General features: G+C 45.5%; 241 protein-coding genes, 6 tRNA genes, 5 pseudogenes and 2 riboswitches (2 of these 254 only partly in view). Of the genes and pseudogenes, 62 read left to right on the top strand and 190 right to left on the bottom strand.

What is annotated here, in order from left to right; translation table 11 throughout:
* The 30 genes from MKY87_RS23965 to MKY87_RS23820 form a co-directional block, all read right to left on the bottom strand.
* Nucleotides 1-534, bottom strand: partial view of a Type 1 glutamine amidotransferase-like domain-containing protein gene (locus tag MKY87_RS23965; protein ID WP_339785142.1) — the 5' portion only. 132 nt of this gene lie to the left of the window's left edge; 534 of the gene's 666 nt are visible here — the first part of the coding sequence; its start codon is at nt 532-534; its stop codon lies off the left edge, out of view.
* A gap of 20 nt (nt 535-554) precedes the next feature.
* A complete protein-coding gene (locus tag MKY87_RS23960; protein ID WP_339785143.1) occupies nt 555-1,097 on the bottom strand; it encodes a GNAT family N-acetyltransferase in 543 nt (180 codons plus the stop codon).
* Between the two features lie 6 nt (nt 1,098-1,103).
* Nucleotides 1,104-1,514 (bottom strand): DUF6979 family protein, encoded by a 411-nt coding sequence (locus MKY87_RS23955; RefSeq protein ID WP_340966494.1) that lies wholly within the window; start codon nt 1,512-1,514, stop codon nt 1,104-1,106.
* Nucleotides 1,515-1,537: 23 nt separating this feature from the next.
* A complete protein-coding gene (locus tag MKY87_RS23950) occupies nt 1,538-2,053 on the bottom strand; it encodes a nucleoside deaminase (protein ID WP_091033118.1) in 516 nt (171 codons plus the stop codon).
* 92 nt (nt 2,054-2,145) lie between these two features.
* Nucleotides 2,146-2,715 carry a phosphoglycerate mutase family protein gene (locus MKY87_RS23945; RefSeq protein WP_339785145.1) on the bottom strand — a complete coding sequence of 190 codons (570 nt, stop codon included), beginning with the start codon at nt 2,713-2,715 and terminating at the stop codon, nt 2,146-2,148.
* 15 nt (nt 2,716-2,730) lie between these two features.
* On the bottom strand, nt 2,731-3,222 hold the full coding sequence (locus MKY87_RS23940; RefSeq protein WP_340966491.1) for an NUDIX hydrolase: 492 nt from the start codon (nt 3,220-3,222) through the stop codon (nt 2,731-2,733).
* A 220-nt stretch (nt 3,223-3,442) separates the two neighbouring features.
* On the bottom strand, nt 3,443-4,285 hold the full coding sequence (locus tag MKY87_RS23935) for a hypothetical protein (protein WP_339785149.1): 843 nt from the start codon (nt 4,283-4,285) through the stop codon (nt 3,443-3,445).
* A gap of 59 nt (nt 4,286-4,344) precedes the next feature.
* Nucleotides 4,345-4,806: a hypothetical protein gene (locus MKY87_RS23930; RefSeq protein WP_339785151.1), complete on the bottom strand. Its 462-nt coding sequence runs from the start codon at nt 4,804-4,806 to the stop codon at nt 4,345-4,347.
* A 25-nt stretch (nt 4,807-4,831) separates the two neighbouring features.
* Nucleotides 4,832-5,551 carry a class I SAM-dependent methyltransferase gene (locus MKY87_RS23925; protein WP_339785153.1) on the bottom strand — a complete coding sequence of 240 codons (720 nt, stop codon included), beginning with the start codon at nt 5,549-5,551 and terminating at the stop codon, nt 4,832-4,834.
* Between the two features lie 252 nt (nt 5,552-5,803).
* Complete coding sequence (locus tag MKY87_RS23920) at nt 5,804-6,151, bottom strand: hypothetical protein (RefSeq protein ID WP_339785156.1); 348 nt, start codon at nt 6,149-6,151, stop codon at nt 5,804-5,806.
* A gap of 5 nt (nt 6,152-6,156) precedes the next feature.
* Nucleotides 6,157-6,549: a hypothetical protein gene (locus MKY87_RS23915; protein ID WP_339785159.1), complete on the bottom strand. Its 393-nt coding sequence runs from the start codon at nt 6,547-6,549 to the stop codon at nt 6,157-6,159.
* A gap of 29 nt (nt 6,550-6,578) precedes the next feature.
* Complete coding sequence (locus tag MKY87_RS23910; protein WP_339785163.1) at nt 6,579-6,830, bottom strand: hypothetical protein; 252 nt, start codon at nt 6,828-6,830, stop codon at nt 6,579-6,581.
* A gap of 170 nt (nt 6,831-7,000) precedes the next feature.
* On the bottom strand, nt 7,001-7,501 hold the full coding sequence (locus MKY87_RS23905; RefSeq protein ID WP_339785166.1) for a hypothetical protein: 501 nt from the start codon (nt 7,499-7,501) through the stop codon (nt 7,001-7,003).
* A gap of 25 nt (nt 7,502-7,526) precedes the next feature.
* Nucleotides 7,527-8,030: a DUF4188 domain-containing protein gene (locus MKY87_RS23900; RefSeq protein WP_339785169.1), complete on the bottom strand. Its 504-nt coding sequence runs from the start codon at nt 8,028-8,030 to the stop codon at nt 7,527-7,529.
* Between the two features lie 12 nt (nt 8,031-8,042).
* A complete protein-coding gene (locus MKY87_RS23895; protein WP_340966487.1) occupies nt 8,043-8,525 on the bottom strand; it encodes a GNAT family N-acetyltransferase in 483 nt (160 codons plus the stop codon).
* 161 nt (nt 8,526-8,686) lie between these two features.
* Complete coding sequence (locus tag MKY87_RS23890) at nt 8,687-9,394, bottom strand: hypothetical protein (RefSeq protein WP_339785174.1); 708 nt, start codon at nt 9,392-9,394, stop codon at nt 8,687-8,689.
* Nucleotides 9,391-9,873 (bottom strand): hypothetical protein, encoded by a 483-nt coding sequence (locus MKY87_RS23885; RefSeq protein ID WP_340966486.1) that lies wholly within the window; start codon nt 9,871-9,873, stop codon nt 9,391-9,393. The genes MKY87_RS23890 and MKY87_RS23885 overlap by 4 nt, the downstream gene beginning before the upstream one ends.
* A gap of 149 nt (nt 9,874-10,022) precedes the next feature.
* Complete coding sequence (locus tag MKY87_RS23880; RefSeq protein ID WP_339785180.1) at nt 10,023-10,442, bottom strand: hypothetical protein; 420 nt, start codon at nt 10,440-10,442, stop codon at nt 10,023-10,025.
* A 15-nt stretch (nt 10,443-10,457) separates the two neighbouring features.
* Entirely contained in the window at nt 10,458-10,979 is a 522-nt protein-coding gene (locus tag MKY87_RS23875) for a GNAT family N-acetyltransferase (protein WP_339785183.1), read from the bottom strand.
* 485 nt (nt 10,980-11,464) lie between these two features.
* Nucleotides 11,465-11,959 (bottom strand): cysteine hydrolase family protein, encoded by a 495-nt coding sequence (locus tag MKY87_RS23870; RefSeq protein ID WP_339785186.1) that lies wholly within the window; start codon nt 11,957-11,959, stop codon nt 11,465-11,467.
* A 67-nt stretch (nt 11,960-12,026) separates the two neighbouring features.
* Entirely contained in the window at nt 12,027-12,737 is a 711-nt protein-coding gene (locus MKY87_RS23865; RefSeq protein WP_339785189.1) for an AAA family ATPase, read from the bottom strand.
* Between the two features lie 21 nt (nt 12,738-12,758).
* Nucleotides 12,759-13,019 (bottom strand): DUF962 domain-containing protein, encoded by a 261-nt coding sequence (locus tag MKY87_RS23860; protein ID WP_339785192.1) that lies wholly within the window; start codon nt 13,017-13,019, stop codon nt 12,759-12,761.
* 125 nt (nt 13,020-13,144) lie between these two features.
* Nucleotides 13,145-14,158, bottom strand: coding sequence for a bifunctional glycosyltransferase family 2/GtrA family protein (locus MKY87_RS23855; protein WP_091033179.1), 1,014 nt, complete (start codon nt 14,156-14,158; stop codon nt 13,145-13,147).
* Nucleotides 14,155-15,168 carry a phosphodiester glycosidase family protein gene (locus MKY87_RS23850; protein ID WP_339785195.1) on the bottom strand — a complete coding sequence of 338 codons (1,014 nt, stop codon included), beginning with the start codon at nt 15,166-15,168 and terminating at the stop codon, nt 14,155-14,157. Before MKY87_RS23850 ends, MKY87_RS23855 begins: the two co-directional genes overlap by 4 nt.
* Before the next feature lie 208 nt (nt 15,169-15,376).
* Complete coding sequence (locus tag MKY87_RS23845) at nt 15,377-16,333, bottom strand: radical SAM protein (RefSeq protein ID WP_339785198.1); 957 nt, start codon at nt 16,331-16,333, stop codon at nt 15,377-15,379.
* Nucleotides 16,334-16,472: 139 nt separating this feature from the next.
* Complete coding sequence (locus tag MKY87_RS23840) at nt 16,473-17,081, bottom strand: hypothetical protein (protein WP_340966482.1); 609 nt, start codon at nt 17,079-17,081, stop codon at nt 16,473-16,475.
* A 53-nt stretch (nt 17,082-17,134) separates the two neighbouring features.
* Nucleotides 17,135-17,710: a GNAT family N-acetyltransferase gene (locus tag MKY87_RS23835; protein ID WP_339785204.1), complete on the bottom strand. Its 576-nt coding sequence runs from the start codon at nt 17,708-17,710 to the stop codon at nt 17,135-17,137.
* Between the two features lie 81 nt (nt 17,711-17,791).
* Nucleotides 17,792-18,448 carry a pyridoxine/pyridoxamine 5'-phosphate oxidase gene (locus tag MKY87_RS23830; protein ID WP_339785207.1) on the bottom strand — a complete coding sequence of 219 codons (657 nt, stop codon included), beginning with the start codon at nt 18,446-18,448 and terminating at the stop codon, nt 17,792-17,794.
* Between the two features lie 144 nt (nt 18,449-18,592).
* Complete coding sequence (locus tag MKY87_RS23825) at nt 18,593-19,207, bottom strand: histidine phosphatase family protein (RefSeq protein ID WP_340966480.1); 615 nt, start codon at nt 19,205-19,207, stop codon at nt 18,593-18,595.
* A 120-nt stretch (nt 19,208-19,327) separates the two neighbouring features.
* Nucleotides 19,328-19,834, bottom strand: coding sequence for a DUF2569 domain-containing protein (locus MKY87_RS23820; RefSeq protein WP_340966479.1), 507 nt, complete (start codon nt 19,832-19,834; stop codon nt 19,328-19,330).
* A 236-nt stretch (nt 19,835-20,070) separates the two neighbouring features.
* Here MKY87_RS23820 and MKY87_RS23815 point away from each other — a divergent pair, with 236 nt between their 5' ends.
* Nucleotides 20,071-21,138 carry a hypothetical protein gene (locus tag MKY87_RS23815; protein ID WP_340966476.1) on the top strand — a complete coding sequence of 356 codons (1,068 nt, stop codon included), beginning with the start codon at nt 20,071-20,073 and terminating at the stop codon, nt 21,136-21,138.
* Nucleotides 21,139-21,157: 19 nt separating this feature from the next.
* Here MKY87_RS23815 and MKY87_RS23810 read toward each other — a convergent pair whose 3' ends face one another.
* The 9 genes from MKY87_RS23810 to MKY87_RS23770 all read right to left on the bottom strand — a co-directional run bounded on the left by MKY87_RS23810 (nt 21,158) and on the right by MKY87_RS23770 (nt 28,354).
* Nucleotides 21,158-21,451, bottom strand: coding sequence for an RNA polymerase alpha subunit C-terminal domain-containing protein (locus MKY87_RS23810; RefSeq protein ID WP_340966475.1), 294 nt, complete (start codon nt 21,449-21,451; stop codon nt 21,158-21,160).
* A 19-nt stretch (nt 21,452-21,470) separates the two neighbouring features.
* Nucleotides 21,471-22,478, bottom strand: coding sequence for a phosphotransferase (locus tag MKY87_RS23805; RefSeq protein WP_340966473.1), 1,008 nt, complete (start codon nt 22,476-22,478; stop codon nt 21,471-21,473).
* A gap of 42 nt (nt 22,479-22,520) precedes the next feature.
* Nucleotides 22,521-23,114: a DUF4304 domain-containing protein gene (locus tag MKY87_RS23800; RefSeq protein ID WP_036610462.1), complete on the bottom strand. Its 594-nt coding sequence runs from the start codon at nt 23,112-23,114 to the stop codon at nt 22,521-22,523.
* A 58-nt stretch (nt 23,115-23,172) separates the two neighbouring features.
* Nucleotides 23,173-23,685, bottom strand: coding sequence for a DUF4275 family protein (locus tag MKY87_RS23795; protein WP_243391489.1), 513 nt, complete (start codon nt 23,683-23,685; stop codon nt 23,173-23,175).
* A gap of 22 nt (nt 23,686-23,707) precedes the next feature.
* On the bottom strand, nt 23,708-24,268 hold the full coding sequence (locus tag MKY87_RS23790; RefSeq protein WP_339785230.1) for an NUDIX hydrolase: 561 nt from the start codon (nt 24,266-24,268) through the stop codon (nt 23,708-23,710).
* Nucleotides 24,269-24,431: 163 nt separating this feature from the next.
* Nucleotides 24,432-25,109 carry an ABC transporter ATP-binding protein gene (locus tag MKY87_RS23785; protein WP_339785233.1) on the bottom strand — a complete coding sequence of 226 codons (678 nt, stop codon included), beginning with the start codon at nt 25,107-25,109 and terminating at the stop codon, nt 24,432-24,434.
* Entirely contained in the window at nt 25,106-26,236 is a 1,131-nt protein-coding gene (locus tag MKY87_RS23780) for an ABC transporter permease (RefSeq protein ID WP_340966469.1), read from the bottom strand. The genes MKY87_RS23785 and MKY87_RS23780 overlap by 4 nt, the downstream gene beginning before the upstream one ends.
* A 67-nt stretch (nt 26,237-26,303) precedes the next feature.
* Complete coding sequence (locus tag MKY87_RS23775; RefSeq protein WP_340966467.1) at nt 26,304-27,680, bottom strand: sensor histidine kinase; 1,377 nt, start codon at nt 27,678-27,680, stop codon at nt 26,304-26,306.
* Nucleotides 27,677-28,354: a response regulator transcription factor gene (locus tag MKY87_RS23770; RefSeq protein ID WP_091035073.1), complete on the bottom strand. Its 678-nt coding sequence runs from the start codon at nt 28,352-28,354 to the stop codon at nt 27,677-27,679. The genes MKY87_RS23775 and MKY87_RS23770 overlap by 4 nt, the downstream gene beginning before the upstream one ends.
* Nucleotides 28,355-28,643: 289 nt before the next feature.
* Here MKY87_RS23770 and MKY87_RS23765 point away from each other — a divergent pair, with 289 nt between their 5' ends.
* On the top strand, nt 28,644-29,627 hold the full coding sequence (locus MKY87_RS23765) for a cation diffusion facilitator family transporter (RefSeq protein WP_340966466.1): 984 nt from the start codon (nt 28,644-28,646) through the stop codon (nt 29,625-29,627).
* 137 nt (nt 29,628-29,764) lie between these two features.
* Here MKY87_RS23765 and MKY87_RS23760 read toward each other — a convergent pair whose 3' ends face one another.
* The 13 genes and pseudogenes from MKY87_RS23760 to MKY87_RS23700 all read right to left on the bottom strand — a co-directional run bounded on the left by MKY87_RS23760 (nt 29,765) and on the right by MKY87_RS23700 (nt 38,613).
* Nucleotides 29,765-30,790 carry a hypothetical protein gene (locus tag MKY87_RS23760; RefSeq protein WP_091033228.1) on the bottom strand — a complete coding sequence of 342 codons (1,026 nt, stop codon included), beginning with the start codon at nt 30,788-30,790 and terminating at the stop codon, nt 29,765-29,767.
* 142 nt (nt 30,791-30,932) lie between these two features.
* Nucleotides 30,933-31,316 (bottom strand): hypothetical protein, encoded by a 384-nt coding sequence (locus tag MKY87_RS23755; protein ID WP_133384005.1) that lies wholly within the window; start codon nt 31,314-31,316, stop codon nt 30,933-30,935.
* A 317-nt stretch (nt 31,317-31,633) separates the two neighbouring features.
* Nucleotides 31,634-32,605, bottom strand: a complete 972-nt coding sequence (locus MKY87_RS23750) for an aldo/keto reductase (protein ID WP_340966464.1) — start codon at nt 32,603-32,605, stop codon at nt 31,634-31,636.
* A gap of 25 nt (nt 32,606-32,630) precedes the next feature.
* A complete protein-coding gene (locus tag MKY87_RS23745; protein ID WP_091033235.1) occupies nt 32,631-33,047 on the bottom strand; it encodes a MerR family transcriptional regulator in 417 nt (138 codons plus the stop codon).
* A 259-nt stretch (nt 33,048-33,306) separates the two neighbouring features.
* Nucleotides 33,307-33,701, bottom strand: a pseudogene (locus MKY87_RS23740) (MepB family protein).
* 18 nt (nt 33,702-33,719) lie between these two features.
* Nucleotides 33,720-34,583, bottom strand: a complete 864-nt coding sequence (locus MKY87_RS23735; protein WP_340966460.1) for an aminoglycoside phosphotransferase family protein — start codon at nt 34,581-34,583, stop codon at nt 33,720-33,722.
* 78 nt (nt 34,584-34,661) lie between these two features.
* Nucleotides 34,662-35,135, bottom strand: a complete 474-nt coding sequence (locus MKY87_RS23730) for an NUDIX domain-containing protein (protein ID WP_340966459.1) — start codon at nt 35,133-35,135, stop codon at nt 34,662-34,664.
* Between the two features lie 16 nt (nt 35,136-35,151).
* Nucleotides 35,152-35,700, bottom strand: coding sequence for an HAD-IIIA family hydrolase (locus MKY87_RS23725; protein WP_340966458.1), 549 nt, complete (start codon nt 35,698-35,700; stop codon nt 35,152-35,154).
* Between the two features lie 43 nt (nt 35,701-35,743).
* Nucleotides 35,744-35,959, bottom strand: coding sequence for a hypothetical protein (locus MKY87_RS23720; RefSeq protein WP_017689822.1), 216 nt, complete (start codon nt 35,957-35,959; stop codon nt 35,744-35,746).
* A gap of 329 nt (nt 35,960-36,288) precedes the next feature.
* Nucleotides 36,289-37,152 carry a DUF4085 family protein gene (locus MKY87_RS23715; protein ID WP_340966456.1) on the bottom strand — a complete coding sequence of 288 codons (864 nt, stop codon included), beginning with the start codon at nt 37,150-37,152 and terminating at the stop codon, nt 36,289-36,291.
* 121 nt (nt 37,153-37,273) lie between these two features.
* Complete coding sequence (locus MKY87_RS23710) at nt 37,274-37,663, bottom strand: hypothetical protein (protein ID WP_340966455.1); 390 nt, start codon at nt 37,661-37,663, stop codon at nt 37,274-37,276.
* A 60-nt stretch (nt 37,664-37,723) separates the two neighbouring features.
* Nucleotides 37,724-38,218, bottom strand: coding sequence for an NUDIX hydrolase (locus tag MKY87_RS23705; RefSeq protein WP_340966454.1), 495 nt, complete (start codon nt 38,216-38,218; stop codon nt 37,724-37,726).
* Nucleotides 38,215-38,613: a winged helix-turn-helix transcriptional regulator gene (locus MKY87_RS23700; RefSeq protein ID WP_340966452.1), complete on the bottom strand. Its 399-nt coding sequence runs from the start codon at nt 38,611-38,613 to the stop codon at nt 38,215-38,217. Before MKY87_RS23700 ends, MKY87_RS23705 begins: the two co-directional genes overlap by 4 nt.
* Nucleotides 38,614-38,859: 246 nt before the next feature.
* Between MKY87_RS23700 and MKY87_RS23695 the strand changes: the two genes are divergently transcribed.
* Nucleotides 38,860-39,447, top strand: a complete 588-nt coding sequence (locus MKY87_RS23695) for an NAD(P)H oxidoreductase (RefSeq protein ID WP_340967540.1) — start codon at nt 38,860-38,862, stop codon at nt 39,445-39,447.
* Between the two features lie 129 nt (nt 39,448-39,576).
* Here the strand turns inward: MKY87_RS23695 and MKY87_RS23690 are convergent, their stop codons facing one another.
* The 5 genes from MKY87_RS23690 to MKY87_RS23670 form a co-directional block, all read right to left on the bottom strand.
* Nucleotides 39,577-40,218, bottom strand: coding sequence for a FusB/FusC family EF-G-binding protein (locus MKY87_RS23690; protein ID WP_340966450.1), 642 nt, complete (start codon nt 40,216-40,218; stop codon nt 39,577-39,579).
* Nucleotides 40,219-40,513: 295 nt separating this feature from the next.
* Complete coding sequence (locus MKY87_RS23685) at nt 40,514-42,130, bottom strand: xylulokinase (protein WP_133385905.1); 1,617 nt, start codon at nt 42,128-42,130, stop codon at nt 40,514-40,516.
* Nucleotides 42,131-42,301: 171 nt separating this feature from the next.
* A complete protein-coding gene (locus MKY87_RS23680; protein ID WP_340966449.1) occupies nt 42,302-42,958 on the bottom strand; it encodes a hypothetical protein in 657 nt (218 codons plus the stop codon).
* A gap of 196 nt (nt 42,959-43,154) precedes the next feature.
* Nucleotides 43,155-44,027: a carbohydrate ABC transporter permease gene (locus MKY87_RS23675; protein WP_047842119.1), complete on the bottom strand. Its 873-nt coding sequence runs from the start codon at nt 44,025-44,027 to the stop codon at nt 43,155-43,157.
* Between the two features lie 16 nt (nt 44,028-44,043).
* Complete coding sequence (locus MKY87_RS23670) at nt 44,044-45,006, bottom strand: ABC transporter permease (protein WP_370511435.1); 963 nt, start codon at nt 45,004-45,006, stop codon at nt 44,044-44,046.
* Between the two features lie 171 nt (nt 45,007-45,177).
* Here MKY87_RS23670 and MKY87_RS23665 point away from each other — a divergent pair, with 171 nt between their 5' ends.
* From MKY87_RS23665 to MKY87_RS23655, 3 genes are all read left to right on the top strand, one after another.
* Nucleotides 45,178-46,995, top strand: a complete 1,818-nt coding sequence (locus MKY87_RS23665; protein ID WP_340966448.1) for a sensor histidine kinase — start codon at nt 45,178-45,180, stop codon at nt 46,993-46,995.
* 226 nt (nt 46,996-47,221) lie between these two features.
* Entirely contained in the window at nt 47,222-48,832 is a 1,611-nt protein-coding gene (locus MKY87_RS23660; RefSeq protein WP_340966447.1) for a response regulator transcription factor, read from the top strand.
* A gap of 318 nt (nt 48,833-49,150) precedes the next feature.
* Nucleotides 49,151-50,830: an ABC transporter substrate-binding protein gene (locus MKY87_RS23655; protein WP_340966446.1), complete on the top strand. Its 1,680-nt coding sequence runs from the start codon at nt 49,151-49,153 to the stop codon at nt 50,828-50,830.
* 100 nt (nt 50,831-50,930) lie between these two features.
* On the opposite strand, the gene MKY87_RS23650 is transcribed toward MKY87_RS23655, so the two are convergent.
* The 13 genes and pseudogenes from MKY87_RS23650 to MKY87_RS23600 form a co-directional block, all read right to left on the bottom strand.
* Entirely contained in the window at nt 50,931-51,257 is a 327-nt protein-coding gene (locus MKY87_RS23650; RefSeq protein ID WP_340966445.1) for a hypothetical protein, read from the bottom strand.
* 39 nt (nt 51,258-51,296) lie between these two features.
* Complete coding sequence (locus MKY87_RS23645; protein WP_340966444.1) at nt 51,297-51,479, bottom strand: aspartyl-phosphate phosphatase Spo0E family protein; 183 nt, start codon at nt 51,477-51,479, stop codon at nt 51,297-51,299.
* Nucleotides 51,480-51,893: 414 nt separating this feature from the next.
* Nucleotides 51,894-52,568, bottom strand: a complete 675-nt coding sequence (locus tag MKY87_RS23640; protein ID WP_340966443.1) for a hypothetical protein — start codon at nt 52,566-52,568, stop codon at nt 51,894-51,896.
* Nucleotides 52,569-52,866: 298 nt separating this feature from the next.
* Nucleotides 52,867-53,034 (bottom strand): annotated as a pseudogene (locus MKY87_RS30775) (Shedu anti-phage system protein SduA domain-containing protein); the annotation flags it as partial.
* Between the two features lie 17 nt (nt 53,035-53,051).
* Nucleotides 53,052-53,201 (bottom strand): Shedu anti-phage system protein SduA domain-containing protein, encoded by a 150-nt coding sequence (locus MKY87_RS30770; protein WP_445669465.1) that lies wholly within the window; start codon nt 53,199-53,201, stop codon nt 53,052-53,054.
* 296 nt (nt 53,202-53,497) lie between these two features.
* Nucleotides 53,498-54,262 (bottom strand): TRADD-N-associated membrane domain-containing protein, encoded by a 765-nt coding sequence (locus MKY87_RS23635; RefSeq protein WP_340966442.1) that lies wholly within the window; start codon nt 54,260-54,262, stop codon nt 53,498-53,500.
* Between the two features lie 202 nt (nt 54,263-54,464).
* Nucleotides 54,465-55,010 carry a hypothetical protein gene (locus tag MKY87_RS23630; RefSeq protein WP_340966440.1) on the bottom strand — a complete coding sequence of 182 codons (546 nt, stop codon included), beginning with the start codon at nt 55,008-55,010 and terminating at the stop codon, nt 54,465-54,467.
* Between the two features lie 601 nt (nt 55,011-55,611).
* Complete coding sequence (locus MKY87_RS23625) at nt 55,612-56,439, bottom strand: hypothetical protein (RefSeq protein WP_340966437.1); 828 nt, start codon at nt 56,437-56,439, stop codon at nt 55,612-55,614.
* 189 nt (nt 56,440-56,628) lie between these two features.
* Nucleotides 56,629-58,170: a hypothetical protein gene (locus MKY87_RS23620; protein ID WP_340966434.1), complete on the bottom strand. Its 1,542-nt coding sequence runs from the start codon at nt 58,168-58,170 to the stop codon at nt 56,629-56,631.
* Between the two features lie 188 nt (nt 58,171-58,358).
* Entirely contained in the window at nt 58,359-59,465 is a 1,107-nt protein-coding gene (locus tag MKY87_RS23615; RefSeq protein WP_340966431.1) for a hypothetical protein, read from the bottom strand.
* Nucleotides 59,466-59,550: 85 nt separating this feature from the next.
* Nucleotides 59,551-59,691, bottom strand: a complete 141-nt coding sequence (locus MKY87_RS23610; protein WP_340966429.1) for a hypothetical protein — start codon at nt 59,689-59,691, stop codon at nt 59,551-59,553.
* Between the two features lie 34 nt (nt 59,692-59,725).
* Nucleotides 59,726-60,239 (bottom strand): annotated as a pseudogene (locus MKY87_RS23605) (AAA family ATPase).
* Between the two features lie 230 nt (nt 60,240-60,469).
* Nucleotides 60,470-62,266 (bottom strand): NERD domain-containing protein, encoded by a 1,797-nt coding sequence (locus tag MKY87_RS23600; RefSeq protein ID WP_340966427.1) that lies wholly within the window; start codon nt 62,264-62,266, stop codon nt 60,470-60,472.
* An 862-nt stretch (nt 62,267-63,128) separates the two neighbouring features.
* Here MKY87_RS23600 and MKY87_RS23595 point away from each other — a divergent pair.
* On the top strand, nt 63,129-63,509 hold the full coding sequence (locus MKY87_RS23595; RefSeq protein ID WP_340966426.1) for a hypothetical protein: 381 nt from the start codon (nt 63,129-63,131) through the stop codon (nt 63,507-63,509).
* Nucleotides 63,510-63,705: 196 nt separating this feature from the next.
* Here MKY87_RS23595 and MKY87_RS23590 read toward each other — a convergent pair whose 3' ends face one another.
* From MKY87_RS23590 to MKY87_RS23545, 10 genes are all read right to left on the bottom strand, one after another.
* Nucleotides 63,706-65,511 carry a serine hydrolase domain-containing protein gene (locus MKY87_RS23590; protein ID WP_340966425.1) on the bottom strand — a complete coding sequence of 602 codons (1,806 nt, stop codon included), beginning with the start codon at nt 65,509-65,511 and terminating at the stop codon, nt 63,706-63,708.
* 114 nt (nt 65,512-65,625) lie between these two features.
* Nucleotides 65,626-65,997, bottom strand: coding sequence for a hypothetical protein (locus MKY87_RS23585; RefSeq protein WP_340966424.1), 372 nt, complete (start codon nt 65,995-65,997; stop codon nt 65,626-65,628).
* A 105-nt stretch (nt 65,998-66,102) separates the two neighbouring features.
* The gene (locus MKY87_RS23580; RefSeq protein WP_340966422.1) at nt 66,103-66,738 is read right to left on the bottom strand and encodes an AAA family ATPase; all 636 of its coding nucleotides are present in this window, start codon (nt 66,736-66,738) and stop codon (nt 66,103-66,105) included.
* An 83-nt stretch (nt 66,739-66,821) separates the two neighbouring features.
* Nucleotides 66,822-67,052, bottom strand: coding sequence for a hypothetical protein (locus tag MKY87_RS23575; protein ID WP_340966421.1), 231 nt, complete (start codon nt 67,050-67,052; stop codon nt 66,822-66,824).
* Between the two features lie 170 nt (nt 67,053-67,222).
* Nucleotides 67,223-67,654 carry a DUF4279 domain-containing protein gene (locus tag MKY87_RS23570; protein ID WP_340966420.1) on the bottom strand — a complete coding sequence of 144 codons (432 nt, stop codon included), beginning with the start codon at nt 67,652-67,654 and terminating at the stop codon, nt 67,223-67,225.
* Nucleotides 67,655-67,761: 107 nt separating this feature from the next.
* Nucleotides 67,762-68,091, bottom strand: coding sequence for a hypothetical protein (locus MKY87_RS23565; RefSeq protein WP_143781379.1), 330 nt, complete (start codon nt 68,089-68,091; stop codon nt 67,762-67,764).
* An 86-nt stretch (nt 68,092-68,177) separates the two neighbouring features.
* A complete protein-coding gene (locus MKY87_RS23560) occupies nt 68,178-68,486 on the bottom strand; it encodes a hypothetical protein (RefSeq protein ID WP_340019707.1) in 309 nt (102 codons plus the stop codon).
* Between the two features lie 85 nt (nt 68,487-68,571).
* A complete protein-coding gene (locus MKY87_RS23555) occupies nt 68,572-68,982 on the bottom strand; it encodes a hypothetical protein (RefSeq protein WP_340966419.1) in 411 nt (136 codons plus the stop codon).
* A gap of 46 nt (nt 68,983-69,028) precedes the next feature.
* Nucleotides 69,029-69,400: a retropepsin-like aspartic protease gene (locus MKY87_RS23550; RefSeq protein ID WP_062833242.1), complete on the bottom strand. Its 372-nt coding sequence runs from the start codon at nt 69,398-69,400 to the stop codon at nt 69,029-69,031.
* Nucleotides 69,390-69,647 carry a hypothetical protein gene (locus tag MKY87_RS23545; protein ID WP_062833241.1) on the bottom strand — a complete coding sequence of 86 codons (258 nt, stop codon included), beginning with the start codon at nt 69,645-69,647 and terminating at the stop codon, nt 69,390-69,392. Before MKY87_RS23545 ends, MKY87_RS23550 begins: the two co-directional genes overlap by 11 nt.
* A 452-nt stretch (nt 69,648-70,099) precedes the next feature.
* On the opposite strand from MKY87_RS23545, the gene MKY87_RS23540 reads away from it, so the two are divergent.
* Entirely contained in the window at nt 70,100-70,420 is a 321-nt protein-coding gene (locus tag MKY87_RS23540; protein WP_340966415.1) for a hypothetical protein, read from the top strand.
* 252 nt (nt 70,421-70,672) lie between these two features.
* Here MKY87_RS23540 and MKY87_RS23535 read toward each other — a convergent pair whose 3' ends face one another.
* The 4 genes from MKY87_RS23535 to MKY87_RS23520 all read right to left on the bottom strand — a co-directional run bounded on the left by MKY87_RS23535 (nt 70,673) and on the right by MKY87_RS23520 (nt 74,689).
* Nucleotides 70,673-72,394, bottom strand: coding sequence for a helix-turn-helix domain-containing protein (locus tag MKY87_RS23535; RefSeq protein WP_340966413.1), 1,722 nt, complete (start codon nt 72,392-72,394; stop codon nt 70,673-70,675).
* Nucleotides 72,395-72,439: 45 nt separating this feature from the next.
* Entirely contained in the window at nt 72,440-73,216 is a 777-nt protein-coding gene (locus tag MKY87_RS23530) for an IucA/IucC family C-terminal-domain containing protein (RefSeq protein WP_340966412.1), read from the bottom strand.
* Between the two features lies 1 nt (nt 73,217).
* A complete protein-coding gene (locus tag MKY87_RS23525; RefSeq protein ID WP_340966411.1) occupies nt 73,218-74,258 on the bottom strand; it encodes an ABC transporter substrate-binding protein in 1,041 nt (346 codons plus the stop codon).
* A gap of 137 nt (nt 74,259-74,395) precedes the next feature.
* On the bottom strand, nt 74,396-74,689 hold the full coding sequence (locus tag MKY87_RS23520; RefSeq protein ID WP_338592457.1) for a hypothetical protein: 294 nt from the start codon (nt 74,687-74,689) through the stop codon (nt 74,396-74,398).
* Nucleotides 74,690-74,849: 160 nt separating this feature from the next.
* On the opposite strand from MKY87_RS23520, the gene MKY87_RS23515 reads away from it, so the two are divergent.
* On the top strand, nt 74,850-75,224 hold the full coding sequence (locus tag MKY87_RS23515) for a hypothetical protein (RefSeq protein WP_340966410.1): 375 nt from the start codon (nt 74,850-74,852) through the stop codon (nt 75,222-75,224).
* Between the two features lie 42 nt (nt 75,225-75,266).
* On the opposite strand, the gene MKY87_RS23510 is transcribed toward MKY87_RS23515, so the two are convergent.
* The 3 genes from MKY87_RS23510 to MKY87_RS23500 form a co-directional block, all read right to left on the bottom strand.
* The gene (locus MKY87_RS23510) at nt 75,267-75,851 is read right to left on the bottom strand and encodes a chloramphenicol phosphotransferase CPT family protein (RefSeq protein ID WP_340967539.1); all 585 of its coding nucleotides are present in this window, start codon (nt 75,849-75,851) and stop codon (nt 75,267-75,269) included.
* A 46-nt stretch (nt 75,852-75,897) separates the two neighbouring features.
* Nucleotides 75,898-76,248 carry a hypothetical protein gene (locus tag MKY87_RS23505; protein WP_340966408.1) on the bottom strand — a complete coding sequence of 117 codons (351 nt, stop codon included), beginning with the start codon at nt 76,246-76,248 and terminating at the stop codon, nt 75,898-75,900.
* A 73-nt stretch (nt 76,249-76,321) separates the two neighbouring features.
* Nucleotides 76,322-76,912: a histidine phosphatase family protein gene (locus tag MKY87_RS23500; protein ID WP_340966407.1), complete on the bottom strand. Its 591-nt coding sequence runs from the start codon at nt 76,910-76,912 to the stop codon at nt 76,322-76,324.
* Between the two features lie 68 nt (nt 76,913-76,980).
* On the opposite strand from MKY87_RS23500, the gene MKY87_RS23495 reads away from it, so the two are divergent.
* Nucleotides 76,981-77,640, top strand: a complete 660-nt coding sequence (locus tag MKY87_RS23495) for a hypothetical protein (RefSeq protein ID WP_340966405.1) — start codon at nt 76,981-76,983, stop codon at nt 77,638-77,640.
* A gap of 70 nt (nt 77,641-77,710) precedes the next feature.
* Here the strand turns inward: MKY87_RS23495 and MKY87_RS23490 are convergent, their stop codons facing one another.
* The 7 genes and pseudogenes from MKY87_RS23490 to MKY87_RS23455 form a co-directional block, all read right to left on the bottom strand.
* Entirely contained in the window at nt 77,711-78,190 is a 480-nt protein-coding gene (locus MKY87_RS23490; RefSeq protein WP_074094068.1) for a hypothetical protein, read from the bottom strand.
* Nucleotides 78,191-78,305: 115 nt separating this feature from the next.
* Nucleotides 78,306-78,950: a DUF3885 domain-containing protein gene (locus tag MKY87_RS23485; RefSeq protein ID WP_340966403.1), complete on the bottom strand. Its 645-nt coding sequence runs from the start codon at nt 78,948-78,950 to the stop codon at nt 78,306-78,308.
* Between the two features lie 152 nt (nt 78,951-79,102).
* Nucleotides 79,103-81,145 (bottom strand): B12-binding domain-containing radical SAM protein, encoded by a 2,043-nt coding sequence (locus tag MKY87_RS23480; RefSeq protein ID WP_340966402.1) that lies wholly within the window; start codon nt 81,143-81,145, stop codon nt 79,103-79,105.
* A gap of 642 nt (nt 81,146-81,787) precedes the next feature.
* Complete coding sequence (gene recQ, locus MKY87_RS23475; RefSeq protein ID WP_249911442.1) at nt 81,788-83,668, bottom strand: DNA helicase RecQ; 1,881 nt, start codon at nt 83,666-83,668, stop codon at nt 81,788-81,790.
* A 346-nt stretch (nt 83,669-84,014) separates the two neighbouring features.
* Nucleotides 84,015-84,322, bottom strand: a pseudogene (locus MKY87_RS30765) (Rpn family recombination-promoting nuclease/putative transposase); the annotation flags it as partial.
* Nucleotides 84,319-86,070, bottom strand: coding sequence for an ABC transporter ATP-binding protein (locus MKY87_RS23460; protein WP_445669464.1), 1,752 nt, complete (start codon nt 86,068-86,070; stop codon nt 84,319-84,321). The pseudogene MKY87_RS30765 and the gene MKY87_RS23460, both read right to left, overlap by 4 nt.
* A 193-nt stretch (nt 86,071-86,263) precedes the next feature.
* Nucleotides 86,264-88,108 (bottom strand): ABC transporter ATP-binding protein, encoded by a 1,845-nt coding sequence (locus MKY87_RS23455; RefSeq protein ID WP_340966396.1) that lies wholly within the window; start codon nt 88,106-88,108, stop codon nt 86,264-86,266.
* Nucleotides 88,109-88,222: 114 nt separating this feature from the next.
* Between MKY87_RS23455 and MKY87_RS23450 the strand changes: the two genes are divergently transcribed.
* A complete protein-coding gene (locus tag MKY87_RS23450) occupies nt 88,223-89,092 on the top strand; it encodes an AraC family transcriptional regulator (RefSeq protein WP_340966395.1) in 870 nt (289 codons plus the stop codon).
* 17 nt (nt 89,093-89,109) lie between these two features.
* Nucleotides 89,110-89,634, top strand: coding sequence for a DUF5412 family protein (locus tag MKY87_RS23445; protein ID WP_340966394.1), 525 nt, complete (start codon nt 89,110-89,112; stop codon nt 89,632-89,634).
* A 321-nt stretch (nt 89,635-89,955) separates the two neighbouring features.
* On the opposite strand, the gene MKY87_RS23440 is transcribed toward MKY87_RS23445, so the two are convergent.
* The 6 genes from MKY87_RS23440 to MKY87_RS23415 form a co-directional block, all read right to left on the bottom strand.
* On the bottom strand, nt 89,956-90,270 hold the full coding sequence (locus MKY87_RS23440; protein ID WP_340966393.1) for a hypothetical protein: 315 nt from the start codon (nt 90,268-90,270) through the stop codon (nt 89,956-89,958).
* Nucleotides 90,271-90,417: 147 nt separating this feature from the next.
* A complete protein-coding gene (locus MKY87_RS23435; protein ID WP_340967537.1) occupies nt 90,418-91,527 on the bottom strand; it encodes a glycosyltransferase family 2 protein in 1,110 nt (369 codons plus the stop codon).
* Nucleotides 91,528-92,004: 477 nt separating this feature from the next.
* Entirely contained in the window at nt 92,005-92,751 is a 747-nt protein-coding gene (locus MKY87_RS23430; RefSeq protein ID WP_340966392.1) for a class I SAM-dependent methyltransferase, read from the bottom strand.
* The gene (locus tag MKY87_RS23425) at nt 92,738-94,267 is read right to left on the bottom strand and encodes a nucleotide sugar dehydrogenase (protein WP_340967535.1); all 1,530 of its coding nucleotides are present in this window, start codon (nt 94,265-94,267) and stop codon (nt 92,738-92,740) included. The genes MKY87_RS23430 and MKY87_RS23425 overlap by 14 nt, the downstream gene beginning before the upstream one ends.
* A 66-nt stretch (nt 94,268-94,333) precedes the next feature.
* Nucleotides 94,334-95,323 carry an SDR family NAD(P)-dependent oxidoreductase gene (locus MKY87_RS23420; protein WP_339785384.1) on the bottom strand — a complete coding sequence of 330 codons (990 nt, stop codon included), beginning with the start codon at nt 95,321-95,323 and terminating at the stop codon, nt 94,334-94,336.
* Between the two features lie 18 nt (nt 95,324-95,341).
* A complete protein-coding gene (locus MKY87_RS23415; RefSeq protein ID WP_339785386.1) occupies nt 95,342-96,031 on the bottom strand; it encodes a glycosyltransferase in 690 nt (229 codons plus the stop codon).
* A gap of 312 nt (nt 96,032-96,343) precedes the next feature.
* On the opposite strand from MKY87_RS23415, the gene MKY87_RS23410 reads away from it, so the two are divergent.
* On the top strand, nt 96,344-97,054 hold the full coding sequence (locus MKY87_RS23410) for a GT-D fold domain-containing glycosyltransferase (protein ID WP_339785388.1): 711 nt from the start codon (nt 96,344-96,346) through the stop codon (nt 97,052-97,054).
* A gap of 216 nt (nt 97,055-97,270) precedes the next feature.
* On the opposite strand, the gene MKY87_RS23405 is transcribed toward MKY87_RS23410, so the two are convergent.
* Nucleotides 97,271-97,678: a hypothetical protein gene (locus MKY87_RS23405; RefSeq protein ID WP_340966391.1), complete on the bottom strand. Its 408-nt coding sequence runs from the start codon at nt 97,676-97,678 to the stop codon at nt 97,271-97,273.
* Nucleotides 97,679-97,868: 190 nt separating this feature from the next.
* Between MKY87_RS23405 and MKY87_RS23400 the strand changes: the two genes are divergently transcribed.
* The 14 genes and pseudogenes from MKY87_RS23400 (at nt 97,869) to MKY87_RS23335 (ending at nt 108,937) form a co-directional block, all read left to right on the top strand.
* Entirely contained in the window at nt 97,869-99,017 is a 1,149-nt protein-coding gene (locus MKY87_RS23400; protein WP_340966390.1) for an RluA family pseudouridine synthase, read from the top strand.
* Nucleotides 99,018-99,076: 59 nt separating this feature from the next.
* Nucleotides 99,077-99,655, top strand: a complete 579-nt coding sequence (locus MKY87_RS23395; protein WP_026081201.1) for a DUF1273 domain-containing protein — start codon at nt 99,077-99,079, stop codon at nt 99,653-99,655.
* Between the two features lie 157 nt (nt 99,656-99,812).
* Nucleotides 99,813-100,628 carry an adenosylmethionine decarboxylase gene (speD, locus tag MKY87_RS23390; RefSeq protein WP_036610662.1) on the top strand — a complete coding sequence of 272 codons (816 nt, stop codon included), beginning with the start codon at nt 99,813-99,815 and terminating at the stop codon, nt 100,626-100,628.
* Between the two features lie 183 nt (nt 100,629-100,811).
* The gene (gene flgB / locus MKY87_RS23385; RefSeq protein ID WP_036610664.1) at nt 100,812-101,222 is read left to right on the top strand and encodes a flagellar basal body rod protein FlgB; all 411 of its coding nucleotides are present in this window, start codon (nt 100,812-100,814) and stop codon (nt 101,220-101,222) included.
* A 149-nt stretch (nt 101,223-101,371) separates the two neighbouring features.
* Nucleotides 101,372-101,860, top strand: a pseudogene (locus MKY87_RS23380) (GNAT family N-acetyltransferase); the annotation flags it as partial.
* 210 nt (nt 101,861-102,070) lie between these two features.
* Nucleotides 102,071-102,472, top strand: coding sequence for an NUDIX domain-containing protein (locus MKY87_RS23375; RefSeq protein WP_339790744.1), 402 nt, complete (start codon nt 102,071-102,073; stop codon nt 102,470-102,472).
* An 18-nt stretch (nt 102,473-102,490) separates the two neighbouring features.
* A complete protein-coding gene (locus MKY87_RS23370; protein ID WP_339785393.1) occupies nt 102,491-103,354 on the top strand; it encodes a helix-turn-helix transcriptional regulator in 864 nt (287 codons plus the stop codon).
* A 68-nt stretch (nt 103,355-103,422) separates the two neighbouring features.
* Complete coding sequence (locus tag MKY87_RS23365; protein ID WP_339785396.1) at nt 103,423-103,950, top strand: ankyrin repeat domain-containing protein; 528 nt, start codon at nt 103,423-103,425, stop codon at nt 103,948-103,950.
* 170 nt (nt 103,951-104,120) lie between these two features.
* Nucleotides 104,121-104,636: a sigma-70 family RNA polymerase sigma factor gene (locus MKY87_RS23360; RefSeq protein ID WP_339785398.1), complete on the top strand. Its 516-nt coding sequence runs from the start codon at nt 104,121-104,123 to the stop codon at nt 104,634-104,636.
* Complete coding sequence (locus MKY87_RS23355) at nt 104,633-105,952, top strand: DUF4179 domain-containing protein (protein WP_339785400.1); 1,320 nt, start codon at nt 104,633-104,635, stop codon at nt 105,950-105,952. Before MKY87_RS23360 ends, MKY87_RS23355 begins: the two co-directional genes overlap by 4 nt.
* Before the next feature lie 97 nt (nt 105,953-106,049).
* Nucleotides 106,050-107,093: a S66 family peptidase gene (locus tag MKY87_RS23350; RefSeq protein ID WP_339785402.1), complete on the top strand. Its 1,044-nt coding sequence runs from the start codon at nt 106,050-106,052 to the stop codon at nt 107,091-107,093.
* Between the two features lie 64 nt (nt 107,094-107,157).
* Nucleotides 107,158-107,463: a hypothetical protein gene (locus tag MKY87_RS23345; protein ID WP_036610673.1), complete on the top strand. Its 306-nt coding sequence runs from the start codon at nt 107,158-107,160 to the stop codon at nt 107,461-107,463.
* Between the two features lie 235 nt (nt 107,464-107,698).
* Nucleotides 107,699-108,460: a threonine/serine exporter family protein gene (locus tag MKY87_RS23340; protein WP_339790746.1), complete on the top strand. Its 762-nt coding sequence runs from the start codon at nt 107,699-107,701 to the stop codon at nt 108,458-108,460.
* A gap of 18 nt (nt 108,461-108,478) precedes the next feature.
* On the top strand, nt 108,479-108,937 hold the full coding sequence (locus tag MKY87_RS23335) for a threonine/serine exporter family protein (RefSeq protein ID WP_339785405.1): 459 nt from the start codon (nt 108,479-108,481) through the stop codon (nt 108,935-108,937).
* A gap of 130 nt (nt 108,938-109,067) precedes the next feature.
* Here MKY87_RS23335 and MKY87_RS23330 read toward each other — a convergent pair whose 3' ends face one another.
* The 10 genes from MKY87_RS23330 to MKY87_RS23285 form a co-directional block, all read right to left on the bottom strand.
* A complete protein-coding gene (locus tag MKY87_RS23330; RefSeq protein WP_339785407.1) occupies nt 109,068-109,613 on the bottom strand; it encodes a DUF2569 domain-containing protein in 546 nt (181 codons plus the stop codon).
* A 112-nt stretch (nt 109,614-109,725) separates the two neighbouring features.
* The gene (locus MKY87_RS23325) at nt 109,726-111,594 is read right to left on the bottom strand and encodes a transglycosylase domain-containing protein (RefSeq protein WP_339785409.1); all 1,869 of its coding nucleotides are present in this window, start codon (nt 111,592-111,594) and stop codon (nt 109,726-109,728) included.
* A gap of 38 nt (nt 111,595-111,632) precedes the next feature.
* A complete protein-coding gene (locus MKY87_RS23320) occupies nt 111,633-112,328 on the bottom strand; it encodes a hypothetical protein (RefSeq protein ID WP_340966384.1) in 696 nt (231 codons plus the stop codon).
* Between the two features lie 98 nt (nt 112,329-112,426).
* Nucleotides 112,427-113,560: a sensor histidine kinase gene (locus MKY87_RS23315; protein ID WP_338592375.1), complete on the bottom strand. Its 1,134-nt coding sequence runs from the start codon at nt 113,558-113,560 to the stop codon at nt 112,427-112,429.
* Nucleotides 113,561-113,615: 55 nt separating this feature from the next.
* Nucleotides 113,616-114,350, bottom strand: a complete 735-nt coding sequence (locus tag MKY87_RS23310) for a response regulator transcription factor (RefSeq protein WP_017689932.1) — start codon at nt 114,348-114,350, stop codon at nt 113,616-113,618.
* Nucleotides 114,347-115,303 (bottom strand): aminoglycoside phosphotransferase family protein, encoded by a 957-nt coding sequence (locus MKY87_RS23305; protein ID WP_339785411.1) that lies wholly within the window; start codon nt 115,301-115,303, stop codon nt 114,347-114,349. The genes MKY87_RS23310 and MKY87_RS23305 overlap by 4 nt, the downstream gene beginning before the upstream one ends.
* A 57-nt stretch (nt 115,304-115,360) precedes the next feature.
* The gene (locus MKY87_RS23300) at nt 115,361-115,864 is read right to left on the bottom strand and encodes a DinB family protein (protein WP_339785413.1); all 504 of its coding nucleotides are present in this window, start codon (nt 115,862-115,864) and stop codon (nt 115,361-115,363) included.
* 400 nt (nt 115,865-116,264) lie between these two features.
* Nucleotides 116,265-117,206, bottom strand: coding sequence for a YwqG family protein (locus MKY87_RS23295; protein ID WP_339785414.1), 942 nt, complete (start codon nt 117,204-117,206; stop codon nt 116,265-116,267).
* A gap of 341 nt (nt 117,207-117,547) precedes the next feature.
* On the bottom strand, nt 117,548-118,837 hold the full coding sequence (locus MKY87_RS23290; RefSeq protein WP_036610695.1) for an ammonium transporter: 1,290 nt from the start codon (nt 118,835-118,837) through the stop codon (nt 117,548-117,550).
* Nucleotides 118,834-119,253, bottom strand: coding sequence for a hypothetical protein (locus tag MKY87_RS23285; RefSeq protein ID WP_338592364.1), 420 nt, complete (start codon nt 119,251-119,253; stop codon nt 118,834-118,836). The genes MKY87_RS23290 and MKY87_RS23285 overlap by 4 nt, the downstream gene beginning before the upstream one ends.
* Nucleotides 119,254-119,538: 285 nt before the next feature.
* On the opposite strand from MKY87_RS23285, the gene MKY87_RS23280 reads away from it, so the two are divergent.
* Complete coding sequence (locus tag MKY87_RS23280; RefSeq protein WP_339785416.1) at nt 119,539-120,030, top strand: DinB family protein; 492 nt, start codon at nt 119,539-119,541, stop codon at nt 120,028-120,030.
* 115 nt (nt 120,031-120,145) lie between these two features.
* Here the strand turns inward: MKY87_RS23280 and MKY87_RS23275 are convergent, their stop codons facing one another.
* Complete coding sequence (locus tag MKY87_RS23275) at nt 120,146-120,649, bottom strand: GNAT family N-acetyltransferase (RefSeq protein WP_339785418.1); 504 nt, start codon at nt 120,647-120,649, stop codon at nt 120,146-120,148.
* A 96-nt stretch (nt 120,650-120,745) separates the two neighbouring features.
* The gene (locus tag MKY87_RS23270; protein WP_340966380.1) at nt 120,746-121,846 is read right to left on the bottom strand and encodes a peptidoglycan DD-metalloendopeptidase family protein; all 1,101 of its coding nucleotides are present in this window, start codon (nt 121,844-121,846) and stop codon (nt 120,746-120,748) included.
* Between the two features lie 220 nt (nt 121,847-122,066).
* Between MKY87_RS23270 and MKY87_RS23265 the strand changes: the two genes are divergently transcribed.
* The 3 genes from MKY87_RS23265 (at nt 122,067) to thrS (ending at nt 127,058) form a co-directional block, all read left to right on the top strand.
* Nucleotides 122,067-122,828 (top strand): response regulator transcription factor, encoded by a 762-nt coding sequence (locus tag MKY87_RS23265; RefSeq protein WP_289391571.1) that lies wholly within the window; start codon nt 122,067-122,069, stop codon nt 122,826-122,828.
* Nucleotides 122,825-124,585 carry a sensor histidine kinase gene (locus tag MKY87_RS23260; protein ID WP_289391570.1) on the top strand — a complete coding sequence of 587 codons (1,761 nt, stop codon included), beginning with the start codon at nt 122,825-122,827 and terminating at the stop codon, nt 124,583-124,585. The genes MKY87_RS23265 and MKY87_RS23260 overlap by 4 nt, the downstream gene beginning before the upstream one ends.
* A gap of 472 nt (nt 124,586-125,057) precedes the next feature.
* Complete coding sequence (gene thrS, locus MKY87_RS23255) at nt 125,058-127,058, top strand: threonine--tRNA ligase (protein WP_340966379.1); 2,001 nt, start codon at nt 125,058-125,060, stop codon at nt 127,056-127,058.
* A gap of 47 nt (nt 127,059-127,105) precedes the next feature.
* On the opposite strand, the gene MKY87_RS23250 is transcribed toward thrS, so the two are convergent.
* Complete coding sequence (locus tag MKY87_RS23250) at nt 127,106-127,969, bottom strand: SDR family oxidoreductase (RefSeq protein WP_339785424.1); 864 nt, start codon at nt 127,967-127,969, stop codon at nt 127,106-127,108.
* A gap of 104 nt (nt 127,970-128,073) precedes the next feature.
* Between MKY87_RS23250 and MKY87_RS23245 the strand changes: the two genes are divergently transcribed.
* Nucleotides 128,074-128,616 carry a hypothetical protein gene (locus MKY87_RS23245; protein WP_339785426.1) on the top strand — a complete coding sequence of 181 codons (543 nt, stop codon included), beginning with the start codon at nt 128,074-128,076 and terminating at the stop codon, nt 128,614-128,616.
* Between the two features lie 56 nt (nt 128,617-128,672).
* Nucleotides 128,673-129,404, top strand: coding sequence for an MBL fold metallo-hydrolase (locus MKY87_RS23240; protein ID WP_338592343.1), 732 nt, complete (start codon nt 128,673-128,675; stop codon nt 129,402-129,404).
* A 572-nt stretch (nt 129,405-129,976) separates the two neighbouring features.
* On the opposite strand, the gene MKY87_RS23235 is transcribed toward MKY87_RS23240, so the two are convergent.
* Nucleotides 129,977-131,188, bottom strand: coding sequence for a PQQ-dependent sugar dehydrogenase (locus tag MKY87_RS23235; RefSeq protein WP_339785428.1), 1,212 nt, complete (start codon nt 131,186-131,188; stop codon nt 129,977-129,979).
* A gap of 262 nt (nt 131,189-131,450) precedes the next feature.
* Between MKY87_RS23235 and MKY87_RS23230 the strand changes: the two genes are divergently transcribed.
* On the top strand, nt 131,451-132,539 hold the full coding sequence (locus MKY87_RS23230) for a M24 family metallopeptidase (RefSeq protein ID WP_339785430.1): 1,089 nt from the start codon (nt 131,451-131,453) through the stop codon (nt 132,537-132,539).
* Between the two features lie 247 nt (nt 132,540-132,786).
* Here MKY87_RS23230 and MKY87_RS23225 read toward each other — a convergent pair whose 3' ends face one another.
* The 3 genes from MKY87_RS23225 to MKY87_RS23215 all read right to left on the bottom strand — a co-directional run bounded on the left by MKY87_RS23225 (nt 132,787) and on the right by MKY87_RS23215 (nt 135,810).
* Entirely contained in the window at nt 132,787-133,140 is a 354-nt protein-coding gene (locus tag MKY87_RS23225) for a hypothetical protein (protein ID WP_249911471.1), read from the bottom strand.
* A gap of 211 nt (nt 133,141-133,351) precedes the next feature.
* A complete protein-coding gene (locus tag MKY87_RS23220) occupies nt 133,352-134,035 on the bottom strand; it encodes a queuosine precursor transporter (protein ID WP_017689950.1) in 684 nt (227 codons plus the stop codon).
* A 377-nt stretch (nt 134,036-134,412) separates the two neighbouring features.
* Nucleotides 134,413-135,810: an L-cystine transporter gene (locus MKY87_RS23215; RefSeq protein WP_091033512.1), complete on the bottom strand. Its 1,398-nt coding sequence runs from the start codon at nt 135,808-135,810 to the stop codon at nt 134,413-134,415.
* Between the two features lie 353 nt (nt 135,811-136,163).
* Here MKY87_RS23215 and MKY87_RS23210 point away from each other — a divergent pair, with 353 nt between their 5' ends.
* Nucleotides 136,164-137,864 carry a methyl-accepting chemotaxis protein gene (locus MKY87_RS23210; RefSeq protein ID WP_289391560.1) on the top strand — a complete coding sequence of 567 codons (1,701 nt, stop codon included), beginning with the start codon at nt 136,164-136,166 and terminating at the stop codon, nt 137,862-137,864.
* Nucleotides 137,865-137,990: 126 nt separating this feature from the next.
* Here MKY87_RS23210 and MKY87_RS23205 read toward each other — a convergent pair whose 3' ends face one another.
* The 11 genes from MKY87_RS23205 to cobD all read right to left on the bottom strand — a co-directional run bounded on the left by MKY87_RS23205 (nt 137,991) and on the right by cobD (nt 149,568).
* Nucleotides 137,991-139,535, bottom strand: a complete 1,545-nt coding sequence (locus MKY87_RS23205; protein ID WP_340967533.1) for a cobyric acid synthase — start codon at nt 139,533-139,535, stop codon at nt 137,991-137,993.
* A 126-nt stretch (nt 139,536-139,661) separates the two neighbouring features.
* On the bottom strand, nt 139,662-140,552 hold the full coding sequence (gene cobS / locus MKY87_RS23200; RefSeq protein WP_340966377.1) for an adenosylcobinamide-GDP ribazoletransferase: 891 nt from the start codon (nt 140,550-140,552) through the stop codon (nt 139,662-139,664).
* Nucleotides 140,549-141,109 carry a bifunctional adenosylcobinamide kinase/adenosylcobinamide-phosphate guanylyltransferase gene (gene cobU, locus MKY87_RS23195; RefSeq protein WP_340966376.1) on the bottom strand — a complete coding sequence of 187 codons (561 nt, stop codon included), beginning with the start codon at nt 141,107-141,109 and terminating at the stop codon, nt 140,549-140,551. The genes cobS and cobU overlap by 4 nt, the downstream gene beginning before the upstream one ends.
* Nucleotides 141,106-142,227 carry a nicotinate-nucleotide--dimethylbenzimidazole phosphoribosyltransferase gene (cobT, locus tag MKY87_RS23190; protein WP_340966374.1) on the bottom strand — a complete coding sequence of 374 codons (1,122 nt, stop codon included), beginning with the start codon at nt 142,225-142,227 and terminating at the stop codon, nt 141,106-141,108. The genes cobU and cobT overlap by 4 nt, the downstream gene beginning before the upstream one ends.
* Nucleotides 142,228-142,272: 45 nt before the next feature.
* Entirely contained in the window at nt 142,273-143,085 is an 813-nt protein-coding gene (locus MKY87_RS23185) for an ABC transporter ATP-binding protein (protein WP_340966372.1), read from the bottom strand.
* Complete coding sequence (locus MKY87_RS23180) at nt 143,082-144,128, bottom strand: FecCD family ABC transporter permease (RefSeq protein WP_074094020.1); 1,047 nt, start codon at nt 144,126-144,128, stop codon at nt 143,082-143,084. Before MKY87_RS23180 ends, MKY87_RS23185 begins: the two co-directional genes overlap by 4 nt.
* Nucleotides 144,125-145,123: an ABC transporter substrate-binding protein gene (locus MKY87_RS23175; RefSeq protein ID WP_074094019.1), complete on the bottom strand. Its 999-nt coding sequence runs from the start codon at nt 145,121-145,123 to the stop codon at nt 144,125-144,127. Before MKY87_RS23175 ends, MKY87_RS23180 begins: the two co-directional genes overlap by 4 nt.
* Nucleotides 145,124-145,567: 444 nt before the next feature.
* A riboswitch (cobalamin riboswitch) is annotated at nt 145,568-145,717 on the bottom strand.
* Nucleotides 145,718-145,848: 131 nt separating this feature from the next.
* Nucleotides 145,849-146,535 carry a histidine phosphatase family protein gene (locus MKY87_RS23170; protein ID WP_340909200.1) on the bottom strand — a complete coding sequence of 229 codons (687 nt, stop codon included), beginning with the start codon at nt 146,533-146,535 and terminating at the stop codon, nt 145,849-145,851.
* Nucleotides 146,526-147,506 carry an adenosylcobinamide-phosphate synthase CbiB gene (cbiB, locus tag MKY87_RS23165; RefSeq protein WP_340967531.1) on the bottom strand — a complete coding sequence of 327 codons (981 nt, stop codon included), beginning with the start codon at nt 147,504-147,506 and terminating at the stop codon, nt 146,526-146,528. The genes MKY87_RS23170 and cbiB overlap by 10 nt, the downstream gene beginning before the upstream one ends.
* Nucleotides 147,507-147,550: 44 nt before the next feature.
* The gene (locus MKY87_RS23160) at nt 147,551-148,381 is read right to left on the bottom strand and encodes an adenosylcobinamide amidohydrolase (RefSeq protein WP_340966369.1); all 831 of its coding nucleotides are present in this window, start codon (nt 148,379-148,381) and stop codon (nt 147,551-147,553) included.
* Complete coding sequence (cobD, locus tag MKY87_RS23155; RefSeq protein WP_340966368.1) at nt 148,378-149,568, bottom strand: threonine-phosphate decarboxylase CobD; 1,191 nt, start codon at nt 149,566-149,568, stop codon at nt 148,378-148,380. The genes MKY87_RS23160 and cobD overlap by 4 nt, the downstream gene beginning before the upstream one ends.
* A 189-nt stretch (nt 149,569-149,757) precedes the next feature.
* Between cobD and MKY87_RS23150 the strand changes: the two genes are divergently transcribed.
* Together MKY87_RS23150 and MKY87_RS23145 are read left to right on the top strand one after the other, a co-directional pair.
* Nucleotides 149,758-150,762, top strand: coding sequence for a lipoate--protein ligase (locus MKY87_RS23150; protein WP_237176486.1), 1,005 nt, complete (start codon nt 149,758-149,760; stop codon nt 150,760-150,762).
* Nucleotides 150,763-151,002: 240 nt separating this feature from the next.
* The gene (locus MKY87_RS23145) at nt 151,003-151,806 is read left to right on the top strand and encodes a Cof-type HAD-IIB family hydrolase (protein ID WP_062833159.1); all 804 of its coding nucleotides are present in this window, start codon (nt 151,003-151,005) and stop codon (nt 151,804-151,806) included.
* Between the two features lie 329 nt (nt 151,807-152,135).
* Here the strand turns inward: MKY87_RS23145 and MKY87_RS23140 are convergent, their stop codons facing one another.
* Entirely contained in the window at nt 152,136-153,662 is a 1,527-nt protein-coding gene (locus MKY87_RS23140) for an NAD(P)/FAD-dependent oxidoreductase (RefSeq protein WP_340966366.1), read from the bottom strand.
* A gap of 156 nt (nt 153,663-153,818) precedes the next feature.
* On the opposite strand from MKY87_RS23140, the gene MKY87_RS23135 reads away from it, so the two are divergent.
* Nucleotides 153,819-154,388: a TetR/AcrR family transcriptional regulator gene (locus MKY87_RS23135; RefSeq protein ID WP_340966364.1), complete on the top strand. Its 570-nt coding sequence runs from the start codon at nt 153,819-153,821 to the stop codon at nt 154,386-154,388.
* A gap of 38 nt (nt 154,389-154,426) precedes the next feature.
* Complete coding sequence (locus MKY87_RS23130; protein ID WP_338592299.1) at nt 154,427-154,690, top strand: hypothetical protein; 264 nt, start codon at nt 154,427-154,429, stop codon at nt 154,688-154,690.
* An 86-nt stretch (nt 154,691-154,776) separates the two neighbouring features.
* On the opposite strand, the gene MKY87_RS23125 is transcribed toward MKY87_RS23130, so the two are convergent.
* Both MKY87_RS23125 and MKY87_RS23120 read right to left on the bottom strand, forming a co-directional pair.
* Nucleotides 154,777-155,100 (bottom strand): hypothetical protein, encoded by a 324-nt coding sequence (locus tag MKY87_RS23125; protein ID WP_074094012.1) that lies wholly within the window; start codon nt 155,098-155,100, stop codon nt 154,777-154,779.
* 297 nt (nt 155,101-155,397) lie between these two features.
* A complete protein-coding gene (locus MKY87_RS23120; protein WP_340966362.1) occupies nt 155,398-156,336 on the bottom strand; it encodes a DMT family transporter in 939 nt (312 codons plus the stop codon).
* A 120-nt stretch (nt 156,337-156,456) separates the two neighbouring features.
* Here MKY87_RS23120 and MKY87_RS23115 point away from each other — a divergent pair, with 120 nt between their 5' ends.
* Complete coding sequence (locus MKY87_RS23115) at nt 156,457-157,878, top strand: aminotransferase-like domain-containing protein (RefSeq protein ID WP_340966360.1); 1,422 nt, start codon at nt 156,457-156,459, stop codon at nt 157,876-157,878.
* A gap of 141 nt (nt 157,879-158,019) precedes the next feature.
* On the opposite strand, the gene MKY87_RS23110 is transcribed toward MKY87_RS23115, so the two are convergent.
* The 11 genes from MKY87_RS23110 to cysT all read right to left on the bottom strand — a co-directional run bounded on the left by MKY87_RS23110 (nt 158,020) and on the right by cysT (nt 167,170).
* Nucleotides 158,020-158,646 carry an ABC-2 transporter permease gene (locus MKY87_RS23110; protein WP_340966359.1) on the bottom strand — a complete coding sequence of 209 codons (627 nt, stop codon included), beginning with the start codon at nt 158,644-158,646 and terminating at the stop codon, nt 158,020-158,022.
* Nucleotides 158,639-159,505, bottom strand: coding sequence for an ABC transporter ATP-binding protein (locus MKY87_RS23105; protein WP_340966357.1), 867 nt, complete (start codon nt 159,503-159,505; stop codon nt 158,639-158,641). The genes MKY87_RS23110 and MKY87_RS23105 overlap by 8 nt, the downstream gene beginning before the upstream one ends.
* Before the next feature lie 5 nt (nt 159,506-159,510).
* Nucleotides 159,511-159,885, bottom strand: a complete 375-nt coding sequence (locus MKY87_RS23100; protein ID WP_036610760.1) for a GntR family transcriptional regulator — start codon at nt 159,883-159,885, stop codon at nt 159,511-159,513.
* A gap of 230 nt (nt 159,886-160,115) precedes the next feature.
* Nucleotides 160,116-160,697 carry an ATP-dependent Clp endopeptidase proteolytic subunit ClpP gene (clpP, locus tag MKY87_RS23095; protein WP_017689971.1) on the bottom strand — a complete coding sequence of 194 codons (582 nt, stop codon included), beginning with the start codon at nt 160,695-160,697 and terminating at the stop codon, nt 160,116-160,118.
* Between the two features lie 17 nt (nt 160,698-160,714).
* Entirely contained in the window at nt 160,715-161,587 is an 873-nt protein-coding gene (locus MKY87_RS23090; protein WP_340966355.1) for an RNA polymerase sigma factor, read from the bottom strand.
* Between the two features lie 118 nt (nt 161,588-161,705).
* Nucleotides 161,706-162,512, bottom strand: coding sequence for an MBL fold metallo-hydrolase (locus tag MKY87_RS23085; RefSeq protein WP_340966353.1), 807 nt, complete (start codon nt 162,510-162,512; stop codon nt 161,706-161,708).
* A gap of 283 nt (nt 162,513-162,795) precedes the next feature.
* Entirely contained in the window at nt 162,796-163,242 is a 447-nt protein-coding gene (locus MKY87_RS23080; RefSeq protein WP_076327244.1) for a hypothetical protein, read from the bottom strand.
* Nucleotides 163,243-163,404: 162 nt separating this feature from the next.
* A complete protein-coding gene (locus MKY87_RS23075) occupies nt 163,405-164,469 on the bottom strand; it encodes a sulfate ABC transporter substrate-binding protein (RefSeq protein ID WP_338592286.1) in 1,065 nt (354 codons plus the stop codon).
* 25 nt (nt 164,470-164,494) lie between these two features.
* Nucleotides 164,495-165,559: a sulfate/molybdate ABC transporter ATP-binding protein gene (locus MKY87_RS23070; protein ID WP_036610770.1), complete on the bottom strand. Its 1,065-nt coding sequence runs from the start codon at nt 165,557-165,559 to the stop codon at nt 164,495-164,497.
* 1 nt (nt 165,560) lies between these two features.
* Nucleotides 165,561-166,358, bottom strand: a complete 798-nt coding sequence (locus MKY87_RS23065; RefSeq protein ID WP_340966352.1) for a sulfate ABC transporter permease subunit — start codon at nt 166,356-166,358, stop codon at nt 165,561-165,563.
* Complete coding sequence (gene cysT / locus MKY87_RS23060; protein WP_017689978.1) at nt 166,355-167,170, bottom strand: sulfate ABC transporter permease subunit CysT; 816 nt, start codon at nt 167,168-167,170, stop codon at nt 166,355-166,357. The genes MKY87_RS23065 and cysT overlap by 4 nt, the downstream gene beginning before the upstream one ends.
* 456 nt (nt 167,171-167,626) lie before the next feature.
* Here cysT and MKY87_RS23055 point away from each other — a divergent pair, with 456 nt between their 5' ends.
* Nucleotides 167,627-168,028: a secondary thiamine-phosphate synthase enzyme YjbQ gene (locus MKY87_RS23055; RefSeq protein ID WP_091033577.1), complete on the top strand. Its 402-nt coding sequence runs from the start codon at nt 167,627-167,629 to the stop codon at nt 168,026-168,028.
* 189 nt (nt 168,029-168,217) lie between these two features.
* Here MKY87_RS23055 and MKY87_RS23050 read toward each other — a convergent pair whose 3' ends face one another.
* The 5 genes from MKY87_RS23050 to tkt all read right to left on the bottom strand — a co-directional run bounded on the left by MKY87_RS23050 (nt 168,218) and on the right by tkt (nt 173,921).
* Nucleotides 168,218-168,820 (bottom strand): TetR/AcrR family transcriptional regulator, encoded by a 603-nt coding sequence (locus MKY87_RS23050; RefSeq protein WP_076209447.1) that lies wholly within the window; start codon nt 168,818-168,820, stop codon nt 168,218-168,220.
* 5 nt (nt 168,821-168,825) lie between these two features.
* A complete protein-coding gene (locus MKY87_RS23045) occupies nt 168,826-169,458 on the bottom strand; it encodes a YigZ family protein (protein ID WP_036669098.1) in 633 nt (210 codons plus the stop codon).
* 176 nt (nt 169,459-169,634) lie between these two features.
* Complete coding sequence (locus MKY87_RS23040) at nt 169,635-170,990, bottom strand: glucose-6-phosphate isomerase (protein ID WP_017689982.1); 1,356 nt, start codon at nt 170,988-170,990, stop codon at nt 169,635-169,637.
* Nucleotides 170,991-171,226: 236 nt separating this feature from the next.
* Nucleotides 171,227-171,544 (bottom strand): pyrimidine/purine nucleoside phosphorylase, encoded by a 318-nt coding sequence (gene ppnP / locus MKY87_RS23035; RefSeq protein WP_017689983.1) that lies wholly within the window; start codon nt 171,542-171,544, stop codon nt 171,227-171,229.
* 334 nt (nt 171,545-171,878) lie between these two features.
* Entirely contained in the window at nt 171,879-173,921 is a 2,043-nt protein-coding gene (gene tkt / locus MKY87_RS23030) for a transketolase (protein ID WP_340966351.1), read from the bottom strand.
* A gap of 434 nt (nt 173,922-174,355) precedes the next feature.
* Between tkt and MKY87_RS23025 the strand changes: the two genes are divergently transcribed.
* Nucleotides 174,356-174,835, top strand: coding sequence for a hypothetical protein (locus MKY87_RS23025; protein WP_340966349.1), 480 nt, complete (start codon nt 174,356-174,358; stop codon nt 174,833-174,835).
* 74 nt (nt 174,836-174,909) lie between these two features.
* Here the strand turns inward: MKY87_RS23025 and purU are convergent, their stop codons facing one another.
* Complete coding sequence (purU, locus tag MKY87_RS23020) at nt 174,910-175,803, bottom strand: formyltetrahydrofolate deformylase (RefSeq protein ID WP_339299868.1); 894 nt, start codon at nt 175,801-175,803, stop codon at nt 174,910-174,912.
* Between the two features lie 42 nt (nt 175,804-175,845).
* Nucleotides 175,846-176,952, bottom strand: coding sequence for a deoxyribonuclease IV (locus MKY87_RS23015; RefSeq protein ID WP_091033584.1), 1,107 nt, complete (start codon nt 176,950-176,952; stop codon nt 175,846-175,848).
* A 191-nt stretch (nt 176,953-177,143) separates the two neighbouring features.
* On the opposite strand from MKY87_RS23015, the gene MKY87_RS23010 reads away from it, so the two are divergent.
* Together MKY87_RS23010 and MKY87_RS23005 are read left to right on the top strand one after the other, a co-directional pair.
* On the top strand, nt 177,144-177,590 hold the full coding sequence (locus tag MKY87_RS23010; RefSeq protein WP_445669431.1) for a DUF2621 domain-containing protein: 447 nt from the start codon (nt 177,144-177,146) through the stop codon (nt 177,588-177,590).
* A gap of 158 nt (nt 177,591-177,748) precedes the next feature.
* Nucleotides 177,749-178,660: a TIGR01777 family oxidoreductase gene (locus MKY87_RS23005; RefSeq protein ID WP_338592247.1), complete on the top strand. Its 912-nt coding sequence runs from the start codon at nt 177,749-177,751 to the stop codon at nt 178,658-178,660.
* Between the two features lie 25 nt (nt 178,661-178,685).
* Here the strand turns inward: MKY87_RS23005 and MKY87_RS23000 are convergent, their stop codons facing one another.
* The 16 genes from MKY87_RS23000 to MKY87_RS22925 all read right to left on the bottom strand — a co-directional run bounded on the left by MKY87_RS23000 (nt 178,686) and on the right by MKY87_RS22925 (nt 193,109).
* Nucleotides 178,686-180,452 carry a DUF6382 domain-containing protein gene (locus MKY87_RS23000; RefSeq protein WP_340966348.1) on the bottom strand — a complete coding sequence of 589 codons (1,767 nt, stop codon included), beginning with the start codon at nt 180,450-180,452 and terminating at the stop codon, nt 178,686-178,688.
* Between the two features lie 338 nt (nt 180,453-180,790).
* Entirely contained in the window at nt 180,791-181,306 is a 516-nt protein-coding gene (locus MKY87_RS22995; protein ID WP_340967530.1) for an A24 family peptidase, read from the bottom strand.
* Between the two features lie 11 nt (nt 181,307-181,317).
* Nucleotides 181,318-182,349, bottom strand: coding sequence for a pilus assembly protein (locus MKY87_RS22990; RefSeq protein ID WP_445669463.1), 1,032 nt, complete (start codon nt 182,347-182,349; stop codon nt 181,318-181,320).
* A gap of 29 nt (nt 182,350-182,378) precedes the next feature.
* Complete coding sequence (locus tag MKY87_RS22985) at nt 182,379-184,607, bottom strand: hypothetical protein (protein WP_340966345.1); 2,229 nt, start codon at nt 184,605-184,607, stop codon at nt 182,379-182,381.
* Nucleotides 184,588-185,262, bottom strand: coding sequence for a TadE/TadG family type IV pilus assembly protein (locus MKY87_RS22980; RefSeq protein WP_340966343.1), 675 nt, complete (start codon nt 185,260-185,262; stop codon nt 184,588-184,590). Before MKY87_RS22980 ends, MKY87_RS22985 begins: the two co-directional genes overlap by 20 nt.
* Nucleotides 185,246-185,434 (bottom strand): Flp1 family type IVb pilin, encoded by a 189-nt coding sequence (locus MKY87_RS22975; protein ID WP_091033599.1) that lies wholly within the window; start codon nt 185,432-185,434, stop codon nt 185,246-185,248. The genes MKY87_RS22980 and MKY87_RS22975 overlap by 17 nt, the downstream gene beginning before the upstream one ends.
* 11 nt (nt 185,435-185,445) lie before the next feature.
* Nucleotides 185,446-186,315, bottom strand: a complete 870-nt coding sequence (locus tag MKY87_RS22970; protein ID WP_340966340.1) for a type II secretion system F family protein — start codon at nt 186,313-186,315, stop codon at nt 185,446-185,448.
* 12 nt (nt 186,316-186,327) lie between these two features.
* A complete protein-coding gene (locus MKY87_RS22965) occupies nt 186,328-187,071 on the bottom strand; it encodes a type II secretion system F family protein (RefSeq protein WP_091016179.1) in 744 nt (247 codons plus the stop codon).
* A 40-nt stretch (nt 187,072-187,111) separates the two neighbouring features.
* Nucleotides 187,112-188,416 (bottom strand): CpaF family protein, encoded by a 1,305-nt coding sequence (locus MKY87_RS22960; RefSeq protein WP_340967529.1) that lies wholly within the window; start codon nt 188,414-188,416, stop codon nt 187,112-187,114.
* Nucleotides 188,413-189,630, bottom strand: coding sequence for a nucleotide-binding protein (locus MKY87_RS22955; RefSeq protein WP_339785508.1), 1,218 nt, complete (start codon nt 189,628-189,630; stop codon nt 188,413-188,415). Before MKY87_RS22955 ends, MKY87_RS22960 begins: the two co-directional genes overlap by 4 nt.
* A 161-nt stretch (nt 189,631-189,791) precedes the next feature.
* Entirely contained in the window at nt 189,792-190,175 is a 384-nt protein-coding gene (locus MKY87_RS22950; RefSeq protein ID WP_017690000.1) for a VOC family protein, read from the bottom strand.
* A gap of 144 nt (nt 190,176-190,319) precedes the next feature.
* A complete protein-coding gene (locus MKY87_RS22945) occupies nt 190,320-191,183 on the bottom strand; it encodes a DUF6612 family protein (protein ID WP_340966336.1) in 864 nt (287 codons plus the stop codon).
* A 61-nt stretch (nt 191,184-191,244) separates the two neighbouring features.
* The gene (locus MKY87_RS22940) at nt 191,245-191,667 is read right to left on the bottom strand and encodes a thiol-disulfide oxidoreductase DCC family protein (RefSeq protein ID WP_340966333.1); all 423 of its coding nucleotides are present in this window, start codon (nt 191,665-191,667) and stop codon (nt 191,245-191,247) included.
* A 188-nt stretch (nt 191,668-191,855) separates the two neighbouring features.
* Nucleotides 191,856-192,134: a hypothetical protein gene (locus MKY87_RS22935; RefSeq protein ID WP_017690003.1), complete on the bottom strand. Its 279-nt coding sequence runs from the start codon at nt 192,132-192,134 to the stop codon at nt 191,856-191,858.
* A gap of 99 nt (nt 192,135-192,233) precedes the next feature.
* On the bottom strand, nt 192,234-192,479 hold the full coding sequence (locus MKY87_RS22930; RefSeq protein WP_036610816.1) for a zinc ribbon domain-containing protein: 246 nt from the start codon (nt 192,477-192,479) through the stop codon (nt 192,234-192,236).
* A gap of 210 nt (nt 192,480-192,689) precedes the next feature.
* Complete coding sequence (locus MKY87_RS22925) at nt 192,690-193,109, bottom strand: organic hydroperoxide resistance protein (protein ID WP_017690005.1); 420 nt, start codon at nt 193,107-193,109, stop codon at nt 192,690-192,692.
* 397 nt (nt 193,110-193,506) lie between these two features.
* Here MKY87_RS22925 and MKY87_RS22920 point away from each other — a divergent pair, with 397 nt between their 5' ends.
* Complete coding sequence (locus MKY87_RS22920; RefSeq protein WP_036669231.1) at nt 193,507-194,802, top strand: Nramp family divalent metal transporter; 1,296 nt, start codon at nt 193,507-193,509, stop codon at nt 194,800-194,802.
* Nucleotides 194,803-194,938: 136 nt separating this feature from the next.
* Here MKY87_RS22920 and MKY87_RS22915 read toward each other — a convergent pair whose 3' ends face one another.
* Nucleotides 194,939-195,622 (bottom strand): HAD family hydrolase, encoded by a 684-nt coding sequence (locus tag MKY87_RS22915; protein WP_340966331.1) that lies wholly within the window; start codon nt 195,620-195,622, stop codon nt 194,939-194,941.
* A 180-nt stretch (nt 195,623-195,802) separates the two neighbouring features.
* Nucleotides 195,803-196,201 carry a hypothetical protein gene (locus tag MKY87_RS22910; RefSeq protein WP_235193755.1) on the bottom strand — a complete coding sequence of 133 codons (399 nt, stop codon included), beginning with the start codon at nt 196,199-196,201 and terminating at the stop codon, nt 195,803-195,805.
* A gap of 115 nt (nt 196,202-196,316) precedes the next feature.
* A riboswitch (cyclic di-AMP (ydaO/yuaA leader) is annotated at nt 196,317-196,492 on the bottom strand.
* A 372-nt stretch (nt 196,493-196,864) separates the two neighbouring features.
* On the opposite strand from MKY87_RS22910, the gene MKY87_RS22905 reads away from it, so the two are divergent.
* A complete protein-coding gene (locus MKY87_RS22905; RefSeq protein ID WP_036610823.1) occupies nt 196,865-197,344 on the top strand; it encodes a glutathione peroxidase in 480 nt (159 codons plus the stop codon).
* Between the two features lie 146 nt (nt 197,345-197,490).
* Here MKY87_RS22905 and MKY87_RS22900 read toward each other — a convergent pair.
* A tRNA-Leu gene (locus MKY87_RS22900) sits at nt 197,491-197,573 on the bottom strand.
* Between the two features lie 425 nt (nt 197,574-197,998).
* On the opposite strand from MKY87_RS22900, the gene MKY87_RS22895 reads away from it, so the two are divergent.
* The 3 genes from MKY87_RS22895 to MKY87_RS22885 all read left to right on the top strand — a co-directional run bounded on the left by MKY87_RS22895 (nt 197,999) and on the right by MKY87_RS22885 (nt 199,833).
* Nucleotides 197,999-198,700 carry an urease accessory protein UreF gene (locus tag MKY87_RS22895; RefSeq protein WP_162158974.1) on the top strand — a complete coding sequence of 234 codons (702 nt, stop codon included), beginning with the start codon at nt 197,999-198,001 and terminating at the stop codon, nt 198,698-198,700.
* A gap of 266 nt (nt 198,701-198,966) precedes the next feature.
* Complete coding sequence (locus MKY87_RS22890; protein ID WP_017690011.1) at nt 198,967-199,170, top strand: hypothetical protein; 204 nt, start codon at nt 198,967-198,969, stop codon at nt 199,168-199,170.
* 27 nt (nt 199,171-199,197) lie between these two features.
* Nucleotides 199,198-199,833, top strand: coding sequence for a hypothetical protein (locus MKY87_RS22885; protein ID WP_339785515.1), 636 nt, complete (start codon nt 199,198-199,200; stop codon nt 199,831-199,833).
* A 29-nt stretch (nt 199,834-199,862) separates the two neighbouring features.
* Here MKY87_RS22885 and urtE read toward each other — a convergent pair whose 3' ends face one another.
* From urtE to urtA, 5 genes are all read right to left on the bottom strand, one after another.
* On the bottom strand, nt 199,863-200,558 hold the full coding sequence (gene urtE, locus MKY87_RS22880) for an urea ABC transporter ATP-binding subunit UrtE (RefSeq protein ID WP_340966329.1): 696 nt from the start codon (nt 200,556-200,558) through the stop codon (nt 199,863-199,865).
* Nucleotides 200,536-201,345 (bottom strand): urea ABC transporter ATP-binding protein UrtD, encoded by an 810-nt coding sequence (urtD, locus tag MKY87_RS22875; protein ID WP_101314094.1) that lies wholly within the window; start codon nt 201,343-201,345, stop codon nt 200,536-200,538. Before urtD ends, urtE begins: the two co-directional genes overlap by 23 nt.
* Nucleotides 201,308-202,399, bottom strand: a complete 1,092-nt coding sequence (gene urtC / locus MKY87_RS22870; RefSeq protein WP_340966328.1) for an urea ABC transporter permease subunit UrtC — start codon at nt 202,397-202,399, stop codon at nt 201,308-201,310. The genes urtD and urtC overlap by 38 nt, the downstream gene beginning before the upstream one ends.
* Nucleotides 202,400-202,420: 21 nt before the next feature.
* On the bottom strand, nt 202,421-203,326 hold the full coding sequence (urtB, locus tag MKY87_RS22865; protein WP_036610830.1) for an urea ABC transporter permease subunit UrtB: 906 nt from the start codon (nt 203,324-203,326) through the stop codon (nt 202,421-202,423).
* Nucleotides 203,327-203,506: 180 nt separating this feature from the next.
* Entirely contained in the window at nt 203,507-204,757 is a 1,251-nt protein-coding gene (urtA, locus tag MKY87_RS22860; RefSeq protein ID WP_091033636.1) for an urea ABC transporter substrate-binding protein, read from the bottom strand.
* A 261-nt stretch (nt 204,758-205,018) separates the two neighbouring features.
* Between urtA and MKY87_RS22855 the strand changes: the two genes are divergently transcribed.
* The 6 genes from MKY87_RS22855 to MKY87_RS22830 are packed head-to-tail and all read left to right on the top strand — an operon-like array spanning nt 205,019 to nt 209,802.
* On the top strand, nt 205,019-205,321 hold the full coding sequence (locus MKY87_RS22855; RefSeq protein WP_076209470.1) for an urease subunit gamma: 303 nt from the start codon (nt 205,019-205,021) through the stop codon (nt 205,319-205,321).
* Nucleotides 205,322-205,338: 17 nt separating this feature from the next.
* A complete protein-coding gene (locus MKY87_RS22850) occupies nt 205,339-205,728 on the top strand; it encodes an urease subunit beta (RefSeq protein WP_017690018.1) in 390 nt (129 codons plus the stop codon).
* On the top strand, nt 205,725-207,443 hold the full coding sequence (gene ureC, locus MKY87_RS22845) for an urease subunit alpha (protein ID WP_340966323.1): 1,719 nt from the start codon (nt 205,725-205,727) through the stop codon (nt 207,441-207,443). Before MKY87_RS22850 ends, ureC begins: the two co-directional genes overlap by 4 nt.
* A gap of 33 nt (nt 207,444-207,476) precedes the next feature.
* Nucleotides 207,477-208,172, top strand: a complete 696-nt coding sequence (locus tag MKY87_RS22840) for an urease accessory protein UreF (RefSeq protein ID WP_340966320.1) — start codon at nt 207,477-207,479, stop codon at nt 208,170-208,172.
* A gap of 33 nt (nt 208,173-208,205) precedes the next feature.
* Nucleotides 208,206-208,925 (top strand): urease accessory protein UreG, encoded by a 720-nt coding sequence (gene ureG / locus MKY87_RS22835; RefSeq protein ID WP_017690021.1) that lies wholly within the window; start codon nt 208,206-208,208, stop codon nt 208,923-208,925.
* Entirely contained in the window at nt 208,906-209,802 is an 897-nt protein-coding gene (locus MKY87_RS22830) for an urease accessory protein UreD (RefSeq protein WP_340966319.1), read from the top strand. The genes ureG and MKY87_RS22830 overlap by 20 nt, the downstream gene beginning before the upstream one ends.
* 111 nt (nt 209,803-209,913) lie before the next feature.
* On the opposite strand, the gene MKY87_RS22825 is transcribed toward MKY87_RS22830, so the two are convergent.
* From MKY87_RS22825 to MKY87_RS22810, 4 genes are all read right to left on the bottom strand, one after another.
* Complete coding sequence (locus MKY87_RS22825) at nt 209,914-210,339, bottom strand: helix-turn-helix domain-containing protein (protein WP_036610863.1); 426 nt, start codon at nt 210,337-210,339, stop codon at nt 209,914-209,916.
* A 169-nt stretch (nt 210,340-210,508) separates the two neighbouring features.
* Nucleotides 210,509-210,591: transfer RNA gene (locus MKY87_RS22820), tRNA-Leu, on the bottom strand.
* Nucleotides 210,592-210,608: 17 nt separating this feature from the next.
* Nucleotides 210,609-210,684, bottom strand: a tRNA-Lys gene (locus MKY87_RS22815).
* Between the two features lie 106 nt (nt 210,685-210,790).
* A tRNA-Glu gene (locus MKY87_RS22810) sits at nt 210,791-210,862 on the bottom strand.
* A 308-nt stretch (nt 210,863-211,170) separates the two neighbouring features.
* Between MKY87_RS22810 and MKY87_RS22805 the strand changes: the two genes are divergently transcribed.
* Together MKY87_RS22805 and MKY87_RS22800 are read left to right on the top strand one after the other, a co-directional pair.
* On the top strand, nt 211,171-211,947 hold the full coding sequence (locus MKY87_RS22805) for a DeoR/GlpR family DNA-binding transcription regulator (RefSeq protein WP_338592181.1): 777 nt from the start codon (nt 211,171-211,173) through the stop codon (nt 211,945-211,947).
* Between the two features lie 4 nt (nt 211,948-211,951).
* On the top strand, nt 211,952-212,848 hold the full coding sequence (locus MKY87_RS22800; RefSeq protein ID WP_338592179.1) for a Cof-type HAD-IIB family hydrolase: 897 nt from the start codon (nt 211,952-211,954) through the stop codon (nt 212,846-212,848).
* Between the two features lie 64 nt (nt 212,849-212,912).
* Here the strand turns inward: MKY87_RS22800 and MKY87_RS22795 are convergent, their stop codons facing one another.
* A complete protein-coding gene (locus MKY87_RS22795) occupies nt 212,913-213,584 on the bottom strand; it encodes an MgtC/SapB family protein (protein WP_340966318.1) in 672 nt (223 codons plus the stop codon).
* Nucleotides 213,585-213,867: 283 nt separating this feature from the next.
* A complete protein-coding gene (locus MKY87_RS22790) occupies nt 213,868-214,470 on the bottom strand; it encodes a flavin reductase family protein (protein ID WP_340915274.1) in 603 nt (200 codons plus the stop codon).
* Between the two features lie 164 nt (nt 214,471-214,634).
* Between MKY87_RS22790 and MKY87_RS22785 the strand changes: the two genes are divergently transcribed.
* Nucleotides 214,635-215,333, top strand: coding sequence for an ArsR/SmtB family transcription factor (locus MKY87_RS22785; RefSeq protein WP_340909301.1), 699 nt, complete (start codon nt 214,635-214,637; stop codon nt 215,331-215,333).
* Between the two features lie 222 nt (nt 215,334-215,555).
* On the opposite strand, the gene MKY87_RS22780 is transcribed toward MKY87_RS22785, so the two are convergent.
* The 3 genes from MKY87_RS22780 to MKY87_RS22770 form a co-directional block, all read right to left on the bottom strand.
* Nucleotides 215,556-215,644 (bottom strand) — tRNA-Ser (locus MKY87_RS22780).
* 6 nt (nt 215,645-215,650) lie between these two features.
* A tRNA-Asn gene (locus tag MKY87_RS22775) sits at nt 215,651-215,726 on the bottom strand.
* Nucleotides 215,727-215,819: 93 nt separating this feature from the next.
* Complete coding sequence (locus MKY87_RS22770) at nt 215,820-216,281, bottom strand: SprT family protein (protein WP_036669054.1); 462 nt, start codon at nt 216,279-216,281, stop codon at nt 215,820-215,822.
* 119 nt (nt 216,282-216,400) lie between these two features.
* On the opposite strand from MKY87_RS22770, the gene MKY87_RS22765 reads away from it, so the two are divergent.
* On the top strand, nt 216,401-216,757 hold the full coding sequence (locus tag MKY87_RS22765; protein WP_017690032.1) for a hypothetical protein: 357 nt from the start codon (nt 216,401-216,403) through the stop codon (nt 216,755-216,757).
* Nucleotides 216,758-216,939: 182 nt separating this feature from the next.
* Nucleotides 216,940-217,083 (top strand): cortex morphogenetic protein CmpA, encoded by a 144-nt coding sequence (gene cmpA / locus MKY87_RS22760; RefSeq protein ID WP_017690033.1) that lies wholly within the window; start codon nt 216,940-216,942, stop codon nt 217,081-217,083.
* 180 nt (nt 217,084-217,263) lie between these two features.
* On the opposite strand, the gene MKY87_RS22755 is transcribed toward cmpA, so the two are convergent.
* The 6 genes from MKY87_RS22755 to MKY87_RS22730 all read right to left on the bottom strand — a co-directional run bounded on the left by MKY87_RS22755 (nt 217,264) and on the right by MKY87_RS22730 (nt 225,860).
* Complete coding sequence (locus tag MKY87_RS22755) at nt 217,264-219,486, bottom strand: Tex family protein (protein ID WP_338592166.1); 2,223 nt, start codon at nt 219,484-219,486, stop codon at nt 217,264-217,266.
* A 276-nt stretch (nt 219,487-219,762) separates the two neighbouring features.
* Entirely contained in the window at nt 219,763-221,952 is a 2,190-nt protein-coding gene (locus tag MKY87_RS22750; RefSeq protein WP_340966316.1) for an alpha-galactosidase, read from the bottom strand.
* A gap of 232 nt (nt 221,953-222,184) precedes the next feature.
* Nucleotides 222,185-222,535 carry a type II toxin-antitoxin system PemK/MazF family toxin gene (locus tag MKY87_RS22745; RefSeq protein WP_024630714.1) on the bottom strand — a complete coding sequence of 117 codons (351 nt, stop codon included), beginning with the start codon at nt 222,533-222,535 and terminating at the stop codon, nt 222,185-222,187.
* Between the two features lie 3 nt (nt 222,536-222,538).
* Entirely contained in the window at nt 222,539-222,820 is a 282-nt protein-coding gene (locus tag MKY87_RS22740) for a CopG family ribbon-helix-helix protein (RefSeq protein WP_017690037.1), read from the bottom strand.
* 260 nt (nt 222,821-223,080) lie between these two features.
* Nucleotides 223,081-224,268, bottom strand: coding sequence for an alanine racemase (gene alr / locus MKY87_RS22735; RefSeq protein ID WP_338592159.1), 1,188 nt, complete (start codon nt 224,266-224,268; stop codon nt 223,081-223,083).
* A 395-nt stretch (nt 224,269-224,663) separates the two neighbouring features.
* Nucleotides 224,664-225,860, bottom strand: a complete 1,197-nt coding sequence (locus MKY87_RS22730; RefSeq protein ID WP_338592156.1) for an outer membrane lipoprotein-sorting protein — start codon at nt 225,858-225,860, stop codon at nt 224,664-224,666.
* A 247-nt stretch (nt 225,861-226,107) separates the two neighbouring features.
* Between MKY87_RS22730 and MKY87_RS22725 the strand changes: the two genes are divergently transcribed.
* On the top strand, nt 226,108-227,598 hold the full coding sequence (locus MKY87_RS22725) for a serine hydrolase (protein ID WP_339785547.1): 1,491 nt from the start codon (nt 226,108-226,110) through the stop codon (nt 227,596-227,598).
* A gap of 245 nt (nt 227,599-227,843) precedes the next feature.
* On the opposite strand, the gene MKY87_RS22720 is transcribed toward MKY87_RS22725, so the two are convergent.
* The gene (locus MKY87_RS22720) at nt 227,844-229,730 is read right to left on the bottom strand and encodes an ABC transporter substrate-binding protein (RefSeq protein WP_339785549.1); all 1,887 of its coding nucleotides are present in this window, start codon (nt 229,728-229,730) and stop codon (nt 227,844-227,846) included.
* Between the two features lie 165 nt (nt 229,731-229,895).
* Here MKY87_RS22720 and MKY87_RS22715 point away from each other — a divergent pair, with 165 nt between their 5' ends.
* A protein-coding gene (locus tag MKY87_RS22715; RefSeq protein ID WP_339785551.1) for an MFS transporter crosses the window boundary here: on the top strand, nt 229,896-230,686 show its 5' portion. Its footprint extends 460 nt past the window's final position; 791 of the gene's 1,251 nt are visible here — the first part of the coding sequence; it begins with the start codon at nt 229,896-229,898; the stop codon falls past the right edge of the window.

The raw sequence follows: 230,686 nt of genomic DNA, 5'->3' as shown, positions 1-230,686 counted from the left end.
ATACTCTCTTAATGAATCCAGGGTGTCTTCCGAACCATCCCAGTGCGGTGCAAATTCAAAATCAACGAGCCCCAGTGCTTGCATATCTTTCAGATCTACATTGTTTTCATCAGCATCTTCCCCATATCCCGCTATATCTATGGTAGGTGTAGTCAGAATACTGCCTGCGCTGACCCCGATCAGAATGCCACCACTCTTCACATAGAAACGCAGCAAACCAAGCACATTTCTCTTCTGTAATAAACTTAGAAAATAAAACGTATTTCCTCCGGATAGATGAATCGCATCACATTCGAAAATAGAGCCAAATGTGCTCTCCTCATACTCCAGATCAAGGTCGAAATATTGAATGTTATCTATTCCTATTTGATTATAGTAACGTCTAGTGTGTTCAAAATATTTCCGCTCCGGGTCGGAGCACGAAGGGATATATCCGATGGAAGGCTGTTCGCTGTTGAATAAGCGTAATATTCTCTGATCCAATTTATCGTTAGATTCGAATACCAAATCACTTAGAAGAACCAACGTAGTCATCTTACTTCCTCCCGTACCTATTAGACTGACTTAAATTCTCTATCCAAAATCGAGAAAAAGTACTGGTCTGTCCACTGATTGTTCCACCATAGCTCTTCCTGGAAGATGGCCTCCCGTGTCATACCCACATGCTGCATCAGTGCGGCTGAGCGAACGTTTTGTGAATTGCACATGCCGACGACCTTATGAGCTTGTAACTCTTGAAATGCAAATTGTAACAAAAGACGGGTAGCCTCGCTCCCATATCCGTTGCCTGCGTATTCCGAAAGTACTGCGAATCCAAGTTCCCAGCTTTTTCGGTAATCTACATAACTCCACATCTGAACGATACCAATGGGTGTATCTTCTGGATCATTCAAGCGGCGTATAACGAAATCATAGGCATACGGTTTCTCATCTGCGACAGCAAAATAGCTGCGATATTTCTCACGGACCTTTTCCTCATCCGTTTCAACAGTTTCCTCAAAGCTCCATATGTTTGTATCACATTCAAGTTGACCTATGAAGTCGAGGTCCTGCTCTGTGACTGTTGTTATTCTGACCTTCTCTCCCACGAATTCCATGTGGATTCATCTCCGTTCTGCAAGGATCATTCCTTTTCCCCATAGTCCTTTAACAATATCGACCTGATAGTTTGACTTAATCACTTTGCCCTCAGTGACAACTGTCCACAACTTCTTACTATCTACATGAACCATACTAGAGTCCTCATGAAATAACTTCACCGTGTCAATGGCATACCTTTTATTTAACGAGTTCTCTTTATGATTATATCTCCCTTGGGGAATACCTCTGACATAACCATCCTCACACAGACCCAGAAAAGCAGTTCTTGGACAGCCTTTCCGTTGTCCCCAACTTCCCTCACCGAACAAATCTCCTGTTGCAAAATTCCAAGCCTCAACTGGGTTAACAAATTTCTTGTTCTGTACGTAATCAACTGCATTAATAGCGGCTTGAACATATTTGTTTTGAGACATACCAACATCCCCTTAGTGAAAGATCATTGCTTGGGAATCTCCCATTCTGTATTAAGCAATCCTCTACCAATATTCCATTTGGCGAGCAATGCTCTCTGTTTATTTTCCAGATCAAGGTAGGGTGCTGCAACGCATGATAACGTGTCAAACATATGGATAAAATGAGGCCCTTCCTTGAAACGTCGAAGCCCGCCATATTCTTCATCATCTGCTGCCCATACAATCTTTTTAATCCCCGACATTAATATGGTGCACGAACACATGGGACAAGGCTCACAGGTAGTATAAAGCGTCAAGTCTTTCTTCTTCGAGAATTTCTTCTTCTCTACATCCAGCAAATGTTTTCCTGCCCGACGAATGGCATCCACCTCAGCATGTGCGGTGGGGTCGCAATCCGAGAAGACTCGGTTCCGGCCTTTACTCACGACAATCCCATCCACATCCACGATTATCGCACCAATCGGATACGTTCCTTCAGTAAATGATTGTTCTGCTTCTTCCAGAGCCAAAGTTAGATACTCATAATCCGATAACTTCATTGAAAATCCCCCTAAGTGCAGTTATAGTCGCTTATAAAGCAGATCCTTGTCTAATGTGTAGTAAAAGAGATTGTCGGGATCTCCTTTAAAAGTTAAAAGTTCTTGATCGTGTACTGCCCTGCTTCACCAAGAAAATCACTTTTGGTTACCCCTTCTTCTCCGAGTACCATCCTGTAGTTCGATATCGTACCATCATGGGAAATGATAAACGTATTGCCGCTCTGTTGCCTGCACCATTCAAGAAGCTGCTCAGCTAATATTTTGAATCGACGTGCATCCATCTGATTAATACTCTCTTCCCAACAATCCAATCCCAACTCAACCATTTTTAAGTCAGTATACTGATGGCTGAGTTCTTCCTTGGAGTAGGTCTGATCGCAGACGAAAGGTACAAACTCTGGATTCTGAGGAAACATTCTTGGGCCAACCAGCGGGCTTAAGAACACAAGATTTTTGTTAGGAATCAGAAGTTGTGCTGTTTCAATAGTACGTTTTGTTGGACTGACCAAAATGACGTCTTCAGGTGCAAAAACCACTTTTCTTCGCAACGCTATGACCTGACTTTTTCCCAATTCAGTGAGGCCAGGATGCAGACAATTTAATTGATTAGGATAGTCTTTCAAGTGTTCGCCATGACCATGACGAATAAATGTAATGTCCATAAGACCTCTATTCCTCTATTTCTGAATGAAGTGTTTGATGCTTTTTGCATCAAAGAGAGTAGTCAGTTCCTTTCTCAAAAACACAGGATAGACTTCCATTCGCTCCAGTTCGTCCAAGGAAAACCATCGGAAGATTAACTTACCGTTATCCTCTAGACCTTTGAATTCTATTTCACTATAAAGCTTATGGGCTTCCGGCAATGTGATGACATAATAAAAACCAACTTCATGATACTTCAGGCCATCATATTCAAAGAAATCTTCACTAACATATGCGAGCCTGTGCGCTTCTACATGAACACCCAGTTCCTCCATCATCTCTCGCACAATAGCCGCTTCTGTTGTTTCGTTCAATTCCACCCGCCCTCCGGGCAGATTCCAGAAATCATCCTGTTCAGTCGTATGCAAAAGAACTCTTCCCGCATCCATAACAATACCTGCCACACGGAAGTTGATTTTGTTGTTATTTTGTTCATACGATATATTATTGTTATCTGCAGTGGTCATCTCGCTGACCATCCATCAGCAAATCCGTCCATGAATCCCATGATGAATGAGGGAATAATGAGTACGAGCAATAAAATTAAACTGGCTATGCCCCATCTAAGAATTACTTTCCGTTTGCTCCAAACACCTATAATAATTAAGATTGCGGTTGTTGCAATTAAGGCTACTTCATAAAATGTCATCAAACTGTCCTCCGGTATGTATTCGTATTTCATTAAGGTTACTCCAGAATCTTTTCTAGCTTGTGCCTACAAGCCTCGCGGTCATAATCCGAATTATCCAGCCATACCTTATCCATCTGAAGTAACCCATAGATTTCGGACTCCAGCTTCTTTCTTTCCTGCAAAACCTGTACCGTACCTTTAACACCCTGATAACCCTGTGCCTGCCCCAAACCCTGGTTCGTATAATAATTAATGAATCCCTCTGACCATTCTTTTGGTCTTTCACTAACTGCCTTATCAAAGGTATAGGATATATCCTTCTGGTCGATATAGATGAGAAGTGGATTCAGAGCATGAATGATACGACCCAGTTCCAATACATACTGCACGTTCTGCTCTTTGGATTGATTGCATTTTACGAGACCCATAGTCAGTGGATTCTGGATAAAACAACACTCAAATATCGTGATGCAATCATCATTCGCGTTTAACACGTTTTGGGCGAAATCTTGCCACTTCTCGGTGATCAGCTTTACATTTTGCTCAAAAGGAATTTCGTAAATATCTCGGCTGAAAATATCCTGTAGAAGGTGATCGGGAAGCTCTATTCCCCATTGTTCTTTCATCTTACGATAAGGAATTAGGAAACCTTGACCATGGACAGTTGCATTACTTTCAAGAATCTCTCTGTATTCTTCATGTGTGGTTAATAGGGTCCTGAAGTCTCCAGTATGATAAAAAGCAACACCTTCGTAATCAGCAGGGTGATCCAGGTTCCCTTCTTGAAATAGTTGTACCTCCTTGCCTTTTCCCTTTAAAATTTCGGATACCATTTGGGCAACCGTTGACTTGCCTGAACCCGGTAATCCTTCAATCAGTATTAATCGCCTTGTCATCATTACATCATCCTTTAGTTTGTGTGAAGATATGGATCTTCCATGTGTCAGACACTAGGTTATTAATCGATATCTGCAATAACCCATTGCGCAGAATCGCCATCTTCTTTCTTTTTCCAAAACACCATCGTAATGTTATACTCTTCGTTGTTCTCTTTTAACTCATTAACCGTCACCGCTGCCTGATAGAGCTTCCTTTGCTCCTGTATAGTTATATCGCTCATCGAAGTAGCCTTGAGAACTTTGTATCTTCCCATGCCCGATATAGGAGATTTTGGATCAAAAAGATTCATATATGCTTTTTCATCCTTTTCGTATAAATAACGCATACGGGCATTCATAAGTTTGACGATTTCCAATTCATCCCCTGTATAGTTTGTTTCATCGAGGTACTCTGGTGGGATGTCTTCTTTCTCTTGGGATGTCGATATTTCTTCATCTTGCTGTGCATCTTCAGTGTTTCCTTTGTTCTGACAGGCCACCAGAAGTAGAAATATTAATGAAACTATCATTAACTTCTTCATATTCCATCCTCCGATCAGCATTCGTCTAATCTTCCAAACCTCCCACGATCATGAGCTGCGTTGGGCGCTGAATTCCGACCGTTTTCAAACGTTCGATGATAGAATTACCTTGTTCTGCAAAAGCCGCATAATCTTCAAACGCCTTGGCCCGTTCCATATGCTGTTTGCAGGTATTAGTAACCAAATGTATATCCCGTTCTGCCATAACATCCGGCTTGGGTTCGTTGTATTCGTATGTCCAATGTATACGTATATCACTGGCAGTAACGATATCCCTGACTTCCTGACGCGTGTACGTGTGATGATGGTATATTCCCAAACGCTGATCTATAGCGGCACTGAAATGATGATATAAAATATGAGTCAGCTGGGCTTCATTCGGCTCATCACTGACTAATTCATTCATGAGAAACAGACCGTTTCTTTTCACAACTCGCTTCATTTCTTCCAGGACCTGTGCACCTGGCGGTAAATGATGCAATGCATTCGAAATACAGACCGTATCAAACGTCCCATCTGCAAATCCCATGTTACTCGCATCCATCGGCTTAAACTGAATCCTTCCATGGCCCGCATACGTAGCCTCTGCTTGACGTAACGAATCCATATCCGTATCCATTCCAGTAATCTGTTCGATACCACTGAATAGTTCAAGTAAAGTAGGAATAAATCTACCTGATCCCGTGCCTACGTCCAATACCTGCCCTGCCCGATGCGTACTCAAATGTTTCTTCAATTCATCCACGGAAAACACCATCCCGGTTATGACTTTGCTTTTAATTTAAAAGAAGAAGACTTCCTATGTATGTAAAATTTTCTCTCAAGGTACATCATAACCCATAATGTGGAATTTGCGAATAAACGAAGTAAACCATCTCTATTTCTAGCACTTTTCACGCAAAAAAACACGCTTCTCTGCACGAGTTACATCATGCAAAGAGCGCGTATATCAGCAGAACTTTCTCCCAAATTTTGTAACTGTCCACAATCAAACTACCTATCTATTAAATAGCATATTCATTATGCCGACCGCTTCAATCTGAATCTCTTTTTCTTCATTATCCGCAAAACGGTAACTATATGTTGAAAAAATCCCCATATGACGTATATGTCCACCTTTAAAATGAAGCTTCTTTCCCTCACCGTCAATTGTCTGCGTAAACGGCCTGCCTTCATTCACATCATACGATAAATGGATGTCATGTTCACTTGCAAGCCATGCAACAAAATCTTCTTCGTTTGGATTGGTCATGACTAGAATAACGAGCAGAACAACAAGCACAACAATGCCCACTCTTAGTCCCGCGCCCCTCTTGCTACCATGCTGCGTGTTCTCACGCTCCATACCATTCACCCCGTTTCTTTAACCGATATTTCTATGTTCTTCGCCAAAACCCAACCACTCAATCCATAGGAGGATGAGATCACCATGTACTTGTATTTCTCTTCTATTAGCCGAGTTTGTAATTCCTCATAGGAAACATAACTGACAGGCCAACCGTAGCCCTTCCCCGACTCTAACAACTCTCGATTATGAGGGATAAAATGCTCTACGTCCCACTCATCGAGATCCAAAATAATACTGCCATGCAGCGGTGTATCAAACGCATGGGCCATTACACCAGAGAATAAGACATCCATATTTTTCGGCACATCATGACTTGAACGAGTACACATCCTTATCCTTTCGTTCTCTAAATCGACTTCGTAACTTAATATGATGTTGTCATGCAAACTTGGCATAGTACCTCTCCTTCCAGTATGCACATATATCAAACACCGTAATATTGTTTATAGTCTGAGACCCATTCCGCTTTGGAAAAATCAACAAAATCATACGGGCTCGCACTGTTTAAGGTAAAGCAACTCCTCATGGGCCTGCCCCCCGTCCATTTTTTCCAGATAAAATAAAGTCTGACTGACTTTCGGTTCTCAATCTCTTGCTTCAATAGTTCTCGGATCGGCTCTCGATGGATGTCATCAGGCTCCAATCCGTATAACTCCAGCAGTTCTTCCTCGTTCATACTTGTTCTCCTTACCTACTTGAGAATGTTATTTAACTCTTCCGCTTTTTTCCTGCTATCCATTCTAGCATAAAAATAAAAAGCGATGATGTGCAGCCAATGTTCTCATACATGATAAAAAGACTACTCACTCATGAGTAGCCCCTATGCATTCATACATTCATATAACCTTACTCAATCTCCAGATACATCTCCTGATTTTGCAGGATTATCTCATTCATGTGTGCAATAGCTGCTTGTGCCACAGTCTGATATGCAGCATATAATGCCTCTGTTCTCTGGAGCAAGATCGGGTCCTTCTCCAGATCCGTTGGCAGTACCTCACGCCACACTTCATCCACTCTGTTTTTGTCCGTGATCAGACTTTCTATCTGGTCCAGTACAGTTACCATTTCATCTAAATGAAAAAAGTGCATCCCTTTTTTAATTCCATTCCAACTCTTGATCTCAATGATGTTATATGCCGAAAACCAATAAAATTCTGCCAGACTCTTCGTGTGATTGTGATAGGAATAGAACAGAAATAAAGCTTGTTGCCCTTCGTGTAACTTTCGGTATATCTCTGTTTTGGCTGCCATATCTCTGCCTCGTACAGAAACAAGCATCGGTTTAATACACAACCAGCTAAGCTGTTTTGAATGTACATCTTCTGATCGAAGTTTAGCCTTCATAACATGCTCCTCTCTATTCACCACTTTAAGGATTCTCTGGTGCTTTCACTGCAGGGTCATTCTCTCCGCCCATTCTGCGTCTGGATGTCTCCATCTTCCCTGTCGAAGGCACATGGTCAGACGCTTTAGCTAATCCGAATTTGGGCATGTTGGCGTATATGGTCTCAAAGGAACCCGACTGAGCCTTGTATGTCTCATGATAGATCCCTACTGTTCCGTCAGTACCAATGGATCGGTTGAATCTTTTCCAAGCTTCCAAGTGTAATCCGCCCCGTGCGTATTTCTCCAACTCATCGTAAGAGCGCCAGTATTGGAGTAGCGTCACCCCACGCCAGCTTATAAAATACTCTGTACTCAGAAATCCGGTCTCCGGATTCATATACAGTTCTTTAATCATCGGGCCCATGGACTTTAAGACAGGCAGCCATTTATGTATAGCCCACAGACGATTGATCCTCATTCCGATGATAAAAACAACAAATTCTCCCTCAATCTGAGCTGAATATCTTCCCTTATATATATTCGGCACGTCTCTCCTCCTTTATGTGATTCTATTATGCAAGATTAGTTGCTGACCATGGATGCCCATCTTTCGAACACCCCTGTCGAGAAAACCCAATTTCAGATATAACTGCTGTGCCGCAATATTTCTTTCATTTACAGCCAAAATAATCTCATCAATATCCCGATAGCGATGGAGAACGAATTCAGGCAATGCCTTCATTGCTGCCTTCGCATACCCGTTTCCTTGGTGTTCCATCGAAATGGATAGAGCGCGTATCAGTATGGTATGAGATGCATCTTTATCTTCAACGTATTCAGAATTTTTATGTAGTATAAAGAATCCAACAGCTTTCTCTTCATGAAGGATAACCATCGGGTCTTTGTCCGGATTTTGTATAGCTTCATCAATCACATCCGCAGGCATTGCAGTAAACTGAAGCTGATCTCCTCTTAGAGCGAAATCATCCAAATCTTGGTCATATTGCTCGTGATAAAGAGCCAACCGAATTGAGTTTCCCATATCCAGACCCTCTCCTTTCATTACAATCATTTTCTAATGAGTCAGGTGGTAAAGCCACACCCCGATATCCCTACCAAAGGTATATACCAAATTCAACACAACGATAGATAATCAAAATGCTGCACTCTTGGGATACTTCTTCATTAGATCAGAATGTTCTATTATTGTTTTTTTGCATGATAGGATCTCCCTTCACGTAAATCTGTATACACATTCCATTTCGTAAACAATTGTTTTAGCGCCAATCCTGTTGTACGTATAAACTCTTCCATAGCTTCCATGGATAAAATATTTAAGTCACCAAAAGGTTCGTTGTCAGGGTTAGCTAAAAACGCCAGTTTCTCTCCTCTATACTGATACACCTCAGATTCCAGCAATCCGCCTAAATTAAATGCTCTCCCCACTTTCAGCGCACTTAACCAATCGTTGGCCTTGTTCCAATTCCGTAAAATCAAAAACTCCAACTTCGTGACATCCTGTGTATACACGCTTCTTCCATTGGGATGAACTTCATATGCAGGATAAATATCGAATGTCCACACACGGTCCGTATAGATATGGGCGATATAACCGCACAGATATTGCATGAATTTGGGATCACTATAGGCTACCTTCTTGTTGGATTCAAAAAATTCTTTAAGTTCTTCGTCAGTTGCAAATCTTCCTGCCTCTGGCATGAGGTGGGTTTTTGCCTTCTCGGTACGAAGATTGGTTCTTACATGGATGGAATCTGGAGCAAGGCTTCCCAATAACAATTCAGGGGATGGCTCGGATATCAACTCGGATGCAATTGCAAAATGAACCATAGGCCAAGGCAATATAAAAACTCCTTTTATAGTAAATTGGATCTTAAAAGAGTTAAATTTCATATCCCAAAATGCACAATACACTTCCCATTTACCTCAGCATACTTTGCCATGTTAGCAAGCTTATGTAATTCGTTGATTAATTCAACTTTGTTGTACACGAGTTTCTCGTAGTAGCCCTTCCGTTCTTCTCCATCAACACAGTAACTCCCTGTTAGAACAATCGGATCCGCCGCATGGTTAAATAGATCGATCCAGGCCCGAATGAGTTGATGAAACTTCAACAAAACATCCTGTTCTTCAATAACGGTTATTCCATAGTTGTTCAGCCCACTACATCTCATGCAGGTAGATGGATTCCATGTATCCAACCAACAAAGGTAATCATAGATGTACGCAATGAATTCGTCTTCCAAGGTCGCATGATTCTCTGTGGTTAATCCACTTCCTTGTATTCTCCCTTGTGAATCCCATGAGTAGGAGGTATGGATATTCCCGTCCACTTGCGATTTGTTTTCGATAACAAAATAATGCTTTGGCATTCCTACGTACTTCCCCCTTACACGTCACTCACATAGGACTCCTCTTAATTCATCATAACCCATGTATTGGTAAATGGAAATTGAAAAAGATCCTATCTAGCTCCCTAATTAGGAGAAGTAAATAGGACCGGGATAAAACTTCCTTACATTCATAAAATCCTTCGTTTACTCAGAAATTTTGTTCCTTCTTCTCGATACATCTCTATAAATTCATTGGTCACATGATCATGCCTCAGCATTCCCATATAATCTGTTCCAGGTTTCTTTGGTCTATAATCTGAATCCACCATGTAGATATTAAAGTGCACCTCATCTTCGTCCTCTGATACATCCGTATGATCGAAAAGTGAAATCACTTCATATTTACCGAGAAACCTAAACGGAGATTCCTGACGCTCTATAATATAAAAAGGATATGTGAGGTTCTCTATCTGAACGAATTTCTGGTATCCCTTAAGCTCATCTGGTATAAGATCCATGTACTGTCTAGCTACATCTTCTGCCTGAAATACACCCGAAATCCACTTCAAATCCCCCTTGGTTGCTGCGATAATGAACAGAGCAATCACCTTCTAATTCAAATATTATTTCTCTCTTTCACGCACAAAAGTCTGGGACAAAATCCGGTGGCTACCAGCGATGTTGTCAATTTCAATGTTATATTCAGACTCGGTATATTCAATCTGATGTTGCTCATAATATCTTTTCCAGAACGAAACTGCCACTGCATTGTTAGCAAGCTGTTCCACTTGGAATGTACCCTCAAATTGAGCAAAAACCAAGTCAACCGCTTGTGCTGCCAGCCCCTGCCCGCGATATTTTTTCACCAGGAACAGCTCTTGCACGGTATAATCCACTTCTTCCGGCACATATGGAGGTGAGCACACCAGTACGAATCCAATAACCTTCCCTTCATACTGAATCAAAAACGGATGTAATTCATCACGTTCCAAATATAAATAGGTGTTAGTTGGATCATATTTCCCCTCTTCTAGTAGATCCTCGCCAGAAAATTCAGACAGATCATATAAGTACAAGTTGTACAGGTTGAGAAACAATTCCTTCTGCTCTGGCAAAATACTCGTAATTTGTACATTCATCTTCATTACATATCTCCCTTAGTTAATGAGTTGGTTAGTGATCCATACATAACCTTTCCGATGTCCACAACGAGTTTGCTGTGCCCTGTTCTCAATATATCCTTTCAACCACAGCAGATATAGGCAAAGTTTGGTTTAAATCATAGAGTAACCTTAACTGTCGTAGTGGAAGTGTACATTTGTGCAAAAAAAAAAGACTCCCTACAGAGTCCGATTATTGGTCTTATCTTTATTTTTCACCAAGTATCCATTAGCACTTAGCTAATAATTATTGAATTATATAGGTTCAACTAAACTTTTTACACAAAAACGGAGAGGACAGAAATAACCTGAAGAAGCGGAGCTAAAAGCTTTCTGAAAGAAAGCTACTTCGGAAGCATACACCTCGCCTTTATCACCGGATTTCCCCTTTAAAAAGGGAATCAAAAAAATCTGGGGATAACAGCGATCGGAAGGTTGCTCTGTCATTGGAGTGCTCAGTGTAAACCTCTTTAGTTGAACTTATATAGATAATCAACCACAGGATATGAGATCACATTGCGATCTCTGTACGTTGAAGTCACCGCTTCGTGATGTGTGCTAAGAATTCCATTTTGCAACATCACCGGCCGGAAACCACGCTCCATCGCTCCGTTGTAGGTGAATAGAACACATTCTTCTGCGGCAAAACCAGCGATGATCACCAATTCGATTCCATGACTCTTCAACACCTGCTCCAGATCGGTCTGCCAGAAGGCATTGGAAGCTTCCTTGGTAACCGTGAGATCCTTCTCGTTCACATCCACCTCGGGAATAATACGATACTCTTCCGGTTTGGCCTCCTCCATTCCCTCCACATCCTGCACGTGAACGACCACATGTTCATTCAATCGCAGCACGTTAGCCACATGGTTAATGTACTCACAGGCATGGTCTATCGAAGTCTGGTCCATCTTTTTCCGTACAATACTCTCTTGCATATCAACAATTAGCAAACCTACTTTCATCCTATCTCTCCTCAATAATAAATTTTACGTCTCATGGCTTAGTAACTTCCTTTGTTAAACTGAGAACTTAATCTTTAAATAATTCATTCAGCATCCGGTCGCGGTTCTCCAGAAAACTGCGAGTAATCTGATAATGATCGGTCTCCTCATAGGCTACCTCTTGAATATGGCTATCGTCAAAACTTAAAATCTCTGCCCCCGGATACCCCAGCAGAATGGGTGAGTGCGTCGCAATAATGAATTGCGAAGTGCCTGAGAGATCATGAAGGATACGCAATAAGGAAAGCTGCCTAGCTGGAGATAAAGCGGCTTCGGGCTCATCGAGCAGATAGATGCCTTTGGAACTGAAGCGATTGACGAACAAGTTGAGAAAAGACTCTCCGTGCGATTGTTCATGTAATGAACGCCCGCCATAATATTGAAGTGACTCCGGCATCGCATCCACATGTGATGCGAATTGATAGAAGGATTCAGAGCGCATGAAAAAACCATTCGTTATTTTGGGCAACCATGCCAGCCTGAGATAATTCCCGAGCGAGGATTCCGAAGCATGTGTCTCATAGGTATTATTCCTGCCGCCCCCTGCGGTATTGAATCCACATTGATGAGCGATGCCTTCCAGCAGCGTAGATTTCCCAGAACCATTTTCACCTACAAAAAAAGTAATGTTATTCGTGAGCTCCAAACGTTCCAAGGACCGTATCGCGGGGATGTCAAAAGGATATTGGTCCCGATTCTCAATCTTGGCCGACATGAGTTCCACACTTCGAAGATACATAATCATCCTCCCACATTTATTTTATATAAGTTTAACTAAAGAATATTTACAATTATGAGGATAACGAAAAGCTGCGGGTTTATTGCCTTCATAATAGAAGTGCCCAATCCAGGATAAAGCGTAATGGATGACAACGAGTAGCAACGTGACTTTGATATCAATAAACAAAAAAATCCATGCCACAAACGCCGATATAAACGCGAAATAATGCAAAATGCGGTTATTCCGATCCTGATGCTCCTGAAGGTAATAACGCAAGTCCTTGCGCAGACGATTCAACATCAACCCACATCCATTCACCTATAATAAGGCTCCTTATTTCCCAATCCATCGTAACCTATTTCGGGGTACATATGAAACCGTTTCAACCAAAAAAGAGCAAGCCATAGGCTTACTCTTTCTTCAGGTTAATAGACAAATCTGCGCTGCGCCCAATAGCTGAATACAAAGATCGATACCTCGGTCAATAATTTGGCTGCGAGCAGTGGAATAATCAGTTTTTCATTATAAAAGTACAATAAACCATAGTTTAATAACAGCACCAGCAAGACAAGTGAGAAATATTTGGGCAAAGACTGCCGAACCTTCGAGGTTCGTCCAGCGGAAAATACATACTTCCGATTAATCGTATAGTTGAAGATGGAACTGCATAGTCTTGCTGCGACAACCGACAGAAACAGATTGTGTGTGAAATACTGAATAACAAATAATAGTCCAAAATCAATCAGAGCGGACAGCACCGAAGATGTGCTGAACATCAGGATTGGCATATAGATCCGGAATGAATCAACCAGCGGGCGGAAATGGGAGGACTCATTGTGATCCAGATACACCGTATCAATAAACTCCTCCGTAATCTCATACCCTTCCTTGTGTGCCGTTAACAGCATGTTCATCTCGTATTCAAACCGATCCCCGGGAATCTGGTTCAGCCAGTCCAGCATGGAGTAAGGAAAACCGCGTAGACCCGTCTGCGTGTCATATACTTTGGTACCTGTTGTGAGGGAAAAGACCGCCCGTGTGACGGTGTTGCCAAAACGGCTGCGTGCTGGAATTTTACCACTGAAGCGACGGCTGCCGAGTACAATTCCTGGTGTCGTTTGTGCAAGCAATACTTCGAAGATACGCTTAATATCATGTGGCAGATGCTGTCCGTCACTATCTGCGCACACGACACCACCCTGAGGTCCAAACTCCTTAATGTACTGGAAGCCTGTCTTCAACGCCCTGCCCTTACCCAGATTGACGGGATGTGTCAGGACCGTACAGCCATAGGCTTCTGCTGTTTCAAAAATGCCACGGTAACCGGGTCCACTACCATCATCCACAATCACAATAGGTCCAAGCTTAAATGTCTGTAACTGCAGAACAAGATTTAGCAAACGCACATCGGGTTCATATGATGGAATTAATATCGTCATGATCCTTGTCCCTCCGTCAGATATAAAATGTCACTTACGCCACGTTCCTGGTTGCGTCCCAGCGGGTTATTAACGACTCTGCCCATAAAATACATCGTGGATGAACCGCCGCCGTCCAGATTGTAGGCTTCGGTTGCTCCAAGGCCTTTCATGACATCAGCCAGTTCTGCCAAGGTCATGCCACGGCTGTCGTCCTGCCGTCCGTCCACCACCACGAAGACGTAATGATTCGGAGCAATCATGCCGATCGCAGTTCTTGGATTCGCATCCTGGATGGAGCGGTTGCCAAAGTTGTTATCGATTTTCACACTGCTAAAATCACTGACGATCTCGCCATCCTGAATCAGAATGGGCCCAAAGGATAACGTATTGGTTGCACCTTCGGCCAGCAATTCCGAGGAAGAAATCTCGTTCTCGTTATAGGTTTTCATCGTTCCGTCATTGAACAGGGCAAGTGCATCCCGCGTGGGGCTGTCCCGATACAATGTTCCATTTCGAATAATGACACCATCATCACGGAATCCATAGTAATCACCGTTAATGGCAAAGATCGCATTGTTGGCTGCGGCAATCTCTGACGTATTTTCGGTAATGTTTGTTCCAAAGCTGTTATCCGCCAGCGCGGTTCGCAGGCTGCTTGCATCTGTTAGCTGAACGTCAGCAACATAATACGTAATCTGATCCGAGCCTGAACCAGTCTGTACCTTTTCAATATTGACTTTCATATCATCACTCGAATAATTCCAATCATCTGACGTTGCATTTACTTCAGTCGTAGTGGTCGTAGTACTGCTGGAATCATTGGCGTTGCCTGTTGTTGCCGTTGCCGTGTTCTCATCCGCCACAATCACCTGCACATGCCGGATCAGGTAACGGTCAGCCAAGCTGTACAGGATTCCACCTACCGCAAGCACGATGACCAGTGTGATGATGAGCCATCTGCGCTTTCTTGGGGAGATCGGTCTTTTATTTGGGTCTTTCCGGGTTGGTTTCTCATAGATCTTCATCATGTAAAGCTCACCTCTTCATCTAAGTCTTAAGGTCATATTAGGCCGGGTAGCTTAAATGAATCTGAAACCATATCAAAAAAGGTGATCCGTTTTCCTATTAAGGAAATCAGATCACCTTGATTTTTTAATCTATAGAACCCTAAATGTCACTGTTATCGTGTACATATTTCGTTCAACATTCATATCACATCTTCAACAGGTCTTCCTGTTATGCGTCTGCAAAAAGAGCATCGTATGCGGGACATGGCCGCTTTTCCAAAAATTCCGTTAACGCCGGTGGCTGCTGAGCATAGATATCCTTCAACGACGTTCCGTTATAAATGTTGCCAATCACGACAGGATGGCATAACTCACAGATGAGAATATCCCCGTTGCCGTGCAAGTGCAGCTGTTTCGTGCCATCCACACAATTCGAGAAATACACACCAGGTTGTTCACGCAAATTCAACTGTTCAGCAAACCGATCCATACAGGTAAAATAGAGCGTTGTATCTGGCTTTTTATGTTTAATTAATTCCGTCACAGATCGAACAAGGGACTCTTTGGATACAATCTGGCTCCAATCGGTATGTGGCATCTTAATGCTATTCTGGATCTCATGGATGCGCACACCCAGATCATACACCTTATTGCTAATGGCCTGCATGTTCGCTTGGTTACCTTCAAACAGTAACGTTTCTAGCACCGTCTCCAGACCGGCTTCCGTACACAAACGGATATTCTGCTCCAGTCTTTCATACATGCGAGGATGCACACGGTAGTACGCAGCATAGGACTCCGCATCCGTATAATTGAACGAGATATGGATGTTGGACAAGCCTGCATCACGCAACGCGAGAATCCTTTCTTCGGTCAGCAGACTAGCATTACTATTCAATTGTGTATCAATGCCATGTGCTGCACAGTACGTCACAATCTCCAGGCAATCCTGGTATTTCAGTGTTACTTCTCCTCCGGACAATCGCACTCGCTTGAGACGAGGAAGTTCACTAATAATACGGATAACTTCCTGACTAGTAATACATGCTCCATCATCCCGATTGTAGGCACAGCAGTAGTCACATTTATAATTGCAGTTCGACGTCACTCCCACTTCAAGCCCTTCCAGCTCATATACGCCAGGGGTTTCCAGTTCAAGTGATTTATATTTGTTTTTGGCTATCAATTCGTTGTACCTCCTGGTTCCTTCATTCTATCCACGTTTGGATAACTTGAAGAGTATAGCGGATGGCACACGGTTGACGATATAACATTATGCACGTTGGTTGTTGTAATGTGTGATGCAAGGTAATTCCAGCATCCCTCTATTGTATGTCATCCACGTTGAACTCTGGATTATAGGCAAACTCATGGCTTGCCAGCATGATGAATGAGACACGACCTTTTTGATCAAAATTCATGGACAACCCTTTCATGTTCTCAAATCCTCCTTCCAATATTGCATGATCAAAGGACGGTATGACATGGTAGTCTCCTTGTTTATTTTTCTCCATGACATATGTAATACTTTTTACTTTTCCTTTTTTAGTATCTATAAAAGCTTTTTTGTCGTATTGTTGGAAGACCTCCTGAACTGTACTTCCATAACCTATCCCTCTTGGCGTTTTATACTTTTTGAACTTTGCCGGGCCATCAATCATAATGCCATCCACAATGCCATCTTTGTAATGAATTCTCATATCTTTGTACTGATAGACATTCGTGTAGTAGTAATAATCCACGTGGAGTCCAAGTTGCTGCTCAACCTCTTCACGAGTACTTCCTAATTTAATCGTAATATCTTTGGATTTAATCTGAAATTGGAATTCATCCTCAGTAAATATCTTAGTTGCATGAGGTGCAGGAGGTTCTTTTGAAACGGCATTACGATTGTATGTCACTTCTGAGCTACTTAAAAAAGTCATGAATAACATAAGATACAGAATTCCTTTGTTCAACCTCGATCACCCTTTCAAAAATACATTCTTTATTTAATACGAGTATAGAAGTCTTCTTTTACGATAGCATACATCTTCAGATCCTGAAGCTCATTTTTCACCTTCATGTATTTCCTCAGCACACCTTCGAATTGCATGCCTGCCTTCTCCATGACCTTGGCGGAACCTGTGTTTTCCACTAAACATCTGGCCTGGATTCGCTCGAGCCCCACTTCGTCAAATCCAAATTGGATGATTCGTTTCACTACCTCGGTCATGTAGCCTTGATTCCAAAATTGATCAGATAATACATATCCCAGCTCAACTCTCCTGTTATCGCTGTCACATCCTAGATAGTTACAACTACCAATCAGCCTATTGGTGTGTTTATCTTCAATCCCCCATGGGCCTATTAGATCCGTCTCATAGCGACTCATGACAAAATCCAAAAAAGCCTTGGTGTCTTCTATGCTCTGATGCGCGTCCCAAGTGGTGAACTCCGATACAGCAGGTACAACGCAGTAACTGTACATATCCTCCAGATCATCAGAGGTAAGAGGTCGGAGTAACGTCCGTTCGGTTTCCAACACGGGAAATGGTTCGAAGAAACTTTCAATCGTTTTCATAAATTTATCCTCCCTCAGATTGTTAGGAAAAAGAAACACACAGCGGTTCGGTCCGTATTGCCTAGCTCATCTGTTCTAAAATTAAGGCCACAACCTGAGTGTATTCCACTGCCCATCTTGCATCGAATATCGGACTCGTACATGCTTGCGCTCCGAATCTCCCTGCCAAAATTCCACCTCTTGTGCATTCACGGCATATAAACGCCAATTAGGTGTAACGACACCGGGATCATGACTTATCCTTACTTTCTGAGCTTCGATGGAACGATCCAGTACTTCCTCGCTATCCAAAACCTCACTCTGATGTCCTGTCATGGCAACTGCTCTCGCTCCAGCTGAACGTTTGCGGAAATCATTAGCGCCCGCTTCATCTCCACAATCTTCGGCAATTCCCCTTATCCGAATCTGTCTTCCAAGGGAAGGCCAGTAGAAGGTGAGAGCCACATGATGGTTCTCCTTCAACTGCTGCCCTTTTCGGCTCTCCGAACTGGAGGCAAAATAAAACGTTTCGTCAATTACGTTTTTCAAAATCAACACCCGCGCATCAGGGTAACCGTCGTGATCCACAGTCGAGATCGTCATGGCATGAGGTTCTTTCACTTCGTTCTCAACCGCCAATCTTAACCAATCCAAAAATAGTTTCCCTGGCCGCTCCGGCAACTGCCCCATATCCCACGTTGGAAATGGTCCAGATAAAGACTTCAAATGTTGTAACAGTTCAATGGGTTGATCAGTCATGCCATCGCCTCCTTCTTTTATTTAACTATTCGTTTATTTTTATCCTTTACTCTCCGCTTCCCATGTAAGCAGATCATTGTCTTCTTCAAAATAAATACCCAAGAGCATCCGTGGTTCACCCATTCCGTTAGACATATCAAACAACTAATCTAGATGACTCAACACATTTGCATTGCTAAGTTTCCAACCATGCCTTCCCTTTTCAACGGTATGTACACTGGTGTTGTCCATGGGATAAAAACTGGACTTATTGCTCCACTCTCTATTTTCAAGCAGATAATACAGAATATTAATCACTCCGCCGTGAGTAATTAACAGAACATTGGACTTGACTGTTTGTTCCTCTATATCTCTAAGAAGACTCTCGAAAGATGTGCTTATCCGGTTATAAAAATCCCTTGGACTTTCTCCTCTTGGAAAAGATGAATCCATCTCAAGGGTGTTGAAATAAACTCCCGGGTAATGTTCTTCAGCATCCTTATGGAGCATGCCTGCCATATCTCCGTTATTCATCTCCCGCCAATCTTTCATTAAGCTAGCCTGCATATGTAATTTCTTCTCCATTTCCCGTGTTGTCTGTACTGCACGAGGAAGATCACTGCTAATAATCGTATGTATGTTGTACTCCTCAGCATGATGATGCAAATGCTCTCCCAGTTTCCTGGATTGATTGATCCCCTGTTCCGTAAGTCCACGCTCACTCCATCCGCCTCGATATCCTTCCTCGTCCATCCCATGCCTTACCAGATAAATTTTCAAGATCTCTCCTCCTTTTCACATTGAACAGGTTAACTTTCATCTATAACGACTTTCGTATGTATCAAATAAACCCGACCTCAGATAGCTTCTATCCAAGATCGGGCATTTCCTGCTTACCATTTATCTTACAAATGTGTTATGAACTCGCTCGGATTTGATAAAATAAGGAATCCATATGGCACAAGTAAGTACCGACTTGCCAATATCTCTTAACGAGCTTCCATCCTCAAGTTCTCTTGCCATCGGAATCTGAAGCAACAATAAATAATCAATGATACTCACGGCTAGACTGACACTATAAAACATGATCATAAGACGAGGAAAGATCGATTTTTTGCTATAAAAAGCAATGATCGTATAAATACCAAACACTAAAAAGAGCGTGTTATATACTGTTTCAAAAATAACGACTGGTCCCCATAACGGGTGATAATATTCAGATTGCTCCGAAGTTAGCAGCCCCCAAGTCTCTGTTGTAAGCATGGGCAAACAATACAGAACCAATTGGATCGCCAGGAAAATCACCGTAAGAAATAATCCAATCTGGGTGAGAATCAGCCAACCACCTAAGCCCGAAACGCCTAGTGGACGGTAGTCTGTCTTTTGCTCTTGAATATGTGGTTCCACTTAATAACACTTCCTTAATCAGTTTTGTCTTTCTGAGATGAGTCTTCCTTGTAATATTGCCAATTGAATCTACGGATAAATCTTTCACCCTACTTTACGTGCGTTGTATGTACTCTCACACTCTCCTTATAGGTACCTCTCCATCCTTCTTTTATATAGAATTTTACACAACTTCCTTATTGTACTACGAGTGTCAAGTACGAAGCAGCCATTTTAAAACATCGTACTCATACACTATGAAAGCCAAAGAAGACCTTCGCTATACTTCCACCATGTTCAGCAAAGTACACGTACGTCATAATCCTCTTATACAGATGCAGGTGGTGACTCTGCATTTGACTACAAAGGAGGAGATGGATATGACCAATCCCAAAGTAAAACTTCTGCCTTTTGCCGATATTTCAAATTATGTCGAAGGCTTCGATATCGTTTCCACCCAGTGGGGCGGTGATGGCCTTGTCTATGTGTTGTTGATGAATCAGATCCCGGAAAGAGAGCGAGGTATGTTCGTCCAAAGTAAATTGAAGCAAAGCTATACGTACAAAGTGCTTATTGTGACAGATCAAACTATCGAGGAAGTTGTCATCTGGGGGCAGACGTTTAATTATCATTACGTACAACCATTACATGATCATCTGCTGCTCGTCGGAGCACGATGTGCGAATTACGGAAATGAAAAGTTTGATCTGAATGCCAAAGTGTGTGATCTGGACGGAAATACAATTCGCGAGTTTCTGTTGGGAGACGGTATCCAAAGTGTACAGGTCACAGAGAAGGGAACGATCTGGACCAGTTACTTCGATGAAGGGGTATTTGGTAACTACGGATGGAGCGATCCAATCGGATCAAACGGTCTGTTGGCCTGGGATGAGCTCGGTAATAAAGTGTACGAAAACCGCGCAGCTGACATTGCAGATTGTTACGCACTCAATGTGGTGGATGAGAAGCAGGTCTGGTTCTACTTCTATACCGATTTTGAACTCGGTTGTATCTCAGGGGGCATCAGTGAACCCGACGTTACATTCATGAATCCAGACATCTCCGGTTCCTCTGGCTTCAGTACGGATGGTTATCATTTCTTGTTTGATGCCGGGTACGGTAAACATGGAACGTTTGTGCTTAAGAAAATGGAGAAACCCGGTAGATTGAGCAAGGGGCAGAAGATTGATTTGCTAAATGAAGATGGTCAGCCCTTCAAGCAGGCACGGCAGGATTTTCGCCAACATCGTCTGCTACTTAGTGAAAGTAACTTGTTGTATCGGGTAACGATGGAGGAGATTACATCCGCTTCTGGTTTGGATTAAATGACAGGGGTGAAGAGGGTTATTTCTTAAAAGACAATCCCTCTTCTTCCAATGCGTTCCGCAGTTTAGGCATGGCAGATGGCCCGATTCCATGCAGCATCAGGATTTCTTTCTCCGTGTACTCCGTAAGTTGCATTAGTGTTGTAATCCCTTCATTCTCCAAGGCACGTCTGGCGGGAGCTGACAACAAGGTTAGAAATCCCTCTGTCGGCTTACGTGCAGCTTCGCACGTTGGACAGGTTGGGCATTCACTTTTTTTATAATACGAATGTCCTTGTTCGCATGTTCTGAGTGTTCCTTTATCGTTTGTCATTTGGGTGTCTCCCCCTAATTTAAGTATTCAACCAGATCTTAATATCTGAAATCATATTTTCGTATTGTTTTAAAGCCTCTAAAGTCCAAATGACTTGTGATGTTCCTACTAACTGTTCCTCTACGTCCGTACATTCAATCGACAGTGACCGTTTAAGACTATACTCGAGCCAGTCCAACTTTCCAGCAAAACCATTATCCAGAACCACTTCCCAATTCGCTGTTAGACTACCCACTCTCTTCTCATATCCAGCTATGAAAGCCAAGAACCTCTCCTTGTTTATACTTCCAGCGCTATCTACTGACCAATACACAGCTGTTTCTACCAGATCATGCATCGGATTAATATAACCTGCCGATTCCCAATCTATAATAATAGGTATGCCCTGTCTCCACATCACATTCTTAGGCTCCAGATCTCTGTGACTAATCACTTTATTGAATGCTAGCATTGAAGATGAATTCTTAGCCTTCATGCTCCACTCATACAGCTTATTGATATTAGAATCCAAAATCTCAATCCATTCCGAATTCTCATTTTTTCCTTTGTTCAGATAAAACATCCAATCTATTTTTTTAGAATTAGTCGCCTGTGGACTATCCAATTCTAGTTGTCTAAAATCCGTTTTATGGATATCTGCAAGGATCGTTCCCATCAGAGAACTGTTATTGATAGTAACTTCATCTTGTTTCAAACATTGACCCTCAATCCAATCAAATATTAGATAGAATTGATTATCAATGTTATGTATAGAAGCACCCTTTAACCTTTTTGCAGGTTGAGCATGGATATGTTCAGCTGCCACGTCTGCTATTTTTTCTGAATTAATATAATTTTGCACAGCAGCAGGTCGTATCATGATCTGGGGATTCAATGCCTTAACTGCATAATTAGCTTGCGTCGTTTCAATGGCGTACATTCGATGAAGAAGTCCACCTGAAATCGGTTTGGGCGAACTGATCAATTCACCAAGCTGTAATTCATTACACAGTTTCTCAAAATTTAAATTATATTGAGTATCGTTCATATGTTATCCCCTCTCATTTTGGCTATTTGTCTGGAGCAAAGCTTACATTCCGTACTCGGCAAAAACGGCTGCATATTTCTTTTCTAATATCGTCCAGCGCTTTTCGGCTCCGTATTTGGCGTGCAGTTGCTGTAAATAATGCTTGGCTTCTTCCGTATCGCCGGCTTTTAGCAGGAAACGGAAGGTTACTTCGCTTAAATGTAGCGCTGTCTTATCCATATAATAATGGACTATATCTCTGGCCCCTGTTAGCGAGTGTAAGAATGACATACCCTCTTCCAAATGTGACACCAGTTCTTTCGATAAAGCGTCTGGATCGATATCAGGCGTTAAGGTATAGTGGGCCGGAGCGGAAGGGGCTATTTCTCTGATTCGGCAGGTAAAATGAGATGTGAACTCCAATATGTCTCCATTCAATCCAACGGAATGCAACTCCGCAAGTTCGGTGGAATGAACACCACAATTAACATAAAACTGGACTTGTCTACTGGTGTTATACTTTGCTCTTTGAATGTTGAACTTATATGCGAGGTTTCCATCCGCTTTGTAGAAATTCAGATTTTTCTTCGAATAGCCGTGTTTGGCAAATACGGGTTTGACGTCTGTTTTGATGATCTTCTTAAAAAGTTCCTGCATTGATATCACTCCCAAGGCAAAGTTTATTTAATTCGTTGTTACCCTTTTTTGTTCAGAATCATGCTTGTTCTATTTTATAAAAATAAGGGCCACACATGGATTCGTGCGTATACACGTACGTCCATGTAAACGCTCGGTCGAAGATATAGATATCCTGCTCCGAATCAAAATCCGCTGCAATGACCCGATTCGCGTTTTCGTATAAAAGCACCCAACCACCACTTTCATACATCACATATACTTCATCTTTCGGCTCGGCATCGAAAGCATCTCGTGCTTCATCATGTGTCAGACATTTCTGTTGTTCATAACTGAACATATGCCACTTGTACTGGCTATAATGGATAGACTCTTTGACCACATCATCGATATTATGGGCAAATACGCTGTCCCATTGCTGTACAATCCCTTCGGATTCCTCATACAGTTCGGATACGACAACCCCCTTATCCTGCAATTTCTTCTTGAACATATATTCCTGATGGATACGCTCAATCCCCCAATATGCTCGGTTCAGTTCCATTTCGGGTAACGCATCCAGCAGCTCGTTAATTTTATCTCGAATCATCATTACCTCCGTAGGCTATCTGGAATTAGAATACCTGGTCCTTGCCTGACTGTTTAGCTTCATTTCGCAGTACATAAGCCAGTTTGTACATCTCCGCAATGTCATGTCTGTTCTGTTCCTGGAATCTTCGGATCGCTTCATTAATCTCTACCACTTCAACTGCAACCACCTGCTCGCCATCTTCCGGATTCAGCGGATCACCGACAAGTTCAACATCTCCATATCCGATGATTCGTACAAAATGGGGATGCGGGATATGTGGTCGATACGGTTCCAACGCACTGGATGTACAGTGGAATTGGCCAAAAATCTGATAGGACCGCATTTCTGCCCCAAGTTCCTCCATCAGTTCGCGCTTCAGTCCATCCATGTAATGCTCACCTGCTTCAAGCGTGCCTCCGGGCAGCTCCCAGTCTCCATTATCCAGTTGAAAGACGACACATTGATCCCCAACAAATGGAATGATGCTAATATTACTCACCAGATTTTCATCCACGATGTCGTTTAATCTGAACTCTGCCTCAATAATCCCCCAATGAATCGACGTACTCAGTGCCGGGAATTGTTCTGCATTTAAGCTGCTCATCCGCATCTGTTCCTCTCTATGTAAAATCCACTATTCTTCCAATTATAGTCGCAAACAAAGAAAGAAGGCCACCTTCCCACCGGGAATATGTGACCCCTTCTTACGATCTCTCCACTTAAGCCTTGGAACAGTGTTCTCTCCAGACTCTCAGGCCATTCTCCTTCTAGTGCTGCACCAGTTTCCCATTTTCCAAAAAAAGAACCCGGCTACAGAGCGGCAAGATCCGCTCATCATGCGTGACCATCACTGCACTCTTGCCCTGCTCCTTTACGAGCCGTGCAATCATGCCGACAATATCCAGCCCTCGCTCCGCATCCAGGCTTGCTGTTGGTTCATCCGCCAGCAGAACAGCCGGATCGTTCATCAAGGCCCGTGCAATGGCGACCCGCTGACGTTCCCCGCCAGACAGCTTCTCCGCATACGCCTTCCGCCGATGGGTCAACCCTACCGTATCCAACAACTCATCCACTCGTTTCTCCGCCTTGTTTTTATCCGTTCCGGCGAGCTTTGCAACGACCATGAGTTGTTCTTCTACTTTCAGATAAGGAATAAGGTTGGCACTTTGAAATATAAAACCAAGCTGCTGTAGCCGCATATCGGATATATCCTGTTTGCTTTTACCCATAACACTTGCTCCGTCCAACAGAACCTGTCCTTCCGTCGGTTCGAGAAGTGCGCCTGCAATAGACAGAAATGTACTTTTGCCCGAGCCGGAAGGCCCCATCACAGCCACAAGTTCTCCTTCAGCAACTTCAAGGTCCAACTTGTCCAGAATCGTCCGTTTACTGCCACCATCTTCAAAGGTCTGTGTAATTCCTTGTAATACCAATCGGTTTCTCATGCTGCAGTCCTCCCAATCGCATCAAGTGCATCAATTTTGGTAACCTTCCACACCGAGAACAATGAACCCGCCACAGACATGAGTATGAATAATACGCAGGTCAGTGCGAGGGTGGAAAAACCTAATTGAAATGGCATTGATGCTGGCAAGATGGACTCGAACAGTCGAACCAACAGTACACTAATGACCAGACTACCAACCGACAAGACCAAGACTTGCAAAGAAACGCTACCCGCCAGATAACCATTCCGCGTTCCGATGGCTTTTAATATGCCGAACTGACTCGTTTTCTGAATCGTGATGACATAGAAGAATACCGCAAGCACAAACGCCGAGATGACATATAGAAAAGCGATCATCATGAGCAACGATCCCTGTTCTTCCTTATATCCAGGAATGGCCGATACGGCATCCGACTTTGTGATGACTTCCGTATTAGGCATCGCAGCACTCAGGCGGTCTACCTGATCGCCCCCATCCTTAATCGCAATAGCATTGTATATCGGAGCATTGGCATTGGTGTCTGCTGAACCTTGCGAAGTTCGTGAAACTCCTTGAAGTGTAAGCCATTCCTGTTCATTTAGGAACACCACTGGGGAGTGACTGAAGGACTCATTTTGTACAAATCCACCAACGGTCCACTCCGTTCCCGAAGCTTGATCGACCAGAACGGTGCCAATCGTGACGCCAGATTCAGACAACTTATGGTCCACCACAACCTGCCCTTTTGTCTGATCCGTAATCGGAGATCCTTCGGTAACGGTTGGAGCAAGCCAACCTTCCGGATTAACCATGAACAGCGTGACATCGATCTTTTTTGTGTCGCCCGTTGGACTGACAGTTGTCATTTTCACACCCAGTGGTTCAGCGTTCTCTTGCCCCACTACGGAGCGAGCTTGATTAAGCTGATCCTGATCCACTTGTGACCGGGTAAACCGATGATTCGAATCCTGTTCCAGCACAAAGTGGGTTGCTGCCATATTTTTGACCGAAGCTGCGTTATCATACGCCAGCCCCTGTGCAAGACCTGTAACAAACAGTACCAGAAATGAAACCAGCACCATGATTGTAGCAATTAAGGCATACCGCCCTTTGGCATACCTCATTTCCCGAATAGCCAAGTACATGTTCTGTGACCTCCCTCTTGATAACCCAAGTATAGGAGGCGAAAATGAACGGCAAATGAATAACAGATTACATCTGCGGAAGGGTCACAGTGAAGACAGTACCGTCAGGCGAACTGGAAACCTCGATTGTACCGTCATGAATTCGGATAATTTTCTGCACAATGGCAAGTCCAAGCCCGGTTCGTCCGGAAGAACGTTCCCGCGCACGGTCCACCCGATAGAATCGATCGAACAGGAAAGGCAGATGCTCCGCTGCAATTCCGTCTCCTGTATCCCGAATCTGAATCACACACTGGTTATCCGTCTGCTCGGCATGAATCTCGATGCTTCTTCCCTGTGGCAGATGGTTCACTGCATTTCCCAACAGATTCATCCACACCTGCATGAGCAGTACTTCATTGCCGACCAATTGAATGGATTCGGGCACTGATATCCGAAGCAGCAGTTCTTTTTCTTCGAGTTGCCATTGCAGCACCTGAACCGCTTGCCGGAATTGATCTCGCAAAGAGAACTTTACTTTCGACAGATCTTCGTTGCCTTGTTCTAGGGAGGACAGGAGTAGCAGTTGTTTGCTGAGCAAAGAGAGATGACGGCTCTCCTCCTCAATGATCGATGCATAGTGCTCTCTTTCCTGTTCAGGCAGATCCCGATCCGCAACTAATTGGGCAAAACCCTGAATCGAGGTCAGCGGTGATTGAATCTCATGCGATACGTTGGATACAAACTGCTGCCGCGCCTGATCGACCCTCTCCAATTCACGACTCATAGTCATGAAATGCTGGGCCAGCTGTCCAATCTCGTCACGCCTTGCGGTAGGCAATTTCAGATTATATTTTCCTTGCGCAATGCGCTTGGTCGCCTCGGACAGACGTTCAATCGGATTAACCAGATAACGTGTACTGATCAGAAAGATCAGGATACTAATACCTATCGTAAATGCTCCAATCAGCGCAAAAAAGATTCGCAGCTCACCGAATTGCAGAATTACATCCGGACGTATAAAGAGAGCATAATTCGCATTGCCCAACTGTAGATGAACACCCACGGTGTTACTTAATTGATTATCAAAGAACCCAGTGATGAACGGTTTGCTTGGAAACTGGGCAACGCCATGGTATACCTGACCATTCAGCACCAGTTCCACAGCTTGCTTGTCCAGATCTTTTTCACGGAATTCGCGGCCGTAGAATTGGTCGTTGCCTCTTCCATCCGTCACATAGATTTCGTACCCAAGTGCGGCGGCATTGTTCAAATACTGCTCCATCGTGCCGGGTTGCTGCTCCACAAACTGTTTCATTTGCGTCGCAATGCCCACCAGCTTCTCATCATTAAAATCCTTGAGCTTTGCATGATAGTAGATATTCGACAAAAGGAAACCGAGCATGCCGCTGACCACAATCACCGCAATCGTAATGAGGAATACTCGGACGTACAAGGTCCTCACGGTGCTTTCACCTCCATCTTGTAACCAATGCCCCGGACCGTTTGGATGACGAAATCATCCGTATAATCGGCAAACCGATCACGCAATCGCTTGATGTGTACATCAACGGTACGGTCATCTCCTTCGTAATCTGCTCCCCATACGAGCCGAATGAGTTCATCCCGCGAGAACAAACGGCCCGGAAACTGGGCAAGCTGTGAGAGTAATTCAAATTCTTTCATCGGCAAAAAGAGAATGGATTGCCCGTCCGTAACCTCAACATTGTTACGGTCAATGACAATCCGGTTCATACGGATGATATCGCTGGATGTGCGATGGTACCGACGAAACAACGCCTTTACCCGATAGACCAGTTCTTCCGGTTCAAATGGCTTTGTCACATATTCATCTGTTCCTTTCAGATAACCAACTCTCTTGTCAGATAGCTGATCGCGTGCCGTCAGTAGCATAATGGGAATGTCGTAGTGCTGTCGAATGTAATCACATAACTCCAGTCCGTCCATGCCTGGCATCATCACATCTAAGATTGCCAGATCGATCGGTGTTTCTTGCATCAGTTTGACCGCTTCCAGTCCGTCCTGCGCTTCATGAACCCGATACCCTTCCTTGGTCATTACATGCCGCAGGAGTGCTCGAATATTGGCATCATCGTCTGCCAGCAGCAGATGTTTCATATGGTTGTCCGCCCTTCTATGTAACGAGTACATCTCACTTTGATCCTGCACAGATGGTAGCATAAAAGCAATCTCATTCGCCAGCACATGCGCGGGGATAGCCTGGACATGTTTATATTTTCTTAAATCTGGTTGACACTACTAAGAGGCAGAACTATAATAAATTCATGACATATGAACAAGCGCTCATATATTCATTTGTAGGTGATCAAACAAGCCAAGAATCATCTATATTCCACACAAGATCATATTACATAACGGAGCAAGGCTCCAAAGGAGAGGATTTTATATGTCCGGACATCATCACGATCAGAACCAAGGGCACGATCATGGACACAACCACGCTCACACAACCAATAATAAGAAAGTCCTGTTATTTTCCTTCATTATTATTACCATCTATATGATCGTTGAAGCCGTTGGTGGATTCATCACCAACAGTCTCGCGCTCATCTCGGATGCAGGCCATATGTTGTCCGACTCCATTGCGCTCGGGATCGCTTTGCTGGCATTCACCTTTGGTGAAAAAGCAGTAAATACCGGCAAAACCTACGGCTACAGAAGATTTGAAATTTTGGCCGCTACTTTAAACGGAATTACGTTAATCGCCATTGCACTCTACATTTTCTACGAAGCGATTGGGCGTTTTATCCACCCACCAGAAGTCGCAACCGTAGGCATGTTAATCATCAGCGTCATTGGATTGCTCATCAATATTCTGGTGGCCTGGATCATGATGCGTGGTAGCGATACAGAGAATAACCTGAATATGCGTGGTGCTTATCTCCATGTGATCAGCGACATGCTGGGATCGGTCGGGGCCATTGCGGCAGCCCTGCTCATGATGTTCTTCGGCTGGGGTTGGGCCGATCCACTGGCGAGTGTGATTGTCGCAGCACTGGTATTGCGAAGTGGTTTCTTTGTCACCAAATCATCCCTGCACATCTTGATGGAAGGAACTCCGGCCAATGTGGATGTGAATGACCTGGTGCAGACTATTAAACAAGTCGATGGCGTCAAAGGCGTACACGATGTGCACGTCTGGTCTATCACCAGTAACCTGAACGCACTGACCGCTCATATCGTGGTAGATGGAACGATGGATGTTTATGCATCCGAGATCCTGGTTCAGAAGATTGAACATATGCTGGAGCATAAAGAAATCAAACATGTGACGCTCCAAGTGGAGTCCGAGAAACATCTGCATGACACCTCGGTACTATGTACCGTCAAAGGCGACGCACCAGATGCTCACGCACATCATCACCATTGAGATGGGTAACAAATATTAGTTGCTTCTAAACGAAAACAGGGCAGATTCCCCGGTGAAGGGAACGCCCTGTTTTTAATTTTATAATTTTATGGCCTGTCCTATTGCTGGATGAACACATTCCTGGCTTGCAGACTTCATTAATCTCCGCCACCACCACAAGATGAACAGCTGGAAGAGCTGCAAGAAGAGTCGGAGGATGATCCGGATCCTCCAGAGGAACTACTACTGTCAGTACATTGATCCGCATAACAGCTGGAACTGCTCGAGCAACCACTACTTGACGAGGAACCATAGGCTGCCTTTTCCTGCGGAAGAATTTCCTGCTCTAGCCGGCCCATGTGTAGCCCATATGTTGCCTCGTTATGCATGGAGTAATACACCATGGCGCTAGCCATGACGAGAGCTACATCGCTACTTCCGGAAGATGCTGGAGATAGCTCTTCTTCACTTAGAGTTGCGCATCTATGTAGTTGATCAATCAAGTAGGCAATCACCTGAGCAGCTTCAGGCTCCTCCTGCATGCGTCTGGCATGAAACAGTTCATTCACCAGTTCGGATTGATCTCCCTGTGCGATCAGCTTCTGTACATCACTGGATAATGGGTAAGTGAAAAAATCACCCCAGATTGCAGCACTGTAGGGAGTGAACTCGAATAATTGACAGTACACCCAGTCAAACCATGCACGTGCTCCTGGCGTTTCGCGGCGGGTGATTGCCGGCTCATGGTGCACCGTGGAACCCATGAATTCTGCACAAAAATCAGCGTAAGATTTCGTAAACATCAGCATCTCATGCCACAAATCATCAACTTCATCACTGAACATGGGCACCTGCTTAAGTAATGAAGCCATAATGAAATATCGCTTAAGCTCTATCAATTTCCACCGATACTCCATCGTTTTCATCTGAGGATATTCCTGTTGAATTCGGATCTTGAGTTTGTTGGCAAAATGCTTATTGTAACTCTTCTCCAATTGAAGAATGGTTTGTTGATAGGAGACTTCTTCTCGAAGTCCTAGATTCAATGGTGCTTTTTTTCGTCTGTACGTAACTTTCGTCTGTTTCCTGCGTCTTCCTGCTGGACGGAAAATCTTGAGCTTACGTCGAACCAAATAGACTGTTACAACTAATAAAACTGCTACAAAGTAGTAGTAGATCGGCATAATAAAACCGCTCCTCTCCGTTGATCTTCTCTATGTAAGGGTTAAACTGTCATTAGTATAAATGAGGAGCGGCAGTGATTAATAGAGCCCTTTGGCATACATGCCAGGGCTCTAGTTTTATATATTTCTTTGTTGCTCATTGTTATGAAATGGCAACCATTATACTCGCTACCAGCATCAACAACGTTACGGGCGCCCAGATTCTTCGTTCCCATACACTTCTCGTAATCAGATTCAAAATCGTCCCAAGTACTAAATACGCGACGATAAACCAGATCGCTGTCTCTGCAAAAACAGACAACTGAGGCCAAAGCAATCCTGCTTTACTTAGAACAATGATACCCATGAATGCTAAAATTGCAATCTGAACTATACAGGCAAAACGCATGGAAATGGGGTATTTCCCGGGAAACTTTCCACCCATGGCGTACTCTCCCCAGGGCACACCTACCGCTAAAGCAACCTGAAAGAGAATCACGATTAGGATCAGGATGGTAAATGCTATTGCTGACGCTAATACGATCATGACCACACTCCAGTATTCAAAGTGGCAGTAAAATCACTACCATAATAAAGATACCTTATTTTCCAATCGCAGATCCTTCTTTCTCTACAGAAAGGTAAACATGACTGTTCTCTAAATTATACAGGATATTCCACTAAATCATACTTTCTTTTTTGCCTTTTAGACTCCCCTGCCTGTCCGCTTTCAACATTCATGTCTCTCGATTGGAAATCAATACAAATAGAGACTTTCACTAAAGGAGAGTCTCTATTTGTATTCTATATTGTATTTTACTGAGCAACTACGTTGCTACGGATAATAACTTATAAAAACATTATTTACCCATTAAGCTGAGTCATCATTTCTTTCATATAACGTGTTCCATGGACTTCATTTTTGGGGCTTACCTTTTCAATACGAGCTAAGTCATCAGGTGTCAGTTCAATCGTTGCAGCGTTCGCGTTTTCCTCCAAATATTTGATTCGTTTCGTTCCCGGAATCGGCAATGCGTTGTTAGCCATGGTCCAAGCTAAAGCCAATTGCGCAGGCGTACAACTCTTCTCCATCGCGATCTCTTTGATTTTATCCACAACTTCTACATTTTTGGCGAAATTGTCTCCTTGGAACCTCGGCATATATCTGCGCAGATCATTAACATCCAAATCCTCGAATGTCCGTATCTCACCTGAGATAAACCCTCTGCTCAATGGACTGTATGCAATATGAGTAATATTCAATTCTCTCGCAGTTGGTAGAATCTCGTCCTCAATATCCCTGCTCCACAGGGAATATTCACTCTGCAACGCAGAGATCGGATGAATGGCGTGTGCCCGACGTAAAGTGGAAGCCGATGCTTCCGACAAGCCAAGACAGCGGACTTTTCCCTCTTTAACCAAGTCAGCCATCGCACCAACGGTTTCCTCAATCGGAATCTGAGGATCTACCCTGTGTTGGTAGTATAGATCAATATAGTCTGTATTCAGCCGGCGAAGACTTGCTTCTACAGCCTTTTTCACGTAATCCGGATGGCCATTCAACGTTTCATAGTTCGGAGTGTATCCAAATTTGGTAGCAATAATGGCCTGATCCCGACGTCCCTTCAGCGCTTTCCCCAGTAGTTCCTCATTATGACCGTTCCCATACACATCTGCTGTATCTAGCAGTGTAACGCCAATCTCCAGCGCGTGATGTATGGTCTTCATTGACTCCTCATCATTGGTTTCCCCGTACATCCCCGGAGACATGCCCATAACTCCCAGTCCAATCGAAGATACGATGATATCGCTATTTCCCAGCACTCTTTGCTTCATTTCTCCATCTCTCCATCCGTTAATATTAGTCTTTACCGATGCTTTCCATTTGGTCTAGCAACTTGCTCTCTGATGGAAGCTTTCCTGTTTCTATGTCTTCATAGATGGTCAATTTGTTATTCACCGCTGCAAGTGCTTCGGCAATTTCAAGTTGGCGGCGATGTAATTCTTCTTTATATTCGTGAAGGATCGCTTTCCGTTGTGGAATCGTTGAGTCACCATCCAGCGCCAGACTAACCATATGTTTCAGTGTAGATACTTTCATCCCCGTTGCCCGGAAACAGGACATCAGTCGCATCCAATCCAGATGTTCTTCCTCGAACATCCGATTTCCATGTTGATCCCGTTGAATGTAAGGGAGCAGTCCCTCCTTCTCGTAGTAACGAATTTTATGTGCAGGACAACCCAGCCGCTCCGAAGCTTCTTTTATCGAGAAAGCCATAATGCTGACTCCTCCTTTATGTTCATTTGTGGAATGTATTGGCCGGTTCTTTTACATCCTAAGGCTTAATGTTCACATTAAGGCAAGCACTAATTTCAAAAAAATTAAATTCACTGATGTTCACTATTTTTAACAAATGGAGGACATAGCACACGCTTCGGTACTGGGAAATAACGAATAGAGGAGATATGTCGAAAAGATCGGGTGAAAAGCTGGGATTCGGAGAAAAAAACTTGGGGAATCTGAGCAATTATTTCACTTACTTTAATCGTTCAGTAGCATAAAGTACCCTGGCTTGATCACAGTTCAATGGTTCGGTAAAAGGTACTTCCAAGAAGTATTCCAGCTGCCATTGCTGCGTTTTTAGAGCCTGTTTACTTGTTGGCTTATCCCAGGGCGGATATACACGTATGGCGCGCTTGCCACCTTTGCCTTGATCCGATACGATATCTCGCTGTAACAATACATGCTTTGGAAATACAAATTGACCAAATGGCTACCTGAGCGCGTACTAATGACATACATATCTGCTGGATCTGATACATCATATGGCTGTGTCGATCCATCCTCACTCCGCTGCCATAGGGTAACAAATTGTCCAACCTTGGTTGGCGTGGTTTTGGCGACGCGAAATCGAATGGAGAAAGAATTCAAGGTGAAAACTTTACTATTTTACCATCCCTGACATAGTCTTTTCCATTCATTCCATGCCTTTAAATACTCAGGCAGATCATCCGGATGATGCTTGTTACTCAGCCCAATTCGGCAATACAGATGGACCAGAGCTTCCTCTATCAATCTGGATTTATCCATATCTACTTGCTCTAAAAGTTCGAACGTAGCAAATAATGTTTCGGTGTTGATATCATCTGGCGAAGAGCTAAAAGCATACAAGAAATCATAGACGATAGGTCCAACCATTGGAGATGGGTCAATAACGCCGATGAGTTCATTTTGATCATATACAAAATTATGAACCCCCGTATCGCCATGTAAAAGAAACTTCTCTTCTTCCTCACGAAAAAGACGATCCACTTTGGATTGAACCAGATTATAATCATCTGTCGTTAAAATACTTCCGATATTCATCTTGGCTTCTTGAATACTAATCTGATTGAATTCTTTCCATGTCCTCTGTGGGAACTCCATTCTGCCCCATGATTTCGTATCTGAAGAACGCACATATGTATTGAACAGCTCTTTCACCAGACGAGTTAACCATTCTCTCTTCAGTCCACGGTTGAAATGAGTTGTGCCTTCAATATAGGAGTAAATTAGATAAGTGTTGTCCCGATCAGTCAACAAAACTTCAGGCAATAACGAAGAATTCTTATACGTATCCAAAAACTGCTGAGCGATGTGAATCTGTTCGGGTTCATCTGATTTTAAAATATAGTGCTTATTCAGACTTGTACTCAACCGATAAACACGTCCAGCTGTGGTGCCTGACAAACGTTGAATTTCACATATTTCTTCATTGATATGATACATATTGAATAAGTTATTGATCTCATTTATCGTTGGATTGATTAACATATGGTTCTCCTCATATAACTTGGATCTTGATTCATTTGGTAAACCTAAGGTGAGTTTAGATTCCAATTGCACAGTGGGTTATCTTTCAAAATGGGCTCGTTCTTCTTGATTGGAACTAAAAATATAATCTGGATACTGGTTTGCCATGGGTGGAAGCTGATCCTCGGGGAAAAACTGCAAATCCTTCATCTCTTCATTATCGGGCGTAAGTTGCCCAGATTGGATCCTGCATTCAAATACGATAGTTAAATATTCAACCTGATGACCATTGCTGTATGTAAACCGTCTGGCTTCCCCCCCGTATACTCCGATAATCTTCTCGGGTTCAACAATTAGACCTGTCTCTTCCAGTGCCTCTCTCACCATCGCTTGCGCCGGTGTCTCACCAAGCTCAATTGCTCCAGCAATCAGCCCCCAGGTTGATTCGTTATGTTTACGACCGAACAGAATCTCCCTTTGTTCATTTCGGATAATCCCAGCTACACCCGGCATAAAAATAAGCTCGTTGCCAATCTTGTCCCTAAGGTTTTTGTAATAGTCTGACATGCCCATAAACAGTTACCTCCTTTTATTCTCTGAATTCCCTTCCATGCATGATCCATTGTACGGCATCCCAAATATCCTCTGCGATATAATCAGGTTCGGTCTCCGCCCATTTGTCTCTGAATTGGGTTAATGAAGATTCCCCCCAGCCTGTTCTCACCATGATCTTGGTTGCTCCTACGGCATGGGCAGCAAGCATGTCTGTGTCTCCTACATCTCCAATAACGATACATTTGGATAAATCCAGACCGAGTTCCTCTGATGCCTGTAATAACATTCCGGGTTTAGGCTTTCTGCAACTGCATTCTTGCTCATGCGGACATATATAGGAGTGATCGAATCCGTACTCGCGAAATTGCTCTTCAAAATCCTCAACACTTGCTTCTCCACGTGAGATTCGGTATTGATTCGTAAAAGCCAGTACCATAATTCCTTCTCGTTTCAAAAGCAAAATTGCTTCTTGAGCATTGGGGTATAATCTGAAATCTCTTGGATGAATAAAATGACCTGTACCACCGATTGTTCCATCTCTGTCTATAAAAACAGCTTGTACGTTTCCCTGTGGTTTCATCATGGTCTGTTCCCTTCTTAGAAAAATTTCAAGTCGTGTCGTTCATCTATACTTTCTCATCGATAATATGCTTGCTACCATCTTGCTGTTTATGGTGTTGCAATTTTTTAATTTCAGTTTTTAGATAGTGTACTTCTTTGATCAATACATCCAGCTTTTTCGATGTTTTGGATGAATCTATCGCATACCGTACAATTGCAGCAAAGATAAGAACGACAATTAAACTTATAATTGAGATCACTAAAGCCCAGATAAATTCCAAAATGGTGTCCAACTCCTTGCTGTCAAAATAATAAGTCATAAAACTCTTCTGAAAACCAAAACCATATAATCCCCAGGATAACCATAATGGTGCCTATTGCTTTTAATATTATTTCGATATGTTTAGGGATATCACTATTGGGAGGGTATCTTCAAACTCGTAATTCGGTTTAATTTTTCGATATCTCATCAGGACAAATATTTTGTATAGAAAATCAGGAAAGAAGTAAAATGCAATGCCCACGACAAATACGGGAGTAGATAAATAACCAAACGTACTGGTGGTCCATTCCATCTCTATTCCCTCCATATTCATCCTCTTGGCCTCTCTCATTCTACCTCTACAAGAATGTCAGCACAGCGCACAATCAATTCAGGCATATTTTCTCCACCAAATAGAACATGAAGCTCATATCCGTTATCGATCCGATACAGCTCTTGATACAGCCAGTAACTGCCTACAATCCCACCGTCTTGCTTAAGGATTTCCGGCGCAACGAGCGTGAGTTTATTTATGTTGGTGAAGCCCCCACGGGTGTCAAAACGAATGACCACTTCATCCCCTGTCGGCAGTTCCGTCACTGTACAATCATGAAATTGAACCCGATTATGTATTTCATCGGGAATATCCTGTGCCAGCATCACTTCTCTAAATTCTTTCGATATGCGTTCCATTTCTCTTCTATTCTCTGCACTCTGTTTATTCAGCTGGAGCATAACTTCTCTCGTGCAATAACCCAACGTAAAGACACGGATATCCGCAATTTGTTCAACGATTTCCTGTGGCAAATTCTCCGCCTTGTATTGAAAATTCCACTCCATCGATTCTTTGTACTCTTCCTTACATTTCTTCTCATCAAAAGGAGGACGTACATCATATTCTGCAATGAGTTTCTCGATATGCTCTCGTTCTTCCGGAGGCATGTGAAATACGATCTGATCCTCTTCAGTCACTTCTTCCTCACCGAAAGCTTTGTCTACGCGAGTAAGTACTTGACCATCATGCTCCAGCATGAAACGTGGGTCCAAGTTATATAGCTCTCGCTCCTGCTTCACATGTGCTTTTTCCTTTCTTTTATACAGCCTTAAAAATAGATTCTCATCTGACTCGTAAGCTCCGTTATGTACTCTTAAACCAAAATGAAGATGTGTCTGCTGACAAAGCTCATACCATTCTTTCGTTAGATATCTCATGGGCATCTCTCCTGTTGATTTATAGAATCTACTTTGCTATTAAGCAAAGACCTTTTTAATTTGTGACAAGAATTAAGCTGCACCTCCTCAACGATCCCTTATACTCAACAAACACACTGTTCTACCCCAAGGTTTGAAACAATTTATGTTTGATCTCTTTGTCGTTTCGCGCCGCCCATCCATGCACAGCTTCTACGCCTGCGGACTCCTGACCTCGTTGAAAGTAAAAACATAGATCCATCGGCACTAACCGTTTACCATAGAGTTTGATGCCAATCCGTCTGTAATTCATATAAATACACTCAATCTGAGATGCATCATATCTCTGATGTTTCATAGAAATCACATGATCGCTCTCCAGCGTAATACTGGGTTTAGTGAAAAATAACCGCCAGATCAGGAAAACGATATAAACCAGAATATAGGTCAATAGAGCGATCAGGGAGTACTTCCAAATCCCATTTTTATTGTAAATACCATCCCTTAAAAGTATAGTTTCAATGACCAACATACATAATAGGCTCAACCATGCTCTTGGATAAATCGTCTTGTACGTGATGAGTTCCATCTCCTAATTATTCTCTTCATTAATCCGAAGCCACTCGGAAGGGGTTTTTCTGGCAAAATGTTTTTCAACAAAATCCAAAATATCATCAATGCCGGGCAATGCCGCATTTTCCTTGGCCTCGTCAAACGTCATCCATTGGTACTCGGTATGTTCATGATTTAACCGGACAGGCTGGCCTTCATCTACATATCCTACGAATACGGGTGCGGTATAGATATACTCCCCCATGGGTGAATAATATTGTTCGAATTGATTGGCAGAATACAACCGTACTTCCGTAATACCTGTTTCCTCGTGAACCTCTCTGAGTGCAGCTTCCCATGCCTTCTCGCCCTGCTCTATACCGCCGCCAACATAACACCATTCATTATGCAACATACGACCAGCCCGTTTCAGCATCAGTACACGGTATTGATCGAGGCTCTTCTTTAACAGAACTACAGCTACGCCTTCACAACGGATGGGAACTGCCTGTTTCACGTGCTCTGCACCATTCAATTTCTCGCCCCCTTCTCTTCCGAATCGAAGTCCTCCAACACTTTAAACTTATCCCCGTGGATTTTGTCCAAATGATCTTCTCCCCAGTAACATAAATGATCCAAAGCAGGCTTGAGTCCCCAGCCGTAGTCCGTTAACTCGTACTCTACTTTGGGAGGAACCTCGGAATATACCTTGCGCTGCACAATCTCATCCTTTTCCAGACCTCTGAGCTGCGTTGTCAGCATCTTCTGCGTAATGTCGGGTATTAATCGTCGAAGCTCTGACGTGCGTTTCCGTCCAGTCATCAAATGATAAATAATCAAAGGCTTCCACTTCCCGCCCATCACTTCCAAGGCCGCTTCCACGCCTACTTTATATTTTTTTGGAGCACTCGTTTCTCCATGTTCCGTCATTCTGAACCCCTCCATGATCAGGCTGTATCCCAAGTGAAAATATAATCTTTTTACTGCTCTTTTTTCTACTATTTGAGCCTATTTCGAGGCATCCATTTAGGGTACTTTAATGTTCCTATAGCACTTCATTCTTCCTATAGAACATCAAAGTGCGTACTTCCAGATGTTTTCATACCTGTTTATAATAGCATCAGCCACTGATTTATGGCTACAATACTGCAATCCAGAAAGGTAGTGAAAGATAAGATGAACGTACTCGTTGTAGTATCCCACCCAAGAAAAGACTCCTTGACCTTTCAGGTAGCTCAACGTTTTGCACAGGGGCTTACCGAAGCTGGTCACGGTTATGAGATATTGGATTTGCATGGGATTGGATTCGACCCGATTCTCCGAGAGATGGATGAACCTGACTATACCCAAGAAAATCAGGTATTCTCGCCTGAGGTTGAGACGGAGATGGAGCGGTTGAAGAAACACGATGCTGTCGCTTTTGTGTTTCCTCTCTGGTGGTGGCATCTGCCAGCCATGTTGAAAGGTTATGTAGATCGTGTCATGAACAACGGATTTGCCTATGGCGCTAATAAGCTCCCTCATCAGCAGATATTGTGGCTCTCTCTTTCGGGTGTGACGGAAGAACAAATGCACAAGCGCAACTATGGTGAATCGATTGCCAATTTGCTCAATGTGGGTATTGCCGATTACTGCGGCGTGTCCCAATCGAGGGTTGAGTTTTTATATGAAACGTTGGAATCCAAGCCTGAGCATTATGAGGCACTGCTGAACCATGCACATCACCTGGGACTGAACTATGCCAACGATATTCCTACTCCATGATCGTATGAGAAAAAAGATATGACCCGAATATGTATTCTGAAGTTTTGTGATACGTTCAATGGCGAATCACTACGCTTGAACACGGCAAAAAGGTCGCTCCGTAGAGCGACCCTGTCTGTGTGTCTTGCATTATTTTACTGTCGAGAGAAGAAACTTCTCCAGCATGGTGATGTCGGTAATGCTATGGTTGCAAGCTGTGTTATCCGTGCATACGTACTGAGCAATGGAAGAAAAGTTGTCCGGCGAATGAGCTTTGGTCTTCACGTTGAAGAATCCAAGCTGCTGATGACGATGACAGAACATGCAGTACCCTTTTTTGTTCGTGGGTGTAATCCGTCCCTCGATACCGAGGAATCTGCCTTCGTACGGATACACGATGAACAAACGGCTCGTCGCAATGTCAGTCCATCTCAGATAGGTAGTACGTGCGTAATCGATGGATTCGAGATCGGGCACTTTGAGCTTCTTGGCCTTTGGAAACAGTTTCTGAATCTGCTTCGCTGATACTTGCGGATATGGAATCAGATATGATTCGAGCTGGTTCATATACGTCTGCAATTCATGTGTCGTCTCATACGTGGATAACTGCTCCAGCAGTTGCTTTTGTTCCGGAGTCAGTTCATCGAAGATGCTCACCGCATTGGTGCCGACCGTATAACGGACGGTTTCCAATACTTTGGGATCTACAACCGAGCGTAGCGTTTTGAGCAGGAAATCAGCTTGTTTTTGAATATAATTAAATTGATGATTCTGAATAAATGGTGTTTGCATGGCGTTCAGCCCCTTATTTTTATTGGAAGAACAAATAAGGTGCAAAGCCTGCGGGATGTAACATTATGTTGATATTGATTTCAGGGCAAACGATCTCATTTTTGTCGCGCCCTACACAAAGTCCGCCCCTATTCAGGCTTTGCGTAAGGCTTTCTAGCGAACGAGCAATCCGGCATTATCCATATTGCCACGTCATAACCCCCAATACGATAGATATAACGAAATTATAGCAGGGCAGCATAGTGTAGGCAACGGGCTTCGTTACAATCTCCTCTGTTCAAGAAATTATTACATCTCAGGCTTTCTTCCCATTCTCCAGCAAATGATCTACTGCTGACTGCTCAATGGCCAGCCCTTCCGTGTAACGCTCCATGAACAAGGCAAATCCATTCACGTCTGCGCTATTTGGAGAAACCTCTTGTCCTTCTGCATCAATAAACACCTTAGTAGTAAGGTACTCTGCCAAACCCTCGTGCTGTTGCTTATTAACCATGTAGGAAGCCAAAATAGCCATTCCCCATGCGCCACCTTCACCAGCGGTAGACATGACCGACACGGGAATATTCAGTGCGGATGCGCATATTTTTTGAGCGACTAGTGGGGTTTTAAACAATCCCCCATGCGCCCAAATGTGCTCAATCGTTACGTGCTCCTTCTGTGTCAGAATATCCAGCCCGAGCCTTAGTGCAGCAAATGCAGCAAACAGATGGACTCTCATAAAGTTTGCCAGATTGAAACGGCTCTCTGGAGAACGTACAAACAACGGACGACCTTTTGCAATTCCTGTAATATTCTCGCCTGAATAGTAGCCATAGCTCAGTAAGCCACCGCCATCAGCGTCAGCTTTCAGTGCTTCATTGAACAACACACTGAATAACTGGTTCATATCGGGTTTCTGTCCCATCGCCTCATAAAACTCACGGAACAAGTCGACCCAGGCATTAATATCGCTGGAGCAGTTATTCGCAAGAACCATAGCCACAGGATTGCCATCAGGTGTAGTCACGATGTCAATCTCAGGGTATACCGTAGATAGCTTTTTATCTAATACAATCATGGCAAAAATCGATGTACCTACGGAAATGTTACCCGTACGTTTTTGGACACTATTTGTAGCGACCATCCCTGTTCCAGCATCCCCTTCCGGAGGGCACAGTGGTATATTGGATTCCAAGTTACCTGATGGATCTAACAATCGAGCACCAGCTTCACTAAGATATCCGGCATGTTCACCGGCAGTGTACACTTTAGGTAAAATATCTTTAAGATTCCACGGGTAGCCTTTGTCGGCAATTAAATCGTTAAACTTTTTCACCATTTCTTCATGATATCCCAGTGTGGATTCATCAATTGGGAACATACCTGAGGCATCCCCTATACCTATAGCTTTACTGCCAGTCAACAGCCGATGTATGTAACCTGATAGTGTCGTAATATAATTGATGTTAGCGACATGCTCTTCTCCGTTCAAAATCGCTTGATACAAATGTGCGATGCTCCAGCGCTCTGGAATTTTAAACTGGAATTTCTCGGTTAGCTCTGATGCAGCCTTCCCCGTTGTGGCATTGCGCCATGTACGAAACGGAACCAATAACTCCCCTGTTTGATCAAGTGCAATGTAACCCTGCATCATAGCAGAACATCCGATTGAGCCAATTTTTTGTATCGTTACACCATAATTTGTTTCAATCTCTTGCTTTAATTGATGATAGGTTTGTTGCAACCCATGAATCATTTCATCCATCTGGTAAGTCCAGTAACCGCCAATCAATTGATTTTCCCACTCATAACTGCTGGAACAGATGGTATTAAAATGGTGATCAATAAGTACAGCTTTGATTCGTGTGGATCCAAATTCAATGCCTAGCGAAGTTTCTCCCCTGACTATTGCTTGTTTCAAGATTTGATCCATCATCGTATTCATCCTCTCTGAATTTGGAATCTACCTGATTCGAGAATAAAGTCATCTTAATAACCCAAGTCATTTTAAAGTTCAATACATTCGATAAAATTATCCCAAGTTATTCTTCTAAAATCCACTTTGAATTCCCTCCTGCACTAATCATCATTACTATTTTCTTCTCTATCTCACTGCACTCGTAAAACTCGCTTTAAAAATAAGATCATACACATTCGTGTAAGAATCGTAATACTCAAGTGCCTGTTTTCTCTCTTCGTAAAACGACTTCAACCTCTCTTTGTCTCCAGTATCGACATAAGCGATTAACTCTCGACTTGCTTTTTTGTATGCTTCTACACTTCGTCTCGCAGATCCAAAATCAAAGGAATTATAGTCTAGCACGGGAGTAAAGTTCTCCGGTCGGATTCCCGCATTTGATTCAGCTTCCGCTATGAACTCGTGTAATTTCGAGAAATCTACCGGCTCTTCCAGCAGCACATTGCCCAAAATGTGAACCACTTCCTGATCCACCTTGTTGAATCGCGTTGTAAAGACATGATTAAACACATGCATCTCCATCAAATTTCTGGTGTACAGAAAATAGCTATTAACCAAATGAAGCGTTGAGTTTTTATACTCTACCGAGAATCTCGCACCTCGAAGAATATTAGCCGGGATATATACTCGGCCGTCTATCATTTTTGCTTCGACTCCTGCCTGTGTTTTGAGTTCCTTTTCATTAAAAATTACGCTGATTTTCTTAGGTGCACTTGAAACGGTATGAGCCATGGAGCAGCTTAATAACGTTACAGCAAGTGTAAACATCATCATCTTTTTCACTATGTACAACTCCTCGATAGGAATAATCAGGATATATTTGCATTTCACCTTTCTTATCGTACCATTTTATTCAAATAAAGGTAATACACTACATATGTGCAACATTCTTTTTCCATACACCAAAAAGAAGCCACCTCCCTGGCCTTCCCCAGTTCAGTGACTCCATTTTACAATCCTATTCATTCCCTACATTTAACTACTCCTTAACAGCTCCAACCACAATCCCCGTTACAAAATAACGTTGCAGGAACGGGTACACAAGCAGGATCGGCAGTGCGCTGATAAAGATCTGCGAAGCCCGAATTGTCCGTTGGGACAGGTTCTTCACCGCTTCTGGATCAAGCTTCGACATATCGGCCTGCACGATGATCGTCTGCATGAATGTGGCGAGTGGAAGTTTTTCCGCATCACGGATGTAGATGATCCCGTCAAAATACGCATTCCAATGTCCAACCATCATGAAGAGTGAAACCGTTGCAATAACAGGTACGGAGACGGGCAGATAGATTTTGATAAACGTCTGCAAGTGACCTGCGCCATCGATAAATGCAGCTTCTTCCAAATCTTTGGGAACGGTACGGAAGAAGTTCAGCAATAGAATGATGTTAAACACCGCAACCAATCCCGGCAGGATCAAGGCCAGCAATGTGTTCATCAGTCCCAGCTTCAGAATCAGGATATACCCCGGAATGAGGCCACCGCTGAACAGCATCGTGATGACAAAATACCACAGATAGATGTTACGTGCGCGGAACACCCGCGTCTCTTTGGAAAGTGCATAGGCTGCAAGCGTATTAACAATTAACGCAAGTCCAGTACCGAGTACCGTCCGCTCCACAGATACCCATAAGGAGGAGAGGAAGTTTGTATTGGCAAATGTCTTCGCATACGCCTCCAGTGTGAATCCAATTGGCCAGAACGTGACGAGACCAGCATTTGCAGGCGCAGATGCGCTAAGTGATACCATGAGCAAGTGATACAAAGGCAGCAAGCAGAGCAGTGAAAGGATGGTCAGGAACACATTGTTGAATATGCTGAATATGCGGTAAGGCATCGTTTTATGATACATTCGTTTGTCATCCTTTCTAGAAAATTCGGTATCCGGCGAATCGGTAAGCCAGTCGGTACGAGATCACAATCAGGATCAGGCTAATGACCGATTTGAACAGATTCACGGCGGTAGCGAAACTGAACTGTCCACTTAACAGACCTTCTCTATACACAAACGTATCGATAATATCTCCTTGTTGGTAAATCAATGGACTATATAAGTTAAAGATCTGGTCAAAGTTGGCGTTAAGCACATTACCCAGTGCCAGCGTTGCGATTACGATCCCAATAGGAATCAGTGCCGGGATGGTAATATACATCGTTTGCTTCCAGCGTCCCGCTCCATCCACTTCAGCTGCTTCATAAAGTGCAGGGTTAATACCGGACAGTGCCGCTAGGAAGATAATTGTGTTGAAACCAAACTCTTTCCAGACATCACTCGCAATAATCGTGAATCGGAACCAACTCCCATCCCCCAGGAAGAAGATCGGCTTGATACCAAATACGGATACCAAGAACTGATTGACAATACCCGTCTGGGCCAGAATGTCGATCAGAATGCCTGACAACGTAACCCAAGACAGAAAGTGAGGAAGATACACGAGTGTTTGAATTGTTCTTTTCAGTGCCATCTTCCGTACCTCGTTAAGCAATAAGGCAAAGATAAACGGAATGATCAGATTCATGACGATCTTCGTACAGGCAAAAAATAGCGTGTTCCACGTAATTTGCAGGAAATAATCATTTTCCCACATGTACCTGAAGTGCTTCAGTCCTACCCATTCGGAATTAAAAAATCCCAGTGCAGGTTTATAATCTTGAAATGCCATCAAAATCCCGGACATCGGAATGTATGAAAATATAAAGACCATAATAGCCGCCGGCAACACCATGAAGTGCAGAATCCATGGCTGTTTGTAGCGTTTTTTTCTCTTTTTATCCAGCTTGTTCCCAACGTTTGCCTGCGGGATCCGCTTACCCTCCAATTTAGCCTCCATAGCGCTTCTCCTGTTCCCAAAAAAAGTTTTTGTGTGTGATCGGGTTCTCTGATATAAATAGTATCAAGCCGTTCTGAGGTCTGACTATATAACATTGTTAGGCTTGATAGTGTTTTGTTAGGGATATCATCGGAAGACGTTGTTTACACACGAATTAGAAGGAGACTTTTCATGCATATATGGAAGCGCTTAATGCCTTTTCAAGGTACTACCAGATCCCGATTCAGTCTTTTTGCCAAAATAAACTTGTTAATTGTGGTCTTGTTCATCCCCATTCTGATCATGTACACCTACTCGAATAACGTCACCTATGATGTCGTCAGCAAAGAACTGCAGATCTCCAACACCAAACAGCTCACGTTTCTGTCCAGTCAGATCGACTCCCGAATCAATCAGATGATGGATTTCAGCCTGATTCTCTCCCGAGATCCCAATGTCAGAGCATTCAACGGCCTTAACATGTGGGATGATCGATATGACCGGATGCAGACCCGTTATGTGATACAAGAGAAGATGACGCTGCAAACCGGCGTTACGGATATATGGCCTACCCGATATGCGGTGTATTCACAGCAGAATAAGGATGTCATAGCCAACTACAACCAAACGACAGGATATGATGAGGCATATTTGAAAAAAAATATGAGTGGACGATGGACCTATGGGGATCAGGGAGCCGCATCACAGGACGAACTAAATTCCTTCTATTGGTTTTATACCGATTCCTTGGCACAGCCGGGGATGCTCACGGGAAGTAATCTCGTGATTGAAGCTAGCTTCAGCTACGAAAATATTCAAAATATGCTGGATACGTATAAAGCGGGTGGACAAGGCGATCCTTTCTTGTATCACAAAGGAAATTCACCCATTCTGAATCGCAGCGCGGACAAGCAATTATCCGCAGAACTCATTCAGTATCTGGACACGCATTCTCCGGAAGATACTACACAGGATGTCGTAGAGCTGAACGGTAAGAACTATCTGGTTAGCTCCGTGAAGTCCACTTATCTGGATTGGCATCTGGTTGACGTGATTCCACTGTATCAGATTTTGAAACCCATCTCGCTGAGTCAGAATCTGTTCTACACCTGTATGATTTTGCTGCTGGTGGTGGGCATCTCTGCTTCAATCCTGCTGTACCGAAATGTGCAATATCCGATCAAAAAGCTGATCAAAGGCTTACGCCGCGTAGAGCAAGGGGATTATTCTGTCCGACTGCATAGCAAAAACCAGAATGAGTTCTCATTCCTGTTCCGCCGATTCAACGATATGTCCCATCAGATTCAGGATCTGATCGAGAATGTGTTCCACGAGAAGATTAGAGCCAGGGAAGCTACGCTGAAGCAATTACAAGCGCAGATCAATCCGCATTTCCTATATAATTGTCTCGGGTATATCATCAACATGGCCCAAATGAAGGACGAGCAAGCCGTCGTCTCCATGGCGCATAACCTAAGTGCGTATTATCGCTATACCACCCGTATGGAACGGGAGACGTCGTCGCTACAAGAAGAGATCAAGCTGCTGATCAACTATCTGGATATCCAGAAGCTGCGCAATGGTCGAATTGAGTATCACATCGATATCCCTGAGGATATGCTCTCCCAGTCGGTGCCACGATTAATGCTTCAGCCGATGGTCGAGAATTCCGTAATTCACGGTGTAGCGAAGTCCTATTCATCCGGGGAAATCCGAATTACCGGGGAGCGCTTGAATGGTTTTGGCAGAATATACATCGACGACGACGGCCCAGGCTTAAGCCCGGAACAATACGAAGCGCTAAACTTGAAGATGCAGGAACCTTTACAAGAGGAAATGGGCTGCGGCCTTTGGAATACGCACCAACGAATCACGCACCTGTTCGGCAGTCATTCCTACCTCCTATTCGGCCCATCCCCACTTGGCGGATTCCGAACCGAAATCATCTGGGAGATACCAAAAGAGGACACAGATTTCGATAAAGGTAATACCGATACAAATTTAAGTTAATACAAACAATAAATTGACGATTTAATTTTGAACAAGATCACGTACACGATAACGCAGAGGACAGAAAAAACCTGAAGAAACGGAGTGCTCGCCTTTATCACCAGATTTACACATTATTAAATTCATTCAATAAATCTGGGGATAACAGCGATCGGAAGGTTATTCTGTCATCGGAGTGGCAAGTGTACAGATGTCTGCGTTCAACCACCAAGGAGACAATACAAACATGCAAATGATGATCGTAGACGATGAAGCACACTGGGTCGATAACCTGTCCATGACCAAGCCCTGGCACACACTGGGGATCGAACATGTGCATAAAGCATATTCGGCACACGAAGCACTACAAATGATCGATACCCACCCCATCGATATCGTAATCTCAGACATTCAGATGCCTGAAATGACAGGCATTGAACTGATCGAACGCATCCGCATCCGGGACAAAAAAATAAAATGTATCCTGTTATCCGGATACTCCGAATTCGATTACGCCAAAAAAGCCATCCAGTTCGAAGCCGTGGACTATCTGTTGAAGCCGCCCACAGACGATGAATTAATGGGTGCTGTTCAGAAGGCCATCGATCAATTGAACAACGAATGGGAACTTGTCAGTTCACTGACACGAACACAGTTTACGTTGCGAGAGAATCTCCCCCATTTGCGAGGACGACTGCTTCTAGGGGCGTTGCAGGGACAACGAATCGCCGCTGCCGAATGGGATCGGAAGCTCGCCAATTACAATCTCCCCTTTCATACCGGGGATGCTGCTTTAATGCTGGTACGGCTGGAAGAAGAATTCGGACACTATGACAGCAATGATCAGACCCTGATCGAATATGCGATCATCAATATGGCGGAAGAGATTATGGGTGAGTTTATGGAAGTGTGGGGCGTGAAGGAGGAGCACGGATATCTGGTGTTTTTACTTCAGTTGAAAGAACGGAAAGGCGATATTGGCAAAGAAACCATCCTGGAGAAGTTATCGATTCAGCTTCAATCCAAAGTAAAACAGTTTCTGAAAGGCTCCCTCTCCATTGTCATCACCGAGTGGTTCACCTTTCCGGACCAGATTTACGATCGCTTCCGTCAGGCTTCCGCCTATTTTCGGCAGATCGTCGGCGACGAACGCGAATTCGTCATGCGCGTTAGCGATGTTGAGACACCTGCGGCGCAAGGTCCACTCGATGTGCTGTATACCCCGCCCACCTTCATTAGTCTGCTTGAGAGCGGACAGTGGGATGCAGCGGAAGAGAAAATCCTCGCGGTCTGCGCAGAGCTGGATGAGAAATGGTCGGAATCATGGGAGCACTGCATGGAGGCTGGTTTTCTCATTACAGCATCGTTCACCAACATCGCTCATCGGAACAAGCTGACTCTGACCACCTTAATGGGAAATGATGTCGAGGATTTGCAAAGTGGGGAAGTTTTCGCTACCATCAGCAAACTGCGGAAATGGTCACTCAGTGTGCTCGGCAAACTCAAGGAAGGCACGTCCAACGAGATCAAGGACATTCGTTCCGAGTATGTGAAGAAGATTCAGGATTTTACAGATAAAAACCTGCATCTGGATGTGTCTTTACGTGTACTGGCTGACCATGTCAACCTGCACCCGACCCATTTGTCCAAGATCTATAAGATAGAAACCGGCGAAGGCATCAGTGATTATATCTCGCGCCTGCGTATGGATCGGGCCTGCCACAAGCTGGTCACGACCACCAAAAAAGTGTACGAAATCAGCATGGAGATTGGTTATATGGACCCGGCTTATTTTATCAAAGTGTTCAAGCGTCAATTTGGCGTTACTCCGCAGGAATACAGAGACCAGCATAAATAACATGACAGAAAAACGTTCTTTTGGAACATTCACTAATAGAGTCCTATCGAAACTAACAAACTCATATAGATGCCCTCCCGCCCAAATTGGTACAGTTACATTGTAGAGGTTGTTCAAAAAGTCCGCTTTTGATTACGAAGGATGCCTAGCGGCATCATCAGCATCGAATATGGAATTCAGCCGAAATGTCCGTTGCTCACGTAGCTCTATCTACGCTCCGCTACTCCATTTCTAGCTTCATCCCATCTTCTCGGTACTGAAAACCGGCCTTTTTGAACACGCATTTGTAAAGATCATACACCGTAGGGGGATTGAACAATGATCAAATTCAAAACATGGTGGTCACTGCTCATGGTTATCGCGCTCATCACGATCACTGCGTGCGGCAGTGGCGAGACAGCCAGTGACAATGGTAGCGATAATACGCCGGGAACAGTCGGCTCAGCGGAAGCAGAAGCTGCTTTTGCCAAAGGAAAATATGACCCACCCATCGAGTTCAGTTCGGTTTTGATGCCGAAGAAATACGTGCAAGGAGATACCAAAGAAAATAACGTGCACGATCGCTGGATGCTCGAAACGCTGGGTATGAAGCATAAAGATACCTGGTATCCGGCCAATGACGATCAATACAGACAAAAGCTGCAACTGGCTATCGCCTCTGGCGAGAAGCTGCCTGATTTCGTAACGGTACCCACCAATGCGGTACTGACGAATCAGCTGATCGACTCCGGTCAATTCATCGCCATCGATGAGTTGTTCGACAAGTACGCGAGTCAGACCCTGAAAGATCACGCCGCAGCACATCCTGAACTGTGGTATCCGTTCACCAAGGACGGCAAGAAATACAACATGCCGATCATGGAGTACACCGATAACGATGATACACTGCTCTGGCTCCGCGAGGACTGGATGGAGAAGCTGAACCTGGAAGCTCCGAAAACCATCGCAGACCTTGAGAACATCATGGACAAATTCAAAAACGAGAACCCGGATGGTCTGTCTCCAGACAAAGTATTCCCGCTGGCAATCTCGCTGAAAAATAACACCAACACCTGGATGGGTCAACTCGACTGGTTGTTCGGTGCATACGGTACAATCGAGGAGCAATGGAACAAAGACGCGAACGGCAATCTCGAGTACGGCTCCGTTAACCCGGGTGCCAAACAAGCCCTTGCCAAGCTGGCTGAATGGATGGATAAAGGTTATATCCACGCTGACTCCGCTCTGTGGGACGAAGGCAAATCCGCTGAAAGCTGGACAGCGGGCAAAGCGGGAATTCTGCCTGGCGCAAACTGGGTACCGGACTGGCCTGCACCCGACCTGCTGAAGAACGTACCTGGCTCAAAGTATAAAGCTTACCCTGTTCCAGCTGGCCCAGACGGCAAGATCGGTACGAAATGGCAGAACTCTGGTGTCAACGCAAGTATCATGATCAACAAGGATGCGAAGCATCCAGAAGCCATCTTCCTGTACTACAACTACTTGCTCGATAACCTGGCTAACCCGGCTGCGGGCAGTGAGTATGAATACGGCTTCGCCAAAGGTTACGACTGGGATATCATTGACGGACAACCGACCAGTGACAAAGAGAAGATCAAAGACTTCTCCAACGAATTCCCTTTCCTGACCGGCCCAGCACGTATCCCGGATCTGTACATGAAAACACTCGTGAAGCTGGCCAACGGCGAGAAGCCTGAAACACCTTACGAGAAACAAATGGCCGAGTTCCGCAAACCGGAAAACTGGTATGCAGGTAAAGTGGTTATGTCCCAGATCGACATCCGTAAACAAAACTATTTTACTGGCGCAGCCACACCAACCATGGTGTCCAAATGGAACCTGCTCCGCCAGTCCGAGATGGAAACCTTCAACAAAATCATCTACGGCAATCTGCCAATTGATGCCTTTGACCAATTCGTCGCCAACTGGAAATCCAATGGCGGAGATCAGATCACGCAAGAAGTGAATGATTGGTTTAAATCGGTAAGTGCGAAGTAAGATAGGGTTTTGGGAAAAGTAGAGATTAAAAAAACAGCCGAAGCGATAGTTACACGCTTCGGCTGTTTTTTAGGTAGAGATTGAGGTCGCTTCCCCTGTCTTATGGGTTCGCGTTAGAGGGTTGATGAGCCTTTGTATTGATCTCCTCCGACATCGACTGACCCAGCAAGGATACGGTGAGATGAATACCATCTCTTAATCCCTGCATGTACAACCGCTCATTCTCTATTCCTTTGCTGACAATGTGCCGATTTTCCCACTCGGTATATTCAGGCATTTGCTCCAGGTCCTTGCCTACAAACAAAGCTTCAAATGCTTCGTCTGTTTCCTTACGTACACGACTCAGCTTAGGATCATGCTCGATCCGTGCAGACACCTCATCCAGCCTTGCCTGAATCGCTTGTTGCATCCACGATGGAAAATCCATTGTTTCTCCTCCCCTATGCATTATGTACCTCACCCATCATCATACAACTCGGTTATTCCTCGCCTTCATTTCACTCACTCGGGTCACCAGTTCATCCACCCTTCGGCTCTGTTCTTGCACTTCGGGGTTGTCCCACAACGGAATCGCTTGCTTCAAGGATGCCTCTCCAAGCTGATTAAGCTTGCGCCGTTCCTCTTCCAATAAGTCAAGCAACCGGCTCATACATGCACCTCTCTGATGGGTCTAAACTGCATCATGTCTTGTTAATGCTAGACGTGAGCAGTCATTTTTAATTCAAATACCTGCGCTCCGATGCTGTATACTAATATCTTCGACTAATCCAAATTGTAAGATAACAAATGATCATTTTAATGCGGGGATCGAATTAAAAATATAAAAACACCGATTTAAGCCTTCGGTGTCAATAATAAGATCAGCTCTCAGCTTCCAATCTATTCTCGAAAATAAGAGCTGGATATTACGACATTGTGTGTGCTAGTTGAAAATCAACTAGACTATTCTTTCACGTTTGAACGGTCCTAGCAATTCGCTGGTCTGCTGATGTATTTCTCCCCCTAAAATCAAACCTCCATTAAAGCCACTTCTATTCGAATAATATATCTATTTAAAAGTTAGTCACTTCTCAGAGTCTTTATCACTGCTTCTCAAATCAATACCTTCAATTAAGCTTACTAGTTCTTTTAATCTGTTTCTTCTCAAACTCACTACATCAGACATAACAAATCTAAGAAGTGAAATCACGTAAGTTATCATAAATATTACTATAATATTAACACCTAATACTGTTATTGCTTCGGACATTAAACTTATATTTTTGAATTGAGTGATAGCATATTGGTTCCATATTGGTATAAAGAGACCAACAAATATGCCTGGAACAAAAAAAATTGTGAGTTTAGTATTTTCAATTTCCTTATTTAGGGTTTCAATTATTTTAGTACAGCTTTTCGATAAATTTAGACCTAGTTCATTCTTTAAATATTTTTTTAATTCATTTTCCTTATATAGATTAAATTCAGAACCACCCCACATTCTTTCATCTTGTTTCAGTCCATATTTAGTAAGAACGATTTTCTTAGCTTTAATGTTCACAATGTTTAATCCTATAATTGTTAGTATGAGGTAAGTTACAAATCCATAAAACTTGTAGTCATTAGGAATAAATAAAAAGGCAATACTAACTAACCCTAACAAACTAATAAATCCAAACCAATATACCTTCATGTTATTAAAGACTAAATTATAATTACCTAGTTTGTTAATATAAAAATGAATTACCTGATGGATCAACTCAAACAGCACCTTTCTACTAAAAATTTAAAAGTATATTCCTTAATGATAATCCCAATATCACATCGACATAACTGGACCTTTAATAATCAATCTAACTTTGTCTTTCAACATCTTGTAGTCTCCCTCAGAAAATTTCAATGTATTTATTGATATTCAGAGATTTATAATGAGTAAATATACCTTCTATCTAAATATGGCTCATAAATTTTATTTACTTGAGAGTATGTTGCTTAAATTGCCCATTATCTCGGATTAGGTTCGGATAATTGATTTTGAAATTCACCTATAATGCCTTCTAACCGTCTAATAGATCATCATATGTAACTATATCTATTACATTTTTATATTTTCTTTTGATAACTTCTAAATCTCGAAGTTGTTCGCTATTCAGTTCCTTTTCTCTTCCAAGAATAATGATAGCACTAGGACTTGTAATATTAATCTCGAAACCATTCGGAAGGTACTCCCTATATTTATTTGTTAAATCTTTTCACCTTGTCTTCCCGACTTGTTCAAATGAAACAAATACTTTTCTACTTGCATAATAGTACCTGATAGTTCTCTAACCGGAACAAAATTATCTCTATACGTATGTTGAGAAATCAGAGCATTAAAATTTGTTTTTTTTATTTTTAAACATCAACATTCCCACTTGAGTCAATTAGCATATAGTCTAATCTTCGTTGTTTTAAACTATATTCATCTCTGAATTTCACTTCTTTATATACTCGGATATATTTAGGGTACATCAATAACAAGACGTCTATAATTTCGTTTTGCCAATCTGATTCAGTGTAGCCATTAACGTGTCTGTGTTCACGACCCAGCACATACTGGATGTCCGGTAAATGCCGGACCAAGGGCGAGTGCCCGCAGCGTGAATATTATGTTAGATGATGTTATTGACTGATTTAATGCAACTATCATTAGTTTCTTTTACTCACTAAAAATTCGATCATTTTTGTTATTAACGGAAGTCTTTCATTAGCTTGCTCTGTTTCTTCAATCAATTTAAATGATAACAATATATTTTGAACTTCTAACAAACTATCATGATAATCTTTGAGTTGCCGAACTGTTTTATTGTATAAATAAAAAAATAGGCCTGATACTAGTTCTACTACAACACCAGAGCTAGTTACTAAAAAAGAAATGTTCTCATAATCGCTATTAATATATTGAAAGACTAAACCTAAAACTATTAGCACAAAACCTGAAATAGAAGCTGTACAAGATAAAATAAAACTCTTTTGTGTATGCTTCTTAACTAAAGAATAATATTCACTCAAATTATCAATATTAATGCTAACAAGGCTATCAAAATATGTAGGTTCATAGTTAGGATTAATCAATTTCAACATAGAATTTTTTCTGTATTCTAACTTTTCAAGTTTTTCTTGAAGTTTGCTAGAGTCTGTTCCCAATGCAGCGATAAAAATCAAAATACTCAGAACCCATAATATAATCTCTACTACAATATTAAGGTTAAATTGACCAAAATATTTTGCAGCTATTGGAGCAGCAAATCCCAAGGATAATCCAAAATATAACTTCTTTTCTTTGGCTGTTTTCTTTATTTGGGATTTCAATTCCAAAATTCCTTCTTCAACTCTATTCGCAAATACTGTAACGCTCCCATCTGTTGAATTACTATTTTCTATAATATCCTCTGGAATCTCTTTATTTTCCACGCTGTTCGCTCCTATTTATCAATAATGTTATCTAACGTTTCTGTATTCAAGACCCGACGCATGACGGGTGTCCGGCGTATGCCCGATGCGTGAATATATTGTTAACTGATGCCCCTTACCACTCGGTTCCGCTTCCACTATTCAAAGTAAGCACCATTTTTGAATAACCTTATTCAAAAAAGCCTATAAAAGTTTTAAGCTATTATAGTTTGCTAATCTCTTTATCCATAGCTTTATAAATTTCTTTATCCTGTTTTTTATAGTAGTCTATCAAGTATTCGTTTAAAGTATAAAAATCGTTCTCAGTATGAATCAAGTTTAAAGAGCATAAACTAATGAAAAAAGATATGTTTAGACCGACAATCATTTCTCTCTCAAGAGGCTCATAGTTCAACATATCTCTTAATATATTTGATATCTCGGTAAAGGTAAGTTTCACTCCTTTTACTTTGGCACTATCTGCCAACTTTAATAATTGAGCAACAAGTTTCCCATCTAAACGGTCTATACTTGATATATATCGGTCAACATCATCCTTAGTAGCCTGAAGACCAAATGTAATCTCTGATTTTTCTGAATTGTTACTCAAATTATACTCCTCAAATAATTTCTTAAATCCAGTTATTTCACTATGAGAATTATCAACTCGTTCTCTGAGAGCTTTTAGCTCAGCGAGTAAGTTGCTGTTCTTTAACTCTTCGCCTAAATTATAGATAATCTCCCTCGATTGTCTTACTTCTTCTATCATCGTAGAAGAAGAGTCAAAAGTATTATTCAATTTAGAAGTAACTTGTTCTACTTGTTTGGATGAAGAGAGCAAGATTGAATTAGCTTGTTCGCTCTTAATCCCTTCAATAAGAGAGATAATGATAGCAATAACAGCTAATATGATAGAGACAACAGTTGCTGTAAAAATAGTCTTTCGTAGTAGGAAATTTATCTTTGTTCATCTTCTTTCTCCTTGTCCTTTATTTAAGGTATATACCTATTCGTAAATATAATTTAACTGTGTCTTGATTCCACTTCCACATTCCCAGATTAACTTCTTCGAATTTACTTCATCATATCGCCCCCTTTACGGCACTCTTCTCCCTGAATCTGCTTCGCTCTGTTTTCATTCCAGCGCACTTATTTTGTTTGCAGCGAGTCTAATTCATGGTTATTCCTGTCTTTTATTTAACCTGATGGTTTCTTATTTCTTCTTGCCTTCTTGGGTTTCAGTTAACGTTCCTGTGTTCACGACTCGACGCATGTCGAGTTTCCAGCAAATGCCGGACACAGGGCGTATGCCCGCAGCGTGAACATTATGTTAGAAGAAGTTACGTTCTTCTATGAATAGCCTACAGTTTTCAAAGTGTGCTCTTTTCATATTCGTAAAATAATTTCCTCTTCAATTTAGAAAAGATAGCAACGTAGTCAATTAAAATGTTTTGGAGGCTTTCAACGCTTTCTTTTGAATGAAAAGTACTCATCGTATGTACAAGTTGAATTCTATTCCGATCTCCTACAAATTCAAAGAATTTATTTAACACTTTATACGTCGAAGGGCTTACAATAACTGCTTTCTCTCGTAGTTCAAACTCTTTCGATTTAAATTCTTCAAAACAAGCAAATAAGTCTTCTATATCATGGCAAGACTCAATATTTTCCTTTAATCCTTCAATTTCAGTTATAATGTCGCGCAATGCCACATCCTTTTTGGGAAAATCTTTAATGAATTGTTGTTTATTATTGTGTTTTATTGTGAGTCTGACTCCTATCAAAGTTAGTAGCCCTCCAAATAATCCCCCAAAATAACTACCATAGAATGCAATCCAATCTGAGGTTTCTCCAGCAAGGTTTTGAGCAAATACGTCAAATTTATTTACTGGTGTATTAAAAACTTTGTTATAGGTAATAGGGATAATAAAGATGAAAAACATTACTCCTATTGCCCATATAACATAAGTTAAGTAATTAGAAATAAAACCATTCCAAATTTTAATCCAAAATCTTCTTCTGTTTAATTTGTTTATTTCCTTTTCATTTAGTTTTTTAGGCTTTCCACTTCTTTTCTTCTTACCTTGATTAAGCAATTTTGCGCCTTCTTCTCCAAAATATAACTCGTTTGAAATATCCACTAGTTTTTGAATATCGAATTCTTTTTTTGAAAATATATTTTTAAAATTTTTAAACACTAGTGTTTTCCTCTTTTCGCTTTAAAATAAGTTTTTTTGTACCTTAGTAATTTCTGCTAACCTTCCTGTATTCACGACCCGGCAATGCCGGGTATCCGACGTATGTCGGATCGAGGACGAATGTCCGCAGCGTGAATATTATGTTATACGACGGAATTGTCTCTCTGAGTAAACAATATAAAATTAGTCCTAATAAGCTTCTAGAAATTCACTCAAAGTATATACTTCGAATTCTTTAATAAATGCTTCTATAATACTTGGATAAAAAGTCAGCAAGATAGGTCTAAGCCTTGAACTACTAATATTTAATGAAATTTGATTACCGAACTTATCCTTAATATCGTCTAAATTCTCTTCTACCCAATTTATTTTAGTTTTAAATTGACTTTTATATCCTAATTTCTTGGATCTGTCTCTCATAAACTTGTCGTAGTCATCTCGAAAAAATTTTGGTTCTAATGCTGGAGAAATCATTTTACATTCAATGAGAAGCAATTCATTTCTTTTAGAATCAAAACCAATGTAATCAATTTCTCCTACTTTTTCTGGTATAACTACCTCGAAATTTTCAGTACCAATTCTATGTTTCAAATTTTTGCGCCCTACAACGTTACGTTTGCTTAACTCATTGTCAACTAAATTTTCAAACCAAATTCCGAGATTTTCAGTCACCTTTTCTAAGCCGTTATTAAATTTGCTAGGGCACCATTCAGATGGTATTTTTTTATAAGAAAGCCCCCTTAAAAATAACAAACTGGATTCGTTTAACATTCCTTTACTCCATGTAACATACTCTTCACTATCAATGGTGACTTCTACAAAAAATCTTCGAAGCAACCTATATTCTTGCTTCGGCTTTGTGATGTCCCGTCCTTCTCCTTTCATTTTCTCCGCATTAATAGAAAACCCTTCATAAAATTTAGAAATGTATTCCATCTTGATTCCAGTATAATTAGACAAATTACTCAACAATATTTCTTTTTTTATATATTTCGCCTTATCATATTCTTCATTTTTTAAAAATTCTATAATTCTCCACAATCCATTCAATTCTACGCCGAATGAATTTATGAAATCATTTTTCATTAACTCATTCAAAACTACTATGTCAGAATCTATGATACGTTTTCCATCGTACAATTTGGATAAATCAGGAAACTTAATCCCATTTTCAATCAAAGGATTATTAATTTTTAAATCCCAATATATATCTTGTCCCTTTTTAAGTTCTAAAGTAGTTTGATCATCAAATAGTGCAAAAGCTGACTCACTTTGCATAGATAATTTAATTAATTCTTCTGTACAAATTATCATTTTATCAATATGTTGTTTTTTCACTTGTTTTTTTGGCAAATCATTAAAGTTAATGATGCTGTCTTCTATCATAAATTTAATTGCTCTTCTAATTATTGGTCCTTGCTTTCGCCAATCTATGAGTACATTTTGATTCTGTGAAATTCTTTTATGCTTTTTCATTTCTATAGTTTTATCATAGTCGTCTAATAGATTTAAAATGAGATCACTTGAAGATATATTGCTTAATTCAGAATGAATTATATTTACGTAAAGTCTAAAACAATAGTGAATAATTTCATTTATTTCTGTTGAATCTGTATACACTCCTTCACTAAACTCCTCAAATATTTTGTTTTCAATATAGTTCCGCATTTTCTTTTCTTGATTTTTGCTTGGACGCTGCAAAGAATATATTCTAAATAAAGATTCTAACATTTTAGTCCTCCATTTTGATGTATTTTGGGGTTTGAATTCTGTCGTATAACGTTTCTGTATTCACGACCCAGCGCATGCTGGGTGTCTGGCGAATGCCGGGCCAAGGACGAATATCCGCAGCGTGAATATTATGTTATCGGATGTCAATTGCTTCTTCGAGTTACTAATTTAAATCTTTAATAAGTCTATTATACTATTCCTAAAGATCTTTTCTTTTGCTCCCTAAGCTCTTCAAATTCTGACCATGACATTTCATGATTATTAACCATGTCCACAATGACTCTTCCGATATATCCTTGAAGCTCTAGCATTAACTTCTTTACTTGCATCTCATCTTCAAGAATGTCTTCAATGCTATCACCTATATGAACAATTCTTGTTCGGTAACCTATATGATTACCAGTTTCATCTTTTTTTCCTGTTAATTCAATAAATCTATCTTTTAATCTCAAATAATCATTATAATCTTTCGCTAAATGTGAAGTGATTTTTTTTCTTACATACTTAAACTGTTGATAGTCATCTGGATAAGCTAAGAATTCAAGTAGTGTCATAGCTCTTACAAACTGAGTAGTGGGACTGTTAGACTCTAAAAAAGACGTATGCATTGAAAGAGCCATTTTTGTAATCTTCCCTACTTCTCCATTTGTAGTGATTAACTTTTCATAATTATCAGAAATTTCTTCGCAATTATTTAAGTTTAAACCACTACCTTTTACTACTTTATGAGTAATAATTGAACCTGCAATGATATAACTTTCGTAATCCTCAACATTAAAAATTAGCGCACTTGAGAACCCATCTGGTTGATCCCAAGTTCCTGCGGCACTTGGTAAAGTATCAATTAAATCCGCTCGACATAAAAAGAATTTCAATATATCCATTACTTTTTCTGCTTCGTTCGTAAGGCTTCTTAAAATTTTTAAATCGAAGTCATGCGAATCTGCTTCAAGAAACTGATCCCAGTCAAAGCCATCTACTGGAAATACTAATAAAGGACTAGACTCAAATACTTCGGGGCAAGCGCCAGTTAAAGCTGTTGCAGCTTCTCGTAAAGCTTGGCCCTCAAGACCGATTGCCATAAATTCATCTTCATTTGTTTCAATACCATTCATAACCGAATGGAATTTATTTGGGACTGGCCTTAAAGAGCGTATTTCAAACTCTCCAATTGGATAAAATCTGTATTTACCAATTTTAAACTCGTTCTCAATTAAAACTCTTGATAACGGCATTACAACAAGATGCTGGCCATCTTTTAGTTCTTCATTAAAGTCTTCAATCGTATTCATCATCGCTACACTCTCCATAATTTAGAATTGAAAATACTACTCTTGATTGATTTCCGATAACGTTCTTGCATTCACGAACCCGAGAGCCTTAGTGGAGCGAAGCGCAACGGGTCGTCAGACTTAGGCTCGCAGGGTTGTCAGCAGGATCTACTTCTCTACCAATACCTTTGCTGACCAAAGGACGGATGTCCCAATGCGTTAATGCTTTGTTATCCGATGGACTTGCCACCTTGAATTTACTTTCATTATCTATACTTTTATTTTCATTCATTTATATATTCAAGAACTTTTGGAAAGTAATCTGCGATTGGTTTCGATGAATCTACTACTATATACTTCTCTTCTTCTGGTTTTTTACTGTTTTTTACAGTCCTATAAAATCCTTCTTCTGATGATGGTGCTTCGATTTGACTCAGAAGTCTTTCTCGATTTTTTAATCGATTTCGTATTATTTCAATGTCTTCTATATAACATTCCACATACTTATATCTCTTTTTGTGTTTTCTCGCTAATTCAGTCCGGTTTCTAATAAATTCTGTACAAACAAGGACTATCCATAATGACACTGTGTCCATTCGATAAATGAAAATCCACCAACGACCAATCTACATCATAGGATAGTTGTCCTATTGCTTTACCTTCCATCGTGTTTCCTTGTGATGATAACGATTTTAAAATTGCTGTTTTGGAAATGTCATGATCGACAATGACAGCTCCAGTTGCTTGGCTAATCTGTCTTGCTAATGTCGACTTTCCTGATCCTGGGAATCCTGACATCTGTAAAAAAGAACATACTTACACCTCTATCCTCAAATGTAGTATTGTAAGTCTTTCGGATAACGTTCCTGTATTCACGACCCGGCGTATGCCGGGTGTCCGACGCATGTCGGACCCAGAGCGAATGCTCGCAGCGTGAATATTATGTTATACGCTGGTCATTCTTCTCTAACTTACCTACATGGATTGAAAACATTTACGTTTGATTAAGTTTTCGATCTACTAAATAATTAAGTTATTAATCTCTCATAAATATAATTTCTTAGACCAGAAAACAAGACTACTGGATATACCAATTCTTCTTCAAGTGCGCTAGCAGAAAAAGAATCAACTACAAACAAACCAATAGGCTCATGCTTTTCTACTGAATGTGGATCAGCTACCCCTAAATAACTTATTACGGAATCCCAATTCTCTTTAATATCATTAATTTTATTTTTCAGTTTAAATTGGTATGACCCCTTACTAACTTTACGGAATTTATTCAATTCATTACTAATCGCTTTAGCTGTATACTTATAGGGATTATCTTTGCACTCTATGACAAATAACTTTCCTTGAACCAATATAAGAACGTCTATCTGTCCAGACAAAGTTACATAGCCTTTTTTATAATGAAAGGGAATCTCATTTTCTTTTCGAACATTATACTTTATTAATGCGTCTTTAAATGTTGTTTTTAGGGAATTGGCAACTTCTTTTTCAAATTCTTTATGTACTTGCGAAGTGATTTTAAACAACTCACGCTTAAATGAGGATTCTGGAAGAGAATTTTCAATAATATCTAAATATAATGCAGTTGCTGCATATGATAATAGGCTAACAGGGCAAGCAATAATGTCATTTTTTATGGGAATTAAACATTTTCTTAAAGGTCTATATTCTCTTTCTGTGGTCGAAACTGCAAATTCTAAAGTATCTTGATCATTCATAAACAAAGCTAATAATCGTTCAGAAGCTTCAATTGGAATATTTAGCAATTCCATAAACAATAATTTAAAATAAGAAATGCTTCCTATTAAAAATTCATCCGAATTTTTATAAGTTTTTAACAAATCATGCCCAATTTTTTGAACTCCATCTAGATCTACACCAATATATTTTTGGCACACTTGATCAAATTGCTTAGAGATTACATTAGAGATACTTACTTTTCTTCTATTAATCATAGCATCCACGTAGAAATCGGAAAAATAATCATGATCAATTTTTTGATTAACTCTGAGAAGACCTTCCTTATCAATAATCAGTTGATTCTCACTTAGTAAGCCTTCAGAAGCTATATCTCTTACATTTAGTATAAAGAAAATAGCTCTAACTGTAGCAATCAATTCGCCAAATTTATCGTCATTTAGCTTCTTATTAGATTCAGGAACTCTCTCTGAATAATAATTTATTATTTCAATTCCATACTGAAACGCTTGTTTATCAAGAGCCAAAACATTTTCCCACTCTTTATATATACTGTTAAATGATGAATTGTACTTTTTCTGTAAGTCCAAACTCTGAACAACAGTACGACTAAAATTATCAGTTATTTCTTCTATCTTAAAAGCTTTCTCACCTCTGTTTAACCAGGAAACAGCCGCCATAGTAATATGTATGTTATACTCTAATAATTTCAAAAAAGATAATAAGTATCCTTTCGGATTGTCAGTAATGATTTCTCTTACATTATCAAACAAGTGTCCCATTAGATGATTAGTAATCATTGCTATACTTTTTTTATCTAAATATTTTGTGTCATTTAGTTCAAGCTTGTTAGTTATTTTTTTTATAATCTTCTCTTCATCGTATCCACTTAAGTCTATCCTTGCCGAATTTGCTGAAATAATCTTACCTTCATTAAATATAGGACAAATGCTAAGAAACTTTTTTGTTAAATCTATAACATAAATAGGATGCGTATTAATCACAAAATTATTAATCATATCCTCTAGATACGAGCAAGTTTCACATAAGTGTTTTTTCGACCCTTCAATAATTTGTTCTTTGGAATATGATGTTGAGCAATATTCACAAGCCATAATTATCCTCCTCTAATGCATTAGATTGATTAAAGCATATAAATTAAATCAATAATTTAAACTTTGATGACTTGCGTATAACATCTGATCTATGTACTTCGTAAATACCACACATCCTGCCTGATATCTGAACTACGTATATGATAACCTATCTGGTGATATATGCGAAGAAAAATTTGGTGAAAAAGGAAGATTATTAGGATACTCAATCTCCCATGTCCATACGATCAAGCGGGCTCTGCATACACTGAATATTTTCGTAATAACGTAAGTATAGCTCTGAGTTGTTCAGGTACTCAGTATGACCAAGTAGCTCCTGAATGTATAGTAATCAGTGCATTTTTCAAACAGCATATGATTGCCGAAGGAGTGTCTCAGGGCATGAATACGTACCTTTTTCACAATTCCTTCACGTCGTCTTGTTTCTTCAAAAACCTTCTTCACTCTTCGCTCGGAAAGATATCGATCAGAAGATTGCCCGGAAACAGCCAACAATTGGGTATATATTCAGCTATGGATTTCTTTTCACGTTATCCCAGGCGTGATTTGAAAGAAGCGTCCTCTGATCCTTTTGCCCCTTTCCCTGTCTCATGAGGAGTGTTCTCCTTTCAATATCTAACCGCTGCAATACAGACGAACAACTTCACCTACAACGAAGCCCTGAAAAATATACTGCACCCTCGTAACTTTTACGTCTTCTGCAAATGATCTTTCTCCACTGGTTGATTACCTTACTAGTATTTCATTCGGATTGAAACAATCTACTTACAGATAACGGAAAATACTGATAAAATATAACGAATGATGAAGTTGTTTCATGCAACGGTACTGTTAGTAATACAAACATAAGGATGGGGTTTATTTGAATAACAAGAAGCTAATAATTAGCGTTTTCGCACTTTGTATTCTACTCATCTTGGGTTTTCTGAGATGGGACAATCTTAATTCCAGCGGAGACATTAGTTATAAGTATGATCGGTGGGCAGGTCAGAAATGGGTTGAGTTCTATCCGCCGCTAGCTGCTTCTTCCAACAGCATGGAGTTTCCACTTATATATAGGGATGAAATAAATCAAAATGATATAGATAAATATTTAGGAAAACAAGCTCTCTCCGGAGAGTTAGTGAATAAGTGGATTGAAAGAACAAAATTAACGGATGGATATATAGGTCTATTATTATTGAATATTCTAGTGGTCATTTACAGTTCTATTAAAATATTTATTTTGAGAGACAAAAAATAGGATGATTTTGATACCCCTTTAATATACAGAGGCATAAGTCGCCAAAGGGCGTACTCACACAAAGGCAGTAGTCCCCCATAAGGGACTGCTGCCTTTACTCCTTTTAATTAACCCCACCTATAATATTTCTTATGTATAGGCGTCATCCGCCGAGCCATTGTAATGCTTGGAATAACTATATTCAGCGTTTGCCACTCTATACATACAAATTCCATCCCACAACAAAAGCAGCCAATATGAACGCCGAGATGCCAGACATAATGTACATCACCTTTTGCTTTTTGCTATAACTGTTCTTACGTAGTTTGTACATAAGCAAGCCAAGATACGCCACTGCTAGAACAACATATAGTAGGTTAAACATTATATTGATGCGCAACGAAGAATAAGCAGGATAATTTGGAAACCTCAACTTCGTTTGTAGGATGAAAAGATTAAGAAGGAGTGCCACACCTACAAAGTTAATTGCAAGATGATATTTACTAAAATTGGTATTAGGATTTGCTCGTTTATATAGCTTGTTAAGAAGCATCCCGATTACATAGCCGATCAAAGCAATTAAAGTGAAAATGGCGGCAAGCACAGCAGGGATAAAAGATATCTTAATCAAGTTTACCTTTACATTCGATATAGGCAAGTAATCAATATAAGGAGTAAAGGAAATTTTATCAACAACACCATTATGCTCGACAACATGATAAGAACTACTTAATTCAGCTTTTGTGAATTTCCTTATATCAAGGGCCGTAAATAAATTAGTAAATCTAGATGCTGCCCGTCGTGCGGATTGAAAATATCCTCCCCCCTCCGCAGTAACTATATTAGAATTGACGTTATCACCGAAAATTTCTTTAATAAGTCCATAACCATAAATCTCTTCAAAAGACTGGTTTGTCATGACGACCATCCCAAATTTAGATACTGGATCAAAGACAACTTTGCTGGAGAATCCTTTCAAATTCCCCTCGTGCATCAGTGTAGGCACCCAGTATTCCATCTCAACGAACCCATGCGCAAATCGCGGAGTAGAAGTACCTTCATAATCTAGACTTGTTGACAACATTTCGTTTAACGTATCCCTGTTCTTAAATAATACATTGCTATCATCCACAGGCATCAACGCTGCAAGGAATTTCCCTAAATCTTCTGCTGGCCCAATCGCTGCCCCAGCAGGATAGAATGTTACGTATACTCTGTTCTCAGGGATCAGTTTCAAATCTTTTGTATAACCTTCAATCTCATTTCTTCTTTGTACTAGGTCTGGATGATCTTGCCCTGTTGGATGAATCGAGGTGTCGTTCATATGAAGTGGTTCGAAAATATGTTGATTGACATACTCATAAAAAGGTTGGCCACTTATCTCTTCCACGATGTAACCAGCTAGACCAACGCCGTAGTTCGAATAACCCACTATGCTATTCGGTTTATAGATCTGTTTCGGCTCATTTTTACGCAGCGTTTCTCCTAATTCTAACGTTTCATCCTCGGAGTAATAAAACACCTCGGCCGCTGTTTGATCTTCCCAACCCGCATTGTGATGCATCAGGTTCATTAGCGTAATCGGATCATCATATTTCAGCTTTTTGAAAAATCCCTCTGGCAGATATTCCTGGATATCCGTCTCCAAATCAAGCTTTCCTTGTTCGACAAGTTGCATCACACTTGTATAGACCAACAGTTTAGAGATCGAAGCCCATTCAAAAACAGTAGAGGTATCCGCCTTCCGCTGATTCTCAATATCTGCGTAACCATATGCCTTATTCACAATGGTTTCACCGTCTTTGATAGCCACAACCGCAACGGCAGCAGTATACTTCTCATACGAGGCAACATATGCATCAATCGTTTCCTCTAACTTGGATAAAGGAATCCTGGATGGTGAAGTCTCAACCTGTTTCTCTTCAGCGTGGGCAGGTACCGCTATTGCCATAATGATAAATATGAATGACAGAACACAAGCGATTACTTTGTTAACCGTGTGATGTCCACGATTCATCTGCATTAGCTTCTCTCCTTTTATATTAAATGTTAATTACATCTCTTTTTTTCACGTATGCGTTTTCAAAAGAGTCCACATGAATCTAAATTATTCTCAATTGCAATTACACTCCATTCATTAGAGAGGTCGGAGAATTTCACCTTTCCAATTAACGATGTTTATTTCTTTATCTTTCAAGAGGCACCAATCAATGATTTCACCTATCAATTTTGGCGTGATGATCTCATCGCTCCATTTCGGTGTTAGTACTCTTCTGTATCCTATATATTCTAACGTCCAGCCTTCGAATTCTTCTCCGATGATGACTATAAATGGGATCTTGTTCTTAATACTGTGTTGTCCCACTTCATAAGTGACGATTAACCTCTTATCCTCAGAAACAATATGTAATTTGATTATCCCTTCATCGTCAATATCAGGTTCAACATACCAATAAAATAATCGATTGAAGCGAACGATTTTACGTTTATATTTTTTTCTTACACCCATAGCTCACCTCACATATTCCTTTTTCCTTGGTTCGCAGTATTTGGTCAGTTATCCAAGACACAGCTAGAATAGCTTTGGGATCTGTTATCAAAAGCCACACTAAGTTTAAGGAGTAGCAATCTTGTAAAAATCAATTACTCTATCAAAGATTTCGATCTCTCGTTTTTTTATGTCCGGTAATGTCTCGCTATGCTTTACGATATGATGTATATTATCTGCTACAGTCTCTGCTTTATGAATTCCTACATATCCTAGTACCAGTTCATTAAGGTAATGGAAGTATCTCATTTGAGGTTCAATCATGTGCAGATGTTTATCAAAATTTCTTCTGGATCTTGTCTGATCCATCTCCTTTCGCTTGCGCAGCTCATCTTCTTCAGCCCAGAATAGTACATAAGCATCCGGTAATGATATTTCATTCTTCAATAACTTCTTTCTAAAAAAGTTCGCTGTTTCATCTAGAGATAGGTGCTCATAACCATATATCCAGCTGTACCAAATCTTAAATACATCGCCATCCAAAATCACATACTCATGTTGTTGATTCTTCTCATATGCTATATGCCATCTATCGATTTGTCTCTCCAGCAACCACATCATAAGTTCCCTACCTTCAAGCTGAGGAGATTCAAACAGAAGCCCTGTTTCTGGAACAATAAATGCATCATATTGTGTAGCGAACTGCTGACAAGTGGTACTTTTACCTACAGAACTGGCACCTTCGAGACAAATTATCGTCATTCAATTACCTCCAGATATTACTCACAAAATGATTAATCAACCTTCACTGGCTCTTAAGCGATCATGTTGAATTTCATATTAGACTATGTATTGTAGATTTCTTTAATCTTTTGGCATGTTTCATACCAAAATGTTTTTCGTTTAAGAGGTTTTATTACCTTAATCTCGACTTCTTTTCGTTTCAAATAAACCGTGCCATCCACTTCAATGAGTCTATCGCCAAATGCAAATACAATATCCTTGCAGTCTTTGTGATACTGGTTCTCTCTTGTTTCTGACCACTCCGCTTTATCAATAGAATGCCGTTTTCTCATTTTTTAAGATCCTCCTTTAAGGAAACACCACTATTTTCAGCAAATAGGATGCCTGTCCCACATCATAAACACTTTGTTATCCGATATTGATGAGCCTTAAGGTTCGTTTATTCCTACATAATGTTATCTGATGTCCATTCCTTGGAAGCGTGTCTTACAAACTTTATTTCTTATTCTAATTCTTCATTATATGGATTTGCATATAAATCAACATCGATTTCAGCATGAATCATATTAACAAATTCAATAAAATCAGAATCGAAATAAAGAGCAGGCGTTTTCCCCTCTTCTATTCTTATTACAATGAAAAATTTTATTCTTAATTGATGTTCAATCCGAATCGAATTGATCTCTTTTGCTTTGTTTCTTATCATATCGACTACTTTTATTAATTGGTGATTCACATCTAATGATTCTTCATAATCCGTACCTAATGTCCATGATGTTTCTTTTATTCGATGCTTTTTGTTAATTATGTCGCCTTTGTAAGCCGTATTGGTAGGTTCGATTCTAAGTATTGAAGTTACATGATTCGGATCGAATTCATCCCCAAATAAACAAAAATAGGCCATCACTTTGGTTTTGTCTTTCAGGAGTTTCACCTCTTTAAGAATTGATGTAAGGATCTCGTCTACTCCAACTCTTTTAATACAATTGCACATAATTTTTGGTGTTTACGAGCCCGAGAACCCTAACTGACCTGTAATTATTATTCTTGTTTCCATTGATGTGATTCGTGTAGTTTACCAGTTTCATAAAAATACTTTAGCACTTCAAGCATGGGTATTAATTCTATACAAATGTTATCGCAATAATTTCCTAACTGACCACCGATAACTAGAGAAATTTCACTATTTCCCTGCTTATCGTTCATAAGCGTATATATATGTTCATCCATTGTAATAGACACTACAAAATATTCCGGTCCGCCTCCAACTAATGCTGAACCTGTGTCTGATACCTCAAAAAAAACTAATGTAAATTTATCTCCATCGAGTTTTCTCAAAAAACGTAAACTGTCTGCCCATGTAGGGTTCATAACTATCTCTTCATTAAATGTGGTCCCATTCCGTTCATCAATGCTAATAGAATTTATCACTTTTTCTTTTTATCCTCCTTCTTTCATCACACATATCCATCTTCAGGTTCACCAACATCAAAACCCAACACTTTTGTCGCTTCCAACTTAAATGTTTCTATCCAAGATATCCATACATCGCTATTCATCTGTGCATAAAATGATAATCCACTAGGCTCAACGGATGCTTCAATGAAAACATCATCCTCTTCAGTTCCAAACCAATATGGAATTCCACTTTTATAACCAATCCACCCTGGCATACGCTCATATACTTTAGAAACTTTATCCCATACCTCATCAGGCAGGTCATACCTTATATTTAGGTTGCAATTATGAGAGTTTATGTTGTTCATTTACATTCTCTCCTTCTACCTTAGAAGTATCTCAAAATTCATCCTCTATTTTTATGTAAAGTACTACAACTCTTCCACCACTTGCTCAACATTGTATCTCTTCGTCCTTATACACTTTTTTCGTTATCATTTTTGTATATTTTAATCTCGTGATTTCAATCAGGTCATTTGGCTGCATCATATTCAGAATAGGACTATCTTTGATTAAAACTTTGCTATTACCTCGTCCCAATCCTCTGACTATAATGATATTTTTATTCTTCTTCACATCTACAATTTGTCCGATCGTTATGAACTGCTCTTGTTTCTTGAGATCAAGATAAGTTACAAGGCCCAGTATACAAAATATAATAAAGCTACATGTTGATAATGTAGTTGTCCATGCAGGAGGATGATATACAAAGTATCTGGTAGCTAATTGAATTCCAATTATAAAAACAAATAAAACGATGAGTAGGAATTGCTTTTTTAATTTCCCTTTAGCTTTTTCGTTCATAGCTTCTCCCTCTAAGTAGATTTCACCATAGGCGTTATTTCAAAATTCACTTACGTAACTCTAGTAACTTCAAGTCAATAATAAAGTTTTGTTGTTTCAGAATATCCAACCCGAGAAGACCTTTATGATCTTTAGGCAATATGCCTACATCGATCTCTATATTCTCAATATAGTTTGTGCCTATTACAATCCTATCCATGATTTTTGTGTAGAAAGGAATACTCCCTCCAATCCCGTATGCTTCAAAAATCGAATCCCCTGTTTCATAAGTCACGCCGATTTCCTCTAAAATATCAGGACTAATGATCGTATGTGAAGATCCAGTGTCTATAATAACATCGTCTATTATCAGTGTTCTTCCTCTAAATGTAACGGTAAGTGACGTTGTAATTAGCTGTCCATCATAGTTAATTTTCATTCGTATTACGTCTCACTCTCATTAATGGATCTTTACGGAGATGAATCACAAAGTCTTGATTCGAAGTATGATATACAACGTTACCAGGCTCTACTCGAAAAAACTCTTTATTCGCATCTTGTTCTGATACGGTACGAATTGGTGCAACTTCATCTACAATTTTTTTGTTATCTTCCTCATGATAATGAATGATAGAAACCAGAACAAATTGGTCTGGGAACAGTTCTCTAACCTCTTGCCATTTCATGTGTTATACCTCCTGTTATTCGTATTGGTTCAACTTTCTATCATTTTAACATATCCCCCTGACTCGTATCGTATATCGTTCCTGCATTATTAACACTCGGCCTATTCCAATGTGTCCTCATTCAAGTATGTAAAATGTACAAAGAAACCGTCTCCTTTGGTATATGGTTGCACGCGCTTCAACCTACTACGGGACGGTTTATTTTTCTCATGAAAACCTGCCTCTCCAACCAAAACGCCTGCATAATCTGTTCACCTCAAAGGGTTTCCGGCATGAATGTTGTTCTGGTAAGCAAGGATCAATTATTTTCTAATACACCTCATCGATAATGTAATCGTTCCGCATAAATACCTCCTGAATTGAACATTTCAATATGATTATGTAAACTAGTAACAATTCAATCTTTATAGTGCATTTATTCCTTTTTATGAAAGAAAGTAGAGGTGTCCCTTTTGAGAAAACCTTTCTTCCTGTTTGTAATCTTAATTATCTCATCTCTCTTGCTTGGAGCATGTGCCTCCAAAGAGGAAAAGATGATTGTATCCTCCGCCGAGAAGTTCGCTGCAAATTATATTCTCGAAAAGTACGGTGAAACCGTTCGTTTTACGGAGTATAGATTCTCTCCTCCCGATTTAAGCAAATCGTTGGGCCTCCACGGCTACATTGAAGGCGATAAGAAAAAGAAGGTATTTGTTTTCGTTAACTACGATCCTTTAAGTATTGAGACACTATCGCTTCCTGAAGGTATATCCAAGAAACCAACTTCCAAATAGAGAGTTGAAGTTATTTTTAAAACGATCAATCTATATAAACAATTTGAATCTATAGGGAATATATGGATTGTATCTTTCGTCAATTACTTCTGTCAACGTTCTCCGCAACAATAAAATGAAGAAACAAAGCGATCTACATAATAGAATGATTGTGTTCTGAAATTAAGATAAACCTCTGTTTAAAGAAGTTATCCACTAATTTGATGAATTCTGAATATAAAGAAATAGAGGGAGTCACATCAGAACTCCCTCTCATCCCAACAACGCCTGTTCAATCTGATCCACAATGCCATTGATGCCTGTTGGCCCATAACAACCGATCCATGTCGCCGCATCTACGGAGTGTATTTGCTGTCTCTCATCCGTATCTAGCATCTCCCAGACACGTTGCTCGGTCGCGGATATGCCCTCCTGCATGATCTCATTGCTAAGCAGGAAGTAGTAGCTCGCCTGTACAGCCGGTAGTCTGTCAACGGAGATATGATAGGCCGTGTCGGTGGTATCTGCTACAAATAACGGAACAGGCAGACCCAGGTCACGGTACAGTACAGCACCTGTGCGATGCGAAGCAGAATGTACGCGAACCAGAGAATCCAGTGGACGAATCAGTGCCACGCTCTTACCTGCCAGTACTGGAGCCAGTTCTTCAGAAAGCAATGTGGTTCGTCGGTGATAATCCGCAAGTATACGTTTTGCCTCTGCTCGCTTACCAGTTAATTCACCGAACAGGCCAAGAATGGTCTGCCAGCTCTCATTGCGCTTAAACATAAGAACTGGAGCGATCCGGCTTAACCGTTCATAGTACTGATCATGCACCTCGGTGCAAATAATCAGATCCGGGGACAGTCGTTCGACAGCAAGCAGATCAGGGTACTCATACGTTCCGAGTATCTCGGTATCCTGTAGTCCTGCCCTGATATATTGTGGGAAATGGAACGTTCCACTTCCCAATCCCACACTTCCTGCTGGAGACAATCCAAGCGCAAGCAAATGATCCGCATATTGCACATCGAGTACAGCGATACGCAGTGGAGAACGGGTGACAGGATATTCACCTCGCATATGGCATATCACAGGGCCCTGGTCCGACTCGTACGAAGAAGCCATGCGATTCCGCAGCAAGGATTGAGCATAATTTGCATCTGTTTCCTTAGCAGCATCAAGCCGATAACGCAGCGGAGGGACGCCATAATATTTCTTAAATGCCCTGCTGAAATAATACATATCGCGATAGCCCATCTTGTCAGCAATTTCCCCAATGGACGCATCTGTATGATGCAGCATCCGCGATGCATTTTCCATTCGTAGCTGGATGACGTACTCCATTGGTCCAAGCTGCTTCTCTTGTTTGAATCGTCGCTGTAACTGCCTTACGCTGCAACCGGCAAGAGCCGCCAGCTCTTTAAGCTCCAGATTCTGGCGATAATGCGATGATATATATGACACGACCACATCCACCATGTCGGACTCTGCTCCGCCTTGACCACGTTCATACTCCATGATCAGTTCATAGATCATCCCCTGAAGCAACGCATGGGCATGAAACCGTTCCAGTCCTTCGCCACGACGCCATTTGGCAACGATTTTTTCCGCATTCTGGATCCATTCTGCCTGAGTCACAGGGTTCTGAATAAACGAATTTTGCAGCGGATGTTTGCGATACGAGGGCATGGCATGGGAGGCTCCTTCCATGGAAGAAGCCTCGTACATGATTACGATATAATAAAGTTCGTCTGATCTGGCCGTCAGCGTAAAGGATGCTCCCTTCACCACATGACAGGCAAAAGAAGCTCCAATGTGGCAACCCTCGCCATCCATTGCAAGCTCCCCTTCCCCTCCATATGCCAGCAGCAGCACATTTGAAGTTAAATCCGTTTCGTGTAAAACGCTGCCTGTCTGCAAAGTACCACTATACCCGTCAAGCATCTTGATCGTTGTATCACTCCATAGACTTGTCTGTTCTTGCAGCGGCATTTCTCTCATCTCCTGACAATAGCAAAGGTAAAATTCTTGCTGTTGTCATTTTAGTTGAGATTCTTTCTCATTGTCAATTTTCGGACATTTGAGACAATATTCACCTGACATCTGGTAATAAAAACAGCAGGTAATTCGCTCGCTTTTGGCAACATGCACATTGTCCTTACAATCGGTGAAGCGGGTTAACGGATTCTTCCTCTCACCAAACACCTCTCCGGATGCCACCTGCGTCAGATAGGAAAAGTCCTCTCGAATGATCTTACTTTCCTGCTCTGTCTCGGCTTCATCAGGAGCGAATAGTCGGCCGATACGTACCATGATATTCTCCCAGAGAATACTCATCGAAAGAGGCGCAATCGCAGCAAGTGTCTTTAACAGAGGTGTAAGCTGTACCGCAAACATCTCCTCGAGCACCTTTTCCCGCCATACTCCCCTGTCTCCCGTTAGTCCTTCAGCCTGAAGTCCATTCACCGCTAGAAAAGGAAATCGTGTGCCGCCCTCATGATCTGAGAGTGCCGGATGATAGAGAAAGCTGTTCTCCAGCTGAAAGGTTACATGCTGATGATGAAACGTCATCGCGGTCACGAGCGGAGTCGTCCATAGAAAGCCAAGCCGCTTGGCTAACATAGAGGCTGCGACTTTCATGTCAGGCGCATCGATATAGTTCTGAAACCAGCTGATATACTCTCGACACGCCTCTTCGTCATGCAACTCACTCAAAGCAATGGTACGGACACTATGTTCAGGCGGCTCACCAAGCAAAATCGAATGATCCTCTACCGTCTCTTTCCATAAGTCTGTCGAGAGATATGGGTTCATATTAGTTCGATCCGAGCAGGGCTTCCGATGCCTGATCTACAATCAGATTAATCGCAAGCGGTCCGTAATAAGCGATCCACAGAGTTGAGTTTACGTCATACGTGCGGTTATTTTTCACAGCGTCAAGGGACTTCCAGACGGGATTACTTAACATCGCCTCTGCCTCTGCTGCAAACAGCTCATCCGACAGCACAAAATAACGATCTGCCCCGATCTCAGGCACTTTTTCCATCGAGATTTCTACGGAACCATCTTCATTAATCTCCTGCACCAAAGCAGGCATCTTCAGTCCCAAGTCATTATAAATAATACCGCCAATGCGGTGCTCAATTCCGTGAACACGAATTCCTTCTTTTCGTGGACGAATAATCGCCACCGTTTCATCGCCCAGCTTCTCTGACAATTTTGTCTTCAGCCCGGCAATTTTGTCTTCATACGCTGTACGCACTTTCTCTGCCTCGTCCTGCTTGTCTGTAATCTTAGCTACTGTAGCTAAAGTCTCCCGCCAATCTTCGTAGAAATCGAGTACCAGTGTAGGTGCAATTTTGCTTACACTCTCATACTGCTTCTCCTGGAAGTCGGTCATAATGATCAGATCCGGGTCGAGTGCAACAATCGCTTCCAGATTAGGCTCGTCCCGTGTACCCAGAACCTGTACATCACTCGGTTGATCGCCTAAGTATTCTGGAAAATCGGTGTTACCTCCAGCGATAACACTACCTGCTGGCTTCTCGCCAACCGCTAACATTTGATCCAGAAATTTAACATCCAGCACTGCAATTTTCTTTGGTTTTTCGTTTAGAGTGATGTCACCCTTCATACCCTTGATCGTTACGGGAAAAGCTCCGTCGGTCTGTGTTTCTGCATTCGCAGGTGTCTCCGCTGGCGTTGCTGCAGATTGCTTACCGCTATCTGTACCTGTTGCAGCACCGCAAGCTGTCAATACAAGAATAAGGGCCAACATCAAGCCCATGAATAATCGTGATTTGTGAGCAGCATAGGCTTTGTTACCAGCCGCTTGCCCCTTTGTTCCTTGTTTCATTTGTGAATCCCCCTTATGTATAATACTGATAATGATTTTCATTATCGAAACTTAAAGAGAGTATATACGATCTCCGTATCGTGTTACCATGTACTTTTGCGACATTTCAGCCGGACTAATGCGACATGGCAAGCCTTTTATCCGCCCTTTAATTTCTCAGCGATATACCCTTGCAGTCGGTAGATGTCTGAAAGAAGCTCTTCTTCCTCCGGCGTATTTCCATACTCCCCTAACCACCGCGGTGTTCGGATATGCCAATCATCTGTCAGGTATTGCTGTTCATCCCTATACTCTAAAATATGTCCCAGGAAATATTCCAGTGAGCCGAAGGACTGCTTTCCTTGATCGTTAATGATGGATTGAGTTTTTTCGATGATCGCCTGCAACATATGTTGGATATGTTCTTCCGGATTCTTAGCGTTAATTTCCATCGGTGACCTCCACCTATCTCTACAAAAAAAGTGAATTAGTATATTATTTAAGTGAGCCTAGTATTTCTAAACGTAGAATTCTGTTCTGATTAAATACAATAAATCGATGCCCAATGAGTATTGAGACATCGATTCATATCATCTAATTATGAGGTGAATAATGAATATGCGACCAAACATGAAGTTTAGCATTATTGTTAGCGCAGTTATTATTGTCGTTGTTCCTATTATCATTGGACTTTATATGTTAAACAAAGTTGTCGATCCTGACAAGACAATGGTTACGAGAACTGAAGTTTCTCCTGAGCTTATTACGATAAAAGGTGGATTTGCAGACAGTATTAGCAGATATCACGGCTACTACCTCTCACTTCATAACAACTCACTTTTCATTCAGATTAAAGGCAGTAAACTTCCTATCGGTGGTAGTAAAGACTTCACAATTTCATTTTCTAATACTTATGGGAATGTTGATGAAATCTACTTATTAGGTCCTGGCAGCAACTCTAAGAAAAAGATTTGGCCGAATCCCTAACTTTCATTGGAATGGATATCATATGATCTGACGCAATCAGCTTCAGTCTCTTCTGCTTAGCTTCTTAAATGCCAAGTATTCCTGATCAGACTTCATATAACTTAATATTTTTTCCGCGCATGCAGCTGAGCTAAGCTCTTCCGTATTTACTTCCAGATCATATTCATCATAAGAGTAGATGTAGTCAAACTGGGAATGGGCAAGTCCAATCTCGCGATCTCCCCTGCTCTGCTCTCTTCTGGTGAGTTCTTCTTTTGAGCACTGCACGCCTACAAACAATATCGGATAATCCGATAGTAAATCATAAAAATCGTTAAACCACTTGTCATTGCTGATGACCGTATCCACGATGACATTCAAACCCATCTCCGAAAACAGTTTAATGGTTGCACAGTACATCGAATTGATGGGGTCGAACAGGATATCTGTCATGACATGGTGCTCTACTTCTCTAGTTGGTTTCATATCTGGATATGTATTGTCGATAAATTGATCATAATTATGCAGAAATTGATCTACAGACAGATGATGAAACGGAATATCTTCCTGATTTTTCATTTCCATGGCGATGCTCGTCTTCCCCGAACTTGACGTTCCGTTCAAAAATATAATGAGTCCTCGTTCCATATTGATCACCCTTATCATTAAAATTGGAAAACACTGTTCTGCCGAATTACCATTCTCTCCATTCTTCCGTAATATCTTCATCCTCCTGAATGTCTAAACCAGCCAGCCTAGCCGCCTTGTCTATAAAATCAGCCAATTCTTCACGTTCCATCGTCTCAATAAAGTAACCATTGGCCTCATTCATTTCATTAAACCTAAGCACAACTTCTTCTACAGCCTTCATCATGCGCTCACAATCTTTCGTTTCTTGTAATGCTATTAATTGGTGCAAATATGTATCCAGGGCTTGATCAGACTTGAGTAATCTCTCTTCTGTGAAGAGCTCATCTCCGCCTTCAATCATTCTTTCATTCCATAACTTCGTTGGTTTTTGATGAAACAAGTTTTGTAACGTCATTGGAGTCACCCCTCTAAAATTCAATTATATCTATACTTTACCTGTAACCAAAATTATGAACAAGCGTTCACGCCTATTCACCTTCACCCCATTCGCTCCATAGCCTTGTCACGTTCTCTAATTCCATCTCGTCAAATTGTAATCGATAAATGTCCGGTTTCTTGGTTTGATTCATAAAATCCAATCCGTAACTCGAATCAAAGTAGTTTATCATCAACGTCATTACATGTCCGTGTGTGCCGATCGCCACTTTTTTACCCTTGTACTCTTCTAAAATCTGTTTCAACATGCCCACTGCCCTATTCTGGCAAACCGTGTTCGACTCGCCTCCTGGCAATGCATAATCCGGGTCATCAAACATTTTCTTCGAAGCAGGCTCGAACTCCTCATCCGCAATCATATCATCTGAAAAATGTCTTTCCCGAAGATCCTCCATGATCTGAATATCTAAATCTAACGCTGCTGCCACACCTTCTAAGGTTAGAATAGCCCTGGCATAAGGACTTGAGACGATGGAATGTATTCCTTCATTCGTTAATATTTCCGTTATTCGTTCTGCATTCATCTTGCCCTGCAGGGTAAGCCCCCTCGTTCTTTCCGTTCTTTCCGTTCCTTCCGTATACGGTGACTCCGCATGCCTAACCATATAAACGATGGTCTTCATAGGACCCTCCTTGAATTTCTTCTATTAAAATTTATGGTCACGCTAATGATATAAAAGTTATAGTAGAAATGAAGCAAGATGCTTTCAAAAGAAAAGAAGTTAAATCTAACGGAGAGGATGAGATCATGTCTTTTTTCAAAAGGAAGGTTGTATTAGTCTCTTTATTCGTATTGGCTATCTCTGCTGCTGCAATCGCTTACGCAAATGGTCAATCGAAACCGGATGTGCCCATTCATAACGTCGTCAACCTTTCAGCCAACTCTTTAATATTTCATGAAATAGATAAGCTGGATGCGTTTGCTGAACTGATCGTTATTGGTTATGCCACAGAAGATTTCAGAGATCGAGAGCATGTTATTACTGCATTTGATGATGGAACCATGCAATCCTATCACACTAATACAAACATCAAGATTGAAAAGATATTGAAGAAACCCAACGACTTCCCTTCAGATCAGAACAAATTGACAATCATTGAACCTGTTAGCTTGGAAGGGGACGTCAAATATACAATTAATGACTATGTAGAACTGCAGAAGGGTGATAAAAGTGTGCTTTTCTTGATGAAAAACACCTTTGGTGATTATGGATTAATCAATTATAACCTAGGCAAATTCAGCCTTGAAGGGATAACTCAATATAGTTTACCTCAATCCTCCACTGCACAAGCGTTATCCAATTACGCGACATTTCGCGACTCTGTCATGAAGAAGTACCATTTGAATTGAGGCTTTCACCATACAACAATCATCCCTTTAGCAGTTGTCTTAATCACCGGGAATGACTGCCCTCTTCAAACTATTGCACTTCTTTATCAAGGCTTACGTCAAAGGATGAAGTTATCGATTTTTGTCTAAAATCATTGGGTATCACTTTAATCTCCACGTTTAGATGTATAGATTCAGGCAGATTCATTTGAGTTATATTCTCACTAGCAATGAAGTAATAATGCTTTTCGTCCAGTTCTATCAAACCCCCACCTGTTGAGCCAGAAGTTGAAATCAAATGTCCGTCATGATAAATCTCACAAGCAATATTATATTCCTCCAAACTGAACCCTTTCACTTCATATCCAACCTTGATTTGATTTTCGGTGTAATCAGCATTTCGTAAACTAATCGCACCACCATCGACCATTTGGGTCTGAATTGCAATATTTGCTTCGGGCATCTCTGGTTTCTTTAATAAATATCCTACTTTTAGGTACCATATAGCTCCTAATACAACTACAGCAAGTACAATCATAACAATGATAAACTTCTTTTCTTTTTTATCCATAATCCTTACTCCTTACATCTGAACACTCTTGAAGTTCTTTCCAAACCTGTGTTTCAAATAATACATTATCCCTGCGCGATCAACATCAGAAAATTGTATTGGATCATCCAACCCACTATCCTAAAAATACCTTGTTAATTCTGTCTCTATCATAATCTAAAATCCAATCACTATATTCTTTATAAATACCCCTCAGCTCTTCCTTTGATGCTGAAATAACATCGCAACCTCTATCATCATAGATATGAAATATCGTTTTCTTACTTATATTAATGAAATACACCCTATGATATATCTTTGGCTTAATTCCAACATCATGATTACATATAGCTTTGATTAACTGATTATATTTCAAGTCCTCAACTCTACATTTAGTCCAGTACCTATACATGTTGTTCCTTGGGTCTGAGATGTCACCTGTTTCACAATCCAGACCTGGAAATATCTCAAGGCTCAAGGCTCTAATTGGCCCTTTCTTCTTGATATATTTTCTGTACAGGTTCAATTTTTTCACTTTGTGTTTAGGCTTATCTGCAAAATAAGCTTGAGTTATTAATAGGATTTCATCTTCTTGATCATGAAGAGCCTTAAATAGTTCAAGTGATCGATGATAAACTTGTTCCATGTAATACTCCGTATTCGTTCCAAACATCAGAGGATTGCCAAGTTCGAATCGTATTGCAACATCCCAATTATAAAAAAGAGGCGCTTCTAAGGTCAGGTTTGGAAAATGCTCTGCCAGATACGTCTTCAGATCCATTCTGTGGCCTCCGTGTCTTCTAGGTTTTTTACAGTACCTTAATATGAGAGCTTTGCTGTTGTAAAAAAAAGCGCCCCGACCTCATCGTCGTGGCGCTTCCTCTTGCTGCATGATGCCAATTGGCCATGCAGCTTATCTCCAGGCTGCTACACCTACATGGCAGCGGCTTCTTCACCCAGCTGCAGCGTGTAATACTGCGCCTGCTGCCCTTCATGCTGCTGGTACACAACGACCAGCAGCGTCCGGCCTTTCGCGGCAAGCGGGCTGGCGCCAGCTAGCACACGCTCAAGCCGGAACGGAAGCACATCCAATACGGTGTGCTTCTGCAGTTCCTTTTCGCCGAGACCAAGGTCGGCGAAAGCACGGGCACCCATGACCGTCTGTGCGGTCATGGCCGAGGTCATCGGCAACGCACGCGAAGCGTTGCCGTCCACCATGTCCGCCGCTCCATCCGCGGCGGACCCTGTTGCGTCGCCCGAAGTGAGCGACGCTGCACCCCCGGCTTCGCTGCCGATCACACCCGCCGCATCTGCGGCAGAGTCTTCTCCGGCAGCAGCCGAACTTGCCCCAGCGACACTCGGACCCGTGCCGCTGCTTTCGAGCCATGCCGTGCCTGCGGCACCGGCAACACGTGGCAGACGAACGTCTTCCGGACGTTCAGCCAACGTTTTCATATAACCCGCCCACTGATCTTTCTGAAGCGGATCTTCCCACCAGATTTTGCGTGGTTTGTATTTGTGCCCAAGGAAATAATCCAGCTTCATCAGGCCGAGCACGATATCCATATGCGGCGTGTTCCGCGACTCCAGGAAGCTGTGCAGACGAGTGAACAGATCCTCCAGTTGGTGACCAATCTTCTGCCATCCCTGACCTTCCCAGTAATCCCCAAACGCCTGGAAGAAATCAAACGGCGAGTTGAACTCCTGCTCCATCAGATACTTCAGCGTATGGTCCATCCGGTGTGCGTTCCAGTATTTCTCCAGCACATCCTCCAGCCGTTTCAGGCGTACGATGTCGCTGAACGGCAACACGTCACTGCCCAGAATCTCATACGGCGCGTGATCCATGTACGTATAGTTGTACTTCTCCGCATCCAGACGCAGACCCGTACCACGCAGCATTTTGAGGAAACCCAGCTGAAGCTCTTCTGGTCCCAGTGCAAACACATCGTTAAACGTTTTGCGGAACGTATTGTAATCTTCCTCCGGCAGTCCGGCGATGAGATCCAGATGCTGATCGATTTTGCCACTGGCTTTTACCTTGTTGACCGTACGGCTCAGCTTGGTAAAGTTCTGGCGGCGTTTCACCAGTTCATTTGTCGGATCGTTCGTGGACTGCACTCCAATTTCGAAGCGGAATGTACCCGGAGGCGCATTCTCTGCCAAATAGTCGAGTACCTCGGGACGCATAATATCCGCCGTGATTTCAAACTGAAACACTGTCCCCTGATGATTCTCAATCAAGAATTTGAACATTTCGAGCGCATAATCCCGCTTGATGTTGAACGTCCGGTCCACAAATTTGATCAGCTTCGCGCCCTTCTCGATCAGGTACAGAATGTCCGACTTTGTCCGCTCAATATCGTAATACCGCACGCCGACCTCAATACTGGACAGACAGAACTGACAACTGAACGGACAGCCACGACTGGTCTCAAAATAAACAACCCGTTTCCCAAGCTCCGGAATATCCTCTTCAAATCGATGCGGTGAAGGCAGATCGTTCAGATCCGCTTTTGGCCGTCCTGGCATGAGAATGACTTCTTCCCCTTTGCGATACGCCAGTCCATAGACAAAGTGGAACTTCTTGCTTCCTTCAAGCTCCATCAAAAGCTGATGCAGCGTCTCTTCCCCTTCACCCATCACGATGAAATCAACATTGGGAATCCGGTTCATCCAATATTCCGTGTCGTAGGACACTTCCGGCCCGCCCAGCAGAATTTTCACGTTCGGCATAACCTTTTTCAGATTATCAATGACCTTGATCGTCTCTTCGATGTTCCAGATGTAACACGAGAAACCAATCACGTCCGCGCCGCGCTGGTACAGATCAGACACAATGTTCATCACCGGGTCCTTGATCGTATACTCCGCCAGGTCAATATCAAAATCCTTCTCACTGTATGCCTTCAGACACCGCAAGGCCAAGGAGGTATGGATGTACTTTGCATTTAATGTAGAAAGAATAACCTTCATGGTTCACAACCTTTGCCTGGACACCCAGACCATATTTTTTTGTAAAAGGAAAGCTGCACAGCCATCCTGCCCCGGATGCTGTTCATCTAAACCTCTTTTGAACTAGCCATTCCATGTCTCATGGACATATCCAACTTTTGTCTTTCAAAGAGTGGACACTCTTTTCAAAAAGACATATACACCACGCCAAACGAAAAACACAACATACAGTATGAAATACATACAACAAAACTACATGCTGTATGTGATACGGTCAGCCCTTTCTAACGCCAATGTCCACCCTTTGAAAGACAATTCACCTTCTTTTGTCCACAATACAGAGACACTACAATTAACTTCAAGCTCAACTTCAACCTGTAAAAGACCTCAATCATGTTCCATCCACAATTCGTTATCCCTATCTTACTGCCTTGAGCCTCTAGCTTTTAGCCGAACCTCTGCCGAAACTTCCCCCATATCATGGACGAACCATCGACTTTCATGAAGCATAACTATCAACTTTTTGATCAATTAAGCTGTACGTGTCATGAACTTCAAAGACTTTAAATGGCGAATGCAAAAAAAGTTCTCACTCCATCCCAGCCAGCCAAACTCGCTCATAATTGATCATACTCACTCATACTTACTTAAACCTGCTCATACCTACTCATACTCGTAAAACGCATCATCATCCGTATCCACTTCTTCGCCCGATTGCTTCTGGAAAAACTCCAGGAACGGCAGTCCGTACTTGCGGTACTTGACCTCACCGACCCCTTTGATATCCAGCATGTCACGTTCTGTCTGTGGGCATACCACACTCATCTCACGCAGAGTCGCGTCATTGAAGATAATGTACGATGGTACATGCTCTTTCGCCGCCAGATCACGACGGATCAGACGAAGTTGTTCAAATACCGTCTCATTAACTGCAGATGGCATTGCATCGCGTCCGCGACGTCCGCCGTAATTCGTACCCGAAGCCGTTGCCGCTGTCTTGCGGACGACACGCTGCATCACTTCACGCTGGCCTTTGAGCACTTCCACCGCAAGTGGTTGCAGACGTACAACCGGATACTGTCCCTCGGACAACATCAGATATCCTTCGGATACCATCACGTTGATGATCTCCGATATCTCGCGCTCTGTCCGATTGCCCATCACGCCGTAGGTTGGCAGAGAGTTGAAGCCGTAATCGAGTACCTTTTTGGCACGGGAACCTTTGAGCACCGAAGCAACCAATGATACACCGTACCGCTCACGCATGCGATGAATACAGCTAAATATTTTCTGTGCATCAATCGTCATGTCTACCAGCTCGCGGTCGTCCGTACAGGAACTGCAAATACCGCAAGGTGTATCGTCATGCACCTCACCGAAATAATCCAGCTGCGCACTGCGCAGACAACGCGTTGTGTAACAGTAATCCACCATCTGTTGCAGCTTCCTGTAATCGTTCTGTTTGCGGTCGCCCTCCATTGGATTCTGCTCAATCAGGAACTTCTGGGTGATAATGTCCTGTGCCCCGAATAACAGAATACACTGACTGGGCTCTCCGTCCCGGCCCGCACGTCCGGCTTCCTGTACATATGCCTCCATGTTCTTCGGCATGCTGTTATGAATGACGTAACGCACGTTCGATTTATCAATCCCCATCCCGAACGCATTGGTCGCCACCATCACTCGGATATCATCGTACAAAAAAGCTTCCTGGCTCTGGGCCCGTTCATCGTCCGTCATGCCTGCATGGTAACGTCCAGCGGGCAATCCCGCCTGCAACAAACGCTGATGCAGATCGTCCACGTCCTTACGGGTCGCGGCATACACAATCCCTGGCTCGCTGGCATGCTCGCGCGCATAATTCAGGACAAAGTCCTTCTTGCTCTCGCCGCGCAGCACGCTAAACGCCAGATTATCCCGCCCCAGTCCGGTCACATACGTCTGCGGGTCCTGCAAACGCAGCAGCCGCAGAATATCGCCCATGACCTCGGGCGTCGCTGTAGCCGTAAAGGCCGCAACCACCGGCCGCTCCGGCAAACTGTCCACAAACGGCGCTACCGCCAGGTAGCTTGTCCGAAAATCATGCCCCCACTGTGACACACAGTGGGCCTCATCCACAGCAACGCACGAGATCGGCAAATAGCCCATCTCCTCGCGGAACCAATCCAGCTCCAGTCGCTCAGGCGCGACATAGAGCAGCTTCAGCTCACCGCGCTGCGCCGCGCGGATGCGATCATTCACTTCTTTGCCGCTAAGTGTACTATTAATATACGCGGCAGCAATTCCGGCGGTCGTCAACGCATCGACCTGGTCCTTCATCAATGAGATCAACGGGGAGACAACAAGTGTCAGTCCCGAATATAACAGGGCTGGGATCTGATAACAGATCGACTTACCGCCCCCGGTTGGCATAATACCCAACGTATCTTCACGTTCGAGCAGGCTGGCTACGATCTTTTTCTGTCCCTCACGGAAGTCGGGGTAGCCATAATATTTTTGCAGGAGACCCTGCGCTTCTTCTAATGTAGGTGTTTGCACACTCATGTAAAGACTCCTTACTTATCACCGGTGTTTCTCCACCAGCTTGGTCCGATCCGATTCTGACATCCGAAAGCGGCTCATATACCGCATCCTTGACAACAAAATGGCGTTCTCATGACTTGTCCGTCAAGCAAACGCCGCTCCCTTTAGTTTAACGGCCCAGCCCCGAATGAGCAACCGCGTTTTACTGTAAAACGTTTGAACCTTCTTCATGAAAATAAAAACAACCGTCCTGCCATAGGTAGGCAAAACGATTGCATTAAACTTTTATTCACAAATCACACTCATATCATGCTAGTGTACCCGTACCCATTCATCTGGTGAACCTACCACACCTTATAACTTCACTTTAATCTTTTAACGACTCTACCTCAGACTCCGGCAAGCCACTGGCCTTTGCAATAACAGAAACTTCGAGCCCTAGTGAGAGGAATTTCTTCGCAATCTCAATCGTCTTTCTTTTTCCCCTTCTACTCATCCCTTTTCTATCCCTTGGCTATTACATGCATGGGCTATGCCCTTTTCCGTAGCCCACTCACTCATGGAAGCTTCATCATGCAAATACTTCTGCCGCTCTTCATACAAACGACGTGCCTCCCGATCCTGACTGAGTAACTCCGACGTATCCCTTACTTTCTTAACCCCAGATTCATTCATGTTGTATCACCGCCTTTTGCATTCATGCGATAATACAATCCTTTCCTCTGCATCAGCTGTTCATGCGTCCCATCCTCGGCAATTCGGCCATGTTCCATCACAAAGATACGAGAGCACTGACGGGCAACCTCCATGCGATGTGTGACGAGCAATCCTATTCTGCCTTTCATAAAGTTCAACAAGTGATTCATCACCTTCTGTTCTGTCTGAATATCCAGTGATGACGTTGGTTCGTCCAGAATATACAGATCCGATGACCTCATAAAGAGTCTAGCAAGCGACAGTCGCTGCTGTTGGCCTCCAGATAAATTGGCCCCCTTCTCTTGCAACATTGCTGCGTATTGTCCTTCCTGTGCCTCAATGTATTCATGCAAACCTGCCTGCCCTGCCGCAAGCTTTACCTTGTCCAATGTAACGTCTGAACCCAGACGGATATTGTCTTCAATACTTCCTGTGAAAAAAGTTGGTGTCTGCGGCATATACGTCAGTCTGGACTGGTCATCCATCTCTACATACTCTGCAACATGTTTATCACCCAGCAATATGCTTCCGTGTGTTGGCTCGATCAGCCCTGCACACACTTGGCACAGTGTAGATTTGCCAGCACCGCTGGCGCCAACTACCGCAACCAGTTCACCAGGAAAGAGATTAAGCGTAATCTGATCCAGAATCTTCCGACCACTGTCTTCATCTTTTACCGTAACCTGTTCAAGACGTAGCATAGCCATTTCGTTCTCTTTATGTGCCCCTTTTTGTGTACTCCCTTGATCTTGGTCACACATTCCCTGTGCAAGCTCCGCGTCCTTAGTTTTGGCTGAGTCTGTCTTCTTGTGTTCACCCAACTTAAACCATGCAGAGATACGTCCAAATGCACCCACGCTGGCTTGCATCTGACTCCACTGGCTGGACAAGCCGAGTACTGGCCATACCACCAATTCGAACAGCAGACTACTTGCAACAACCATGCCCGGAGACAAAGTCCCCCTAGCCGCAGACAAAGCAATAAGGAACAATGCTGCCAACTGAGCCAGACCAAACACTGCCATCGCTACGTTATCCGACATGCTCAAAGTCATCTGTAACTTGGCCTGAACACGATTCAGTGATTGCTGTTGTGTTCGAAAACGAGCAAGAAACCACGGTGAAGCATCATACATCTGAATCACCGGTATCCCTTCAACATACTGCTGGATCTGTTCTTGGGACTCGCCTTCCCGGGATTCGACCTCATCGGACAGATGTACAATTCGCTGATCATACAACCTCGCCGTAAACCAGATTGCCCCTGCACTTACCAAGGCGATAACCGCAACCCATGCATCTGCTCTGTACAAGTATCCCAGCGATAGAGCAATGATGAATACAACCGTAACCCCCTCTTCAATAGCCTCCACAACTTCTGCACCATGCTTCGTGTCCTCCTTGATGCGAAGCATCACATCCCCGGACTTCTGTCTGCGCACCCAAGAATAAGGCATCCGGTTTAACAGTTTCAACAGATCCATGGACATGTCCCGTTGTATTGATTCCTTGAGCCATACCAGCACATAACGATGCATCGCGAGCAACACGATAAATCCTGCCAGAATGGCGATAAAGATCAACGCCGTAGCATTAAGCTGCTCCTGTCCCCCATTATGAATAGCGTCTACGAAGAACCCCTGTACAAAGGCAAGTCCCCAATCAAAGACCGCATCTGCTGCGATAAAAATGAGCAAGATCGCTACAGCTAATCCATAAGGTTTCATCCAGCGAAAAATAACGGGCCATACCGTTGCCAATGATACAGCTTGCTTTGGGTCATCTGGAACATCACTTTTGTTCATCTGATGATGAGCTTCTATTTCAGACTTTTCATTTTCATTTATTTCATATGCTCCACTTTTCTCATGACTGCTCTTCATTTCAACGTCATCGGCATATGCTGCATCTTCAATCTTGTTACTCATGCTGTCCCTCCACTTCCGTATCCTGCTCCGCAATATAACTTCGATATCCGTTTGCACGATCCAGCAATTCACGATGGGTCCCTGTATCTTCCACGCGTCCCTTCTGAATATAGATGACCTGATCCGCCAGTTCGATCAGCGATAATCGATGAGTAACGGCAATAACCGTTGTGCCTTTGTCAGCAGTGATTCGGGCAAAGAGTTCATTCAATCGTTGCTCATGCCACGGGTCTTGAGATGGCGTCGGTTCATCCAACAATAGAATATCCGGGTTCCTCAGCATCGCTCTGGCTAAACTAATACGCTGAAGCTCTCCACCCGACATCGTCCCGCCTTGTGGCTGAAGCTCTGTTCCATAGCCGAGTGATTGACGCATAATCGCGTCATGTGCATGCGTCATGTGGGCCGCAACCTCTACTTGATCGGCAGATACCCCCTCTTGTCCAAAAACAATATTCTCTTCCACTGTACCTGTGAAAATAAAGGCTTGTTGCGGAACATACACCTGATTAACATGCGCTGGCTGAACTTCATGCATATCCTTCAGTGAATTCTTCTGATCTATGACCTTAATCGAACCAGTAACCGGTGTATCTAATCCAGCTATTAATTTCAATAACGTGGTTTTCCCACATCCACTTGGCCCCGTGATCACAGTAAGCTTTCCTTTCTTGGCCTCAAAAGAAATATCTGTTAACACTTCTTCTTGCTCCGCATACCTGTAAGACACATGCTGCACGTTGATGCCAGCTGGTTTAGATTGCTTTTCAAGCTGCCCTAAATGCGTATCGGACCGTACATATGTATTTGTACTGGTATTAGCAACCGTGTTCTTTTTCTCCAAATCCAACACTTCAAAGATTCTGGACGCATGAGAAGCCGAACCAATAAAATTATTCCACAGCCCAGATAACGACTCAATCGGACGAGTTAACTGACTGCTTGCTACCAGAAAAGCTGCCAATCCGCCTACATCCATATGTCCATTCAGGACCTGCATGCCCCCTAGATAGAGAATCAGAATCATGCCACCATACGTCGAGACCCGTCCGGCTGCTTCCGAAAGTCGTTGTAACACAGATACAGACATTGTATGTCTGAACACTTGATCCATTCGATCTTTAAAATGATGGTGTACATAACCCGCGAGTCCGTAACTTCGGATCTCAACTGGGGCTTGGATGATTTCAGTTAGTATCTCATCTCTTGACGCTGCGCTGGCATTCAACTGATCATGCCGTCTTTGTAGACGTTTACCAAGTCCTACCGTTACAAGAGGATAGATCAATGTGAATGCAATGATAGCTAACGACAGCGGCAAGTTCACCCAGCTGAAGTAAGCAAAGGCAAGAATCAGCTGAATGATATTTTTGGCGAGTTCAATGCCATGTTGGTTGATCCCCTTCTGTGCTTCCTTGGCTGAAGTCCAGATCCTGGAGGTTAGGTCACCCGTATGATAATGTGCCAGATCACGTGTCTCTGTATTACCAAGGGAGGAGAGCAGTAGAGACTGCACAGACATTAATGTTTTTTGCTGGAATAACGTCTCGACCCTCGTCATGAATGCGGTTACAATCAATCGTAATACGACAATGCTAACGCCTATGATCAAACCTGAGTAAAGTAATGAAAACTGTGCTTCAGTCGCGCCTTTGACCAGTCTTCGGATCGATTCCAAATAACCGACCTCAATCAGGGAGACCATACATGCGGCGAAAAGTAACAGAATGATGAACATACGGTACTTGCCCGTTAATGTCCATAATCGAGTTAACATGCCTAACGTTGTATAAGTTCTTTTGTCAGCAAACATGGATGGTTTCTCCAATCTTGTCATTAAATTATGTACTTGGTTATGATATCATCGGTGATAAGGAAAAAATGAACATTTATTGCTGTAAGTACAATTAGAAGTAGGGAGATTGATATGCAACATGATCTGCTAGACACATTGGATAAGCTATTCGACTACATAGAAGACCATATTCAAGACAAATTAACGCTGGATCATCTGGCATCTGTGACTCATATATCCAAATTCCACCTGCATCGCATGTTCAAACATGTCAGCGGACAATTGCCTGGAGAATACATTCGTTCACGCAAATTGGCACGCAGCCTGGAGCAATTGGTGAATCTGAACTGGAAGATTATCGATATCAGCGGACATTACGCTTTTGAACATGAACAATCCTACATACGTGCTTTCAAACAAGCCTTCGGCATTACACCCCTGCAGTATCGCAAACAGGGAGCTGGAAACCTTGAATTCACAGCCCGCATGACTTCGTCCATGATCACGACGCTTCCATATGGATATATTTTCAAACCAACGTATGTACGAAAACCGGCTATGAAACTCATTGGACAGCGATCCCATATTCGGTATGCAGATAATGAAGAGCACTATGAAGCCAATTCAGCAGGCAACGACTTTTTTGAAAAACACTTTCATTCGATTCCTAACGTGTTGCAACCCAACGTATATATCGGATTTACCAATGAAATTAACGAGGATTACAGTACATATCAGCCGTCTGTAGAGGTCACCCGTCTGGATCATATCCCTGAAGAACTGGACGGAATTGAGGTCCCGGCCAACCAGTATGCCGTATTCAAATTTGTCTGTGATTTCCATCCAAGTCTCATCAATATTGATCATCTGGACAGTGTCTGGACATTTATCGATGAATATTGGCAGAGCCATTCAGGGTACGAGAAGAGTGATCCATATTATTTTGAAAGAATTGATGGCAGTCTGGCTCAGGACCACTACGGAGAGATGGACATATATATTCCTGCAAAGCAAATTTCACTGTAGGTGGAGGTTAGATGCTTATGGACTCAAATACTCAAGCTAATTCAAGTTCATCCAATACAAATTCTCGCAAACCTTGGATAAGTAGACACCCTATTCTCACTACATTTACATTGTTGATTCTTGTACTGTTTGCCGCTGTATTCCTGTATTTCTGGCTCCGTCCTTACTTCTCCACGTTTGACCGTTCTGAGAAAGGAGAATTAAGCTATTCCATGCCTTCACGTAATGGTGACTATACTGCCGAAATTTACGGTATACCTTACGGTGGTGCGGCAGGCGGCGTTACAATCTGGGTCGATGTTAAGAAGACAAATGCACCTGAGGACGCCACGGTAAAAACGATCTATCGTGCCGAGCACCACGGAAATAACCATCTTGAATGGGAAAGTGAAAACACACTCCAGATTGAAAACTGGAATGAATACACGGATGAGACCATTACTCTCAACATCGATGACGAAATATATGATGGATGGGGCTGGGCGTGCAAAAGCTTACGAATGAAGGACCGGTCTGTGCGATGCCCGGCACCCGAAAATTAAAATAACTTAACAGCTAATGTGACGGCCCTGAATACTCGAAGTCTCATCTTGTGACGCGTAATACTCACTGCACCGTACATCAGAAGTTCCAACGCTCTGTATGCCTTGTGAAATTTTCGCCACATGCCAATCTTCATTAGATCATGGTAGGAGATACACGTGGCACGAGAAGCATTAAAAGCCCCACTCACCGACTCTTTCGGTTAAGCGGGGCTGCTCTTGTTCTACAAGTTATCGTTTATTTACTTATACTTTATTGTCGTCTGAGATGCTCGTTCACTAACAACTTCGTAGCTATCGTACTTAGAACATATGGCAGCATTATACCTCTTCTGCTTCTGCTTCTGCTTCTGCTTCTGCTTCTGCTTCTGCTTCTGCTTCTGCTTCTGCTTCTGCTTCTGCTTCTGCTTCTGCTTCTGCTTCTGCTTCTGCTTCTGCTTCTGCTTCTGCTTCTGCTTCTGCTTCTGCTTCTGCTTCTGCTTCTGCTTCTGCTTCTGCTTCTGCTTCTGCTTCTGCTTCTGCTTCTGCTTCTGCTTCTGCTTCTGCTTCTGCTTCTGCTTCTGCTTCTGCTTCTGCTTCTGCTTCTGCTTCTGCTTCTGCTTCTGCTCGCAATTGTGCCTTAAACTCTATTTCCACTCAACCCTTATTTTCACTGATCCGCCCTATCGCATGCTACCAGCAACGGTTAGTTTTTGTTGTTGTTTCACTTCTGCTTCAATCTATCTTCTCTATCTCTACTCCCGCTTCAAACTCTTTTGTCCTCATCTGTCCCACTTCATCTACCTACTTACGAGGTGACACTTCACCACGTTCTTCCCGCTCTTTCATCTCTTTGCGTACCACCACTTCGAGCTTCTGCCGATTGGCAAGCAATCCGGGATCGTTGGGCAAATACTCACGGGCTTTGGTGTTATGCATCAATGCGTGCTCCCAGTTGCCCAGATGGGCATAACAAAGGGATAAACGGGCATGTGGTAGCCAAGTGCGACAGGCCACAGGTACCGGGCGCAGTCCCGGATCACGGCTGCTCACGTCTACCGCCTGCATATACCAGTAGATCGCCGAGACGGGTTCCTGCCGCTCATGGAAACAGGCCGCAATGGCACAGCAGAAGTCGGCATGTGGCAGATCATACTGGAACGACTGCAGCAATGCGCCGAGCTTATGGCCCTGCTTGCCCAGTCGTTCATAACATTCCGCCAACCGCGCGCAAGCAATCAGGCGATCCTCGCGGTAACCGCTTGGCTGTTCCAGCAGCTTCGCGTACCCGCGTGCCGCCGCCGCATAACGCTGGCGGTCATAACATTCGCCTGCATAATAGAACAGCAGACGACCTTGGGCTACGCCCTCTTCGGCGATCCATTTGCGCAGAATGCGCACGTTTCGCGCCGAATGATGTCCCGCTTCGCGGCGGTGCGTAACGGCAATGTCTGCCGTAATGACCTCGCCCCGCGGAAAGCTAAGCTGCTCGTGCAGCCGGCCATGCCAGCGGCACCCTGCGTCCCGCTTGACCAGACGAAGGCGTCGGTCCGTCACAAGTGGACTTCCCTCCGCCCCCTCGGCCAGCGTATAGTTCAAGATCACAGCTGCCGTCTCCCCCTCCGACGGCAACTGCTGCTTCAACACCGCAAGCTTCGCCCGTTCCGATGGCAGCAGCACATCGTCCGCATCCAGCCACAGGATATACTCCTGCGTGGCTTTGGCGAATGACTCATTCCGCGCTGCGGCAAAATCATCCTTCCATTCATACGTATAGACCTGGTTGGTATACTGCGCAGCGATGTCCATCGTACGATCCGATGAACCAGTATCCACAATGACGATCTCGTCCGTGATGCCGGCAACCGAGTCCAGACAGCGCGCCAGCGTGCGTTCCTCGTTCTTCACAATCATGCACAGACTGATGGTGATCACGTTTTGAGCCCCTTCCTGTCGTACGCGTATTGCGAAATTTCATAACGGATTTGTTCTTTCGTTGGCTAGGAACTGGTATTAACCCACTCCAATTCCCTCTTCAAAACTTACGATTAACTTGTAAACCAAGAATCAGCGCTACCACTACAAAGCAGTTGCTTTCACACTCTCATTCCCACAAACCTCAAAGTTTAATACAGAATTCATATCATTTTCACCGTGGCTAACGAACTGAGGTGACGCTATTTGGCGCATTTTAGCCACTTGGAAAACGTAACGAATCTGAGACCCGCTATTTTCACATTTTAGGCATCCATTCGTCGTTTAGCGTAGCTTTGGGATGAAATAACGCCGTTCAGATTCGTTACATTTCTCATCTCTTCTAAATCACCAACATAAGACGTGTGAGATTCGTTAGAACATAGGATAGCTCTGTCGTCACACTAAACAACACTGCTACCCTTCCCCACTCTCCTGACGGCGAAGCCGTTTCACCTGCTCCACCGCACTGTCCAGAGCCTTCTTGCGCTGTTTCATTACGCGGAGATGCTGTTGCTCCACCTCGGCAAAATGGACATGATCCAGCTCCATCCACTCCAACAGTTGATCCAAAGTCGGTGACATATGCAGTTGTGTACTCCGCCGTTTGCGGGCCACGCAACATAGATATTTATGATGAACTTCCAGTTTCAAGACTTCAAAATACGGCATTAGACACATCGCCAGACTCCCCGCATAGAAGGTCTGCTTATGGTCATAAAACGGGTGATACCCATACGGCACGGTTACAACCAGCGTCCCATCTTCCTGCAACAGCCGATGAATCTGGATCAACAACGTCTCCGGATGAGCAAAATGCTCCAGCACTTCTCCAAGCAGCACCGTGTCAAAAGTAGTTCTTACTTTCCATTGCGTAATATCTAGCATCCGAAAATCCACATTGTTTCGAACCGGCCGGGATTCTTTGGCAAGCTCGCCTTGGGCATACCGGATACTCTCTTCCTCCAAATCAATACCAGTGACACGAAATCCTTCACGTGCCAGTAAAATCGACGTAATTCCCTGACTGCACCCGACATCCAGGATGCGTTTGCCTGTTGCCTCACGGCACATCCAATGGATACGCGTTCTCGTCGCTTCATGAGAATCTTCCGAATTAATCTCGCCGTAATAGCGTTCGCTTACCCGATCATGATTTGCCATGGGCATCTCCCTGATCCTCGTCGGGATCGATCGCAGCTTCACGACGAGTTACGGCGCCCTCGACTGCCACCTTGACTTCCTCTTTTTGCCCGGACCCTTCTACTCGTTCCTGTTGCTCGTAAACTCTCTTCGCCTCATGCCGTACAGGCTGACCCAGCACCACAATATTTCCCCCGTGGCATCCGGCCGTTGCATTGCGTGTATCAAAAATCAGCTTTGCATGATCTGCCATCTCCTGATAATCAAATCCCGAATGATCCGTGGTGATGATCACCAGATCAGCTCCTGTCCACAATTCCGGCACCGCCGGACTAGCGTGAAGCACTGTACCGTCATCCTTGCGGAAGACAGGCACCATTGGATCGGTAAAAACCACATCTGCGCCCGCTGCGCTCAGCAGCCGGAAGACGTCCAGCGCAGGCGATTCGCGCAAGTCGTCAATGTCTTTTTTGTAAGCCATACCCGCGAGTACAACACGTGCTCCCCGCACAGATACACCGTTCTGCTCCAACAGCTCAGCGGCACGTTTTACCACTCTCTCTGGCATTTGCCGATTGGTTGCATCCGCCAGCTGAATGAATTGCAACTCCGATCCCTGACGATTTGCAGCCCAGGACAGATAGATCGGATCGATTGGAATACAATGTCCGCCGATTCCGGGACCGGGATAGAATGGCATGTAACCAAATGGCTTGGTTGCCGCCGCATTCAGTACTTCCCAGATGTTTACCCCCATCTGTTCACAGGCTGGGGTCAGCTCATTCACAAGGGCAATATTTACACTGCGGAATGTATTTTCGAACAGTTTTGCCGTCTCTGCTACCGTCGTTGAACTAACCGGAACAACTTCGTTGAGGAACGAGCCATAGAACTGTTTACCATAATTCAGACAAGCAGGTGTGGAACCGCCAATAATCTTTGGGGTATTTTTCACACCATAATGCACACTGCCCGGATCTACCCGCTCGGGAGAATAACAGACGTAGAACTGTTCTCCAGCTCTCCAGCCGTTTGCCACTTCAATCGGTTGTTTCACGCGTTCCTCCGTTGTGCCCGGATAGGTCGTACTTTCCAGAATAACCAGGCTGCCTTCCTGCAAATACGGAGTCATGCCATCCACCGCCGCCGAGATATACGAGATATCCGGTTGATGCTCAGCGGTCAGTGGGGTAGGCACACAGATTACAATGACATTTGCCTGCGCCACCGCTGCATAATCGGTGCTTGCCTTGAATAACCCAGCCTGCATAAGCGACTGCACAACATTATCTTCTATGCCTATGACATACGAATGCCCGGCACGCAGCTTAGCTACCTTCGAAGTATCGATGTCAATCCCGTGGACTTGATAACCAGCCTGTGCCATCTCTACGGCCATGGGTAAACCAACATAACCGAGACCGATGACAACAGCTTTCAGGGAGCGGTCATTAATATGTTGTATTAGGGTACGTTGCTGTAACTCTTCATTTCCTTCGTTCTGCTCAGGCTGATGACTCTCTTCCATTCCTTCCACCTCCAAACGCTCCGCCTCCCTTCGGTGGGCGTGTCTGAGAACTCCGAACGAGTTTTGAGACACACCCTAATCGATATAGCCCCCTGCACGCAAAAACCGGGCAATCGCCGGTTTGTTCATCATGTCACTGTCCGAGCGATACTCGGAGAAGTTCACACGAGGCAGACTGCTGTACTGATCCGTCAAGCTCTTGTCCTTGTGCTCCGGCAGGATCACATAATACTGCGCATCGTATTGGTACGTACGCGGCGCTTCAAAGGGCGAGATCAGGACTTCATGTAATTTCTCGCCTGGACGTATTCCCGTCATCTTATAATCGAAGGATGGACGGCCTGCTTGTTCCAACATGACGGATGCAAGTTCCGTCATCTTGCAAGCTTTCATTTTCATCACAAAAGTCTCTCCGCCTACAGCCGCCTCAGCCGCTTTAAGCAGTAAATGTATAGCTTCGGTACGCGTCAGGAAAAAACGGGTCATGCCTTTGTCCGTAATGGTCGGGCTTTTGCCTTCATCGATCTGACGACGGAACAGAGGCACGACACTACCGCTGGTTCCAAGCACATTGCCCCCACGGATGCAGACAAATCGAGTACCTTCACTTAGAAAGTTGGCACGGATCATCATTTTTTCACCCAATGCCTTCGTCATGCCGTATACGTTAATCGGATCTACCGCTTTATCGGTGGACACATCGATGACTTTGGCAACCTGCATACGTATCGCAGCCCGAATAATATTCTGCGTCCCGATCACATTGGTCTTGAACGCTTCATCCGGCTGGTCCTCGCAGACCGGGACATGCTTCAGCGCAGCCAGATGGAAGAGCACATCCACGCCCTTGCAGGCATCCTCCACTGCCCGATAATCCCGGATATCCCCAATGATGAATCGCAGACGCGGATCATGGTTGAACTCTCGCTGCATCGCAATCTGGGCGTATTCATTACGTGACAGGAGGCGAATCTCAGCCGGGTTCTGCTCCAGCAGCACCTCAGTCAGCTTTTGACCCCAGGAGCCCGTTCCTCCGGTGATCAGAATTGTTTGTCCTTGAATCATGGATGAATCCCTCCCTGATCAGATCATGAACTCGCGTAGTACCTGTGCCATCTCATCCCGGCTTAACCGGTCTTTGGGCGGTACCTTTTTGATTGAAGTATTGTTCGAATGTACGATGTTGACATAATTACGCGGAGCAAGGAGCTCATGCGGCAGATCAATGACATTGCCATGTGTACCTCTGCCCGGAAGCTTGACCCGGTATCCTGCTGCGTATTCGGCTGTCTGATATAAGTAGACATAGAATTGTGGAGAACGGTGAAACGCTGGGGCCATCTCGTTATTCACACTGTCCCACAGATATCCGTTCTGGTTGATCAGTGCCATCGTCTGCGGCTGTGGTTGAATATCGTAGAGCTGTTGAACAAAGGTTTTATGATACAGATCATCCGAATCCAGACGGGCAATATATAGCTGCTCCGTACCTTTGGCAAACGCCAAAATGGCACGCACACTCTCGATATTGGTTCCAAAACGAATATTGGAAGGAAGCGGCTCCTGACCCGCCAGAATCTCCTGCATTAATTCCCCGGATTCCTTGGACAACTTCACCACTGTGAGGAAATCCTGATTCGTCTGTGCCTTCAGGCAATGCAATGTGAACGTGCGGAAGATGCTCATCCGACGCTCAAGCCACTCTCGCGTCAATCGCTGCGGGTCCATTCCGTAATTGTTAAAGTTAATCTCAATCACAACTTTCCTGGACATAACACTCCTCCTCATGTACGCTGCATGTTCCGTTTGTCGGATACAGACTGTTTTCATAGTTTTGATGCCGTCTTCCTACGAAGACCATCTTCTATCTATCTGATCGTTTACAAGCCACATCTCGCTTGTGAATCCAGCACTCTATAACGTATGAAACGTTGATAGAAGCGGTACCGACAGATGTACTAACTTTCCTATAAATAGATTGATATACAACCAAAGATGGCGCCCTTCGGGTCGAACGTACATATCGTAACTGTAGTCGCAACATAGAATAGAACAGTTCAATTTTCAAAGGAGGCAACCCATCGAATGAATTCGATCTATCTTGAAATGGAAGGTGTGCTTGATCAGCTCGAAGTGGCACTCCTGGAACACCGACCGCTGTCTCTTGTAAGAGTCGGTGATGGCGAGAATATCGTCATGTCTCAAGAAACCGTATGGCCCACGGAACAGGTCCTTCAGGAGCGTTGGGCCAAGAAAGCCAACTTAGGGCAAAAGGGACTTCGTCTGCCCAACCCGAAACTCCGGGATGAAGTCGCCGCTTCCTTGCAACGTGCCGATATCGTGGGCATTCTTCCTCGTGGTGACAACACTATTAATGCTCCGGATTATCTCAAAAGACCCCTGACCGATATGGTATTTGCACACTTTGGCATCTCTCCTCCGATGACTTGTCATGCCTGTGTTAATCGGGAACTGGCGCAGAACCCACGTTTCTGGCAGATGCTTGCAGGCAAGCGTGTGTTACTCGTTACTCGTGAGATTGAGGCTCTGCGTGTCATGCTCGAACGTGAGCCGTATAATCTGAACATTGTGACTGCCCTGCCCTTCGACAGCTATGATCAGATGGATGAAACGCTGCACTGGATTCAGAATAATCAACATACCTTCGATGTTGCTCTCTTCTCCTGTGGCGTCAACGCGGTTATCCTTGCGGAGCGAACAGCTGCACTCGCAGGCAAAGTTGCCATCGACTTTGGCAAAGCCAACAACATCATTCTGAAAGGCCGTGCCAACTGATCCTGGACAGTTCCAAACTTTAGATTCGTGAGTTGTATTGAGTCGCGCAGATACTTGTACGGCAAAAACCCCCGACTTCTTAAGCCGGGGGTTTCTTGCTGAGCGCTAGTCGAAACCTATCGCTGCATTGTCTTGCGTTTCTGGGGTATGAAGCGAACTCTGCCGTCAACAAAGTGATGACGAAGCACTCTGCCTGTTATATTTCGCCTTTCACTACTAACCGGTGGCTGCAATACCGTATAACATCTCCGGCCCGGTTCTTACTGCTGTGGACACGCCCGAGATGAACGAAGTATACACACTTTCCAATGCTGGTGGTGCAGACAGATCCTGAGCTGTGAACGAATGAAATTCGGCACCTCCGTTCTGTCCAATCGTACCTTCAGCACGGTAGATGATATAGAAAGGATCATATAAAAAACCCCGCACAAGCTCCACAACAAAGGTATCTCCCAGTTCTCCCGTAACACCTACTGTCCCGTTCAACGTAATAATGGGATTCACCACACCCTGCGTCTGTAGACCAATGGTGCCGAAAGCTGTCGGGGATTCTGACAGTGACAAACCGGGCTGTCCAACTGTTCCCGAGTTCATCGAAGTTCTCATATCGAGAAACACGCCCATGAGTAACACCTCCAATGCTATGGGATACCCTATCCTATGAATCTCACTACTCTTATGATTGGATGTATAGCAGATTGCATGAACCTATTTTTATTTGTCGACTGTTAATGGTATATTGAACTGCATAACGAAAATGAACGGATCGTATGCACACAAGCGGTACAGGCTGTTCAGAAGGAGATTATTATTCATGAATAAACGCAAACGTCCAACCAGCAAGACATCGGCCTCGGCCAAGGGGAAATCTTACGCAGGTTCATCTTCAGCACGTTCCGGCAAGTCTAACTTCTCATCTGCAAAATCATCAGGAGCTTCCGCATCACGCAATACGGAGGAAAATAAGAAACCACTAGCTGCCAAATCCTCGGCCGCACCGAAGAAAACTGGAGGTAACAAATCCAAAAATGCCAGTGCATCCAAACGGCCGGGTAATTCCTATTATCGCAAGCAGGAACCACCACGCCAGTACAAAGTAACCGAACCGGACGAACTGTTGAACTTCCTGTTGCAGCATCTGAAATCAGGACGGAACGCGGTGAAGTCCATTCTGGGTCGTGGACAGGTGTCCGTGGATCAGAAGGTCGTAACCAAGTTTAATGAAGCGCTGACGCCAGGTCAGATTGTCTATATTCGAAAAGAAGGTGCAGTCGCTGCTCCGTCCTTGACGGGTATTAACATTTTGCATGAAGACGATGATATCATTGTGATCCGTAAGGAAGCCGGACTATTGTCCATTGCCGCTGACAAGACGGATGACCTGACGGCATACCGCCAACTGACAGAGCATGTGCGTCGCACCAATCCGCTCAACCGGATCTTTGTTGTCCATCGTCTGGATCGGGATACGTCGGGTGTGATGATGTTTGCCAAAAGTGAAGAGGTACAGCAGAAGCTGCAAAACAACTGGAAAGAAAATGTGCAGGACCGCGTCTACGTTGCCCTTGTTGAAGGTGCAGTAGCCAAAGAAGAAGGCACCATCTCTTCCTGGCTGAAGGAAACCAAAACGCTGAAAATGTACTCCAGCTCTCGTCCAAATGATGGACAACATGCGATTACACATTACAAACGTCTGAAGTCGAACCGTGAGTTCTCCTTGCTGGAAGTGCGTCTGGAGACAGGGCGTAAAAATCAGATTCGTGTGCATATGGAAGATCTCGGACATCCGATTGCTGGTGACAGAAAATATGGTGCACGTACAAGAGATCTCGGCCGTCTCGGACTTCATGCACGTATACTCTCATTTATCCATCCCACAACGGATGAGTTAATGTCATTCGAAACGGATATTCCAAAGCCATTCCTGTATCCGTTCCGTGCAGAAGCTCCACCTGTGAAATAACTGCATCGTTATATAGAATCGACTGATCGATTGATCATGCCTGAAAGGAGGAACGGACACTGAAAAACCTGTTAATCACCGGTTACCGGGCACATGAATTGCAGATTTTTGGACAGAAACATGAAGGTATTCCTTTTATCAAAAAAGCCATCTCTTCCCGCCTCACACCTCTTGTCGAGGATGGTCTGGAATGGGTGCTGACGCCGGGACAATACGGTGTGGATCTGTGGGCCTGTGAAGTCGTGATTGATCTGAAGAAGACGTATCCACATCTGAAACTATCGATCATTACTGCCTTTCAGAACCCCGAGGAACAATGGAAAGAAGACAAGCAGGAGTATTACCGTTCCATCCTCTCGGGTGTGGACTATTACGGTGCGATTAGCAATCAGCCTTATATTGGACCGTGGCAGTTCACTGCCCGGGATGACCTGTTGCTGCGTAAAAGCGACGGTCTTCTGCTCGTCTATGACGAAGATGCCGGGGAAGGCAGTCCCCGATTTGTGAAGGAAAAAGCCGTGAAGAAACAGCAGAACGAGGACTATACAATCATCAGTGTTACTTCAGAGGATATTCAATCTGTAGCTGAGGATGAGCGCATGAACGATATTGCGGACTTCGACGATTCTTCATTCTGAAAAAATGTAGATCATCTGAAGTCCTTTCATGCATAGCTTTCACCAGAGGGGAATCGTATTTCGAATGACGTACATATGTTTTTTTTCGAGGCAGGTTGGGTATAAGTAGTATTATAACTGCGATGATATGTCGTATGGGATAAGGGGAACTGCAACCATGACAATTACGCCAGAGCAGCGCATTCAACTGCATGGATTTAACAACCTGACCAAGTCGCTCAGCTTTAATATGTACGATATCTGTTATACCAAAACCAAAGACGAACGCGAAGCTTACATTGAATATATTGATGAACAGTATAACGCCGCCCGGCTGAGTAAAATTCTGAACAACGTCTCTGACATCATTGGTGCTCATGTCCTGAATGTTGCGCAACAGGATTACGTGCCTCAAGGTGCAAGTGTGACGATGCTCGTTTCGGAAGGCCCGATTGTGGAAATCCCCGAGGAATCACTCGATGAATCTCCCGGCCCTCTGCCAGATAACGTTGTTATGCAGCTAGATAAAAGCCATATCACCGTGCACACCTATCCAGAATTTCACCCAAGCGAAGGCATCAGTACTTTCCGTGCGGACATCGATGTCTCCACCTGCGGTGAGATCTCACCGCTCAAGGCGCTGAATTATCTGATCCACTCGTTTGATACGGACATTATGACGATGGATTACCGGGTACGTGGTTTCACGCGGGATACGAGCGGACGTAAGCTGTTCATTGACCATGAGATCGGCTCAATACAGAATTATATTCCGGACGAGATCAAGAGTAGCTTCGACATGATTGACGTCAACGTCTATCAGGAAAACATTTTTCATACCAAGTGTAAACTGCGGGAATTCGATCTCGACAATTATCTGTTCGGGTACACCAAAGATAAGCTCAGCAAGAAGGAACAACAGGAGATTACGGAGTGGCTGAAGCTGGAGATGGACGAGATCTATTACGGCAAAAATATTAATCGTCCCTCTTAAAGAGGTTGTTCAACGCTGATCCATAAGGGCAAGGTCTAAGACAAGACTTCATGAAGGCAGGGTTCTTCTTTTCGGGGGACCTCTGGCATGTGCTTGTCTTTTTCTTTGTTTTGTTGACAGTGTGCAACTTTATTTCTTATTATAGAAGTAACTGTACAATCTACAGTGAAGGAGACTGAGCCCGTGATCGAAACGAATACAACAAGACGTAACGAATCACTGTTACAAGCGCTTACTGCACAACACAATGCCATCACCAATAACATTGCCAATGCAGACACGCCCAACTACAAAAAGAAAACGGTAGAGTTTCAGGAAGAGCTTAGACGTATCGTTGAAAATGGCAAAACCGATCAGCTCGCCATGAAGCGGACTCATGACAAACACTTCCCTATCAGTGATCCCAATTCTTCCATCGTACAGTACCGAATTGTCGAGAACAACGAAACAGCCATGAACAATAACAACAATAACGTTGACATTGACAAGGAAATGGCTAATCTTTCGGAGAATCAGCTCATGTATAACTACATGGTTGATCGGGTCAGTGGACACTACAAAAAAATGAAAAATTTATTGAATGATTTGAAATAATGAATGTACAGCAGCCCGCGATGGCTGCTTTTTTTTATGGTCTTTTCCCCTGAGTGTAGCTCGTTTTGTGCCAATTTTCGGTATCCGCTCCTGTTCGTAGTATAATGGGGAGAAACGATTGATTTCATATCGAACAAAAGAGGTGCAACATGGCTCCACGTCATTTAAATGGTTTTCAAGGATCCAAAGTCAGATTAGCGGCCCCATGCCCGGAAGATTGCATGCGTCTCTCCCGCTTCACAGATGATTATGAATATTTGCGCAATATGGATACTGATATCGCTATTCCGTTAACGCCGGATGAGACAGGCTCCTCCTCTGTCCGCCGAGACAACGGATTTGAATTTGCATTACGTACACTGGAGGGTAACCGATTCATTGGATTCACAGCCCTCTACCGGATTGAATGGAACAATCGCTCCGCTCGTCTGGCCATTGGTATCGGCGAAGAAAATGATCGGGGTAAAGGATACGGCAGCGATGCCTTAGCTCTGATTCTTCGATATGGCTTCCACGAATTGAACCTGAACCGTATTGCGCTGGAAGTCATCGAATACAATGAAGCGGCTAGACGTGCGTATCTAAAAGCTGGATTTCGGGAAGAGGGTCGCCAGCGCTCTGCAGTTTTGCGGGATGGCATGCATTACGACCTGATCTCGATGAGTATCCTTGCCGAAGAATGGTCGGCACAGTCTGGGCTTCCATTGTCATTCCAGTCTACTCACACTCCTCAATCTGGGGATATGGACGCGGGTGGTTTTACACAACGTAACGGGAACGAACAAGCTGCGCTGTCCCTGTCGGAATTAAGCTCAGTTCCAAAAGGTGAATCTGAAATTTCACCTCGCATCGGTGTAGGTGCGGTCATCCTGAATGAACGGGGCGAAGTGCTTCTCGCTTGGCGAAATCGTCAGCCCGAGCAGCACACCTGGAGTATTCCTGGCGGGAAAGTAGATCCCTATGAATCACTGGAGACTGCCGTCATCCGTGAAATCAAGGAGGAAGTGAATCTGGATATCGCCATCGACAGTCTGCTCTGTACGGCGGAGACGATCCAGCCAGAGCAGAAGGAACATTGGATATCCGTGCTCTATTCCACCAAGGTGATTGGCGGCCATGCTCGTAATCTGGAAGAAGGCGGAGCCATTGGTGAGATCGGCTGGTTCCCACTCCATGATCTGCCCTCTCCACTCGCCTGCTTTGCCATACCTGGGCTGGAAGCTGTGAAGAAGTTATATAACCAGAATTAAGCTTGGAGGTGCTTGCAAGTGTTGGAGATTCCTCTTCCTCGACCTGTACCCTTCATTCTGCATGAATCGAGTTCCCAATTCGATTGGAAAGGCAGCGGCTCGCTATCACTGAAAACATTCCATAACGGAAAAACGCTCTATGAAGCGGGGCGCGGTCACTTCGCAGTCAATAATGAGAACTATTTGCTTCTGAATGAGGGCCAGGAATATAGTCTTCACATTGATTCATCTACTCCAGTTGAATCCTTCTGTATCTTCTTCCCTCCTGGTTATGTGGAAGAGATCGGCCGGAATCTAATTACCAGTGATCTTCAGCTACTTGATGAGCCGTATAGTTATTCATCCTCAAACAAGATGGAGTGGGTAGAACGTACATACGCGATGGATAATCGGCTTGGCGCAGCCCTGAATCATTTGCGTAATTTCTACAGTCAAGACACGCTGGATTCCTGGGCAATAGCGGAGCAGCTTCATCAGCTTGCTGTTCACATGCTGGATCTACACCGTAACGTTCAGCAAGAGATCAACGAACTGGATATGATCAGACGTTCAACCCGAGAAGAGTTGTACCGAAGAGTGTATATCGGGCATGAGTATATCTCCGCCTACTATGATCAGCCGTTAACGCTAGAACAGACAGCAGCGGCTGCACAACTATCCGTGAATCATTTTCTACGCAGTTATAAAAAGTTGTTTGGTACTTCACCCCATCGTTATCTGACTGAATGTAGACTATTGGCTGCGAAGGGGCTTTTGCTAGATTCGGACAGGTCTGTCACCAATATCTGTTATGATGTGGGCTTCGAAAGCCTCGGTTCGTTCAGTTCATTATTCACTAGACGCTTCCATAGCTCTCCTTCTCAGCTACGAGCAAAAAGGTGATTATGAAGAAGAACCTCTGAAGAGGAACATCTATAATTAAATTATCTCATCAGATGGAGGTATTCCTTATGAAACATGCAGAACAGATGAATCAACTATTTCAGGCTGCTCAGTCTGGAGATTTGGCCAACCTGCAATTACTGCTCACTTCTCACCCGGAACTCACCAATACTGAAAATCAGGACGGGTTAACTCCGCTGGGATATGCCTCTCATTATGGACAAGCAGGAGCAGTTCGTCTTCTTCTGGAGCATGGAGCGGATGTTAACGCCCTTTCTCATTCCAAGGTTTCCTTTATTCCATCCAATACTGCACTGCATGCCGCTCTTGCTGGAGAACGTTCGCCAGAAGTTATCCAACTTTTACTCGAGCATGGAGCATCCACGAGTATTCTAGATAGTGATGGACAATATGTTTTGCACTCGGCAGCATTTCATACGGATCAGATCGAACTTATCGAGATGTTACTTCAGCATGGAGCTGATCCAAACGTGCTAAACTCAGTGGGGCAGACCGCACTGGATATTTCACTTGAACGTGGCAACACGTCTACAGCTTCATGTCTGCGAGCAGCCGTAACGGCGCAACAGCAATAATGATTAGATAACGTGAGCAATACCGTGAATAACCGTCAGGACTCTTTTTGGAGTACAAAGAGAAGTACTGACGGTTATTTGTTGTTCGATTACATTTTTTTTAGAAAATAAGAACCGTTTGGAGCCTTACACGGTCTAATACTCAACATATCCATGAAAGGAGGAGCCATGTGACCCCTATTCAGCTCATCATCGCCGCACAAAAAGGGGATGCCGAGGCTTTTGCAGCCTTAATGGAATTACATCAGAGCCGAATGTACCGTATCGCCTATGCCTATTTGCATAACGAAGGTGATGCGCTCGAAGCGATTCAGGAATCAACGTTTAGGGCGTTCCATAAACTCAAAAAATTAAAACAGCCCTCCTACTTTGGCACTTGGCTCATCCGCATTCTGCTCAACTACTGTGCGGACGAACGCAAACGCAAAAGTCGGTTCAGTCCCGTCACCGAGATTCATGAATCCAGCAGCTGGGATCGTCCTGCGGACCCCGATCTTGCTGCGGCCGTATCCACCCTTGACCGGGATTGCAAACATATTATTATTCTGAGTTATTTCGAAGGGTTCTCCTTAACTGAAGTTGCCGATATTCTCGACATCCCGACCGGAACCGTAAAATCCCGATTACATCGGGCACTCGGACAGCTCCGTGATCAACTTGAAACGAAAGGAGATGCATCCTCATGACGGATGAACAAAGATCATTTGACGCATTGGAGGAACGGCTGAATGCTCGCAAAACAGAATACGAAACCATGCCTGTACCGGATACTGCCGCCTACCAAGCTGTGCAAGCGGGAATTCGCCAGGCGGCCCGCAAACGCAAGTCCAGGCTGCGCTGGTATATGAGCTCCATCTCGGCAGCGGCCCTCATCCTGCTGTTTACCGGATGTATCCGTGTCTCTCCCGCTTTTGCGTCCTTGGTGGAGCAATTGCCGGGAATGGAAGGCATTGTGAGTATGATTCGCCAGGACAAAGGATTAATGATGGCCATCGATAAGTCCCTCTTACAGCAGGTCGGTGTCACTGACGAGCATGATGGTACTTCCTTGACCGTTGAAGGCATTATTACAGACGAGTCACGTATGGTCATTTTTTACACAATGAAAGGCATGAAAGATCCGGAGAAGGGTGGATATGATATCGATTTGTTGGATGAGAACGGTAAAGATCTTCCGGTTGGATTTAGTTATTCCTCTCCTAAGCCGGCTTCAGAAAGTGGCGTTTACGAGGACAAAATCGATGTCTCATTCACAGAATCTTTACCGCCACAAGAGCTGACCGTTGTATTTAAGGAACGAGGTAAGGAACCGAATAATAAGTGGAAAGTCACCTTCCCTGTGGATCACAACTTAACAAAAGGCATGAAAAAAATCATTCCCGTAAACCAAACTATGAACGTGGACGGACAGCGTATCCATGTGAAACAGGCCGTTCTGTATCCCACTCGTCTTGTACTTGATATCGAATATGATCGGAACAACACCAAAAAAATCTTCGGCATTCGTGATCTGCACTTGGTAGATGAGCAAGGCCGAGCATGGAGAACCGATTCATCTTCCATCGGAGGCTCTGGAAGTTCCGTCTTTTTCGAAAGCATGTACTTCTCCACTCCGAAAAAATTGACTTTGCAAGGGTCTGGCCTTTCAGCAGTGGATCAGGATGAACTGGTTATCATCTTCGATCCCTCTTCAGGTGAAATACAAGGCGGTCCATCGAGTTTGAAATTGCTGCAAAGCACGGTCCAAGGCAAAAATCTGATCCTCGAGTTTTCAATTGCAGATGCTCAAAATGCTACTTCAGGGCTATCATTTACCAATATAGAGGACAGTAAAGGAAACCCTTTCGACATTAATGAAGTAAGCTGGAGCCCTTCCGTCTTTGAAGCAAGAGTTGTCATTAAAAATGGAGCCGCGGCCAAAGGAAATCTGACCATGGAAATATTCTCTTACCCTGATCAAATTCGTTCACCGTTCTCTATTGAAATTCCTGTGACTCCCTAAATATAATGTAACAGCCATAATCGTAGTCATGCACTATAATGATAATATTAAACATCTACATTAAATCGATATATTCACAAGAAAGGGTGTTTCCACAATGAATCAACGTTCGATCCGTTACCCGGAGCCACTCGCTCCGGGTAATACCATCGGTGTGGCAGCCCCCTCCAGCGGTGTAGGTGAATCCCTGCACCATTATCTTGAGGAGAGCAAACGCAATATGGAGCGCCTGGGTTTTGGCGTGATGGAAAGCCCCTCTCTACGTCATAACACCAAATGCGTGAGTGCCTCCAAAGAGGAACGCGCCGAAGAGATGAATGAATTTTTTCGCAATCCTAATATTCAGGCCATTATCCCTCCATGGGGTGGAGAGTTTCTTATGGATATCCTGCCCCTGCTGGATTGGGAAGCTTTGAAAACCTTGCCGCCCAAATGGGTCATGGGATACTCGGATATCAGTACCTTCCTGTTCGCATACACCCTGCTCACCGGCACAGCGACAGCGCACGGCACCAATTATGTTGATCTAAGATCAAGCTCTCTCGATCCGGTGACTGCGCGCTGGATTGATGTTTTACAGACCAAATACGGCGGACAGATCACTCAATCGTCTTCCACACACTATCAATCGGCATGGAAAATGGAACTGCCTGGATTTAATCTGGACACACCTTCGCAATGGAAACAGCTCGCCCACTCAGAAGATGCAGATACCGCTGTGTCGTTCTCTGGTCGGCTGATCGGTGGCTGTATGGATACGATCACTAGTCTGATTGGTACGCCATACGCACCCGTCCAATCGTATCTGGATCAGTACTGTGCAGACGAAGGAACGATCTGGTATCTGGAGAGCTGTGAGATGAATGCGGGGGATATCTACCGTCATCTGTGGCAGATGAGACAGGCCGGCTGGTTTGCAGGTGTGAAAGGCTTCATGTTCGGCCGACCTGCGGGTTATTCCGATACAGCCGATTTCAATTTTGCCGATGCCCTATCCTCTGCACTTGGGGATCTGGATGTCCCTGTACTGTACGATGTGGATCTCGGCCATGTTCCGCCCCAGCTCACCTTTGTGAATGGAGCATTAGGCAAAGTCGCTTATGAAAATGGACGCGGGAGCCTTGAGATGGCGTTTGTGTAATCACCTTTTATAGGCAGATGCATACCTTGAAGTAAGAACTTATTTTGAGGAAGGGTTGTGCATCATGTCTGAATCCACATCCACGCCATCCACGCGTGTCGTGTATCAAGCCAATCAACCGATGCTTCAATCCGTGCAAAGTGTGCGGAATATGCTTCATCATACAGCTCGGCAGCATATAGGCAAGAAGGTACAAGTCCAGAATATCGATGGGCAAGTGTGGGAAGGTGTCATCATCAGTGCAGACCGGGGGATTTTGTATCTCCAGGTCACCCCGATGCATGGATATCCTGAACCGCGTGCCTTGTTTGGACCAACGATTTTGCCGCTTGTGCTGTATGAATTGTTGGTTATCACACTGTTGATGTAGTGGCATTGTACTTCTATATCCGCACCTGTTCCAAGAAGCTTCGCTCCTGAGATCTTCAAGTCTTGGGAACGAAGCTTTTTTATGGTCTCGGCTATGGTGCGGCATGATTCCTTGCGAGCGTGTGAAATATGATACAATGGTGTCGCACCACCCCATATCTCATATGAAACGGAGCTTGATCCGGTTGGAATACATACGTCATGATTCATCACCCGTATCACAAGTCGAGACGGGTATGATTGGCAGCAACCCTACTGAACAATCCCGCGTGATTGCCATCTGTCTGCTCGCAGGCAAAATCATGCTGCAAAGCGGTGGTGAAACCTACCGTGTGGAAGATACGATGAAACGTATGGCGGCGGCGCTGGGTTTACCCCATTCGCACAGCTACGTTGTTCCGACAGGCATCTTCTTCTCTGTTGATGCAACCGAACCCGCCAAGCTGATTCGCATCTCTGAGCGTACAACGGATCTGGACAAGGTGTCCGAGGTGAATGCGGTCTCCCGCCGCATTGGACAAGGTGAGCTATCCGCTCAGGAAGCCCATGATCTGTTGGTACAGATCGAAGGTAAGCCCTCCTCCTATTCAACGGCTGTGCAGCTTACGGCCGCGGCGTTATCCAGTGGTTGTTTTACCATTATGTTTGGCGGAGGTTGGAGCGACTTTCTTCCGGCGCTGATCTGTGGGGGCATAGGTTATGCAGCCGTTATTGCCTTTCACCGGTTGGTACGGGTCAAATTTTTTGCCGAGCTTACGGCATCCTTTGTTATTGGCATACTCGCTTTTCTCCTGATCTATATGGGAGTGGGTCATGAACGGGACAAAATCATTATTGGTTCGGTGATGCCGCTGGTTCCGGGGCTGCTGATTACCAATGCTGTACGCGACCTGATGGCCGGACATCTCGTATCCGGATTATCCAAGGGAGCCGAGGCATTTCTGACTGCCTTTGCCATAGGTACCGGTATTGCAGTTGTATTTTCACTTTTTATGTAAGACGGAGGAATGCAGGATATGCTCCATTTTATTGAACAAGCCTTAACCAGTTTTGTCGCCTCAGCCGCGTTTGGGATCATCTTCAACGCACCCCGGCGCATGCTGCTACACGGTGGATTTGTCGGCATGATCGGCTGGATTATCTATATCGTACTTGAATATGCAGCGGATGCGGTGCCTGCTACACTTGCAGCGACCATAGCCGTAGGTGTCATCAGCCAGATATTCTCTCGCATGTTTCGCGCACCCGTCATCATCTTTAGCGTTGCAGGCATCATTCCTCTGGTTCCTGGTGGACTGGCGTATAATGCGATGCGAAGTTTTGTGCAAAATGACTACAGTGCCGCTATGGAGATGGCCGCCAAAGCACTCATGTTATCCGGCGCTATTGCCGTAGGCCTTGTGCTCTCCGAGGTATTAAACCAGATGATACGCCGAATTCCCGCCTCACTGCGGGCAAAATCATCATCGAAATGATTATTCTTTTCACATATCAGCACACTTATGGCCCGTTAGCATACAGGATAAAATCTTGTATATCTACGGGCCTTACGTATCACTATCCTATAGAGCACTATAGTGCAGTGAGACAATCAAAGAAGTCTATTTACTTCACAAACGTATTCTTCACACGTACCGACCTCAGGAAATATGGAATGAAGATACAGCACGTCAGAATGGATCGTATCGTCAAATTAAATGCTGATGTTGGATCGAGCACATGCTGTTCTCTCGGAATCTCAATTCGTGCGATCATAATCCATGTCATGATTCCAATGAATACATTCACAATGCACAGCACAATCATCATGCGTGGAAACTGTTTCTTTTTCTTATACAACAATACGAGATTCACGATAACAATCATTAGTAAAATGACGCTGCTTATGACCCCGAACCAAAGGAGCGGGCGTATTCCCTCAGTATAAAGTTCCGAGTCGACACCGCGGACACCCTCCCATCTTACCGGATCCAAAATGACATTTACCTGCGACATATCCGCGATCAGAAGCGCCAGTGAGACCCACAGGCCAATCTGAATTAAAATTAGCCATCCGCCTAATCCGGAGATGCCAGGCCGTTCCGGTCTGATACCACTTTTAGGCTGCAGCGAGCTTGTATCTGTATCCGAGTTCCTATATTTATAGTTCATTTCAGCCTCCGTTTACGATAGATTAGACACATATTATACATTAGAGGCTACATACTGTGTTATCCAAGAGAAGGAAAGAACCGACTGGACTATAGTCTCTCTCTCTTGCATTCTATTGGGTAGCACGTCTCATTACCGTTGCAAACAACTCCGCTGCAACACCACTTCCTGACCTCATATAATGTTTTGCATCCGTATGATCAAATCCCATCCAAACCGCCGCAGTCCAGTTACTCGTATAGCCCACAAACCACAGATCCCGATTGGCCTCTCTTCCCACACCAGGTAATGCAGCCTGTGTTGTTCCCGTTTTACCTGCTACCTTGTGTTGACCTAACTGTGCACGACTTCCTGTCCCCTGACTGACTACATTTTGCAGCATTCTGGTCATGGCATTCGCCGTGCTCGAGGAGATTACCTGCTTATTTTCCGACTTATGAGCATATATTGTTCGTCCACGGGAATCTGTAATCTTGCGTATCAGATGGGCTGTATTCAACTTACCATTATTCGCAAACACGGTATAGGCCTGAGCCATCTTCATTGGTGACACCCCCTGATGCACACCTCCCAAAGCAATCGAGAGGTTTAGATCTTCTTTCCCCAGTTCAATACCGAGTCGTGCCGCAAATTGATGTGCATCGTTTAGCCCTGTCTCATGAAGCAGCCATACGGCTGGGGCATTGATGGACTTTTGCAGGGCTTGGGACATGGATATTGAACCACTGTAACGCCCACCCAGATTGCTGGGGTGATAGTTGCCATAACTCATGCGTTTATCCGGTAGTATGCTCTCTGGCTTGAACTTCCCCGACTCCAAAGCAGGGCCATATGCAATAATTGGTTTAAAAGAAGAGCCTGGCTGCCGTGCATCCATAATCGCTCGGTTGATACCACCTTTTAAGGGATTACGCCCACCCATCATCGCTTTTACTTCACCGTTATGCTGGTCGATAATAACCATACTTGCCTGGACCTGCTCGTCTTGGCGATCATCGTGGAATCGGGTATTGTCTGCAAATGTTTCTTCCATCGCCAGTTGTGCCTGCTGGTCTAGCCCGGTTTGAATAACCCAACCTGCCGATTGAATCTCCGCTTCACTTTTACCTGTGAGCCGAGAAGCCTCCTGAATCACAGCATCCACGGCAGACACATATGCGGGCTTGCTCAAGCCCGGTGAAGTTGTTGCATTCAATACGGTTTCAGGCGGCGTGAAATCGACGTCACGGGCTTTGAGCATCTGCTTTCGTGTAATTAGTCCCTGTTCATGCATTAGTCCAAGGATAACGGCACGTCTTTGTTTGGAAAGTTCAGGATGATCTACTGGATTGTATATGGATGGACCTTTTGGCATTCCGGCCAATGTAGCAATCTGCCATAGTTCCAACTGGTGCATATCCTTAATTCCGAAATACCGCCAGGCTGCCGCCTTTACACCATACTGCTGGCGTCCCATGTAGATCTGATTCAGATACATTTCCAGAATTTCATCCTTGCTGTATTTCTTCTCAAGAGCCATTGCAATGGACATCTCATTCACCTTTCGACTCAACGTTTTATCCCCATTCAAGTACAGATTTCTTGCCAGTTGCTGCGTGATGGAGCTTCCTCCCTGACTCAGATTCATATGTATAATATCTTGCACTATGGCCCTGCCGAGACCGATGAAATCCAGTCCATCATGGTTGTAGAAACGTCGATCTTCTGTAGCCAAAAAAGCCATCTTTAATAAATCTGGCATGGCGCTCAGGTCAGCATATTCGGAAACCCCTTTGGTCTGCGTATGCAACCTCGAAATTTCGGTCCCCTCTGCATTCGTAATAAAGGTTGAAGAGGCCACCTGCATGGCCTCTGGATGATTTCGAATCATTCCTTCGCCATAAGTAATCAGATAGAGATAGAAAAAGGCCAACATCAAAACGACAACCACTGCTGTATCAAATACGGTATAAATCCATCGCTTGCTCCCGCGCTTCAACATTCAGGCTCCTTGTGTACCCGTTCCATTGAAACTTCGTGTTACTGTCTATCTCGTTGTGTAATCTCCAGAGCATGTTGAAGCAGCAATGTCTGTTCATACGCGAACTTGACCCAATGCTGAACTTCCACCTCGTCCTGGCACCGCCCTTGGATGATCTCATCCAGAGAAGATTGAATACCGTAGAGAGTAAGTTTTATCGGTAAGTCCACCTGTGTAGAACTAGTTTCAGCATTCTCCTTGTCTTCTGCAATATGTTGCTGAAGTCCGGGTTGCTCATGCTTAATAGACGCTCCCTCTATCTCTCTTCTCTCCTGTTTCGGTTCTGATATGCTCAGCCCATCCTCATGAAGGAGAATAGCAATCGTATTCAGATTGGCAGCAATTTGTCGTAGTTCACCACCACTGAGAACATCAATTCTTCCAGGATGGTGGCCCAATGCAAGTTCGGCTGTTCCGCGCGCAAGTTGACTGAGATCTTCCGCAATCTTCTGGGATCGAATCCAGAAAAAGATCGCAAATACGGCTCCACCAATGAAGATGAAAAACGGCTTTGTTCCGATATGGTTGATTCCCCAGTTCATCATACGCGTTATCCATGCTGTATCAGGAAGGACATGGTTATGCGCAAATCGCAGCACATGATAAACGACAAAAAGGAGCGCTGCGCTCAGTAACGCGCTTGCTCCTCCAATGTATATGTATCTTAATCTTACAGTACTGAATCGGGTCTTCATATTCGGTATCCTCCTCTATACAACAATAAGTAATAGAGGTAGCATACCGAATATTTCTTAATAAGGAAGTAGTTAACTTCTTACCAAATTCTTAATTATTACTGCTCTTCGTAATTACTTGGCGGAGCAGCAGTTACAGGGAATCGGGTAACAAAATCCGTTCTGCCATTTTCACTGTAGGCAACGATACTTCCTCGATGTAATTCAATCATCGATTTGGCAATCGCCAGGCCGAGACCCGTACCTCCCGTTTCACGGGAACGCGATTTATCCACACGATAGAATCGATCAAACAGATGTGGCAGATCTTGTGCCGGAATCGGTTCACCATAATTACTGATGCGGACTACAGCCTCTTCACCTTCAAGGGCCAGCCCAATCTCCATTAGTTTACCTTGCGAACCATACCGAATGGCATTGCTGAACAGATTCTCATATGCTCGTACAAGCTCCCCAGGAGCAGCTTGTATCCATAGTGGCTCTTGCCCGCCAATGATCTTGTAGGTCATGCCAGCATCCTCCAGCATGGGAGCAAACTCTTCAGCCAGCTGCATTAGAAACGAATTCAGGTTCAACGCTTGCAAAGATAACGGAAGACTCCCGCCACTCACACGCGTATATTCGAATAAGTCATCAATCAGCTTGCGAAGAGTCAGGGATTTCTCATAGGCGATGCTAACGTAATAGCGCATCTCAATCTCATCCTGGTAGCGATCCTTCTCAATGTACTCCAGAAATCCCAGAATAGAAGTGAGTGGTGTTCTCAGATCATGTGATATCCCCGTAATCAGGTCGTTTTTGGCAGCAACTGCATTACGCTCTTCCTGAAGTGATAACTGCAATTGTTCAGCCATCTGATTAATGCTTGCAGCAACCACTCCGAATTCATCCGAGGTCTTCACTTCGATGCGATGGGACAGCTCTCCTTTGGCAACTTCCTGAATTCCTGCCGTAATTTCATCCAGAACTCGCATCACCTTGCGAGAGAACAGGAAAAAAAACAGCACAAAACTGAGCACGCCTACCACAATCATCAAAGGCACTGAACCAATATTATTCACCAACCACCTGATCCCTTGGGCCGGAATGGAATAATCCGGATACGTCTGAGCTTCCAGGATGGTCTGCCCCACCTGACTACCTCCGTACAAAATAACTGCAGTTAATATGCCACTCAGCAAAAATGCATAGATAAATTTCCATCGGACTGTATTAATCAACTTTGAATTCATAATAGGAACTCCCTGAATGTGTTCATGTCACATGACATCCTGTGGATGTACATGTTTATTGCGGTTTGATCATCTTGTAACCCACACCCCATACGGTCTGAATGAACTTGGGATGTTTGCTGTCGAGTTCAATCTTCTCACGAATCTTGCGAATATGTACCATGACAGTATTATTCGACTCCATGAATTCTTCCTTCCAGACCTGACGATAGATCTGTTCCATACTGAGTACTGAACCTTGGTGGCGAGCCAGTAATTCAAGAACAGCAAATTCACGCGGAGTCAGACGAACCGGCTGCTCATCCACCCAAACTTCATGTGTATCGGTATTAATGACCAGATCATCAATAACCCACTCGTGCTCTTTGTTCTCCCGACCTTCATTGAAGGTATGATACCTGCGCAGCTGAGATTTGGCCCGTGCCACAAGTTCAAGCGGGTTAAATGGCTTGGTCACATAATCATCAGCACCGATGCTTAGCCCTGTAATTTTATCCATATCCATACTTTTGGCGGACAGCATAATAATCGGCATTTTCTGCTCTTCCCTAATTTTCATACAAGCTTCGATTCCGTCCATATTTGGCATCATAACATCCAGAATAATAAGATCAATCGACTCTTTTTTCAATTGTTCCAGTGCTTCAAGCCCATCATTCGCAGTGAGAATCCGATAACCCTCGTTGCCAAAATAAATTTCCATCAGTTTAATAATCTCCTGCTCATCATCCACAAGCAGAATGGTTGCTGGCTGTGCCACGGCATTATTCCTTTCCCTTCCATAATTCATGATCTGTTCAAAGTATACCACCGAGGGATGAAACTGCGAAAATCATCGTGATCTTCACGGACACGCTCGATCTTGGTCATCATCTCATGTGTCTCTTCCGGCTTCACCTGCTGAATCCACACCACAGAAGACACCAGCGCCATAGCCGTATACAGTGAATACAATCTCCAGAATAACTCATCCGGTTCATTGCCATCGAAATAGCCCTGAATCTGACCTATGGAATATGGAATACTGATCTCCGAAGCAAACAAACCCAGCTTCAAAAATTCATGAATGGGATCCCCTTGATCATAACGATTAAAATCAATCACTCCTGCGAGCTTATCCTGCTTAACGACAAGATTGCTCGGGTGGAAGTCATCATGTTGAAATCCATCTGGACGATTTTTCATCCAACCGAGATGGTCTGCAATAAACGTTAGAATGGCCTGATCCTCTTTCATCACGATCGGGCACTGTTTATAACGCTCTACGTAACGTTGATGCTTCGTGCTCTTGCGTATGTACCATGATTCGGTCTGTTCCTCCATCGGCAACTTGTGAATCAGTTGTAGCTGCGCTCCTGCTTCAAAGCCAACCGCCCACTGTTGCTGTTCATTCAGTTGAGGCAGTCTCTCGGAAGCATCTTCGCCTTCAATGTAGCTAAGAATCATATATCCGTTCTTCTCATCCAATCTACCTGTGCCCAACGTTGCTGGACACAGTACACCTAATTGTTGCATGCTCTTCAAACATTGATATTCCCTTTGCTTCATCCATTCCTCAGCAACATCATATATCCTCACCAACACATGGCCTTGGCCAGGGACAAACATTTTGAATTTAGCATCCGCTGAATACCCCTTCATAACGGGTTCAATCCGTGTAGCCTGATCAAGTTCAGGAATCTGTTTTAACCTGTCAATCAACGTATTGTCCATCGATGCATTCCATGTATTATGTCTTTCCATACCAGAATCCTCCGTTATTTCACGTATAACGTGTAGTATCGTCGGTCTATTCCCACTTTAACCCATGATGCTTCCTATAACATGCTTATATGTATTCGATCTGTTTCTATTTAAAAAGTACTGGGGTTCTTTGCCCGTCAGGGTCAGCATCGTATACAATTGTCCCCTGTGATGATATACATGCCCCATTATCTCAAGCAACCACTCCAGCCGACTATAGGAAGCTCCCCAGTACGAATCCGTCACATGTAGTAACTCTTCCGTGTTAAACTGCCTGTAACGTTGGTATAGATACATCTGGTTATCAATCAGTGCCTGCTTGATCTCAGGGAGCGAATGCACCTGGTTCTCTGCATAGAATTGAGCCATCTCTTCCTCCGATGCACCTTCGGAAATATAAACATCCGCTCGGCAGATCACAGACAGATGGGCTAGTAACTCTCCAACAGGCCGTTTACCTTCAATTGGAGTCAAAGCCAAGTCTTCTTCCGACAACTGATCACATATATCAATCAACGATGTTACGGCCACGTCAATATGTTTGAACGCAGATTGAATCAACAGATACACTTCCTTTTTATCCCATTATACAGAACATATGATCGGTTATCAACCAAGATATCCCTCCCTAATATATACCCCAAATCTATATAAATTGAACAAAACATTTATACATAACGTAGAAGACAGAAAGGACCTGAAGAAGCAACGCGTTCGCCTACAAGCTTTCTGCAAGAAAGCTACATCGGAAGCATACGCTATCCCCGGATTTCCCCTTTATAAAAGGAATCAAAAAAATCTGGGGATAACAGCGATCGGAAGGTTGTTCTGTCATCGGAGTGTGCAGTGTAAATATTCTTTAGTTCAATTTATATAAACATCTACGAACAAAAAAGTCCTTCCTCCTTCTTATAGACGGGATTCAGGACATTTTGTTGCCTATATGAGTTCAAATCTTTGCTCAACTTGAGTATAACGAACAATACGTTTGCTCGAATCGTCCAGCCTCCAAGTCAGACTTGCGAATGAAAAATTGCAGCTCCCCGCAATCCCACCATTGGAAACCAATAGCATCATGTGTATCTATCTTCAACAGCAGCAGCGTATCGGATAGTTCCTGCCATGTCCGATCCTCATCACCGCCGTAATGCTTGGTCAGCTTCTTCTCACACTCCTGCTCATTATAATCGTACTCTTCTCCCAATGCGATCTGTAACAAGGCCCGATACTCGGCATCCGGATGCTGCCCGTCAGGATATCCAAACATTCCACCCCAATTCAGCGTACTCGGATGATTCCAGCTCGACTCGAACTCAAGGTATCGGTCATACAGACTCACTTCCGCTTCGGCCTCATCGGTCTCAAGCTGAGGCGGCGAGAGCTCATTCAGCGCGTTGGCGTCTATATATGCATATGTAGGAAACTCCAGATTAGGCAGTACAGTCACCGAATGTGCAACAAACGGGGCTCCATCCAGCGCGGTATCACCTTCAGGCTCTCGCCTTATTAGGTTATGAGAACTCGGTTCAAAAATCACACGATGTTCAATGGGACAAGCAGATTCATCCGTGCCAATGAAAAAGTATAACATTCCACGTTCAGGCAAAGTCCCGCGCCCATCATTCGGCGTATACGGCGACAAATCCACCAGGTTCAGTTGGGCCAGGAAAGTCATTGGAACCCCTTCTTGTGTTACGGGCCATTCCATGCGACTCGGCAAATCCGGATGCCCACCCACACGTGAGTTTCCTGTCCTGCGATATTCGTCCAGTGTGGATACATCGAGGCGAATTCCCCAGCGGCTTGAGGACAACAGCAGATCGGCAGCAACTCCCAAACCATATTCCTCAAGTGTTTTACGGGCTTTTCTGGTCAGACGTTCACATTGTTCTGGCTTAATCATATAGATCCTCTCCTTTTGACAATACACCTATGCTGAGACATATTCAGGTTCACACCTGTATATTCTTCCGCCCAGACGTCTTTCCCTGCTTCTATATAAATTGAACTTAAGAATATTTTACACTTACAACTCCGATGACAGAACAACCTTCCGATCGCTGTTATCCCCAGAATTTTTTTGATTCACCTTTGCAAAGGTAAAAATCCGGGGATAAAGGCGAACTCTTTGTTTCTTCAGGTTCTTTCTGTCCTCTACGTTCTCGTGTAAATGTGTATTTCAATTTATATAGAAAAAAGAGACTGACATTCCTTGTCAGTCTACTTCTTTATCCTATATTGCATTTAACGATTCGGATCAGAGGACTTTTCCTGGTAAGCACGCATATGCTCCTCACCATCCAGGAATTCATGGGCCTGATGGGCTGCCATCACACCATGATAGCTGATATCCAGACCCAGATCTTCCTCTTCTTCTGTCGAACGTACAGGCACAATTTTGCCAATCAACTTTAACCCGATCCAGGTCATGGCGAATCCCCAGATGACCAAGGCTGTAAGGCCAAGTGCCTGAACACCCAGCAACCTCCAGCCGCCGCCCATGAATAATCCACCATCCGTGGCAAACAGACCTACGGCAATCGTGCCCCACATCCCTGATGCGGCATGCACCGGGAAAGCACCAACTGGATCATCAATCTGCCGACGGTCCAGCCAGTTGGTGGCAGCCATCATCAATAAGCCGGATACGGCCCCAATGAATATCGCTGCTACATCGCCAACAAAAGCACAGCCTGCCGTAATGCCGACCAGTCCCGCAAGCGAACCGTTAATGACCGATGGTGCATCTGAACGATTGAAGCGGAATAACGTATACAGTAACGTAACCGCACCACCCGAAGCCGCAGATAACATCGTGACAATCGCAATGTGACCAATTCTTACATCCGTCGCGCTGAGTGTACTCCCAGCATTGAAGCCAAACCAGCCGAACCATAACAGAAATGCACCTACAGAGGCCAGTGGCAGATTGCTCGGAAGTGCGATGGCACTTACGCCAAGCGGCGTGTATTTTCCTTTACGCGGACCAATGATAATCGCAGCAGCGAGTGCAGAGAATCCGCCGAGTGCATGGATGACAGCCGAACCGGCAAAGTCCTGCATCCCCAGCTGACTAAGCCAGCCGCCGCCCCATGCCCAGTGTCCACCAATTGGATAGATGATCGCCGTCATCAATATGATATATAACAGGTAGGCACGGAAGTTGATGCGCTCGGCTACCGCTCCTGAAACGATGGAAATAACGGCAATGGTAAAGGCAGCCTGGAACAACCAGAATGTCTCCAGAGATACCGGTACGTCCAGATGAGACAAATCCCCATTCAGGAAAAATCCCGTTACTCCCGCAAAACCGCCAACGTCCGAACCATACATCAGTCCAAAACCGATGGCATAGAACAGTAACGTTCCAATCGTAATGTCAGCAAATACCTTCATAATAATGTTCACACTATTTTTATAACGCACAAAGCCAGCCTCGAGCAGGGCGAATCCACCCTCCATCAATAAAATCATCGCTGCACTCAGTACGACCCAGACCGTATCAATCCCGGTGCTTAACGTCTCCAAAGTCATGCTTGTACATCCTCCGTTTCACTAAGCTGTCTGAGCTCACGGATTGTTTCGGGCGCAAGCTCAATCTTGTCCCGCTCAATGCTGTCCGGATGCTTAATTCGCTCTGCGATCTGATCCAATTCACGTATGCGTCTGCGAATCTGTTCCATCTTGCGAAAACGTTCCTTCACCTGCACCATATACTCCACCGCCTGATGATGGGATGCGGGGCGTCCCGCAAACCATTTGCGTACGGGCGACAACGATTGATAAGCGATCTCTTCCGCTCGACGCTTTTGTTCGAACTGTTCGATCTTCTGTTTGAGCGTTTCGATCTCATTTTCTTTTTTGACCTTCAGCCGTTCGATAAGGTACAATAAATCGGACGATGATATTTGCAATGCTGTATGGTGATACACCTCGTCGATTACTAACATATCATGTCAGGACTCCTTACATATCAAGTTACTTGTACCGATTATAGTTTGCCGGGGTCTACCCGTCAATCTTTTTTTGGACTTGTGATGGATTTAAATGAACCGTTCATGGAGAACGGCTTTTTTTATTTGGCACAGATTACATCTAACAAGGCTAATCTTGCCCAGGTTCGCATTCACTCTTTCCATTCTCAATGCTTATAGAATAAGCATCCACTTTTGGGGTAATGAACATACACAGACTACCCGCATCATAGAACCTATATATAAGGAGAGGATTGCACAATGTTTACTCGTAATGACAATATACGCAACCAAATCTGGGAAGCAGTCTCGGGACTCGAAGAAGAACAATTGAACCAAAAACCTTCACCCCAACAATGGAGTATTATGCAAGTACTACGACATCTGAATTTGATGGAAAATGTAATTGGAAAACAAGCCCGCCTTGCCCTAGAGAAGGAACAGACGGTGTCTGTGGACAAAAAACCATATGAATTATCGTTGGACCGCAGCCGCTCCGTCGAGGCACCACCCCATCTTCAGCCTCCAGCAGCGCCTGAAGCACTTGCAGACGTACGCAGTGATCTGGACGAATCTCACCAAGCGTTAAACAACTTTGCATTGGATCATGATCCTGACCTGCTGCGCAGCAAGTCCTTTCCTCATCCCGTATTTGGTGAGATGGATCTTACCCAATGGATTGACTTTACAAGTTATCATGAGGAACGTCATCTGGGACAGATCCAAGAGATTAAACAGCAGCTTGGCGTATAAACACAACCTCCTTTTCACATAGCGAAGAATATAGTCTAACGACAAAAAAACCTCCAATCCTATTAATTTAGGTTGGAGGTTTTCAGTGTTCTTATGTTACGAATAAGAACGACACTTATATTTTTTTGCCCAAAATCGCCAGATCTCTATTCACACCATCCAACACGGCCACTTCGGGATAATATCCCCACTGTTCAAAACCATGCTTGCGCAATAACCCCAGACTCGGTTCGTTATGCCCGAAGACAAATCCGAGAATGGTTGTAATTCCAAGTGCAGGACATGCTGAAAATACCGTTTCGAGCAAACGTCCGCCAGCCCCAATTCCGCGGCATTGCTGATCCACGTATACACTGACTTCCACCGTTCCATTATACGCAGGGCGTCCATAGAACGAGCTGAGACTTGCCCAAGCTACCACATGCCCTGCCTGCTTCATCACCCAAAGCGGACGATGATCCGGTGAATGGTCCTCAAACCACGGAATACGCTGCTCCACCGTCACCGGCTCCAAATCCGCTGTTGCCATACGGCCCTCAATAGTGGAATTATATATTTCCACAATCCTCGGCAAGTCCTCCAGGCGCGCATATTCAATCTGCACATCTTCCAGTTTCATCGCTATTCCTCCATCATCTCAGATCGTTCTATTATCATAGAGGATATTATAACGGAGAAGAGAAGTTTTCGTCACCTCTAACATTCTGACAGAGAATTACTCTGGAAGTCCCTGTATTGTGTTCCCACGAGTGAACTGCTGACTCTGGTCTGCCCAACGAATGTTAATTGAGCGAGATGTGAACAGATCCGGACCGTCCGATACCTGGAAATGCAGATGAGCTTCACTGGAGTTACCCGAATTACCGAGCTCACCGATAGGGTCTCCTTGCTTGAGCTTATCTCCTTTTTTGACCGAAACACTGCCTTCCTTGATATGTCCTGTGATGCTGTATTCACCATTTCCATGATCGATCACCACATAGTTACCCGCCGGCTCTTCCGGATTCATGACACCTGGTACATTGTCCGGAATATCGTTTTTGATTTCGACGACTGTTCCGTCCGCAGCTGCATAGAGTGGTTCACCAAAAGCATAGTAGTTTTCGTTTGCCGTTGCCTCACCTTGATAACTTGAATTATTCTGTGTACGAACAATATCCAGGGCGTAGCGCTGGGTTTCATGCGCATAATGATAGTTGGACAACACATCATTGCCTCCCCAGAATACAAACCATTCCCCCTTCATGGGGAATTGGAACTCTGTTTTTGTGAATTTGCTGTCCGTATCCTCATAAGTTTCTAACGGCTGAATTAAGAGACCCTCTATCTGATTTTCTTCAGAAAAATAAACTTGAACACCTTTCGTTCCGGTTTGATCCTTCCAGCTATGCTCGGTTATTTGATTCATTTGGGCATCTACCACTAGCTCCCAAGATTCCACACCCTCCAGAAACTGGTTAGCAGCTTCCTTGAACTGCTCAAGCGTTAACGTTCCCTTCAATTCCGGAGAGAACTGATTATAGATTGCATCCTTTGAACCGTTCATCAAGGTATCTATGAAATTGTCTGGTGTAACCATCGTGCTCACCTCTGAACTTGAGTTCTGCTCCTGATTCGAGTTCTCGCTCGCTTCATTATTGGACGCCTCTTCGGCTGACTGCTGCTCCGCCTGGTCGGAAGTAATGGAGTTGCTGTTGCCGCAAGCAGACAGTATCACGCAAGCTCCAAGGGTAATCGCAAGCACCTTCCAACCCCTTTTATTCTGTAATTTCGAATGTGTATTTTGCTCTGATTTCAGATGACCTTCTCTGTTCATTCTCAACATCCCTTCTACTAATCGTTATACTTTCCAGTTAAGTGTACAGAATGAGTCTTATCCTTCGTCTAACCCCAACTTACCAGTAGCTAAACTCGTCTTGCCCTCTAACGCTGTATAATTAAGATTCCGTTAAGATAGCTCATATGCTATACAGCCTTCTTGGATGGTATGATTAGCAATACACACAACGGAAGGATCAGGAGGTCATTTTTAAACTATGGATAACGTCTCATTACTGCTTGTGGATGATGAACAGGCCATTCTGCATATGCTCAAAACCGTTCTGCTCAAAGAGCAGTTTCTCGATATTGATACCGTTACAACAGGCGAAGCTGCCATTGAGGCATGCAACAACAAGACCTATCATTGCATCGTGCTCGACATCATGCTTCCTGGCAAAAGCGGACTGGAAATCTGTCCTTTTCTAAGGCAGGTCACCGATGCGCCCATCCTGTTTCTGACGGCCAAAACAACCGATTATGACAAATTAACCGGATTCGCTGTTGGTGGCGACGATTATGTCGCCAAACCCTTTAATCCGCTGGAAGTCGTTGCTCGGATTAAATCATTACTGAAGCGTTATTTACCTTCCAAAACCGCAGCGATCTCGGATCACATCCCATCTAACGTAAATACGTCATCTCCCAGCACATCGGAAGGCGTGTACGACTTTGGACGGTTTCAAGTGCTGGAATGGGCTGGTGAGCTTCGTGTTGAAGGTGAGTCCGTATCCTGTCCGGCACTTGTGTTTCAACTACTACTCTTTTTCTGCAAACATCCCAATCGCATCTTCACCAAGTCAGATCTATATGAACGGGTCTGGGGCTCTGAAGCCATTAGTGATGACAATACCGTGATGGTTCATATTCACCGCATTCGGGAGCGCATTGAAGCCGATCCTTCCAATCCAGTGTTTCTCATTAACGTCCGAGGTTTGGGATACAAACTGATTCAGCCGGAACATGTGTCACGCCCATGAGTATTCGTCGCAGGTTAATGACCCGGTTTATCGGGATGCTTGCCGGTGCAGTCGTTCTTATCATCCTGCTTGGGTCTGTAGCCACCTACTGGGTCGTGCAAAAGGTAAATGAAGTGAATCTGGTGGATGATTTTGCTGTTAATGGTCTGGACCAATTGATTAATACAGCAGAGATTCTGCCAGATAATACGATCCGATATGACCCCGAATTGCTGAAACAAGTGGATAAAAATCAAGGCTGGCTCCAGGTTCTGGATGAACAAGGTTACGCTATTGATGAATATCACACACCTGCCGATGTTCCTACTCACTATAAACCGGGGGAATTGATTGCATACTGGGAAATCCAGAAGCCGTTCCCTTATCAGATTGTCATGCTGATTCGGGAGAAAAACGGGAAGGAATTCACTTTGTTATATGGCGAGAGTAACCCGGCCAAGTCCTTAATGAATAACATTCGTTCAGACCTTGCTTTCACCAACGGGAAGCTTGATCTTCAGCCCGACCAACAGGAGGCCCTCCGTGCCGCCAATGCTTATCTTCAAGTATTGGACGCGTCAGGAAGCGAACTCTCCTCCTATAACAAACCGGCCATGGGCGTACCAAGCGAATACACCATTCAGGAACTGGTTCTGCAAATTCGCTATCCGAGTCGATCAGGCATGTCTGTTGCCACGTGGTACGATGAGAAGAATGAAACCACCTGGCTGATTAGCATCCCTGGCGATCCATTGGCGACCGGAAATCAAAACCCCTACAATTTTATTCTGGAACCGGCATTGGTTGTATTGATCGTGTCCATCATCATTCTGCTCATTTTGCTTGCCTTCTGGTATGCCAACCGCTTCGGCTCACCTATGCTGCATATGCTCCAATGGTTACAGCGTCTGGAACGAGGACATTACGAGGAACCTACCGGAGCCTTTGGAGTGCCTCGCAGTCAGCGTCGTAACGGAAAGTGGAAGCGAAAATACAACGTGTATGCTGAAGTGCTTCGCTCCATGCAGGCCCTGTCTCACACTTTGAAGCAAGATGAAGAACTTCGGAAACAGACCGATTCTCTGCGGGAGGAGTGGATTGCTGGCATAACACATGACCTGAAGACACCCCTCTCCTCCATTCAGGGATATGCTCATATGCTTGAGGCGGATAAGTATAGCTGGACCGCGGAGGAAGTCAGAGAATTCGCAGGCATAATGCTCGATAAGTCCATGTATATGGACAGGCTTGTCAACGACCTTGCCATGACCTATCGATTACGCAGTGGAGGATATCAACCTGTGGTGGAAAAGACTGACGTAAATACGTTACTCCGTGATCTGATCCAGCGCGCTGAACGGAATCCGGCATATGGAGAAGGTCGCATCATATTCCAACCGTCCGAAGTGCCTGTGTATGGACTTGTCCATATTCCGTCGTTTGAACGAATTGTGGATAATCTGACCGCCAATGCCCTTCTTCATAATCCGCCCGAATCCATCCTGGTTGTCAGTGTGCATTCTGGTACGCAGGCAGATGAATTCAGCATTCAGTTTGCCGATAATGGAAAAGGCATGGACTCCGAAACGGTATGGAAGTTATTTGAACGATACTATCGCGGCACAGATACAGGTACATCGGACGTTGGATCAGGGCTGGGCATGGCGGTAACCAAAGGGTTGATCGAAGCCATGAATGGTCGTATTGAGGTACAGTCCACCCCTGGTGAAGGAACGATCATTCGCTTAATATGGGATGAGCCGTCCGAAACCAAATAAAATGTTCCGCTTGACCTTTCCATTTTCAGTCTATATAATCGACACTCAATAACACCTGTTCCAATATATTGATATTGAATGCAACACATTTCAGAATAATTCAAATGAGTTTGATCTAACATATTTGGCGATGACCAGAGACAAGATTTCGTTTGCGTGCTGCCCAGAGAGAGAGGGGATTGGTGAAACCTTCTTCAGCGAACGGACCGGAATTACCCCTCTGCAGCCGTGACCTCGAACCTCAGCATTTTGGACCCCTTTGGATGTTCGACATGCTGTCAGTAGAGTTCACCGCCTGATCCCCGATAACGGATTCCAATGAGGGTTATGATGTTTTCTGTTCCGGCGGCTGGCCGAGATCAGGGTGCACCATAACCAAAATTAGGGTGGAACCACGAGCCAAGCGCACTCGTCCCTTTTCCGGGACGGGTGTTTTTTGCGCTTTCATTTCAAGAAATGGAGAGTGGTTCACATGAGCAAACAAGAAAACAGTAACTCAGCAAGCAACAAATCAGGTAACGAAATAAACAACCAAGCAAATGATCTTCAACCATCCGGTCATTCCATTGAGGTCCGTCTGCAAGGTGGCGCGATACGTTCTTACGAAGCAGGCATCACTGTAGGGGCGGTCGCCTCATCCATCAGCACAAGTCTTGGGAAACAGGCTATCGGCGGTATTGTAGATGGTCAAAATGTCGATCTCGATTGGGTGCTCAAGCAAGATTGCGAACTCGTTATTGTTACTTTGGACAGCGCGGAAGGTCTGTATCGTTATCGTCACAGCGCAGCACATGTGCTCGCACAGGCACTCAAACGCATCTACGGTGCAGAACAAGTGAAACTGGGTATCGGCCCGGTCATTGAAGATGGCTTTTATTATGATGTTGATCTGGAGCATGCCTTGTCCATCAGTGATCTGGCTGCCATCGAGCGGGAAATGAACAAAATCATTCAGGAGAATCATAAGATCAGTCGCCGGGTCGTTAACCGGGAGGAAGCCCTCTGTATCTTCGGAGAAATCCAGGACCCTTACAAGCTTGAACTCATTCAGGATTTACCAGAGGACGCCGAGCTTTCTATCTATGATCAAGGAGAGTTCTTCGATCTGTGTCGCGGTCCCCATCTTCCATCCACTGGTCGGATCAAAGCGTTCAAGCTGTTGAATGTAGCTGGCGCGTACTGGCGGGGGAACTCGGATAATAAGATGCTGCAACGCATCTACGGCACTGCTTTCCCGAACAAAGCACAGCTGGATGAACACCTGCACATGCTCGAAGAAGCGAAAAAACGGGATCACCGTAAACTTGGCAAAGAGCTTGAACTGTTCATGTTCTCCGAAGAAGCGCCCGGCATGCCCTTCTATCTGCCTAAAGGCATGACTGTTCGCACTGAACTAGAGCAATTCTCGCGTGAACTGCAATTACAGGAAGGTTATCAGGAAGTTCGGACTCCTCTGATGATGAACAACAGGCTGTGGGAGCAATCCGGCCATTGGGAGCATTACAAGGACAACATGTATTTCTCCGAAGTGGACGATGCCACTTTTGCACTGAAACCGATGAACTGTCCTGGGCACATGCTGATCTTCAAAAACACACTCCATTCCTATCGCGAATTACCGATTCGCATGATGGAATTTGGTCAGGTTCACCGTCATGAATTCTCAGGTGCCCTGAACGGCATGATGCGTGTGCGGACATTCTGCCAGGATGATGCTCATCTCTACGTCATGCCAGAGCAGATCGAGGACGAGATTAATCAGGCGATCTCACTGATCGGACGTATGTACGATATCTTTGGATTCGAATATAAGATTGAATTGTCCACTCGCCCGGAAGATTCCATGGGATCGGAAGAGCTGTGGGATCAAGCGGAACGTGCATTGCAAAATGTACTGGATCGCCGCGGCGTGGAGTATCGCGTTAACGAAGGAGACGGTGCCTTTTATGGACCAAAAATTGACTTTCATATCCTCGATGCGCTGAAGCGTAGCTGGCAGTGCGGAACAATCCAGCTTGATTTTCAAATGCCGGAGAAGTTCGACCTCACTTACATTGGCGAGGATAGCCTGAAACACCGTCCTGTCGTGATCCATCGTGCCATCTACGGTTCCATTGATCGTTTCATCGGCATTCTGACTGAACACTATGCAGGAGCATTTCCACTCTGGCTCGCACCTGTGCAAGTGAAGCTCCTACCTGTGTCAGATCATTACGCAGACTATGCGCTCCAAGTACAGAGCCAACTCCGGGCTGCGGGCATTCGGGTAGAAACAGATCTGCGCAGCGAGAAGCTCGGGTACAAAATCCGTGAAGCCCAGATGGAAAAAGTGCCTTATTCGCTCGTACTTGGTGAGAATGAGAAAAATGCCTCATCTGCCTCTGTCCGTGCATACGGTCAGGGAGATCAAGGCATCCAACGTATTGAAGCTGTTATTGAAATGATCCAACAAGCTGTGAAGGCAAAAATATAAAAGAAGTAACGACTCTATCTATTGGTCACTTATCAGCTTGTGCTGAATTACAACTTCTCATCAGGCTTTAGCCCCACCTGCTCTTCGCTCCATGTCCAGAAACGCTCAGCTGAAGCATCATCAACGGCATGTGCCTTCAGCTGCTGCTCTTTCTGTTGATAGAAGTAACGCCCGGTGATGCCGACAACTTCAGGACTTGTGGCCAGATAAATAGCCGTTCGCGCCCCTTCTTCAGGGGACAAAAAGAATGGCAGCTTGCCCACAAACGCCATAATGCGTGTGCCAAATCCAGTATTGCGATCTACGCCAATGCTCGTTCCCACCGCACCAGGGTGTAGACAGTTCACCGTGACAGATGTGCCTGACAGTTTGCGGGCCAGCGCACGAGTGAACAACACGTTAGCCAATTTGGATTGGGCGTAGCTTTTGATCGGATTATAACTTTTGTGCAAATGTGGATCTTCAAAGTGGATTTTGCCGGCCTTATATGCACCTGACGAAACGTTCACAACCCGTCCCTGCTTCGCAGCTTTCAGAGGTTCTATCAAAAGTAAGGTCAACAGGAAATGCCCCAGATGGTTAATACCGATACTTTGTTCGAACCCGTCTGAGGTTTCCTTCCGCTTGACCATCACCACCCCCGCATTATTAACCAGAACGTCAAGGCTGTCATGGCGCTCGCGGAATGTGCGGGCAAACTGGCGTATACTTTCGAGTGAACCCAGGTCACACAACATCAATTCAATCGCAGAAGAGCCGGACTGACGCACAGCTTCCTGAAGAGACTCCTGTCCGCGCTTCTCACTGCGGCATGCCATGATTACCCGATATCCTTGTCTTGCAAGTTCAATAGTGGTTGCCAACCCCATACCTGAGTTAGCTCCTGTTACAATTGCTGTCTGGTTGAACATGAGGTACTTCCCTTCTGAACCTGAGGTTCCGAAATTAGAGGCGCAACGACGGACAATATGAGATAATGATAGGATCACATCTCGGTTTCCATGGGAGGACAAGTATGCTGACCAAAGAAGATTTTAAAAAAGTTAAAAAACAAGCCAAACTTGAAATCGCACTACTCGAACAGGAATATCAGGAAATCTTGCAGAACGTTGATTCTACGCTGTATGAAAAATACGGTATCTTTGACCAGGAAGAAACACGTGAGCTCACCCGAAAACGCAAAAACCGAAGATATGCTTCACTGGTCATCGAACTATGCGCCATTATTGAACAAATGTTACATCAACTGTACAGAGACGTATATCAGAAAAAGTTTAATTCGACCCAGCTGATGAAAACTCCTGCCTATCGTGCGCGCTCCAACATGGAGATTATTCAAGCCGAACTGAGTAAAGAATTCATTGCTCTTGAATCCGAAAAAGAACACTTCGCAGAAGCCCTTAGCCAGGTGTTTCAGACGAGGAACAAACTTGTTCATGATAACTTCTCATTTGTCTCCATCGTTAAGGATGGCAGTAATGAAGAAGAAACGTTTGAAACATTACTCCATACGGTAAAAAAATATAGAAAACACTTAAAATATAATCGCCCTGAATAACAACAATCATCGCTAAAAAAGAAAAGGAGGTGTACCGGACTACGGTCCGGACAACCATGAGCCATCCAACAACTTCGATTACTGTGCTAAATCTTCAGATTCCCACACCTTCTGGGAACAGCCCCATATTCCCCGTCATGCTTCGTGACGAAGATGGGGTAACCCTGGTGGATACAGGCATGATTGGACAATTTGCTGAACTTCAATCCGCTTTGGAACAAGAAGGCGTTCAACTCTCGGACGTCAAACGTGTGATTATTACCCATCAGGACATCGATCATATCGGTAATCTGGGCGCTCTTCTGGATGCTATTCCCGATCTGGAAATCTGGGCACATGCCGACGAGATTCCATATCTAACAGGTGAGAAATCTTTGATAAAGTTCACGCCTGAACGTCGTGCGTTGCTGCCCGCGCCCGTATTGGCACTGGCAGATCAACTGCTCTTGCAGCTGCCTGAAGTGAACATCAGCAGAACACTGGCGGACGGAGACTTGTTACCCCTTCAAGGTGGTACACAGGTTATTCATACACCGGGACATACCCCAGGTCATATCTGCCTGTATTTCGGTGAGCAGCAGTTCCTGCTCGCTGCCGATGAACTTCGTGTGGTCGATGATGAACTGGTTGGCCCAGCGCCACCCGCGACACCGGACATGCCTGAAGCGCTACGAAGCCTGAAGAAACTGACCGACCTTAAGCTCGATAAAGTCCTCTGTTATCACGGTGGAGAGTACACGAATGATCCCGCTCAGCGCATTGCCACACTTGCGGAGAGCGCAGAGTAGTAAAGAACGCGGAGCTGTGAGTATTTTTGGAATGACACAAGCATCCTATTAACGCTGTTTCTCTTCGTGCGGCATTGTGCGGAGTAGCTCATTCAAGATTAGGGCGACACATACATTACAATCAAGGAGCTGTCCCATAAGTCATGAATTTGACGGGAACAGCTCCTTTAATTAACTAACCATGTGCATATACTACTGCACTGGAGTTGTTTTGTAACGAATCTCTGACACCCTATACGCAGAATTTTGAGTATCAGTATTTTCTAACGAACTCCAGACACCTTAGTTACTCATTTCATTGGTTTTTCGGCAGGTTTCTAGTGAATTTTGGCGATATAACGTGACTGAGGTTCGTTATATACTATGAACGCCACCAAACCTCTATTTAAGGTGCGTCAGGTTCGTTAGAATAATTTTATTTAGAGCGATTCAGATTAGGGCACTTCAGGGCTTTGGCTTAAAGTTAAGCGGCAACCGTTCGTTTTAAACTTACTCCATCCTCAACCTTACGGGGATACCAATCCGGTTCGACGCTGTCCTGTAACACTGATTTTATCTCCTTTGACCCCGACTTAGCTCTCCGGAGTAAGTACAATCAGCTTGTCATCTCCATCTCGTGGCGATCCTCGTCCATCCCGATTGTTCGTAAGCACGTATAACTTTCCGTCCTCACCAGCACTCACATTGCGAATTCGACCCCATTCATCTTCGAAGATCGGTTCCACCTGCTCGACCTGTGTACCATCCTCCGAAAGAGTAACTTTCAGCAACTGCTCTCCACGCAGATTCGCAGCAATCAGTGATCCAGCCCAAGGTCCTTCTTCAACAAAAGCTACACCAGACGGTGCCCATGTATCATTCCCACTATGTGCAAGCGGAGCCTGATATGCGCCATTGTCATCGTTGTCTCCCTCCACCTCAGGCCAGCCATAATTCTCACCAGCTACAATCCGGTTGATCTCATCATGATTACGCTGACCATGCTCAGTGGAGTAGAGATAACCGTTGTCCGGGTTCCAGGCCAGTCCCTGTGCGTTACGGTGTCCCATACTGTATACAGGTGAATTCGGCCATGGGTTGTCTGCCGGGATCGATCCGTCGAGACCTATCCGCAATATTTTACCTCCAAGGCTATCTTGGTTCTGTGACAGTTCCGGTTCATACCGCTCACCTGTTGTGATATAGAGCAACTTGTCCGGGCCAATCTTGATCCGCCCACCGTTATGATTTGTTCCGCCTGGAATGTTACCTAGTAGTTCTTTATCTATGACCGCTTTGCCATCATTCACCTTGAGGCGTAAAACCCGATTGGCAATGTTGTCGCCTTCGAGATAGGAGTGGTATGCATACAAGTAACCGTTCTCCTCAAAGTCCGGATCAGCTGCAAGACCCAACAGACCTCCTTCCCCTTCTTCATTAAACGGAGCTGAGAATTCAATCAGTGGTTCAGAGGCCAGTTTTCCATCCTCAATGACCCGAATCGCACCAGGGCGTTCCGTTACAAACATCCGACCATCAGGCACACTTACAATCTCCCATGGTGCATTCAATCCTTCAACCAGAACGGACGCCTGATACGGAATAACCGTCTCCCCCTGCGCTTCACTCTCTTTTCCACCCACACTGGTATTGCCGCCGTTGGCTGTCTGTCCCTGACCTGTTCCCTGTCCCTGAGACGTCTGCTCTGTCCCTCCCGTAAAGGTTTCGCCTGAAGAACATGACGCGGTTAACAGTGCCACACTTAATAATGAAGCATACAGCGGAACGTTTACTCGATTATTCATGACTACATCTCCCTTCGCATATCGTTCTTTTGTATAAAATAATTAAGCCAAGCTTCAACGTATTGTTAATATATTGTACTCTATTGTTGTGGTGTTATTATTCATGTGTAAAGCGGTTTCGCCCTGTATTACCCTTCATACCAGCCGCTTAAACCGAGAATTCAAGGGATCCCGAGGACATGAAATCATCGCAGTTTGGAATTCCATCATAATCTTTTATAATAGAAGGATAGTATGAATGGAAAGGTGGACAACTACACTTATGAATCAAAACCCTTTATCTCGTCTTGAAGCCGATCTGTCCGGGCAAGGATTGGACGCCATGCTGATCACAGATCCGAAACATATCTACTATTTAACTGGATTTGCGAGCAATCCGCATGAACGCTTCCTTGGTCTGGTTCTTGCACGCGGCGAAGAGCCCCTGTTGATTGTACCCGCACTGGACGCAGAAGCTGCCGCTGCCGCTTCCTCGGTATCCAACATTGCCACGCACACGGATACGGATAATCCGTACGCTTTGTTTGATCGTTATCAGGGGCGCTTGGGCCGGGTTGGTCTCGAGAAAGAATACGTGACGGTCGCACGTTATGAGCAGTTGACCGCCGCTCTGGGTGCAGCCAGCTTTGAAGATGTTGGCCCGTTGCTTCGCACATTACGTGTGAAAAAAACACCAGATGAAGTAGCCCGCATTCGCCACGCCATTCATCTAATTGAAGAAACTCTTCGTCAAGGCCTCTCTCATGTTCGTGCAGGCGTAACCGAGATTGAACTTGTCGCAGAGATGGAGTATCAGATGAAAAAGCTGGGTGCCGATGGCCCTTCCTTTGATACCATGGTGCTCACGGGACCCAAAACAGGTCTGCCACACGGTACACCGGGTGAACGGAAACTGCAACATGGTGACCTGTTGATGTTTGACATGGGTGTGTATGCTGGAGGATATGCCTCGGATATCACACGTACATTCGCCTTTGGTGACATCTCACCTGAACTCAAAACCATCTATGACACTGTGCTCGCAGCGAACGAAGCTGCTATCCAAATCGTGAAACCAGGCATTACCTGCGCCGAAGTGGATCGTGCAGCACGCCAGGTAACGGAAGTAGCGGGATACGGCGAACGTTTTATGCATAGAGTAGGCCACGGATTGGGTATCGACGTACATGAGTATCCTTCCCTCCATGGAGAGAATATGGACATCCTGAATGAAGGTACCGTATTCACGATTGAACCGGGCATCTATACCGCAGCAGGCGGCGTTCGTATCGAGGATGATGTAATTGTGACCGAGACGGGTGTCGAAGTTCTGACAACATATCCAAAAGAACTGCAAATCCTTACCGACTAATTCAATTGGATCTATGTCAAAAACAGCCCATATACATCCAATGCTCAGCCGATATTATGTATCATGAACTAAACTGCACGCAACTGTGCTGAACTGTATCTTCAATAATATAAAATACACACGCGAACACAAAAATCCCGCGAATCCATGAATATCATGGGTTGCGGGATTTTAATTAATACAAAGCATATCCTAAATTACTCCGTCTGCATTCTACGTAATCTTATTCCTGCTCACTCATTTACCATTAGTCAAACTCATGCGTGATATCCTGCCAAGACTCTAGCTGTGGCAACTGTTGCTTCCCCCAGTAATCCAGAAACCATTGAATAATCCCAGTTGTATCTGTTGTGCTGTAGCTGTAATGCAGGAAACCGTCCTCGCCTTCCTGCAAACGAATCTCCGCCACCATTTGCCCTGGTTCCTCAAGCGCAGCAGCCTGCATATACATACTTCCCTCCACCAGCTCCGAAGGTTTAAGTACTACGTATTCATGCAATTCCAGATTGGAGATCAACTCCACCAATAACGAGGCATTAATGTTATCATTCTCGTAGGTTGTGCCATTGCTTTCCAGTGTATAACGCAGTGTAGAATACATGTGCGATTCCCCTTTGTATGAAGTCATTGTTGGCTAATAATAAATGATACACGCTCATAAACGACAGGTCGTTTATATTATAACTTTTTCATAAAAATGTAAAAAGGATTTTTCTTGTTTCGGGACTTTTCTATGAAAAAAACCCTTGCTGAGTCCGAATTACAATTGACTGCGCAGAGGGTGATTTTAAGTGATACTCTTTGAATATTGTCTAAGCTTCATCCTTAAACTTAAAGCTGCGTGCGGCATACAGAAACGGTGTTCCAACCGCAGTTAATACAAATTTGATAATATACGTCGTCAGGAAGATTTCCAGCCAAACATCCCAAGGGTAGATAAACGCAAACGCGATTGTGCAGAACACCAGTGTATCCACAAATGAACTGATGATCGAACTACCGTTGGTGCGTATCCACAACTGATTGCGTCCTGGGGCCACCTTGCGCAGCCAGGAGTACAATCGTACATCCAGGAACTGACTGATAAAGTAAGCCGTCAGACTTCCGAGTGCCAGACGTGGCAGCAGACCGAACAGCTTCGCCATGGATTCCTGTGCAAAGTCCGTCGGTGCCGGGTCAAAGAACAACACCATCTGCATCAGAACCGTCGTCATGATCAACGTAAAAAAACCGAACCATACGGCTTTGCGTGCCTCACCTGGTCCATACTTCTCATTAAGAAGGTCACTGGTCAGGTACATGCTGACATACATCGTGTTACCAAGCGTCAGCACGATTCCCATGATATCTATCGTTTTGGTCACCTGAATGTTGGCTATAACCGTAGCCACACCAATCCAGGCATAGAGACCTTTTTTACCGAACAAGCGGTAACACAGCAAGAAAAATCCATAAGTTACGAGAACAAAAACTGCTCCCCACCCTAAGTTAAACATAAATACATACACTGCCTTCCTAGTTTTGATTACGCGGGATGGTTACGAACCGCGGTTTGGCTCAGGGCCAAAACATGAATACTCTATCACATTTCTCGTCCCATGAACAGAACTAAATAACTCCAAGTGTGCCTGAGTGACTACGATCCCTTCTATATTCCTCCCGCTTCCCTCTTGACCATACTAGTTTTTACTACCCCTATTCCCCTTGCACCATGTATCGAAAAAGAAGACTGCTTCACCACCGTGCACAGTTTAGCTTGATTTCCGCAAAAAAAAACCGCCCTCCGGATTCCTCCGAAGGACGGCTTTTCTCACTTGATTTGTAGACGGCTCTAGCTATCTTAATGTGAGCTTTTATCTAATCCCATTCTGTATTAAGCCTGAGCCGCAGAATCCAGCTCACGGCTTTGATCGTTAAACGTGTCCCGATCGTTTTCCTTCAAAATTCTGCTCGTCACGAGTCCTGATGTCATCGACCCGTTCACGTTAAGCGCTGTACGACCCATGTCGATCAGCGGCTCCACGGAAATGAGCAGTCCAACCAGAGCCACAGGCAGATTCATGGTGGACAATACGATCAGGGAAGCGAAGGTTGCCCCGCCGCCAACGCCAGCCACACCAAACGAACTGATCATGACTACGAGGATCAAAGTCACAATGAAGTCCCAGCTCAGCGGGTCGATGCCGACCGTCGGAGCAATCATCACCGCCAGCATGGCCGGATAGATCCCGGCGCAGCCGTTTTGCCCAATCGTAGCCCCAAAGCTTGCAGACAGGTTCGCAATGCCGTCCGATACGCCGAGTTTCTTCGTCTGTGTCTCCACATTCAGCGGGATCGCCGCTGCACTTGAACGGGACGTAAAGGCAAATACCAGTGTTGGCAACACCTTCTTCAAATACGTAACCGGGTTGAAGCCGGACAGAGAGATAATGATCAGATGAATAATAAACATGATCGCCAGCGCGATATAAGACGCAATCACGAATTTGATGAGCTTTAATATCTCTTCCGCATTGGTTGTCGCCGTTACCTTTGTAATCAGTGCTAAAATCCCGTAAGGCGTAAGCCTCAGCACCAGTGTAACAATTCGCATAACCACCGCATACACCGCATTAACCATACCGCGGAACGTCTCCGCCTGCTGTGGTTTTTTGCGATCCAGTCCAAGTACGGCTACACCGATAAACGCGGAGAAGATAACCACCGCCAGTGTGGATGTACGACGTTCTCCTGTCATATCTGCAAATGGATTCGAAGGAATGAATTCTAGCACTTGCTGCGGGATGGTCTGATCCTTCACATCAACAAGCCGTTCCTCCACCTTCTGAATCTGCGCATTCTCCCGGTCTCCTCCTTGAATCTCAATGGAAGTCAGGTTGAAGCCCAGACTGGTCACAATGCTGACCCCTGCGGCAATCGCTGTCGTGATCAACAGAATGGCAATAATGGAAACACTCATCTTGCCGAGATTTTGTTTGCCCTTCAGATTCATAATGGCCGAGATGATGGACACCATGATCAATGGGATCACGACCATTTGCAACAAACGAACATATCCTGAACCGACCAGATTGAACCAATCGACTGATTTCGTAACTACATCAGAACCTGATGTGTACACCAATTGAAGAATAACCCCGTACACAACCCCCAGTCCCAGACCCGCAAATACGCGTTTCGTAAAGGAGATATGCTTTTTCTGCATCCAGTAGAGGATGCCAAGTAAGGCAAGCATAACCACTACATTCAATATGACTAGAAAAGTATCCATTTCTTTTAAATCCTCCTCAGGTATGTGTGTAACCGGAAAATATCCGATTTTCTCTTTTATCTTTTGTACTTCCGACAAAGACATTTTACAATATAACATATAACAAACTATTCTGGTAGGTATTAATTGATATTATGTAATATGCATGTAACAGATTCATCTATTTCTGAAAAAAATACACCAAATCGTGAAAATTGTTCTATTCAACCTCCGGTTAATTTTGTAATATAGGTATATCCGCTTATTCCCAAGTTTTCTCAACGTATAATTTAGGTCTTTCTTCATTGGTAGATAGGTCTTAGGATTACGGAAAAGCGACAATGTTAATGAACTTGACGTGAAAGGATGATCATATGTTTCGTAATCGCACCGTTGCCGGTAAAATCAGAGGCACTTTGTTCCTCGTTCTGCTGGTTGCTTCCCTGTTGTTCAGTATTAGTTTTTACGCCGTTTCGATGAATATTATTCAAAGCTACGTGCTGCCGCAGTTTGACAAAGTCCTAAACACGTCCATTCAGGATATATACAAGAATACTTCAGCATCCAAAATCCTACAGGTACAGAGTGGCGGAGCCGGTTCTGAAGGTGCTGCCATGACCGTGGAATCGTATCTGGCAGATAAAGCAAAAGAACATAATTTGGATGCGGCTTACGTTGTTGCTATTCAAGATGGCTCAGCCAAAGTGGTTGTTGCCAACTCTTCCTCAGGCATGAAAGCGCAGGATGAGATCAGTGTAGAACCCGCAATGAATGCAGCTATTGAGAACAAAGAAATGGTAATCAGTGAGGTCTACTCCGATTCCTTTGGTGTACATAAAGCAGCCTTTATCCCCATTGCAGGAAGTAACATGATTATGGCTGTGAGCATGGATGCCCAGTTCATTCAAGACAAGATTACCCAGATTTTCTGGTTATGTCTTGGGATTACAGCATTAGTGTTTGTGCTCGGGTGGCTTATCTCCACTAGTATGATCAAAAGAGTGACCAAACCGATCATCAAGCTTGTCCAACATAGTAAACAAATTTCCCAAGGCGATCTGACCGCTGAGCTAGAGATCAAAGGCAAAGATGAAATTGCCCAGCTTGCCGCAAGCTTCCAGACGATGACGCATAACCTGAAAGAAATGATTAGCCGTGCCTTGTCTACATCCAATGAAGTTGTGTCAGGTTCCAATGACCTGCTTCAGCGAGTTGAATCGATGTCTGGTATGGTTCGAAACTCCAGCCGCTCCGCAGAAGATGCAGAAAAAGGCAGCATCAGCATTGCCTCAAGCGCATCCGAGAACGCGAGAGCTATGGAAGAAATTACGCAAGGTATCATGCATATTGCTTCTTCTTCCGCTGAAGTATCTGACCAGATTGGTGAAGCAGCCAACGAGGCAGTTAACGGTAACCGACTGGCTCAGAATGCCATTGAGCAGATGGAGCGTGTAGGCCAGACAGCAAGCGAATCGTTGCGTTATGTCGAAACTATGAATGAACGTTCGGTAGCTATCGGCACCATTGTTGCTTCCATTTTTGAAATCACCAAACAGATTAACATGCTGTCACTCAACGCCTCCATTGAAGCAGCACGTGCCGGAGAACATGGCCGCGGATTCGCTGTTGTTGCTGGAGAAGTTCGCAAACTTGCCGAGCAATCCAAGACAGCCACCGAAGAAATTTCGGATTATCTGGGTACCATTCGTGAAGACGCTGAACGCTCGGTTGACGCCATGAACCGTGTAACCCAGGAGATTGGTTCAGGCACAACTGTCGTTCAACAAGCAGGATCAGCCTTCCAGCAACTGAATGAATTGATTCAGAACGTGAATCTGACCATTCAGACCGTCTCGGCTTCTACACAACAAGTATCTGCTGGTGCTGAAGAAGTGAGTGCATCCGTTGAAGAAACAGCACAGATTACGACCAAATCCCGTGAGAGCATGTTACAGATTGCTTCAACAGCAGACCTGCAGCTCAGCGAGATGGATTCCCATTCGAATACAGTTCGTCATCTGCATGAACAAGCTGTAGAGCTGCAATCCGCTATGAAAAATTTCAAAATAAACTAACAGGTTAACCATTAACCTATCATGACCTGTTTTAAACCTCATTTAATCATAGGATATACAATACCCCCATGCCGCTAACATTCCGTTTCTAGAGAACGGTTTGTCGGACATGGGGGTATTGTTGTTTCACTCGGGTGCCTGAAAACCCATAATCTCGTACACGCGCTTCATATCCAATGCCGAACGCAACGATTCGGCTACCCGATCAAACTCCATCTCCTTACGCTCATGCGCACTATACGTCTCCTGAAGTGGAGCCAGTCCCTTTCCTGCACGCAAAGCATTCAGCCAAGAACGTCGGAATTGATCACTTTCAAACAAACCATGCAGGTAGGTTCCCCACACGCTGCCATCTACTGAGCCCCAGCCTTCTTGGAAAGGTTGGCCACCTGGATGGGATATTTCAAATAGTGCGGTTACACGTTCAGGCTCGTGGCACTCTGTAACACCCATATGGATCTCATATCCATGAATAGGTAATGGAGATGTTTCCAGATCTGGTTCACCAAACAGACGAATCGGATTCTGAGGTTGCACCCGTCCGGAAGCCCTGACTGTCTGTTTTTCCTGAAGAAATGTTGTCGATAGCGGAAGCCAGCCAAGTCCCTTCGCTTCCTGGATCTGATTCGCCTCCACTGCAAACGGGTCCTTCAGATGTCTTCCAAGCATCTGGTATCCACCACATATCCCTACGAGCTGAACGTTGTCACGTTCGGTCTGGCTGGCAATCGCTTGCTCCAGTCCAGACTCACGCAGGAACGCCAGATCCCCTATCGTATCCTTCGTACCCGGCAGAAGAATAGCATCAGGACTTCCCAATTCCTCTGGCGAGGTCACGTAACGCACATTCACATCCGGTTCACGGGAAAGGGCATCGAAGTCTGTAAAGTTGGAAATTCGGGGATATCGGATCACCGCCAGATCCAGTTCTGTCTTGCCGGTTTTCCCATGACGCATGGAGTCCAGCACCACTGAATCCTCTGCTTCAATCTGAATATCTCTTATGTAAGGCAATACACCCAATACTGGAATTCCTGTCCGTTCTTCGAGCCAGTCGAGTCCCGGCTGCAACAGGGACAGATCACCGCGGAACTTGTTGATGATAAAACCTTTCACACGCTCGACCTCATGTGGCTCTAACAACTCCAGTGTGCCGACAATAGAAGCAAATACGCCGCCCCGATCAATATCAGAGATCAGAATGACTGGAGCATCGGCCCAACCTGCCAGATTCATGTTGACGATATCCCGGTCTTTCAGATTAATCTCCGCAGGACTGCCTGCTCCTTCCATCAGCACCACATCATAGGCGTCCCGCAATCGGTTCAGCGCATCCATCACCGTCTGCTTTGCTTCAGGCAGGAACTTCTGGCGATAATCTGATGCACTCATCTGGGCAAAAGGTACACCGTGTACCACGATCTGAGAATGCATGTCCCGCACAGGCTTGATCAGGATCGGATTCATATCCGTCGTGGCTTCAATACCGCAGGCTTCGGCCTGCGCGCCTTGGGCACGGCCAATCTCCTTACCGTCTTCTGTTACGTAGGAATTCAGTGCCATATTCTGTGACTTGAACGGGGCTGGCTTGAAGCCGTCCTGCTTAAATATACGGCACAGCGCCGTTGTGATGACACTTTTGCCTACATCGGAAGCCGTTCCTTGCAGCATCAGTACCGCCGCTGGTTGTGATGGCCTATCTTCCACGCTCTCTCCCCCTGTCTCCGTGTTATATCCAGATCACCTTGCTACCAACCTCATGCGTAACACTTTCCATACTGCTTCATACTTCAAAAGTTACAGCCAGAACAGTCCTTGAAGCACGCTCAGCACGGTCAACAAAGCCGCCTCCAGCAGCTCATTCATGGCACCATACGTATCCCCGGTTAAACCACCGAGCCGTTCACTGATCCGGGCAGCCACGAATCGGCCGATATAATAACACGCCACAGGCAGTACAATAACCGCCGTCACCGGGTATAGCCACCATGGCAGTGTTCCCAGCCCACTCACCATCGCATCTGCAATCCCCATATCCGGCTTGAAAAGCCACACCGCGGCAAACGTAAGTGCCCCTGCGACCAAGGTTAGGCCTACAGCTGAACTGCGTGCACGCTGGACCTCCTTCCGCTCACCCAGACCTTTAAACAATACAGCAAGTCCATCATCTCCCCGTGCATTCGGCCAGGCCGACATCGCATACACCATGAACCAGCGGCTCCAGATCATCGGCAGGATCAGCAGCGCACCGTACACCCAGTGACCCCGGGCAATAAAATCGGCGATCAGCGCAGCCTTCATCATCAGAAGCAACACGCAGGCGATCACGCCCATTGCCCCGACACGACTGTCCTTCATAATCTCCAGCATCCGCTCACGGGTACGATAACTGAGCAAGCCATCCGCCGTATCCATCCATCCGTCAAGATGGAGTCCTCCGGTGAGCCATACCCATAACGTCAAGGTCAGGACGGCTGCCGGGAAGGCGGGAAGCACTGCACCGCTTAAGGCTCCCATGAGCCAGACACATAGGCCGATTGCAGCACCGACCAGCGGATAAAAGACTACACTTTCCCGCAGCAACGGCGGGACAAAATCGATTTGCATTTTGACAGGGAAACGGGACAAAAATTGAAAAGCGGCTGCCGCCGCATGTTTACGCTGAGGAGCAGGCGTGCCCTCCTTCATAAGCGGTACTCCTTGCTTTTTAGTTCAATCGCAATGCCTACGGTCACCAGAAACACTTCACCGCATATCGCCGCAATGCGCTGATTCAGTACACCGGCCAAATCCCGATATCTCCTGCCAAGGGCATATTCCGGTACGATCCCGTCCCCCACTTCATTCGTAACCAGAACAAGTAAACCGGGATAGGTTCGAATCGCTTCAACCAGCTCGTCCAAATGTCCCTGTAACACCTGCTTCTCGTCATGCTCATGCGCTAACAAAACATTTGTCAGCCACAGCGTCAGGCAATCCACCAGAACGGTGGGTGCAGAAGTCCCTGTATGTCCTTCACCCATGCGGCTTATCAAAGCAGGCAGATGTATCGGCTCTTCCGTTGTATGCCACAGATACCCCGATGCCTCGCGCTGATGCTGATGCATGGCGATACGCTCCCGCATTTCATCATCGTACGCCTGAGCTGTCGCGACATACCAGGCCTCCGAGGAACGTTGCATGCAGAGACGCTCGGCAAAGGAGCTTTTGCCACTGCGTGCGCCGCCTGTCACCAGTACGCTCATCGGGAACTCTCTCCTTGCAGGGATGAATCAACCGACGCAGCGGAGTCCGAAGCATGGTTTGCCCCGTCCGAGACACCCGCGCTTGCAAAGGTTGCCATCTCGTTCAGAATGAGACATGCTGCGTCAATCAGATGAAGACTAAGCACACCGCCTGTGCCTTCACCCAGACGCATGTCCAGATCCAGCATCGATTTCAGGTCCAGTTCACGCAGCAGCGCTCCATGCCCATTTTCATGTGAAGTATGAGAAGCGATCATATAAGCCGTACTCAGAGGTGCAAGTTGTCTTGCCACCAGCGCTGCCGCGGTAGAGATGAACCCGTCTACAACGACCGGACACCGATGAGCAGCTGCTGCGAGGATAACCCCCGTGAGTCCAGCAATCTCCAGTCCACCCACCTTGCACAGAACATCCAGTGCATCATCCGGGTTCGGTGCGTTTACGCTAAGCGCCCGGCTGACTACAGCAGCCTTGCGCTGCAAGCCTGCATCATCAATCCCTGTACCTCTCCCCACAGCGGCAGCCGGTGCAACTCCGGTTAACGCGCTCATTACCGCAGCACTTGCAGTTGTGTTGCCAATTCCCATCTCCCCGGTGACAAACAGCTGTGTTCCCTTCGCCACCTCTGCCGATACAACTTCGGCTCCTGCAAGGATAGCCCGAACTGCCTCATCCCGAGCCATCGCTGCCCCTCGGGCCATGTTGGCCGTGCCTTTACGAATTTTGCGGGAGAGCAGGTCCGGATGTTCAAGATCGGCATTCACACCGATATCCACACAGATCACATTAGCTCCGGCGTGACGGGCAAGCACATTCACCGCAGCGCCTCCAGCGAGGAAATTCAGGACCATCTGCGGGGTCACTTCGGCGGGAAAAGCACTGATGCCCTCTTCCACTACGCCGTGATCCGCGGCCATGACAATGACCGCCCTGTGATCAAAACGCGGACGTGCATTGCCCGTCATACCTGCCAGGCGGATCACCAGCTCTTCCAATTTGCCCAGACTCCCCGGCGGCTTTGTCAACGAATCCACATGTGCAGAGGTATCTGCCTCCACTTCCTGGTCAGGAGCAGTAATCTTTTTCGTTAATTGCTCCAACACCTGTTCATTATTCATACAACCAGCACTTCCTTCATCAAAATATGGGTTGCCCCGCTTCATTTAATCGATGTCCCGCCGCAGCAGCAGTTGAGGTATGGCATGGTCGGGATGGGAGACAATCGCGGGTTTGACGCGAAATATATCCTGGATATTCTCATCGTTGATCAACGTATGAGGTGTGCCCTTTCCAACCGCCATGCCCTCACGGAGCGCCAGAATGTGATCGCAAAATAACGCGGCCAGATTCAGATCATGCAGCACAGCCACAATTGTAATGTTAGTCCTCTGTCGCCATGCCGATAACAATTCCATGAATTGCAATTGATATTTAATATCCAGAAACGTGGTCGGCTCGTCCAGCAGCAGTAACCTCGGCTCCTGAGCCATAACTTTGGCTAGTGCGACTCGCTGCCGTTGCCCGCCGCTGAGTGCATCCAACGGTCTGTCCGCCAGCTCTGTCAATCCTAGATCTTCAAGCACCTTGTCCACTACAAGTGCCCCATCACCCGTTTCCCGCCCCAGCCAGTTCTGGTATGGATATCGCCCCATCTCCACCACGTCTCGCACGGGATAGGAGATGGCTGGCAAGCCATCCTGCTGCAATACAGCGATCATGCGCGACAGGTCCTTACGGCTGTAAGAGCCAATATCTCGACCATCGATACGGATCTGACCTTCGTTTAACTGTTCCGTTCCGGCAATAAGCTGGATCAGGGTAGACTTGCCGCTGCCGTTTGGTCCGACAACTCCCCACCAGTCACCTTCGCCAACATGCCAATCTACATTGCGCAATGCCTGATGATTGCCATATGACTTCCCTGCTCCCTTAATGGAGATAAGTGAAGTCGAGTTGGAACTGGTACTGGAATTCATGGCATCATCCCCTTCTGCAACTTTTTGTTCCGGTGCAGCAGGTAAGCAAAGAACGGCGCACCAACAAAGGCGGTGACAACACCGAGCGGAATTTCAGTTGGCGCCAGCAACGACCTTGCGATGGTATCTGCCCACACCATGAAGATCGCACCACCAATGGCAGACAAAGGTACCAACAGTCGGTAATCCGGTCCCACCAGCAGCCGCAACATATGCGGGATCACCAATCCAACGAATCCGATGACACCTGATACCGAGACAGCCCCTGCGGTCAGCAGAGTGCCAACTGCCAGCACGGACAGCTTAAGCCGGTCTACTCCGATCCCGATATGTGCTGCTTGACGTTCTCCCAGTGCAAGCACATTCAACGAGCGTGCGCGGCTCCAGAGAAAGACCAGCCCTAACAGAAAATACGGGAAAAGGATGGCCGTATACGACCACCCACGCAGAGCCAGACTTCCCATCGTCCAGTATATAATTTCATTAATCGTCTGTTTCGACATGGTCGACAGGAAGGAAACAACTGCGCCCAGGAAACTTTGCATGACCACACCAGCCAGAATGAGGCTGTGTGTAGGTATTTTACGCCCTTCACGAGCCAGTGCCATAACAAACCATAACGTGATTACACCCGTCAAAAACGCCACCAGTGGCAACGTCCAGATTCCGATCAGTGCATACTGCAATCCGAAGAAAATCAGAAAGGCTGCACCCACCGAAGCACCGGATGATACGCCCAGGGTGAACGGGTCTGCCAGCGGGTTCCGAAGAACCCCCTGGAATCCCGCACCGGCAATCGCCAACGATGCGCCCACGAGCACGGCAAGCAGTACACGTGGAAATCTGACTTTCCAGATAATCTGTTCGGCTGCCTTATTCCAATCCGGTGTAATCCAATCGCCCACCCAGGGAATTTTGTGAATCAGGATACCTGCAATATCCCGGATCGGCAAAGCTACTGAACCAATGCCCGTGCAGATGAGCACGGTGAGCACCAGCAGCACCATGCCCGTCGTTCCGAACAGGATCAGCTTTTTACTCATTGGAATAAGTCAGGGTAGATCGCTTTGGCTACTTCTTTCAACCCTTGAGTTACCCGTGGACCCGGACGGCTCAGCAGGTTGGCATCCAGGCCAATAACCGCGTCATTTTTCACAGCCGTAATTTGATCCCAGCCACTGCGCGCCTTGATGATCTGATCCAGTGTTTTGGAGTTTTCATCAATTACATCATTAGCATACAGAATCACATCCGGGTTGGAGGCAATCACGTTCTCTTCATTGATTTCATACCAACCCTCTTTGTCCGAAGCAATATTGCTGCCACCGGCTACAGTGATGAGTTCATCCATAAATTCGCCTTTACCCACAGTCCAGCCTGGGGAGAATTCAACGTATACTTTTTTCTTATCTTCCGGTTTAACTGCCTTCACTGCTTCCGTTACATCCGTAACGTCCTGTTTCATCTGAGTGATGATTTCTTGTGCTTTTTCCTGATGATCCGTGATTTTACCGAAGGTTTCGATATTGTTCATCACATCGTCAATGGATTTAGGATCCGTTTTAAAAATGGTAATGCCCAGTTCACGCAGTTTCTTCACTGCATCTTCGCTCATCGAGATACCTGTGAAGACGATGTCGGCTTCAGCGGCAATGATGGACTCTTCATTGGGCTTGGTAATACCGCCCATTTTAGCTTTGGTTGTTGCCGCTTCCGGATAATCGTCATAGTCGGATACACCAACGATTTGATCGTCCAATCCAAGGGCAAACAGGGATTCCGTCTCAGCCGGAGACACGGATACGATTTTAGCTGGTGCCTTTTCAAAGGTGAACGATTCACCCGTTGCATCCGTAACAGTAAGTGGATATTGTGTTTTGAGGTCCGTCTGCGCCTGGCCTTGGGATTGCTCCTGTGCCGGTTGCTGTGAAGTACCTGTGCCCTCGTTTGTTGTTGCATTGCCACATCCGGCCAAAGCCAGTGCGAGTGCCGCTGCACTTAGCAGGGACGCTACGCTTTTCCAATTCTTGAAATTCATTCTCTTATTCTCCCCTTCTCTATTTGTACTATTTTCTTGCATCGTGCTCGAACTCTTATTCCCCATGTCTTGGTGTTCCTGTACAAGTTAAACCCATCAATTTTACACAAGTCCACTCCGATTGCAGTACCATCTTCCGATCGCTGTTATCCCCAGATTTTTTTGATTCCCTTTTCGAAAGGGAAAATCCGGGGATAAGCGTATGCTTCCGATGTAGCTTTCTTGTAGAAAGCTTTAAGCGAACACTCCGTTTCTTCAGATCGGTTCTGCACTCTTCGTTAACGTGTAAAAGTTCGGTTTATCTTACATGAACAATAAAAAATCCCCAATCCTTGGACAAGGATCAGGGATGACGTCTCGCATATGGCGATCTGTACATGTTCAACCAAGGGTTGTCCATGCGCATAGAATAGCCCGAAACGCTGTCCTTTCCTCGAAGGAACACCGGTTTGTACGTCCAGGGCAGGTAACCTGACTTACAGGAATCATCCTGTTTTACAGTGGCGGGACCGTGCCGGATTTGCACCGGCTTCCCCATTTCACCCTTGTGTGTTTCATGACTCGTAGTAATCTGCCATGAAAACAGCGTTCACACGCGGGACCCTTGGTCGCTGATATGGTAATTTCTGCATGTTGCATACTCGTTCAGGCTTCACAACCTGAAGCGTATCTGTACCATGCTGAAGTCACACTTCTGTTGTGATTATAGGGTATATTGTACATCCTTACAACCCGATTGGCGGAAAAGTCATTCTGCTGCCAAACCACTCATTCCCCTGTTGTTCAAGCTGAACCTGAATCGCCTGTCCCGGTACGACATGTGTATCCCAGAACCCAAGCCCGGCAATCAGACGGGACAAGGCATATCGGATGACACCACCATGCGTAACCACAACTATGGTTGGCACTTGACCCTCATTAACGTGCGTCGAAGGACGGCCCTCCAATAACATCTCTTGGAGAAAGGAGTCCAACCGTCCGGTAAACTCCTGCCACGATTCCCCCACAGGCGGAGTGACCTCCTGCGGGGCATCTATCCAGTTTCGGTACACAGAATTATCCTTGAGCTGCTCATACGTCAGCCCTTCCCACTGTCCAAAATCATTCTCGCGCAGGCGTGAGTCGAACTTCACCTGTCCGCTGGCATCAGGAAGAATCTGTTCCAGCGTCTGCCGGCAGCGAAGCAGATCACTGCAATATACCTCGTGCCACGAAACACGGCTCAATTGTTCATGAAGCGGAGCCAGTTCTTCTTTGGCATTTGGCAGCAGACCGATGTCGGTATGCCCCAGGTATCTTTTTTCCACATTCCACAGTGTTGTCCCGTGACGGACCCACAGAATGTTTCGTTTCAGTGAGCCGGGTTGATCCGTATGTACTTCATTGCCTGCATTCCCTTTATTTACAGCCATAACAGCGTCCCTCCTGCCAGCCACACACCCAGCGTTATGAACATGCACAGTACAACAAAAGCCCCTGCCGACCAGAACATCAGGCGTGATGTTTGCACAATATCCTCGGCTTCCATCGACCTTGTGGCCTCGCCCATATAGGCACGAAATGAAGCAACTCCGTGATACACGTTATGTCCGCCAAGCCGGATGCCCAGTGCTCCAGCCACCGCAGATTCGGGAAAACCGCTATTCGGACTTGGATGCAGTCTTGCATCCCGTGTGACCATGCGTGCTGCTCCTTTGGCGTCCAGCTTCATGACCCAGGCACCCACGATTAACAGAACCGCGGTCAGCCGGGCAGGTATCCAATTTGCCACATCATCCAGACGGGCCGAGGCCCAGCCAAGATGCAGATACTTGTCATTTTTATATCCGACCATGGAATCCAACGTGTTGACGGCCCGATAAGCCATGGCTAGTGGAGCGCCTCCAATGAGCGCATAGAATAACGGTGATACAATGGCATCAACGATATTTTCGGCAACTGTCTCTACCGTTCCCCGCACAACCTCCGGTTCATCCAGATGCGCCGTATCACGTCCAACAATCATGCCCAGTGAACGTCTGGCCGCCGGCCAATCCTGCTGCTTCAGATGACGATACACTTCCATACCTGCATCCTTCAGCCCTTTTGAAGCAATGGTCGTTGCAATGAGCACCACTTCAGCTGCCGCTGCAATGACAGGATGAATCAGCCCAAGCACAGATACGAGTCCCCAGGTGATGGCAAAAGAACCCCCCGCAATCACAATGGGGAACAACAGCCCTGCTCTCTTCAGCCCCGAATCTGTGCTCACACGCGAGCGAATGACACGCTCCAACGCCGAGATGCCTTTTCCCATGCCAATCACCGGGTGGGGAATCCAGCGCGGATCTCCGATACATCGGTCCAACAGGTACGCCAGTATAATAATCCAGGCTCCCGCCATGCCTGTCCAGAATGACCAGGTCCATAGATGCTCCACGTCAAAAGTCATTTGTGCCTGATCCTCTCTTTCCATAACAGTCCGGCCTGAAGGCTCTCCGTCACCGTGTCGTATACCAATCTGCCAATCGCCGCCCCTGCCGTAGTTGCTGTCCCGGCATAAGTGATCATCGGCTGAGGTTCTTCCACTGCCTGACGTACTGCAAACACAATGGCATCGGTTGTGGTACCGGTGGCGGGCAACCCGTTCTCCGAATCCAGAACACCCGCATCTGCCAGCGCGGCCGCTTTGGCTTCCACCGCCGTCTGTACTGCATTCACCATCGCCCCGCTGGTCATGCGTCCATTTAACCAGAGCATGATGTTAATTGTACCCGGGACATAGGATGGCATCGTCAGATTCCGTGCTGAAGGAGCAGAGCGCTCCCTGCCGGAAGACATCGTCTTATTTCCCGCCGCATCAAATACCGTTCTCTCCGATCCCGCGCGGGCTGCATTTGATACACCCGCAGTGGTACAGCACAGAAGACCAAATTCATCACTTGTATATTCCTGAATGGAGGTATGCTCCAGCCTTACGGCCGTCAATAATCCGGCACATTGATCCCGCGGCTCTTGCCATTCGTTCAGCGCTTGTTCGATATCACGCGGCGGATCATCACAGCGGTAATGCCTGTCCACATAGATGTTAAATATGCGATCCAGTTCAAACATCCCGCCGCCATATACCGCACTCGACAGCGCTTGGGCAGACCTTGGGCTCTGAGCTTTGATATGTCGTTCATGTGCGGAGATATTCAGACCGGTCCAGGAAGAGGAAGCATATTTATTCTCGCCTGTTTCACCATTCGCAAAGTAGTTATAAAACGGGAGTGTCACGACTGCTTCCCTCCCTGTGCCTGTTCCGAATCTTTTGTCTGCTCCCGCTGACTTGATTCATGAAGGGAGGACTGATCGACATTTGGATATCCCTTGCTTTCGAGCACGTTGCCCAGCACTTCGAGTAATGTAGCATTGGCGTCTGCATCCTTGACCGCGAAACGTACATGCCCTTTGTCAAGCCCCGGATACATGGCACAACTGCGAATCAGAATACCCCTTCGGCCCAGTGCCTCCTGCATTGATGCTGCTGTCCAAGGGGCCGGTACACGTACCAAAATAAAATTCGCCTCTCCCGGTGTCACCGCACATCCATACGCCTGCAGTCCTGCGATGAGGTGCCCCCGTTCCCGCGTGATCTGTGATATGGTCTCCTGTTCGTACCGTTCTCCGCTGCGCAGACAGGCTTCACCTGCCATGAGCGCCAGACCGTTGACACTCCAGGTCACCTGTTTCTTCGTCATCGCCTGGACGTATTCCGCACGGCCCAAAGCATATCCGAGACGCAAGCCCGGAATGGCATAAAACTTTGTCATCGAGCGAATGATGATTACATTCGGAAAGTCATTCAGATGTGCTGCCAGAGACTGACGCCGGGCTACCGGAATAAAATCCATAAAGGCCTCGTCAATGACAAGTACGGTTCCCGTTTCTTCCGCTTTGCGTGCAAGCCTTTGCAATATCTCAAGCGTGTATTGTACACCGTTTGGATTGTTGGGTTGGCCGAGGAAGAGCAGGTCTACCTTTTCCATGAGCTGCTCGATGTCCTCGGGTTCCGCTCGCCACGCCAGTTCTTCTCTTCCCTCCGTATGCACAACCTCGGCACCGAATTGTCGTGCCAACGCCCGGTACTCCGAGAATCCCGGTTCCACCGTACCCACCTTGCGCGGGGCAAGCCCCAGTAGAATGAGCGCCATGCTTTCGGCTGCACCGTTGCCCACGGAAATCTGCTCCTGCATCACACCAAGACGCTCGCTCAGTAGTGTTTTGAATCCTCGATGCGCCGGATCGGGATACCGAATCACCGACTGCAATCCTTGTTGTATAGCCTCCAGCACCCCTCTGGGCGGACCAAGCGGATTAATGTTGGAACTGAAATCCAGAAAATCAGCGGCTTCCCTCCCAAATCGTGACGCAGCCGTCTCCACGTCCCCTCCATGTCCGAACACTTCGATATAACCGGTCATTCTTCCGTCATCCTTTCTGTATGTCCTTTTTATTATGGATGGCACGGGAGGTGTGGGTCAATCCTGTTTTCTTTGTGTCCCAACCATAATTCGTTTACAATAGAAGAGGAATTTCGGTTCCTTTTGATAAACAAGGTTCACTACATAAGGGACTAGCAATCCCTCACATACATTAATGGAGGAATGACCATGCTGTTTGTTGACAACCAGGGCATTACAGATCCTTCTGTAAACCTTGCCATTGAGGAGTACATTCTGAAACATCTGCCGATGGAGGATGACAGCTATCTGCTGTTTTACATCAACCGTCCGTCGATCATCATCGGAAAGCATCAAAATACGATTGAAGAAATTAATATCGAGTACGTTCAGGATAACGGTGTGCAGGTGGTTCGTCGTCTTTCGGGAGGCGGAGCGGTATATCACGATCTGGGCAACCTGAATTTCAGTTTTATTACAGCGGATGACGGTCAATCCTTCCACAATTTCCGCAAGTTCACCCAGCCTGTGGTTGAAGCTTTGCACGAGCTTGGTGTAAATGCGGAGTTGACCGGGCGTAATGATCTGCAAGTGGGCGAAAAGAAAATTTCGGGCAACGCCCAGTTTTCCACACGTGGGCGCATGTTCAGTCATGGCACATTGATGTTTGATCTGAATCTGGAGCATGTTCAGGCTTCCCTGAACGTCAATCCCGAGAAATTCAAATCAAAGAGCACCAAGTCCGTGCGAAGCCGGGTCGCCAACATACGGGATCTAATTGACACCAACTTGACGATTGAGCAGTTCCGCGATGAGCTGTTACGTCACATTTTCAGAATGGAGCCTCAAGACGTTCCGCAATACAAGCTGACTGACAAGGACTGGGACAAAATCAAGGAAATTTCCGCTGAGCGTTATAACAACTGGGACTGGAACTATGGCTTGTCTCCGGAGAGCAATGTGAAGCACACACGCAAATTCCCTGTCGGTATCATCGATCTGCGCATGAACATCAAGGATGGACGCATCGAAGATATCAAAATCTTTGGCGACTTCTTCGGTGTAGGTGATGTGGCGGATATCGAAAATATGTTGCGTGGCAAGCGGTATGAGGAATCCGAGGTGCGTACTGCACTTGAGGGCCTGGATGTAAAACATTACTTCGGCAACCTTGAGCTGGAAGACTTTATTGGCCTTGTTTTCCTGGAAGAGTAGGATTTAGATGTAAGTATAGTTTTAGAACGAAGTCTAAGATTACACGTTAACGAAGAAGACAGAATTTATCGGGAGAAGCGAAGCGTTCGCCTTTATCAACGGATTTCCCCTTGGGGGAATGGAATCAAAAATCCGGGGATAACAGCGATCGAAAGATGAATCTGTATTCGGAGTGGCCTCGTGTAAAACTTATTTTTCGTTCGTTAATATAGATACAGATAAAAAAGGAGAGAAACACAGATGACCTACAAATTAATCGCAATCGATATTGATGACACACTGATCAACGACAACAAGGAAGTAACCCCTGCTACACAGACTGCTCTGGAACAAGCAGTTGCCCATGGTGTAACTGTAACGCTGGCGACTGGACGTGCTTATGCTTCCGCACAAGCGCTGGCTCGTCAAACCGGACTTAACGTGCCGATTATTACGTATCAAGGCGCATTGGTGAAAAACCTGCTGGACGAAAAAGTCCTCTATGAGCGTTATGTTCCACAGGAAGCCTCCCGCAAATTGTATGATTACTGCCTGGAGAACAATCTCCACCTTCAAACATACATTGACGACAAGCTGTATGCGCGTGAGGAAAACGACAAGCTGCGTGATTATGCCAAATTAAACGGCACCCAATATTACATCGAATCTGATTTCATCAAAGTCATCGAACAAAAAACACCGAAGCTGCTTATTATCGATGAGCCAGACTACTTGGATAAGGTTGCCGTTGACCTGCGTGAGTTGCTCGGACCACAAGTGCATATCACCAAGTCCAAACCTTACTTCCTGGAGATCATGCATAATGAAGGAACTAAAGGCCATGCCCTGACCTTCCTCGCTGACCATTTCGGTCACCAGCTCAGCGAGTGTATTGCCATCGGCGACTCCTGGAACGACCATGAGATGCTCGAAGTTGCTGGTCTTGGTGTAGCGATGGGAAATGCTATCCCTGCGCTGAAAGAGCTGGCGGACTACATTACGGCAAGTAATAACGAAGACGGCGTAAAAGAGGTTATCGAGAAGTTTGTGCTGAACGCAGAGTAAATAAGGTCAACAAACAGCCCGGTCGGCGAATTTCGCTGTACAGGGCTGTTTTTTTATTTTAAAGACATTTTCATTTTTCTGTGTGAACGATTATATTAGGTATATTTCTCTGTTATTTTTTATGTTTTGAAAGTAATAATGCCGTGATCAAGGATAATTGTAGTGAAATCGTAATCGCCATAGATAAAATGACACGATTTGTATCTAGGACATCAGCAAAAAACAAAACAATAAAAAATACAATAAATGAGATTATAATGCTAGCTATGAAATTTAAAATTATTCGTTTCATGTTTTGCCTACTTTCACGCACCACGATTCATTGTCTCTTACTTGCTCATGGCATGCTGGAAAGACTCCAACAGTTTTTTGATTTGCCCATCAAATTCCAGTTGAAATGGGGGAATGATCTCATCTATTCTTTGCTGGAACAGCTCCGGATCTTGGACACCAAGCTCCGCTCTTAACTCCATTTCTTCTTCGGAACCATTGTCGTTCAGGATCATGTTCAGGATTTCACCTTTAAAGTATTCACTTGGAGGAAGGATTAGAGCATTCATCAGGAACTGGGTAAAAAAGAGATGATTATTATTTTCCTGACTCGCCTTTTTCATCGCCTGCTTAGTAAACAAGTTTATATACTTCTGAGCAAACGTAACCCCTTTCATTCGGGAAGGCCCAACCTGTTCGACCCCTTTCCAGCGCAGATCGGCCACAGAACTAAGCCACCAGGCCGGTTCAATCGCCTGCTGCATACGAAGCAGGATTTGGCGCTCAAACTGCGGCTCAGGATGTATTCGCTGCTCATCCAAACATTTTCCTATGGTCTCGGCTTCAATTGCTGCGACCGTCATGCCTTGGCCATGGATCGGATCGAAGCTGCAAAATGCATCGCCAAGGACGAGTAATCCGGAGGGCCAATTCTCCATGAGTTCAAAATGTTGACGGACAGACTCGGAAATACGGTATCCCCGCGGTCCTTGAAACGGCTCCAGCTGGTCTGCCAACGCTACGATTTCATCCGAAGCAAACAGATGCTTGATTTGCTCTTGGAACTCATCCGGATGGGTTGAAGGATATTCATTTCCTCCTGCGTTGAACAGTAATAGTCCAGCGATCTCATTCTCAATGCGCCACAACATGCCTGCACGAATTCCTTTCACAGGATCGGACTCTGTTATCACCGTTCCCCAGTCATTTTGAATTGAGGATGGTATCTTATAATAGCGGGTGCTGTAACCAAGCGACACCTTCAGCACTTCCGGCTCAGGCACGGCCAACCCTATCTGTTCAAGCCATCTGATCAATTTGGAAGAACGCCCCGCGGCATCAATAACCATATCTGCTGCAAGCATTGCTTCCCGGTTATTCCGGCCTCTTTCCTTGGTATACACGCCTGTAATCGAACGCTGATCTTCTGATGCCATTAACCCGGTAACTTCCGTACTCGTTAAGAAGCTTATATGATCGATGTTCTGGACGCGCTGACGCAGTACCCATTCCAGCAGAGCTCTACTGCTTGATGCAATTTTGAATGAGGAATTAGCATTTGCCTTATTAACTAATGTACCGTAGCGATTGGCAATCACAAATTTCTCTTCATGTGAAGGAATGGCACCAAGCGCGACCAATTCGTCATTGTATCCGGGAAAGTAATGTTCCAGAATGAGTCCGCCGCGCGGTAACACACGATGTGGATGAAAGGATTGAGGCACACCCTGCCGATTCGCCGGCTCAGAAGGCAATTCATCTCGCTCAATGATACACACCTCATCATAATAATCAGATAACATCCTTGCAGTGATTAACCCTGCAATACCTGCCCCAATTACCACAGCTTTTTTCATATCGGGCATCGCCACTTCATCCTCTCTAATCCATCATATTTTATCTACACTTGTAGCCCTATCAAAAAATTACTTATAATACCAATATACACTTGGAATCTCGCATCAAGTAAGAATCAATATCAGGATACTATATAGCTAAACTACAATAAGGAAATGATGTAGATGAAAATGATTGATAAAAAGGTGGATTTGAGAGTTACCCGAACTCATAAATTGTTAACGATGGCGCTTCTCGATCTGTTATGTGAGAAAGGCCAGCTATTCAGCAACATCACAATTAATGAAATATGTGACAAAGCTATGGTTCACCGAACAACATTTTACAAACATTTCAAGGATAAATTTGCTCTACTGTCCTCCACCCTAACTTGGGTCCTTCGGGATTATTTACACATGAATGTAGAAGATCGGATACAGCAGCCTTTGCAAAGCGTATCTAAAATTCTGTTCGGAAATGTACTGGAGACTATCGTGCAGAACCAGCAGAAGGATGAGGGGTTTAACAACTTTTTCATACATTATATCGGAGAGATATTCAGACGAGATTTTCTGGAATTGAAGAGAAGAGGTAAACATTTTTCACTTCCCATTGAACTGGTAGCCGAGTTCCACTCGGGGGTTATTCGTTTACTTGTGACGTGGTGGATACAACATTTCGATGAAAATGTTACGGCAGAACAGATGGATGAATACTACTACCTGCTGGTTAACGAGAACATCATGTTGGAATAACAAACAGCTCAACCTAAAATCAAGGGCTGATTTTGAGATTGAGCTGCATACCTTCAAACTTTACCTATTTTAAAACAGTTTCGGAAGCCTGCACTGTCACCCTCGCACGCTTTCCTTTCTTCAACCAGCCGCTCACCTTCTCATTCATCGCCAGCAGTCCTGAAACGACCAGCACCACTCCGATCCATGTAACCCAGCTGACATGCTCACCTGGAGATCCGGTTATTGAGAAGTTTGTGATTAAGGCGGATTACGGTTCAAGCGAAGCATTCAGCACAAACTATGTTCTGATCAAAACATAAAAAAACAACAGCCCTGTACAACGATAACTCGCTTGTGTAGGGCTGTTATTTTAAGTGTAACTATGTATTATCATCTTTCTCAAAACTCATTTTTTGTTAGCCATTTTCTCTAGTGCTCTAACGGCACGCTCACGTTGTTCCCTCTTCACAGCCCGGTAGTGACTTGCATCCTCTCCAGCACTGCTAAAGAATCCCCAGAGCATCCCAATTAAACTACCCACTATACTAGGAACCGCCTGATTCACCCAGTAAAAATCCATATCCAGTTTAATACTTAGAAATAAAAGTCCACCCCAGATGATAAAATAGCCATAAAAAGCTAGATAACGATGACTAAATGCAAAAAGTAGATAAATTAAAAATGCAACAAAACCTAAAACAATCGAAATCACATGAAATTCATCTTCCATAATAACGCAACTCCCTAATGCCAGTCTAGTTGTTTTGCATAAACTCATTGAACTCTAAGAATTTCTTTTCACTTACATGCTCGATTAAACTCTCGCTTGGTAGAACTTTCTCCTCTCCGCTTTGTTAAACGCACTCCACACTATATCATATCCAGCTTCTTCTTATAACCTATATTTAATTCTTATGAACAAATAACCATCCGTTTACGTCATCCAAGATGTCGTAAACGGATGGTTTAGTTTCCTGTACTACTCATTGAATTATCGCTCTCATTCCTGTGCAGAATTACGCATCACCTATTTCACCACAGGTTTGGAGGTTTGAGATACTGAATAGGAACGCTTTCCTTTCTTCAACCAGCCGCTCACCTTCCCATTCATCGCCAGCAGACCTGAAACGACCAGTACCACGCCGATCCATGTAACCCAGCTGACATGCTCACCATAGACAACAGCACCAAGACCTACAGCAATGGGCGGAGAGATGTATAACCAGGTTGCCGGGAATAACGGGTTGGTTCGCGACATAATCCAATAGAACAGACTATGCCCCACCATGGAGCCTATGACAGTCAGATAGATCACCGACGAGACGGCAGGCACCCAGTCCAGAGCAGACATATTCCACGATTCCGTTCCGGCCGAGAGCAGAGTTAAGAGCAATCCCCCATACATCATCTGCACCGCATTAATCGCTACAGGACTAGCCTCCTTGAACTGATGAATGACCTTTTTGGAGTACAATGCACCTGCTGAATAACAGACTTCTCCCACCAGTACCGCGATACAACCCCACATGAATAGAGAACCTGCACCAAGCGATACACCTGGCAGCACAACCAGAACCACACCGGTGAACCCGATCAAACAGCCTGTAATCATACGGCCAGATGTTTTTTGTCGTAACAACGCCGTCTGCATCAACATAATCATCAGCGGCCCTGTCGCTGACAGAATGGCACCCACACCCGAGCTCACATGCTGTTCAGCCCAATATAATGTGGCAAAGGTGCCGAAGGTCAGACCCGCTCCCGTCAACAACATCTCCTTGCGGAACAGGAGCGACCAGCTCACTTTGCCCTTCATCCACATCCATGCAAACATCAGCGCTCCCGCGATTACAAATCGCAATCCAGCTGACAGAAAAGGCGGCATGCCAGCCTCTACTCCAATTTTAATAGCCAGAAACGTTGTACCGAAAATAAGACACATGACCGTAAATGCAATCCCCACCATGATAACCACTCCTTTATCTGTTCTCCATCATATCTCATGGTCTATAGAACAGAATGAACAAAACAGAACAGTTCTCTCCCATTAGCTGTTACAATAGAGTTCAAAAGGAGTGTGAGCCGGGTGGGCAGAACCATGATGATGACAGATAATAGCCTGAAACTATATGAGCAAGTAATCCATTATCTCGTTGTACGTATAGAAGCGGGAGAGTGGGCCGAACATGAAAAACTGCCATCTGTACGAAGCCTGTCCGAGCTACTCGGCGTACATCGTCTGACTGTTTTCAAAGCCTATCAGGAGTTAAAAGAACGTGGGAATGTTTATGTGAAGGATAAGTCCGGCTATTATGTCAGTCCAGCAACTCCATTCTCAGTAACGGATCAGGCGGATGATCCCGCCGTGTCTGCCTGGCTGCATTGGGACTCTCTCGCACGTGTACAGTCGCTTGAAGCCGAATTCCAGTTCTCCAAATCACTGATTGATCCCGCCCTGCTTCCCAATCGGTATTGGGGAGAACTGATGCGTGATCTGCTGGATCAATATCCACGTCTGCTCGGAACGTACTCCACGATTCAGGGAGATCTGGAATTGCGTAATGCGCTGGCAAGCCATCTGACAACCAAGGAACGCTTCTACCTCTCCGCAGACGAGGTGTTAATTACATCGGGTGCCCAGCAAGCGATCGACGTCATCTCGCGGACGCTGGTCAAGCCCGGGGATCGGGTCTTGATGGAACGGCCTACGTATGGACCGGCAATGGAGATTTTCCGCAAACAAGGTGCCCGGCTCGTCTTTACCGACATTCATCCCGAGGGTTATGATCTGGAGCAGATCGAACATCTGATGAAGAGTGAGAAGCCACGTCTCTTTTATATGACACCGACCTTTCAGAATCCAACCGGCATGAATGTTCCAGTAGAACAGCGCAAGCAGTTACCCGAACTTGCAGAACAGTATGGTTGTTTTCTGCTCGAAGACGACAGTACCTATGATATCTATTTTAAGGAGAAACCTCCTGCACCCATTTTCACCTACGACACCACCGGACACACTCTGTACATTCGCAGTTACAGCAAGTATGTTGCACCTGGGCTACGGATTGCAGCCATCATATGCCGCCAGCGATTTATGCCAGGACTACAGGCTGTAAAATCACTGACAGATAACGGATCGCCCCTTCTGAACCAGAAGCTTTTTCTCCGTTATTTTCAGTCAGAACGTATGCATCAGCATCTGTCCAAGCTGCGGACCGCCATCCAGCTACGGATGGAAGTGATGGAACAATCTCTGCTGGAAACGGACTGGACGTGGACCCGGCCGGAAGGCGGACTCAACTTTTGGGTGGAGCTTCCTGAGGGTGTGGATACCGGAAGACTGCTTCACCGATGCATGGAACAATCCGTTGCCTTTGTACCCGGAACCGTATTTGATTCTTCGGATGATTCAGCCAGTCGCAAGCTGCGCCTTTCGTTCTCTTATGCACATGAGCAGCAGATTCGGGAAGGCATGAGCAGACTTATCTCGCTGGCTAAAGAAATGTAAAGTTTGGATTCCCTAGAACAGAAGCCACTTCGAGGACTTTCAAGTGCAATTGCCCTCTCACCCTGCTACATCAAAAAAAGTCGCCTTGTGGCGACTTTACTTTTTGGGTTCTATACTCTCTACCTGCATCCGCTCTGTGTTTTAAAGGTCTTTTCTTGCAAACAGGCGGATCGTAATGAGATAGGACACCACAAACAAACCTATAATGCCTACGGAAACCAAAGCCATTGTCGTTGTGGTAATCATGCCGTTCTCGTTGGCCATGCTCATGAGGTACGCAACGGGTTGCGCCAGTATAATCATGCAGACCATGAATATCGCATTGATGATGCCTGCCCCTTTTTTGCTAAGTCCGTAGAAAAGAGGCATGTATATGGAAACTAACGCAAGCACCATGCCTACGGCAATGACAATATCCCTAAGTGAATAATTCGGCTTGTTCAGTTCAGGATAACTCAGGTTCACAAGCTGGTGAATCCCAAACGACGCGAGCACCCCGAATAACGTATAGATTATAGCAGAGAGGTACTTGGCTTTTACAATTTGTTTGCGGCTAACGGGGAGTGTGACCAGGAAATTGTGATTATGGTTCTTGATATCAATCATGGTTGCCAGCATGACCGAACCAAAGGCTGTGTAGATGCCTACAAAATACATTGACATTTCACTCTTAGGTATAAAGGCGAGACTAAATACCACCAGGTATAACCCAATCGTCCACAGTGAACTTTTTAGTACAATGAAATCTTTACGAAGCAAGTTAAGCATATTTGCGTCCTCCCTTCGCCGTAAAATAAATGAGGTCTTCCAACGTAGGTCTTTGTAAAAGAGCTAACCTCCCAAATAACTGTTCGGCTTCTGCTTTATGATCCGACAACGCTTCAAAACCAACGGCTGTCTCTCGTATTCCGATGAAATGTTTCCGAATGTCGGAATCAAGCAGACTCGTATCCCCTTTTACAATCGTATACCTTTCCAGCACATCATCTTTGGCTTCATTAAACACCAGTTTTCCTTGATGAATAAACGTAATGTAGTCTGCAATACGTTCCAGATCGGTCGTAATATGAGTCGAGAAAATAATGGACCTTGTTTCGTCCTGTATCATATCCGCAAGCAGATCAAGCAATTCCCGCCTAAAAACAGGATCAAGCCCAGATGTCGGTTCATCCATAATCAGCAAATCTGCTTCATGCGACAAAGCTACGGCGAGAGAATACTTGATTTTCATGCCTTTGGACAGATCCTGAATTTTCTTTTTGGGAGACAGTTCGAACTGATCCAAATAGTCATTGAACACTTTATTGTCCCATTTGGTGTAAAAAGGAGCAATCATTTGTGTCATCTCCCGGATCGTCAGATGCTCATAATAAAAGCATTCATCAGACACGATGCCAAGGCGCTGCTTGATGTCAACTTCCTGATTGGGCATCTCACTGCCCAATGTCTTAAGGCTCCCCTTATCGGGATGGATCAGACCCGTGATCATTTTGATCAAAGTACTCTTTCCCGCCCCATTCGGACCAATAAGTCCCGTGATATATCCTTTTTTCACATCAAGAGACACATTATCTACTTTAAATAAGGGATACGTTTTGGTTACATTACGTAATTCGATAGCGTTCATTATGCTTATTCCTCCTCAACCAACAATGTAAGATGATGGATTACATCCTGTGAACTCATGCCCAGTTCTCTGCTCTCACGAATCACTTCGAGCATCTTCTCTTCCAATTGTTTCATCCGCCGCTCTCGAATAAAGTCCTGATTGGCTCCAGATACAAAGCTCCCTTTGCCTACAACTGAATCGATCAGTTTCTCCTTCTCCAGCTCTTCATAGACACGTTTGGTTGTAATAACACTGACTTGCAGATCCTTGGCGAGCTGCCGAATGGAGGGAAGACTATCTCCAGCAACCAATTCTCCGCTCAAGATGCTCTGTCTGATCTGAGTTAGAATCTGCATGTAGATCGGATCGCTCGAAGCGTTCGATATTAAAATGTTAATCTTTCCTCACCCCATTGATGTTAAATAGTTTTCGGTAGGTATAGTGTGTATATATAATATATACACTATACCTACTGATGGTCAATCTTTATTTCAGATTGTTTTCATTCTGATTCATTCCCTAAACGTGGATTTGGTTAATCTGGACGACAAAAAAAGAGGACGTCAGTTTCCTGTTCGTCCTCTTGGTTAATCAAGCCTGAAAGGTCACATGACCCTCCGGGCTACTGTTATGAGCTGGATATGACCTTATCCACCAATCCATATTCGACTGCTTCAGCAGCGGTCAGGAAATAGTCTCGATCCGAGTCCTTCTCAATCCGCTCAATCGACTGTCCTGTATGGTCGGCTAACAGCTTGTTAAGACGTTGACGGTGCTGAATGATGCGGTTAGCATGAATCAACATATCCGACGCCTGCCCTCGCGTACCGCCATGTGGCTGATGGATCATGATCTCACTGTTGGGCAGCGCCATACGTTTACCTTTTGTTCCACCCACCAGCAATATCGTACCAAAGCTTGCCGCCATCCCTGTACAGATCGTGGAGATATCCGGCTTCACAAATTGCATCGTATCATAGATCGAGAATCCCGCAGTCACCGACCCACCAGGACTGTTGATGTACATCTGGATGTCCTTCTCCGGGTCCTCTGCAGTCAAAAACAATAACTGGGCCACGATGGCATTTGCCATCTGATCCTCAATCTCTCCGGACACCATAATGATCCGATCTTTGAGCAAACGGGAATAAATATCATAACTCCGCTCTCCGCGAGCGGTTTGTTCCACTACATACGGCACTACATTCATATGTGTCGCCTCCTCGTTTAGGCAACCATGTTGATCGAGTACCCACCTCCATACGACATCGAGTTCATACTAGAAGCGGAATACCCGTACATCATTGGCTGCATGGATGGAGACGGCAAAGTCTGCTGCAAAATCGTCCCCGCCACAGCCATCGGATCATCCGAACGATTCAGGCACAGATCAATGATTTGAGCTGTATCTCCATTACGAAATGCCAGCAGATAACTGCGCAGTTCCTCCCGATTGTCCACCACTGTGCCCTCCTCATACTGCAATTCACCGTCCGATTGTTCCAACCTGTGCCTCACTTCAGCTATGGCAGAGCGAGCACGACTTAACGCTGCTTTCACAGCGCCTTCTGTCGTATCCAACATTTCCGCAGTCTCTGCCGCCTTGTAACCCATTAATTCACGTAATACATATATCACTCGCTGCCACGGTGGTAGCTCATTTATTAAGAGTTGAACGGCAGACTCCAATTCCTCGAATCCCATTTCTTCCTCTATTTCGTGCAGGAGCGGCTTCAAGCTATCCAGTTTATAGGCCAATCTCTCCCGCTGACGTAAGATATCGATCCAGCTGTTGCGTGCAATACGGATCAGATAAGCTTCCCAGTTTATATCTTTATTCATCCCGGAAGATCCAACCATTCTCGACGACAATACTTTGAGACAGGTCTCCTGAACCAGATCCTCCGTCTCCGGAACTGATTTCGTCAGAGATAAACAATACGCATACAACGAACCCATCAGATCGGGTAATACGGCATGAATGCCTCGGTTCAATTGATTTTTTCTGTCGTTGCCATTGAATTCAATATCGAATTTATCATGTTTACCATCATCATGTGGTCTGTTGATTCTGCAATCCACGGACTTCACAAAGGCCATCTTGGGGGCCCCCCTTTGCTGGTTCCTGATTGATTTTGACTTACACTATGTAAACGAAGAACCCCTTGTAAAAGATACGCTCTTCTGAATTTATTTTTATTACGCTAGTTAAGTTGGGTTACGCATTCGTTTCCAGCTTTAATGTTCCAAGCGGCACCTTCATCCCGGTAATGGCAATCGTAATACCTTGATTCAGATTATAATTCTGCCGTACATCAACGTCATGAGACATATGTGTAAAATAAGTATGACCTGGCTTCAGTTCCCGCAGCAGCTCCTGCGCCTCACGCATATCGTACACGGAACGTGTTGAGAATTCCGCAAGTTCATGCACAAAGCTTGTTCCAAGCACCAGCAGATCCAGTCCGTGCAACGGCTCTTTTTCGGATGGCTTCAGGTCAATGGCATCTGAACAGTACGCCCAGCTATACCCGTCTCGATCCAATCGATATGCGTACGAATATCCGTTATGTCCATGGCATACTTTCCAGGAATGCACCTTCCAGCCGCCAAGTTCAATATCATCATCCGTTTCCAGAAAGTCCATATGACGACCCAACCAGGGAAACTGTCCCTGAATGGTGGCAATCACTTCACGCGGTGCATACAAACGCCCTTTTACACCCAACCAGCGGCACGCATCTGCCCATTCCGGCAGTCCTCCAATATGGTCAAAATGGGCATGCGTAATGAGCAGTGTATGCACCATACGTAATCCCTGATCCTCCATCTGTGATCTCCAGTCTGGTCCGCAGTCAATCATGAACTGTTCAATCGCACCATCCCTACCACCGTCAATCAGAACAGAAGAGCGTTTCCGTTTATTTTCTCCCGTAAGCCTTGCCTCTGTACATATTTCGCAATCACAATACACACGTGGAACGCCCATCGCATCGCCAGTGCCCAGAAATGTTAGCTGATTCAATCCGCATTCCCCCTGAATTAATGATATGTAAATTGTAATCGTCCACCCCTGTTTTTGCAAAAAAAAGACCATCCCGCTGCAGTTCTCCACTGCAATTCGGGACAGTCTGTGGTCTGACCGTTCACCGTCAGACTTTAATTCCATGCTTCGCTCCATTCGGGAGCGTACGCTTCGTCAGCATGTGGTGCAACCTTATAAGCGGGTCATCCGCATGAAGATCAGGCCTTACCTTTTGAACAGGCCACGACCGATTAATTCGAGTCACATCCACTCCGAGCTGGAACTATACCAGTGCCCGCAGCTTCAACGTCAGTTCCTGACCCGCAGGTACATCCTTCGAATCCGTAATGACCCAGTTCGATGCAAGCCGCTTCGCCAGTACCTCTGCCTGCTCCGGTTTCAACTGTAATCCGGTAACGATTCCTTCACCCACCGTGAAGTCTTTCTCCGGCTGCACCTTAAAGGCCTTTTCCAACCAGATTCCGAGCCCACCACGCGTGTTAAAAGTAATCCGGTAGCCGTCTTTCACTGCTGCCTCCAGATTTTCACCATGCTCGTCCGCATAGGAGAAAAATTCGTTATATCGGTATTCCTCTTCAGACACGGCGTCAAAAGCGGAAACGTCTTTGGCTTGAATGGCTTTTAAAATTTCTTCCTCAGGCATCCCCTTACCGCGGGCCTGCTCCAGTCGAATCGCTGTACTTTGGGATAATTTGATCTCTGCACTCATCCAACTCACACCTTCCTGCTAGTACTATGTAATAATCATGATTTAGTATACCTCTATTATATCCTTTTGGCAGTAAAAAACCTCCATCTCTACTTCCATTGAAATGAAGGTTTAGTATCCACATGTTCAGTTACCTATTCGATTGCTTAAGCAATACTCATATCATATTCCTGCGAGCACCTGATACCACACGCCGCGTTTGGAGTACAACGTACTGCGTACCTCGTCCCACCCACCCAGATAGTTGATATCAAATAATCCTTCAGGCGTTGGGAATGTCGACTCGGTCTGTGCAAATACATCCGGATCTACTGAACGAAAACCATGCTTGGCAAAAATGCGCTGTGCTTCTGGTGTACGCAGATAGGCGACAAAGGCTTCTGCCAGTTCACGATTCCCATGTTTATCGGCATATTTATTCACCACAACTGCCGGGTTTTCAATCAGGATCGTATTTTTCGGAATGACGATGTCATAATCTACACCTTTGGCGATCCGGGCAAGCAATTCATTTTCATACGTGACGATGACATCACCCACACCATATTCGAATGCCGCCATCGAAGAACGCCCACTCTTGTCCAATGATTCAACGTTACGATGTACCTGTTCGAGAAAAGCCTTGGCTGCGGCAGGATCTTTCTTCCCCTCTTGCTCCTCAGACAGTTTCAATCCAGCACCGTAGATGGCATTAATGTCCCATTGTGCGCCCCCGGATGTCTTTGGATTAGGGTAGAGCACCTTCACTCCCGGCTTGGTTAAATCCTGAAAATCATGAATTCCGAGCGGGTTGCCTGCTCTTGTACCCAGAACAACAATCGAACGGGTGATCATGCCCTCATTAGGGGTCTGTTTCCAATCGGAGCTAACCAGATCGGCTTTGACCAGCTTCTCGATATCACTCTCCATCGCGAGCAAGGCCACATCAGCCTCGAATCCACCAACGATGGCTCTTGCCTGTGTACCCGAAGCTTCATAGGATTCCTGGAAGTTAATCGTCTGTCCGGTCTTTGCCTTCCACTCCTCCTGGAACTTGGGCAGCAACTCGCCTACAGCGTCTTTTGCCACACTATAGGCACCAATCACCAGCGTATTGGATGAATCGGTACCAGATGGCTCTTTCTGTTCGCTTGACTCCTCCTGCTTGCTGCATCCAGCGGTCATGCAGACGAGCAGAAGCATGAGGGCAACATATAAAAGTATGAATTTCTTCTTCCTCGTCTGCATGGGCAGCCCCCTTCTTCCACTTGATCTAAATCATCACCGGCATCGGATCTTCCTTCAGTCGGTTCTCAACCACCCAACTGTTGGAGTCATTGAACAGGTATGCACGGTGTACAAGGACGCGAATTTGTTGACCAATCTCCAGTGTTGTTTTCTCCAGGGAACGATAGGTAATTAATTTGTGCCCCTGTACGTCCACCTCTACCATCCATTCACTGCCGCGGAAATGAAGATGTTTGACTGTACCTTTTTCCGTTGCAGACAACATGGTGAACTCGTTTTTCAAGCCGATCTCAATATACTCCGGTCGAATAAGCGCTTTGGTATGTTCACCCTCGACGGCATGTTCGAACCCTTTCAACTGGGAAGCATCCTCCACAACCGTAGACTCCCCGATAAATGTAGCCACAAACGGTGTCTGCGGGTTTTTGTAGATATCCCAAGGTGTGCCCTTCTGTTCCAGACGACCTTGGCTGATAATCATAATCTCGTCCGCGACTTCAATCGCTTCATCCTGGTCATGCGTTACAAAGATCGAAGTGATTCCTACCCGTTCGATTAGCTCCCGCAACCATGAACGCAGTTCCTGACGGATCTTGGCATCAATGGCAGCGAACGGTTCATCCAGCAATAACAGCTGGGGCTCCGGGGCGAGCGCTCTGGCAAAAGCCACACGCTGACGCTGCCCACCAGACAGCTGATGCGGATAGCGCTGTTCAAAACCTTTTAACCCGGTCAGTTCAACAAGTTCCATCACCCGATCACGAATCTGGGCTTTTGGCGTCTTCTTGACCTTGAGTCCAAAGGCGATATTCTCAAATACCGTCATATGTTTGAACAAGGCATAGTTCTGGAATACAAATCCGATGCCCCGCTCCTGTGGAGGAAGATGGTTCACGACTTTTCCATGAAAGCGAATCTCTCCGGAACCCGGATTCTCCAGACCCGCCAGCATCCGCAGAATGGACGTTTTTCCGCCTCCGCTGGGCCCAAGCAGACCGATCAGATGGCCTTTGGCAATATCGAATGAGACATCTTTTACCGCATGAAAATCACCGAAATGTTTGTTCAAATCACGGACTTCTACATGCATATCAATGCACTTCCTTTCGCTTCTTGGCCCATTCCATCATAAGCAGCAGCCCGACGGAGAAGGTGACCAGCACCAATGCCACACCATTTGCGGCAGCTACATTAAAATTCTCAACATCCTGATACACCAGGGTTGTTGCTGTCTGCGTTTTGTTCATAATATTACCGGATACAACCAGCACTGCACCGAATTCCCCAAGCGAGCGCGCAACCGTCAAGACTAGACCATACACTACCGCCCAGCGGATCGAAGGCCATGTCACACTCCAGAACGTTCTCCAGCCGTAGGCGCCAAGTGTAGATGCGGCCTCCTCTTGCTGAGAACCGAGTTCCTGCAGGACAGGCATAACCTCTCTGACCATCAGTGGAAAGGTAACAAATAACGTTGCGATCACCATACCTGGGAAGGCATAGACCACATTGAATCCCATCCCTTCAAAAAAAGCGCCCATAATGCTGTTAGGTCCCAACATCAACACAATCATCAAGCCGCCAATGACAGGAGATACGGCATAAGGCAGGTCTACAATGCTGTTCAGCAGCCCTTTTATCCGTTCACTCAGCCATCCGGCACGAACCAGATACAGAGCCATCATGATGCCAAACAATGTATTTAACAGGGTGACCACCAGGACAACCAGTCCGGTCATCATCAAGGCATGTAACGCCTCAGGGCGCATTAACCCTTTCAGGAATCCACCTGCCCCGTCTTCAAATGCCCCAATAAAAATTCGTCCAAGCGGGATGATCAGCAGTACAATAAATACCGCAAACGTCAGTCCGATTAAGAGTCGTCTCATCGTCTTCTCCCCCGCATCTGCACCAGATTGATCAGCCAGAGGATCAGGAAGGAGAGCGTCAGGAGCAACACGGATACAGCAGCAGCTCCCGTTGGATTATCACTTTCAATCTCCCCGTAGATAAATACGGAAGCGGTCAGTGTTCTTCCCGGAATGTTACCAGCCACCAGCACAACAGCCCCGAATTCAGCCAGTCCTCTGGAGAAAGCGAGCATCCCTCCACTGATCATGCCAGGTGCCATGGACGGCAAAATAACCTGCATGAACGTGCGAGCCTTGGATGCCCCCATCGTGTACGAGGCCTCTTCCTCGGAAGGATCGATTTCTTCCAGCAAAGGCTGCACTGCACGGATAACAAACGGAAACGTGACAAAGGTCATCGCTATAACAATGGCGGGCTGATGAAACACAATCTCAAATCCCATGGATTCTGCCAGTTTCCCGATGGCACTGACCGGACCCAAAAGCAGCATAATCATCAAGCCACCCACCGCTGTAGGCAGTGCAAACGGGAGATCAACCAGACTGTTAAGAAACGATCGGCCCACAAAGCGATACCTTGTTAACACCCAGGCGATCATCGTGCCCAAAACCACATTAATCAGCGTGGCAATGACGGCCAGCCGAATGGTGAGCAGTACGGCTTTCCACGCGATGGGGTCCATAATGCTCTGAACAAAGTTGCTCCATCCTTCGGAGAAGGAATTGACGTACACACCGATGATTGGAAGTACAATAAGTACGATAAAATATAACAACACGGTACTGCGAAATCCCCAAGTCCATCCCTTATGACGAAGAACGGTATTCATTGCTGCGTTCCCTCCCAGCCTCCGGCTTTATCTCCGGTCGGCAGTCTTCCTGGCTTCAATACGACATTTTTCCTAAGTTGGATGATATTGCTTTAATATTATTCCCATTAGTCTACTTGGTTTTGCTTTTCTGATACTTTACCAGTTTGCAGTGCTAATCGTCAATGCTTTTATTGAATATAATTGGGCCTCATATGAGAACGATTAATAAAAATCGCACTGCACACTGCGCGGCCAGAACAACCTTCCGATCACTGTTACCCCCAGATTTCTTTGATCCCCTTTTATTAAGGGGAAATCCGGTGATAAAGGCGAACGCTTCCGCTTCTTCGGGTTATTTCTGCCCTCTCCGTTATTGTGCGATTTACATATCCGTCTTCATATGTGGTTTGTTTGGTATGTAGTGGTTAAGGTACAATCGAGGGTAAGAAATGAGATCCTAAGGAGTGATTTAACATGTTATATACGAAGAATATATCCACTTCCACACGAGATGAAATGAAGGATATCACATGGGACGTGAAGCAGGTTGTCCAGCGTAGCGGGGTCCAGAACGGGACGGTACTCATCTACTGTCCACATACGACAGCAGGTATTGCCATCAATGAAAATGCAGACCCGGATGTAAAACACGATGTCTTGTTGCGCCTGGACGAAGTCTACCCTTGGGAGCATCCCGAGTATCGACATGCCGAAGGTAATACAGCCTCTCACCTCAAATCCATTACAACAGGGCCATCACAGACAGTGATTATTCACGAAGGCAGGCTGCTGCTTGGCCGCTGGCAAGGCATTTACTTTTGTGAATTCGATGGACCACGTGAGCGGGAATATTTCCTCAAAATTATGGAAGGTTAGTTGGGTCCAACAGGCCTACCACCAACTCATTCATTTTTGCAAACACAAACAGGCGGTCCACCCTCATTTCGGGTCGGAGCCGCCTGACTTGGTCTGCTGCGCATACTAACTTTCGCGAGACAACGTTATAAAGAATTAAAGTTATGACAAATCACCGCCCTGAAGTGTAGAGGTGCAACAATAGCGCCATTATTGGTCGCCAGGCTGCTGACCCAGATTGCGGCACAGCACTTTGACATGAGACAGCGCAGACGATTCAATCTCCACAAACGTTAAACGGTCCTGAATGTAATAAGAAATGAATCCGTGCATAGCCAAAAATAGCGTACGCGGTACTCTTTGAATATCCTCTTCCGTACAGTTCTCTTCATTCATATACTGCCTTATAATCGATGCAAACAATTCGAAGCAACGTCCCTGTTCGGTACGACAATAAGACAACAGTTCTTCGTCCCTGATCATAAACATGATTTCGTATTGGTATGGATTCTCCAGACCAAAGCGAATAAACTCCATCATAATGTGCTCTACCTTGCTCACATCATCACGAACCGGCCTGACCATAGCTTGCAGCAGCAAATGCCCCAGATGATTAAAATCTTCAACCACGATGGCATAGAACAGCTCTGCCTTTTCCTTAAAGTGATAATACAGCGACCCATGACTATAGCCCAGATGCTGGCCGATGCTTCGCATCGAAATGGCGCGGTATCCTTTGGTAATAAAAAGGTGCCTCGCCGCCTCCAGTATCCGCTCCCTCGACAACTCCTGTTCGACTGCTCTTCTAGCCATATATTTTATTCCCCTTCAATAAAATAAAGCCGCTGTCCCTCCGTGATCCGGGATTGCCCTTGCGTCAAATCCGTGATCCAGGCTATAAATGCCTCGGTTTCACTATCCGGCGGAAGACAAGTCAACGTAACCTTATCGGTGAATCCAGTTTCACCTGTACGGACTTCCCGGCTTCTTAACTCATTTTCCACTTTACCCAGCCACGTATAATCCAGTTCAACAAACACTTCACGATGCAGCACGTTGGTAATGGCTTCTCCGGCTTCAATGGCTGCTACAGCACCATCCGTATAAGCACGAATTAACCCACCGGCTCCAAGCATAATTCCCCCAAAGTATCGCGTAACCACAATTGCCACATTTTTTAATTTCTGATTTTTGATCACTTCAAGAATAGGTTTCCCTGCTGTTCCGCTGGGTTCCCCGTCATCGGATTGCTTCTGGATCTCATCCCGCTCCCCAATCATATACGCAGAGCAGTTATGAGTCGCATTCCAATGTTTTTTCTTGATCTCATCAATAAAGGCAACGGCCTCTTCCTCTGTCGTGACCGGCATAATATGACCGATAAATCGCGACTTTTTGATTACAATTTCCAGATTGCCCGGTCCTCGAACCGTGCGATAACGTTCAATCATCCCAAATCCAACTTTCTGATCTTTTCCTGAGTCCATTTTACAAGAAAGCAGTTCACCGCGCGAACGCGGACGAACTGCCCTGGTTATCTACATCCGGGGACCCTGAATCGTACACGAACAGTGATTCCCGGTTAGATTTACATTACCTTATTCAACTATATGAGCAGACCAATGAATTATTCAGAAAGTCTCGCTTCGAGCGCTGCTTTCTCTTCTTCAAAGCCTGGTTTGCCCAGCAATGCGAACATATTTTTCTTGTAAGCTTCCACGCCTGGTTGGTCAAATGGATTGACGCCCAGCAGGTAGCCACTGATACCGCATGCTTTTTCAAAGAAGTATACCAGATATCCGAAAGAATATGGAGTCATATCTGGAATGTTCACAATCAGATTTGGTACTTGACCATCCGTATGTGCAAGCAGTGTTCCTTGGAACGCTTTTTTGTTAACAAAGTCCATAGTTTTGCCTTCAAGGAAGTTCAAACCATCCAGATCGTCCGGATCGGATTTGATTGAGATATGCTCAGCAACTTCAGTAACCTGGATAACAGTTTCGAAGATATTCCGGCTACCTTCCTGGATGAATTGACCCATGGAGTGCAAGTCTGTAGAGAAATCAACAGATGCTGGATAGATTCCTTTGTAGTCTTTACCTTCACTCTCTCCGAATAACTGTTTCCACCACTCGGACACGAAGTGCAGGGAAGGCTCATAGTTTACAAGAATCTCCGTGCCTTTACCTTTACGATACAATGCGTTACGAACTGCAGCATATTGATATGCTTCATTCTCAGCTACGTTCGGGTTGCTGTATTCTTTGGATGCATCAGCCGCACCTTGCATCATTTCTTCGATGCTGATACCCGCTGCTGCGATTGGCAGCAAACCTACAGCTGTCAGAACGGAGTAACGTCCACCAACATCATCAGGGATAATGAAAGATTCGTATCCTTCTGCATTTGCCAGTTCTTTCAGTGCACCGCGCGCTTTGTCTGTTGTAGCATAGATGCGTTTGCGAGCTTCTTCTTTACCATATTTCTCTTCCAGTGCTGCACGGAAGATACGGAATGCAATAGCCGGCTCAGTTGTTGTACCGGATTTGGAGATAACGTTGACGGAGAAATCTTTGCCTTCAACCAGGTCCAGCAAATGAGTTACATATGTGGAGCTGATATTGTTTCCTGCAAAATAGATTTCAGGCGTTTTGCGTTTGTCTTTTGGCAGATTGTTATAGAAAGAGTGAGTCAGCATTTCAATCGCTGCACGTGCACCCAGGTATGATCCACCGATACCGATAACGATCAGTACTTCGGAGTCGCTTTGGATTTTGGCAGCCGCTTTTTGAATGCGGGCAAATTCTTCTTTGTCATAAGCTGTTGGCAGGTCAATCCAGCCCAGATAATCGGAGCCTGTTCCTGTTCCGTTGTGAAGCTGCTCGTGAGCCAGACGAATCGGTTCTGCGAAATAATCCACTTCGTGCTGATTTACAAATTGCAATGCCGTGCTATAGTCAAATGTCACTTTTTTTGCCATGATCTCAAAAACCTCCTGATTTCGATTATATTGCGTGTTCAAACTTTGTAATCAAAAGCGGACTTTTTGAACAACCTCTTATATTATGTCCGTATTCCATTCTAAACAACTTGCCTTAAGGATACTTCAAATCCACGGGGCTGACAAGCTTGCAGCTCGAACTTTGTCGTTAGAATTCAAGAAGTAAAAAGGGTAAACCGAATCCGCAGGTTGCGGTTCTGCTTACCCTTCTTATGTTATTCCGCCGGGTACGAGCAGACGTAGTCAGTAACGCTGCGTATCTCCAGTTTAAATTTGGATTCGGCAGGCACGTGGAACGTAGCTTGACCTTGAATCTCTTGCCACTCTTCTTCTCCGGGAAGCAATACTTTCAGATCTCCGGACAGAATCTCCATAATTTCACGAGAATCCGTACCGAACTCATAACTGCCTGGAAGCATGATGCCCAGAGTCACTTTGCTGCCATCCCCCAAAATAACCGTTCTGCTGGTTACTTGACCATCATAATAAATGTTGGCCTCTTTCACTACACTGACTTGATCGAATTGTGACATGCGTACCCGCTCCCCTGGAGTTAATGAAAACAAAAGGCAAAACAGATCAGGGCGATAACGAATCACCGCCCATGTTCTGCGGAAATAACTTGCTGCCATGGATCAGGACAGCATGATGCCCTCCCAACCATAGCAGCGTTTATGAAGCTAAAGTGCGTGTTCAAAAAGTTAGGTTTTCAGTACCGAGACGATGGTATGAAGCTAGAAATGGAGTAGCGGAGCGTAGGAGAAAACTACGTGAGCAACGGACATTTCGGCTGAATCCCATATTCGACGCTGATGATGCCGTGAGGCATCCTTCGTAATCAAAAGCAGACTTTTTGAACAACCTCTATTACAGCAATGCTTTTACGCGGCTAACCACGTTGTCCACTGTAAAGCCATACTCTTGGATAACACGGTCGCCAGGCGCGGAAGCACCAAATGTGCTGATTCCGAGAATGTCACCTTGATCGCCAACATATTTCTCCCAGCCCATTGGATAAGCCATTTCAATCGCAAGGCGAGCTTTAACATCCGGAAGAAGAACGGACTCTCTGTAAGCTTTGTCTTGTTTCTCGAACAGATCCCAGCTTGGCATGCTGATTACGCGAACTTGGATGCCTTGTTCTGCAAGTGCTGCTTGAGCTTTAACAGCCAATTGCACTTCAGAACCTGTAGCGATGATTTGTGCTACCGCTTTGCCATCTTTTGCATCAGAGACAACATAAGCACCACGTTTCACGTTCTCACGCGAACCTTCAACGGTACCTTCGAGGATCGGCAGGTTTTGACGAGTGAGTACGAGTGCAACCGGGTTGCTCTTGTTCTCAAGCGCGTAAGCCCAAGCAGCCGAAGTTTCATTACCGTCAGCCGGACGAATAACCGTCAGGTTAGGAATGATACGCAGTGATGCCAATTGCTCGATCGGTTCGTGCGTAGGACCGTCTTCACCAACAGCGATACTGTCGTGAGTCAGAACATACGTTACAGGCAATCCCATCAGGGCAGCCAGACGAACAGCCGGACGCAGGTAATCGGTAAATACGAAGAACGTACCTCCGAATACTTTCACACCGCTGTGCAGTGCCATACCGTTCATTGCTCCAGCCATACCGAATTCACGGATACCGAAGTAGATGTTACGGCCGGAGTAATCTTCAGGTGTGAAGTTCTCCAGGTTGTTCAAGTGAGTCATTGTCGAGCTTTCCAAGTCAGCAGATCCACCTGTCAGTTGTGGCACATTGTGCGCCAGACCGTTCAGAGCGTTACCGGATGCTACACGAGTGGAGAGCGCTTTGTCTGTTGCTGCATATTTAGGAAGATCACGGTCCCAACCTTCTGGAAGGTCGCCGTTAATCGCTGTTTCAAATTGAGCTGCCAGCTCAGGGTATGCTTTTTTGTACTCGGCAAATTTCTCGTCCCAAGCTTTATTAGCAGAGATACCACGATCTTTCACTTGTGCAAAGTGATCGCGAACTTCAGCTGGTACGTGGAAGTTTTCTTCGTAAACCCATTTGTAATACTCTTTAGTCAATTTGGCTTCGTCTGCACCCAGTGGAGATCCGTGAGTACCGCCGTGGCCGCCTTTACCTTGTTTGTTCGGGCTACCATAACCGATAACCGTTTTAACTTCGATCAGTGTAGGACGCAGTGTATCTGCTTGACCTTCCTGAATTGCTTTTTCGATTGCAGGCAGATCGTTACCATCTTCAACCCGCAGCACTTGCCAGCCATAAGCTTCAAAACGCTTAGCGATGCTTTCAGAAGAAGACAGATCCAATTTACCATCCAACGTGATGTCATTGGAGTCGAACAACATGATCAGTTTACCCAGGTGCAAACGTCCAGCCAGGGAAGCTGATTCATGCGATACGCCTTCCATCAAGTCGCCATCACCACAGATTGCGTAAGTGTAGTGGTCAACTACGTTGAACTTGTCTTTATTGTATGTTGCGCCCAGTTGAGCTTCAGCCATCGCCATACCAACAGCCATTGCAATACCTTGACCCAGTGGGCCGGTAGTTGCATCAACACCTGCAGTATGTCCGAATTCCGGGTGACCCGGTGTTTTGCTTCCCCATTGACGGAACTGTTTCAGTTCTTCCATTGGAAGATCATATCCGCTCAGGTGCAGCAAGCTGTACAGCAACATGGAGCCATGTCCTGCAGACAGGACAAAACGGTCCCGGTTAACCCAAGTTGGGTGGTCCGGGTTATGAGTCATCGTTTTTGCAAAAAGTTGGTACCCCATTGGAGCGGAGCCCATAGGCATACCCGGATGTCCGGAATTTGCCTTCTCAATTGCATCAATCGCCAAAGTACGTACGGTAGTAATCGACAGGTTGTCGATCGTGCTGTTCTCGTCCTTTTGAATCGCTTCGTTCTTGTCAGTCATGGTTTGTCCTCCTCATGTCTTTAGATAAGTCGGGTGCGCAAGCGAATCCCTCTCATCATACAAGCAAACCGAATTTCACAATAAGTGAATCCGCTTGAGTGTTTCATTTTGACTTATTCACTTTTGTATTGTATCACTTGGCGTGAAGCTTTTCCATAACCTTCTTTGAGAAGTTCATGAAAAATCGATTGTTTGTGATGAATAATCCTTGGCCAATCAAGCAAAAATCGTACTTTAAAAGGTACTAAATTCCAAAAGCAGACTTAAGGAGCCTCACAAATCCATCGCATGAAGTATAACCTTTAACCTGAAAACCATGCATTTTTTAGATATTCATCCTCAATTCACATATAATGTTCCTGAATATGGATTCGAAAGTTGGGCTATGGTTTACTTTTCAGATGTACATACGTCAATCATAGGAGGTTGCGATCATGCCAGATTCTGCGGCTCACCCATCAACATCGGTAAAACACTCATTACCCTGGATATCCGGTATTTTAACGGGGGTTCTCTCGGGAGTTATCCTGGGATTTTTCCTTAAAGTGATTCAGGCCAACACAGGTGAACAAGTATATACCCTGCTGCTGAATATTGATTTTGTACCTGGTCTTCCGCCAACCTTACCCGAATTCATTGAATTTGCTTTGCATCTCATCGTGTCCGTTGTCATCGGTATCTTCTATCTGTGGTGGGTAAGGCATTCAGGCCGCCCTATGTTCAAAGGAATTATGCTCGGTGCAGTTTCGTCCCTGCTCTATATCCCACTCTCTCAATTGTCATCACGTGTGCCAGACCTGTACGATGTGTCCGCCATCCTCTACTGGATTGTAGGACATCTGCTGTTTGGTATTATGCTTGGCTTGTGCGGAAAGTATATTATGAATGCAAAAAAAGCGACTCCCGCTTCGTAAACGAATTGGGGTCGCCTTTTTGTTAGTCTATTATGTGTTTCCGAATCAACCTTGCACAGTATTAAAGCATGAGCTTAAAATACAACGGTTTTATTTTCATGAACAAGAACACGGTCTTCGACATGCCATTTCACGGCACGTGCAAGCACAACCCGCTCAATGGTACGTCCAATACGCTTCAGCTCGGTTACATCGTCCCCGTGGCTTACACGCTGCACATCCTGTTCAATAATCGGGCCGCCATCCAGTTCTTCCGTAACATAGTGCGCTGTCGCACCGATAATTTTGACACCACGGTTGTACGCCTGCGCATACGGTTTACCACCCACAAAGGCTGGCAGGAACGAATGGTGGATATTAATGATTCGATTACGGTAGTGCTCAATGAACATGGGAGAGATGATCTGCATGTAACGAGCCAGAATAATCACATCCACATCATTGCCAATGACGTCCAGTTGACGCTGTTCCGCTTCTTTCTTCGTGTCTGCTGTAACCGGAATATGATGATATGGAATGCCAAATGATTCTACATAGTCCTTCATGTCCAGATGGTTGCTGACCACAAGCGCAATATCGGCATCTAGGTCGCCTGCCTGCCATTGCCACAACAATTCAACCAGACAATGATCTTCTTTGGATACAAAGATAGCCAGTTTCTTCTTGCGGCTAACCGCAGATAACGTCCATTCCATCTGAAAACGGCTTGCTACTTCTGCAAAATCAGCTTCCAGTTTCGGTAAATTGACCAACAATTGCGGAAGATCAAACTCAATTCGCATAAAGAACATGCCGCCAGCAGGGTCCATGGTGTACTGGTCCGACTGAACAATGTTTGCACCATGCTGGTGCAAGAAGTGAGATACGGCAGCTACAATTCCTGGACCATCCGGACAGGAAATAAGCATGCGCGCACGATCGGCGCGGTTTTTAGAATCAGGGCGTACTTGTTTAGTGTGGATCTCCATCGGGTTATTCTTCCTCCTTCAATTAAGCCATGACCTGCGGGGTTAACCCGCAAGCCATGCAATCAAGCGATGATTCAGTTGTTCTTCATTCAAATGCGGGAATAAAGCAGCTTCAGTCACCATGTCATAGAGGCGTTCCAGCGGTTCGCGCGGATCTGCCTTTTTGGCTTTGGCATCATTTTTGAGCAACGTCCACACATCCAGAATATACGAACGAGACTCAATCTCTTTACCTTTGAAAAAGTGTTGCAACTGTTCTACTTCTGTCAGGAAATCCTGGCCGAATCGACCGGCAACATCCCCACGAAGCAGGGCAATCTCCACCTCATACATTGGACGCTGTGTCTTGGCCTCTTTACCAATCCAAGGTGTCTCCAGAATAAATGGACGTCCTTGAAGCTTCTCATGGTTGACGATGCGGTTAATCGCCTCAAACCCGATCCAGCCGGAGCCAATTGGTGTATGACGGTCCTTGTGCGCACCCACAGCATTCTTACTATCATTAATATGCATTACGGCAATGCGGTCAAGTCCTACCGTGCGATCGAATTGTTCCAGTACACCGTCAAAATCATTAACGATATCATATCCGGCATCATGAATGTGACATGTATCCATACACACAGTGAGGCGCTCGTTATACGTTACTTTCTCAATAATCTGAGCGATCTCTTCGAAACTGCGACCCATTTCCGTACCTTTGCCAGCCATGGTTTCCAGAGCAATGTTCACATCTGTCTCTTTCACACCCTCCAGCACTTCATTCAACCCTTCTGCGATCCGTCCGATCCCATAGTGGGCATCTTTGTCTGTAAATGCGCCGGGATGTAATACGATGTTCTTCACACCAATGGCATGTGTACGACGGATCTCTTCCTGAAGGAAATCTACAGCGAGTCTATACGTGTTGTCTTTGTATGAGCCAAGATTAATAATGTACGGTGCATGGACAACGATATCTTCCATTCCACCCTCTTGCATGGCAAGTTTGCCTTCTTCAATATACATGGATTCAATTGGCTTGCGACGTGTATTCTGTGGTGCACCCGTATATATCATAAACGAACTGGAACCGTACGAGGACGCTTCCTTCGTTGCACTCAATAATCCCTTGTCCGAAAAGGACACGTGGGAGCCGATTTTCAGCATTATTGATCCCCCTTAATCTGAATTATCCCTTATTCTAACGCGATTATCGAAATAAATCTAGAAATGCGCTATAATTCGGGATAGAGGCTATTTTTAACAGCTACTATGTGGAACATGGGTAGGCGGAATCCGTCTTTCCGTGAAAATCAATGAACCGAGGTGACTCCGCAATGATTTTCGACTCCTACGCGATGATACTGACCAGCAGTTCCCCCAGCAATTGGTTTATGAATACGATCGCATTCTGGACTTTTGTATTGCTTGGCAGCATGTGTATCGGTGGATTTTTCATGATGCGCAAGTTTTTAAAAGTGCTACCAAAAGCAGACGGAAAGTCCAAACTGGATTGGCAGAATTATTGGGTTGAAGCCAGCCGTCACTTGTGGACTGATGAAGCCAAAGCTTTTTTGGATCAACTCGTGGAGCCTGTACCTGGGCCATTTCGTGACATCGCCAAACATTCCATTGCTGCAGAGATTGGTAAAATTGCAGTCGAAGACAACGCAACGGAAGTATCGAGAGATCATTGCATTAAAGGATACATTATTGCCACACCGAAGCGGGATAATAAGTTTTTGGTGAAATTTTTGGAGAAAAACAAAATCGATTATTCCCCTTATCAACATTTGATTAAATAAAATAAAAGATGAGTTAAGTGGCATATGGATTTGGTTAATTAGATACAGATATGCTCCGTCAGGTAAGTTGTTCCCAACAGGCATTGCTTACCGTACGGGGCTGTTTGTCGATTCAACGGTATATATCAGCGCAGTGAAAATCAGAGAGGATGTTTGATATGAAAATTGCCATTTGTGGAGGTACCGGATTTGTGGGAGGAGCACTTGTAGATTACTGGCTGCAAGCCGGGCACCATGTGAAAGTTATTACACGAAAACTGCCTGACTTGCATAATCCAAGTAAAAATCTTTCATATATATCGTGGGAACAAGTCGAAGAACAACCTCACTTGCTGGAAGGTATGGACGCTCTCGTTAACCTTGCCGGAGAAACGCTGAATCAACGTTGGACAACCAAGGCAAAGCTGGAGATTGTTGAATCCAGAGTCACGACCGTAGCGCGGGTAGCCCGATTGGTGGAATCCTTGGAACAAAAGCCGGAAGTGGTCGTTCAGGCTTCGGCCATGGCCATTTATGGAACCTCCCCTAACGAAACCTTTGACGAGAATAGTCCGCAAAAATCAATGAATTTCCCTTCCCGGGTCTCGGAACAATGGGAAGTTGCTGCAGATGCAATCAAAAATGTAAGACTCGTTAAAATCCGGGTAAGTCTGGTTCTTGGACATAAAAGAGGGGCTTTTCCATTGATGAAACTTCCTTACATGCTGGGTGTTGGTGGCAAGATCGGCAGTGGCAAGCAATGGACTAGCTGGATTCACATTATGGATATCGTAAGACTCATTGATTTTAGTATTCAAAATAAACAAGTATCAGGTCCGGTCAATGCTTCCTCACCGAACCCTGTCACCAATGATGAATTCGGTCGCACGGTGGGCAAGGTGTATCATCGCCCTCACTGGTTCCCCGTACCCAGCTTCCTAATTAAAACCTTGGTCGGAGAACTATCCGTTGTCGTGCTTCAGGGGCAGAGAGTCATTCCGCAAAAAGCTCTCGACCACGGATTCCAGTTCACCTTCCCAACATTAACACAGGCTCTTGAAGATCTGAAGCACCGTGGCTTATCCGACTGATTGTACCACGAGATTGAACTATGTCTTATCCAACCGACCGATAGGTGTAAACTGATTCCGCAAGTGTAAATGTGTCTCCATCCGCCAATGGATACTCCTTATACGGAGCAAGAATATTGCCCTGAAGAACGGTGCCATTGACGGAACCCAGATCCTTAATCACATAGCCCGATTTGTTCCGGCTCAATTCCACATGAGCACGGGACACCCCGGTCGCTGTGTCCACCCACTGAACCATGTCTGCTGATCTTCCGATGACAAAAGATGCTCCTTGCACATCCATCCGTTCATGTTGATCACCGGTGCCAGATCTTCGTTCAAGATAATAAGACGCCATCACCGGGCCTGCCCCTATAACATTACCTCCACTCAGATTCTGCAAATTCACGGTTGCCTCCGCAACTGCATCCTGTCGAATTAGCTCTGAAGTTGAAGCTACCGTTTCCACATGACGCTGAACGATCGGTGGTTCGGAGTGTTCAGATGTCATATGCAGACTTTGATAACGAGAATGCTCGCTACCACCTTCTGAGGCGGATGCAACTGTTTGATTTATGCGTTCCGCTGGTCTTTCAGCTGCATTCCAGCGCCAACTCTCCTGAAATAATTCCTCAACCTCTTCCGTTTGCTCGCCTTTGTTCTTACCTAAATTAAATGAAAAAGACCTCTTATTCTCTGAGTCATTATGAGGACTTCCCTTGCGCTTCCACGTCCATCCTGCTACACCAAGCAAGCCAAGGCTTAGTACCATGCACAGGATCATCTGCGTCTGTCCCGGTTGCTCCATGTAAATAAATCTCCATACCAATGCCATGGCAACCATGCAGCCCAATATGATATAGGTTACTTTGGAAGAACCGGGCTTCTCCTCTACTTCCATATCAACACGCTCTAGAGAATCATATCGATTACTCAGTCCCTGATCCATGCTATTTGATCTCTCTAATGAAGATTGCTCAGATGAGCGCCTGCCTGGAAAGGTTCGAGATCTCAACGGAATGTCTCCCACCTCGGATTCACTCGTTTTCTGCGGCTGACGGAAATTTAGTTGCGGCTCCACAGCAGCATTTTGAACAGGAGCACCGGGTTGATATGATCGAGAATTGGCTAATCTGCTATCCCGCTCAGAAATCGACAAATGAAGATTACCTTTTGAATTATCGAAGGTTTCCGAAGTTCTGGACGAGAGAAATGCTGCGCTTCCTCCATTCTCTTGCTCGTCAGCATATAATTCCAGCAGAAGCTCTCGCAACTGTCTGATATCCCAGCGTTCATTGTCACATAACTGCAGAACACGCTGAATGCCTTCCCCTTGGAGTTCCTGCACCTGGGCCATCAGCCTGATCACAAGCTCACGGAATTGCTGCGGCGTTGGATCAACTTCAACCGTATCCATGATTGGTACATAGACCATTCCAAGCTCACCCTGTTCGAATGAACCGTTGATGAACAAGTACTCTTCCTGGATCAATAATTTACGAGGCTCCAACATATACTGTCGGCATTCCGTGAAGGCATCGGCTAGTTGAAACAACAGACCATACAGAACACGCAACTTGATTTTGCTTGACTTTAACATCTGGGATAACATCTTGTACCCTGATATGTCGTACTGCAAAGTTACATTTCGATCGACTTCCCGAATATGAACAGGAAGAAGTCGCGGAATCTGATTGGAGGACAACATCCCCATCTGCACCCGGCTCAATTCCTCCATTCGTAACCCTTCTGCTTTTTCCAAAACCATGAACGCTCCACCATTACGAATAAAATCTCTCGTTAATCCATACATGCCAATCCTCTCTTTCCGTTGCTATATAGGATCAACTAAAGAAAGTTACACTGGGTACTTCGATGACGGAACAACCTTCCGATCGCTGTTATCCCCAGATTTCTCGATTCCCTTTGTAAAGGGGAAAATCCGGGGATAAAGGCGAAGCATATGCTTCCGATGCAGCTTTATTTCAGAAAGCTTTTAGCTCCGCTTCTTCAGGTTTTTTTCCGTCCTCTCCGTTCTCGTGTAAAAAGTTTAGTTGATATAAGTTGAGTTACAATACACCACACTCTTCCACTCCAATCGCAGTGCTATCTTCGATCGCTGTTATCCTAACGTTTTCCAGACTCCTGATATCAAGGGAAAAGTCTTGAGACAAGGACCGTAATAAATCCAGGTAACACCGCCAGCATAAACGGAAACTTCAATGTCTTCTCTTTATTTACCAGCTTGAGCGAACCGAGCATGAAAAAACCTGCAAGACTGCCTGCCATACCCCGAATCCGTTTCGCTGAGTCCTTGCGGAATAGAAGTATCACTAAACCAATGGCTCCCGCATACAAAACGGAGTAAATAATGACATGAATGCCAAAAGCAAGCCCTGTCCATGCGCCAATCCCACCAAACAATTTCACATCTCCTGCTCCTACGGCCCCAATCGCATACATCAGAAACAAAATGCCAAAACCTGCTGCAAATCCAGCGGCTGAGAACAAAAAACCATCCCAACCTCCCCATATGATATGGGCCAGTACGCCTGCAACAGTCACAGGTAAAGTCAATCGATTTGGAATTTTCATGGAACGAATATCTGTAATAAAAGCTGCAATAATGTATATGCCACAGGCAATGTAAAACCACTCCACCTCCATCATCCCCTTCCTTATTTTCTGGAGGCCACTGCAAACGTAGTCTCCGTCTTGGCACCTTCCCCTGTCTCGACAACAAAACTCCATGTTCCTTCTGTTGTCCGAGTACCAACAAACCAGTTCCATTCAATAATTCCATTCTCATCTGCGGTGGCCCAGCCAATGTGCTTCGCAGAACTTTCACCTGACTTGTAAAATATCGTTAAGTTGGCTGTCGCTCCTGGTTCTACCTTCACCTTGATCGTTGCATTGTTGCCTATGTAAGCCGGGTCAGGCTTCGACAGTACCGTTGCTGAACCCGCAGTATCCCCGTCTCCTGCGCTGCCATCTGATCCTTCTCCGGTATCTCCAATCCATACCCGTTCTGCCGCAGCAGCCTGAATCCGTAGCGGTTTACTGAGAAAGGGAACTTTTACCGGCAATTCATAACTCAGTTCAAGTCGGAAATATGGATTTGTTTTGTTTTTTAGATCAGGTATCGAAATGCCATTCACATGAACACGTTCCATATTCAGCAGCGTTGGCTCGATAAATGGTTGAAGCAGCGGTTTTACCGTGGGATCAAGTACAGTTTCCAAGACGGATGTCTTGACCTCCTGTAGTGGCTGTTCACCACTAGCCGCTGCTGAACGTACCCAATCACTTAATGGCTCAGGTAGAGAAGAAGCATAACCTTCTGCCCATTCCGTCAGAGATAATTCTGGTATCTTCCAACCCCCTCCAGAACCTTCTCCGCCGGCAGAATCAGAAGGTGTGAATGCCAGGGAAACGGGATATATTTTCGTTGATAATTGCTTTACTGCTTCCCCTGCTGTACTCTGTAAAGCTGTGGAGATTAGAGTCATTTGCACAATGAAGATGAGAAACATGATAAAGAACAGAAAGACAGGTAACACCAGTGAGGCTTCCAGAACCATGCTGCCCTGTTCCTTTTTCGGAGAACATATCTGCTTATTCAGAGACTTCAATCGTTGCAATCTGATTATTCGTGTTAAACGAATCTGCAATTGTGCGCTTTCTTTTTCATATTGTTGCTGCTTATCCATAATCCCTCCACCGAAACGATCCTGATCATTCAATAGGAATAATCCGCCTTCCGCTCAATGAAAAATCGCCCATCTTCAACCTGATCCGCACTACCCATAACTGCACCTATGCTTCTAACCACCCCTGGTAAAAACCACAGCTTGATGCTGCTGCGCATGTTACCCGAAGCATACGTCTGTTTCTCATCCGGATTCACACCCGTATTCAATCGAATTAGCGCCAGCATTCTGGACATTTTGCGTTCATTGTTGCTGTGCATCAAGAGGAACAATCGAAGATGGTCCCTATACGTCAATTTGACCTTGATATACTTGGACAATTCCACACTGCCCTCTTTTGCTAGTTTCACCATATCGGCAATGGCGTTTGTAATCCCGTATAAGATTGCCGCCGATAATACCAGAAGTGGGTTCCCAAGCTTGCTGTACTCAATTAACCCTTCTGCCGTTCGAATAGCCAGCCGCATTCCGAAGATTTCCGCATATGCCGCAGCGATGTTACCCGATGGATTATGAAACCCGTAAACGATATACTCCAGTTCCTGATTCTCCAATTTGAAGACATCACCAGCATCTCCACCACCTTCAGTCCAGGTAAATAACTGACCAAAATCCATGGAGTTGAAATAGGCTAAAGCATATTCATTCTGAAATAATTCGTCACCAAGACTGTCCAGCATACCGGACATCCCGCCAAACAAACTGTCCATTCCCTTCATGGCATCGCCACCAGACTCATAAGGATCTCCAGCAATCTCTACCTTTTTGGCCTCCTCACGACTAGCCTCGTTAAAAGCAATATTAGCGTTGTAATATTCCTCCAACTGTTTGAAAGCGTCCATGGAACCCGAACTTCCATTCTGAATCTGCGACAAGATTCGTTTGACTTCCTTTAATTTCCCTTTGGATTCTTTGTCATTCGCTTTGCGTTGGGCATCCGACCCACGACCACTCTCCAGCTGCTGCTTACTTTGGAGGATGAGATTGGCAGGACCGCTACGTACATAAGTGTCCATATATCGTTCCGTAACCTGACTTGCCTGTCTGACCGCCGGTTTAATCGGAACACCGCTCATGGCCGTGACACTGCGAAGCTGTGTATTCAGTTCCATGTTGTCTCTTCTGACGTTAGAGAAGTCCGAATTCTGGGAAACAACCCGTGCCTTCAACTGATCAAATAGGCTATCTGCCCTCACAAGCTCCGAAGCAAGAGAACGTGTACTTTTGGCTTCACTTCCTGATCCAGTAGATGCAGGACTCGTCCCAGGAAGATTCGAGTTGCCCACATTGTCGTAGCTGGCATTCTGCGAACGGTTCTCCCCCTCAGCGATTACACGTTTCATTTCCTCATTGATCTTGCGTGCTTCTTCGATCTTGGACTGTGCTTCCTCCAGCTTTGTTTGATGGGCCTGTAACGCGGGCTGCATGATCATGCTGATGCCTGTCACCACATTACCAACACCGGTCCGATAACGAGCCAGTTCCAATATGTATCGTTGCTCTCTGAACGGCAATCCCTCATCCGCCTGTTTCTTGTTCAGATAATCTGCATAACGTGCTGCTGCCTCGTCAGCTGTCTCTGGTGTTTCTTCCAACATTTCTTCATAGATAACTTGTGAAGGCGGGTCCATGATCAACTTTGGAAGATTCTTCAGCTTCTCCGCGGATTCCGTCTGATTAGCAATGACTTCATCCAGTAGTTCTTCACGTTTGTCATATAACTTCTGTAATTTTTTCAGCAAGTCTACCGTGTGCGCAGCTTCCTTCATCTCGTCTGACATCGGTTTGAACCGATTGATCACTTCAAGGGTAAAATCAACCGGAGCCCGATACTTCATGTCCTCCTGAATCTGGCGATTAAATATATCGTATCTGCCCAGTTCACGCTCCATGCTCAGCGAAGTTGTATCCCACTGGATATCCAGAATGGGAAATCCATCTTTTACAGCTGAAGGCTTCACGCTATCATTCAACACTTTAGCCATAATTGCATCCCCACTGCTGTCCCCATACCCAAATAAACCATACCCCCGGAGTGATGTGTCATAGGCTGACATGACGGATCTCATCGCAGCATGAGTCATGCGTTCGGTCTGCACCTTGAATGCCGCTATACGAGCGTAATCAATAAATATAGCGACAAACATATAAACACCGGCCAATATTAATATTAAAAAAAGGGTTACGGCTCCCGACTCACCGTCTTTTTTTCTAAACAGCTCCGCCCTCCTCCTTTTCTCACTTTTTGCTTTTGCCAAAATGCTGCACAACCTGTCCGGCTTCTGCCGCTGTACTGGTCGCCGCACCGCCTTTGCCTTTAAACTTGGCTGCGTAATAACGGACCAGATCTACCGTTCGAATGAATTCAACCGGTTCAACAACTGCGGACGATCCTTGAGTGAGGACACGGTTACCTGAATCGAACAAAAAAGAAGGAAGAGGCAAAGAAATTACTTGTTCCAGCTTGGTTGTTATTTTCCGCTGAATCAGAAAATTCTGATACTCAATCGTTCCTTTCATAGCTGAGGGCATATGCTGCACCGCTTGTGCTAATTTCTGTTCCGAAAGATTGCCGCCTTCACCAGCAGGTATAGAAACGCTAACCTGATTATCCGCTCCCACCCAGCCAAATAGTGTTCCAAGCATACGATCATCCGTCAGTCTCCAGTACAGATTGTCATGTTCTCCAGCGACAACTTCACCCGTCATCGCCTGCTTGTGGCTGTTGTCCCAGCTATAGGCTGCACGTTCGGAAGCTGCATAGGCGTGTTGATTCAAAAATGTCTTTTGATACATGTACATGGTAAAGAAGAGCAACAACACAAGAATAAACAGCATAACAGGAAAGATCAGGGAGGCTTCAACCGTGAAGCTCCCTTCTTCCTTTTTGAACTTGTTATTCGAAGAATTCATTACTTTTATTACTCACATTAGTTAACAATCTTTCTACCAATTTTTTAATTTGGTCTTTAAAAATCAAAGCAATAATGATAATAACCCCGATAATCAGAATCAGCTCCAACGTGCCGAGTCCGTCCTCTTCCTCCCAAAACGCGTTTACCTTGTTTTTCAATACTTCCATCATCCCAATTCCTCCTACATATTCATCATCATAAAAGCAGGTGCCCCGATCATGACCACAATCGTAAAAAAGATCAGTACCATCGGAAACACCAGTTTGGAAGAAGCCTGTTCTCCCTTCGCCCGACTGACAGCCTTGCGTTTCTCCCACAACACATGTGACAGATCCCGCAGCGCCAATACAAAGTCACCTCCCCCACGCCGGAAATTCAACAGCACCGTTGTCGTAAAAATCGTCACTTCCTGTACACCGCAGCGACGACTGAACTGTTCAAATGATTGTTGAAACGAGTAACCATTATTCCAATCTCCCACCGTCTTTCTGAGTTCGTTGTACAACGGATGTTTCCGTTCCCCCTGGCTTGTCACACAGTGAACGATGGCACGTTGCACGGTCTCCCCTGCGCCAACCAACAGTACAATTCGGTTCAGCAGCTCAGGCAGTTCCATAAGAATATCCTGGTCTCTTCGCTGCACCTTTGTATTGAGGTCTTTGTAGAGCGCAAAAGGTAACGCTGCACCGAGCGCGAGCCCCCCTACCATACCTCCGATGCCCATATCTCCAACGAGTGATAACAGGCAGCCCACCAGCAGCATGAGCCACGTGTAGGTCAACATTTCGGCGCAATACAGCATCGTTTTTTCTCCACTGTGCTGTATGCCATACATTTTCTGAATGGCATGTTGCATTCGAAACATGAGCACTGGCAATCTGCGTCCAATCTCAAACTTTTCCAATATAAGCAGGAAGGGGCCATGTAATTTTTTCAGTCGTAATCCTTCCATATCCAGCTTGCGCAGATGCCGGTAGGTCTGTCCCCGGGTTCGATTCAGCACCAGCCATCCCGCTCCGAGCATCCCTGCGACTATAACGGGAAGCAGCATCGTTTCAGCTCCTTATACTTTGATATCCATAATGCGATTAATCCACAGATAACAGCAGGCGAGTACTGCCAAGGCACCACTTGAGATGAGGTAGCCCATCCCGCTATATAATGGCTCCATAAAGTCCTTAGCGGTCAGATTGAGGAATATCAGAAAAATAAATGGAGCGGCAAACATCACCTTTGATTCGAACTTTTTCTGCGATACCGCGACCATAATATCCTGCTGAATGTCCAGCTTCTCACCAATCACCGCAGAGGTACGACGCACAACCTCAACCAGATCCCCGCCAGTTCGTTTGCACGTGATGAACACATCTGCAAAATTCGTAATATCTTCAATCTGCGCCCGATCCGAAAAATCCTGTAGTGCCTCTTCGATTGGTTGTCCATACTCCATCCGTGTCCGCAATATCGTGAACTCACGAATCAGATCGGTATCGGCTTCCGGGTTCAACATCCGCAGATCCTCTACGGACTCCTTGAATCCATTTTCCACCGATTTTCCCGCGGCTAGTGCCGAAGATAATGCATATAACGCTTGCTTAAAATGTAAACTGAGTGTCATTCTTTTTCGTTCCAACAGCACTTTAGTCCAATGTTTTGGTACCCATATGCAACCCGCAGCCAGGATCGCTCCAGCCAACCAGTGATGGTAGAACAGAATTCCGATGCCAAAAAACAGCAGACCACTAATCAACATACAGACCATTCGTTGTCTCCGGGAAAGCGTATATACGGTGTAATCCGTCAACATCTGTCTGGCTTCACCCAACAGTAATCACCTTCCAATGACTTTAATTCACGTTGTTATCTGATGAATTTGTTTCAACACTATATTGTTCTATGTATCCATCCAGCCATTCCCCAAGCCCAGCCATCTGAATTTTATCCACCTGATTCAACTTTCCAACCTGTACTAACCCGCCAATAATTTTGCCTCCACGCTCTTCTTGTTCCTGGAAACGAAACAGTGGATTCAGCATAACCTCACCGTCCTGCATGCCAATCACTTCACTAATCTCTGTCACCCGCCGTGAACGATCTCGCAGCCGGGACAGATGTACAAAAATATCGATTGCTGAACTAATCTGCTGCCTTACAACCGCAATAGGAAGATCTGCACCGCTAAGTACCATCGTTTCGAGTCTGCTAATCATGTCAGAGATGGTATTCGCATGCCCTGTAGACAAAGATCCATCATGGCCAGTGTTCATGGCCTGTAACATATCCAGCGCTTCTGCGCCCCTTACCTCACCAATCACAATCCGGTTTGGACGCATCCGTAAGGAAGATTTGATCAGATCCCGAATAGATATCTGTCCCTTGCCTTCGGTGTTTGCATTCCGCGTTTCCAGTGACACCAGATTTGGTACCGTAACAATCTGTAACTCAGCCGAATCCTCAATGGTAATAATCCGCTCATCGGCAGGGATGAACTGTGATAATGCGTTCAGAAAGGTCGTTTTTCCCGATCCGGTCCCGCCTCCAATGAAGATGTTGTATTTGCTCCGTACCAACTGCTGCAATAATTCTGCCGCTTCTTCATGCAGGGCTCCCTTTTCAATCAGATCGGACATCTTCATCGGTTCACTGGGGAATTTACGAATCGTCATCGTGGGACCTTTCAAGGCAATAGGGGGCAGCACGATATTGACCCGCGAACCATCCTTTAAACGGGCATCTACGATTGGAGAAGACTCATTCACAATCCGGTTTACCCCGGACACAATCATCTGGATGATATCCTCGAGCCGTTCCCTGGACTCAAATTCAAGGGTGATCTGGCTGACTTCACCTTCCTGCTCCACAAAAATCTCCTTGTGACTATTGATCATAATTTCCGTAATATCGGGATGATCCACAAGTGGCTGCAAAATATCCAATCCACGAAAGGAGTCAAACAATCGCTGTACCAGCGTATGCCGCTCTCCTGAGGTCAGATTATCCAGCTTCGGGTCAGACAGAACTTTGCGTTCTATCCCCTGCCACAGTTCATCATCTCCTGCGGAAGAGGTTAAATCGAGTCCAGCCCTGACCTCCCTGCGCATCATCTGAAACTGTTCTTCACGATCCAGCATTCTATTGGATGAATCCGTCATAGTGCCCACCGATCCTGCTTCTGAATTCGTCCCGTCTGCTTCAATTCTTCTTCGCCATCTTGTACCAGCATGGCACATAATCTCTTCACTTCACGTTGGAAGATCGGAGAACTAAGCATGACCTCCTCCTGACTGAGTTGCTTCCAAGAAGGGATATAGGGCAACACTGCATCCAGATGCAGATCAGGACGTGGGAGTGCATTGACGACATTGTCCCGATATTTGTTAACCACAAAGCGTGAACGCTCCAGTATACTTTCGTATAGATCTGGTTTCGTACGCTCAGCATGCTGTAACCATTGTCCCCATCGATGCATGGCAGATATATCATCCTCAACGAGCCAGACAAATGCATCTGCTGCATCCAGTACCCCTTCACTGCGCCCATCCCAATCGGAATCCCCATCCAGAATCAACACGTCATATTGTCCGCAATCCGTTAAATAACAAATAAGATTCGACGTATCCTCACGAGTCATTTGCAACAGTTCTTTACGATTAGATAATGGCCAGAACACATCGGATCTCAGCGCTTCATGCCGGACTACATATCTATCCACAGCCTTAGATTGCACCTGTAACTGCTTGCCGGATTCCTTTCTGCCCACCTTCAGATCGTATAACAGACGTGACAATCCCGTCTCCGCATCCGGGTTACGCTGCCCACTTCTAGTTAGTCCCTTTTCCAGAAACGGGAGCGTACTGTCCAGCGTCTCCAGATTCAGATAGAGAACAGCATATCCTGCAAGTCCCAATTGCTTCGCCATATGCAGAGCTACTGCCGTTTTGCCACTTCCACCCGAAGCGGATACTACACCGATGGAGAGCGTCTCTTGCCCCGGATGGTGAACCTTCTTACGGCGTGGCTGTCGGCAAGCATGCATCACAGCATCCAGCAAAGCAGGCAAGGGTTGGTATTTCATCAGCCGCTTGGCCTCATCCACCTCTTCCATCCCTTCACTAAGCATTAGCCAAGGTACACCTGATCCTTCTCCCCCGTTATTCAGCCAGTCATTCAGAAACTCCGGTTCTGCAATAACCAGATCCGGTAATTCTCGACCTTCTTGCTCATTCATGTGATCCTTGAACGAATCCCCTTGGGAGAATGCCGTGAAACGCACATGGAGACCAGGCGAATTTCCCTGTACATAATCAAGCCAGGCGCTAATGTAATCTCTATCTTTTGAAACCAGAACTACCTTCAGTACAATCAAATTTTCCTTCCCTCCCTGTCAAAAAGCACAAAAAAGCACCGTCCAATAACCGCATGAATATGCAGTATATGGACGGTGCTTCCGTCACGTGCTATGAATGTATGGATAATATAGCATACAATTTCTGGGGGAGCAAGGGATTTATTCTAACCCATTTCTCCTTAAGAGTTATACGGTGAATCGAACTCAATAATGTTACGGTCAGGATCAAGTACAAAAATCTGTGCGAATCCCGCTACACTATCCGGTCTCGCTTCATACTCAATTCCCTGCTGCTCCAGCCAAGCTATAGTCCCTGAATAACTGGTGACCCAGATCGCAAAGTGGCCGTCTGTTGTATCAATCCCAGCCTCACGTAACGTGTGCCCCTCCGGGTGCTGTAACAGATGAAGCTGCTGGCTACCGATGGCATACCATGTACCTGTGGAGCGGAAAGGCGGGCGTTCAATCTCCTGCATTCCCAGTAACCCCGAATAGAATTTCTTCGCGATTTCCAGATCACGTACAGCCAGACTAACATGGTGGATGTGTGCATATTCGATCATCTTTTATATCCCCTCTCTACTTCAATATGACTATACTATAACACCTTCAACCCTGACCATAATCTCCGCTAAACAGAAAAACACCCCTGATTCTAATCTGGTAAACCTCTCGGCTCACACAGATCTAGTTCAGAGGTGCCTGTTTTATTTAGCGCTATCCAATGCTTCTTGTGGAATCTTGATCTCTTCCACTTGATCCTGGTTGGAGAACGTACTGGTCATCTTCATGTCCATCGTCATTTTCTGTCCATTCTGTTCCATCTCCATGACCATGGTTACGTCCGTACTTGCAGGCAGGTAGGTTTCTTTGTTGATCATGTATTTCATCTTCATGCTGGTGATATTCATCTGATCAAGCATGGCTTGCATCTGGGCATCCGATCCGTTCTGCTCCATCACGGCTTTGGCCAGTTCCTTCACGTTATCACCGGATACGTCAGCGTTAATCACATAATTGTCGCCTTCTTCGGTCACTTCAGTATCTTCTTCAATCTTTTTGAATTGCTCCAATTCACCTTCCGGGTTCATGCTTGCTTTCATCTGCTCAATCAGTTCCTTGGTTTGAGCTTCAGGAATCGCAACCCATTGATCCCCAACTTGAGAGTAGATTTTATCCGATGTGATATACTGCTTCACGTTCTGAGCTTCCTGTCCCGACATTTCCATTTTCATCTCTTGATAGATCATCATTGGATCTTTGATAATATCCATCTTGAGCGATGTTTTAACCTGTTGATCCTGGGACTGTTCACCAGCATCCAGTTTCAGATTCTGATCAATGTTTGCTTCAGTTGTGAAGCTTTTCATTTCTTTGGTTGCTGCATTGGTTTTGGTAATCAATTCGTCCAGGGTAGGGATCTTTGTTTCCTGCTCTGCAGGTGTATTACCCTCGTTAGATGTTTCGTTGTTAGTCGCTGGCGGCGTTGCCGTATTATCTGTATCGTTACTGCATGCTGCCAAGCTCACTGCTAATAATGCCCCGATAAATAATGTAGTCCACTTCTTCAAGTTGTTGTCCTCCCAAAATAGATATGATCTGTATTCATTACCCAATTATTTCCGTTATTAATCATAAAAATCGATCTTTGATCTCCGGTGTAGGCAACATGCACGCTTCATCCTTGCCAAACCAGCGATAACGGTTGCGAGCAACCCAGTTATAGACTGCATTACGAATAAATTTCGGTACAATAATGAACACATATAACAACGGATAAGGAAACTTCAGACCCTTAGCCAGTCGCAGTGCGGCGGTTGAACGTGTATAGTATTTTCCATATTCAATCAGAACAAAGGTATCCATACTGTCTGTCGACAAATTGCCTTTCTCCAGCAGTTCCTTGGCTACATCTGATTGGAGCGAAGCAAAATGATATTTCCCTTCCGGGTCACGCTTAATAATCCATTTGGTTAAGCCCTGGCAGAAGTGACAGACACCATCCACCAGTACGATCGGATGTCCCTGATGCACATCTGTTTGATTTGCTGTCATATTGGCTGCCTCCTATTGTTGCGGTTAGAGTAACTTACCCAATCTGGGCCTTCTTGTTGACTAATTCTAAATTTATTTCTAGAGGTAGTTCAAAAAGACTGAAAACCGCTCTTTTTGAACACGCATTTATTGGAAATATAAAGAAAAAGAGCGCAGGCATTGTGCCCGCGCTCGTATCTGTCCGACAATTACTCCGTAACTGCCTTTTCCATCCATTGGTCATCGATCATCTGTTGATGCAGGTCACTTGCCCACTGGTCCATACATTTGCAAATGAAATCTTTGCGACATACTGGACAAGGCGTTTTCTGCAAACGACTGATATTGGTCATCTTCCATTCCGGGGAACGGGAGTAGAATACACGGCATTTTGTACCGTCTACCAAATTCATTTTAAATTCGTACAATCCGTCTTCCTTGTTACCATAAGCTAATTCTAAATCTGCAATACGCGGTCTATAAGACATGGATATCACCTGTTTAATTCAAATTTGGTTCATGCAATGACACTACTCAGTACTAAGTTATATTAAAGAAAATTCAGTTCAATGTCAACTCGCGCATGTCTACCCGCCAAACAGAATATCCAGAATAGTCCCTACCTGCCCCTGTTTTTTCCCTTTCAAGACATCCGGATCAAATACTTCAACATACCCGCAGGAAGCACAAGCCACGAACAGGTAATGGTTATGCTGTATATCAAACATCTTGCTCAGGCCTGCTCCTGACATGGAAACTTCCTTAATGTTACAATCCGTGCCTCTGCATTTTGTACACACAAATCGCCGCTCGATCATCTCTTCAATACTCATCTTTGTTCCCCCTTTATGGAATGTGTAGCATGAAGTGAGAGTGCAATTATGTAAAATAGTACGCGATCTGGCATCTAATCTCCTGCATCATGTCCTTATATTATAATCAACACAAAGCCCTGCCGATTGCCAGCAGGGCTTTGTAGTCGAACATCAGGTATCTGGGATACCCTGCTCTATATGTTCCCTTTACTTGCAGGGAGTCAAATCTTAGACTACGTTTAATACAACATCAATGTTGCCACGTGTCGCTTTGGAATACGGACAGAAATCATGTGCCTTGCGGGCCAGATCTTCTGCTTGACTGTGATCCACCCCAGGCATACTCACGTCCAGGCGAACAGATAATTGAAAACCGTCATCCGCTGGGTCTTTACCAATGGATACGTTACTTGTAACGACCACATTCTCCAATTTCACACCTGCTTTACGAGCAACATTGGCAAGGGCACTCTCATAACATGCTCCATATCCAGCTGCGAAGAGCTGCTCAGGGTTGGTACCTTCACCACCGGAACCTCCAAGCTCTTTCGGCATTTTCAAATCATGTTTGAGCACGCCATCCGAAGAAGTTACTGAACCTGTACGTCCACCTTTAACTGTCGCTACTGCTGTATATAAAGCTTCCATTAAGAATCTCTCCTTATCCATTTAGTTTTTACTGCCTTCCTTTCAATTTAAACTTCTGGCTCATTTTGAAACGCATTTTAGTTCTTTATAAGCTTTTACAACTTTATTATTTTCATGCATTTCAACGCCATGGCTGTATTTTTCCTAAGGTTGGGTAATATACGAAGGGGCATCTTCAAATTAGAACCTAAATTTTGTGTTAATACATAAAAGTTGCACTAGACAAAAATTATTGAAGGAGTACAATGTAACAATAAACATAAAAATTTAGATATATCATGCGTGGTTTGTCCCGCATCAATATTACCAAATCAATAATTCAAAGTCAGGTGATTATCGTATGAGTAAAAAAAATCCGTTCAACGCTCCTTCAAGAGAATCATTGTCTACTGCGGGCATGGCCCCTTCGCTTGGAGAAGCACATAGTTCCATGAAAGTCCCGCAGAATGCTGCATGGTGGAAGAAATTCCTCGCCTTTGTAGGCCCAGGATACCTCGTTGCCGTAGGTTACATGGACCCCGGGAACTGGGCAACAGATATCGCAGGTGGCTCACAGTTCGGGTATACCTTGTTATCCGTTATCCTGTTATCGAACCTGATGGCCGTTGTACTTCAATCATTAGCTGGAAAGCTCGGCATCGTTACTGGACGGGATCTGGCCCAAGCCTGTCGTGAACGATTCAGCATGCCTGTTGTCATGATGTTATGGATTCTGTGTGAACTCGCCATTGCAGCTACCGATCTGGCTGAGGTCATAGGTTCTGCCATCGCGTTAAAGCTGTTATTTAACATCCCCATGTTATACGGCGTGATCATCACCGCAGTTGATGTACTCCTGATTCTTGTACTGCAAAACAAAGGATTCCGCGCTTTGGAAACACTTGTCATTGTGCTGATGGCGACCATTGCCCTCTGCTTCGGGATTGACCTTTTCCTGGCAAAACCGGATATGGGCGGTGTTCTCCATGGTTTTGTACCAAATGTTGAGATTCTACAAAACCCGGCTATGCTCTATATCGCCATTGGTATTATCGGAGCAACCGTGATGCCGCATAATCTGTACCTGCATTCTTCCATTGTGCAGACCCGTCAGATTGAACAGACACCACAGGGTAAAAAAGAAGCTATTCGGTACTCGACCATGGACTCGACAATCGCACTGACACTTGCCCTGTTCATCAATGCGGCCATCCTGATTGTATCTGCTGCTGTATTCCACAGTGCTGGTATGACACAGGTTGCTGAGATCGCAGATGCGTACCATCTGCTGACACCTCTATTGGGTACTACGGTTGCAAGTATTCTGTTCGGTGTGGCGCTGTTAGCATCAGGCCAGAACTCTACCCTTACAGGTACACTCGCCGGGCAGATTGTTATGGAAGGTTTCCTGAACATTCGAATTCCCGCTTGGCTGCGCAGACTGGTCACACGTCTGATCGCCATCATCCCGGCGGTAATTGTCACAGCCATTGCAGGAGAACATGGCACAGAAGAACTGCTCATTTTGAGCCAGGTCGTGCTGTCGCTTCAATTGCCCTTTGCTGTAATTCCCCTGGTGATGTTCACGAGTGATAAAAAAAGCATGGGTGCATTCGCCAACAAATTGTGGCTCAAAATCATCTCATGGGTCATTGCCGCGATTATCGTTGTGCTGAATGTATATCTGATCATTCAGACGATTCGGTTATTCTAATCTCGTTCTTATTGACCAAATACTAAAAAGGCTGATCAACTCCGGTATTCAATACCAAGTTGATCAGCCTTTATTGTTGCAGTACTGCAGCGTGTTTCCTTTTATAGTAAAACGCTAAACTCTAATAAACAATTATCTAATCCTGATTGGGCACCAGTAACGGCAGGAGTTCATCCAATGAATTAACAGTCCAATCCGCACGTTCCTCATCCGATCGGTCTGGCTGGAATCTTCCGTAACCCTGCATAATTCGAATCGTAAGCATGCCCAGCTTCCGAGCAGGTATAATGTCGTTATCGATCCGATCCCCAACCATGACGGCTTCCTCCGGTTCACAGCCGGCCTGTTTCAAGGCTACAGCGTATAACTCAGGGTCTGGCTTGGACACACCTTCTTCAGCAGAACAGGCCAGAACATCAACATACTTCCGCAAGCCGTAGCTCTCCAGTCTCTCTTCCGTTCCAGGACTCTGATTGGCAATAATGCCAATGCGATAATGCCGTGACAACTGCTGAAGAACGGAATCCGCTGAAGGAAAAGGACGTTCAAGATCTTTTTGAAACTTCAACTTGTCCTGAATCTGTTTCTGGTGTCCCTCGTCTTCAACGAATGTGCGAATCGCCACTCTCATAGGCCATTGCTCATATTTCTGGTAACAGTTCGCGAACAGTTCGCGTACCGCCTCAATTGTCACCGGATACCCCAAAGCACAGGCTTCACGGACGAACTGTCCGATAATATCATCAACCGGCTCCCATTCATCCACCAGTGTATCTCCAACATCAAAAAACAACCACTTTAATCCACCCACATCCGGCACGCCAATTCCTCCTTGTAAGCCACAGGCAATCTAAAAGTTCGTGTTCAAAAAGTCTTGAACTACCTTTAAAACCATAAAAAAGAAGACTCACCATCTTGCATGAGTCTCCTCAAACTTCCGTTTATCGATACATTCAATTATAACAGGCACCTTACACCTGAGCAATCACAAGCTATGGCATTAACCATTGAGGAGAAAGCCAACTTCCCCATTGAGCGAATATACAATCCGGTCTGCGCCCATGCCCCGATAGATGCCCTTAGGATGACTCTGCTCCGTAATGACGCACAGGGATTTCGATGTCCATGAACGGCAGATCTGTAAATAACGACAGGTTAGATTCAGGCTGTTCTCGAAAATAAACACGTTGCCTACGCTGCCCTGCGGCAAAAACCATTTTTGAGCTGCAGCCGTATTCATGCGAATGACATGTTCGACTCCGATTCTACGGAGTCTGCGCTCTTCCCCTGCACTGTTGGTTAGAACGGCAAACGGCATTTTTTTGTACATTAGTAATTTGATAAATTTGCGTCCTGCTTCATTTGGAGCAGTCACTAAGATCATCTCAGTATCCATCATTCGTTCCTCCCTTGGCGTGAAAAGACAACAAAAAAGAAGCGTGGGGGACCAAGGCCTCCCGAACGCTTCTTAAAGAACCCATGGCGAAAACGCCATGAACCAGCGTACGGCTTGTTGCCTCTCCCTTTAACGCTTACGAGGTTAGCTGACGGATTCGGGCGCGAGAGTCGCCCTATTTCCGGCTGTCACCGGAAAATTCACCCCATGAATGCCTACTGTCCTGGACAGCGCATTCTGTTGGTTCCCCCGTTTTCCACTCATCAATGAATGGAAACTCAGCGATTAAAACATCGTTCGTATATCTTAAGGATAAGATCGAGCGATATTATCGTTTGTTTCGTTTTTCAGGTACAATTTAGTTTAAATTGAAATTACGTTATGAATCATACACCCGTGCCATGATGGTGTAAAGTCCGCACAGATCACCGAATCGACAGATTTTCGGCAATACTCACATATAATAGCGCTTACAACAAGGTCATACTCTATCCATCTCTTTAAATCTATCTAATTCTCACTCTGACGAAAATCACTTCGCAATTCATTCACGTATTCTGCACAACTTGCCTGTTTTGGTGCTTTTAACACCATATTAGTTTTGCAATATTTAATTGCAACCAATATAATAGAAGATATAAGAGTAAATAAATGGAGGCGATTTAGATGACAGTCTACGATTACAAAGTGAATACCCTTCGCGGTCAAGAAGTTGAAATGTCCGACTACCGTGACAAAGTGCTCCTGATTGTGAATACGGCAAGCTCATGCGGACTTACCCCTCAATTCAAAGGTCTGCAAGAATTGCAAGACAAGTTCCAGGATGCGCCATTTGAAGTCCTTGGTTTTCCAAGTAACCAGTTTGCACAGGAAAAAGGTTCTTCCGATGATATTGCCGAGTTCTGTCAGATGAATTATGGCGTAAGCTTCCCTATGTTTGAGAAAATTGATGTGAACGGCTCAAGCGCTCACCCTCTCTTCCAGCACCTTAGCACAGAAGCTCCTGGCCTGCTCGGCTCCAAAGCAATCAAATGGAATTTCACCAAATTCCTTGTGGATCAGAACGGACAGGTCATTAAACGGTATGCTCCCAAAACAACACCGGACAAGATTGAAGAAGATATCAAGAACTTGCTGCAAAAATAATACATTGGCCACCCGTAGCCGGAAGGTAGAGCACCATTGCCCCGGTATGGATGGCCTTTTTTCTCAACTTTGATGTCAGACTGTTAAAAAAACAAAAAAAAGAAGCTTTCCATTAATGGAAAGCTTCTTCTTAATCGTTCATATGATGCGGTCGAGAGGACTCGAACCTCCACGGGCATACGCCCACTACCCCCTCAAGATAGCGTGTCTGCCATTCCACCACGACCGCATGTCGTAAATAATCGGCAACAGAATTGATTATACCGGGTTCAGAACTAAAAGTAAAGTATTTTTTAATACTTCTTTTACAGCTAGGCATTTTCCACAAAAAACGCATATTCTCGTCATCTTTACCCATGAACTGCATACATTAGATTTGATCCCCTCCTTTCCGGATTGAACTGATCTTATTGATTCATTTATATCTAGTCCTCCCTGCACTTCGCAGATATTTAACCTTATATGTTATATAAAATAACACAAATATTGAATCCCAGATTTAATCCATTAAATTTCACGGATACTATTGACAAAAAGCGGACATTTATGGGATGATAACTATCATATAATTCGGATTTTTAAACATAAAGCAAACAAAAAGGAATATAAATGTCACTTTAAGTGACATTTAACGAACACAGGAGGCGAATGATTGTGAACCGTGGGAATAAGCTGCTCGATTATGTCAAACTGCTTGATTCCTCTATTCAGGTTGGAGGGTTCACCCATTCCTTCGGCATGGATATCCATATCAGGGAGGGTACCATTCGTAATGCTGAAGATCTCGAATCATTCATGCGTTGTCAGTTGCATCCGAGCATCGTTCGTCTAGAAGGCATGGCCATCAAAGGCATCTATACCGCAGCAGATCACAAGGATACATGGCGGATAGCTCTAATCGACAAGCTCGTTCATGTTCAGCGAACCCCTGGAGATCTCAGAGAACAAGCTGCCGCCATGGGTAAACGATTGATCAGACTTGCACGCGCTCTGCACCCCTGGATTGAATTCAGCCAGCTCGAACAGATCTTTGCCAAATACGATTCGGTTGGCTGCCTCTCCACTGTTCACGCCTGGATTAACCACCACCTCGACATCCCGGTCGAGGAGGCGGTCCTTGGTTACCTGCATTCAGCCATGAATGCCTGCATAACCGAAGCCTCCAAAGTCATTCCCCTGAACAACGATACAACCAAGGATCTGATGGTCCGCCTGGCCACAGATCTGGAGAATGAATGGAAGACCGTCAGCGCCTCGGCTGCGGATGGACTGGCACAGCCAACCTCGATGTCCATGAAATCATTTTTTCCCAGTTTCCATATGCTTGGAGCTGGACTTCATGCCTACAGGGCCTAATCCTCTTCCTCCTCATACCTGCTCCCCTTTATTCAGACAAACTAAAAAACACGCGGCAACCTCCTTGCCGACGTGTTTTTTGTCATTTTATTTGTTTTATTTACGTATTTACGCCATTTATCATCAAAAAATACACTTTTTTCCGTCTTTTTTAATTGTTAGATGACGAATTTACGTATATAATGAAACATACAGCTCGCATTTCTATATATTTTACATGAAGAAAGGGCGGCTGAATACTACATTCTAATCAGGGGTGAACCCTTTTGAACAAGAAAAAACCAGTTACTCCGTTCGGATGGGCCATCAAACGACGGCTAACCGAACTTCAAGTGGACCAGAAGACCTTTTGTGAACAGCATGGCATCCCACCCTATCGTTTATCCAATCTCATTCACGGCACACGCAAAGCAACCCGATTCAGGCACCTGGTCGCTGATATTTTGGATATTCCAGATGAACTGAGATAAGATTTCTGCCAAAGGAGGGTCCTATCCATGAGACATGTTACATCCGATCTGGAGAGGCTGTCGTTCCAGTCCATACGTCACCAACTCATCATCATTGATCACAATTGGATTATCCAAAGTTGTAACCGTGCCTGGCAACAAGGACTCGGTCAATGCTCACCATCCCCGGATACACACAGTAATCATAGACATTACCTGCATCTGACGGAAGCCTGGGCAAAACGAGGCAAGAACGCTAACATGGCACTTGTCGCACAGAATTTGAAAGAACGCGGAATACCCTTTAATCGAAATCATACATATGACATCTGCGTGTATACTGTATACAATGAAAAGAGGTGGTTTCGTGTAGAACTCACCCCTCTATCTTATGCAAATTCAATTCAGGATACCGATCTCGCTTTGATTGCACACATGGATATTACCGAACAGAGAAAGACAGAACACCAATTGAAGAAGGCATTGTCTGAAGTGCGCACATTGCGCGGACTGCTGCCTATTTGCGCCGTCTGCAAACAAATCAAGGACGAAGAGGAACACTGGAACTCCGTTGAGAGTTATCTGGAGAAGCATACCCACGCCGAATTCACCCATGACATCTGTCCGGAATGCATCCGGCGGTTATATCCCAAATACTCGAATATCCTGGACAAGCGTTCCTGAAACCTCTCCACTCGCCACACTAACTACAACTACACGGAGAGATGATGTTCAAACTGCGACATATCCAATTCTTGCGGTGTCCCATGCAGGGTTATGGCCCCTTTGTCCATGATATAGATGTAGTCTGCGGCACTCCGTACAAAATCAATACTCTGCTCTACCAGCAGAACCGAGAGGTTCCCCTTTGCCTTGAGCTGCAAAATAACCTGCCGAATGTCCTCCACGATAGAAGGCTGGATGCCTTCTGTCGGCTCATCAAGGAGCAACAACCCCGGACGCGAAGCCAATGCCCGAGCGAATGCCAACTGTTGCTGCTGTCCACCACTCAGATCCCCGCCCTGCCGTCCATACATCGTCGCAAGTACTGGAAACATCGCCAGTACATCCTCCGGGAACGTTTTTACTCCCGGTGCACTTGTCTCCAGACCAAGCAATAAGTTTTCTTTCACCGTAAGCTGCGGGAAAATCTCCCGCCCCTGCGGTACATAACCGATCCCTACCCTTGCCCGCTTGGCTGTGTCCAAAGTGGATAACTCCTGGTTTTGCCACTGAATACTGCCCTTGCGTGTTTTGAGCAGCCCCATTAATGTTTTCATCAACGTTGTTTTCCCTACACCGTTACGGCCCATCAGACACACCACCTGTCCAGGCTGTACATCCAGGTTCACACCACGAAGCACATTGCTTTCCCCGTAGCCGGATTCAATTCGTTGCAGCGACAGCATGGTCATCCCTCCTTTTGCCCAGATACACTTCTGCCACTTTCGGGTCTGCCTGTACCTCCGCCATCGTACCTTCCTTCAGCAGTTTCCCTTCATGCATCACCGTTACCTTGGCTGCGAACTCTCGCACAAACTCCATATCATGCTCCACCACCACAACCGAGCGTTCACGCGCAATCTCTTGCAGAAGTCGCCCGGTCTTGTGTGTTTCTTCATCCGTCATGCCTGCGGCTGGTTCGTCCAGTAACAACACCCGCGGCTCCTGCAGAAGCAACATGCCGATCTCCAGCCACTGCTTCTCCCCATGTGATAACGCTCCTGCACGAGCATCAACGCGGTCTTGCAGACCAATCTGGAGGGTAACATGCTCCATGGCAGCACTCATTTTCCCATATCTCCGAATGCCAATGGCTTGCAAAGGGGAACGGCGAGTCTCCGCCGCCAGCGTCAGATTCTCCTGTACCGTCAGACCCGCAAAGATCGATGGCGCCTGGAATTTGCGTCCCACCCCTTTGCGAACAATCTGGTGCTCCTTCAGTCGTGTTAATTCCGTACCATCCGCCATCTTTACCGAGCCGGACATCGGTTTGGTTTTACCGCATATCACATCCAGCATCGTGGTTTTCCCCGCACCATTCGGTCCAATCAGAAAATGCAGGTCATGTTCATGCAGCTTCAGATTCATGCCTTTAACAGCAACGAACCCACCAAAGGCCACCGTAATGTCTTCGGCTACCAACACCGCTGATTCCTCAGTAGACTTCAGGTTTTTCCCGAGTGACTTGGACATGCGCACTCTCTCCTCTCCGCTTCAGCAAACGAACGATATGACGATATACACCTACAATTCCGTTTGGCATGAACAAGACTACTGTTACAAAGAGCCCGCCAATGACAAACAGCCATCCTTCGGGATAAGCCTCACTTATGCCTGTTTTGGCTGCATTCAGCACCACTGCTCCGATGACCGCTCCAATAAGCGTACCGCGACCACCCAGCGCAACCCACAGGACCATCTCAATGGAGGGCACAATCCCCATCATCGATGGCGAGATAATACCCACCTGAAGAACAAACAACATGCCCGCGATGCCTGCAAGCGCACCGGAAAAAGCAAAAGCCAGCGTTTTATATCCTGCCGGATCATATCCGAGGAATCGTACCCGATTCTCCCCATCCCGCGCAGCTTCGAGCACTTGGCCGAACCGACTGTTCACCATTCGACGACAGAGCATATATGCGATCACCAGAACAGCAAGCGTTATATAGTAGAGAGCAATCGTCGTTCCAGCGGAATGAAGTGTAAAACCAAAGATCGAATTATATCCGGTAATGCCATTTGTTCCACCCGTCCATTCCTGTTTACCAACAAAGAGTGTTACCGTAATAAGAACCAAGGCTTGAGTCAGGATGGTAAAATAAACACCGGTGATCCGGTTACGGAACGTAAACCACCCCAGGGCAAAGGCAAGCAATGCCGGAAGGGCTATCCCCAATAACAGCGCCACCGGGAAAGAGCGAAATGGTTCCCAGAACCATGGCAGACCACTGAGACCACTCCATCCCATGAAGTCAGGAAGCATTGCTCCACTGGCCTGAAGCTTCAGATACATCGCCATCGCGTATCCACCTAGCCCAAAGAACACACCATGCCCAAGACTCAACACACCCCCATAACCCCAGATCAGATCGAGACCAATAGCCAGGATTGCCAGCGCCAAAAACTTGGCTAACAGACTCAGACGAAACTCCGTGGAGATCAGTGGAGCAAGACACATCATGATGAGTACAACCGCCCAGATAATCCTCATTTTCAGACTGCCAGTCTTGAGTAAAGCGGACATGAACTAACCCCCTTTTTCACGTTAATCGAGACTCCGTGTGCGCATCGCGACCAAGCCGCGTGGTTTCCATTGCAGGAAAGCAACGATACATACAAACACAAGCACCTTACCAATGGAGGCCGAGGTATAGGTTTCGAATAGCGTGTTGAACATACCAATCCCCAATGCACCACACACGGTTCCGACCAATTTTCCCACACCACCCAGGACAACGACCATGAAGGCATCCACAATATAATACGTACCAAGTGAAGGACCAATCGGACCAATGAGCGTTAATGCACAGCCAGCAATTCCGGCAATGCCCGAACCAATCGCAAAGGTCATGCCATCCACCCGTCGGGTCGAAATCCCAAGACACCCTGCCATGCTCCGATTCTGCATCACAGCCCTCATTCGTCTTCCGGAAGATGTTCGATAGATATAGAGATACATACACAACAGCACAACCGCAACCAGTGCGATAATGAAAATTCGTTTATACGGAAATACAATACCATCCGAGATCGCCAATCCCCCATTGAGCCAAGCCGGACTGGATACTCCCACATTTGGTGCTCCGAATATTGTACGGGCCAGTTGTTGCAGCATCATGCCTACACCCCATGTCGCAAGCAGACTGTCCAGCGGCCTGCCATACAGATGTCTGATCAGCACCACTTCAAGCAACCAGCCAATCAGAGCCGCTACAATGAACGCAATCGGTAGAGCCACAACAAAGTAGGCACCAAACCACGCCGCTGGAGCATAGGACATAAACAGATTTTGTGTTACATACGTTGCATATGCACCGATCATGATCAGTTCACCGTGAGCCATATTGATGACATTCATCAGCCCAAACGTTACTGCAAGCCCCAATGCAATCAACAACAGAATTGAACTGATACTCAGACCGTTGAACATCTGCAGGATAAACATATCCATCGCTATCCCCTCCTCCATACCGTGACTCTCGACATTTCACAACTTAAATTAGCGGCAGCAACACTTCTCACATCACATTAACGCTTTACCGCGATGTGGTGAGAGGATGTGTTGTCACACCCTCGTTTATGTGTCGGCTGCTTTGAAGCGAGTTGCCTGTTTTATTGCGAGGTTTCTATGTTATTTAGCGCTGAGGGAAGCTCCCCATTCATACGTTTTCAGATAAGGGTCCGGCTTGACAGGCTCACCAGAATTCCACAATTCCTTGAACTGCCCATCTTCCTGCACCTCACCGATCCGTACGGTTTTGTAGATATGCTGATTCTCTCCATCCACGGTTACCTTACCTTCCGGGGCATCAAACTCCAGACCCTTGGCAGCTGCCTTCACCTTCTCTACGTCGGTTGATCCTGCTTTTTCCACCGCCGCCTTCCAGAGATAAACCGCCACATATCCCGCTTCAATCGGATCAGCTGTCACTCGATCAGCACCGTATTTTTCTTTATACTTGGCAACAAATGTTGCATTCTCAGGTGTATCCGTTGTCTGATAATAATTCCACGAAGCCAGATGTCCCTTCAATACATCTGCACCGATGCCACGGATTTCTTCCTCCGCCACACTCACCGAGAGGGTTGTCATCTGATCCGAGGAGATTCCGGCATCCTTCAATTGTTTGAAGAAGGCCACATTGCTATCTCCGTTCAGCGTATTGTATACAATATCCGGCTTCGCAGCTTTGATTTTGCTAATGATGGTACTATAATCGGTATGGCCCAGCGGTGTGTACTCCTCACCCACTACTTCGCCGCCTTCTGCTGCGAGTTGTGCCTTAATGACCTGATTGGCCGTTTTTGGGAATACATAATCTGAACCGAGCAGATAAAACGTCTTGCCCCTGTTCTCCAGTAACCAGGTTACAGATGGAACGATCTGCTGATTCGTTGTTGCTCCTGTATAAAAAATGTTTGGCGATGATTCCAATCCTTCGTATTGCACCGGATAAAACAATAGACCTTTGTTCTGTTCGAACACCGGGAGCATCGCCTTCCGACTCGCAGAGGTCCATCCGCCAAATACTGCAGCGACCTTATCCTGTTGTAGTAGCTTCCCAGCCTTCTCCGCAAAAGTAGGCCAATCCGAAGCGCCATCCTCAATTACAGGCTCGATCTGTTTACCCAAAACTCCGCCCGCGGCGTTGATCTCTTCAATAGCAAGCATCTCGGCATCTTTAACAGATACCTCACTAATCGCCATCGTTCCGCTGAGAGAGTGAAGAATGCCAACTTTAATCGTATCACCGGAGGCAGCCGGCTCTCCTGTACCACCTGAACCCGAAGCTTCAGGCGGCGCAGTGCCCTCCACACATCCTGTCATCACAATGACCACACCGAGCAAAATACTCCATAACTTGACCGACCTCTTCTTCAATAGCCTACACTCCCTTTTTTTAGTCTATTGACGAACATTAAGGTCATTTGCGTCCGAAATGTTCGTTGATCCAAATTATGGAGGGTTACACTCTTCATGTCAATATAGCTTACATAATTTTATTTCATGCCTACTCGTTTCATGCATACTGCTAATATGCCTTGAAGCTTATTGACAAAGGATTCACCCTGTGTGAGTATATTTAACATATAACATGATCCATGAACATATCAGACATTATAAGCGAAAGGTCGGATTGCCTTGCACTGGACTGAGCAGGAAAAGGAAAAACTCCTGATTACCGTGGCCGCTAACCTCGCCCGTGAACGAAGAGCACGCGGACTCAAGTTGAATGTTCCCGAAGCCATCGCCTTGTTGACCTCCGAACTGATGGAACGAGCACGGGATGGAATGAGTGTTGCCGAATTAATGAGATACGGAGGCACCATCCTGACACGTGAAGACTGTATGGATGGTGTTCCCGATATGATTCCTGAAGTACAGGTAGAAGCCACATTTCCTGACGGTACGAAACTGGTTACTGTACACGAACCTATACGCTGAGAAAGGCAGGAGAAACCATGATTCCTGGTGAATACCGTTTGAAGCCAGATGACGACATCATCTGTCATCCGGATCGTTTAACCCTACGACTCATTGTCCTTAACCGCGGCGACCGCCCCGTCCAGGTCGGCTCTCACGTTCACTTTTATGAAGTTAATGCAGCACTGGACTTTGATCGCACGTCAGCTTTTGGACATCGCCTGCACATTCCGGCAGGCACCGCAGTCCGCTTCGAACCTGGTGAAGAGAAACCTGTTGAACTCACAACCTTTGGCGGCAAACGCCAGATTCACGGGTTCAACGGATTAACCGAAGGCTCTGCGGATCAAGCTCCTGATCCACTGAAACTGGAGGCATTCCTGAAGACGTTCTCCCCTCCCATACAAGATGGGGGTGAACCTTCATGAAACGAATGAGCCGTGAACAGTACGCGTCCATGTTTGGACCGACAACCGGCGATGCCGTAAGACTTGCAGATACCGAACTATGGGCAGAGATTGAACATGATTATGCCGTATACGGAGATGAGAGCAAGTTCGGGGGCGGCAAGGTTATCCGCGACGGGATGGGCCAGTCTACGACTGCTCTGCGAAGTGACGGCACTCCTGATACTGTTATCACCAACGCTATCATTATCGATCATTGGGGCATTGTAAAAGCGGATATCGGCATTCGGGATGGTCACATCTGCGCCATTGGCAAATCCGGTAACCCGGATACAATGGATGGCGTTCATCCCGCACTGGTCATCGGTGCTTCCACCGAAATCATCGCCGGTGAAGGCATGATTGTAACTGCTGGCGGCATTGATACCCATATTCATTTCATCTGCCCACAGCAGATTCAGACTGCATTATCCTCCGGGGTCACGACCATGATCGGCGGCGGAACAGGACCCGCAACAGGAACCAAAGCCACCACCTGCACACCAGGAGCCTGGCACATCCACCGGATGTTAGAATCGGCAGAGGCTTTTCCCATGAACATCGGTTACCTTGGCAAAGGCAACAGTTCCAGTACCGCACCTTTAATTGAACAGATTGAAGCTGGGGTAATCGGCCTGAAGCTGCATGAAGATTGGGGCACTACGCCGAGCGCTATCGATGCTTGCCTTACTGCCGCCGGGGAACATGATGTTCAAGTCGCTATCCACACCGATACACTGAACGAAACCGGATTTCTCGAAAACACCCTGGCTGCGATCAACGGCCGGACGATCCATACGTACCATACGGAAGGCGCTGGTGGCGGACACGCACCGGATATTATCCGGGCCGCTGGGGAGTCCTACGTTATCCCCTCATCAACCAACCCAACACGGCCGTACACACGCAACACCGTAGAAGAGCACCTTGATATGTTGATGGTGTGTCACCATCTGGACCCTTCCATCCCGGAAGATGTCGCTTTTGCCGATTCACGGATTCGTCCAGAGACAATCGCAGCCGAAGATATTTTGCATGATCTTGGCGTGTTCAGCATCATCAGCTCCGATTCACAGGCCATGGGCCGAGTGGGCGAAGTCATTATCCGTACGTGGCAGACAGCCGACAAAATGAAAAAACAGCGCGGTAAACTTGAACTCAACCCGGATTCACCCTCCGATAACGATCGGATCAAGCGATATGTCGCCAAATACACCATCAATCCAGCGATCGCTCATGGAATCGGACACCTTGTCGGTTCAGTGGAAGTTGGAAAGCTGGCCGATCTAATCGTATGGAAACCGGCCTACTTCGGTGTTAAACCTGAGATTGTCATTAAGGGTGGCATGATTACATTCGCCCAGATGGGTGATCCCAATGCGTCCATCCCGACACCTCAGCCCGTATTTGGCAGACCCATGTTTGGAGCTTATGGGAGCGCCATTGCCAGCGGATCCATCACCTTTGTCTCCCAAGCCGCAGCAGATGCGGGGATCAAAGAGTCATTGGGCCTGAAAAAACGGGTTGAACCCGTCAAAGGCTGCCGCTCAGTAAGTAAAAAAGACATGATTCATAATGACGTCACCCCTGTCATTGAAGTCGATCCCGAAACCTATGAGGTACGCGCCGACGGCGAGCTTCTCACCTGTGAACCCGTAGACGAGCTGCCTATGGCTCAGCGGTACTTTATGTTTTGATAGGAATACGGATTAGCTGATAAGGGGGCACTCATGATGAATAGTGGCACGAAGTTACTTCGTTATGTTCAACTGCTGGATTCAGCCCTGCCCATCGGTGGTTTCTCCCATTCCTTCGGTCTGGAGGCTTATACGCATGATAGCACCGTGCAAAATACCGCGCAGCTTGAACAGTTTATTCGCAGTCAGCTTCATTCCAGTCTTGTGCGACTCGATGGTCTTGCCATCAAAGGCGTCTATCAGGCGATAAAACAGCAAGATGCCGCTCTACTTGCTCTGTATGACAAACGTGTCCACGCCCAGCGCTCCCCTCGGGAACTCAGGGAAAGCGGCCACAAAATGGGAAAGCGACTGCTCAAGCTCGCCCGTTCACTCTATCCATGGATGGACTTTTCCCTGATTGATAAGGCCATCCGGGAACATGGCGCGTATTGCGGCATCACGACCATTCACGGTTATATCAACTATCAGTTGGAGATTGAATTGGATGAAGCCGTTACCGGGCATCTGTATACCTCGGTGAACGCTTATGTGAACAGCGCACTTCGCCTGCTGCCCATCGGACAAACCGAAGCGCAGATGTTGATTCAGAAACTGCTTGATGATATCGAAGCGGAATGGGCGCTCATTCGGGAAAATGACCCGGAAGATATGCACAGCTTCGGAATCGCCCAGGAAATCTACGCCATGCGGCATGAGACCTTACCCGCGCGGCTGTTTATGTCTTAACTACAACTTTTATCTAACCAAGGAGGAATTGTTATGTGTGGAGGAGCTAATCATACGCATCATCCAGAGTGGGAACGTAAGGCATTTGATCGGAGTCGTCCGATGCGAATTGGAATTGGTGGACCGGTAGGCTCAGGTAAAACAGCCCTGGTGGAGAAGCTGTCCAAGGCACTGCGTACACGTTATAGCCTTGCTGTCATCACGAATGACATTTATACCAAGGAAGATGCCGAAATCTTGCTGCGTCAGAATGCATTGGCACCAGAGCGCATTATCGGCGTAGAGACAGGCGGATGCCCGCACACGGCTATACGTGAGGATGCCTCCATGAATTTCGAAGCGGTTGACGAGTTGATTGAACGTTTCCCGGATCTGCAACTGATCTTCATCGAGAGTGGCGGCGACAATCTCTCTGCTGCATTCAGTCCGGAACTGGCTGATGTGTTCATCTACATTATCGACGTTGCCCAAGGAGAGAAACTCCCTCGCAAAGGCGGTCCCGGCATCACCCGTTCAGATCTGCTGTTAATTAACAAGACCGACCTCGCTCCTTACGTTGGAGCAAGCCTGGAAGTGATGAAAAATGATACCGAGCGGGTTCGCGAAGGCCGCCCTTACGTCATGTCTAATCTAATGAGCGGTGAAGGTGTATCCGAGATTGTCCACTGGCTCGAACATCAATACATGGATGACGATGCTTCCGCTGCACATCTGCATTCACATAGCCATGAACATGGCACTCACTCGCATTAATTCATCTTCTGTCCCCACGGGAACAGAGATAAATGGGAATGAAAGTGCAGGTGCGCCCGTCACACGCCGCAGCGAGCTTCGGGCCACCTTTGCCTTTCAAGGCGACCGGACTGTCATGACTGATCGTTATTACAGCGCACCACTCCGGTTTAGCCGATCCTTTCGACCTCCCGGAGGCGGAACCGAATTATGTGTGTACACGTCAGACGTCTCGCCCGGAGTTCTTAACGGGGATCATTATCATTCCGAGTGGGAATTAGGGGAAGGCACCCATGTCATGCTGAGCAGCACATCCGCTACCAGGCTTTATCCTACACCTTCCATTCCCTCATCCGTTAATCATCACTTTCGGTTGGGAAAAGGGGCCACGCTGGAATACTTCCCTGAATGTGTCATTCCCTTCAAGGGAAGTTCTTCTTCGCTCACTGTAACCTTTGAGCTGGAAGAACAGGCAATCCTGGCCTATGCAGATATCTGGTCTGCCGGACGGATTCATCGGGGAGAAGCGTTCCAATTTGAGCGTTACCGTAGCTTGACGGAGATATGGCAAGGTGAACAACTGGCTGTCTGGGATCGATTCGGACTCGAACCGGATACCGATGATCCCAAACACTCCGCGTCTCTCCTTCACTATACCCATACCGCTGCGTTGTGGATGATCGCACCGGGGCTTGGTACTGCGGAGTTGGAGCAAGTCAGATCCGCGCTGCCACCAGATGGACGGATGCTCGCAGGTGCAAGTTTGCTGGCAACCGGAGGCATCGGCGTTCGACTCCTTGGCATGGCAGCTTGGGAGCTTCAGGAGCAGTGTCTTCAGATCTGGAACACACTCCGCCCCCATCTGCTGGGCAAAGAAACTCTTGTCTTTCGTAAATAAGGGCATGAAGCATGCATGGTTAATACAAAAAACCTCTGAACTGTCTCCGAGTGTGTTCGGATTAGTCCAGAGGTTTTTGTACATTCAGTCTATGGATGCTGCTCATATCACTTACGCTTCGTTTTCCTCAGAATCGTTCTCTGATTTGTTCTCAGGTTTATAGCGATAGTCGCCTGCATCCTTACTTTCTTTCGATTTGCGGTAACGGGTGAACTCAATATATTCGCTGATAAAAGACTGTTCCACAGTCGATAATTCACTTTCTTGGCAATTCAATTGCCGCAAAACGTCAAAAAAATAATCCTCCCGTTTTTCCCGAACCATCGCTTCCTTCGATGGACGTCCAATCATGAGCCAGTCGAGGCTCACATCAAAAAACGAAGCAATCTCAATTAATTTATTCGTACTCGGAATAGACTTGCCACGTTTCCAATCACCCAGATTGCCTGTGCTAATCTTCAGCTGTTGGCAGAAAGCCTTCTTGGTCATTCCTCGTTCGGCAATCAGGTGTTCAATTCGCTCATAGATCGACTGCATACAAGAACCGCCTTCCAACCGTAATAATCAACTCATCTGCTTGAATTATACCACATTATTCCTGAATGCTCAGCCTTTATATGCCTGGCACAGAATGATGTATATCGTATAACACAAAGATAGACTCCCATGAATGATCATAGAAGTCTATCTTATATTGTTGCTGTGATGCGGTCGAGAGGACTCGAACCTCCACGGGTATACACCCACTACCCCCTCAAGATAGCGTGTCTGCCATTCCACCACGACCGCATATTCAATTGTAAAAATGGTGAGCCATGAAGGGCTCGAACCTTCGACACCCTGATTAAAAGTCAGGTGCTCTACCAACTGAGCTAATGGCTCTTGCTGTAAACTTCACCGGATGTGCCATGCTTCATTCTTGTCTATAAGAGCAATGACTTTGAGGATTACTCATCGAAAATGTAGATCTCATGAGGTGGTGAAGATATGACCCGTAGGGGATTCGAACCCCTGTTACCTCCGTGAAAGGGAGGTGTCTTAACCCCTTGACCAACGGGCCTTAATAACAAGTTGTCTTTCTTGGCGACAAGAATGAGTATACCACAGGACAATTTGAACTTGCAATACTTTTTTTAAAATTTATTTTTCAAGCCTTTTTGTCTATTGCGTACTGTTCTTCAGAGCCCCGTTATTCGCCACCTCCCCTATTCATGCCAATATCATCACTGTGCAGGAACAATGTAAATCATTCATTAAAACACTTATAAAAACTTATGTTCACTTATAATATTGCAAACCACATTAAGAATACTTATAATTAAAGTATCAGTATAAGTACGGTCATCCATACACTCGGAGGTGACATGTTTGTTTCAAGAAGAACGAATGCAGCTCATTGTTGAACATCTACGCAAACACAATCGCATCTCAGCCGATGATATTGTCTCCTTGTTTGATGTATCACGGGATACTGCACGCAGGGATCTGATTAAGCTTGAGGAACAGGATGCCATTATCCGAACACGTGGCGGCGCGATTCTCCCCCCTCCTCCGCAAGAATTCAGATCCTACAAAGACCGTTTACTCGATGTATCTGAGGAAAAGAGGGCCATCGGCAAACTCGCTGCGGCCATTGTAAGGCAAGGCGAGATCATTATTCTGGACTCTTCCACGACTGTGCAGGCCTGTGCCGAGAACTTGAACGGCAAATCCTGTACCGTCATTACTAATTCGATTCATTCCGCTGATCTTCTCTCCAATCACACTGCTGTCCAGATTCGTTTGCTCGGAGGCAAAGTAGATAAGGAACAACGTTATGTCTACGGTACCTCTGTTATCGAGACCCTCTCCCACTATTATGTAGATAAAGCCTTTATCGGTATTGGCGGTATCACCATGGATGGCTTCAGCGCTTCCGAAGAGGAAGGGAAAATTAAACACCAAATGATGAAAGCTGCCAAGAAGGTTGTTGTTCTTGCAGATCAATCCAAGTTCGATAGACGTTATGGTTATCGTTTTGCCGACTGGTCATTGGTGGATGTATTGATTACGGATCAATGGCCAACCAAAGAATGGCTTGTTTTTCTAGCCGAACAACAGGTTGAGATTCTCATTCCTGAACCAACAGATGATAAGGAGTTGTAAATATATGAAATTATTTGCCACAGATTTAGATGGAACTTTGTTGAACATAGATAGCCAGATTAGCCCGGAGAACGCCGCAGCCATCCAAAAGGCCCAGCAATCCGGTATGAAGGTTACCATTGCTACAGGACGCGTCTATTCCGATGTTGTGACCATCAGCCGCGAAGGCGGAATCAAAACCCCAATTATCGGCTCTAACGGAGCGACAATTCATGATGCAGACGGTGAACGTTTATTCCATCTTCCGCTTGAGCGTGATACAGCAGCTTCCGTCATGCAGTGGTTGGAAGATCATGATGTCTATTATGAGGCTTCAACGCAACAAGGCATCTATGCCCCGCGTAGCAGTCATGAGACCTTGCTCGCCGAGATGGAACGTGTTCTTGGTTCGAACCCTGGTGAGGACATTGCACGCATGATTCGCTCCATCAAGAAACACTATGACAAAAAAGACTACCACCGCGTAAACAGCCATCTGGAAATTCCGGCAGAAGCCTACATCTATAATATTATGGCCTTCTCCATGAATCCGGACAAAGTAAAGACAGGACGAGAATACTTCGCTTCCCGATCCGATGTCGCCATGGTTGTATCCTTTGAGCATAACTTCGAAATGCAGCACCCGGACGTATCCAAAGGTAATGCCCTCACCAAACTGGCGGCTCACCTGAACATCTCCATGGAAGATACAGTAGCGATCGGTGATAACTTCAACGATGTCTCCATGTTAAAAATGGCAGGACTCGGCATCGCCATGGGTAATGGCGAACCCGAAATCCAGGCATTAGCCAAAGCCATAACGCTGACCAATGTGGAGCACGGTGTTGCCCATGCCATCGAGTGCCTGCTTGAGGGTAAACCTGTGGCTCGTCCGGAAACGATTGTCGGAGAAGGTCAGTAATTGAACCCATACTGAATTAAGCACTGAACCTGCATGGTCGCCTATTGATCCATGCAGGTTCTCTTCATTTTAATTCCGTAGATCGAACGTGAGGCACGTCCTGTAACAAAATAATCAGTTGCTCGCCCCGGTATGAACCCGGCAGTTGCAACGTGAACTCAAGCACAGTCTCTTCCACGGAGTCTGTGCTTGTTTGCTGTTCAGTCTTAAATCCGATGACCGAGATTTTCTCCTGCCCCAGCAGTGCCAATACAGTCTTCAGGGCCTCTCCCTCATTTTGCAGATGGATGGTTAACGTCTCTGTTCGGGCGGATACCAGCCAGCGTGTAGGTCTATGCAGTAACATCTGTGCCACGACAATAAGCAGCGTCACGCCTGCACCCGTCCAATACAGACCTGAACCCACGGCAAGTCCCATGCCCGCCGTAGCCCATATGCCAGCTGCTGTGGTTAATCCCCTGACCGTGTGACGCTGTGTGAAGATCATGCCCGCTCCAATGAACCCCACACCGCTAACGACTTGTGCAGCGATCCTTGAAGGGTCAAGGGACAGATTGTCCCAGCCAGCCTGATCCTGGAATCCGTATTTCGATACAATCATCATCAGGGCAGCACCTACAGCAACCACAAAATGAGTACGAATTCCTGCCTCTTTCATTCGATTCTTGCGCTCATATCCGATTAGCACACCACATATTCCAGCTATGAGTACACGCATCAAATATTCCACTTCCATGCACATCACCTCTTTCATTATGTATATGCTTACATTAGTCTATCTTTACTATTACCCAATCTTTCACTGACCATATAAGTTGAACTAAAGATTATTTACACTGGCACTACGATGACAGAACAACCTTCCAATCGCTGTTATCCCCAGATTTTTTCTATTCCCTTTCCTAAAGGGGAAAATCAGGGGATAAAGGCGAACGCTTCGCTTTTTCAGGTTTTTTCTGTCCTCTCCGTTATCGTGTAAATGATTAATTCATCTTATACAATAAAAGCCTCTACTCATGTCAATTCTCTGCCCGAAAATTACTCCCTCGTCTCTCTCCCAATCCGAAATAATGTCTGAAATTATATATCAGCGGATGCCATTCCTCTGGATTAATCTTGTTCGGCCCAGATATTAATCTTGTGTGCGCGTGCACCTTCAATGCTTTCACTTCAACAATCGCCATGAACGGTGTATGTTCGGGAATACGTATGTGTTGTACAGCCGCTTCAATCTGGAGCGGACATTCAGCTATTTTATCTGGAGCCACCTGAACCGAGCATTCAGATGTCAGTCCAGCTACGGTGAATTTATCATGACAATATTCATAGCCCATCTGCCTTTTCTCCTCAGGAACCGGGCTAACTCCCGTATAACGACCCAATGCCTCAACCTGTTTCCACATAGTCGCATCCGGCAAATTAATCACACACTCCCGATGTCGACTCAGATTTTCATAGGCTTTGCCTTGAGTACCTAGACCGAGAACCAGACAGTCTCCAAGCGCCCAAGACGAAGATAATGGTGACAGGTTGGTTGACCCATCCTCATTTAATGTGCTTAGCAGCAATACAGGCGTACCATAATATAAAATACTGGGATTAATCGTTTCATGTTGAATCACTGCTGGACTCTCGGACAACTGCCCTGTAGCAAAGTCCTGTTTCGTTATCTTTTTCACCCTGTACCTCTCCTGTTCCCATTCCAATGATTTATAAGCTCAATCTGACCCATATGGGACGATACAACTGGATTGTAATACAGTAATAGTTCAGATATGATCGAAGTATGAATGTATATCCGAATATTACTGTTATTGCGTCGTTAATCGCTGATCCAAGCCGTGCTATTTTTCTGTCATCCTTGCTAGATGGGCGTGCGTTGCCCGCAGGAGAGCTTGCTCATATGGCAAGTGTCACTCCCCAGACGGCAAGCAGCCATCTAGCTAAACTCGTAGAGGGAGGATTACTTGAAGTTGAACAACAAGGACGCCATCGATACTACCGTCTGGCAAACAAAGAAATTGCTAATCTGATTGAAACGATGGCCAGTATTGCTCCGCCTGTACAGATCCGTTCTCTCAAACAATCCGATCAGCTTCAACAACTGAGCCATGCACGGACCTGTTATAGTCATCTGGCCGGAAAATTGGGAATCTCGCTCTGTGAAGCGTTAGTACAGAAGGGGTATCTTTCAGAGCCCGAAGAGGCACACAGCAAGGATTATCAAGTTACAGAGAAAGGAATACAGTGGTTCACTACGTTCGGAATTGAACTTCAGATGAAGCCGGGATCACGCCGGGCCATCGCTCGCAAATGTCTGGATTGGAGCGAACGCCGTCATCATCTCTCAGGTATGCTTGGGGAACAACTCAGACATCGGTTAGCGGAACTGGACTGGATTCGTCAAAAAACAGGAAGTCGCTCTGTCCAAGTAACGGAAGCAGGCAAGAAAGGTTTATATGAGATGTTGAGCATTTCACTTTAGGCTGAAGCGTACACGAGGGATAACCAAAGATCAGTAAACGCAAAAAATCCCCTTCACACTGACCGTTAACCGGTCTAATGTGAAGGGGATTTTTTGTGCAATCAGAACGGAGAGAGAGGGGTACTCTCACTTCGTTCGAGACTGCGAAGTATTGCTAACGAAGCTTATGCTCCGACGAACCTTTAGGGTTCTCATCCCTTTGCAGAGAAGTTTAATTCAGAACGGAGAGAGAGGGATTCGAACCCTCGCACCGCTTACGCAGTCTAACCCCTTAGCAGAGGGTCCCCTTATAGCCACTTGGGTATCTCTCCAAGAAATGGCTCCCCGAACAGGGCTCGAACCTGTGACAACTCGATTAACAGTCGAGTGCTCTACCAACTGAGCTATCAGGGAAAATTAACTTGAATAAGATTAATTTATCATGATTAATAATCCAAGTCAACATCCCTTCCATCACTTTCTCTAATACATTGGATGATACACACATCAGATATTCTGAAGGCCCAGTTTTCCCGCGCAACGACCACAGCGATAACGCTTCGGATCTATTTTCCGTTTGCGCAAATATTCCGTACCACAGCTCTTGCACACCAGCTTATAACGATATGGCAGCGGCTTTCTGCCTTTGCCGTCAGGAAGTGATTGGCAGTAACGCGAGCCGCCTACCTTCTGCAATAAAGCCTTGAATTCCGGGTCACGATGCTGATAGCCGCGCCCACGAATATGCAGATGATAGTGACACAGCTCATGTTTGATGATTTTCTCAACCTCATCTCGCCCATAGGCTTCGAGTTGATGCGGATTGATCTCAATCCGGTGACTTTTGAGCATATAACGCCCACCCGTCGTGGTCAGGCGACTGTTAAACAACGCTTCATGGGTGAACGGTACTCCGAAATGATCCAGTGATACCTGTTCAATCCATTGTTGCAATTCCTCATTTTCCATCGGTATCCTCTCCTTGCACCCCCTCGGAGCATTTGTTTTTCCGGCATAATACTTGAATTTTAACCGTTTCGTAGGCTACACTGTCAAGTAGAATGTATGAGGGGAGATTATTACTCGTTATGCCTACAATGCGCTATGTCATCCTGCAGCAGGAACAACAATTGCAGTTCGTGGAAATGCCGGCAGATTACGCCTATCAACTCAGTGCGCTCAACCTGCGCCTGCACAAGGAAATTGATAAACTCACTGCAGCAGATGTCCCTGTCCTGCCTTGGGCGATCGCCGAATGTGACAGCCTCGATCTCCTAAACGAAAATCTTACTATCATCGGCGGCCTTGATTATATCAATGCGCTTGAAGAATCTTTTGCAGCACTACGTGAAAGCCATTATCCTTTGATTTCTCTGCTTACCGAAATCCGGGCTCTTCAGGCCCAATTGGAACAATGGTATGAAGAAGAGATGGAAGCTCTCTAATTCACCGCAGGTATCATTTTATAATGATGAGAACAAAAAGCACATCTCCCTGAATTGGGATTTGTGCTTTTTTTTGAGTGAAAAAGATTGATTTGCCGGAGGCCTCCACTTATCCCGCACAGTCCAGGCTATTGCCACATATGCTAACGTACAGATGAATTATGCAAGAGGAGGAGATACCCTTGCCTCAATGGCTTTGCAATCAACTGATGCGTGCATTTCACAAAAAGGACAGCCGGCAAATCAAGTTGCTGAACGAATGCTGGTTCTTTTATCGTAACAAACCAGCAAATGGCACACCACGCAGCGCGGAGAACGAACTTTAAGAGGTTGTTCATAAAAGTCTACATCGGATTACGAAGGATGGCCTTTTGAACACGCATTTTAAGAAAATGCACATATTGCCCACCGTACTTACTAGAGGAATTAGAACGAACAACGGGACTATTCCTGTCGACAACAAACAGCCTTCCTGGTTAGGGAAGGCTGTTCTCCAATCCTATTACTTAAGAAGTCTGTTGCGCAGAAGCAGGCTTCTTCATCGTAAGGCCGACACGGCCTTTTTTGGTATCCACATTCATAACCCAGACCGTTACATTATCCCCTACAGATACAACATCCATCGGGTGTTTAACATATCCGTTGCTGAGCTGTGAAATATGGACAAGACCATCACTCTTAATTCCAATATCAACAAAGGCACCAAAATCAATTACGTTCCGAACTGTACCTTGCAGCTCCATGCCTTCTACCAGATCCTCAATTTTCAATACATCTGTACGGAAGATTGGCAACGGCATTTCTTCACGCGGGTCACGTCCCGGACGCTGCAAGCTGTCCAGAATGTCACGCAATGTAGGCACACCTACGTCCAGTTTCACAGCCAATTGCTCTGGCTGTTGCTCTGACAGTAATACCGACAGTTCCTTACTGCCCAGCTTGTCCAGTGCAACCTGAAGCTCCTTGAACAGCTGATCCACAACCTTGTAAGACTCAGGGTGAATAGGTGTACGATCCAATGGATTCTCGCCCTCACCAATACGCATAAAGCCTACGCACTGCTCATAGGTTTTGGCACCCAGACGTGGCACCTTCTGAAGCTGACGGCGGTTCGTAAACCGGCCATTTTCTTCGCGGTACTTCACAATGTTTTTGGCAATCGTAGCGTTAACTCCGGCAACATATGACAGCAACGAAGGTGATGCCGTATTCACGTCCACACCCACATGGTTAACTGCGGATTCCACGACAGCCTTCAGGCTTTCTTCCAGAATCTTCTGGGATACATCATGCTGATATTGACCCACACCAATGGCTTTTGGATCAATCTTAACCAACTCCGCAAGCGGGTCTTGTACCCGGCGTGCAATGGAAGCAGCACTGCGCTCCGCAACATCCAGATCCGGGAACTCTTCCTGGGCCAGCTTGGATGCAGAATACACACTCGCACCTGCTTCGTTAACGATCAGGTACACAAGACTTTCATCACCGTTCTCCTGAATGATCTCGGCAACAAACTGCTCCGTTTCACGCGATCCGGTACCATTACCAATGACGATCAGTCCGATATCATATTGCTTGATCATGCGATGGAATACTTCCGCAGCTTCACGTTTCTTGTTGTGTGGTGGCGTTGGGTAGGTCACCGCCACTTCCAGCAACTTGCCCGTATCATCTACTACAGCCAGTTTACAGCCGGTACGATAGGCCGGATCGACACCCAGCACACGTTTGCCATGAATCGGCGGTTGAAGCAACAGGTTACGCAGATTGGCCGAGAATACCGATATGGCCTGATTTTCACCCTTTTCCGTGAGTTCTCCACGAACTTCGCGCTCAATGGAAGGCGCAATAAGCCGCTTGTATGCATCTTCAATCACATCACGCAGGATATCCTGCACGGCAGAAGCACCACGAATGATCTGTCCTTCCATATGGCGATGGGCCGGTTCTGCCTGTACGTCCAGGCCGACTTTCAGAATACTCTCACGTTCACCGCGATTAATCGCGAGAATACGGTGTGGAGGCATCTTTTTGGCTAGTTCGCGGTAATCATAATAATTCTCGTACACGGATTCCTCTTGAGCATCCTTCGCTTCTGAAGTCAACATCCCGTGATCCAAGGTGTACCGACGAATCCAGGCACGAATGGCAGCATCATCTGCGATATTCTCAGCGAGAATGTCTTTGGCTCCCTGAAGTGCCGACTCCGCATCTTCTACACCCAGTTCAGCATTGATATATTTCGCAGCTTCCTGGAGTACATCGCCTTGTTTCGGTTGACCCCAGATCCATACAGCAAGGGGTTCAAGACCTTTTTCCTTGGCCACACTGGCACGCGTTTTCCGCTTCTGACGGTAAGGTCGATACAAGTCTTCCACTTCCTGCAGCTTCACAGCCTGCGTAATGGATTGCTTCAGTTCTCCGGTCAGTTTGCCCTGTTCCTCTATAATACGGATGACTTCCAATTTGCGATCCTCAAGATTGCGCAGATAAACAATGCGTTCTTCAATCGATCGCAGCTGGTTCTCATCCAGCTCTCCAGTCATTTCTTTACGGTAGCGGGCGATAAATGGAATCGTATTGCCTTCGTCCAGAAGCTCCGACGTTGTGCGGACCTGCTTCAAGGACAGTGACAGTTCCTTGGCTACCTGTTTGATGATTCGTTCATGGCGTTCTGCCTTTATTGTTTCTTCATTGGGTTCCAGAACCGTTTCCTGTTCAGACAAAATAAATCCCTCTTTCCTTCCTGAATCGTTCGTTACAATCATTTCAGGGCAGCTTTGCTGCTGTAATTACAGTATAGTTAAACCATTTGTTTCTTCCACTCTACCCTATATTATCACAAAATCACGTCCAGATTTCCATCAATCCTTGAGCATACAAGTTCTGACAGAATCATGTTATCCTCCAGCCTTCCCCATTACGTCAAAAAAAGACCGAAAAACGTCATCACGACGCTCCCCGGTCCTTCCTTTTTTTAAAACTTTATATGCAATTGCAGTCTAGACGCGCTCGAACCGGAACATCTCGCTCAGATAGTCTCCTGATGTGCTGCCTACAGAAATACCACCATACATCAAGGCATCGCCGGTAAAGGTCTCCGAGCCGCCTTTCAGACGGTAATCCGCATTAGGGTCCAATCCTTTCAGCTTCAGCCGCTGAAGTGGCGCATTGGGCTCAGAGAGCACGCGGAAGTAGAATACAACGGCTTCGCTTCCGTCCGGTGCAATAAACATCCACGCCGTCTCATTGCCTTCAAACGGACTGAGCAAGCGACGGAATGTTCCATATTGAACCGTTCCACGAATCTCTTTGTACAGCTCAACCTGGGCTTTCACGATGTCGTTCTCTTCCTCCGTGAATTTTGTCAGGTCCAGCTCGTACCCGAAGTTGCCCGACATCGCAACATGACCCCGAATCTCAAGCGAAGTGATCCGGTTCACCTGATGATTCGGTACCGCTGAGATATGCGATCCCATGGAACTCACCGGGTACACAAGACTGGTACCGTACTGAATCCGCAGACGGGATATAGCATCCGTGTTATCACTTGTCCACGTCTGTGGCATGTAATACAGCATACCTGGATCGAAGCGGCCACCACCACCTGAACAGCTTTCGAACAGAATGTTCGGGAACGCCGAAGTGATTCGTTCCATGACGTCATACAACCCCAACATGTAACGATGCGCGGTCTCACGCTGTCTGTCTGCCGGAAGCAATGCAGAACCCACTTCCGTCATATTCCGGTTCATGTCCCATTTCACATAAGTGATTGGTGCAGAACCAAGTACGTCTGTTAACATGCGCACAATCTCATCACGTACATCCTGACGAGAGAAGTCGAGGACCAGTTGTTGACGTCCTTCTGTCCGGCGACGATCAGGCACATGCAGACACCAATCCGGATGCGCACGGTACAGCTCACTGTCTGGTGAGATCATCTCAGGCTCAAACCACAATCCGAACTGCATGTCCAAACCTGTTACGCGGTTAGCCAGATCATCCAGACCCTGTGGCAATTTGTTCTTATCTACAATCCAGTCGCCCAACGAGGAGTTGTCACTGTCCCGATGTCCAAACCAACCATCATCCAAGACAAACAGCTCAATACCCAGCTTCTGTCCAGCACGAGCGATCTGTTCAATCTTGTCTGCATTGAATCCAAAGTAGGTTGCTTCCCAGTTATTGACCAGAACCGGACGTTCCGCATTACGGAACTTACCACGCGCAAGACGCTCCCGATACAATTCGTGGTAGGACTGTGACATGCCGTCCAAACCTGCAGCCGAGTACACCATAACCGTCTCAGGTGTCTGGAACGCTTCCTGTGGCTCCAACTTCCAGCTGAACTCGAACGGGTTGATCCCGAGTGATACACGGGTGGTGTGGAACTGATCCACTTCAGCCTGTGCAGTGAAGCTACCGCTATAGACGAGACTGAATCCGTAGACTTCACCCTGATCTTCGTCCGTACCTGGTGTCATCAGCGCAATAAATGGATTCTGCTGGTGACTGCTTGAACCACGACGGCTCTCAATTCCTTGCAGGCCTGAAGCAAGCGGTCTACGAACAATATCACGTTCCCGTGTCCATGCACCTGACAATTGCAACAATTCATAATCCGCATGCGGGAAATCAACAGATGAACTGAGCGCACGCACCACATTCACTGAGGTAGCGCTCTCATTAACGATACGCATTGAGCGTGTAATTGCATTAAATGCCGTAAAGGCTGTATAGGAAAGCTCGATTTTGATGCCTGCAACGCGGTCTTCCAACTCAATAACCAACGTCTCTGCTTCTTCATCAGATTCAACATACGTTGCTGGTAATCCAGTAAGCGCTGCCTTTCCTTTGATCAATCGATGACCTGTATACGTAAACTCTGAAACCGTTGAGCCATTCTCAAGTTCCAATTGGATTGCAGGATTACGGAAATCACTCGTGCCATACACTGGCAATTCCACTGGCAACGTATCGAATGAGATCGTACGATCCTCTGGCACAGGGTTAGGGCTAAAGGACGCTCGTTCTGTCCGTACATGCAACCAGCTCAGATCGGTGTCGCGTAATTTTTTGCCATAATACAAATGCACCAAATATCCTGAAGGCAGTACCTGAAATACGTAACTGGCCTCACGGGTCTGTAAATGAAATTGAAGTTTCTCCTGATTGATGTAAATGCTCATATGTCTCCTCCACCTCTATATATAGGTCTTTCGGGTAAACGGTTTCTCAGGTTTCATTATAGCGAAAAGATCGCCAATGTTCTACGCTTTCATCAAGCTTTAATCAAAAGAGCGCATAACAGCCCGAAGGATGTCATACGCTCTTTTGGTTACAGTCTGAATTCAGTGTGTTCCCTTAGGAACATCCATTGCCAACGGACGGCAGGGCAGCGTACAAGACGCTGGTTACTGCCTAAAAATCGATTAAACCAAGGCTGATCTGTAAGGCTTCGTTGACCAATTTCATGGTCTCCTCGTCCAGATGGGTAATCTTGTCAGTCAGCCTCTGCTTATCAATCGTCCGTATTTGTTCGAGCAAAATAACCGAGTCCCGGTCAAAGCCATGTGCCGCCGCATCAATTTCAACATGCGTTGGCAGCTTTGCCTTCTGAATCTGGGCGGTGATAGCCGCCACTATACAAGTTGGACTGAACCGGTTGCCGATATCATTCTGGATCACCAGAACCGGCCTGACTCCACCTTGCTCGGAACCGACAACGGGAGAAAGATCCGCAAAAAAAACGTCACCACGTTTTACGATCAATGTCTACACCCCGCTAACTAAGCGGTCCAGAGTGCTGTCCGCATCTTCCTCCGCATGAAAGGCTTCGGATGCCATGGTCAGATTAATTTTTGCCATCTCCATGTACCCTCGCTGCATCGTTTCACGGATGTAACGTTTCTTACGCTCCGTTAAATACAGCTTCATAGCCTGCCTAATCAATTCGCTGCGGTTGGAATTCTCCAGCGCTACGATGCCATCCACTTCCTGCAAAAGATAATCAGGTAAACTGATCATGATCCGCTTGGTGTTCTGCAAGTTGGCCACCTTTCTTCCACCCCCACAAACCTTTCGCCATTGTGAACCAGTATTACGTTTTTCCAGAACTTTTATACAAAGGAATATATATGCCCCGAGTATATCAAGTATGCTGTACTCCATTATAAACACGGGGAACAATATTCGTACAGACCAAACATCTCAATTCAGGAATTAAATCCTTACCGTCATACATAATTCGAGATGCTCCGACAGTTTTCCTTCTGTTCTGAAAAAAAGTTTATTGGTAATGACGTCCAGTTTAACTATCAGGATGTCAAAAGTGGATTGATTCTGGCGACTACTGCTCCCCCGCGGGTATATACCCGCGGAATGCGGTGCGCCATCATGCAGATCACCTCATAAGCAATCGTACCGAGCTGGATTGCCACCTCGTCTGCGGTTATTACGCCACCAGACTGATGACCGATGAGGACAACCTCTTCGCCGACTTGAATTTCTTCCGCCTCTTCCGCGAAAGATTGTAACGACACCATACACTGATCCATGCAGATCGTACCGACGACAGGGACGCGGCGGCCGCGTACAAGCACTTGTGCTTTACCTGTCAGCATTCTGGAGAATCCGTCTGCATATCCGATCGGCAGGGTCGCTATTCGTTCGTAACCTTGCGTAAAATAACGGGTTCCGTAACTGATCCCCCAATGGGGTGGCAGTGTTTTGACCAGAACCGCTTTTGTCTTCAGCGTCAATACCGGGGACAGCTTCACCACCTGATGATTCACCTCAGCCGAAGGATACAGTCCGTACAGGCTTATTCCCACACGTACCATGTCATAGGACAATTCCGGTGTATCAATGGCAGCGGCGCTGTTCGCCGTATGTATAATCGGGATGGAACATCCCTGATCCCTGAGCGCATGAACCACGCCTTGGAACCGTCTATACTGCTCCAGTGTATAGGTTTTGTCTTCTTCATCTGCTCTGGCAAAATGGGTAAACATGCCTTCCAGCATCACCTGATTGAGCGAAGCTACTTCCTGAATGAAAGCCAATGCCTCATCGCCAGGCAACAGACCTAATCGGCCCATACCGCTGTCGATTTTAATATGAACCTTCAGTTTGTTAGCGAATGTGCTCGCATCCAGATGTCGAATGGCGTCAAGCACTTCCCTGCTGAACAGTGTGACGGTCACATCATGTTGCCATGCAACAGCGATCCCTTCAGGCGGCGTATAGCCCAATACCAGAATTGGAATCGTAATCCCATGTTGTCGCAGTTCCAGAGCTTCGTCAAGAAAAGCCACACTTAAGTAATCCACACCCACTCGTTCCAGTTCCCTAGCCGTCTCCACCGCTCCGTGTCCATAGGCATTGGCCTTCACACAGGCGAGGAATTTCATGCCCTGAGGCAATGCCTCGCGGAAAGCTTCTACGTTAGTACACAAATGATCCAAATTGATGTCCGCTTGGGTCGGCCGATATTGTCCTTGCACGTTAAGTCACCTTCTCTAATCATCTTAATCCGGCTCACGTCAGACTCCATCGTAATGCTCCAGCATGTGACTGTCAAATGAACCGAAGTTTCGCATTCAAAAACAGATGTAAGGTGCGCCGTTTGAGGAACAAATGCGAACACAGAAGAAGACCAATAAGCGAGATTGGCAGGGCTAAATTCCACTTTCCCACCCCAGCAAAATCTGCTTATATCGATTATTTACCCGGTTCCCTCTGCGTAGAAGCGCATTTTGCATTATTGGGTGTATTGAGTAAGAAAAACGGCGCCAGATGAATACCTGTCTTACATCAAAGCAAAGCACCGGAGAACGGGTCTCCGATGCTTCTTAGCATTCCTTATGTTTATGCTACTATTCGTTCATTCGTTCAAAAATCATTTGCCTGACTCTTCCTGCATCGATGTTGCAATGCGTACCATTTCGTTCTGAGGCAGGTCTGCACTGGTGATCCGATACTCTATACCATCTGTCATCCATGTCAGTGTCTGCAACGCATCTCCGCTGATCATCCCCAGTGTGAATCCAAGATCCACTACACTGGATGGAGCAAGCGATACGGCTCGATCCTGCGGTCTGGCTTCGAATATCGTGTAATTATATGTTCCTTCATAACGAAGCATAACCGAATAGTCCCCAGCCTCTTCCAGAATCTGATCATCCTTGAGCTGCACACCTTCTGGCGCATAAGTCGGCTGAATTACACCAAAACTGTCTGCCCCTTCCGGCTCTGCAAGCGTTGGTTCTTCGCCTTCCTGACCTGTTGCAGCACCCTCTGTACCTTGCTGCTCTGTGTCACCACCTACACCCGACTGTCCATCAGTAACGGCTCCATCAGGTTCAGGCGCTGTCTGAGGATTGGCAGGTTCTTTACCGCCCTCACCTGTTTGCTCCGCAGGAGTTACACCAGAATCCGTTCCTGTTTTGCCGCCTTCTTCTGTATTGGCTGTCATGTTACGTTGCATATCAAATGCATCTTTCTCAAATTCAGTCCCGAATTTGAAGGAGTCAAACTTCACATCCACAACCACATTGGCATTGGAGTCGGATACCTCCACCTGTTTAGGTGCGTAATCCGATTTGTTCAGCCAGATTTTCTGTCTGACAAGTGCGTGTGTATTATAATTGGCAGCTACATCAAAAACATAGCTCTCCTTCTCATCCGCAAACTGACGGGTTGTATCCCCCGTAATGCTCCGAATCAATGTTTCATAGAGATATACCTGTCCCTGATTATCTGGCCAATTGCTCTGAAAACGGAAGCTTTTGTTCTGGCTCGGCGTCAAAACAAACACGCCTTCATCGTTACGCAGTACAATCTGTGTTACATCCTTTTTGGCATTCGTTAACGCAATACGATAATAGGAAGGCTTCTGATGCCATACCTCGACCTTGTACTGCTGCGGCGTATCTCCGGTATGCAGCGTCATCACGCCTGCCCCCTGGTAACTTTCCATCTCTCCTACGACTTCGTTCAGATCTTTGACCACAGCTGCCGCATCCTTCTTCCCGCAGGCGGCAAGTAAGGCCGATAAGACCAATACCATGGCAAGCATCCATGATATTCGGCGCATGACATCATCCCCTTTAGCACATGTTTTCACTTCAGGATTGTGCTTGCAGCAGAACCCCTACTTGATTAGTACATGTTATGAGGGACTTGTTCGATATATGCGGACTAGTTTGACAAGCAATCGGTGAAGTCCGTTAATACGGCATTGCTACGCAAAATCAGTCTCGGGGAGGATGTTAACTTTATCCAGAAAAGGCATAGTGGATTGTAGGAAATTATTCGTTTATTGAATATTGGGAGGGGAAGGTATGACGACAACTAAGCTTCGTACATCACTGGAAGGACTGGATGAATTCATCGACGAGCAGCTTCGATTATGGAATGGTATCGGCACAGCGGTGGCTGTGATTCATAAGAATGAAGTCATCTGGCAAAAGGGCTACGGTTATCGTGACCTGGAGTCCAAACTTGAAGTTACCCCTAATACGTTGTTTGCCATCGGTTCAAGTACCAAAGCCTTTACCGCAGCAACCGCTGCTCTGCTTGTGGATCAGGGGATACTGGACTGGGATACCCCTGTGAAGTCGTATATGAAAGACTTCAAGATGTTCGATACGGTCGCAACAGAACGTCTCACTATTCGCGACATGTTGTGTCATCGCTCCGGTCTTCCAAGGCATGAGTTGGTATGGTACAACTCCCCACGCACAAGAGAAGAACTTGTTCGTACATTACAGTATCTGGAGCCAAATCAAGATTTCCGAAACAAATGGCAGTATCAGAACCTGATGTACATGACGGCAGGTTATCTGGTTGGACAATTGAAAGAAAATTCGTGGGAAGAGGTTGTTCAGAAGTCTCTATTTGACCCACTAGGTATGAACTCAAGCCTATTCTCTGTCGATGAGATGCAGCTTCAGACTGACTATGCCTGTCCTTATATAGAGAAAGATGGTCAGAATATTAGAACTCCTTTTCGAGCCATCGATACCATAGGACCCGCTGGTTCCATTAACAGTAATCTAGTCGATATGATTGCATGGCTTCAGTTCCAATTGCATTCAGGAGAATGGAAAGGAAAATCATTGATCTCTAAGGAACAGATGAAGATTATGCATAGTCCTCAGATGCCCAGTGATTCGCCGTTCATAAGCCAAGAACTGCCTGTGAGTACATATGGTCTGGGCTGGATGATTGAGCCATATCGTGGACATGCCATGATTCATCATGGTGGGGCTATTGATGGCTTCGCATCACAGGTTGCCTTTTTGCCAGAGGAGCAGATCGGGATCGTAGTACTGAGCAATACCAACGGAAGTGTTATTCCATATACGGTTGCTTTTCATATCATGGACCGACTGCTTGGATTGGAACCCGTCAATTGGAGTTCCAGAATGAGCAAATTAATGGGGAAAGCATCAGCAGAAACGGAGACTAATCCGGAGAATCCTTTGGAAGTACCTATTCAGCCAGACTCTGCCGTTGAGGAAAAAGTTGAAGAACCTCACATTACACCTTGTGATCGTCCTCTCATCACTTATGCAGGTATTTACACGAATCCTGGTTATGGCGAGATGTCTATTAAGGAAACATCGGACGGGTTACAAGCAACCTTTAACGCCATCGAAATGCCTATGGAATACACCGGAAAAGATACGTTTTCCGTCGAATTTGTGTTATTCGGTCTGAAGGTCACGTATACGTTCGCCCTGAATGAATCAGAAGTTGCACAATCCATCTCCATTCCTTTGTTGCTTGAACCGGGTACAAAGCCTATTGAATTCATTAGGGTTTCGTAAATGATCAAAACCTATATAAATTAAACTAATTAATGTTTACACTGGTCACTCTGATGGCAGAACAACCTTCTGATCGCTGTTATCCCCAGATTTCTTTGATTTCTTTTCATAAAGGGAAAATCCGGGGATAAAGGCGAACGCTCTGCTTCTTCAGGTTATTTCTGTCCTCTCCGTTTTGTATAAATGTTTAATTCAATTTATATAGAGAACACTTGCTTCATTTCCATTGTGGTAGCCAAACCTACCTACCACAACGGAATATACACCGGGTAACTCGCATCCTCTTCAGCGGCACCGGGATTTCTCTTCACCCACAATCTGCGAAGATCAGGCAGACCATAACCCGCAACACGATAATCTCGCAGCGATTCATGATGGGCGTGTTCCTCCCTGAAGCTGTACGCGGGCAGAAGCAACGCCTCCCGAATCAATCGATCTTCTAGCTGAATCAATCTATTCAACCGCTCCGCAGGTTCCTGGATCATGATCACTCGTCCACATTCCTGTTCCAGTTCATGTCTCCAGTAATCATTCATCGCAATCAGGAATAATGTGTTCTGAAAGGTATACATCGTCACCAGACTCAGCACGATATGATCATTGAACACTTCTCCCGTATAGATCAGATCACAATCCCTGAATCCATCTTGATAGACTGCATGAACCGGATCTCCCGCGATAATGTTAATATGTAGGCCAATCTGTTTACATCTCTCTGCAAACCAGACCATATCTGCCTCCATCTTCTCTCCTTCTTCCACCCACAGACTTAAACTCTGCCCTTGGTAAGAGCTACGACGCAATAATACTGAGGCCCGCGCCAGTGAGGTCTCGACAGAAAGTACTGTTTCAGGTGTGACCGAACCATCCGATTGTTCCGATTGCTGTTTCCATAGCTCCCTTTGATCCGCACCCTCCGTAAGATGTTGCTTCTGTACTCGTCCTCGAATCAGACTATAAGCAGCCTGCGTGTTCGGGCTTCCGAGTGCTTCCGACAACTCCTGCGCATTCAATAGCTGTTGAACAGCCCGGCGAAAATTCACATCATGCTGCGGCCCTTCCTTTTGCATATTAAACGTCATATACACTCCGCCCTGCATCTCATGCTGTACAGCACGAGGTTGTGCATCCGGAAATAAATCATGTTTGATGATGGACTCCGCTTTGCCCGAGTGGGGGAGCTGCCACACTTCAACACGATCCACATAAGCCCGCCCTTTGAAATAAGCAAGGAATACCTCAAGCACAAGCAGCTTCGAATCATGACGAGTCAACCGATAAGGTCCTGTGCCAATTGGATTAAGTGGGGTCATCTCCACATCTCTAGGCAGGATAGATGCACACATACTGCTCATTAGATCCAGGAACATGAAGTTGGGCTTATTCAACACAAAACGTACAGTCAACTGGTCATACGCTTCTATGCTCTCAATGGACCCAAACAAAGGCCTGCACGGGTTACTCTTGTCAGAGATAATGCGATCAAAGGTAAACTTGACGTCCTCGGCATCCAGTATCCTTCCATGATGAAAAGGTATGCCTTTGTGCAGATAAAAGGTCCATTCCCTTCCATCCGCATGACTCTCCCATGCCATAGCCAGACTCGGCTCACAGACTTGGCGTTCAGCATTATAACGAACCAAACGATCATAGACCTCTGCAATGATGAAAACTTCTCCCCACATCCCTGTTTGCGTTGGGTCGAGAGTCTTAAATGGTGTATTCTGCGGAATCCGCAATGTATCCACTCGGCCTCTGTCCCCATCATTCGAACGCAGACCGAATTGATGCTGCATTTGTTGCATCAAATGTTCTCGCATCGGTATTGGCAAGGTAGCGGCCAGTTCATAGGCATCCTCCATCCTGTTGCCATTCAGTAGATAGTCGAACCGTTCATGCGCCACTTCAAGCAACGGGACGTAAAATACCAGCATCGATTTTTTGCCTCTGCCACGCTGAGGGTTCCACCTGACCCATCCGTTCTCCTTGAATTTGTTCATAATGAGGTTCATGTTTCGCATCGTACAACATAAAAGATCGGCAAGTTCACCTACCGTTGTATGTACTTCTTGTTCATCATGCACATGTGGAAAGTTTAACCGCAGTTGAATGTAATGTTCTGATACGTCCATATATGCCCTACCTTCTTCTCATTCTAAATTTCTATCTTTTAATTTCCTTCCTCATTCTGCTAAAATACGAAATCTTCCTGGTTGCTTCTACAGTTTTTCTTCAGGTTTTCCTCCATTATACTCAGTAACATCAACATGACCAGTGGGAAGGAAGAAGAACGACTTATGAAATACGCCGATTTGCACCCTAACATCAGGATACGAATCATTACTGATTTTTTCACCGATTTGACCCAGAAGTCCATCATTCCATTCATGGCGATCTATCTGAGTGTTCAGATTGGCGCAGGTATGGCGGGGGTATTGCTGACGGTCAATATTGTAGCTTCCATGATTGTTGGATTGTGGGCAGGATATTGGTCTGATCGAATTGGACGGAAGAAGTTAATGGTGATTGCACAAACTCTGCAGGTAGTGGCCTTATTTTGTTTGGCCATCGCAAATTCACCGTGGATGGATTCGATCATTGTCACTTGTCTCATGTTTCTGCTCAGCAGTCTAAGTTCAGGGATCACAGTGCCGATTGCTAATGCCATGATTGTCGACGTGAGCAGTGAACATGAACGTCACTATGTATATGGATTGCAATATTGGACAACAAACGTTGCTGTAACCTTTGGCGCACTGATGGGCGGGCTATTTTTCGAATCATTTCGTTTCCTATTGTTCAGTCTGGTATGCCTAGAAAGTATAGCTACCCTGTTTATTTTGGTCTTCATGATTCGTGAAACAATGTATAAACGCGCATTAGGTTATGGCGATGCTCCCATCCAGAGGAACATACTGAAAACGTACTGGGCGGTCTTTCAGGACAAACGTTTCATGATATTTTTCACGGCTACGGTACTTGCAGTCTCCCTGGAATTTCAGTTGGATAAATACATCGCTGTTCGTCTAAAAAATGAATTCACCGCTCAACTGTTCGGCTCAGATATCTCAGGTTTGCATATGTTCAG

This window comes from Paenibacillus sp. FSL R7-0198 (assembly GCF_038000415.1).
Taxonomy (GTDB): domain Bacteria; phylum Bacillota; class Bacilli; order Paenibacillales; family Paenibacillaceae; genus Paenibacillus.
Note: the sequence above shows the minus strand (reverse complement) of the source record. Positions and strands in the feature narration are given on the sequence as shown.

Coding starts and splice junctions, on each gene's coding strand:
- MKY87_RS23960 (WP_339785143.1), bottom strand. CDS start 1,097: ATGGAATTCGTGGGAGAGAAGGTCAGAATAACAACAGTCACAGAGCAG.
- MKY87_RS23955 (WP_340966494.1), bottom strand. CDS start 1,514: ATGTCTCAAAACAAATATGTTCAAGCCGCTATTAATGCAGTTGATTAC.
- MKY87_RS23950 (WP_091033118.1), bottom strand. CDS start 2,053: ATGAAGTTATCGGATTATGAGTATCTAACTTTGGCTCTGGAAGAAGCA.
- MKY87_RS23945 (WP_339785145.1), bottom strand. CDS start 2,715: ATGGACATTACATTTATTCGTCATGGTCATGGCGAACACTTGAAAGAC.
- MKY87_RS23940 (WP_340966491.1), bottom strand. CDS start 3,222: ATGACCACTGCAGATAACAATAATATATCGTATGAACAAAATAACAAC.
- MKY87_RS23935 (WP_339785149.1), bottom strand. CDS start 4,285: ATGATGACAAGGCGATTAATACTGATTGAAGGATTACCGGGTTCAGGC.
- MKY87_RS23930 (WP_339785151.1), bottom strand. CDS start 4,806: ATGAAGAAGTTAATGATAGTTTCATTAATATTTCTACTTCTGGTGGCC.
- MKY87_RS23920 (WP_339785156.1), bottom strand. CDS start 6,151: ATGGAGCGTGAGAACACGCAGCATGGTAGCAAGAGGGGCGCGGGACTA.
- MKY87_RS23915 (WP_339785159.1), bottom strand. CDS start 6,549: ATGCCAAGTTTGCATGACAACATCATATTAAGTTACGAAGTCGATTTA.
- MKY87_RS23910 (WP_339785163.1), bottom strand. CDS start 6,830: ATGAACGAGGAAGAACTGCTGGAGTTATACGGATTGGAGCCTGATGAC.
- MKY87_RS23905 (WP_339785166.1), bottom strand. CDS start 7,501: ATGAAGGCTAAACTTCGATCAGAAGATGTACATTCAAAACAGCTTAGC.
- MKY87_RS23895 (WP_340966487.1), bottom strand. CDS start 8,525: ATGGGAAACTCAATTCGGTTGGCTCTTTATCACGAGCAATATGACCAA.
- MKY87_RS23890 (WP_339785174.1), bottom strand. CDS start 9,394: ATGAAATTTAACTCTTTTAAGATCCAATTTACTATAAAAGGAGTTTTT.
- MKY87_RS23885 (WP_340966486.1), bottom strand. CDS start 9,873: ATGCCAAAGCATTATTTTGTTATCGAAAACAAATCGCAAGTGGACGGG.
- MKY87_RS23875 (WP_339785183.1), bottom strand. CDS start 10,979: ATGAAGATGAATGTACAAATTACGAGTATTTTGCCAGAGCAGAAGGAA.
- MKY87_RS23870 (WP_339785186.1), bottom strand. CDS start 11,959: ATGAAAGTAGGTTTGCTAATTGTTGATATGCAAGAGAGTATTGTACGG.
- MKY87_RS23865 (WP_339785189.1), bottom strand. CDS start 12,737: ATGTATCTTCGAAGTGTGGAACTCATGTCGGCCAAGATTGAGAATCGG.
- MKY87_RS23860 (WP_339785192.1), bottom strand. CDS start 13,019: ATGTTGAATCGTCTGCGCAAGGACTTGCGTTATTACCTTCAGGAGCAT.
- MKY87_RS23855 (WP_091033179.1), bottom strand. CDS start 14,158: ATGACGATATTAATTCCATCATATGAACCCGATGTGCGTTTGCTAAAT.
- MKY87_RS23850 (WP_339785195.1), bottom strand. CDS start 15,168: ATGATGAAGATCTATGAGAAACCAACCCGGAAAGACCCAAATAAAAGA.
- MKY87_RS23840 (WP_340966482.1), bottom strand. CDS start 17,081: ATGTTATTCATGACTTTTTTAAGTAGCTCAGAAGTGACATACAATCGT.
- MKY87_RS23835 (WP_339785204.1), bottom strand. CDS start 17,710: ATGAAAACGATTGAAAGTTTCTTCGAACCATTTCCCGTGTTGGAAACC.
- MKY87_RS23830 (WP_339785207.1), bottom strand. CDS start 18,448: ATGACTGATCAACCCATTGAACTGTTACAACATTTGAAGTCTTTATCT.
- MKY87_RS23815 (WP_340966476.1), top strand. CDS start 20,071: ATGAAAGCCAAAGAAGACCTTCGCTATACTTCCACCATGTTCAGCAAA.
- MKY87_RS23810 (WP_340966475.1), bottom strand. CDS start 21,451: ATGACAAACGATAAAGGAACACTCAGAACATGCGAACAAGGACATTCG.
- MKY87_RS23805 (WP_340966473.1), bottom strand. CDS start 22,478: ATGAACGATACTCAATATAATTTAAATTTTGAGAAACTGTGTAATGAA.
- MKY87_RS23800 (WP_036610462.1), bottom strand. CDS start 23,114: ATGCAGGAACTTTTTAAGAAGATCATCAAAACAGACGTCAAACCCGTA.
- MKY87_RS23795 (WP_243391489.1), bottom strand. CDS start 23,685: ATGATGATTCGAGATAAAATTAACGAGCTGCTGGATGCGTTACCCGAA.
- MKY87_RS23790 (WP_339785230.1), bottom strand. CDS start 24,268: ATGAGCAGCTTAAATGCAGAACAATTCCCGGCACTGAGTACGTCGATT.
- MKY87_RS23785 (WP_339785233.1), bottom strand. CDS start 25,109: ATGAGAAACCGATTGGTATTACAAGGAATTACACAGACCTTTGAAGAT.
- MKY87_RS23780 (WP_340966469.1), bottom strand. CDS start 26,236: ATGTACTTGGCTATTCGGGAAATGAGGTATGCCAAAGGGCGGTATGCC.
- MKY87_RS23770 (WP_091035073.1), bottom strand. CDS start 28,354: ATGAAACATCTGCTGCTGGCAGACGATGATGCCAATATTCGAGCACTC.
- MKY87_RS23765 (WP_340966466.1), top strand. CDS start 28,644: ATGTCCGGACATCATCACGATCAGAACCAAGGGCACGATCATGGACAC.
- MKY87_RS23760 (WP_091033228.1), bottom strand. CDS start 30,790: ATGCCGATCTACTACTACTTTGTAGCAGTTTTATTAGTTGTAACAGTC.
- MKY87_RS23755 (WP_133384005.1), bottom strand. CDS start 31,316: ATGATCGTATTAGCGTCAGCAATAGCATTTACCATCCTGATCCTAATC.
- MKY87_RS23750 (WP_340966464.1), bottom strand. CDS start 32,605: ATGAAGCAAAGAGTGCTGGGAAATAGCGATATCATCGTATCTTCGATT.
- MKY87_RS23745 (WP_091033235.1), bottom strand. CDS start 33,047: ATGGCTTTCTCGATAAAAGAAGCTTCGGAGCGGCTGGGTTGTCCTGCA.
- MKY87_RS23735 (WP_340966460.1), bottom strand. CDS start 34,583: ATGTTAATCAATCCAACGATAAATGAGATCAATAACTTATTCAATATG.
- MKY87_RS23730 (WP_340966459.1), bottom strand. CDS start 35,135: ATGGGCATGTCAGACTATTACAAAAACCTTAGGGACAAGATTGGCAAC.
- MKY87_RS23725 (WP_340966458.1), bottom strand. CDS start 35,700: ATGATGAAACCACAGGGAAACGTACAAGCTGTTTTTATAGACAGAGAT.
- MKY87_RS23715 (WP_340966456.1), bottom strand. CDS start 37,152: ATGAGATATCTAACGAAAGAATGGTATGAGCTTTGTCAGCAGACACAT.
- MKY87_RS23710 (WP_340966455.1), bottom strand. CDS start 37,663: ATGTTGGTCATTGAAACTATACTTTTAAGGGATGGTATTTACAATAAA.
- MKY87_RS23700 (WP_340966452.1), bottom strand. CDS start 38,613: ATGACGGAACATGGAGAAACGAGTGCTCCAAAAAAATATAAAGTAGGC.
- MKY87_RS23695 (WP_340967540.1), top strand. CDS start 38,860: ATGAACGTACTCGTTGTAGTATCCCACCCAAGAAAAGACTCCTTGACC.
- MKY87_RS23690 (WP_340966450.1), bottom strand. CDS start 40,218: ATGCAAACACCATTTATTCAGAATCATCAATTTAATTATATTCAAAAA.
- MKY87_RS23685 (WP_133385905.1), bottom strand. CDS start 42,130: ATGGATCAAATCTTGAAACAAGCAATAGTCAGGGGAGAAACTTCGCTA.
- MKY87_RS23675 (WP_047842119.1), bottom strand. CDS start 44,027: ATGTATCATAAAACGATGCCTTACCGCATATTCAGCATATTCAACAAT.
- MKY87_RS23670 (WP_370511435.1), bottom strand. CDS start 45,006: ATGGAGGCTAAATTGGAGGGTAAGCGGATCCCGCAGGCAAACGTTGGG.
- MKY87_RS23665 (WP_340966448.1), top strand. CDS start 45,178: ATGCATATATGGAAGCGCTTAATGCCTTTTCAAGGTACTACCAGATCC.
- MKY87_RS23660 (WP_340966447.1), top strand. CDS start 47,222: ATGCAAATGATGATCGTAGACGATGAAGCACACTGGGTCGATAACCTG.
- MKY87_RS23655 (WP_340966446.1), top strand. CDS start 49,151: ATGATCAAATTCAAAACATGGTGGTCACTGCTCATGGTTATCGCGCTC.
- MKY87_RS23650 (WP_340966445.1), bottom strand. CDS start 51,257: ATGGATTTTCCATCGTGGATGCAACAAGCGATTCAGGCAAGGCTGGAT.
- MKY87_RS23645 (WP_340966444.1), bottom strand. CDS start 51,479: ATGAGCCGGTTGCTTGACTTATTGGAAGAGGAACGGCGCAAGCTTAAT.
- MKY87_RS23630 (WP_340966440.1), bottom strand. CDS start 55,010: ATGATAGAAGAAGTAAGACAATCGAGGGAGATTATCTATAATTTAGGC.
- MKY87_RS23620 (WP_340966434.1), bottom strand. CDS start 58,170: ATGTTAGAATCTTTATTTAGAATATATTCTTTGCAGCGTCCAAGCAAA.
- MKY87_RS23615 (WP_340966431.1), bottom strand. CDS start 59,465: ATGATGAATACGATTGAAGACTTTAATGAAGAACTAAAAGATGGCCAG.
- MKY87_RS23600 (WP_340966427.1), bottom strand. CDS start 62,266: ATGGCTTGTGAATATTGCTCAACATCATATTCCAAAGAACAAATTATT.
- MKY87_RS23590 (WP_340966425.1), bottom strand. CDS start 65,511: ATGCAGATGAATCGTGGACATCACACGGTTAACAAAGTAATCGCTTGT.
- MKY87_RS23585 (WP_340966424.1), bottom strand. CDS start 65,997: ATGGGTGTAAGAAAAAAATATAAACGTAAAATCGTTCGCTTCAATCGA.
- MKY87_RS23580 (WP_340966422.1), bottom strand. CDS start 66,738: ATGACGATAATTTGTCTCGAAGGTGCCAGTTCTGTAGGTAAAAGTACC.
- MKY87_RS23575 (WP_340966421.1), bottom strand. CDS start 67,052: ATGAGAAAACGGCATTCTATTGATAAAGCGGAGTGGTCAGAAACAAGA.
- MKY87_RS23565 (WP_143781379.1), bottom strand. CDS start 68,091: ATGAACCCTACATGGGCAGACAGTTTACGTTTTTTGAGAAAACTCGAT.
- MKY87_RS23560 (WP_340019707.1), bottom strand. CDS start 68,486: ATGAACAACATAAACTCTCATAATTGCAACCTAAATATAAGGTATGAC.
- MKY87_RS23555 (WP_340966419.1), bottom strand. CDS start 68,982: ATGAACGAAAAAGCTAAAGGGAAATTAAAAAAGCAATTCCTACTCATC.
- MKY87_RS23550 (WP_062833242.1), bottom strand. CDS start 69,400: ATGAAAATTAACTATGATGGACAGCTAATTACAACGTCACTTACCGTT.
- MKY87_RS23545 (WP_062833241.1), bottom strand. CDS start 69,647: ATGAAATGGCAAGAGGTTAGAGAACTGTTCCCAGACCAATTTGTTCTG.
- MKY87_RS23535 (WP_340966413.1), bottom strand. CDS start 72,394: ATGCCGCTGCAAGAACAGACAAGTCTATGGAGTGATACAACGATCAAG.
- MKY87_RS23530 (WP_340966412.1), bottom strand. CDS start 73,216: ATGAACCCATATCTCTCGACAGACTTATGGAAAGAGACGGTAGAGGAT.
- MKY87_RS23525 (WP_340966411.1), bottom strand. CDS start 74,258: ATGAAACAAGGAACAAAGGGGCAAGCGGCTGGTAACAAAGCCTATGCT.
- MKY87_RS23520 (WP_338592457.1), bottom strand. CDS start 74,689: ATGGAAATTAACGCTAAGAATCCGGAAGAACATATCCAACATATGTTG.
- MKY87_RS23515 (WP_340966410.1), top strand. CDS start 74,850: ATGAATATGCGACCAAACATGAAGTTTAGCATTATTGTTAGCGCAGTT.
- MKY87_RS23510 (WP_340967539.1), bottom strand. CDS start 75,851: ATGGAACGAGGACTCATTATATTTTTGAACGGAACGTCAAGTTCGGGG.
- MKY87_RS23505 (WP_340966408.1), bottom strand. CDS start 76,248: ATGACGTTACAAAACTTGTTTCATCAAAAACCAACGAAGTTATGGAAT.
- MKY87_RS23500 (WP_340966407.1), bottom strand. CDS start 76,912: ATGAAGACCATCGTTTATATGGTTAGGCATGCGGAGTCACCGTATACG.
- MKY87_RS23495 (WP_340966405.1), top strand. CDS start 76,981: ATGAAGCAAGATGCTTTCAAAAGAAAAGAAGTTAAATCTAACGGAGAG.
- MKY87_RS23490 (WP_074094068.1), bottom strand. CDS start 78,190: ATGGATAAAAAAGAAAAGAAGTTTATCATTGTTATGATTGTACTTGCT.
- MKY87_RS23485 (WP_340966403.1), bottom strand. CDS start 78,950: ATGGATCTGAAGACGTATCTGGCAGAGCATTTTCCAAACCTGACCTTA.
- MKY87_RS23480 (WP_340966402.1), bottom strand. CDS start 81,145: ATGAAGGTTATTCTTTCTACATTAAATGCAAAGTACATCCATACCTCC.
- recQ (WP_249911442.1), bottom strand. CDS start 83,668: ATGAGTGTGCAAACACCTACATTAGAAGAAGCGCAGGGTCTCCTGCAA.
- MKY87_RS23460 (WP_445669464.1), bottom strand. CDS start 86,070: ATGAAACCTTATGGATTAGCTGTAGCGATCTTGCTCATTTTTATCGCA.
- MKY87_RS23455 (WP_340966396.1), bottom strand. CDS start 88,108: ATGACAAGATTGGAGAAACCATCCATGTTTGCTGACAAAAGAACTTAT.
- MKY87_RS23445 (WP_340966394.1), top strand. CDS start 89,110: ATGGACTCAAATACTCAAGCTAATTCAAGTTCATCCAATACAAATTCT.
- MKY87_RS23435 (WP_340967537.1), bottom strand. CDS start 91,527: ATGATTGTGAAGAACGAGGAACGCACGCTGGCGCGCTGTCTGGACTCG.
- MKY87_RS23430 (WP_340966392.1), bottom strand. CDS start 92,751: ATGGCAAATCATGATCGGGTAAGCGAACGCTATTACGGCGAGATTAAT.
- MKY87_RS23420 (WP_339785384.1), bottom strand. CDS start 95,323: ATGATTCAAGGACAAACAATTCTGATCACCGGAGGAACGGGCTCCTGG.
- MKY87_RS23415 (WP_339785386.1), bottom strand. CDS start 96,031: ATGTCCAGGAAAGTTGTGATTGAGATTAACTTTAACAATTACGGAATG.
- MKY87_RS23410 (WP_339785388.1), top strand. CDS start 96,344: ATGAATTCGATCTATCTTGAAATGGAAGGTGTGCTTGATCAGCTCGAA.
- MKY87_RS23405 (WP_340966391.1), bottom strand. CDS start 97,678: ATGGGCGTGTTTCTCGATATGAGAACTTCGATGAACTCGGGAACAGTT.
- MKY87_RS23400 (WP_340966390.1), top strand. CDS start 97,869: ATGAATAAACGCAAACGTCCAACCAGCAAGACATCGGCCTCGGCCAAG.
- speD (WP_036610662.1), top strand. CDS start 99,813: ATGACAATTACGCCAGAGCAGCGCATTCAACTGCATGGATTTAACAAC.
- MKY87_RS23365 (WP_339785396.1), top strand. CDS start 103,423: ATGAAACATGCAGAACAGATGAATCAACTATTTCAGGCTGCTCAGTCT.
- MKY87_RS23355 (WP_339785400.1), top strand. CDS start 104,633: ATGACGGATGAACAAAGATCATTTGACGCATTGGAGGAACGGCTGAAT.
- MKY87_RS23350 (WP_339785402.1), top strand. CDS start 106,050: ATGAATCAACGTTCGATCCGTTACCCGGAGCCACTCGCTCCGGGTAAT.
- MKY87_RS23345 (WP_036610673.1), top strand. CDS start 107,158: ATGTCTGAATCCACATCCACGCCATCCACGCGTGTCGTGTATCAAGCC.
- MKY87_RS23340 (WP_339790746.1), top strand. CDS start 107,699: ATGATTGGCAGCAACCCTACTGAACAATCCCGCGTGATTGCCATCTGT.
- MKY87_RS23335 (WP_339785405.1), top strand. CDS start 108,479: ATGCTCCATTTTATTGAACAAGCCTTAACCAGTTTTGTCGCCTCAGCC.
- MKY87_RS23330 (WP_339785407.1), bottom strand. CDS start 109,613: ATGAACTATAAATATAGGAACTCGGATACAGATACAAGCTCGCTGCAG.
- MKY87_RS23325 (WP_339785409.1), bottom strand. CDS start 111,594: ATGTTGAAGCGCGGGAGCAAGCGATGGATTTATACCGTATTTGATACA.
- MKY87_RS23320 (WP_340966384.1), bottom strand. CDS start 112,328: ATGAAGACCCGATTCAGTACTGTAAGATTAAGATACATATACATTGGA.
- MKY87_RS23315 (WP_338592375.1), bottom strand. CDS start 113,560: ATGAATTCAAAGTTGATTAATACAGTCCGATGGAAATTTATCTATGCA.
- MKY87_RS23310 (WP_017689932.1), bottom strand. CDS start 114,350: ATGAATTATGGAAGGGAAAGGAATAATGCCGTGGCACAGCCAGCAACC.
- MKY87_RS23305 (WP_339785411.1), bottom strand. CDS start 115,303: ATGGAAAGACATAATACATGGAATGCATCGATGGACAATACGTTGATT.
- MKY87_RS23295 (WP_339785414.1), bottom strand. CDS start 117,206: ATGATTAAGCCAGAACAATGTGAACGTCTGACCAGAAAAGCCCGTAAA.
- MKY87_RS23290 (WP_036610695.1), bottom strand. CDS start 118,837: ATGACTTTGGAGACGTTAAGCACCGGGATTGATACGGTCTGGGTCGTA.
- MKY87_RS23285 (WP_338592364.1), bottom strand. CDS start 119,253: ATGTTAGTAATCGACGAGGTGTATCACCATACAGCATTGCAAATATCA.
- MKY87_RS23280 (WP_339785416.1), top strand. CDS start 119,539: ATGTTTACTCGTAATGACAATATACGCAACCAAATCTGGGAAGCAGTC.
- MKY87_RS23275 (WP_339785418.1), bottom strand. CDS start 120,649: ATGAAACTGGAAGATGTGCAGATTGAATATGCGCGCCTGGAGGACTTG.
- MKY87_RS23270 (WP_340966380.1), bottom strand. CDS start 121,846: ATGAACAGAGAAGGTCATCTGAAATCAGAGCAAAATACACATTCGAAA.
- MKY87_RS23265 (WP_289391571.1), top strand. CDS start 122,067: ATGGATAACGTCTCATTACTGCTTGTGGATGATGAACAGGCCATTCTG.
- MKY87_RS23260 (WP_289391570.1), top strand. CDS start 122,825: ATGAGTATTCGTCGCAGGTTAATGACCCGGTTTATCGGGATGCTTGCC.
- thrS (WP_340966379.1), top strand. CDS start 125,058: ATGAGCAAACAAGAAAACAGTAACTCAGCAAGCAACAAATCAGGTAAC.
- MKY87_RS23250 (WP_339785424.1), bottom strand. CDS start 127,969: ATGTTCAACCAGACAGCAATTGTAACAGGAGCTAACTCAGGTATGGGG.
- MKY87_RS23245 (WP_339785426.1), top strand. CDS start 128,074: ATGCTGACCAAAGAAGATTTTAAAAAAGTTAAAAAACAAGCCAAACTT.
- MKY87_RS23240 (WP_338592343.1), top strand. CDS start 128,673: ATGAGCCATCCAACAACTTCGATTACTGTGCTAAATCTTCAGATTCCC.
- MKY87_RS23235 (WP_339785428.1), bottom strand. CDS start 131,188: ATGAATAATCGAGTAAACGTTCCGCTGTATGCTTCATTATTAAGTGTG.
- MKY87_RS23230 (WP_339785430.1), top strand. CDS start 131,451: ATGAATCAAAACCCTTTATCTCGTCTTGAAGCCGATCTGTCCGGGCAA.
- MKY87_RS23225 (WP_249911471.1), bottom strand. CDS start 133,140: ATGTATTCTACACTGCGTTATACACTGGAAAGCAATGGCACAACCTAC.
- MKY87_RS23220 (WP_017689950.1), bottom strand. CDS start 134,035: ATGTTTAACTTAGGGTGGGGAGCAGTTTTTGTTCTCGTAACTTATGGA.
- MKY87_RS23215 (WP_091033512.1), bottom strand. CDS start 135,810: ATGGATACTTTTCTAGTCATATTGAATGTAGTGGTTATGCTTGCCTTA.
- MKY87_RS23210 (WP_289391560.1), top strand. CDS start 136,164: ATGTTTCGTAATCGCACCGTTGCCGGTAAAATCAGAGGCACTTTGTTC.
- MKY87_RS23205 (WP_340967533.1), bottom strand. CDS start 139,535: ATGCTGCAAGGAACGGCTTCCGATGTAGGCAAAAGTGTCATCACAACG.
- cobS (WP_340966377.1), bottom strand. CDS start 140,552: ATGAAGGAGGGCACGCCTGCTCCTCAGCGTAAACATGCGGCGGCAGCC.
- cobU (WP_340966376.1), bottom strand. CDS start 141,109: ATGAGCGTACTGGTGACAGGCGGCGCACGCAGTGGCAAAAGCTCCTTT.
- cobT (WP_340966374.1), bottom strand. CDS start 142,227: ATGAATAATGAACAGGTGTTGGAGCAATTAACGAAAAAGATTACTGCT.
- MKY87_RS23185 (WP_340966372.1), bottom strand. CDS start 143,085: ATGAATTCCAGTACCAGTTCCAACTCGACTTCACTTATCTCCATTAAG.
- MKY87_RS23180 (WP_074094020.1), bottom strand. CDS start 144,128: ATGAGTAAAAAGCTGATCCTGTTCGGAACGACGGGCATGGTGCTGCTG.
- MKY87_RS23175 (WP_074094019.1), bottom strand. CDS start 145,123: ATGAATTTCAAGAATTGGAAAAGCGTAGCGTCCCTGCTAAGTGCAGCG.
- MKY87_RS23170 (WP_340909200.1), bottom strand. CDS start 146,535: ATGGCTGTAAATAAAGGGAATGCAGGCAATGAAGTACATACGGATCAA.
- cbiB (WP_340967531.1), bottom strand. CDS start 147,506: ATGGCGGGAGCCTGGATTATTATACTGGCGTACCTGTTGGACCGATGT.
- cobD (WP_340966368.1), bottom strand. CDS start 149,568: ATGACCGGTTATATCGAAGTGTTCGGACATGGAGGGGACGTGGAGACG.
- MKY87_RS23150 (WP_237176486.1), top strand. CDS start 149,758: ATGCTGTTTGTTGACAACCAGGGCATTACAGATCCTTCTGTAAACCTT.
- MKY87_RS23145 (WP_062833159.1), top strand. CDS start 151,003: ATGACCTACAAATTAATCGCAATCGATATTGATGACACACTGATCAAC.
- MKY87_RS23140 (WP_340966366.1), bottom strand. CDS start 153,662: ATGCCCGATATGAAAAAAGCTGTGGTAATTGGGGCAGGTATTGCAGGG.
- MKY87_RS23135 (WP_340966364.1), top strand. CDS start 153,819: ATGAAAATGATTGATAAAAAGGTGGATTTGAGAGTTACCCGAACTCAT.
- MKY87_RS23125 (WP_074094012.1), bottom strand. CDS start 155,100: ATGGAAGATGAATTTCATGTGATTTCGATTGTTTTAGGTTTTGTTGCA.
- MKY87_RS23120 (WP_340966362.1), bottom strand. CDS start 156,336: ATGGTGGGGATTGCATTTACGGTCATGTGTCTTATTTTCGGTACAACG.
- MKY87_RS23110 (WP_340966359.1), bottom strand. CDS start 158,646: ATGCTTAACTTGCTTCGTAAAGATTTCATTGTACTAAAAAGTTCACTG.
- MKY87_RS23105 (WP_340966357.1), bottom strand. CDS start 159,505: ATGAACGCTATCGAATTACGTAATGTAACCAAAACGTATCCCTTATTT.
- clpP (WP_017689971.1), bottom strand. CDS start 160,697: ATGAATGTAGTGCCGTATGTAGTGGAACAAACCGCTCGCGGAGAGCGG.
- MKY87_RS23090 (WP_340966355.1), bottom strand. CDS start 161,587: ATGGCCTTTGTGAAGTCCGTGGATTGCAGAATCAACAGACCACATGAT.
- MKY87_RS23080 (WP_076327244.1), bottom strand. CDS start 163,242: ATGAGTGCAGAGATCAAATTATCCCAAAGTACAGCGATTCGACTGGAG.
- MKY87_RS23075 (WP_338592286.1), bottom strand. CDS start 164,469: ATGCAGACGAGGAAGAAGAAATTCATACTTTTATATGTTGCCCTCATG.
- MKY87_RS23070 (WP_036610770.1), bottom strand. CDS start 165,559: ATGCATGTAGAAGTCCGTGATTTGAACAAACATTTCGGTGATTTTCAT.
- MKY87_RS23065 (WP_340966352.1), bottom strand. CDS start 166,358: ATGAGACGACTCTTAATCGGACTGACGTTTGCGGTATTTATTGTACTG.
- cysT (WP_017689978.1), bottom strand. CDS start 167,170: ATGAATACCGTTCTTCGTCATAAGGGATGGACTTGGGGATTTCGCAGT.
- MKY87_RS23055 (WP_091033577.1), top strand. CDS start 167,627: ATGTTATATACGAAGAATATATCCACTTCCACACGAGATGAAATGAAG.
- MKY87_RS23050 (WP_076209447.1), bottom strand. CDS start 168,820: ATGGCTAGAAGAGCAGTCGAACAGGAGTTGTCGAGGGAGCGGATACTG.
- MKY87_RS23045 (WP_036669098.1), bottom strand. CDS start 169,458: ATGATTGAACGTTATCGCACGGTTCGAGGACCGGGCAATCTGGAAATT.
- MKY87_RS23040 (WP_017689982.1), bottom strand. CDS start 170,990: ATGGCAAAAAAAGTGACATTTGACTATAGCACGGCATTGCAATTTGTA.
- ppnP (WP_017689983.1), bottom strand. CDS start 171,544: ATGTCACAATTCGATCAAGTCAGTGTAGTGAAAGAGGCCAACATTTAT.
- tkt (WP_340966351.1), bottom strand. CDS start 173,921: ATGACTGACAAGAACGAAGCGATTCAAAAGGACGAGAACAGCACGATC.
- MKY87_RS23025 (WP_340966349.1), top strand. CDS start 174,356: ATGCCAGATTCTGCGGCTCACCCATCAACATCGGTAAAACACTCATTA.
- purU (WP_339299868.1), bottom strand. CDS start 175,803: ATGGAGATCCACACTAAACAAGTACGCCCTGATTCTAAAAACCGCGCC.
- MKY87_RS23015 (WP_091033584.1), bottom strand. CDS start 176,952: ATGCTGAAAATCGGCTCCCACGTGTCCTTTTCGGACAAGGGATTATTG.
- MKY87_RS23010 (WP_445669431.1), top strand. CDS start 177,144: ATGATACTGACCAGCAGTTCCCCCAGCAATTGGTTTATGAATACGATC.
- MKY87_RS23005 (WP_338592247.1), top strand. CDS start 177,749: ATGAAAATTGCCATTTGTGGAGGTACCGGATTTGTGGGAGGAGCACTT.
- MKY87_RS23000 (WP_340966348.1), bottom strand. CDS start 180,452: ATGTATGGATTAACGAGAGATTTTATTCGTAATGGTGGAGCGTTCATG.
- MKY87_RS22995 (WP_340967530.1), bottom strand. CDS start 181,306: ATGGAGGTGGAGTGGTTTTACATTGCCTGTGGCATATACATTATTGCA.
- MKY87_RS22990 (WP_445669463.1), bottom strand. CDS start 182,349: ATGGATAAGCAGCAACAATATGAAAAAGAAAGCGCACAATTGCAGATT.
- MKY87_RS22980 (WP_340966343.1), bottom strand. CDS start 185,262: ATGAATTCTTCGAATAACAAGTTCAAAAAGGAAGAAGGGAGCTTCACG.
- MKY87_RS22975 (WP_091033599.1), bottom strand. CDS start 185,434: ATGATGGAAGTATTGAAAAACAAGGTAAACGCGTTTTGGGAGGAAGAG.
- MKY87_RS22970 (WP_340966340.1), bottom strand. CDS start 186,315: ATGCTGCTTCCCGTTATAGTCGCAGGGATGCTCGGAGCGGGATGGCTG.
- MKY87_RS22965 (WP_091016179.1), bottom strand. CDS start 187,071: ATGTTGACGGATTACACCGTATATACGCTTTCCCGGAGACAACGAATG.
- MKY87_RS22960 (WP_340967529.1), bottom strand. CDS start 188,416: ATGACGGATTCATCCAATAGAATGCTGGATCGTGAAGAACAGTTTCAG.
- MKY87_RS22950 (WP_017690000.1), bottom strand. CDS start 190,175: ATGATCGAATATGCACACATCCACCATGTTAGTCTGGCTGTACGTGAT.
- MKY87_RS22940 (WP_340966333.1), bottom strand. CDS start 191,667: ATGACAGCAAATCAAACAGATGTGCATCAGGGACATCCGATCGTACTG.
- MKY87_RS22935 (WP_017690003.1), bottom strand. CDS start 192,134: ATGTCTTATAGACCGCGTATTGCAGATTTAGAATTAGCTTATGGTAAC.
- MKY87_RS22930 (WP_036610816.1), bottom strand. CDS start 192,479: ATGAGTATTGAAGAGATGATCGAGCGGCGATTTGTGTGTACAAAATGC.
- MKY87_RS22925 (WP_017690005.1), bottom strand. CDS start 193,109: ATGGAAGCTTTATATACAGCAGTAGCGACAGTTAAAGGTGGACGTACA.
- MKY87_RS22920 (WP_036669231.1), top strand. CDS start 193,507: ATGGCCCCTTCGCTTGGAGAAGCACATAGTTCCATGAAAGTCCCGCAG.
- MKY87_RS22910 (WP_235193755.1), bottom strand. CDS start 196,201: ATGATGGATACTGAGATGATCTTAGTGACTGCTCCAAATGAAGCAGGA.
- MKY87_RS22905 (WP_036610823.1), top strand. CDS start 196,865: ATGACAGTCTACGATTACAAAGTGAATACCCTTCGCGGTCAAGAAGTT.
- MKY87_RS22885 (WP_339785515.1), top strand. CDS start 199,198: ATGAGACATGTTACATCCGATCTGGAGAGGCTGTCGTTCCAGTCCATA.
- urtE (WP_340966329.1), bottom strand. CDS start 200,558: ATGCTGTCGCTGCAACGAATTGAATCCGGCTACGGGGAAAGCAATGTG.
- urtD (WP_101314094.1), bottom strand. CDS start 201,345: ATGTCCAAGTCACTCGGGAAAAACCTGAAGTCTACTGAGGAATCAGCG.
- urtC (WP_340966328.1), bottom strand. CDS start 202,399: ATGTCCGCTTTACTCAAGACTGGCAGTCTGAAAATGAGGATTATCTGG.
- urtB (WP_036610830.1), bottom strand. CDS start 203,326: ATGGATATGTTTATCCTGCAGATGTTCAACGGTCTGAGTATCAGTTCA.
- MKY87_RS22850 (WP_017690018.1), top strand. CDS start 205,339: ATGATTCCTGGTGAATACCGTTTGAAGCCAGATGACGACATCATCTGT.
- ureC (WP_340966323.1), top strand. CDS start 205,725: ATGAAACGAATGAGCCGTGAACAGTACGCGTCCATGTTTGGACCGACA.
- MKY87_RS22840 (WP_340966320.1), top strand. CDS start 207,477: ATGATGAATAGTGGCACGAAGTTACTTCGTTATGTTCAACTGCTGGAT.
- ureG (WP_017690021.1), top strand. CDS start 208,206: ATGTGTGGAGGAGCTAATCATACGCATCATCCAGAGTGGGAACGTAAG.
- MKY87_RS22830 (WP_340966319.1), top strand. CDS start 208,906: ATGGCACTCACTCGCATTAATTCATCTTCTGTCCCCACGGGAACAGAG.
- MKY87_RS22825 (WP_036610863.1), bottom strand. CDS start 210,339: ATGCAGTCGATCTATGAGCGAATTGAACACCTGATTGCCGAACGAGGA.
- MKY87_RS22800 (WP_338592179.1), top strand. CDS start 211,952: ATGAAATTATTTGCCACAGATTTAGATGGAACTTTGTTGAACATAGAT.
- MKY87_RS22795 (WP_340966318.1), bottom strand. CDS start 213,584: ATGGAAGTGGAATATTTGATGCGTGTACTCATAGCTGGAATATGTGGT.
- MKY87_RS22785 (WP_340909301.1), top strand. CDS start 214,635: ATGAATGTATATCCGAATATTACTGTTATTGCGTCGTTAATCGCTGAT.
- MKY87_RS22770 (WP_036669054.1), bottom strand. CDS start 216,281: ATGGAAAATGAGGAATTGCAACAATGGATTGAACAGGTATCACTGGAT.
- MKY87_RS22765 (WP_017690032.1), top strand. CDS start 216,401: ATGCCTACAATGCGCTATGTCATCCTGCAGCAGGAACAACAATTGCAG.
- MKY87_RS22750 (WP_340966316.1), bottom strand. CDS start 221,952: ATGAGCATTTACATCAATCAGGAGAAACTTCAATTTCATTTACAGACC.
- MKY87_RS22730 (WP_338592156.1), bottom strand. CDS start 225,860: ATGCGCCGAATATCATGGATGCTTGCCATGGTATTGGTCTTATCGGCC.
- MKY87_RS22725 (WP_339785547.1), top strand. CDS start 226,108: ATGACGACAACTAAGCTTCGTACATCACTGGAAGGACTGGATGAATTC.
- MKY87_RS22720 (WP_339785549.1), bottom strand. CDS start 229,730: ATGGACGTATCAGAACATTACATTCAACTGCGGTTAAACTTTCCACAT.